Raw genomic sequence first — 230,686 nt, forward strand, 5'->3', positions numbered from 1 at the left:
CCGCTTTCCCGACCTGAACGCCGCCGAGGCCCTGCGTCGCATGCCCGGCGTCTCGGTGCAGCGCGAAGTGGTCGCCGGCGAAGGTCGTTACGTCTCGATCCGCGGCTTGGATAGCGGCCTGAACAACACCCAGATCAACGGCATGAACGCCGCCCAGCCGGAGAAGGAAAACCGCCGGGTGCCGCTGGACATGATCCAGACCAGCGCCCTGTCGTCGATCACCGTGCACAAGACCCTGCTGCCCGACCAGGACGCCGACGGTATCGGCGGCGCGGTGGTGCTGGAGACAGCCACGGCCTTCGACTTCGCCAAGCCCGTGCTGGACCTGACGTTCAGCGGCTTCCACCACGACCTGGCCGGCAAGACCAGCCCGATGTTCCAGGGCACGGCGGCGCGCCGCTTCGGCGATCACGACCAGTTCGGCTTGCTGGTCTCGGGCGGCTATTCCAAGCGCAAGACCAAGGGCTTCGTCTTCTACCAGGACGAAGATTATCTGAGCTTCGTCGAGGATGATCCGACCAGCGGCGTCACGCCCCTGCAGTACCACATCGCCCAGTACGAGGATAAGCGCGAGAACATGTCGGCCAATGTCGCCCTGAATTGGGCGGTGTCGGACAACACCGAGCTGACCTTCAAGGGCAGCTACAATCGCCTGTACGATCAGGAGCTTAGCCGCGAGATCTATTTCGAGGGCGGCGCCGACGAGTATGACGACGACGGCAAGCTGATCCTGACCGAACCCGGCTCGGCCGAGATCTTCAACCAGTACGAAGAGACCGAGCTGACCCAGCAGTCCTACGTGCTGACCGGCAAGACTCGGAAGGGCGCCTTCACCTTCAACTACGGCCTGGGCTATTCGGCCGGCGTCCGCAACGAGCCGTTCGACAACGAGGTCGCCTTCAAGGTCGACCTGGACAGCAACCTGTTCGGCTACGACTTCTCGGGCCGGTTCCCGCAGCCCAACCTGACGGCGGCCGACAAGGCGCGCATCGCTGATCTCTCGCAGTACGAGCTCGGCTACAACGACATCGACATCGACGACCAGAAGAACACCCGCGCCGCCGCTCACATCGATGTCACCTACGAGCCCAATTCCAGCTGGCTGCGTTCGGTGAAGTTCGGGGCCAAGGCCGAGCGCTCCAAGCGCGAGCTGGTCGAGGGCAATGTCATGGAGCTGGAAGGCCCGCTGACCATGAAGGGCTTTGGCGTCGGGCCGCTGGTCGACGTCTCCAAGACCGGCGCGCCGTATGCCCCGTTCCTGTCGCTGGACATCGCCCAGGTGAAGGCCTGGCGGACCTATTCGCAGAAGCTGGTCGACACCAATCCGGACTTCGAGAACGCCTATGTCGAGGACGGCGTGATCCCGCGCGACGAGGACAGCTACAAGAGCCGCGAGGACATCTATGCCGGCTACCTGATGGCCAAGGGCGTCTGGGGGGCGTGGGAAGCAATCGGCGGTCTGCGTGTCGACCACACTCGCGTCGCTTCGGACAACTGGGAGGCCGTCGCGCTGGAAGGTCAGGACCCGACCTTCACGCCGGTCACCGGCAAGGCCAGCTACACCAGCTGGCTGCCTCGCCTGCAGGTCAACTATCGGCCCAGCGACGACACCGTGGTGCGCGGCGCGTTCTTCACCTCGATCGCCCGGCCCGAGCCTTTGTTCATCTCCGGCGCGACCACGATCGAGGAAGAGGACGGCGAGGTCGATGTCACCGTCGGCAATCCGGGCCTGAAGCCGGCCTATTCCTACAATTTCGATCTGGGCTTCGAGCACTATTTCGGCTCGATCGGCACGGTCTCGGCCGGCGTCTACTACAAGCGCATCGACCGCTTCATCTTCAGCGGCGTGGCCGGCGAGACCGAGGGCGACCGGGCGCGTTTCGAGAACGATCCGCGCCTGGTCGGCAAGGAGATCGACGACGTCACCACCTACACCAACGGCAAGCGCGCGACGGTCTACGGCCTGGAGCTGAACCTGGTTCGCCAGTTCACCGACTTGCCTGGCCCGTGGGGCGGTCTGGGCGTCTACGCCAACGCCACCTTGCAGCACAGCAAGGCCGATCCGGGCGTCGACGACATCGCCAAGGGGGTGTTTTTCAACGCGCCCAAGCAGATCTACACCGTCGCGGCGACCTATCAGAAGTACGGCCTCGAAGGGACGCTGGCCTATGGCTGGCGCTCGCGTCAGGCCGTGCGTTTCTCCAGCTACGGCACGCGGATTACGGAGGAGGCCTACGGGTCGCTGGACGGCCAGCTGCGCTACGCGATCAACAAGCGCGCCAAGGTGTTCGTCAACGCCGTGGACATCCTCAACGACGGCGACAAGCCGATCGTCGACGAGCGTTACGGCTCCGGCGCGCGCTACCTGGAAGGGGCGACCTACAGCGGTCGCACCGTCACCTTCGGCCTCAATCTGAGCTTCTGAGGCCGGCGATGACCTGGAGCTGGCCCTCGCGCGTCCACAATGACAAAGGCCGCGCCGCCCGCGGCCGGCCGCGCGGGGGCGAGCCGATCGGCGCGCTGATCGACCGGCGAGGCCTGCTGCTGGCGGGCCTCGCCGCCGGGATCGCCGCGCCGTTCGGGGTCCAGGCTGAGCCTTCGAGGGCGACCGGTTTCAAGCCGCTGTCGCCCTCGATCGGCCCGGTCGAGGCCTTGCCCGAGGGGTTCAAGCGCACCGTCGTACTGCGGTGGGGCGATCCTCTGTGGTCGGACGCTCCGCCGTTCGATCCCTCCGCCCTGACGGCGGCGGCCGCCGAGCGGCAGTTCGGCTACAACAACGACTTCACCGCCTTCCTGCCCCTGCCGTCCAACGATCCCGACGGTGGCCTGCTGGTGGTCAATCACGAATACCCCGTGCCGTTCCTGATGTTCCCGGGCGTGGCGCGCGAGGCCGGGGCCTCGGCCCTGACCGACGAGCAGCTCAGGGTCTGCATGGCCGTCGTGGGGATGAGCGTCGCCGAGGTCCGGCGGGAAGGGGGGGGCTGGCGGTTGGTTCCTGACAGCCCGTTCAATCGCCGGGTCACGGCCACGACGCCCATCCGCATCTCCGGCCCGGCCGCGGGCCACCCCAAGCTACGGACCAAGGCCGACCCGACGGGGCGGCTGGTGCTGGGCACGCACGACAACTGCAACGGCGGCGTCACGCCCTGGGGCACGGTGCTGTCGGGCGAGGAGGGCTCGGCGGACTTCTTCGGCGGCGACTGGCGTCATCATCCCGAGCCCGAGCGGATGAAGCGCGGCTACTATACCGACCTGGAGCCCGACGGCCGCTATGGCTGGGCCAGGGTCGACAAGCGTTTCGACCTCGGCGTCGAGCCCAACGAGTCCAACCGCTTCGAGTGGGTGGTCGAGATCGATCCGCTCGATCCCGCCGCGCCGCCGGTCAAGCGCACCGCCCTGGGTCGTTTCGCCCACGAGGGCGCTCATAGCGTGGTCGCCCCCGACGGCCGGGTGGTGGTCTATCTCGGCGACGACTGGGAGTACGAGTACTGCTACCGGTTCGTCAGCAATGGCGTCTTCAACCCGCACGATCGCGCCGCCAACCGCGACCTGCTCGACGACGGCGTGCTGAGCGTGGCGCGCTTCCATGTCGACGGCACGGTGGACTGGGCGCCGCTGGTGTTTGGGAGCGGTCCGCTGACGCCGGCCAACGGCTTCCACAGCCAGGGCGATGTGCTGATCGAGACCCGCCGCGCGGCCGACCTCGTGGGCGCCACGCCGATGGACTCGCCGGAGGGCTACGAGCCCAATCCGAAGACGGGCCGCGTCTATATCGTGTTGACCGGTGTTGACGATCGCACGGCGGCGCCCAACCCGGCCAATCCTCGCGCCAAGAACAGCGGCGGTCATATTCTCGAGCTGACGCCGCCGGATCATGGCAAGGGCCCGGATCACACCGCTGACCGCTTCGCCTGGCGCGTCTTCGCCCTGTGCGGAAATCCCGCCGTCGCGGAGAGCGGCGCTCGTTTCCATCCCGACGCCGGGCCGGAAGACTGGTTCGAGGCGCCCGACAATATCGCTTTCGACCCCCAGGGGCGGATGTGGGTCTGTACCGACGGTCCCGGCGCGCGCGACCACGACGGCCTGTGGATGATGGAGGTCTCCGGCCCCCAGGCGGCGTGGCCGCGCCTGTTCTATTCGCCGCCGCCTGGCGCCGAATGCTGCAGCCCGGCCTTCACGCGCGACGGCAAGGCCATGTTCCTGTCGGTGCAGCATCCCGCCGAACGCTCAGCATCGCTCGAACAGGCGGCGACCCGTTGGCCCGACTTCGTCGAGGGCCGACCGCCCCGGCCTTCGGTGGTCGTCATCGAGGGGACGGCCGAGGAAGGCTAGGCAATCGCCGCCTCGCGACATTCACATGATTGTCGCGAGGTGCTGGCATGGGCGCTTCATGTCCATGCTAGCCTCCGATCGTGGCGCAGCGTCCGGTGCGACCGGACCCGAACGCTTCGAGGCGCTGACCCGCCGCCTTCGACTTCCCCTGCTGCGCTACTTCACACAGCGCACCGGCTCGCAGCCTGACAGTGAGGAACTGGTGCAGGATTTGTTTCTGCGCCTGCTGCGCCGTCCCGGCTTGATGACCCTGGAAAGCGTCGACGGTTACGTGTTCGAGGCGGCGGCCAACCTGCTTCGCGACAAGGTCAAACGGGAGCGCAAGCGGCCCATGCTGAACGCCGTGGATTTGGACCGAATCGATTTGGCCGATGATCTCCCGGGAGCGGAGGACGTCGTTGGCGGCAGGCAGAACCTCGAACGTATCCACGCGGCCCTGAAGGGCCTTTCGCCACGGGCGCGCACCATCGTCATCCTTCGCCGCTTCGAGGACATGAGCCACGCCCAGATCGCCGCTCGGCTGAACATCTCCGTCAGCGCCGTCGAGAAGCATCTGGTGCGGTCGATGGCCGTCCTGCGCGACGCCTTGCGGGAGCAGGGCTGATGGCCGGAAACACTTCCCATGAAGACGCCGCCGTCTGGTTCGCCAAGGCCGATCGCGGACCGCTGAGCGCCGAGGATCGCCGCGCGTTTCTCGAATGGCTCGAGACCCCCGGCAATGCCGACGCCTATCAGGAGACCGCCGACGCCTGGTCGACCCTGGGCGCGGCCAAGGGCGCGCCCGGCCTGATGGCGATGCGCGCGGCCGCGTTGCGCGACGCCTCGGGCGTCAATCGCCGGCGAGCGATTTTCGGTCTGGCCGGCGCGTTCGCGACGGCGGGGGCAGGGGGCGGGGCGCTGGTCATGGCCAGCGCGGCCGGGGCGACCATCCGCACCGGCGCCGGCGAGCGTTTGACCGCGCCCTTGCCTGACGGATCCAGCGTGACTCTCGCGCCGCTGTCGCTCGTGCGTGTCCAGTACAACAAGGCGTTTCGCCGGGTGAAGCTGGTCGAGGGGCAGGCTTACTTCGACGCGCGCACCGCGCCTGAGCGGCCGTTCCAGATCATCGTCGGCGACAAGAGCGCTCAAGGCAGCGGCGGCCGCTTCCAGGTGGCCTTGCAGGACAAGGCCGCGCAGATCCTGATCGAGGACGGCGCCCTCGACGTCGTGGCAAACGGGCAGGGCGGCAGCCGGCGGCTGACGACCGGCCAGATGATGTCGGGGCGGGTCGGCGCACAGCGCGTGGCCAGCGTCGAGCTGAAAGAGCTCACCGCGTGGCGCGAGGGGCGCCTGGTGTTCAGCGACGCCTCGCTCGCCCAGGTCGCGACCGCCTTCAACCGGTACTCCAGCGACCGGCTGTTCCTAGCCTCGGGGGCCGAGCTGGACAGTGTCCGGATCTCGGGATCGTTCCGGTATGACGGCACGCGGGAGTTCGCTAACGCCTTGCGGGCCGGCTTTGGCCTGCGCGTCCGCCAAGTCGACGAGACCACCTGGGAGATCGCCGAGTAAGCGTCGCGGGCCGTCGGCGCTCGATGAAATTTTCAAGACAAGGTGAGGCTTTCGGCGCCGCCGCAGTTCCTGGGGGTGATCGGTCGACGGGGGCCGGCGATTGCCTAGGAAAGTACGATGACGAACCGAGTTTCCCACGCCGCCGGTCTTCGCCGCGGCCTGATGGCCTGCTGCGCCGTCGCCGTCCTGGGCGCCGCCGCGCCGGCCCTGGCCCGCCAGACGAGCGCGCCGGCCGTAGCCTTCACCCTGCCGACCCAGCCGCTGGAACTGGCCCTGCCGGCCTTCGCCAAGCAGGCCGACGTGCAGGTGCTGTATGCGTCCAACCTGGTGAAGGGCAAGCGCGCCAACGCCGTGGTCGGGACCCGCGCGCCGGCCGAGGCGCTGCGCGACCTGCTGGCCGGTTCGGGCCTGAAAGCCACTCTGACCGGCCCGCGCACCTTCGTGATCTCGGTGGAGGAAAATCCGGTCGTCGCCGAGCTGGAAGAAGTCGTCGTCACCGCCCAGAAGCGCTCGGCGCGGATCGAGAACGTTCCGATCGCCGTGACCGTCGTCGAGGGCGGCGACGCCCAGCGACGCGGCATCACCAACGTCGCCGACCTGGTCGACCAGGTGGCCGGCGTGTCGGTCAATTACGCGTTCGGCGGCACCAACTACGGCCTGATCAGCATCCGCGGCATCGGCGGCGCCGACGACTACAAGCCCAACGGCAACCCCTCCGTCGCGATGCATGTCGATGGCGTCTACCAGACCTCGAACGCCTACCTTGGCATGCCGTTGTTCGACCTCGACCGCATCGAGGTGCTGAAAGGTCCGCAAGGCACGCTGTACGGCCGCAACACCACCGCGGGCGTCATCAACGCGATCACCCGCGGTCCCGGCGACGTGCTGGAGGGCTCGGGCCGCGTCGAATACGGCAGCTACGACTATACCGAGATGGAAGCGTCGGTCGGCGGTCCGGTCAGCGAGAACCTGGGCGTGCGCCTGGCCGTGCTGGCCCAGAACGGCGGCGGCTTCATGGACGGCGCGGGCGCGGGCCTGCTTGCGGGGTTCCGTCCGTCGGTGCGTGGCGTGGTCCAGACCCAGGTGCCGGCGCTGGTCGATCCGGGCCGTCGCGAGGGTTTCGGCGACAAGGACCTGGTCGCCGGCCGCGCCACTTTCGACTTCAAGATGGCCCCCGAGAGCGATTTGGTCGTGAAGCTGTTCGGCAGCCGCGATCGCGGCGACACTCGCCAGTACGACCGCATCTCGCGGGCGCAGGACGCCACGGTCGCCAACGCGGGTGAGAACGACGATCCCTACGAGTTCTATTCGGTGGGCTATCCGACCCAGCGCATCGACATCTATGGCGGCTCTACGACCCTCAGCCACAAGGTCCGCGAGAACCTGAACTTCACCGCTGTTGGCGGCTGGCAGGGCAGCAAGCGTTCGGTGCAGGGCAATGGCGACGGCTCGCCCTATCCGGCGTCGTACTTCGACGCCAACGAGAAGCTCAGCCAGTCGTCGCTGGAGCTGCGGCTGGCTGACGATACCGGCGGCAAGCTGGATTGGATCGCCGGCGCCTTCTACGTGACCGACGACGTCAAGTTCGACACCAACTGGATCAGCTATTCGGCGCTGACCAACTACGACAACCTGCACCGTCAGGAACGCAACAGCTTCGCCCTGTTCGGCCAGGTCGACTACCGCCTGATCGAGCGCCTGCAGATTTCGGCGGGCCTGCGCTACACGCGCGACAACGCCCACTATGTCGGCCGCAACGTCGACCACAATCCGTGGGGCATCAGCACCTTCACGACCACCTTCGCCACCACCAACCCGTTCTCGTGGGACGAGAAGTTCGAGGACGACAACGTCTCGGGCCGCCTGACGGTGAAGTACGACGTCACCTCCAACCTGAATATCTTCGTCTCGGGCGGCACCGGCTATCGCGGCGGTGGCTTCGACGGCACCTCGATCTTCACCGTGGCCGAGACCAAGCCGTTCGCCTCCGAGACCGTGCGCGCCTACGAGGCTGGCCTGCGCTGGAGCACGCCGCGCCTGCGCCTGTCGCTGGACGCCTTCGACTATCGCTTCAGCGAACTGCAGGCGACGACGCGTCTGGCCAACGACACCAACGGCCGCGCCAATGTCGGCAAGGCCAGCAGTAAGGGCATCGAGGTGGCGCTCAGCGCCCAGTTGTTGCGCACGCAGCGCCAGGGCCTGACCTTCGATGTCAACGCCGCCTGGCTTGATACGGAGGTCCTGTCGTTCTCGTCGAACCGCGTGGCCGACGTGCTGCAGACGGTCGGCGACCCGCTGCCCGGCGCGCCGGACGTGTCGGCCACCGCCAGCCTGAACCACAGCGTCACCCTGAAGGACGGCTGGTCGCTGCGCAGCCGCCTGGGCGTCACGCACCACGGCGAGGAGTCCAACCGCCTCAACGCCACGCCGGGCAACACGGCCAAGGCCTACACGTTGGTCAACGCCCGGGTGGACCTGGCGACGCCCTCGAACTGGACGGTCTATGCCTATGGCCGGAACATCACCGACAAGGTCTATTTCCCCGAGCTGAACGGCGCGGCTCGCCTTGTCGGCGCGCCGGCCACCTACGGGATCGGCGCGCGGTTCGACTTCTGATCCTTGGGCGATCCGGTCCGTCCGGGCCGGGTCGCCTCCTATCTCTGACTGGACCCTCGCGATGTCTTTGCTGACGCGCCGCGCCGTGATGGCGGCCTCGACCGGCCTCTTCCTAGCGCGCGCGACGGCGACGCGAGGGCTGGAGATCCGTCGCGCCGCGCCCGCCGAGCCATTCGCACTAGGCGTGGCCAGTGGCGATCCGTCGACCGACGGCTTCGTCCTGTGGACCCGCCTCAGCGCTGGCGGCGCGCCGCTGGACGTCCCCGCGGTGCCGGTCGCCTATGAGGTCGCCGAGGACGAGGCGTTCCGACACATCGTGCGACGCGGTCGCCGGGCGGCCAGTCCCGCCCTGGGCCATGCCGTGCACGTCGAGATCGAGGGCCTGCGTCCGGGGCGGACCTATTGGTATCGTTTCCACGCCCTGGGCGCGGTCAGCCCGGTGGGACGCACCGCCACCGCGCCGGAGCGCGCCGAGCGCGCGCGGATCGCGGTCAGTTCCTGCCAGCACTTCGAGTTGGGCTGGTTCGCCGCCTATCGCGACATGGTCGCCGCGCAGCCCGACCTGATCGTCCAGTTGGGCGACTACATCTACGAGAACAGCTACGCCCAGTTTCCGAAGGTTCGCACCTTCGACGCGCCCGAACCTATGGACCTGGACGGCTATCGCCGCCGGCACGCGATCTACAAGTCCGACCCCGACCTGCGCGAGGCTCATCGGCTGGCGCCCTGGGCCGTGACTTGGGACGACCACGAGGTCGAGAACGACTATGCGGATCTGGCCAATCTGAAGGCGTTGGATCCGACCGTCTTCGCGCGCCGGCGAGCGGCGGCCTATCAGGCCTATTTCGAGCACCTGCCCGTGCGGCCCAGCCTGTGGGCCCAACCCGACGGGCCTAGGCTCTATCGACGTCTGGCCTGGGGCGATCTGGTCAGCCTGCCGGTGTTGGACGGGCGACAGTATCGCTCGGTCCAGGCCTGCAATCCGCCGGGCCAGAGCGGCAACCGTGCGCGCCGCGATTGTTCCGCGCTAACCGCGCCCGACCGCACCATGCTGGGCGCGGCCCAGGAGACCTGGTTGGACGAGACCCTGAAGGCCGAGCAAGGGCGCTGGACCCTGCTGGCCCAGCAGACCGTGGTCGCGCCGATCGAGACGCCGGACGGCGTGATGTCCGACCAATGGGACGGCTATGCCGCCGCCCGTGACCGCCTGATGCGCAGCCTGACGCGCCCTTCAGTGCGCAACGCCGTGGTCCTCAGCGGCGACATCCACGCCTACATGGTCAACGACCTGCGCAATGGCGGACCCGACACGCCGCCCGTGGCGACAGAGCTGGTGACCACATGCCTGGCCGCCAGCCACGCCCCGAAAGCCCGCTATGGCGACGTCCGCGCCCGCAACGCCGACGTCCGCTTCGCTGACATCGAGCGCTCGGGCTACACCTTGATCGACGCCACGCCCGAGCGGCTGGAGGTCGATCTGCGCACCGTCGCCGATCAGGCTGATCCTAGCGGCGGCGCCACGAGCCTGGCGCGGGTCCTGATCGAGGACCAGCGGCCCGGCGCGCAGATCGCCATCGGCGGATAGCCGCACGTCCGGTTCGTGATCCGTTGTCGACGCTGTCGTAAATCGGTTACCGCCCCGACCTAGTCCTCCGGCGACACTCACCAGAGGGGCGTTGCATGTCCCGGCGCATTCCAAGGCTCGAGGTGATCGAGGCCTTTGTCGAGGCGGCCCGCGCGCCCAGTTTCCGCATCGCCGCGGACCGTTGCGCCTTGAGCCCCGCCGCGTTTTCCCGGCGCATCCAGGCCTTTACCGCCTTTGTCGGTCACGAGGTCTTCGTGCGCTATCCGGGCGGCATGCGCCTGACCGAGGCCGGGCAGGCGTGCCTGGACACCCTGGAGCCGACTTATCGCGCCATTCTCGGCGCCGCGCGTGATCTGGAGGCCAAGCCGGTCGCGCAGAAGATCAGCATTTCGTTGTCGCACTCGCTGGCGGTCGGGTGGCTGATCCCGCGTATCGAGCGCTTTTACGCCCTTCACCCTCACATCGAGGTGGCGATCGTCACCGCCCGCACCGCGGAGGCGATCCGCACCGGCGTCGCGGACCTGGGCCTTTGCGCCGGGGATGTCGACGTGACGGACCTGTATGCCGAGATCCTTCTGCAGGGGTGCATCACGCCCGTCGCCTCTCCCGAGGTCGCTCGCCGCCTGCGCGACGGGACCCGCCGATTGGCCGACGAGCGCCTGCTGACCTTCTCCCAACACCAGGACATGTGGGCGTGGTGGTCGCGCGAGGCCGGAGTCGACTGCGGCCTGCCGCGCGAGGCCAGCACGTTCGACATGGCCCAGGCGCTGTACGAGGCCGCCGCCGCCGGGCTTGGTGTCGCGCCAGGTATCGACGTGATCATAGCCGGCCACCTGAGCTCGGGCCGGCTGGTCGAGCTGGGCCTGCCGGCGGTGCGATATCCCGGCGCCTACCGGCTCGTCGCTAAGCCCAGCCGCCTGCTGAGCAACCAGGTCGCGCCGTTGTGGGCCTGGCTGAAGGACGAGGCCGCCCGTGACCGGCGCCCGCAAGCGCCGGTCCGAGCCGTGGCCTGAGCGCGCCTACCTCGGCGCATCCATGGCGGCGATGACCAGGTCGGCCATCCGATAACCCGCGATCGCCACCCGTCGCTCGGCCACGCCGCGCACCTTGGTCCAGTAGGCGTCCGAGGTCGGCTGGGCGCCGGCCGCCGTCGGGCTGGTGGGCGAGCGCGCTGGCAGGGCGAACGACAGGGCCAGGGCGTGGCTCTCGTCATGGGCCCAGGCTTTGAAGTCCGGCCCGGAGTTTGCCGGGACGATCGGGGCCTTAAGTTCCTCCAGCGCCGCGCGCGGATGCAGGGTCTCGATCTCCCGAGCCCGCGTATCGGCGTCGGCGGACAGGCCCGAACGGCTGATCGCGTCGTCCCACAACCAGTGCAGGGCGATCGGCTCGTGGGGCGGCAGCGGGTCGATCACGAACTGCCGGCCCGCGCCGGCGTCGCCAGCGGGATAGGCGGCCGAGAACAACTCGGTCGTGTGGAACGGCTGGTGGATGTCGCCGGTCACGTGCATCAGCCAGCACAGCGCCGACGCCTTCTCCGCCGGCGTGGCCGAGGGATCGCCCAGGGTGCGGTAGTTCAGGGTCAGGCCCTCCAGCGCCTCGCCGGTCGGACGCCCGGCCCGCGCCGCCACCTTGGCCTTGGTCGCCGCTGGGGCGTCGGGCTCGACCGCCGGCCACAGGGTGATGTGCCAAGTGGGGTGGTCATAGGCCGTCTGCCGCGCATCGTCTGGCCAGCGGGCGCACTCCAGGAACATCCGCCGCACGCGTTCACGGCCGGTCGTGCGGTCGACCGCCACCTGGAAGGCGCCCCGGTCAGGATGGGCGTCCAGGATCGCGCCGATGGTGTCGATCAAGTCGGGGCGGCGCTTCTCGATCTCGTCATAGGCGATGGCGGCGGTGACCATGTGCCCTGGCCGCGTCCAGGCGCCGGCGGGACCGGCGGCAAGCGCGAGGGCGACGAGCGAGCAGGCGGCTTTGCGCAGCAGGGTCATGGTCAGAACTCCGCCGACAGACGCAGGAAAAATTCACGACCGTTGAAGCCCATCGGATCGAACTCGCTGTAGGGGCGACCGGTGGCCTCGCCGGGAACGCGGTTAGGATAGGTGTCGCCGGCGTTGATCACCCCGGCCGTCACGGTCAGGGCCTGGGTCACGCTCCAGGCGGCCGAGAGGTCCACCGAGGTCTTGCCCGGCATCCGCATCGAGCCGGTCCCGAACGGGATCGACGTCGAGCCGAAGTCGGTGACGTCGGCGCTGAACCGCCAGGCGCGCCAGGAAAGCTCGGCATTGACCAGGGCCTTCAGGTGCGGCTGGGCGTCGGCCACGGCGTCGATCGAGGCCGGGCCCAGCAGAGGGATCGAGGGCAGCACAGGGTTGGTCCGGATCCGCAGCGGATCGGTGTCGAACGCGCCATAGCCCACCGTCAGGGCCAGACGGGCGTCCTGCGTCAGGCGCGTGTCCCAGCGCAGGGTGGCTTCCCAGCCCTGGGTGCGGGTGTCGGAGGCGTTGGTGAAGAACCGCGCCACCGCCGCGTTGGTCACGCCATGCGCGGCCAGGATCGCCGCCACCTGCGGACCCTGCAGGTTCTCGGTCATCGCGATGCGGTCGTCGATGTCGATGCGGAACGCGTCGAGGCTGAAGGTCAGGCCGTGGCCCGGCGTCAGGACGATGCCGGCCGAATAGTTCTTCGACTTCTCCGGACGCAGTGGACTGGACCCCAGGGCCACCGAGACCGGGTCGGTGACCGCGAAGTTGCCGACGTTCTGCAGCACGCCGTTGTTGAGCTGGCTGGTCACCGTCGAGAAGTATTGCTGCTGCAATGACGGCGCCCGGATGCCGGTGCTGACGGCCGCGCGCAGGGCGATCAGCGGTGCCGGTCGCCAGAAGGCGGTCAGCTTGCCGGTCGTCGCGTCGCCGAAGTCGCTGTAGTCCTCGAAGCGGGCGGCCGCGCCCAAGTTCAGGCCCTCGATCGGGCTCAGCTCGGCGTCGATGAAGGCGCTACGGCCCGTGCGGTCCACATCGACCGGGGAAGGCGGGTGGAAGCCCGGGAAGCCCTGGGCGCCCGAGAGCGTGTAGGAACCAGGCTCGCCCGGGACCAGTTCGTAGGCCTCGAACCGATGCTCGACACCGGCCGCCAGATTGGCCCCCGCCATGACATCCAGCGCCCGGCGGACCGTCAGGTTGACCAGGTTCTGGCGGTAGCGCGCGCCGCCGCCGTAGAACGCCTTCGGGCTGGCGGTCCCCAGCGAGGTGTTGACTGTGTTGGAAACGTCGTAGTCGCCGTTGGAATAGCCGTAGGTGTCGGTCAGCTCCCAACCCCAGCCGGCCAAGGTCCCGCGCATGCCGACATTGGCGCCCAGGTCCTTGAGGTCGAGATTGACGATCGGCAGGAAGCCATTGGGATAGAAGGCCGGGAACACGGTCGGCGCCCGGAAGAGGGGGCTCATCTCCGACTCGCGTCGGCCCAAGGTCAGATAGCCCAACGCCGCCATGCCGCCCTTCAGCGGCAGCTCGGCGTTGGCGACGGCCTGGACGTCGGTGCTCTGGGGATCGCCCAGGGTCGACGTGACACGGCCGAAGCGCGGATCGATCTCGGCGGCGTTGGTGTCGCCCCGGTCACGGACCTCGGTCGACAGGGTGACGAAGCCGCCATCGCCCAGCGCGAAGCCCTGGCGCGCCGTGGCGATGAAGGTCTTGCCCTCGCCGTTCTGGGTCTGGCCGTATTGAACAGAACCATGCGTACCGCCGGGCTCGTCGCGCAGCACCAGATTGATGACGCCGGCGATGGCGTCCGAACCGTACTGGGCGGCGGCGCCGTCGCGCAGGATCTCGACCCGCTTGATCGCCGTCAGCGGGATCATGTTCAGGTCAACGGGCACCGAGCCGCGGAAGGCGCCGTTGTTGAAGGTGATGATCGAAGACGCGTGCCGGCGCTGGCCGTTGACCAGCACCAGGGTCTGGTCGGGAATGAGGCCGCGCAGGGTGAACGAGCGCGCGCCGGTCGAGGACGGCCCCGACGAGGTGCGCGGATAGTTGAACGACGGCGACATGAATTCCAGCGTCTTGGTCAGGTCGTTCTGGCCGCGGGCGGCCAGGGACTCCGCGCTCAACACGTCGACCGGCACGGCGGTGTCGGTCGCCAACCTCGGCGCCCCGCGACTGCCGATCACCACCAGTTCCGAAACCTGGCCGTTCGTCTCCGTCGAAGTCGATTGCGCCCAGGCGGGTCCTGCCGCCAGGAGCGCCGTTGCGCCCATAAGCCACTGTCGTCGCATAGCTCGAAAACCCCCATTTTGCTGTCGGCGGGGGGCTTATCGATCGAGGATCTTCGATCGTCGATCGCAATGATTGCAACGGCGATTGCTTGCCACGCAACGGCTTGCCGGTCTGGCCGCGGCTCATCACGCAAGGCGAAGATGACGGTTCGTGAAAGGGCAAAGCGCCTTCTTGTGTCGCTTCGTCAAAGACCCAGCACGGTGAAGGTGATCTCGGCGACCAAGCCTGGCTTCGATGTCCGACGGCGAAGCGAGACGCCGATCTCCAGGCGCTCAGTGATGGCGCGGACGATGGCCAGGCCCAGCCCCGCACCCTGGGCGACACTGCTGGCGCTACCGCGACTGAAGGGGGCGAAAAGGCGTTCCAGATCCGCTTCGCTGACGCCCGGGCCGTGGTCCCAGATGACGACGTTCAGGGTGTCGGCCTTGGCGAAGGCGACGATGCGGGTCTTTCCGCCGCCATAGGCGCAGGCGTTGAAGATCAGGTTCCGCAGCACCTCGCCGACTAGCACCGGATTGCCGCGGGCGAGGGGAAGGCCTGGGGGCAGGCGCGCCAGAACCTCGACATCGGGAAAGGCCCGCACGGCCTCCAGTTGGATCGTGATCAGCAGGGCGGCGAGGTCGGCCTCGCCCTCGGCCGCCGTGGCTTCCGAACGGGCCAGGGCCAGGAACTGTGACAGCACCTGGCGCAGGTTGGCCGCCGCCTGGCGAGAGTCGCCCAATAGGGCCTTGTCGCGCGGCGTGGCGGCGGTGCGCTCTAGCAGGGCCAGGTTGGCGACGATCACCGACAGTGGCGTGCGCAGCTGGTGCGAGGCGTCGGCCGAGAACCGCTCCAGCGCTCGGGTGAAACGCTCCAGGCTGCCCATCAGGTGGTTGAAGGCCCCGACCACCGGCGACAGCTCGGCCGGCGCGCCTGTGGCGTCAACCGGCGCCAGGTCGGGGCGCGAGGCTTGGGCGCGAGTCGTCAGGTCGGCCGTGAGGCGGCGCAAGGGCGCCAGGCCCCAGCCGACGGCGGGAATGACCAGGACGCCGGCGACCACCACCAGCAGCACCGGCAGGCCGATCAGGCTGGACAGCAGCTCGCGCTCGCTGGCCTTGCGCGAATCCAGGCTCTGAGCCACGGCCACGACGACGGGCTCGCGCACGCCCGGCACCAGCACCGTCGACTGGGCGATGCGCACCTCATAGCCGCGCATCCTGGCGTAGTTGAAGTTGGTCTCGTTCGGTGCGGGCGCGGGCAGGCGGGGCAGGTCGCCATAGCCCGTGACCAGGCGCGGGCCCTGGCGCACGGCGTAGAACACCGCGTCGCGCTCGGGGCTGTCCAGCAAGCCCAGCGCCCACGGCGGCAGAGCCACCTGGGCCTGGCCCTCGCGCACGCCGATCTGGGCGACGATCGAGGCCGCCGAGCCGGCCAGCAGGCGGTCCGACGACTTCTCGACGACGGCGTGGGCGGCCAGGGCGCCGGCCAGGGCGAGCGCCGCGCCCAGCAGGGCCAGGGGCGCGACCTGGGCCAGCAGCAGGCGGCCGACCAGGCTGGGATGGGCGCGGCTCACGGGTCGAGCCGGTAGCCCACGCCGCGCAGGGTGCTGAGGCGCGGACCGTCCGGCGCCAGCTTGCGCCGCAGGCGGCCGACATGGATGTCCAGGGCGTTGGGCGAGGGATCCTGCTCGTCGGGAAAGACCTCGGCGGCCAGGCGTCCGCGCTCGACCACGCGGCCGGGGCGCGAAGCCAACACCTTCAGCGCCGCCCACTCGCGCGGACGCAGGTCCAGCCGCCGCTCGCCGATCCAGGCCGCGCCGGCCTCCCAGTCGCAGGCCAGGGTCCCGACATGGATGGTGCGGGCCGCATAGCCGCTTTTGCGCCGGACCACGGCGCGCACGCGGGCCACCAGCTCGAACGGGTCGAAGGGCTTCAGCACATAGTCGTCCGCGCCCATGTCCAGGCCGGCGATGCGGTCGTGCACGGCGTCGCGGGCCGTCAGCATGACAATCGGCGTCAGCACGCCTTCGCGGCGCAGCTGGCCCAGGATCTCGAAGCCGTCGATGTCGGGCAGGCCGATGTCCAGGACAATGGCCTCGAAGTCGCCGCCGGCGGCCAGGGCCAGGGCGGCTTCGCCGGTCTCGGCGCAGATCGCCTGGTGCCCCTCGCTCTCCAGCGTCGCGGTCAGCGAACGGCGTAGAGGCGGATCATCCTCGACAACGAGTATCTTCATCGGGGATGTAGGGACCGAACGCGGGAAGGAGAAAGCGCCATCCGACGCCGATTGCCACGAGCGGTCAAGAGACGCGGGCTGCTGGCCGCCGCGCTGATGCTCGCCTCGGCGCTGGCGGGCTGCGCGCCCAAGCATCCTGGGCAGGAGACGAGCGGCTGGGACGTACGCGCCGCCGAGCGCGAGGGCGAGGTCGTCGTCTACGCCAATACCGACGTCCACCAGGCGATCGGCGAAGGCTTCCACCAGCGCTTCCCCAAGATCAAGGTCCGGTTCGTCGAGCTGGCCGCCACGCCAATGCGCACGCGCCTGATCGCCGAGATCGACGCCAACAAGCCGGTCGGCGACGTCGCCTGGAGCTCGTCGATGGACATCCAGGTCAAGCTGATCAATGACGGCTACGCCCAGACCTATCGCAGTCCCGAGGCGAAGGGTCTGCCGGCCTGGGCGGTCTGGCGCGACCAGGGCTATGGCGTCACGGCCGAGCCGATCGTTTTCGCCTACAACAAGAAGGCGCTGAAGGCGTCGGAGGTCCCGCGTAGCCACGCGGCTCTGCTGGCGGCGTTGCGCGCTGACCCGGCGCGCTGGCGCGGCCGCATCGCCATGTACGATCCCGAAAAGAGCGGGGTCGGATTCATGTACATGTCCAGCGACCTGCAGGCTTATCCGGACGCCTGGGCGCTGTACGAGGAACTGGCCAAGTCGAAGCCGCGCCTGTTCGTGCCGGGCGCGGCGCTGCTGAACGAGCTGTCGGGGCCGGGGCTGCTGGTGTTCAATATGAACGGCTTCTACGCCGACTGGTGGGCGCGCCATCGCAACCCTGACGTCGGCTATGTGGTGCCGACCGACTATCACCTGTCGATTTCGCGGGTGGCCTTCATCACCCGCTCGGCGCCGCATCCCAAGGCCGCGCGCGTTTTCCTGGATTATCTGATGTCCGACGACGGCCAGAAGCGCCTGGCCGAGGCGCGGCTGACGCCGATCCGGCCGGTCGGCGGCGCGGCGACTCTCGGCCCCGGCGGACGGCCGATCCGCGTCGGGCCGGCCTTGCTGGCCAATTTCGACCAAGGCCGTCGAGCTGAATTGCTGGCCCGTTGGCACAACGCCGCCGCCGGTCGGTGATATATGTGCAAATATTAGGCTTTTGGCGCCTATAATTTGCGCATTCATAGGCGGGTGGCCTAAGCGTCGCTGTTTTTCGGGGGCCATGCCAAACGGTCCAAACTGTCACGGACCTGTCACGGCCGCGAACCTGGGCGAGAGCCGACGAGCGAACCGCGTGGCCTCGGGTTGAGCTTGGGAATTTCCATCTCTCCGTTCGCAAACCTGGTGGGCGTTTATGCCGCGCAAGCGGCTTTTGACGGGATCAAACGAAGCGTTCGTATTGGCCGGGTTCTCGCGGAAGAGATCGGGTTTTGGCCCGACGCCGAAGGCGCAACCGCCCCGGAAACGCTCAGGCACCAAGGACCGCAGAACACGAGGACGCTGGAAAGCAGGACCGCTCCATAAGCGAGCGGCCTCGCCGAAGGAGCAAGGGCGCACATGCGCCTGAATCTCTCAGGCCACGGGACAGCGGGGGCAGAGGAACGCCTGTGACGCCTGGAGGTGCTGACCTTCCGGCGACGCGCAACCGAACGCGGCCGAGCAACGGCCGTGGCGGGAGAGGGCGACTGTCGACTGCTGAAACAGAGGGGATCTCTTTTGAATTCTTCGCGTCAAACCCGCCGGAACCTGCTGCTGGGTTGCAGCCTGGTTCCCGCCGTCCTGGCCCTGCACGGCGCCGCCTTCGCTCAAGACGCCGCGGCCAAGGCCGACGACACCAGCGTCGCCGAGATCGTCGTCACCGGCTCGCGCATCGACCGCGCCGGCTTCCAGGCCCCGACCCCGACCGTGCGCGTCACCGCCCAGGACCTCGCCGTCGGCGCCCGTCCGAATGTGGCCGCCGCCCTGAACGACCTGCCGCAGTTCCGCGCCACCACCTCGCCGCAGACCACCGGCACCAACACCGGCGCGGGCAACGCTCCCGTCGACCTGCGTGGTCTCGGCATCAACCGCACCCTGGTGCTGCTGGATGGCCGTCGCTTCTCGGGCGAGAACGACCTCAACATGATCCCCAGCGTGCTGCTGAAGGGCGTGGACGTCGTGACCGGCGGCGCCTCGGCCGCCTGGGGTTCGGGCGCGGTCGCCGGCGTCGTCAACCTGTCCATCGACCGCACCTTCACCGGCTTCAAGTTCGGCATCGAAGGCGGCGAGTCGTCCTTTGACGACGCCAAGCAGATCCGCGTCGAAGGCGCGGCCGGCACGACCTTCGCCAATGGTCGCGGCCACTTTGTCATCGGCGGCGAATATCTCGACAACGACGGCGTCATTCCGAAGAACAGCCGCCCGAACATCGGCCGCTGGGCCACCATCTCGAACGGCGCGGGCCGCTTCATCCTGGCGCCCGACGTCGGCTTCGCGAATGCGGCCCCGGGCGGCCTGATCATGTCGGGCGTGCTGCGCGGCCAGACCTTCAATCCGGACGGCACCCTGCGCGCCTTCGACTACGGTACGGTGCAGGGCACGAACTCGATCGGTGGCGAAGGGCCATCGAACGACGACCTGTCGCCGCTGGTCACGCCGCAGAAGCGCTACGCCACCATGGCCAGCGCCACCTACGACCTGACCGACAAGGTCAAGCTGACGGCCGAGCTGCGTCGCTCGCGGATGTGGAACAACTACATCTGGTTCGGCGACCACAACCGCGGCAACCTGACGATCAAGTCGGACAACGCCTTCCTGCCGACGGCGGTGAAGACGGCGATGGCCGCCGCCGGCCAGACCACCTTCACCATGGGTCGCTTCAACACCGAGGCCTATCCGACGATCGACTTCGAGCGTGTCTCGACCCAGGGCACGATCGCCCTGGACGGCGAGCTCGACGGCGGCTGGCGCTGGAGCGCCTACTACAGCCACGGCGAGCAGGAAAACAACATCGACACCCCTGGGTTCTTCCTGACCCAGAACTACGCCAACGCCGTCGACTCGGTGATCAGCCCGACCACCGGCCAGGCGGTCTGCCGGATCGCCCTGAGCAACCCGACGACCAACTGCGTGCCGATCAACCTGTTCGGCCAGGGCGCGCCCTCGCAGGCGGCGCTGGCCTACGTCACCGGCACGCCGTCGATGCGCGAAACCAGCAAGTTGGACGTCGGCGGTTTCAGCCTGCGCGGCGAGCCCTTCTCGCTGCCGGCCGGTCCGGTCTCGATCGCTGTCGGCGCCGAAGCCCGCAAGGAGTCGGTCGATCGCACGGTCGGCGCTCTGGACACCGCCAAGGCCTTCACCTCGTTCAGCTTCTCGGCCATGGCCGGCAGCTTCAGCGTCAAGGAGGCCTTCGCCGAAGTGCTGGTGCCGGTGGTGCGTGACGTCCCGGTCTTCAACAAGCTGGAAATCAACGCCGCCGCCCGCATCTCGGACTACGACACCACCGGTTCGATCTGGTCGTGGAAGCTGGGCGCCACCAACGAGTTCTTCCCGGGCTTCCGTGGTCGCATCACCAAGTCGCGTGACATCCGTTCGGCCAACCTGACCGAGCTCTTCACGTCGTCGACGACTGGCTACAACACCCTGACCGACCCGACGAACAACTCCAGCGTCTATGTGCTGACCAACGGCGGCGGCAACCCGAACCTGAACCCCGAAACGGCCAAGACCTTCACCACGGGCTTTGTCTATTCGCCGCCGTCGATCTCGGGCCTGAGCATGTCGATCGACTACTTCAACATCAACATCGACAACGTGATCACCACGATCGCGGCCCAGGACATCGTCACCCGGTGCGCCAACGGCAACCAGGACCTGTGCTCGCGCATCACCCGTGACTCTGCCGGCACGATCACCCGGATCGTCTCGACCTACGTCAACCTGGCCAACTACAAGACCGACGGCTTCGACGCCGAGATCTCGTACTCGACCGCGTTCGACCGCCTGATCCCGGGCGCTCCGGGCCGCATCCGCGCCCGCCTGCTGGGCACCTGGATCAACAGCCTGACCACCAACGACGGCGTCAGCAAGATCGAGTACGTCAAGTCGCAGGGCTATTCGTTCGGTCTGGGCGCGCCCAAGACCCGCGCGAACGCCTCGATCGACTGGGCCGGCGACGTCTTCAGCGCCAACCTGCGCGCCCGCTACATCTCGGCGGGCAACTACAACAGCACCGTCGATCTGGTGAACAACCACATCAAGGCCTACACCTATTACGACCTGGGCCTTGCGGCGAAGCTGCCCGAGATCCGCGGCAACGCGATCGAGCTCTACGCCAACGCCACCAACCTGTTCGACAAGAAACCCCCGGTCAGCTCGCTGTACTCGCCGTACTACGACGTGATCGGTCGCTATGTGACCGTCGGCGCGCGGATGCGTTTCTAAGCCCGCCCGACACCGCGCCGCCGGCTGCTTCCCCCCAAGCCCCTCCCGCCGGCGGCGCTCCCCCTTTCTTCCGAGGCGTTCCTCACATGATTTCTCGCCACTCCCTGGCGCTGGCCCTGCTGGCCTGCGCCGCCGCGACGCCCTTGGCGGCGCAGACCGTCGCGCCGCCTGCCGCCGTCGTCATCGACGGCGCGCCGGCCATTCCACAAGAGCTGGCGGCCGCGACCGCGCCGTATCTGCAGTCCCGTCACGCTGACTTCCTGGGCTGGAACACGGCTGACCGTTCGATGCTGATCAAGACCCGCTTCGGCGGCTCGAACCAGATCCACATCGTGGCCAAGCCCGACGGCGACCGTCGCCAGATCAGCTTCGAGAACGAGCCGATCCTGGCCGCGGCCCTCTCGCCCAAGGGCGACACCCTGGTGATCCAGAAGGACAAGGGCGGCGACGAGTTCTACCAACTCTACGCCCTTGAAGCCGGCCGCCCGCGCCTGATCACCGACGGCAAGAGCCGCAACTGGTTCGGCGCCTGGTCGCCGGATGGCAAGCAGGTCGGCTACGCCTCGTCGCGCCGCAATGGCGCGGACATGGACCTCTACGTCGTCGACCCGAAGGACCCCAAGACAGACCGCATGGTCGCCCAGGTCACCGGCGGCGGCTGGAACATCGCCGACTTCTCCGCCGATGGCTCCAAGGCCCTGGTCCTGAACCGCATGTCGGTCAACGAGGCCATGGTCTACGAACTGGATCTGGCGAGCGGCGGGATGAAGCCCCTGACCGATCCCAAGGCCAAGGCGTCCTACGTCGATCCCAAATACGGTCATGACGGCTCGGTGTGGCTGACCTCGAACAAGGGTTCTGACTTCCAGCGCCTGGGCAAGCTGGACGCCAAGGGCGGCTTTACGCCGGTTTCCAAGGAGCCGCGCTGGGACGTCAGCGATTTCGCCATCTCACCGGATGGCGCGTTCGCGGTCTACGCGATCAACGAGGCCGGCGTATCGCGCGTGCGGGTGCTGGATATCGCCACCGGCGCCGTGCGTCCGGTCACTGGCCTGCCGGCAGGCGTGATCCCTTACGCCATCGGCGCGGCCATCGAGATCTCGCCCTGGGGGCAAATCGGGCTTTCCATGTCCAGCGCCAAGGTGCCGGGCGACGCGTTTTCGATCGACGCCAAGACCCTGGCCGTGACGCAGTGGACGCACAGCGAGACCGGCGGCCTGGATCCGAACCTGAACGTCGAGCCCAAGTTGGTGGAGGTCGCCAGCTTCGACGGCGAGAAGGTGTCGGGCTTCCTCTACCAGCCCGACCCGGCCAAGTTCCCCGGCAAGCGTCCGCTGATCGTCGACATCCACGGCGGTCCGGAAGGCCAGACCCGTCCCGACTTCCTCGGCGGAAACAACTATCTGCTCAACGAGCTGGGCATCGCGCTGTTCTTCCCGAACGTGCGCGGCTCAACCGGCTACGGCGCGCGGTTCGTCAACCTGGACAACGGGCCGTTCAAGCGCGAGGACTCGGTCAAGGACATCGGCGCCTTCCTCGATACGCTCGAGAAGGACCCGGCCCTGGATGCCAGCCGCTTCGCGGTCAACGGCGTCTCGTACGGCGGCTACATGTGCTACGCCTCGGCCACGCACTACAGCGCCCGCCTCAAGGGGGCCAACTGCTACGTCGCGATCTCCAACTTCGTCACCTTCCTCCAGAACACCCAGTCCTACCGCCGCGACCTGCGCCGGGTGGAGTATGGCGACGAGCGCGATCCCAAGCAGCGCGAGCAACTGATGAAGATCTCGCCGCTGACCAGCGTGGACAAGATCACCATCCCGCTACTGGTGGCCACGGGCGGGACCGACCCGCGCGTTCCGGCCACCGAGGCCGACCAGATGATCAAGGCTGTCCGCGCCAAGGGCGGCGAGGCCTGGCACGTGCTGGCCAAGAACGACGGCCACGTTTTCCGCAAGAAGGAGAACGAGGACTACTACTTCTGGACCAGCATCATGTTCTGGCGAAAGACGCTGCTGGGTCAGTAGAGCCGGCAGGCAAGGGCGCGGACCAGCAAGTCCGCGCCCATTCTCATGCGAGCCGGGGGAGGATATCGGACGTGACGTCTCTGCGATGTGGGGCGCTGTTGGCCCTCACCCTGCTAGCTAGTCCGGCCTGGGCAGGGCCGGCGGTCGACCATCATATGCATGTCCATTCGCCGGCGATCCTGAACATCCTGCCGGCCTATTGCGCCAGCCCGAAGCGCAAGAGCCCCTGCGATCCCCGCTTCACCGCGCCGCTGACGGAAAAGGACGCGCTCAAGGCCATGGACGCGGCGGGCATCCGGCGGGGCTGGTTGATGTCGACGGCCTACCTTGCCGAAAGCCCATTGGCCGAGCCCAGGCCGGACGCGACCGAGGTCATGCGCGAGGCCAACGACTTCACCGTCGGCCTGGCCCGGCAATATCCCGATCGCTTCGCCGCCTTCGTCAGCGTCAATCCGGTCGCGCCAGACGCCTTGGGCGAGATCGCGCGCTGGAAGGGCGATCGCGCCGTCACGGGGCTGAAGCTGCACCTGACCAATTCCGGCGTCGACCTGCGTGACCCTGGCCTGGTCGCCAAGCTGGCGGCGGTGTTCAAGGCTGCTTCGGCCAACGGCTGGACGATCATGATCCACATGCGCACCGGCGCGGCCGACTACGGCGCGCGCGATGTGCGGGTGTTCCTGGAAGAGGTGCTGCCGGCCGCCGGCGATGCGCCGGTGGTCATTGCCCACGCCGCCGGCTGGGGACGCATAGACGCCGTGACGCTTGACGCCCTGGGCGCCTTCGCCGAGGCGTTCGAGAAGAATCCAGCGCGCGTGCGCAACGTCCATTTCGATCTGGCCCAGGTTTTCACCGAGGTGACGACGGCCAGCGACCGCGCCAGGATGGCCGCCCTGATCCGTCGGATTGGACCCGAACGGTTCGTGGCCGGCTCCGACTGGCCGTTCTCCGGAGACCTCAAGACCTATTTTGCGCATGCCTACGGCGGCCCGGAGTTGTCGGCAGCTGAGTGGGTTTTACTGCTAAAGTCGCAGCCCTAGGCCCTGTCGCGCTTGGTCTGGCCGCAGCACTTACTCTGGAAGCTGCGTGATGATGCCCTCGAGGCTTTCCACAAGTTGCTCGCACGCCAGCGCGCCCAGGGCTTGGCAGGCGGCGCTCGCGCCGAAGATCAGCAAGGCGAGCTTTCGCGTGACAGTAGGCATTTCGCCAGACGCCTCCGGAGCGAGCAACAGAGCAAGCTGGTCCTGCCATCGTTCGATCTCAGCGTGGATCGCCTGATGCACCGGCGTTTCGGGCTGCGAATACTCCACCGCCAAATTGAGGGCGAAGAGCCCGCGGCTCGGCGCCTTGGTGAACTGGACGACGAAGTGGGCGCCAATCGCGCGGATGCGCTGACGGGGTTCTCCAGGCGTAGGCGCGACGGCTTCGATCAAGGCGAGCCTTGCTTGGCGTCCTTCCTCGCGGAGGCACGCGATGACCAGCGCCTCCTTGCTGGGAAAATGCCGATAGAGCGTGGGTTTGGTGAGGTTGGCCGCCGCGACGATGTCACCGATCGAGGTCGCATGCGCGCCGAAGCGACGGAAGAGATCGATGGCCGCCTCGATCAGGCTGGCGTGCGTGCTGTCCCAGCGCGCCGCCGCTCGGGTCGGGCGGTTTGGCCGTGGAGGACCTGACGGCAGGGATTGAGTCATCGGGTCATCGCTCGTGAAGAGGATCGCGGCGGCTGGGGAGGGGACAGCCGCCGCGATCGGAGCCCCGGCGGGACAAGCCACGCCGGGAGCGACGGCCCTAGGCGGGAGACGCGTCCAGGACCGGAGTCATCGAAGGATCGGTGCGCGAGCCCGCGTGGATCTTGAACCACAGCGCATAGAGCGCTGGCAGGAACACCAAGGTCAGGACCGTTCCGCCGATCGTGCCGCCGATCAGGGTGTAGGCCAGCGACGACCAGAACACCGAAAAGGTCAGCGGCACGAAGGCCAGCACCGCCGCCAGGGCGGTCAGGATGACCGGCCGGGCCCGCTGGACCGTGGCCTCGACCACGGCGTGGAACGGGTCCAGGCCGTCCTTCTCGTTAGTGTGGATCTGGCCGATCAGGATCAGGCCGTTGCGCATGATGATCCCCGCCAGGCCGATCAGGCCGAGGATGGCGTTGAAGCCGAACGGCTGGTGGAAGATCAGCAGCGTCGGCACCACCCCGACCAGGGCCAGGGGCGCGGTCAACAGCACCATCCACATCGCCGACAGCGACCGCACCTGGAAGATGATCACGATCATCATCAGGATGAACATCAGCGGGAAGACCGCCGCCAGGGCCGCATTGGCCTTGCCGGCTTCCTCGATGTCGGCGCCAGCCTCGATCCGGTAGCCGGCCGGCAGCTTGGCCTGGATCGGCGCCAGCGCCTTGATCACCTCGGCCGAGGCGGCCGGCGGCTGGAACTCGGCCCCGACATCGGCGCGGACGGTGATCGTCGGCAGGCGGTCGCGGCGGCGCAGGATCGGATCCTCCATGCGGATCTCGGCCTTGCCGATCTGGTCGAGCGGCACGCGCTGGCCTTCCGAGCCCAGCAGGGTGAAGGCGCCCAGCTTGGCCGGGTCCAGGCGGTCGGCGCCGCTGGTGCGGGCGATGACCTCGACGGTGCGGATGTCCTCGCGGACCTGGGTCACGGGCGCGCCGGTCAGCAGGAACTGCAGCTGTTCGGACGCGTCGTGGCTGGACAGGCCCATGGCGCGCAGGCGGTCCTGGTCGAGCACGAAGTGGATGCTCGGGACCCGCTCGCCCCAGTCGGTGTTGACCTGGCGCAGGGACGTGTTGGCCTGCATGACGCCCCGAACCTGCTCGGCGATCTCGCGCACCTTGGCCTGGTCGGGTCCCATGACGCGGAAGGCCACGGGCCAGGGCGAGGGCGGGCCAAAGACGATCTGGGTGGCGCGGATGCGCGCGCCCGCGACCGTGCCTTGTTGAGCGAACTGGCGAACCCGGCTCTTGAGGGCGTCGCGCGCCTTTTCGTTGGGGGTCAGCACCACGATCTTGGCGAAGGACGGATCGGGCAGCTCGGGCGACATGGCCAGGAAGAAGCGCGGCGCGCCCTGGCCGATATAGCTGGTGACGATCTTGGCCTCCGGCTGCTTGCTCAGCCACGCCTCGACCTTGGCCGTCGCCTGGCTGGTGGTCTCGATGCTGGAGCCCTCGGGCGTCTGCACCTCGATCAGCACTTCGGGGCGGTCGGAGATCGGGAAGAACTGCTGCTTGACCATGCCCATCATCAGGAAGGACACGACCAGCGCCGCCACCACGCCCAGCACCACCTTCAGCCGGTTGGTCACCGTCCAGCCGATCAGGCCGCGGAACTGGCGATAGCGCGGGGTGTCGTAGATGGCCGCGTGGCCGCCCTCGACCGGCTTGATCTTCGGCAGCAGCATCACGCCCAGATAGGGGGTGAAGATCACCGCCACGAACCACGAGGTGATCAGGGCGAAGGCCACGACCCAGAAGATGTTGCCGGCATATTCGCCGGCGCTGGACTTGGCGAAGCCCACCGGCATCAGGCCGATGATCGTCACCAGGGTGCCCGCCAGCATCGGCGCGGCCGTGTGGCCCCAGGCGTAGGTCGAGGCGAAGATGCGGTCGCGGCCTTCCTCCATCTTCACCACGATGGTCTCGATGATGATGATGGCGTCGTCGACCAGCAGGCCCAGCGACAGGATCAGGGCGCCCAGGGTGATGCGATCGAAGTCGCGGCCGGTGGCTAGCATGATCACGAACACTGCCGCCAGGGTCAGCGGCACGGCCAGGGCCACGACGACCCCGACGCGGAAGCCCAGGCTCAGCAGGCTGACAGCGATCACGACCGCCAGGGCCACGAAGAACTTCAGCATGAACTCGTCATAGGCCTCGGTGATGTTCACCGCCTGGTCGGTGACCTTGGCGAAGGTCAGGCCCAGCGGCAGCTCGCTGGTGATGGCCTTGGCTTCCTTCTCCAGGTCCTTGCCCAGTTGCAGGCCGTTGTAGCGCTCCTTCATCACCACCCCGAGTTCCAGCGCCGGCTCGCCGCCGTTGCGGATGAAGAAGGTGGCGGGGTCCTCGTAGCCGCGCTTGACCTCGGCCAGGTCGGACAGCTTCAGGGTCTTGCCGCCGACCACGATCGGCGTGTCCTTGATCGTCTGCAGGTCGTCCAGCGCGCCGTCCAGGCGCATCTGCACCTGCGGGCCGTTGGTCTCGATCGAGCCGGCCGGCGTGACGAGGTTGCGCTCGTTCAGGGCGGCGAAGATCTCGCGCGGGCTGACGCCCAGGTTCGACAGGCGATCCTGCGAGAACTCGACGAAGATGCGCTCGGGCCGCTCGCCGATGATGTTGACCTTCTTGACGCCCGGCACGTGCAGCAGGCGTTGGCGCAGGGTCTCGGCCTGGCGCACCAGCTGGCGGTGGGGCTCGCCCTTAGCCTTCAGCGCATAGAGCGCGAAGGTGACGTCGCCATATTCGTCGTTGATGAACGGGCCCAGCACGCCGCGCGGCAGGTTGGCGGCCTCGTCGCCCAGCTTCTTGCGGGCCTGGTAGAACTGCTCCTGCACCTCCTTGGGCGGGATCGGGTCCTTCAGGGTCAGGGTGGTGAAGGCCAGGCCCGGACGAGTGAAGGTCTCGGCGCGGTCGTACCACTTCAGTTCCTGCAGCCGCTTCTCCAGCGGCTCGGCCACCTGATCCTGCATCTCCTGGGCGGTGGCGCCCGGCCAGGCGGTGACCACGGTCATCACCTTGATGGTGAAGCTGGGGTCCTCGGCCCGACCCAGCTTGAAGAAGGCGAAGGTCCCGGCCAGCACGACGGCGATGATCAGGAACAGGGTGACGGCGCGTTCGCGCACCGCCAGGGCGGAGAGGTTGAAGCTCATTGCGCCGCTCCGGCCTGCAGGCTGACGCGCTCGCCCTGGTGCAGCATGTGCGCGCCCAGGGCCACGAAGCGCTCGCCGGCTGCCAGGCCGGCGGTGACCGTGGCGGTCTCTTCGCCGACGGCGGCCAGTTGCACGGCGCGCCAGCTGACCGTCGAGGTCTTGGCGTCGACGATCCAGACCCCCGGACCCTTGCCCGAGTCATAGAGGGCGCCCAAGGGCACGGCGCGGCCGCCGGTCTTGGTCGCGCCGGGCAGGGCGATGGTCACGGTCGCGCCCAGCGGGGCCGAGGCCAGGGCGCCGTCCAGGACGTAGCGGGCCTCGAAGGTGCGGGTGCGGGGATCGGCGGCGTCGGAGATCTGGCGCAGGCGGGCGGGGGCGGCGGCTTCGTTGCCGAACACCGAGGCGGTGGCGGTCGAGCCGACGGCGGGGCGCAGGGTCTCGGGCAGGGCGATCGTCGCCTCGCGCGGACCGGCGTGGGCCAGGCGCACGACGGTCTGGCCAGCGGCGACCACCTGGCCGGGCTCGCCCAGGGTCTCGACCACCACGCCATCACTGTCAGCGACCAGCACGGCGTAGCCGGCGGCGTTGCGCGACACCCGGGCCCGGGCCTCGGCGGCCTGGAGTTGGGCGCGCGCGGCCAGGGCGGCGGCCTTGATCTGGTCATAGGTCGAGCCCGACACCGCGCCGGCCCCGACCAGGTCGCGATAGCGGGCCTCGTCGGCCTCGGCCTGGACGGCGCGGGCGCGCGCGGCGGCCACGGTCTGGTCCTGGGCGGCCTGGGCCAGGGCGTAGTCGGCGGCGTCGATGCGCATCAGGGGCTGGCCCCGGCGCACCGTCTGGCCGGTGTCGACCAGGCGCTCGACGATCTTGCCCGGCACGCGGAAGCCCAGCTGGCTCTCGATGCGGGCGGAGACGACGCCGGTGAACTGGCGCTCACCGTCGATCGCGGCGGGGGCGGTGGCGACCCGCACGACCGGCGGCTGGGTGCGGGGATCGACGGCGGCGTCATGGCCGCCGCACGCGGCGAGCGGGGCGGTCAGGCCGCCGACGAGGGCGGCGAGGAGCAAGCGATGCGACATGGCGAAAGGGGTCCTGCCTTGAGCGGTGACCCTCATCTCGTGTCCAGTGACTAATTTGTCAATTGGTCACTATCGATTTTTAGCGACGATTACGGGGCCAGGCTGCGCAGGATCATGTTGATGACCATGGTCTGGGTCTCGGGCAGGCCGTCCAGATTGAACTCCAGCAGCAGCGGATGCATGAACGGCTGCATGGCCAGCCTGATCGCCGAGCAGGTCTCGTCGATCGGCGTCTTGCGCTCGAACTCGCCGGCCTCGCGGCCCAGCAGGATGATCTCGCGCAGGGCTGCTTCGACCCGCTGGAGATAGGCGAGCGCGGAAGGCCAGTTCTCGGTCGCCGAGTTGGCGGCGAGGTCGTAGAGCAGCTTCTCCTGGAACAGGAGTTCGGTGCTTTTCGCCGTTATGGTGCTGAAAAGCTTTCGAAATTTCTCGGTCGGCGTGCGCGCTTCGGCGGCGCTGGCGAAGGCGGCCGACATGATCTTGTCCAGGCACTGGGCGCAGATCGCCTCGCCGATCGCCTGCTTGGACTCGAAGAACTTGTAGATGTAGGCCTTCGAGAAGCCGACGGCCTTGGCCAGGTCCGCGACCGTCGTCTTGCCGTAGCCGAAGCGCGCGAAGTGGGCGTCGGCGGCGTCGATGATCTGCTGGCGGATGGCGTGGTCGGCCGGCCCGCGGCGACCCGCGGCGGCGTCATGGGTCGTGGTGTCGATGGTCATGCCTAGATAGGTAGCATCGAGGGTCGTGATTGACAACGAGTGACCGTATTAGCATATGGTCACTACAATTCACAAGGAGGTCGCGATGCGATCGGTTTCGAGCTTGGCTCTGCTGGCCCTCGCCGGCGTCACCCTTGGCGCCTGCGCCGTGGGCCCCAACTATGTCGCGCCGCCGTCGGCGGTGTCCGGGACGTTCATCGGCGCGAACGCCGTGGCCCAGCGCGCGGCGCCGCCCGCATCGGTCGACCAGGCGGCCTGGTGGAAGGGCTTCAACGACCCCATCCTCGACGGCCTGGTCGACCGCGCCCTGGCCCAGAACCTCGACCTGGCTCAGGCCACCGCCCGGGTGACCCAGGCGCGGGCCGGGCTGTCGGCGGCCACCGCCGCTCTGCTACCGTCGGGCGGCGTGCAGGCCAGCGCGGCTCGATCCCACCTCTCGACCCAGACCCCCACCGGCCGCCTGGCGTCCGGCGCGCCCGGCTTCGACCGCGACGGCTCGCTCTACGAGGCCAATGTCACCGGCGGGTGGGAGATCGACGTCTTCGGCGGCCTGCGCCGGGACCGTGAAGCCGCCGTCGCCGACTACCAGGCCGCCCAGGTCGGCGTCGCCGCCGCCCGCCTGTCGGTCGCGGCTCAGACCGCCGACACCTATCTGGTCATCCGGGGCCTGCAGGCGCGACTGGCCGTCGCCCGCGGGCAGGTTGAGACCCAGTCCAAACTGGTCGAGACGGTGCGCCTGCAACAGAGCCGGCAGGTCGCCTCCGAACTCCAGCTGCATCAGGCCGAGGGCGCTCTAGCCCAAACCCGCGCCCAGGTTCCGGTGCTGGAGGAGGGGCTCGAGGCGGCGATGAACGCGCTGGACGTGCTGCTGGGCTCTCAGCCCGGCGCCACCCGCGCGCAGCTGGCCGCCGCCACGCCGGTGCCACGCGCGCCGGCCATCGCCGACGCCGTCGGCCCGGCCGACCTGATCCGCCGTCGCCCCGACCTGGCGGTCGCCGAGTGGCGGCTGAAGGCGTCGAACGCCGCGATCGGCGCGGCGGTCTCCGAATACTATCCTAAGTTCTCGCTGACCGGCCTGGTCGGCACGGCCTCGACCGCCAGCGGCTCATTGTTCCAGGGCTCGGCCAACCAGGCCCAGGGCGTCTTGGGCCTGCGCTGGCGCCTGTTCGACTTCGGCCGCGTCGACGCCGAGATCAAGGCCGCCAAGGGCCGCAACGCCGAGGTCCTGGCCGCCTACCAGCAGTCGGTGCTGCGGGCGACGGCCGATGTGGAGGACTCGTTCTCCAGCCTGGTCAAACGCGAGGACGAAGCGCGGATCCTGGTCGGCGGCGAGCAATCGCTGTCCAAGGCCCGGGCCTCTTCCGAACTGGCCTACGAGGCCGGTGCGGTCAGCCTGATCGAGGTGCTGGACGCCGACGCCCGCCTGCTGGCGGCCAGCGACGCCCGCGCCCAGGCCGACACCGAGGCCGCCCGCGCGGCGGTGCGATCGTTCCGTGCCCTGGGCGGCGGCTGGAGGCCGGCTGCCGGAAGCTGATCGCGCTAAGCCGCTTGCGGACTGCGCAGCCAGGTCTCCACCGTGGCGTAGAGGACTTCCTTCTGAATAGGCTTGGCGACGTGGTCGACCATTCCCGCCTCACGGCAGCGCGCGATATGTTGGGGCAGGGCGTCGGCGCTCATGGCGATGATCGGTACGGTCGCGGCGGCTCCGGGCAGGGCGCGAATGGCGCGTGTGGCGGCTAAGCCGTCCATGCCGGGCATATGAATGTCCATCAAGACGATGTCGAAACCGCCGTCCTTCGCCAGGGCCACGGCTTCGTGGCCGTTCTGCGCGGTGACCACCTCGCAGCCGATGAGGGTCAGCAGGGCGTCGCCGATCTCGCGATTGAGGGGATGGTCGTCGACCAGCAGGATCCGGGCCGAGCCGGCCTTGTCCCACGCCAAATTCGCGGTCGGGGCGGCCGGCTCGACACGCCGCGCCACGAGCGAGAACCAGAAGGTCGAACCCTGTCCGACGTTGGCGCTCATGCCGATCTGACCGCCCATCAATTCGATCAGCGCCTTGCTGATCGCCAGGCCCAGGCCCGTGCCGCCAAAGGCGCGGGTTACTGAGCCGTCGCCTTGCGAGAAGCGCTCGAAGAGCCGGTCGCGCAGCTCGACCGGTACGCCGATCCCCGTGTCGCTGATCTCGACCTTCAGCAGGTCGCCGTGCTCACCCGGATCGATCGTCAACCGCGCCGAGACACGTCCGGCCGGCGTGAACTTCACCGCATTGTTCAGCAGATTGAGCGCCACTTGGCGCAGTCGAGCCGCGTCTAGGTCGTGGTGGAGGTCGCCTTCGCCGGTCACCGTGACGTCCAGCGCCAGGCCCTTGGCCTGAGCCTCCAGGGCGACGATCTCGGCCGCCTCGCGCAAGACCGCCTCGGCCCGCGTTGGCGCCAGATCAAGGTCGACCCGTCCGGCCTCGACCCGTGAAAAGTCGAGGACGTCGTTGACCAGCGTCAGCAGGGCGCCGCCAGCGCCGTCGATCAGCCCCACCTGCCGGCGAGCGTCCGGCGCCAGGTCGTCGCGCTCAGCCAGTAGGCGGGTAAAGCCCAGCACGCTGTTGAGCGGGGTGCGGATCTCGTGGCTCATCGTCGCCAGGAAGTCGGTCTTGGCTTGGCTGGCGGCCTGGGCGCGCGCCTGGGCGCGTCTTGCCAGAGCCTGGCGATGGACCAGCAGCCGCTTCAACCTTTGCTGGGTCGCCAGGGCCAAGGCGGCCGCCAGGCAGGTGACAAAGAGGGCGCCGACAAAGAGCTGCAAGGTGTGCATGCGTTCGGAGGCCTGCGCGCGCGACGCCGCCTCCGAGGCCAAGCCCAACACGCTGAGCGGCGCGGCGATGGCCGTCACCAGCAGGGTCGTCCACGCCGCGCCCTTGGGCCCGAGTCTGAAGGCGGCGAGCACCCCGGCCGGGAAGGCCAGAAAGGGCAGGCTGTGCTCGGGCCTGCCGAAGGCGAACAACGCCGTGGCGGCCACAATCAGGTAGCACAGGAGCTTCTCGCGTCCCGAGCGCTCGAAGCCATGCTGAATGGTGGGATCGAAAAGGATCAAGGCGGCCGGCAGGCTGACGGCCATGCCCAAGCCGTTGATGAACAGCCAGTTGGCGATAAGGCTTCCCAGGCTCAGGTGAAGGATGGGCGCGCAGGCCAGGGCGCCGACAAGCGCCATGATCGCCGTGGCCGGCATGGCGAGGCCCACGGTCTTCAACGCGCGACCCAGGTTCTTTAGTCGGGGCGCGCCGCCGAACGCGCGATGCAAGACCAGAGCAACCAGGATCGCCTCGGTCGCGTCCAGGACGCTGAACAGGGCGCTCATCAGCAGCGGCGAGGCGCCGGCTCCGTCCAGTACGAGGTGAGCGGCGAAACTGACGGCCAGGAGGACCAAGCGCCGGCCCGCCGTCAGCAGCAGCAGACCGACGGCCAGCAGGCCATTGCATGGCCACACCGTGGCCAGGCCCGACGGGCCTCGCGTGAGGAGGTCGCAGTAGGCGATCACGATCAGGTAGGCCGCGCTCAGGACCAGGAGCAGCCGCGTCTGCCGCCTGTCCCCGTCGAACCGCTTGTCCGTCATCACGCCAACTTCCTGATACGCTTAGTCTTGAGACTACGCATAAGGTCACCGGCAACTGCCGCCATAAGGTTAAAGTTCGAAGGTTTTGCGCGGATCGCGGTCGCCACGGGGCCCGCAGGCGCACGTTCAGCCACCGGCCGCAGCGGTCGAAATTCCAAAATAGAGGATCGCGATCCATTATTTGGGATTGCGGTGCGCCTGAAAAATGTTTCGCATCCGGGATGACGGAACCGCGTCGGCGGCGTGTCCTAAAGTCTAAGATATGAGGGAAAGGCCTCAGCGGGGTGGAACGGCTCAGGCAGGACGTCGTCGTCTGGATCGGACGTGAGATCATTCCTCACGAACCGGCCGTACGCGCCTGGCTCAAACGCAACGCCCCGGCTTCGATCGAGGCGGAAGACATTCTACAGGAAGCCTATTGTCGTCTGTCCGATCTCGAGACCGTGGAGCAGATTTCCAATCCGCGAGCCTACTTCTTCAGTGTCGCGCGAAACCTGCTGCTGAACGCCATCCGCCATGCCCGCGTGATCCGCATCAGCAGCATCACCGATCTCGAGCTGAACACCCTCGACGATGGCCAACCCTCGCCCGAGCGTGTGGTGGCCGGGCGCCGGGAGCTGGAGCGGGTGCGGACCCTGCTGGCGAGTTTGCCCGAGCGTTGCCGGCGCATCATCGAGATGCGCAAGGTCGAGGGCTTGTCCCAGCGCGAGATCGCCGAACGCCTGAACATCACGGAGAATGTCGTCGAAAACAACGTATCGAGGGGGCTTCGTTTCCTGAGCAAGGCCGTCAGCGAGGATCCGCTCGCGACGTCCAGAGCGCCTGGCAAAGACCATGACCGAACGAAAAACCGCCAAAGCCATCCATAAGGAAGCGGCCCAATGGGCCGCCCGCGTCGATCGCGGCGACCTGACGCCGCAGGAGGCGCAGGCCCTGGACGCGTGGCTCGCTGCCGACCCGCGCCAGCGGGGCGCCTATGTGCGCGCCACGGCAATCTGGAGCACGCTCGATCGCGCCAAGGCTCTCGGCACGCCCGTTTCGCCGAGCGCGGCGCGATCGCGGTGGGGTTGGCGGCTGGCGGTAGGCGCAGTGGGGATCGCGGCGGCTTTGCTCGTCGCCGTGCAAGTTTTCCCCCGTTCGAGCACGGCCTACGAGACCGTGGTCGGCGAGCTGAAACATGTCGCTCTGGCCGATGGATCCTCGGCGGACATCAACACCAACAGCGCTCTGACCGTGTCGATGACGTCGCGTGGGCGCGCCGTCGAACTGAGCCGCGGCGAGGCCTGGTTCAAGGTGGCCAAGAACCCGTCCAGGCCTTTCGTCGTCTCCGCCGGAGATATTCGTGTTCGCGCCGTGGGCACGGCCTTCGCCGTGCGTCGGATGAACGGCGGCGCCGAGGTCCAGATTACCGAGGGGGTCGTCGAGATCTGGAGCGCGGCCGTGCCCGGTGTGCGTACGCGGGCGCCGGCGGGGGGACGTCTTTATGTGCCGGCGAGCGGCGAGGGGCCACGGTCTCTGGCCGGACGCGGCGGTGTCGACGAGGGGCTGGCCTGGCGTCAGGGACGGCTGGCTCTGGAGGGCATGTCGGTCGCCGAGGCCGCCGTCGAATTCAATCGTTACAACAAGCGACGCATCGTCGTGGCCGATCCCGCCTTGGGCCGGAAGGGCTTGGTGGGCTGGTTCAGGACCAACCAGCCGGAGCATTTCGCCGAGGTGGTCGGCCAGACCTTCGGCGCGCCGGTGACGACAGACGCAACGACCATCAGACTGGGCGCGCCGCCACACGAACGATGAGTTCCGGCGGGCGCTAGAACGACCGAGCGCGCCAAGATCGCGCTGGCGAGGGGAAGGGGAGGAAAGGCTGACCAACGGCGCGGGGCGAACGCCGTGGGCCTGGATGACGGGTGCGACTCTCGCACTCGTGGCCGGGACCGCGACTGCCCAGACCCTGAGCTTCGATATCGCCGCCCAACCCGCCTCCAGCGGGGTGCCCGCGTTCGGCCGTCAGGCTGACCTGCAGATCCTGCTCGACCAGAGCGCCGCGACGGGGCGGCGGGTCAACGCCGTGCGGGGACGCTTCAGCGCCCGCGAGGGCCTGGCGCGCCTGCTGGCCGGCACAGGCCTTTCCGTGCGCGCCGACTACGGCCACACCATCCTCCTGGCGGCGACGCCGGCGCCGCGCCCCCAGCCGGCGCCACCGGTCCAGGCTCCCGCCGCGCCTGAACCCGACGTCGCCGTCGAAGCCGTGATCGTCGCCGGGTACCGCGCCAGCCTGGCCAGCGCCATGGCGATCAAGCGCCAGGCGGCGGGCGTCGTCGAGGCGATCGTCAGCGAGGATGTCGGCGACTTTCCCGACGCCAACCTGGCGGAGTCCCTCCAGCGTCTTTCGGGCGTCTCGATCGAGCGCGACGCAGGCGAGGGCCGCACCCTGTCGGTGCGGGGGCTGGCCGGCGATTTCGTCCGCGTGCGCCTCAACGGGCTCGAAACCCTGGCCACCAGCGGCGGCACCGGCGCGGCGACCAACAGCGCCAACCGCAGCCGGGGTTTCGACTTCAACACCTTCGCGTCGGAACTCTTCTCGACCCTGACTGTCCGCAAGACCGCCTCGGCCGAGATCGAGGAGGGCGGGCTGGGCGCGACGATCGATTTGCAGACGCCTAGGCCCCTCGATACGCCGGGCCTTCACGCCACAGTGGCCAGCCAGGCGGCCTTTTACGAACTGGGCGATCATCGGGCCTATCCGCGCGTGTCGGCCCTGGTGTCGAACACCTTCGCGCAGGACCGGCTGGGCGTCCTGGTCTCGGTCGCCTACAGCCGGCGGCGCAGCCTCGAGGACAGCTACAATTCCACCGGCGACTACATTGCCAGCTTCAATGGCGGTTTCTGCCCGCCGACCGGCGGCGCGTGCCCAGGTTTCGACGGCGCCAATCAACGCTCGACGGCGGAGGCCTATGGCGTGATCACCGCCGGATCGCCGGTGACCTACATGCCGCTGGTGCCGCGCTATGGCCGTTACTCGCACGACCAGCAGCGCCTCGGCGTCTCGGCCACCCTGCAGGCCCGGCCGCGCGAGGGCACGCTGCTGACCCTCGACTATTTCGCTTCGCGCTATGACGAACAGCGGCTGGATCGGAACATCGAGATCCTGAGCCTCAACCGCGACAACCGGGGCGCCGCCGATCCCCGCTTTGTCGGCCGGCCGGCGATGGCGGTGACGGCCGCGCAGGTCTCGCCGCAAGGCGAGCTGGTCTATGCGCGGTTCGACAATACCGACATCCGCACCGAGGTGTTCGCCGACGACTTCGTCACCCGTTTCGACCAGCTGTCCCTGAAGCTGGATCAGACCCTCTCGTCGCGGCTCAAGGCGTCCGTGCTGCTGGGACGCTCGCGATCCCGGTTCTCGGACCCGAACCAGCGCCTGGTCGGATATGACGCCTTCGATCAGGACGGCGTGGTGTTTGACGCGCGCGGCGCCGGGAACGTGCCGATCCTGCGGTTTGGAAACGGGCTTGATCCGGCCTCGACCGGGGCCTGGAGTTTCGCCGACGGCTATTCGGAAATTCGCCGCTTCAGCAACTTCATCGACAACCGGTATGACGCCGCTCAGGCCGACTTGGTCTTCGACGCGCGTCCTGGCGTGACGATCAAGGGCGGCGTCAGTCTGAGACGTTATGGCTTCGACCAGACCCGCGACCAGCGGTCGGCGCCCTTCACCAGCGTGCCGGCTGTCGGCGACCTGCGCGATCTCAGCGTTCTGGTGGAGCGCTGGGGGGCAAGCCTTCCGCGTGCGCCCGAGGGGATCAGCGCCTGGCTGTCGCCCGATATCGACGCGTTCGAGCGGCGGTTCGGCCTGAACTGCAACTGCGTCAACGCCTGGGGCGACTGGCGCATGGCGGCAAACGGCAACTCGCGCCTGGAAAATCGCGGGGTCACCGAGGACGATCTTGGCGGCTATCTCCAGGCCGATCTGGTCGCCCAGGTCGGGGCGGTTCCGGTGCGATTGGTGGCGGGGCTACGTTATGCGGCCACCCGCCAGCACGCCTATGGCCTGACGAGCACGGGCGAGTGGCAGCACGATCGGCGGCGCTACGACAATCTGCTGCCATCGGCGACCCTGGTGAGCGACGTGACGCCCAACACCCGGCTGCGCCTTTCGCTGGCGCGCACCATGGCCCGTCCGGCCCTCAGCGCCCTGACGCCGGCCGGGGTCCTGACCAGCGACTCTTCGGGCCTGAAGTACCTGACCGGCAATCCGTCGGTCTCACCCTACATGGCCACCAATCTGGACCTGTCGGTCGACCATCACCTGGGGCGAGAAGGCCTGATCTCGGCCTCGGTTTTCCACCTGACGATCGACAATTTCCCCCAGGCGCTCAGCCGTGGCGGCGTCCTGGCCGACACCGGCCTGCCGAGCGCGGCGATCCCCGCCGGCGCCACGAACCTGACGCCGGTGGCGATCACCCAGGTCGTCAACACCAGGGGCGGGTGGCTCCGAGGGCTGGAGATCGGGTTCCAGAAGCCCCTGACCTTCCTCCCGGCGCCGTTCGACCGGCTGGGCGTGATGGTCAACTACACCCGTATCCAGTCGGCGCTGGACTATGTGCTGGCCCCGACCGCGCCGGACCAGACCTATCGCGCGCCTCTGGTGGGGACGTCGCCGACGGCGATCAACGCCACGATCTACTACCAGACCTCGCGCTACGCCGTGCGTCTGTCGGCCGCGCGGCGGGGTGAGTACACCCGCACCGTGCCCAGCCGGGGCGGCGTCTGCGGTCCGGAGGCCACGGCCGAATGCCCGACCCCCTATATCGCCGATGTCGACGGCGCCGACGCGACCTTCAATCTCGACGCCTCGGCCAGCCTCAACCTGACGGGGCGTCTGCAGCTGACCCTGGACGTGCTGAACCTGACCGACCAGGCCCAGTCCTATTGGACGGGCGCGGCGAGGCGAGGGCCGCTGGTCTATGGCCGTACGGGGCGCCAGATCTTCCTCGGCGCGCGCTGGCGCTACTAAAAGGGTGCGGGCCCGCCGGGAGGACGGCGGGCCCGCGTCTCGTCACCGCGTTGGAGGTAGGGACAGGGGGACGAGATTATTGGCCTGGGTGACCTCGCGGGCGTCGCCCTCGAGTTTCAGGCGTACGCGGTAGTCGCCCGGCGCGGCCTTGGCCGGCAGGACCAGTCGAACCCGCGCCGTCTTGGGCGTCAGGTCGGCGACCGAGGGCAGGGGCGGGATGGGCGCCGAGGCGACGACCGCGCCGGCGGCGTTCTCCAGCACAACGGTTCCGCCCGGCGTGGCCTTGGCGCCCAGGCTGTGGACCGTGACCGTCAGGTCCTTCTTGGTCAGCGCGAGGTCGTCGCTTCCCACGCCGATGTCGGGACGGGTGGCGGGGTCTTCCCAGGCGGTGTCCAGGGCCAGATCCAGCACCGTCGTCTGGCCGGGCGGCAGGACGACCTCGATCCCGGCGCTGCGCTCCAGGACCACGCCGCGCTTCGTGGGCGCGTCGGCGACGTCGTCCCCGTTGGCGTCGACGCCTTCGCTCAGGGTCCAGCGGCCCGCCGCGACGTCAGCGCCGACCAGCGTGGCGGTGACGGGGCGGTTGGCGAGATTGAACAGCACCGCCTTGAAGGCCTTGGGCGTCGACTGTGGGATCAGGATGGCCACCTGCTCGGCCGCGTCGGGACGATCAAAGCGCCAGCTGACCAGATTGCCGGGGAAGTACTGGTTGCGATTGTGCGCGATCCCGCCCAGCCGCGAGCGCTGCAGGATCGACCAGGGCACATTGACCCGGTCCGACCACAGGTGCCCCTCGGTGATCAGGTGCATGCGCTGGCTGTCGAGCGCGATCTCGCGGGCGTAGATGTCGGCGAGAATCGCCTTGTCGCCGGTCTCGCGCCAGCGCTCGAAGCGAGCGTAGTCGGCCAGGTCGGCGCCACGTCCGCTCACCGCTGTCCGGTCGGCCGCGAGCGCCGAGAGCTTGGCGCCCCAGCTGTCCTTGCGGTTGGCCAGGCCCAGGACGTCGGCGTTGAGCAGCAGCAGGCTGGACCAGTCGCCCTTGGCGACTTCGCCGTTCAGCGGCCGCAGGTACTTCTGGTCACCCGTCCACTTGTACGCCGCCCAGAACACGTGAGTGGCGCTGGCCACGCCCGCGCCGCGATCGGCGTCGGTGCGCCAATGGATCTCGGACGGGAAGGTCCAGCTGCCGTCGGCGGCCTGCTTGCCGTGGGCCAGATAGCCGTCGGCCAGCTCCAGCACCATCTGCTTGACCTTGGCCGAGCCCCAGTACTCGCCGAGCAGCAGGCCCGGATGCAGCACGAGGTAGGAGTAAGGCTTGCCCCATTCCCACACGCTCTCGCGCACGATGTCGTCGCCGCTGTAGTAGCTGGAAACCGGGTGGCGGTGGCCGGCCGGATTGACTTGGTACAGGCGCTCGTAGTTGCGCGCCGTCTCCATGGCCCGCTCGACGGTCTTGGGATCGCCGAACTGCAGCATCATCCCTTGCGCGACCGCGTTGATGCCTTCCTCGTAGGTGTGGAGTTCATCGGTGCGGATGCGACCAAGGCCGTTCGTCCACATGCCGTTGGCGTAGGTCTCGTCCAGCATGCGCCGCTGCGAACGCGCCAGGCCGTCGGGATCGATACCCATCTCTGCCAGGCCCACCCACTGGTTGGTCAGGTCGACGTCGTCGGAGAGACCGCCGCCGAACTCGCCGTTGGCGATCTGGCGGTTGTCGATCCACCAGCGCACGAAGCGGCTGGCCAGCTTCAGGTCCTCGGTCTGGCGGAAGGCCCAGAGGGGAACGCCCGCCGGCGGCTGCGGCTGGACGAACGGCGCATAGGGCTGCTCGGGGTTCTTCTCGACCCAGTAGCTACGCGCCACGGCGTTGTCGGGATCGACCTTCAGCACGTCGGAAATGTCGCGCTCGAACCGGGTCCAGGTCGGGTAGAGCCGGATGTTGGGCTGCTCCTCGACCAGGAAGCTCAGATTGTCGCGCGCCTGCTCGAAGCGGTCGGCGACGTGCTCGGCGGTCGCGGCCTTGCGGTCCTTGAACACCAGGCGCACGCGCAGGCCGTCGATCGAGGCGGGGCCGAAGTCACCACCCGAACCGGCCAGGGTCAGATACAGGCTCTTGCCGTCGGGCAGGATGCGGTCGCGGGTGTCCAACCACAGGGTTCGCGCCTCGCGCGGCTTGACGGCGACATTGACGTCGAGGAGGTCGCGTTCGGGCCAGTTGGGGTCCTTGACCCGGATGTTGAGCAGGAAGAACTCGCCGTGGGTCGGTTTGACATCGAGGGCGGGCAGGTCGATCGCCAGGCCGTCCAGGCCCGCGTTCAGGTTTTCCCAGCCGTAGGAATAGCGCGCCACCGATCCGCCCGGCGCGACATCGCGGAAGTCGGCCGGGATCAGGACGTGGACCAGCGGCAGCTGCGGACCCGACGCCTTGGCGCGCGGCGCGGCCGGCGCCCCGGCCGGCAGGGCGACCACGGTGGCGCGCTCGTCGGCGACATAACGGCCGGCGATGAAGCCGTTCAGCTCGGTCAGGGTCGGATAGGCCGCGCCCGCGCCGGCCCTCACCTGGTAGCTGAGCTTGAAGGCGTCCTTCGGCTCTTCGCCCGGCGTGACGTTATAGGCGGCGATCTCCTGGATCGGCGTCTCCTGGGCGGTGTTGGAGAAGCGCAGCACGCCGGCGCCCAGCGGGGCCGACAGGCGGGTCGAGGTGCGCTCCTGACCGGCGGGACGCGCGCCGATCGCCGTCTGGCGGCCGCCGGCCGGCGTGAAGCTGAGGCCGCCATAGGCTGCGCCGGTGATCTCCAGCGTGTTCCACGGCTCGTCGGGCAGGATCAGGTCGTAGGCCTTGCCGCCGTCGGCATAGACGTTCCAGTCCGGCAGCTCGAAATAATCGTGACGGCCGGCCAGGCGCGAGCGGTTGTAGACGCCGGGCCAGGTGGTCTCGCGGATGCCGTCGGCGCCCCGGAACATCCGCATCTTCAGGTCACGGGTGTCGGCGAATTCGACCTTGCGGATCCGGGTGGCCGCCGCCGCCAGATAGGCGGGCAGGTCGCCCGGCCGGTTCCAGCCGTAGCGCGTCCACCATTCCTCACGCCAGCGCGGCTCGGAAAGGTCGCGGCGGGGCGCGGAGGAGGCGACCTCGGCCTTGGCGGCCAGCGACGCGACCTCGGTCTCGGCCAGGCGGTGGTCGTAGATCTTCAGCTCGTCGATGTCGCCGCCGCGCCGATAGTTGTAGGCGCTCTGGACCTGGTAGGGACTGATCACCCGGCTGTGCGGGCCAAAGCCGAAGAGGCCCGCGTCGAGCACGGTCTTGGCGTCCTTGCGGGCGGCGGGCTTGCCGTTGACGAACAGCTGCACGCCCTGGGTCTCGTCCCAGGCGAAGGCCAGGTGCGTCCAGGTCTCGGGCGAGGGGGGCGGCGCGTCGAAGCTGACGCGGGTGCGCGCCAGGTTGGTGTCGGTGACGAAGGCGTCGAAGCCCTTGCCGTTCCAGTCGATACGCAGCCAGACCATGTCCCAGCTGGTGTGATCGGCGTAGCCGACGCGGAAGATCGGAAAGGCGCTGCGACCGACCGGGGTGCGGGCGCGCCAGAAGAACGAGACGGTGCCGCGCTGGGCGTAGATGTTGGCCGGGCCGGACCAGGCCAGGACCTGGTCGTCGGAGGCGCGCAGGCCCGGACCCGCCGCGCCGTCGGCGACGACGTCGACGCCCTCGGCGAAGATCGGACCGGCCATGCCCGCCGCGCGGTCGGCCGTCAGGCCCTTGTCGCCGGACAGACTGAACAGCAGGCCATCCGATTGGGCCTGGGCCGCGGACGCCATAACCAGCGCCGTGGTGGTGACAAGGGCCAGGCGCAGGGCGCGCGGCGTCGTGAAGCTCGAGGACATCTGGGCCTGCATGGTCAGGATGAAAAAAAGGTGGGCGTCGGCCGGCGGGTGGCCGACGCCCAGGCGCTAGCGCGTTGGAGAGGGACGCTAGAACTTGTACTGCAGCCCCACGTTGAACTGCCGTCCGGTGTGGGTGTAGACGAACGCGCTGTTGCGGGCGGAGTCCTGGTACTGGTCGACGAACTCGTCGGTCAGGTTCAGGCCCTCGAAGGTCAGCTTCAGCTTCTTGGTCACGGCGAACGAGGCCGAGGCGTCGACGGTCAGCAGCTCGTTGGTGCCGTTGACGTCATTGCCGGTGTTACCGCCCGGCACCGAGGTCAGATACTTGTCGCGATAGGCCGCCGAGACGCGGGCGCTGAAGCGGCTGTCTTCGTAGTAGAGCGTGGCGTTGAAGGCGTTCTTCGACAGACCGACCAGGTCGGCGGTGGTCGAGGCGCCGCCCGTGGCGCTCAGGAAGTAGTCAATCTTGCTGTCGACATAGGTGTAGTTCAGCAGCGTGCCGAAGTGCTCGGTCCAGCGGGGCAGGAACGGCAGCACGTCCGGCAGGAAGGTGAAGGCCTGCTGGTAGTTGATCTCGAAGCCCTTCAGCGGCCCGCCCTTGGTGTTGGCCGGGGTGCGGAAGGTAAAGATGTCCGTCGGCGCGGTCTGCGAGTTGGCCAGCAGGTCCAGCGGCAGGCCCGAGGTGTTGAACGGACGGTCTTCCTGCAGGCTTTGGATGTAGGTCTTGATGTCCTTGTAGAAGACCCCGACCGACAGCAGCGAGTCCTTGGCGAAGTACCATTCGACCGCGCCGTCCAGGGTCTTGGCGCGGATGGGATCCAGATCCGGATTGCCCGCGCTGACCGAACGCGCGCCGGTCACCGTGATGCTGCCGCCCGGGGTCAGGTTACCCAGCTCGGGCCGGGCGATGACCTTGGAGGCCGCGAAGCGCAGCAGCAGCTCCGGGGTCACCTCGGCCGTCAAGTTCAGCGACGGCAGGATATCGTCATACTCACGGACAGCCGTGACCTGCACAGGGGCGGCGCCCAGCAGCTGGTAGCCGCGCGAGCTCTGCCTGGTCTTGACGTAGCGCACGCCGATGTCGCCGCGCACCGTGAAGGGCAGGGCCTCGGTGCGGAAATCCAGCTGCGTCCAGGCGGCCTTGGAGACTTCCTCGACGCCGCGGATGTTGCCGCGGGCGCTGGAGTTGGTCACCCCGGTCAGTTCGAACAGCCCGGTGTTGCTGTAGATGCCCAGGGCGTCGGCGAACTTGTCGATGTCGGGCACCACCCAGCTGGTGATGTTCGTGCTCGGCTGGCCCAGGTTCTTGCCAAAGCCGGTGACCAGCTTGGTCAGGTCGGCCAGGGTCTTGCCGGGCGGCAGGGCCGGCAGCAGCTGGCTGTTGAGACGGCCCGTGCTGCGCGTGTCGAACTCGTACTTGCGGTATTCGACCCCGGCCTTCAGCGTCAGACCGTCGGTCAGGTCGAAGCCACCGTTCAGATTGGCGGTGTCGAAGGTGTTCTTCACCCACTGCGGCGCCATCCGGATTTCGGAGACGTTGTTGATGAAGGTGAAGTTGTTCGCGTTGGTGGTGTCGAAGCCGTAGTTGATCGTCGGCAGGCGATCGTTCTGGCGCAGGTCGTAGCTGTAGCCGTCCGAGTTCAGGCGATCGAGCATGATCGTGGTCTGGATCGGGTTGGCGAACTCGGACGTGGAGTGGCCGACCAGGCCCTCGATCCGGAAGCGGTCGTTGAACCGGTGCTTACCGGTGAGGACGAACTGCTTGAACTCGGTGGTCAGCTCGTCATAGCGCATCTCCGAACGGATCCGCACGCCGTCGAAGGCGCCGTAGACCAGGTCGCCGGTCGGCGAGACCACGGCGCTACGCACGCTGTTGAGCGGCTTGCCGAGGTTGGAAAGCGCTCGGCTGAAGCCGAAGTTCTCGAGCCAGTCCTCTTCGCGCTTGGCCTCGAACTTCGAATAGAGGCCGTCCAGCGTCAGGGTCGTGTTGGGGCTCGGCTCCCACTGCAGCGAGGCCGTGACGCCGGTCCGCTTCTGGTCGTGGGTCAGGCGGCCATAACGCGGCAGGCGCGGCATGTGGACATTGGCGCCGCTGGCGGTGGTGTAGGCGGCGATGTTCTCGGGCGTGCCGGCCGCGCGCGGCACGGTGATCCCGGCGGCGGTGCCGCAGGCCGTGGCGCTGGTGCCGGTCGCGGCGCTGACGGGCGGGTTGGTCGGGGTGACGCCGATCGGGCTGCAGAAGCCGCCGTTGGTGCTGACCAGATCCCAGCCGACGGTGCCAAAGCCGTCCTCATACATGTGGCGGCGGGTATAGGCGGCCGAGATCAGCGCGCCGAAGCGACCGACCGGGGTGTCCCAGGTGTTGGAGACAAGGCCCGCCAGGCGCGGGTCCCACTTGCCGCGCAGGTCGTTGTAACCCTGCTGCGCCGACAGGGCGAGGTTGAAGCCCTTGTAGTCGAACGGCCGTGAGGTCTGCAGATCGACGGTCGCGCCCAGCGAGCCTTCCTGCACCTCGGCGGCCTGGGTCTTGCGGACCGTGATGCTATTGAAGAGCTCCGAGGCGAAGGTGTTGAAGTCGAAGCCACGGCCGCGATTGGCCCCGCCGGAGCTGTCGGTGCCGCCGGTGGTGCTTTGCGCTTCCATGCCGTTGATGCGCACCCGCGTGAAGCTGGCGCCAAGGCCGCGCACGGTGATCGAGCGACCTTCGCCCGCGTCGCGCGAGATCGACACGCCCGGCACCCGCTGGATGGACTCTGCCAGGTTGGCGTCGGGGAAGTCGGCGATGTCCTCGGCCTTGATGACATCGACCACGCCGGCGGCGTTGCGCTTCAGATTGATGGCGTTGGCGAGGCTGGCCCGGAAGCCGGTGACCACGACCTCTTCGACCGTGGCGGCCTGGTCGGCCGGCGGCGCCGATTGCGCCAAGGCCGGCGCGGCCGCCATCAGAACGGCGCCCGCCGTGGCGGTGAACAGATAGTTTTTGAACGTGACCTTGCGCGTGATTTTCACGGTAACCCTCCCTTTTTGTTGTCGCGCCTTGGCGGCGCTTCAAAGAGGAAGACCCGCGAGCGAGCGGTTTCCGTCACGGCTTGATCACGATGATTTCGAGCCCTGTACGACGCGTGCGCAGGCCTTCAAATCGCGCCTGTAGGCTGGCTCGAAGTTGAATTTGGCGCATTGCCGTGCGCCGCGGCCGGGCGCGAGCGTCTGCCTTGTGGACGCTTTAAGGGGGCTGTGGTTCGCCTCAAAGCAAGTTTGGCGATCAGCGAGCGGTTTTTACGAGCGATAACGGCTCAACATCCATGCGGCCGCGACATTTTCAGTGAAATGTCACACGCCGAACCTCGATGCCGGCCGAGACGGGCGGATGATCAGTCTCGAGGCGTCGACCTGGGGATAACCGCCGCAGGCGGTGGGCGCGACGGCCTCGGATTGAGGACCGCATGTCGACCTATCGACTTTTGATGGCGGGTTGTTCCGCCCTAGTCCTGCTGGCGCACTCGCAGGCTGCTTTTGCTGATGAAACCACCACGACGCCGTCCGACACCGTCGACGAGGTCGTGGTCAAGGCGCGCGACAAGGCCGGCCTGATCGAGAAGCAGCCCAACAACACCGTGTTCGGCATCGACAAGCCGCTGCTGGAGACGCCGCGCTCGGCCAGCTTCGTCAGCGACGTGACGCTACAACGCTACGGCATCGAGACGATCGATGGCCTGACCGCCGTCTCGCCCGGCACCTATACGGCCAGCTTCTATGGCGTGCCCGGCGCGCTGAACATTCGCGGCACCCTGGCCGAGAACTACTTCCGCGGCTTCAAGCGCATCGAGAACCGGGGCACCTATTCGACCCCGATCGGCGCGGCCGACCAGATCCAGATCGTGCGCGGTCCGCCGACCCCGATCTACGGCTCGGGCAAGGTGGGGGGCATGCTCAACTTCATTCCGAAGTCGGGCAAGAACGAGGGCGGCTACCTGACCGAGCCCACGGGCGAGGTCACCCTGACCTATGGCTCGTACAACAAGAAGAACGCCACGGCCCAGCTGGGCCTGCCGGCCAACTTCGGTTCGATCACCGGCGGCGTCTATCTGTATGGCGAGGTCGAGGACAGCCACAGCTACTACAAGGGTATCTATCCGCGTCGCCAGACGCTGGAGGCCTCGTCGGACTTCGACCTGGGCAATGGTTGGACCACGGCGTTCGGCGGCATGTACTACCACTCGGACGGCGACGTTCAGACGCCGGGCTGGAACCGCCTGACCCAGTCGCTGATCGACAACCAGACCTACATCACCGGCCGCGACACCACGCTGAAGGACACCGACGGCAACGGCCGCCTGACCCCGAACGAGATCGGCTTCTACCCGTACTCCAGCGCCATGTATCTGGCCTACTACGGCTTTCCGGACAGCAACGCCCTGCACACGCTGGACGTCGGCGTCGGGACGACCAAGCTGAACCCGCGCAACGTCTATATCAGCGGCGCGGACTTCTCGAAGACCAACACCAACACCTTCTATTTCGACCTGGCCAAGGAGCTGTCGCCCGACAGCGCGCTGAAGCTGCAGCTGTTCTACGACGACCAGGAGAACAAGCGCTTCGTCAGCTACGGCTATCCGGCCTGGTTCGACAGCAAGGTGTGGGAAGCGCGCGCGACCTACAACTTCGCCTATGACGCGGGGATCGTGACCTCCAAGTCGTTCGTCGGCGCGTCGTATCGCAGCTTCGAAGGGCGTCGCCGCGAGAGCTACAACAGCGGCCTGATCGCCCTGGACCGTCGCGACATCAGCTTCGGCGCCACGCCGACCGACATCATCGACAGCCCGTTCTCGACCGAGACGGCCGCCGGGGTGCAGGGCCTGCAGTGGGAGAACGACAACAAGAGCACGTGGCAGCAGGCCGGCGTCTTCGCGATGACCGACATCATGGTCGGCGAGAAGCTGAACCTGATGCTGGGCGGCCGCTACGACGACTACGACGTCAAGTCGAACGACACCGGCTATCTCAGCTACCAGATCGCCGGCCAGCAGAAGGCCAGCAAGGGCAAGTTCACCTACAGCGCCAGCGCCACCTACAAGGCGCCGGCCGGGATCATGCCCTACATCACCTACGCCAAGGCCTCGGCCCTGGAGATGAGCCAGGCGGGCGACATCGCGCCGGGCCTGGTGGCCGACGCCAGCGACGCCTGGCTGTCCAACAGCGACCTGGCCGAGGCCGGCCTCAAGTTCCAGTGGCTGAAGGGCACGCTGGTCGGCTCGCTGGCGGGCTACCGCCAGAATCGCACCCAGCTGACCGGCATCACCGGCACGCCGACCGGCACCCGCGCCAAGGGCGTTGAGCTGGAAGTGCGCTGGCTGGCCAGCGAGAACTTCAGCTTCACCTTCTCGGGCAACACCCAGCACACGACCGTGAAGGGCCCGGACAACTCGTTCCAGTACATCCCGGCCTATACCGCCGGCGTGCCGGGGCAGCAGGCCTATGGCGGCACCTATGTGGTGTGGGCGTTCAGCAGCCTGCCGGGCCGCGCGGGCGACTACGACTACACCCTGATCCCCAAGTCGGTGGTCAGCCTGTACGGCGCCTATACCAGCGACGAGCACGAGTGGGGCAAGGCCGGCGGCACGTTCGGCGTGACGCATGTCACCAAGACGGCCGGCACCGTCCAGAACGCCGTGACCTATCCCGCCTACTGGGTGGCCAGCGGCAGCGTCTATTACGAATACGGTCCGTACACGGCCACGCTTAATGTCGATAACCTGTTCGACAAGCTCTACTTCACGCCCGACGCCGACAGCTACGCCAACCTCGGCGCGCTGCCCAGCAAGGGCCGTGAGTGGCGCCTGACCCTGTCCCGTAAATTCTAGTTCCCCCGCGCGGCGCGCCCCGCGAGGGACGCGCCGCGAGCTTGCATGGAGGCTCGATGGCGATGTCGACGATCCAATGGCGCTCCTGGACCCTCCTGGGCGCTCTTTCCCTTCTGTTGTTCCTGATCACGGCCTCGACGTTCTCGTCGCTGGGCGTGGTGCTGCCGGCCATGATCAAGGACCAGCAGTGGAGCTTCGCTTCGGCCTTCCTGGGCTTCACGCTGCTCGGCGCATTTTGCGGCGGCTCGTCGTGGCTGCCGGCGCTGCTGATCCGCAAGGTCGGCGTGCGGGCGACGATCATCGCCGGCTCGGCGGTGATGATCGCCGGCTTCCTGTGCCTGACCACGGCCCACGGGCTGCCGGTCTATCTGACCGGCACGGCCCTGCTGGGCGTGGGCTACCAGATGATGGCGCTGATCCCGGGCACGCACCTGCTGTCGATGCTGTTTAAGAAGCGGGCGCTGCCGTTCGGGATCTATTTCACGATCGGTTCGCTGGGCGGGGTCGTCGGACCCTGGATGGCCCTGGTCGGCATGGAAATGGCCGGCGGCGCCTGGCGGCCGTACTGGGCCTGGCAAGCCGTCGCTTCGGCGGTGGTCGGCGCCCTGGCTGCGTCCCTGGTCGGCGGCAAGGCCTGGCTGGAAAGCGCGGCGGTCGAGACCGACAAGGCCGTGGCCGAAGACGCCGCTGCTCAGCCGGCCAATGCTCGCGTCTATCGCACCCAGGTCGACTGGACGATCAAGGAAGCGATCCGCACGCCGCAGTTCTACGTGATTGTCGCGGCCTATTTCGCCCACCTGCTGGGCGGGGTCACCGCCGTCAGCCTGGCGCCCAGCCACTTCAGCGAGCTGGGCGTGGCCTCGGCCGTGGCGGTCGCGGCGCTGAGCCTGGAATCCCTGATGCAGGTCGTGGCGCGGATGAGCGGCGGCCTGCTGGGCGACCGCATCGACCCGCGCTGGTTGCTGGCCGGCGCCCAAGGGATGATGGCCGCCGGCCTTCTGGCCCTGGCCAACGCCGCCACCTGGCCGATGATGGTGATCTTCGCGCTCGGCGTCGGCGTCGGCTTTGGCATGACCGTGCTGGCCGTCAGCATTCTGCTGCTCAACTACTACGGCCGGAAGAACAATCTCGAGCTCTTCTCGATGGTCTGTCTGGCTGGCGCGGTCTCGGCGCTGGGCCCGGTGATCGGCGGCGTCATGCGCGACCGTCTGGGCGGCTTCGCGCCCACCTTCCAGGTCTTCGCCGCCGTGATCGGCGTGATCTTCGTGGCGGCGCTGTTCATGCGTCCGCCGCGCAAGACCACCGAGGAAACCACTGCCGCGCCGGTTCCGGCGCCCACGCCCGTCCTGCTGCGCGACGCGGCCTAAGACAGTTCAGGGAGTAACGCCATGTTCCACCGTCCTTCCCAGCACAAGGATTTCGGGGTGTTCCTGCCGGTCGCCAACGGCGGCTGGATCATCTCCAAGACCGCGCCGGTCCTCGACGGCCTCTATGAAACCAACCGCGCGGCGGCCGTGAAGGCCGATGAGGTCGGCATGGACTTCGTCATGTCGATGGGCAAGTTCCGCGGCTTCGGCGGCGAGACCGACCACTGGGGCACGGCGCTGGAGTCCGTCACCATGATGGCCGGCATCGCCGAGGCCACCAAGAACGTGAAGATCTGGGCGACCATCCATCCGCTGCTGCAGAACCCGGCCGTGGCGGCCAAGATGATCGCCACCCTGGACCACATCAGCGGCGGCCGCGCGGGCCTCAACATCGTGGCCGGCGCCTATCGCGGCGAGTTCGACCAGATGGGCGCGTGGGACGACAGCCTGACCCACGACGACCGCTACGCCCTGACCGAGGAATGGACCACGATCGTCAAGCGGCTGTGGTCCGAGGACAGCGTCGACTTCGACGGCAAGTACTTCCAGATGAAGGACTGCCAGTCCAAGCCCAAGCCGCTGTCCAAGCCGCGCCCGGACCTGGTGTGCGCCGGCATGAGCGACCGGGGCTTCCAGTTCTCGGTTCGCGAAGCCGACATCTGCTTCATCGGCGGCCGCACGCCCGATGAGCGCCGTGACGCCTCGCTGCGCGCCAAGCAGGCCGCCGAGGGCATGGGCAAGACCATCAAGACCTTCGCCATGTGCACCGTCGTCCATGGCGACACGGACGCGGAAGCAGAGGCCAAGGTCGAGCACTACAAGGACGGCGCCGACATGGGCGCGATCCTGGCCATGTTGGAAAGCTGGGGCGTGCCGGCCGAGAAGCTGTCGACTGTCGCCAAGGCCCAGGGCGCGTTCATGACCCACACCGTGGTTGGCTCGCCCAAGACCTGCAGCGCGCAGATCGAGGAATATCTGCGCTACTGCGAGCTGGATGGCCTGATGATGATCTTCCCCGACTATGTCGAGGGGCTGACCATGTTCGGGGCCGAGATCCTGCCGGGTCTGCGGGCGGTGTTCTCGTGAACGCGATGACCACCCTAGCTGGGGCCGGGGAGGGGCTGGCCGCCTGGATCGCGCCGTCGCGTACGGCGGTGCTGGTCATCGACATCCAGGTGGACTTTGCCTCGCCCGACGGCGCGCTGGGCCAGTATGTCGACATGTCCGCGGTCCAGCCCGCCGTGGTCGCCGCCGAACGTCTGGTCGAGGCGGCGCGCACCGCCGGAACGCCGGTGGTCTTCGTGGGTCTGTTCACCGCGCCCGAGACTGACTCGCCGTCCTGGAAGGAGCGCATGCGCCGTCGCGGCGGGGATCCGGACAACGAGAGCGCCCTGTGCCGCGAGGGCGAGGTCGGCTCGGACTTCTACGGTCCCAAGCCGCTGCCCGACGAGCTGGTGGTGAAGAAGGTCCGCTATAGCGGCTTCGTCGGCACCAATCTCGACGCCCGCCTGAACGCCCTGGGCGTCGACACCCTGGTGGTGGCGGGCCTGACGACCGAGTGCTGCGTCGACAGCACCGTCCGCGACGCCTTCAGCCTGGACTACCACGTGTTCGTCGCCGCTGACGCCTGCGCCGCCTACGAGCCCGAAATCCACGCCGCCTCGCTGAAGGTGATGGAACTGAACAGCGCGATCCTGACCGACACGGCCGCGATCGTGCACGCCTGGAGCGCCTGACCATGGCCGATGGATTTGCCAATCTGGGCGCGACCGCGCCCTACACCGTCACCGAGGCCGACCGCGCGGCCATCGCCGCCGCGATCAGCGAGACCGAGATCGTCGAGCTGGCCCTGACCCTGGGCAACATTCCCGCGCCGTCTGGCAAGGAACTGGAAGTCGCCAACTACGTCCACGACTGGATGGCGCGCGAGGGCTTCTCGCCGCGCAAGGTGGGCGCGACCCCCGAACGGCCGAACATCATCGGCACGCACGGCGGCAAGGGTGTCGGCAAGAACCTGCTGTTCACGGCTCACCTCGACACCGAGGCGCCGACCTGGAACCCCGATCTCGACAGCTACAAGTATAGCGCCGAGACCCTGGCCAATCCCGAGTGGGAAAAGTGCTGGCTGGAGGACGGCAAGCTCTACGGCTACCCGATCGCCAACGACCGCGGGCCGATGAGCTGCTTCCTCATCGCCGCCAAGGCGCTGAAGAAGGCCGGCTACGAGCTGGCCGGCAAGATGTACCTGACCGCCTGTCCTGGCGAGATCGGCCCAGAGCCGATCGAGGAGCACCGCGGCGTCGCCTACATGGGCAAGGACATCGGGGCTCACTACCTGTTCCACCATGGCGGTGTCGCGCCCGACTACGCCATCGCCGCCGAGGGCTGTGACTTCGGCCTGACCTGGGTGGGTTGTGGCTATGCCGTGTTCCGCTTCCAGGTCTGGGGCGAGGGGGTCTTTACGCCGCTGTTGGAGCATCCGGCAACGGCGGCCCAGCATCCCAACCCGATCTACAAACTTGGCAAGCTGACCGAGGCGATCCACGCCTGGAGCGGCGAGTATGAGAAGAAGAGCCGCTACGACAGCCCGGGCGGCGTGGCCCAACCCAAGTCGCAGATCGGCTCGGTGCGCGGCGGCATCCCGTTCGCGTTCGGGGCTGGGACCGAGCTGGTGAACCTCTATCTGGAGGTGGGCCTCAGCCCCAAGCAGCGTGTGGCCGACATCCAGCATTCTCTGGAGGCCATGGTGCGCGAGGCGGGCCTGGGCCGCATCGACATCGAGCCGGTCGTGGTGCGCCACGGCTTCGAGGCCGACGCCGCCGAGGTGGCGCCGCTGGTCGGCGCCGTGGACGTCGCGACCCAGCTGGGCCTGGGCCATCCCGTCGCCCTGGCCAATCCGGTCTATTCCAGCATGTGGCGCGACCACAACGTCTTCAACATGCATCGGATTCCGGCCATCACCACCGGCTTCCGCCGCTGGCGGCCGACGCCGAAGGACCTGGTCGACAGCGCCCTGATCTACGCCCTGACGGCCCTGGCGATCTGCGGTCGCGCCAGCCCGGAGGAGGGCGCCAAGCGTCCGGCCTCAGCGGTCTATCCCGACAATCCGTTCGGGAACGAGTGATGAGCGCGGCGCCTCAAGCCCAGGTCCCGGAATCGGCGGATTTCCGCAAGGCCATGGGCAGTTTCGCGGCCGGGGTGACGGTGGTCACCGCCTGCCACGACGGCCGGCTGGTCGGCACGACGGTCAGCGCCTTCAGCTCGGTGTCGATGGACCCGCCGCTGGTCATGGTCTGCCTCAAACGCGACAGCCGCACGTTGGCGGCGCTGAGCCAGGCCAAGACCTTCTGCGTCAACATCCTGGCGCAAGAGCAGGGCGACCTGGCCTACCGCTTCGCCAAGAGCGGGACTGACGACCGTTTCGCCCTGACCGCCGTCGAGGCCGGGGTCTGCGGCGCGCCGCTGCTGGCCGGCTGCGTGGCGGCGGTCGAGTGCGAACTGCACGCCGCTCACGACGGTGGCGATCACGAGATCCTGGTCGGGCGCGTCCTGCGCGTCGCGACCGACGAAACCAAGACGCCGCTCGTCTATGTGCGCGGCGGGTTCCTGAACGCTTAGGAGGCGGCCGGATGGCCTACGACGTGCTCGACGTGAAGCCCATGACCCGCCGGATCGGCGCGGAGATCTTCGGCGTCGATCTGGGAAAGCCGCTCTCGAATAGGCAGTTCGAGGAGATCCACCAGGCCCTGACCCAGCACCAGGTGATCTTCTTCCGCGACCAGGAGATGTCGCACGACGCGCACAAGGACTTCGGCCGCAAGTTCGGCAACCTGGCCATCCACTCCGGTGTGCCGGGCCTGGCCGACCACCCCGAGATCGTGGCCATCCACGCCGACGCCAATTCCAAGTTCGTGGCCGGCGAGAACTGGCACTCGGACCTGACCTGCGATCCCGAACCGCCGCTGGGCAGCATCCTCTACATGAAGGTCCTGCCCGACGATGGCGGCGACACCTGTTTCGCCAGCATGTACTGGGCCTATGACACCCTGTCGGACCGGATGAAGGCGTACCTGGAAGGCCTGCACGCGGTGCACGACGCCAATCCGGTCTACAAGGCGATCTTCCCGGACATCGACCGCAAGTACAATTGCTCGACCCACCCGATCGTGCGCACCCATCCGGTCAGCGGCCGCAAGAGCCTGTTCGTCAATCCGTCCTACACGACCCACATCGCGGGCGTGTCCAAGGCCGAGAGCACGGCGATCCTGAACTTTCTCTACCAGCACGCCCAGAACCCCGACTTCCAGGTGCGCTTCCGCTGGAAGCAGAACTCCGTGGCCTTCTGGGACAACCGCTGCACTTGGCACCAGGCGATCTGGGACTATTTCCCCGACACCCGCACGGGCTATCGGGTGACCGTCGCTGGCGACAAGCCGGTTTGAAAGTCCTCCTGCTGGGCGCGGCCGGCGGTATCGGCTCGGCGATCCGTGAGGGGCTGGCCGGCCGCTACGCGCTGATGCGGCTAGCCGACATCGCGCCGCTGACGCCAGCGGGGCAGGGCGAAGAGTGCGTCCGCGTCGACCTGCTGGACATGACCTCGCTGGTCGCGGCGATGGACGGGATCGACTGCGTCGTCCACATGGCCGGCGTGCCGGTCGAGCCGGATGAGAACGCCTGGGAGCAGGTGCTGCCGGCCAACATCATCGGCGTCCACAACCTGTTCGAGGCCGCGCGGATCGCCGGCGTGAAGCGGGTGCTGTTCGCCTCGTCGCACCATGCGGCGGGCTTCCATCGGCGCGAGACGCCGACGCTCGAGACCCTGGTCCCGCGTCCCGACAGCTACTACGGCGTCAGCAAGGTGTTCGGCGAGGCGATGGGGCGGATGTACGGCGACAAGTTCGGCCTGCAGGTGCTGAGCTTGCGCATCGGCGCCTATCGCGAGCGGCCTTCGGATTTGCGGCAGCTGGCCGTCTGGATCAGCCCGCGCGACATGGTCGAGCTGGTCCGCTGCGGGATCGAGGGGCCGGATTTCGGATATGCGACCGTGTACGGAGTTTCCGCCAACGCGCGGAACTTCTGGGACAATTCGGCCGCGGCTTTCCTCGGTTACGCGCCGCGCGACAATGCCGAGGATTGGGCGGCAGAGGTGATGGCCTCCAGCCCGCCCGAGGACCCGGCCGCCGTCCCGTTCCAGGGCGGCTGGTACTGCGCCAAGGACTTTGTCGGCGCGCCGGGCCGGGTGGACTGAACTATTCGCGCGTGAAGTCCGCCGGGACCTGCGGATCGGCGCCGGCCTTGCCCCACAGCACGATCTCGTTGCCCCACGGGTCGCGGAAGGCGTGGTTGTAGCCGTTGAATTCCTTCCAGTAGTGATCCTTCCACAACAGGGTTGCGCCCAGCTCTTCGGCAGTGCCGAGGATGCGCTCGGCGCTGTCGTCGTCGCTGATCAGCACCCAGATGCGCGGCTTGCGGCCGTCGGTGCTCAGCGCGCGCGGTTCGACACCTTCAGGCTCGGGATGGGGACGGGCGTTGGCGGCCTTGAAGATCCCCAGGTGCAGGTTGCCGATCTGGCTGTCGGTCCCGTCGGGCTGCTTGAAGAAGCCGCCCGGCACCATGCGGTGATAGACGCCTTCGGGACGGGCGTCGTTCTGCCAGCCGAAGACCTTGGCGTAGAACGCGCCGGCCTCGGACGGGTCTTCGGAGGCCAGGTCGACGAAGATCAGGGTGTTGGTCACGGATGTCGCTCGCGGTTCAAAAGCCGATGGAGAGGGAGAGGTCTTTCCAGGCGTCGATGTCAGCCGACAGGCCCTGGGCGGCATAGCCGGCGTACGTCAGGGCGTCCTCGCCCAGCAGCAGGTGCATCGGCGGCTCTTCGGCATCGGCGATGGTCAGGATCGCCTGGGCCGCCTTGGCCGGATCGCCGGGCTCCTGGCCGGCGTGCTCGGCCATGATCTTCTCGGCGTCGCGCGCTAGGCCGTCATAGTCGGACAGCTTGTCGGCCACGATGACCTTGGAGCCCGAGGCGAAGTCCGTGCGCAGCCCGCCGGGCGCGACGTTGATCACCTTGATGCTGAGTTCGGCGACCTCTTGCGCGAGGGTCTGGGTCAGGCCTTCCAGCGCCCATTTGCTGGCGCAGTAGACGCCAGTGCCGGCCCAGACGGCCAGGCCGGAGACCGAGGTGATGTTGATGATCCGCCCCGCGCGGCGAGCGCGCATGGCCGGCAGGACGGCCTTCAGCACAGCCAGCGGACCGAAGACATTGACCTCGAACTGCCTGCGGACCTCATCCAGCGTGGCCTCTTCGACCGCGCCCACCAGGCCGTAGCCGGCATTGTTGACCAGGAGGTCGATCTGGCCGGTCACGGCCTGCGCCTTGGCCACGGCGGCTTTCACCGCCGCTTCGTCGGTGACGTCGAGGATCAGGGCGTGACCGCCCAGGGCTTCGAACGCGGCCGCCGCCTCGGGCTTGCGCACCGTGCCGACGACGGTGTCGCCGCGCTCCAGCGCGGCGCGAGCGATCTCGCGGCCAAGGCCGCCGGAGACGCCGGTGATCATCCAGGTCTTGGTCATGAAGAACCTCAGTAGGGCTTGTCGCCCTTCACCCACAGGCGATGCATGGTGCGGGTGTACTTGGTGTCGTCGTACAGCGTGCCGGTGTGCAGGGTGCAGCGGTTGTCCCACATCAGGAGGTCGCCGACCCGCCACTTGTGGCGATAGACGAACCGCTCCTCGGTCATGAACTCGACCAGCTCGTCCAGCAGGGCCAGGCCCGCCGGACCGGGCATGCCGATCACCTCGGTCACCGTGCCGGTCGAGGGCCACAGCGCCTTGCGACCATCGGCCGGGTGGGTGCGGATCAGCGGGTGCTCGACATCGGGATTGGCCGCCTCCAGCTCGGGCGACAGGTTCTGCTGCTGGCCGAATTGCCGGGTGGCCATGAAATGCTTGTAGCTGTGATGCAGCCGCAGCTTTTCCAGCATGGCCTGCTTGTCGGCGGGCAGGGCGTTCCAGGCCGCGCAGCCGTCGGCCAGCAGGGTGTCGGAGCCTTCGTCCGGAACCTCGACCGCATAGAGCATGGTCAGCATGACCGGCTCGGGCTTGTAGCTGTAGTCGGTGTGCCAGCCGACCCCGTCGTTGTGGGCGCCGATCGGCTTTCCGTCCACGACGCGGTTGGAGAGGATGAAGATCTTCGGATAGCCCGGCAGAGTGAAGCGGGTCTGGGTGTGGTCCTCGGCGTCGCCGAACCGGCCGATGAAGCGCATCAGGTCGTCGGGCGTCATCTTCTGGTCGCGCAGGGCGATCGCGCCGTGGCGGTGGAAGGTGTCGACGACCTGGTCCAGGGCCGCGTCCGGCGCGGAGGCCAGGTCGATGCCGGAGATCTCGGCGCCGAAGCCCGGCTTCAGGTCCTTGATGGCGATGTCGGCGGTCAGCGTCATGGCGTGCTCCTATCCACGCTCAGAGCCTAGGCGCGGCGATGACGCCGGTCTTGTCTCAGCGCGCACGACAGCTTTCTCAGCGATGCGGCGCGTGATCGTTGCTTGGGCGCCGCGAACGTCATTCAGGCGCCGGGCGCTCGCAAATCCGGCGACGGGCCGCGCGGGGCGCGCGATGACCAACTCTTCGTGCGCGCTGAGGCAAGACCGGCCCACGGTGCGGTCCTAGCGTGATGGTCGACTTCCGCCCTTGCAGAGCGCTTCCCGATGAATTCGCGCCCGCCCTTCCTCAGCGATGCCTTCTTCGACGGCCTTTCACGCTCGATGCTGGGCGTCGAGGCCGCCGAGACCTTGCCGCCCGCCTGTTACACCGACGCCGACTTCTACGCGTTCGAGCAGGAGGCGCTGTTCAATCACGAATGGCTGTGCGTGGGCCGTGTCGACTGGGTGAAGGAGCCCGGCGACTTCTTCACGACCAAGATCATCGGCGAGCCGATCATCGTCACCCGCAACCGGGATAACGAGATCAAGGCGATGTCGGCCGTGTGCCAGCACCGCGCCATGCTGGTGGCCGAGGGCAGGGGCAATACGCGCGGCTTCGTCTGCCCCTATCACCACTGGGTCTATTCGCTGAACGGCGACCTGGTGAACGCCCCGGCCATGGAGCGCACCTGCGACTTCAACAAGAAGGCGGTGAAGCTGCCGACCTTCAAGGTCGAGATCTGGCTGGGCTTCATCTTCATCAATTTCGACGAGGCGGCCGCGCCGCTGGCGCCGCGTCTCACCGCCGTGGAAGCGGCCGTCGCCAACTACGACCTCGCCAATGCCGACGGCCTGTCGCCGCCGATGACCGGCCAGTTCGCCTGGAACTGGAAGGTGATGTTCGAGAACAACAACGACGGCTACCACGCCAGCAAGCTGCACCGCGGGCCGCTGCACGACTTCATTCCCAGCGAGCTGTGCAGCTTCCCGGAAGCGGGCGAGGGTGACGCGGGCTTCCTGCGCTACAACGGCACCCTGCACGCCGACGCCAGCTTCAACCCGACCCAGAAGGCGGTGCTGCCGATCTTCCCGAACCTGACGGACGAAGACCGCAACCGCGCCACCTTCGCCAACATCCCGCCGACGCTGTCGCTGGTGATGACCAGCGATATGGTCATCTACCTGATCCTGCGACCGACCGGTCCCGAGACCATGGAGCAGGACACCGGCATCCTGGTCGCGCCGGGCGCCATCGAGAGCCCCGGTTTCGAGGAACGCCTCGAGATGATCATGACCTCGGCCGGCAAGATCATCGCCCAGGACATGCATGTCGACGAGCTGGTCCAGCAGGGCCTCCGTTCGCGCTTCGCCATCCGCGGCCGCTACTCCTGGCAGGAGGGCGCGCAGGTGCAGTTCAACCGCTGGCTGGCGCCGCGCTACCAACAGACCTGGGCGGCGATGAAAGGAGCCGGAACGCCGGCCCCCGCCAACGAGGAGGCCGCCGCATGAGCCGTCTGCCCGTCATCTTCTTCGGTCACGGCAGCCCGATGATCGCGCTGGAGACCAACGACACCACGCGCGCCTGGAAAGCCATGGGCGACGCCGTCGGCAAGCCCAAGGCCATCCTCTGCGTCTCGGCCCACTGGCTGACGCGCGGCGTCGCGGTGACGGCCATGACCAAGCCCCGGACGATCCACGATTTCGGAGCATCCTTTCCCAAGGCCTTGTTCGACCAGCAGTATCCGGCCCCGGGCTCGCCTGAACTGGCCGCGCGGGTAGGGGAGATCCTGTCGCCGACGCCGGTGGCGATGGATCAGCAGGCTTGGGGCCTGGACCACGGGACGTGGTCGGTGCTGGGCAAGGCCTTCCCGGACGCCGACGTGCCGGTCGTCCAGCTGGGCATGGACGCCAGCAAGCCGCCGGCCTGGCACTTCGAGATCGGCCAGCGTCTCGCGCCCCTGCGCGATGAAGGCGTGCTGATCGTCGGCACCGGCAACATCGTCCACAACCTGCCCGCTATGGATTGGGGCGACCGCCACTGCGCGCCCTACGACTGGTCGCAGCGGTTCAACGAGCACATCAAGACCGCCATCGCCGAGGACGTCCCGCAGCGGGCGGTCGACTTCGAGAGCCAGGGCCAGGACGCAACGCGCTCCGTCCCGACGCCCGAACACTACTGGCCGCTGCTCTACGTGCTGGGCGCGCGCTTGCCCGGCGACGTCGCCACCTTCGCCCCCGATCACATCGAGCACGGCTCGCTGAGCATGACCTCGGTCACGCTCGCCAGCGCTTGAGGAAACCGATGCCCTTCATCTGCGAACCCGGCCAGACCCGCCCGGACGTCATCCCCGGCGCCCTGCACACCCTGAAGGCCACGCCCCAGACCGTGCACTGGGGCTATTTCGATCCCTCGACGCCACCGTCGCTGCGTATCAAGAGCGGTGATCTGGTCCAGGCCGAGGCCATCACCCACCACGCCGGCGACGCGCCCGAGCTGATGATGGACGAGGGCGTGACGCGGATCTTCAAGGAGATCCCCGAGGACGACCGCAATCCCGGCGTCCACATCATGACCGGCCCGATCTATGTCGAGGACGCCAAGCCCGGCGACGTGCTGGAGGTGCGTTACCTGCGCATGGTCCCGCGCAACAACTACGGCTCCAACCTCGCGGCCAACTGGGGCTATCTCTACAAGGAGTTCGGCGAGAAGGAGCGGGTGACGATCTACGAGCTGGATCAGAACACCAACACCGCCAGCGCCCTCTATGCCTATGACTTCGAGGGCAAATACCTGATCCCGGGCACGATCACCAATTGCCCCGAGTGCGATCGTCAGCCGGCTCTGAAGGGGATCCGCATCCCGGCCCGTCCGCACCTGGGCACCGCCGGCGTCGCGCCGGCCGTCAATGGCCGCGTCAGCACCATCCCGCCCGGCGAGCACGGCGGCAATATCGACAACTGGCGCATCGGGGCGGGGGCCACGATGTACTACACGGTGCAGGTCGACGGCGGCCTGTTCTCGATCGGCGATCCCCATGTCAGCCAGGGCGACGGCGAGCTGTCGGGCACGGCCATCGAGAGCTCGCTGAACGTCCTGATGCAGATCGTGCTGCGCAAGGACATCCAGACGCCCGGACCGCTGCTGGAGACCCCCAAGTGGTGGATCGTCCACGGCTTCAACGAGGACCTGAACCTGGCCATGCGCGACGCCTCGACCAAGATGCTGAGCCTGCTCAGCGATCAGGTCGGCCTGTCCAAGAACGACGCCTATTCGCTGATGAGCGTGGCGGCCGACTTCGGCGTCACCCAGGTGGTCGATGGCACGCAAGGCTGCCACGTGCGCATCCCGCGCGACATCTTTCCCAAGCTCAAGGTGTGATCCATGAAGGCCTGGTCGTTCAGCACCGAAAGCCATCCCCGCGCTGAACGCGCCGAGGCCTGGCGCGAAGCGATGGGCCGTCTGGGCTTGCCGATCGAGGGGCTTTCGGACCACGAGCCGGCCGCCGCCTCGGTGGCCTGCCTAACCTCGCCGCTCGGAATCGAGTTCGCCCTGGTCGAGGCCGGGGCCCAGACGATCGCCGGCCGCCTCACGTCGCAGCCGGCGGCGATCTGGCTGGCGGTCCTGCTGCACGGCGAGGCGACCCTGGTCACCGACGATCTGGCGGTCAGCGTCGGCGCGGGCGACATCGCCTTCGGTCCCACGGGGCAGGCGGCGGCCCTGCGGTTGGACACCCGTTCGCGCCTGCTGTTCGTGCGCGCCCCGCGCGTGGCGCTGGACCACCGCCTGATCCGCCCGTTCAACCTGCGTGTGGGTTGGCTGGACGGCTCCAAGGGCGTGCCGCGCATCCTCTCCGACCTCCTGCGCGCCACAGCGGAGGAACTCGAGAACCTGTCCGTCGATCAACTGCGTCCCGTCGACCTGGCCTTCACCGAGTTCCTGGCCCAGTGCCTGCTCGAGCAAGGGGCGGCCATCTCCGATGCCTTCGATATCTCGACGCCGACGGCGCACCTGCAGCGCCTCTGCCAGACCATCGAGACCCTGTTGCCGGATGCGGAGCTGTCGCTGCGCCGTGTCGCCAACGAGGAGGGGGTCTCGCCCCGCTATGTGCAGAAGCTGTTCGCCTCGGCCAACGAGACCTTCAGCCACTATCTGCGGTCGCGCCGGCTAGAGCGGTGCCGGATCGATCTCGCCAGCCCCCAGCACGCCCGCCTGTCGATCTCGGAAATCTGCTTTCGTTGGGGCTTCAACGGTTCGGCGCACTTCAGCCGGGCCTTTCGCGAGCAGTACGGCCTGTCCCCCCGCGAATTCAGGCAGGGCCGCGAGCCCGCGGGCGGCGAGGTCTTGAACTGAGTTCGCGCTACAGCGCGATGATGCCTCGGCGCAGCGCCGTGGTGACCGCCTGGGTCCGGTCGTTGACGTCGAGCTTAGAGAAGATGCTGCGGATGTGAGCCTTCACCGTCTCTTCCGACAGGGACAGCCGGTGGGCGATCGTCTTGTTCGCGCCGCCGGCGGCCATGCATTCCAGCACCTCGATCTCGCGGCCGCTGAGCGGTTCCTCGGCGGCATGCACGGCGATCTCCTGCGCCACCTCGGGCAGGATGAAACGGCGTCCGGCATGGACCAGGCGGATGGTCTCGAGCAGTTCGTGGCGGAGGGAAGATTTCAGCAGATATCCGCTGGCGCCGGCCTTGAGGGCGCGGACGGCCTGAACGTCGCCCTGGTAGGTCGTCAGGACGACGATACGGGCGTCGGAGGCGATCTCGCGAATGGCGGCGATAGCCTCGAGACCGTTCATGACGGGCATCTGGAGATCCATCAGGGTCACGTCCGGCCGCAGTTGCCGGAAGGCGTCGACGGCCTGACGACCGTTCTCGCACTCGCCCACGATGACCATGTCCTCCTGCGGTCCGACCAAGGCCGCGATCCCCTCGCGGAGGACGGCGTGATCGTCGACGGAAAGAACGCGGATCAGACGCGCCGTCATTGCAGCCTCCCGCGCCAGACACCCAGATCCCGCAACCAATCCCATCCAAGGGCGGCTTCCACATAGGCCGTGTTGGCGGGAATCTGGATCTCGATCTCGGTTCCCGCCTTCGGTCGGGTCGCGATCGTCAGTCGCCCTCCGGCGCGCTCGGCGCGTTCGCGCATGCCCTTGAGGCCAAAGTGGCCCTCCCGTTCGCCCGCGTCCTGCACCGCCGCAGGTAGTCCGACGCCGTCATCGGCGATCGACAGCGCCAGATGGCGACGGGCGAAGGTGAGCCGCACCGAGATGCGCGAGGCCTGGGCGTGAGCGATGGCGTTGCGGACCGCCTCTTGCGTGATCCGCAGCATCTCCTCGCTCACCAGCGGGACGACCGCTTTCGCGCCGCCTTCGATGACGAGATCGATGGGCGGCGCCGCGCCTTCGTTGAAACCGCCGACGAGGTCGACGAGCGCCTCGGCGAGGTCCGCGCGCGCGGCCTGGCTCCTCAGGTCGCGGACGCGGGAGCGTCCTTCGGCCAGGACGCCGTCGGCGCGATCGAGGGCCTGATCGATGTCGGTGCGCAGCGGGTCATCGCCGGGCAGCCGGTTCGACACGGCCTGGAACCGCAGCATCAAGCCCTGGAAGCCCTGCAACAACGTGTCGTGCAGTTCCCGCGCGATCCGCTCGCGTTCGGCGGTCCGAACCTGAAAGCGCGCCTCGAACGCGGCGGCGACCTGGCGAACGCGCAGGCTGTAGAGCGCCCAGGCCAGGAGCATCAGCGCGGCGGCGACCAGCAGCTTGAACCAGATCGATTGCAGGAAGGTCGGCGGGATCGTCACCGCCAGGGTCGCGCCGGCGCGGTTCCAGACCCCGTCCTCGTTGGCCGCGATCACCTGGAAACGATACGTCCCCGGGGCCAGGTTCGTATAGAACGCCTGCCGGCGCGAGCCCGGGTCCACCCATTGCCGGTCGTGGCCCTCCAGTCGGTACAGGACCTTGACCCGCTTGGGCATGGTCAGATTGATCACCGAAAAGCCGATGGTGATGTCCGAGGAGCCAGCCTCAAGCCGTATCGTCGTCGGGTCCTTGAGCGTGGCCGTCTCGCTGGTCAGGGAGGTGATCGCGACGCCGGGCGGCACGGAGTTGGAGGGCAGGTGAGCGGGGTCGATCCAGGCGATCCCGTCGATCGTAGCGAGCCACAGCCGACCGTCGCCGCCTCGGGTCATGGTTCGATAATTCTGGGCGTTGGGGCCGTTCGGGAGGCCATCCTCGTAGCTGAAGGTTCGTTCCGGGAGCACGAAGGCGGGCTCGGCGAAGGCCCTCTCCAGATCGGCGGTCTTCACCCTGGAAAGTCCGCCCGCGCCAAACAGCCAGGTGTCGCCTTCGGGCGTCTGGGCCAGGCCGGTCACGTAGCGCAGTGGCTTGGCCTGGGTCTGCGTGATGCCGCGAGCGGACACCAGCGCCGCGCCATCCCGCCCCGACAAGAAGATGCCCCGGGAGGTGGGGAGCGCCGCGCGTATCCCGCCCGTCGTCTTCAGGACCGCATCGAGCGACCGCGTCTCGGCGAAGCGGCCTTCAAGCCGGGTCAGGGTCGCGCCGTCGGTCATGGACCACAGCTGGCCCTGGGGATCCTTCACCAGCAAGGCCGGATCGGAGGTCGCCGAAAGGTCCTTGGCCGGGACAGACCGCCAGCTCGCACCGTCGCGCCAGTACATGCCGTTGGTGGAAGCGGGCAGCCAGAACCGCCCCGTGGAGTCGGGCCCGCAATCGTAGAAGCTGGTTTCGCTCGGAGGAGCAGGGAACTCCGTCCGCTCGTCGCCGCGGACCCGGATGATCCGATCCAGGGCCGCGACCCAGATCGACTTGTCCTGATCCTCGCAGATCGCCTTCGGGTCGTGGATCGCGAAGAGGCGCACCGGGGGCTTGCCCGGATCGACCCTATAGAGCGCGTCGCTCTGGCCGATGTAGACGGCCCCGGAAGAGGCGGTGAGGACCTGATCCCCGTACCGAGCGGTCGCTGTCAGCTCGGGTTCGACGACGATGCTGGGTGTGCTGAAGTGGTCGATGCTGCGGGGGCCGCCGTACCACAGCGTTCCGCGTCGATCGACGTACAGCAGGGACGGTCGCGGCGAGGACATCAGGGAGCGCCCGCCCTGTTCGTAGACGGGGTCGCCCCGGCCGGTGCGCTCTGCCTGGACCAGCCCCGCGACCCGTCCAAAATCCCGGCCCTTGGTCCAGAGGTTGCCGTCCTTGTCGAACGCCACGCCGATCCAGGCCGGGTCGTCGCTCTTCCAGCGAAACGGCCTGGAGGGCGGCGCGGGCCAGCGTCCGCCCGGTCCGGTGAGCCTGGCTCCGCTGTCCGGACGGACGACCCAGACGCTCCCGGAAGGATCTATTGCCAGCGCGCCGCCGCCGCCCATGGGCGCTTCGACGCGCTCGAACTTGGCGCTGTTCGGCGCCCGGCGGAGCACCGATTTGTTGTAGCCGATCCAGAAGGCCCCGTCGGCGGACTCCAGGGTGTAGAACAGCATCTGGCGCTCGGGGTTTGGCGAGACCCTGTCCCAGCGCCCGTTCTGGTACCGCAGGAACGGCTGGCCGATCTGCGCGATACCGACCCATAGCGCGCCGTCTCGGGTCAGGGTGAAGGTGATGACTTCGCCCGAGTATTTCGGGGCCTCGACCAGCTGGAGACGGCCCTGGCGGAACAGTCCCAGCCACCCCTTCGAATACCACACCCAGATCGTTCCATCGCGTCCGACCTGCAGCTTCCGGGGCTGGCCGTATTTGTCGCGATCGATGTCCGCGTCCATGGGTTCGAACGAGAGGCCATCGAACCGGAACAATCCTTCGCGGCTGGCGATCCAGAGCATGCCGTTCGCGGTTTCGGCCATGGCGTGCGGTACGGACGGCGCGCCGTCGTCGCGCGTCCACACCTCGTGCTTCAGCTGGCCCATGGACAGCGCATAGGGCTGGGCGGCGACCTGGCAGACGCCGATGATCCACAGCAGCGCCGCCAGCGCTGGCCAAAGCCGAACAGGTCCTGACGCCATTCCCACCCCCGTGGTCGCTTCAATGATGAAACACTGTTCTGTGAGGGGTTGGAAGGCATCCCCGATCAGGGGATCGCGCAATCGCTAGATCGGGTGTTCCGCGCGGCGAGCCGAGGGTTCAAGACCTCCTGAATGAGGATCACGGCTCCGGTCTACCCTGGCGGATTGCTTGGCGCGGGTCTGGCGGTGCTGCGGTTGTCGCTGGCCTGGGCCGCCCTGACCTTCGATCCAATCCCGGAACTTGGCGGACCTGGTCCGTGGCTGACGGCGGTTCTCTGCGTGTCCCTGGCGCTGGGCGCTGGAGCACGCTGGAGCGCGTTCGTCTGCGCCTTGGCGCTGATCACCTTGAGTCCACCCATGTCGTTTCCGCGAGACCTGGCGCTGCTGGGCGGCATGGTCGCCTTGGTGCTGGCAGGGCCAGGAGCCTATGCCGTCGATGCGCGAATCTGGGGGCGAGTCCGCGTGCGGTCGCGCTCTTCACGCTAGCCGTCGGGCTCCTGTTCGAGCGATCGCGCGATACCTCATCGGAGATTTCCATCCATCGCCGTCGCGACATCATGGCGGGGCGGTCGGGGAGAACGGGCATGCGCCGGTTCTGCGGCAAGCGACACAAGGAGAGACCTGTGATGCGTCTGCTTTCCGCCAATCGGCTGATGCTCGTCATGATGCTTGCCGCCGGGGCTGGCGCCGTCGGGCCGGCGACTCCGGCCATCGCCGCACCGAGCGACAAGCCGGGCACGATCGTCCTGGTGCACGGCGCCTTCGTCGATGGTTCCGGCTGGGCCGACGTCTATCGGATCCTGCGGCGAGACGGGTACAAGGTCGTCATCGTCCAGAACCCCACCACCTCGCTGGCCGACGACGTCGCCGCGACCCGGCGCGCGATCGCGGCGGCCGAGGGCAGGGTGGTTCTGGTTGGCCATTCGTACGGCGGGGTGGTCATCACCGAGGCGGGCTCGGACCCGAAGGTCTCGGCCCTGGTCTATGTCGCCGCCTTCGCGCCCGACCAGGGCGAGTCCGTCGCCTCGATCGTCGCCAGCGCGCCGCCCGGCGCCCCGGCCTTGCCGATCCTGCCGCCGGTCGACGGCCTGCTGCTGCTGGATCGCGCCAAGTTCTCCGCGGCCTTCGCCGCCGATGTGAAGCCGGAGGTCGCGCGGTTCATGGCCGACTCCCAGCAGCCGTGGGGCGCGCAGGCCCTGGAGGGCAAGGTCACCACCCCGGCTTGGCGCGTGAAGCCCAGTTGGTACCTGATCGCCAAGGACGACCACATGATCCCGCCGCCCGCCCAACGGATGATGGCCAAGCGCGCCGGGGCGACCGTGCGCGACGTCGCCGCCAGCCACGCCGTCTATGTCTCCCAGCCCGGCGTGGTCGCCTCCCTGATCGAGGAAGCGGTGACCAAGTCGACCGCCAGTGCGGCCCGATGAGCGCCGTCCGGCCGTCCCTCGCGATCTGTGAATTTGGTTCCAAGGTTCTGGGATCAGCGCCCGGCTACTGGGCGAACGGTCCGCGGAATATTCCAGACGTCGAGCCGGGCGGTGCGCCCGACACGACATCAGACGGAAAGCTAAGACCATGACGATCAAGAATATCCTGCCCGGCAAGCTCGGCTTTGGCGCGGCGCCGCTCGGCAACATGTTTCGCGACATCCCCGAGGACGAGGCCCTGGCGACTGTGGAAGCGGCCTGGGACGACGGCATCCGCTATTTCGACAACGCCCCGTTCTACGGCGCGGGCCTGGCCGAGATCCGCATGGGCCGCGCTCTGGCCGGCAAGCCGCGCGACCAGTACGTGATCAGCACCAAGGTCGGCCGGGTGATCCTGGACGAGGTCGAGGACGTCAGCGCCCGCGATCTGGGCGAGAAGGGCGACGTGTTCAAATATGGTCGTCCGAACAAGATCGTGAACGACTACTCCGAGGACGCCACCTACCGCTCGATCGAGGACAGCCTCAAGCGCCTGCAGACCGATCACATCGACATCGCCTTCGTCCACGACGTGGCCCAGGACTTCTATGGCGACGAGTGGTTGAGCATGTTCGAGAGCGCCCGCAAGGGAGCCTTCAAGGCGCTGGACCGGATGCGCGACGAGGGCGTGATCAAGGCCTGGGGCCTGGGCGTCAACCGCGTCGAGCCCATCGAGCTGCTGCTGGATCTCGACGAGCCGCGCCCCGACGCCTTCCTGCTGGCCGGCCGCTACACGCTGCTGGATCACGACCGCGCCCTGCAACGCGTGACCGCCAAGGTCGCCGAGCGCGGGCTGGGGATCGTGGTCGGCGGGCCCTACAGCTCCGGCGCCCTGGTCGGTGGTCCGAACTTCGAATACGCCCCGGCGACCCCGGCCATCTTGGACAAGGTCGCCCGGATCAAGGCCATCGCCGATCGCCACGGGATCAGCATGAAGGCCGCCGGCCTGCAGTTCGCTTTGGCCAACCCGGCCGTGGCGGCCGTCATTCCCGGCGCCAGCCGTCCTGGCCGCATCGCCGAGGATCGCGCCGCTTTGGACGAAACCATTCCGGCCGACTTCTGGCGCGAACTCCGCGCGGCGGGCCTGGTCAATCCGGCGGCTCCGCTGCCCGACGCGGCCTAGCTCGACCTCTTCCACTCAAACCGTCGCTCAACGGCCGAGGCTCGCTTCGGCCGGAGGGCTCCTGCACGCCTAAAAAAGGAGAAAGATCATGCGTAACTCGAAGACTTCCGACGCGGCCGATCCAGGCCGTCGTGACGTGCTCCGCACCGCCGGCGTGGCCCTGGCCGCCGCCGGGACGGCGATGACCGCTTCAGCGGCCGCCGCCCAGAGCGCTCCTGGCCTCTCGCCCGCCGCCCGCAACGCCGGCCCGCTCGGGGCTCGCCTGCAAGGCGTGCAGCACTTCGGCCTGACCGTCCAGAACATGGAGCGGGCCTACGAGTTCTACACCGAGGTCCTGGGCGGCACGGAAGTGTTCCGCCACGGCGACTTCCAGGGCGACACCGTCCACAACACCCTGCTGGCCGACCAGGACATCCTGACCAACGAACTGGGCATCAATCCGCGCACCATCGGGGTTCCCGACCTGCGGGGCGGCGCGCAGCGGCTGGACGTCCGTTTCATCCAGTTCGACAACGTGGTGATCGAGCTCCTGCAATACCGCGACGCCGACCAGCCGATGGGCGGGTCGCGCGCCTTCGCCGAGCCGGTGCAGCATATGAGCCCCGCGTTTCCGCGGATGATGCACATCTGCTTCCACGTGCGCGACGACGTGGACTTCAACAAGTTCATCACCGACCTGGAAGCCGAGTCCGCCCGTCGCGGCATGACCCAGGTGCGGGCCAACCGCATCATCCGCGTCAACACCGAGGCCGAGCGCCGCGCCGCCCCGCAGAGCGCCAACACCAACAAGGTCACCGTCGCCCCGTCGGACGGCTGGGAGCTGATCTACTGCAAGGGCCCCGAAGGCGAGCAGCTGGAGTTCGTCAAGGCTCTGGGCCCGGTCAAGCAGCGCTTCGCCAACACCCTGGCCACCCGTCAGCGCGCCACGCGCTAGGCCATTTCCTCGGAGGAGACATCACGATGCGCAAGACCATCACGACCCTGCTGGCGCTGACCGCCCTGACGGCCGCCGGCGCGCTTTCGACCCCGGCCATGGCGCGCGAGCCGACTGGTGTCCGCTACAACCAGATCCCCGCCGGCGCCTATTCGATCGTCGCTCAGATTCAGGCCAAGCCCGGCCAGGAAGCGGCCCTGCGCGCCGCGACCCTGCCGCTGGTGGAACTAGTCCGGGGGGACCCCAAGAACCTCGTCTATTTCCTGCAGGAGGATCGGGCCAAGCCGGGCCACTTCATCTTCTACGAGGTCTTCGCGACCGTGGAGGACTTCGAGGCCCACAACGCCATGCCCTATGTGAAGGGCTGGTTCGCCAAGCTGCCGACGCTCGCCGAGGGCGGGGTGCAGGTGATGCGGATGGAAGTCCTGGGGCATGGGCGATAGCAGACGCGTCCGCGGCGCTTTCTCACCCTTCGGCGAGGAAGCGCTGCATGCGCGGCGCGGTGAAGTCCAGAAACGCCCGGACCCGCGCCGGCAGGAACTGGGCCCCGCGAAACAGCATGTGGATCTCGTCGGTCTCGCCGATGTCGCTATCGGGCAGGAGCTCGACCAGCTCGCCGCGCGCGATGGGACCCCGCAGGTGGTAGTCGGCGATCCGCGCGATCCCGACGCCGGCCATGGCCATGCGCCGCAGCGTCTCACCGTTGTTGGCCAGCAGGGCGCCGCTCAGCATCCGCTCGACGATCCGCCCGCCCTCGCGCATCGGCCAGACCGGATTGGCGCGGCGGAAATTGAAGCCCAGGCAGTTGTGGCCGACCAGGTCCTCGGGCGTCCGCGGCGTGCCGTGCTTGGCCAGATAGGCTGGGGAGGCGACGATGCGCCGACGCGTCTCGCCCAGCTTGCGGGCCATCAGGTTGGAGTCCTGCAGCTTGCCGACCCGGATCGCGATGTCGGTGCGGTCCAGATAGAGGTCGACCACGTCGTCCGACAACGACAGGTCGACGACGATCTTGGGATAGGTCTCCAGGAATTCCGGCAGGATCGGCTCCAGGGCCGCGACGCCGAAGGTCACCGACGAAGTGACGCGGATCACGCCTTCGGCCTCGGCGCCGCCCAGGGCGATCTGCTGCTCGGTCTCGTCCAACTGGCCCAGTAACGCCTGACTGCGCTCGTAGTAGAACTGGCCTTCACCGGTCAGGACCAGGCGGCGGGTCGACCGCTCGATCAGCCGCACGCCCAGCCGCGCCTCCAGCCGGGCGATCAGCTTCGACACCGTCGACGGCGTCATCAGCAGCAAGCGCGCGGCCTCAGAGAAGCTGCCCGCCTCGACCACCCGCACAAACACCATCATCTCGCCCGCGCGATTGTCCATGCGCCGTCAGCACGCCCCCTTCGGATACTGACGCCAAGCTAGCGCAGATCGCGTGTCGTGGCGCGCGTCAGGCGGACAGGGCCGTATCTGTTCCCGGGGGCGAGTTTCAGGCGCGGGCCAGCTTCATGTCGTAGGTCGTCGGGCCGTTCGCATAGTTGGTTTTCCCGAGCCATTCAGACGGATAGCCCAAGGGCGCCGGCGCTGAGTTCTGAGGGCGGCCTATCGATCCGTTGACGTAACCGTCCGAGTATTTCGCGATGAGCTGGTCGGACAGCCGCCACCATTGCTGGACCAGGGCTGACGAGAATGTCGTCGCCAGGCGGGTCAAGGCTTCCCGGTCCAGGGACGCGCTCGCTTCCTGGTCCCATTGGGCCAGCGCGCTCTCGCCGTCCTTTTCCAGTCGTCCCTGCAACGGCGTGATGTCGGCGTTGCACATGCGCTGGAAGTTTAGCCGCGACCAATTAGCGACGAAATCGAAAGCCCACCAGGCGCTGTCGCGGCTGAAGACCTGAGGATCCCCGGTCTGATAGGCCTTGGGCAGATCCAGCATCTTGGCCGGGAAGGGCGTGAAGCAGGTCGTGTAGGCGACGTCGGGTCCAAACCAGCAGACGCCCTTGGTGAGGTCCGGCGCATCTGGACGGACCTCGCAGACGGTCAGATAGCCTTGATAGAAAATGGAGATCGAGCGTTCCCACGCCCCGTACAGCGTCTCGTGCGAGACGTTGTTCTGGGCCCCGTCATAAGGCCCGATAAAGCGATGCGGATCGCCATAGGGGCCGGCCGCGGTCCCCTTGGTCAGATCGAATTCCGTACCCTCGTAGTGATCGCGATAAAGATCGAAAATCTCGCGACGTTCGAGCGGTCGCTGCGGCGGCGCGGAAAACGGATAGTCGGTGGTGTAGCCGGCCCCGTTGACCCAGGGGCTCAGGCCAAGATCGGGATTTGCGCGATCGAAGACCCGCCAGACCCGGCGCAATGAATAGTAGGGGTGGGAGTATTCGCCGTCGCTGATCGTCGGCAGCCAGTCGATGGGTCCATCGGAAGGCTTCCACCAGCCAGCTTTCTCGGCCCCTGGCTCCAGATGCTTCGACCACATCTGGTCCGGATTGCCTTTCTCCAGCGTGCGGATGCGAAACTCGTTGGCGGCGACGAATAGGTGGCCGTCGGGAACCCTTTGGGCCGCCCAGGCGGAGTGGTTGACCTCGTCGGGCAGGGCGCACATCTCGAACACCCAGGCCTCGTCTTCATCGCCGACCAGCAAGGTTTCGCCGGTCGAGAAGTATCCGTACTCGTCGATGAGCGCGCCCATCAGCTCGACCGCCTCGCGCGCCTTGGTGCAACGCTCCAGGGCGATGCGAGAGAGTTCGGCGCTGTAGAACAGCCTGCACTGTCCTCCGCGCTTCGCGGCGTCCTCCTGGGAAACGTAGTTCGGCTGATATTTGGCGCCGTTGGTGCATTCGCCGAACATCAGATTGTGTTCGTTCATGATCCCATAGCTGCCGTCGAAATAGGCGTAGGTATAGGCAACCTGGGGGATGACGCCGATCACCGGGGTCTGCGGATAACCCTCAAGCTCGTAGTTGGGCCCGCGCTGATCGGTGACCAGGCGCGGGTAGGCGTCGTTCGCGCCGGCCACGACCGCGCGCTTGGCGCCCGGTTGGTGATGCTGTGCGGGAACGTAGATGATCCTTTGATCCGACAGCTCATTGTCGTCGGAATGGGTCACACGCATGGCGCCATCGGCGCAGGCGCCTTTGGTGAAGATCATGGTCGTGCACATGTCGCGCTCCGATACCTAGCGGGAGTACCAGACGCCGATCTGCGCGCCGATGTTGGTCACGTTGCCGCCGGCCCCAGAGCTGCTGGTCGCGGTCTGCGGGCGTTGCGGATAGTGGTTGCCGTCAGCATCCATGAAGATGAGCTGCTTGTCGGGCAGGTTCTCGTAGATGATGGCGAAGGACGAGCCGCCGTAGTTGAACATGCCCATTTCCTGGCCCTTGGTGACCGAAGCGCCCTGTTTCATCTGTTCGTCGAAGGCGATCGTCGAGACTTCGCTCATGCCCAGAGGAATGCAGCACACGCGGCCGTAGTCCTCGGTCTCGAAGACGACCAGCCCGCGGGCGTTCACCTCGGTCAGATAGGGCAATGACGCCGTGGTCGCGCCGCCGAAATCCGGCAGGACCAGCTTGTTGAAATAGGCGCCGGGAATACAGATCGGGTCGAACAGGACCTTGCCGTTCACCGGCACCCACCAGCGATGGAAGTTGTAGGGGTTCAGGTAGGTCTGGAAAATATAGCCGCCGTCGAACATGTCGACGAGGCCGAACTGGTCGATGACCGCCTGTTGTTCCGGGACCGGGGAACTCAGGATATCGCGCAGGGAATAGTTCATGTCCTTGAACCAGAACGTATTGTCGGCGGCGACATTCCAATCCCAGCGGAACAACGATCCGTCGTTCGGGCAGATGACGGTCTGGTTCGATTGAGGATCGGCGATAGGGCGAGCCGACTGCGGATCCTTGAAATTGCGCGTGAAGAAGGAATTCCAGGAATTCCAATAGGGCAGGGTCTCGTTGTCTTTCTGCCAAAGGTCGAACTGGTACGAAGCCTTGGCCTTGGGCGACAGCCACTGCTCACCGTCTTTGGAGAAGCCTGCGCCGGAGGCGGGGGAGCCCAGGAACTGGTGCCATTGGTTCAGGACCTGCCCCATCTTTTCATTGAACTGCGGAAGGCCCAGCAGTTGAGATCCGGACAGCGTCGGGTCGATCCCGACCGTGAAGCCTGAGAACGGCAGGCCGACCAGATCGTCATCGATGTAGCGCGGCCACCAGGTCAGGAGAAAGTTGCAGACGGCGGCGAAGAACTGCGCGTCGGGGATGCGGGGGATGGGGACGCCGTCCGTATCCAGGTTCGACGTTCTCAGCATGGTTTTATTCTGCCGGCAGGCGTTCGCCATCAGGTAGGAAACCACCGGATTGGTCGTCAGAAAGTCCAGCAGGTCCTGGACCGCCGGGTCCAGCGGGCCGTCAAAGGCGCGAACTTCATCGGCGACATGCTTGTGGAATTTCGCCCAACTGGCGCTGCCGGGTTCGGGAAGCCATCCCGTGCGATAGCTGCTGGGAAAAGGTTGAGATGTGGCTTTGCTATAGGACAGTTGCACGTTGGCCTCCCTCGCAACAATTGCCATCCAAGGCAGCAAGTGGCGCCACTATAAATACGCATTCTCGATAAATACAACTATGAGATTGATTGGTGTCCACGCTCGGCGCGCGCGTGCATCGCGAGATCGCCGCTCCGGCGATGCGCGAAAGTCAGACGCGTCTATCGCTCGGACGTATCAGGCGGGCAGCCGATGGGCGTTCATGCGGCGCATCCACCGCGTCAGGACCGGGTCGGCGTGGCCGGCCAGGATTTCGTTCAGCGCTTGCTGGGTCTCGTCCTGGCCCAGCTTGAACTTGGATGACAGGCCCGTGACCCTGGCTTCGAAGGCGATGATGGCGCGCTCCATGGCCTCGTAGCGCGGCCCCACGTCGCGCGGCCTCCAGCCGGTCTGGTCCTGCACGTCCATGGCCCGGGTGAGCCGGTCGAGCGCTTCGTGTCCAAGGTCCGGCCGGAAGCGGATCGTCGCCTCGACACGAACCTTGGCGTAGTTCCAGGTCGGGGCCCAGGTCCCGTTCGAGACCAGGCCGGGCGAGACATAGGCCTGAGGGCCGGTGAACAGCAGCACCGCGTGCGGCTGGGCCTCCAGCGCGGCATGCAGGGGGTTCCGCTTGGCCATGTGGCCCAGCAGCGAGACGACCCGGCCCTCGGCGTCGGTGTCGGCCAGCATCGGCAGCAGGGTCGCGACTTGAGCGGCGTGGTCATCGCGCGGGGCCACCCAGGCGAGGGGGAACTCGCGGATAAGGTCGATCACGTCGTCGAGGCCGCCCTGATAGGGATCCGGGGCGGCGGACGGCGTCGACTCGGACATGCTTGGGCCTCGCGGTCTTCTAGGCCGACCCCCGGCCGACGCTGCTTTCCTGAGCACAATCGGGAACGGGCTGGCGCCGAACAAGCACCAAGACTGACAGGGGTACGGGTCCAGCCGGAGGATTGCCGTACCGCTGGCATGGGCGCATGTTGGACCCATAAGAAGAAGACTTTCGCGTACGGGGAGGGGCCAATGGCGCGACCATGGAACATGGCGCTGGGCGAGGTGATCGACGCCTCCAAGTCCATGCCGCTGTATCTGCAGATCGTTCACGGCCTGATCCACGAGGTCGAGCGCGGTCGCCTGGCCTCGGGCGCCTACCTGCCCAGCAGCCGGGGCCTGGCCACCATGCTGGGCGTCAACCGCAAGACCGTGGTGCTGGCCTATGAGGACCTGATCGCCCAGGGCTGGCTGACCTCGCACGGCACGCGCGGAACCATGGTTTCGGACGTGCTGCCCAAGTCGGCGCCGGTCCGCGCCACCCAGGCCGAGATCGTGGTCGAGGCTGTCGACGCCAAGGCTCCTGCGTACGCCTTTAACCCACCCCCGGCTCGCCCCCTGGCCCTGCCTAGCGACACGCGCATGCGCCTGGACGAGGGCTCGCCCGACGGTCGCCTGTTTCCCGAGGACGTGCTGGGGCGAGCTTATCGTTCGGCGATCCAGCGGGCGGCGCGGCACAACCGCATGCTTTATGGCGATCCGCGTGGCTCAGCGGGCTTGCGCGAGGGCATCGCCGAAATGCTGCGCACCGAGCGTGGCCTGGCGGTGGGGGCGGAGAATATCTGCATCACACGCGGCAGCCAGAACGCCATCTTCCTGGCCGCTCGCACCCTGATCGCGCCGGGCGACACCGTACTGGTCGAGGTCTTGACCTACGAGCCTGCCGTGGCCGCTTTCCGCGCCTGCGGAGCCAAGGTCGAGGCTGTCGGCCTGGATGATCAGGGCGTCGATGTCGAGGACGTCGAGCGCAAATGCCGGGAAGGGGGCGTGAAGGCCATCTTCCTGACCCCGCACCACCAGTTTCCGACCACCGTGGCCCTGCGGCCCGAGCGGCGTCTGCGTCTGTTGCTGCTGGCCCGGCAGTTCAACTTCGCGATCATCGAGGACGACTACGACCACGAGTTCCACTTCGAGTCGCAGCCGTTGCTGCCGATCGCCAGCTATGCGCCGTCGTACGTGATCTATGCCGGCTCGCTGTCCAAGCTGCTGCTGCCGGCCCTGCGGATCGGCTACATCGCCGCGCCCAAGGCCTTCATCGACGCGGTGGCGCACACGGTGTCGCTGACCGACGGCATGGGCAACATGTTGACCGAGGACGCCGCCGCCGAGCTGATCGAGAGCGGCGAGCTGCGCCGCCATGCCCGCAAGGCCACCCAGGTCTATGCCGCGCGCCGACTGGCTTTCGCCGAGGCGGCGACCGAAGCGTTCGGCGACCGCGCGCGATTCAAGACGCCGGACGGGGGTCTCGCCTTCTGGCTGACCTTCCCGAATGAGGGCGACCTGGATCGGATCGAGGCGCGGGGGCCGGAACTGGGCGTGCGCCTGGCGTCGTCACGCTCGTTCGCCAGCCGTGAGGACGCCGGCCGAGGCCTGCGCATCGGCTTCGCCAGCCTGCGCGAGGAGGAGTCGCGCAAGGCGCTGCTCACCCTCGCCAAGGCGGCCGGGATCTAGGCCGAGTACCGCGCCTTGCCGCCCACGAAGGTGTGCAGGACCTTCACGCCCTCGATCTTGAGCGGATCGATGGTGGTCAGGTCGGCGTCCATCACCGTCAGGTCGGCATAGTAGCCGGGCGCGATCTTGCCGGTGCGGTCGTCCATGAAACCGGCAAAGGCGTTGTTGAGCGTGTAGGCGGTCAGGGCCTGCTCGACGGTCACCTTCTGCTCGGGCAGCCAGCCGTTCGGATTGGCGCCGTCGATGGTCCGGCGGGTCACCGCGCCATAGACGCCGGTCAGCGGGTCCAGCGGAGCCACCGGCCAATCCGAGCCGAAGGTCACCGTGGCGCCCGCGTCCATCAGCGACTTGAAGGCGTAGGTGCCCTTCAGCCGTTCGGCGCCGATGCGCTTGATGGCCCAGCGGCCGTCGTCGATGGCGTGATAAGGCTGGACCGAGGCGATCACCTTCTGTTGGGCGAAGCGCGGGATAGCCGCTGCGCTCAGGTGCTGGGCGTGCTCGATGCGGAAACGGCGATCCTTGACGCCATTAGTCTTCTCGACGTCGCGATAGATATCCAGCACGTCGTCATTGGCCTGGTCGCCGATGGCGTGGGTGGTGATGTGCAGGCCCTTGGCGTCGGCGGCGGTGATCCATTCGCGCAGATTTGCCAGGGTGGTGACCCGCACGCCTGTCTGGTCGGGCGCGTCGTCATAGTGGTCGTGGAAAACAGCCGTGCGCGAGCCCAGCGAGCCGTCGGCCAGGGCCTTCAGGCCGCCCCAGCGCACCCAGTCGTCGCCCTTGCCTTCTTTCGCGACGATGGCCGCCATCTTCTCCCAGTCGGGCAGGGGGACGAAGGCGTAGAAGCGCATGTCCGTCTCGCCCTTGGCCCGCAGGCGGCGCAGCGACTCGTAGGTGCGCCAGTCCAGTTCCGGATTGTGGATCTGGGCCACGCCCTTGCTGAGGCCGTGGGCGATGCCCTGGCGCATGATGGCGTCGGTCTCGGCGTCGGTCATCGGTGGAATAACGCGCTCGACGAGGGTCTTGGCGTTGTCCTTCACGACGCCCGTCGGCTCGCCGTTTGCGTCGCGGACGATGACGCCGCCCGGCGGATCGGGGGTGTCGCGGGTGATGCCCGCCAGCTTCATCGCCACCTTGTTGAGCAGGTAGAGGTGAAGATCCGTGCGCGGCACGGCGACGGGGGTGTCTGGCGTCACCGCGTCGATCCACTCGTGGGTGGGCAGGGCGCCGCCCAGGCGCTGCTCGTCCCACGAGCCGCCCAGGATCCACTTGCCCGGCCGCGCCTTGGCCACGGCGCCGATGCGAGCGGCGAAGTCGGCGCGATCGGTGGCGCTGAGCAGGTCGGCCTGGGACAGGGTCGTCGAGCCGATCAGGAAGTGGGTGTGGTTGTCGGTGAAGGCCGGCGTCACGAACGCGCCCTTCAGGTCGACGACCCTGGTCTTGCTGGTCGTCAGCGCCTTGACCTGGTCGGCGCCGACGGCGGCGATCCGCTCGTCCACGATGCCGATGGCCGAGAGGCGCGAGCCGCCAGCGCCGGGCGTCCACACGCGCGCATTGATCAGGGCTGTGTCCAGGCCGCGCTCGGCCGCCAGCGCCTGCAGCGGCGCCAGCATCACCAGGCCCGCGCTTGCGCGGATAAGGCTGCGTCGATCGATCATGGACCCCTCGTCGTGTCTATCAGTCGGGCCAGCCTGAGCGCTTCGCTCAGGGGCCGGAACATCCAATCCCTGTCCGGCCAGGGGTCCAGTTGGCAACGGCTTGGTCCCCTCGGCCTGCCGTTTTTGGATGTTTTTGCTCCGCCACGAAAGGACAAGCCTCAGTCTCACGGATGTTGTGACCGGTCGCCGAGCATCGCGAAGCCAGCGAGCCGACCGCCGACGTCCGTGGGGTTTGTGAGGGGTTTGAACAGGGGCGTCGGTCATCTCGCCGTCGACCCCGAATAAGGGGATCGAGATATGCGCAAGACCAAACTGATGGGCGCGGCGTCGCTGTCGGCCTGCATCGTCGCGGCGGGGTTGTCGTTGGGCGCGACGGCCAGCGCCCAGACCACGGCGCAGCCCACGACCGAGCTGGACGCCCTGATCGTCACGGCCACCAAGCGCAGCGAAAGCGTGCGTGACGTCGCCATGCCGATCAGCGCGGTCAGCGGCGCCGACCTGCAGAAGGTCAACGCCAACAGCCTGGCCGACTATATCGTCCGCCTGCCGGGCGTGACCTTCAACGACTACCAGCCCGGCATCTCGGAAGTGGTCGTGCGCGGCATCTCGGCGACGACCTATCACGAGCAGGGCCAGACCACGACGGGCTACTATCTGAACGAAGTGGTGGTGGTGGAGCCGGGCTTCCCGATCGGCATCCCCGACGTCGACACATTCGACCTGGAGCGCGTCGAAGTGCTGCGCGGCCCGCAAGGCACGCTGTTCGGCTCCTCGACCCTGGGCGGCCTGGTCAACTACGTGGCCAAGACGGCCAATGTCAGCAAGTACGAGGCCGCTGCCTCGGGTCTGCTGGGGACGACCAAGAATGCGGGCCAGGCCAACTACGCGGCCAAGGCCATGGTCAACATCCCGATCGTCACCGACAAGCTGGGCCTGCGGGTCGTCGCGCTGCAACGCTTCGACGCCGGCTTCCTGGACAATCCGGGCGTCAAGAAGGATGGGGTCAACGACTTCCGCACCCGAGGCGTGCGCGGCTCGCTGGTGTTCGACCCGGGCAACGGGACCAAGCTGACCTTCCTGTCGGCCTACCAGGACAGCCTGCTGGACGACCAGACCTACCTCTCGCACGACTATGTCCGGAACACCCCGCGCGCCGAGCCGCAGGAGACCGACTTCTGGCTCAACAGCCTACGCCTGGACCAGGACGTGGGCTTCGCGGACCTGACGGTGATCGGCTCGACCAACCACAAGACCAACACCACGACCTATTCCTATCCGTACCCCTATGTGACCGGCGTCACGACCGGCGCGGCCTCGGCCTACAGCATCGGCGCGGCCAACGCCGATATCGACACCCTGGAAGGCCGCCTGGCCTCCAAGGAGGACGACCGCCTGAAGTGGTTGATCGGCGCCAGCTATATGCGGGCCAAGAAGTCCAGCGCCGACCGCATCTACCAGCCCGGCGCCGCCGCCTACATCAACGCTCACCCGGGTGACTTCGGCGGCTACAGCGGCGCGATCCTGGCCCCCGGCGACGCGATCTACGGCTACATCTCCGACACCCTGAACAAGGACTTCGGAATCTTCGGCGAGGTCTCCTACAAGTTCACCCCGCAGTGGGAGCTCACGGTGGGCGGCCGCTACTACGACACCAAGAACACCGCCGAGATCACCAACGCCGCCGGCAGCCTGGGCGCGGGCAGCTTCTCGCCCAAGGCCTCGTCGTTCGGCACCGGCCAGAAGGAGAACGGCTTCACCCCGAAGGTGACCCTGGCCTTCCGTCCGGAAAAGGGCGTCATGGCCTACGCCACCTATTCGCGCGGCTTCCGCGTCGGCGGTCCAAACCCGAACGCGGCCATCCTGGCGGGCATCCCGACCAGCTACGGCAGCGACACGGTCGACAACTACGAGGCCGGCCTGAAGACCACCCTGCTGGAGAACCGCCTGTCGCTGGACATTTCAGTCTTCCATCTGAAGTGGAAGGACATCCAGGCCCGTCTGTTCACGGCCGCGCCGTACTTCTACTCGTACGTGACCAACGCCGGCTCGGCCAAGGTCGACGGCGTCGAGTTCGCGGGCCAGTTCAAGGTCAGCCAGCACATCACCTTCAGCAACAGCACCACCTATCAGGAAGCCAAGCTGACGACGATGCTGCCCGACAGCTTCGCGGTCGGCGGCGGCTATGCGGCTGGCACGACCCTGCCGGGCTCGTCCAAGTGGTCGACCTCGAACACCCTGTCGTTCGCCTTCCCGGAAGTGAACCTGGCCCCGACCTTCGAGGTGGCGCATCGTTATCTGAGCAAGGCCCCGGTGGCGTTCGGCAATCCCAACACCCGTGGCAACTTCAACATCTTCGACCTGCGGGCCTCGATCGCCCCGACCGACAAGGTCCGGGTGCTGGGCTTCGTCAACAACTTCACCAACGAATATGGCATCCTCAACGCCCCGTTCACGGACCAGGCCGCTCCGGCCTATTCGATCGTGCGTCCGCGCACGGCGGGCGTGCGCGTGGACGTGACCTTCTAAGAGCTTGAGTAAAATGCGGCGGACCCTTCCGAACACTTCGAAAGCGGTTCGCCGCGTCCTCCTGGCGGCGACGATGCTGGCTTCGGCCAGTGTCGCCGCAGCCGACGGCCTCAGCCTGAAGCCGACCCGCAGTCTGGATCTCACGCTCCAGGAAGCCACCTGGATGCAGCCGGACCTCTCGCCCGACGGCAAGACCATCGTCTTCAACCTGCTGGGCGACATCTACGCGATCGACGCCAAGGGCGGGGATGCGCGGCCGGTGCTGACGGGCCAGGCTTTCGAGACCGCGCCGGTCTTCTCGCCGGACGGCAAGTCGATCGCCTTCGTCAGCGACCGCTCGGGCGTGACCAATCTGTGGGTGGCGGCCGCCGACGGCTCCAATCCGCGCCAGGTCAGCCGCGAGGACAAGCTGACCGTCTTCGCCACGCCCGTCTGGGCGCCGGACGGCGCGGCCGTCTACGTCTCTCGCATGAAGCACCCGGTGCTGGCCTTCGAGCTGTGGCGCTTCTCGCTGGACGGCTCCGAGGGCAAGGCGGTGGTCAAGGCCCAGCCGAACGGCGAGGACTGGGACAATCGCATCAACGCCATGGGCGCGGCGATCACGGCCGACGGCCGCTACGCCTACTATGCTCGCAAGACCGGCCACACATGGACCGAGAAGGCCCCGCCGAACTGGTCCATCGCCCGCCGCGACCTCAAGACCGACGTCGAGGACGTGATCATCCAGGGGCAGGGCGGGGCGATGAGCCCGGCCCTGTCGCACGACGGCCGCTTCATCGCCTATGCCAGCCGCTGGAAGAACCAGACCGGCCTGCGCCTGCGCGAGCTGGCCACCGGCGCCGACCGCTGGCTGGCCTTCCCGATCGACCATGACGGCCAGGAGCAGGGCTACTATGCGGGCCTGACCCCGCGCTTCACTTTCACCGCCGACGACAAGGCCCTGATCGCCAGCGTCGACGGCAAGCTGCGGCGCATCGAGGTCGCCACCGGCGCGGTGACGCCGATCCCGTTCACGGTCCACGCCAAGGTCGATCTGGGTCCGCTGACCCGAGTCAGCCAGGTCGAGGAGACTGGTCCGGTCCGCGTCCGTCTGATCCAGGCCCCCAGCGTCTCGCCGGATGGCCAGCGCTTCGCCTTCACCGCGCTCGGCGGCCTCTACGTCCAGGACCTGAAGCCGGGCAGCAAGCCGGCCAAGATCAAGGGCGCGCCGGGCCAGGCTTTCCAGCCACGCTGGTCGCCGGACGGCAAGGCGCTGGTGCTCGTCACCTGGGACCCGCGCGAGGGCGGGGCGATCTGGCGGATGCCGGTCGGCGGCGGCAAGGCGGTGCGCCTGACCGACGACGGCGCCTTCTATACCGAGCCGACGTTCTCGCCGGATGGCGCGTCGATCGTGACCCTGAAATCCAGCCAGTACGACCGCCTGCGCCGTGCCAGCGAGGCCTCGCCCGACTGGCCGACCGACATCGTCCGCCTGCCGGCTGCCGGCGGTGCGCAAACTCTGGTGGCCCACACCTCGTCCGCTCGGCTGCTGTCCCTCGGCGCCGATCCCAAGCGCGTCCGGTTCTATGTGGGCGCGGTCCAGTCGGTCGCCCTCGACGGCAGCGATCCCAAGCCCAAGACCGAGTTCCTCGGCAAGGTCCGGCCCTGGTCACAGTATGTCGGCGTCCAGGTCCCGGCCGAGGAGATCAAGCTCAGCCCCGCCGGCGACAAGGCCATCGTCCGCACGGCGTCCGAGCTCTTCTTGGTCGACGTCCCGGCCGCCGTCGACGGCAAGACGCCCGAGGTCAATCTGGAGACGGCGACGTCCGGCGTCGTGAAGCTGACGAAGATCGGCGCGGACTTCTTCGATTGGGCCGACGGCGGTAAGTTGATCGTCTGGTCGGTCGGCTCGACCCTGCGCAAGATCGCCGTGGCCGATATCGACCGCAGCGCGCCGGGCGCCAGCGAGGCCAAGGCGGTTGCGGTCAGCGCCAAGGTCGAGATCGCCCGCGACGTCCCCGAGGGCGCGATCGTCCTGCGGGGCGCGACGGTCGTCACCATGCGCGGCGACGAGGTGATCCAGAACGCCGACGTCGTCGTCTCGAACGGCCGCATCGTCTCGGTCGGCAAGGCCGGCGCCGCGCCGCTGCCCAAGGGGGCGGTGGTTCGCGACGTCACCGGCAAGGTGATCACCCCGGGCTTCATCGACGCCCACGCCCACTGGTTCGACATCCGTCGCCAAGTCCAGGATCCGCAGCCGTGGTCGTTCCTGGTCAGCCTGTCGTTCGGCATCACCAGCAGCCTGGATCCGCAGACCTTCACCAATGACCAGTTCGTCTACCAGGACATGGCCGACGCCGGCCTGACCCTGGCCCCGCGCCTCTATTCGACCGGCCCCGGCGTCTTCACCGCCAGCCACATCGACAGCCAGGCGCAGGCCGAAGACGTCCTCAAGCGCTATCGCGACGAATACCGCACCCGCAACATCAAGTCGTACATGGTCGGCGACCGCGCCCAGCGGCAGTACATGGTCGAGGCTGCCAAGGCCCTGGGCATGATGCCGACCACCGAGGGTGCGTCGGATCTGAACCTCAACCTTACCCACGCCCTGGATGGCTTCTCGGGCAACGAGCACGCCCTGCCGGTGTCGCCGCTGCGCGAGGACGTGGTGCAGCTGTTCGCCCAGTCGCGCACCAGCCTGGTGCCGACCCTGAACGTGCTCTACGGCGGCGAGCCGCCGCTGTTCGACCTGATCATCACCCGCCGGCCGCAGGACGAGCCCCGCCTGAAGCGCTTCATGCCGCCGGGCGTCCTCGCGTCCAAGCTGGGCGACCGCCATTGGACGCCGCCGGAGAACATGTCCTACGCCAGCTTCGCCAAGGACGCCCTGGCCATCCAGCGCGCCGGCGGCGTGGTGGGCCTGGGCAGCCACAGCGAGGTGCAGGGTCTAGGCTTTGCCTGGGAGATGCAGCTGTTCGCCTCGGGCGGGGCAACGCCGCTGGAGACCATCCGCGCGGCGACCATGGGCTCGGCCGAGGCCATCGGCCGCACCCACGACATCGGCAGCCTGGAGCCCGGCAAGTTCGCCGACCTGCTGATCTTCGACGCCGACCCGCTGGTCGACATCGCCAATGTCGAGAAACTGGGTCAGGTGATGAAGAACGGCCGCCTATACGAGGCCGCGACCCTGGACGAGATCTGGCCGGTCAAGCGGGCGCTGCCGACGCAGTGGTTCGAACACGAGGCGCCGACGCGGCCTTAACGCATCGCTTGCGGGAAGCAGACGCGAACGCTCAAACCGCCTTCGGCGAGCTCTTCGAGGACGGCCGTTCCCCCGGCGCGGGCGGCCAGCGCCTTGACGATGGAAAGGCCAAGGCCGCTGCCTTGTCCGGATGTCTGCGGGCCGCGCACGAAGCGTTCGAAGGGGCGTTGCTTCAGCTTGTCCGGCAAGCCCGGTCCGTCGTCCGCGACCCACAGCACGGACCGGTCTCCATCTTGACCGACGCCGACCGTGATGGCGCGTCCGCCGTAACGCAACGCATTGTCGAGGAGGTTTTCGAGGATCTGGTCGACCAGCGGCGCGGCCAGGGCGACAGGCGCGGATGTGGTTTCGATGCGCAGCGTCAGGCGAGCGCCGTCGGCGGCCGCGCGAACGCTCCAGCGATCAACGAGGCTGCGCGCGCAGGCGACCAGATCTGCGTCCTGCAGGCCGTCGGTCTCCAAGGCCTCAGCGCGGGCCAGGGCCAGCAGCTGTTCGATCAGCCGCTGCAAGCGGTCGACGGCTTCGAGGGCGTCGGTCAGCGAGGCCTGGTCGGCGGTCGAGCGTTTGCCCTTGGCCAGGACCGCCAGGTGGGTCTTCACGATCGCCAGCGGCGTGCGGATCTGATGCGAGGCGTCGGCCGTGAAGCGGCGCACGCCGTCGACGGATCGCTCCAGCTGGCCCAGCAGACTGTTGAAGGCCACGACGACGGGCTGGAGTTCGCGCGGCACGTCGCCGACAGCGACGGGCGCAAAGTCCGGATCGCGGGCGTCGGAGCGCTCGGCCAGACGCCGGCGCAGGCCGTCCAGGGGCTTCAGGCTCCAGGTGGCGGCTGGCCAGATCAGTAGGGCCACCAGGCCGACGAGACCGACCTCGATGGCGCCGACCGTGGTCATCAGGGAGTTGCGAACGGCCGCGCGCGATTCCAGCGTCTGGGCCACCGAGATCACCACCGGAGCCGGTGCGCCGGGAACGCGCAGGGCGGCGGCGGATTGGCGCACGCGGCGGTCCTGATAGACCAGGGTGCGAAACACCGGCTCGCCATTGGCGGCGATCGCCTCGGCGTCGAAGTCGGGCAGGTCGTCATAGCCGGTCAGCGCGCGGCCAGACTGGCGCACGTTGTAGAACACGCTGTCGCGCTGAGGGCTGTCGAGCAGACCGAAGGCCCAGGGCGGCAGGTCGACCTCGACATGGTCGGTCTCGAGCGTCACGGACTCGGCGATGGCGCGCACCGAGGCGGCCAGTAGGCGGTCGGAGGTGTAGTCCACGACCCTTTGCGTGACCCAGGCGTCGCCGATGCCGATCAGCACCGCCGACACGATCAGGGGCGCCACGAGGGCGACCAGCAGGCGGGCGGTGAGGGACTGGATCCGGACCATCAGGGCTCGAGCAGATATCCCTGGCCGCGCAAGGTGGTGATCCGGGGACCGTTGGGCTCCAGCTTGCGGCGGACGCGGCCGACATAGACGTCCAGGGCGTTGGGACCGGCCTCGTCGTCGTGGCCGAACACCTCGCCGATCAGGCGCTGGCGGGTGACGATCTTGCCAGCATTGGCGGCCAGGACCAGCAGCACCGTGTGCTCGCGCCGGCGCAGTTCCAGGTCGCGGCCGTCGACATAGGCGCGGGCGCCGTTGCGGTCGATGGTCAGGCTGCCCACCGAGAGCGTGGGTGAGGGATCGCCGCCGCGCCGGCGGGCCAGGGCGCGCACGCGGGCCGCCAGCTCTTCGGGCTCGAAGGGCTTGAGCATGTAGTCGTCGGCCCCGAGATCCAGGCCGCTGACCCGGTCCTTCAGGGCGTCGCGGGCGGTCAGGATCAGCAGCGGCGTGCGGTTGCCGGCCCGGCGCAGGCGCACCAGGACCTCCAGCCCGCCGATGTCGGGCAGGCCCAGGTCCAGCACGATGACGGAGTAGGGCTCGGCCAGTTGCTCAAGCGCGGTTTCGCCGTCGGTGACCCAGTCGACCGTGAAGTTCTCGGACCTGAGGAAGGCCACGACGCCGCGCCCCAGCGCTTCGTCGTCCTCCACGAACAGCAGCCGCATGCGGTGGGGTTCCGGGGTTGGACGACTCCGCCCCTATCATGCAACGTCGTTCGAAGTGAACAGGGCGGCCATGCTTCGACGACAGCTTCTCCTCGCGCCGGCGGCCGGTCTGTTGGCCGGTTGCGGACAAACCAGCGCGCCGATCCTGGGCGGACTGGAGCGCGCCGCGCGGCTGCGCGCGGCCCAGCGGGAAGGGGGCGTGACGGTCTACGCCAATACCGGTGACGCCGAGATCGGTCCGGTCCTGGCCGCCTTCCATGCCGACCACCCCAAGGTCCATATCGACTTCCAGCGGCAGAACTCGGCCGAGCTTTATCAGCGCTACCTGGCCGAGCGCCGCGCGGGCCTGCCCAGCGCCGACCTTGTCTGGAGCTCGGCGATGGACCTGCAGATCAAGCTGATCAACGACGGCTACGCTCAAACTTTCGACACCCCGGCGCGCGCGATGCTGCCGCGCTGGACAATCTGGAAAAGCCAGGGCTTTGGCGTCACGGCCGAGCCGATCGTCTTCGTCTACGACCGTCGCAAGCTGTCCGATGACCAGGCGCCCAGGAGTCACGCCGCCTTGCGCCAGATGCTGGAAGCCGGCGCGCTGAAAGGTTCGGTGGGCCTGTTCGACAACAGCCGCTCGGGCGTGGGCTTCCTCTACTATTCGCAGGACCGCTTGGCGTGGGCCGACACCCAGGCCCTGACGCAGGCGATCGGGACGACCAAGCCGCACCTCTACGAGTCGACGGCGACCTTGCTGGAGGCGATGTCCGACCAGCAGATCGTGTTCGGCTACAACGTGATCGGCTCCTACGCCCTGCAGCACCAGCGGGCGAACCCGAACCTCGGGGTGATCTTCCCCAGTGACTACACCCTGGTGATGTCGCGGATCGCGTTCATCTCGGCCCAGGCGCGCCGGCCCAATGCCGCCAAGCTGTTCCTGGATTTCCTGCTGTCGCTGAAGGGGCAGAAGCTCCTGGCTGACACCAGCATGGCCCCGGTGCGCACCGACATCGCCGGTGGGGCAGGGCGCGCGCCGCCGGCTTTCGCCCGTCCGATCGAGGTCGGGCCGGCCTTGCTGGCCAATCTGGACCAGATGCGCCGCAAGCGCTTGGTCGCCGAATGGCGCGAGGCCCTGGGCCCCAATCACGTGGATGACTACCGCCGTGTCCGTGATGCGTCTCGCGACAGTCTCATGACAGGTAACCGACCCTAGCCTCCGAACAAGCGGCGGGGAGCCGCGTAATGCAGCCGGCGCAAACGCCGGTCAGGAGGGGGATCTCCGGTGACCAGAATTCAGTCTGCTTTCGTGAGCGTTTCGGCTCTGGCTCTGGTGTTCGGCGCGGGCGAAGCGTTCGCCCAGACCGCGCCAGCCGGGCAGGGCGTCGAAGCCACCACGCTCGACGCCGTGATCGTCACGGGTTCGAAAACCCGCCGCCGCGACGCCGACTCGGTCGGTCAGCTGACCAGCATCACCGAGGAAGACCTGCAGCGAGCGGCCGTCGCCTCGGTCGGCGAGCTGCTCCAGAAGCTGCCCAGCGCCGGCGTCAGCTACAATTCCAATGGCACGCAAGGCACCTCGTACGGCGGCAGCTCGATCAGCCTGCGCTATCTGGCCAACACCGACGGCGCGGCCGACCGCACCCTGGTGCTGGTCGACGGCCACCGCTGGGTGGACGGTGTCGGCGCGCGCGGCATCCGCGACTTCGTCGACCTGAACACCGTGCCGATTGGCATGATCGGCAGCATGGAGGTGCTGCAGGACGGCGCCTCGGCCATTTACGGCGCGGACGCCATCGCCGGGGTCGTCAACCTCAAGACCAAGCGCAATCTCGACGGCCTTCAGGTCGAGAGCAAATACGGTGTCTCTTCGCGGGGCGACGGCGAGTCGTTCAGCCTGCAGACCAACTGGGGCAAGAAGTTCGAGCGTGGCTCGGTGTTCCTGTCGCTGAGCTACGTCAACGAAGATCCGGTCGAGACCAAGGATCGGGACCTCACCCAGGTGTCGCTGACGGCCGGTCCGAACAACCTCAGCGCCGCCCCGTCCAGCCCACGCGGCCTGTATATCCTGCCGGGCTTCTCGACGGCGGCTTCGCCCCTGACCCAGAACGTCGGGGTGACCACGGCCACCGGCATCGGCAGCTATCACCGCGCCACCCTGCCGGACGACTATTACAACACCATGGCCCAGGGCATTTACGCCGTCGGCCCCAGCGAGCGGTACGGCATCTTCGCCCGCGTCGACCAGGACCTGACCGATCACGTCAAGCTGACCCTGGACGTGCTGTGGAACCGCCGCAGCAGCCAGCAGATCTTCTCGCCGACCAACCTGTCGATCGGCGGGACCTCGGGCACCTATCGCGGCTTCGCGATTGCGCCCAACCAGCAGTACAACCCGTTCGGCGTCGGCTTCGCGGCCAACCAGGCCTGGAACATCCAGATCTTTACGACCCCGGTTGGCTACCGGATCAGCAACCAGCAGGTCGACACCTACCGCGTCTCGGGCGAGTTGGCCGGGGATGCCGACCTCTTCTCGCGCAACTGGAACTGGTCGCTGTTCGGCTCGGCGTCGCAGAACCAGATGAAGTTCTCGTCGCCCGGCGGCATCGACCTGGAGCACCTGGCGCTGGGCCTGTCGGCCCCGTCGGTCTGCGCGGCGCAAGCCGGCTGCGTGCCGATCAACATCTTCGGCCAGATGACCCCGCAGCAGGCGGCCTACATCAACTCGACCGCCCGCGAGACCAACCAGACCAAGCTGTACGACCTGACCTTCGACGTGAACGGCGAGCTGATGCAGCTGCCGGGCGGGCCGCTGGCCATGGCCTTCGGTTTCGAATGGCGCAAGAACGTCGGCGAGGACCATCCCGACGCCTATGTGAACACCGTCTCGACCGGGACCGGCGCGCTGCCGCTGCCGGCGACCACGCCCACGACCACCAATGTCATGCGCACGCCGACCGCCAACGGCTCGTACGACGTCAAGGAGGCGTTCCTCGAGTTCACCGCGCCGATCCTGGCCGACCTGCCGATGGTCAAGAAGCTCGAGCTGGACGTCGCCACCCGCTATTCGGACTATAACACCGCCGGTTCCAAGCTGACCTCCAAGGTCGGCGTCGGCTACCGGCCCGTCGATGGCGTCCTCTTCCGAGGCACGTGGTCGCAAGGCTTCCGCGCCCCCTCGCTGATCGAGCTCTACACCGGCTCGCGTCAGTCCAACCTCGCGGGCAGCAATACCGACCCCTGCAACGGCGGCGCGGCCGCGCACCCCAACCTCCCCGGCTGCGCGGGCGTGCCGTCGACCTATAACCAGAGCTCGTACAACGGCGGCCTGCTGCCGCTGACGGTGTCGGGCAACGGCAAGCTCGATCCCGAGACGGCCAAGACCCTGAGCTACGGCGTCGCGCTTCAGCCGGCCTTCGCGCCGGGCCTGTCGCTGACGCTGGACGGCTATGAGGTCACCATCAAGAACGCGATCTCGACGCCGTCGGTGGCCAACGCCCTGCAGCTGTGCGCCACCCAGGCCGGCGCGTTCTGCGACCAGCTGACCCGCGATGCGGCTACCGGCCAGGTGCTGAACTTCAGCTCGTCGTTCATGAACCTCAATCAGATCAAGACGGCCGGCTACGATGTGGCGGTGCGCTACCGCCGCAATACCGACATCGGCCTGATCGAAGGCTCGGTGCAGGGCACGCGCCTGCAGAAGTTTGACGTCACCTCGCCCAACCCGGCCGGCGGCGACCCGATCATCACCCATGCGGTCGGCACCTCGACCGGCGGCACCACTCCGGCCACGGCGCGCGCGACCTATCCGCGCTGGAAGGGCCTGGCCTCGCTGCGCTGGTCGAACGACGACTGGGCGGTGATGTGGCGCGGTCGTTATATCGGCTCGACCAAGGACGGCGCCGCGCCGGCCCTGCCGACGACCCCGGTCAAGGGCGACCGCGTCAAGGCGGTGACCTACCAGGATCTGCAGCTGGAGAAGGCGTTCGAGAAGGTGCGGGCCAATGTGACCGTGGGCGTCAACAACGTCTTCGACACCCAGCCGCCGCTGTCCTACGCCAACGCGCCGATCAACTTCGACATCTACACCTACGACGTCATGGGGCGGTACTATTACGTCCGCTTCGGCAAGTCGTTCTAGGTCGGTCGGAGCTAGCGTTCATGGCGACCTCGCCGATCACCCGCCGCGCCTTCGGGGGCGCGGCGGCCTTCCTCGGGCTGCTCGGGTCCAGCCGGACCCTGGCGGCTTCCGCCGAGCCCTATGACATGGTCCTGGAGAGCAATGTCGGCGTGAAGACGCGCGACGGCGTGCGCTTGGCCACCGACATTTACCGGCCGGCGCGGAGCGGCAAAGCCGTGGCCGGCCGCTTCCCGGTAATCATGGAGCGCACGCCCTACGGTCGGAATGTCGCCAGCTTCCGCGACATCACCGCGACCGACCGCACGCCCCGGAGCCGGGCCGACGTGGCGCGTGTCTACGTGTCCCAGGGCTATGTCGTGATCTTCCAGGACTGCCGGGGTCGCTACGACTCCGAAGGCGAGTTCATCAAGTATCTGAGCGAGGGCGCGGACGGCTACGACACCTGCGCCTGGATCGTCCGCCAGCCGTGGAGCGACGGCAAGATCGGCACGATGGGCCTGTCCTACGCCGCCCATACGCAGATGGCATTGGGCTGCCTAAACGCGCCGGGCCTGAAGGCGATGTTCCTGGACTGCGGCGGCTTCTCCAACGCCTACCAGGGCGGCATCCGCCAGGGCGGGGCGTTCGAGCTGAAGCAGGTGACCTGGGCCTATAATCTGGGCCTGGAGAGCAAGGCCGCGCAGAACGATCCGCGCCTGCTGGCGGCGCTGAAGACCGTCGACCTGAAGGCCTGGTTCGCCAGCATGCCGTGGAAGCGCGGTCACACGCCGATCAGCCTGCAACCCGACTACGAGGCCTATGTCTACGAGCAGTGGGAGCACGGAAACTTCGACGGCTTCTGGAAGCAGGCCGGCATCTATGCCGAGGGCTTCTACGGGACCTTCCCGAAGATCGACATGGTCCACATGTCGGGCTGGTATGACGTCTATTCGCGCACGGCGACCGACAACTATGTCGGGCTGAACAAAGCCGGCCGCTCGGTGCGGCTGATCATGGGGCCCTGGACCCATGGCGCCCGGTCGACCTCCTATTCCGGCGATGTCGAATTCGGCCCCGCCTCGACCATCGACGCCGACGGCGGCGGCGAGTTCTTCACCCAGCGCCTGAAGTGGTTCGACCGTCACCTCAAGGGCTTGCCGGTCAAGGCCGCCGAGCCGCCGGTGCGTCTGTTCGTGATGGGCGGCGGTGATGGCCGCAAGACCGCCGAGGGCCGCCTGAACCACGGCGGCGCGTGGCGCAGCGAGGCGGCCTGGCCGATCCCGGATCGTCGCGAGACGGCCTTCTATCTCGGCGCCGACGGCGGCCTGCGGACCAAGAAGTCCGCCGCGGACGCCGCGCCGCTCACCTATGCTTTCGATCCGTCCGACCCGGTCCCGACCATCGGCGGCGCGGTGACCTCGGGCGAGCCGCTGATGCGGCCCGGTGGTTTCGACCAGCGCGAGACACCCGAGCTCTACGGCGCCCGCGAACCGCTCCTGCCGCTGGAGGCGCGGCCCGACGTGCTGGTCTTCCAGACCGAGCCCCTGACGGAAGATGTCGAAGTCACCGGCGCGATCACCGTTGAGCTGTGGATCTCGTCCGACGCGGTCGACACCGACTTCGTCGTCAAGCTGATCGACCTCTATCCGCCCAGCGAGGACTATCCCGCCGGCTACGCCCTGAACCTGACCGACGGCATCCTGCGCTGCCGCTATCGCGACAGCTGGGAGAAGCCCGCGCTGATGACGCCGGGCCAAGTCTACAGGATCAAGGTCGAGGCCTTCCCTACCTCGAACCTGTTCAAGAAGGGCCACCGGATCCGACTGGACGTGTCGTCCAGCAACTTCCCCAAATTCGACGTCAATCCCAACACCGGCGCACCCGAGGGCGTGGGGCTGACCCGTCAGGTCGCCCACAACACCATCCACGTCGACGCCGCCCGACCTTCGCACGTCGTGCTGCCGATCATTCCGAGGCGCGCATGAGCACCGTTGAAGACACCGCACCCGGGCCGATCCTGACCCGCTGGTGGGCGCTGATGGAGACCCGCCTGGGCGTCGCGCCCGTGCCGTTGCTGCTGATCGTCATGGGCCTCGCGGCAGCCTACGTCGTCATGGGCAAGGCGCCGTCCGACATCCTGGCCAACATCGCCTTCCTGATCACCGGTGGCTTCCTGTGCGCCGAGATCGGCAAGCGGATCCCAGTGCTGAACCGCCTGGGCTTCGCGGCGATCTTCGCCACCTTCGCGCCGTCCTATCTGGAATATGCCGGCCTGCTGCCGGAGGTGCTGGTCAAGTCGATCTCGGACTTCACCGAGAGCTCGAACTTCCTCTATTTGTTCATCGCCTCGATCGTGGTCGGCAGCATCCTGGGGATGGACCGCAAGTCGCTGATCACCGGTTTCGGCAAGATCTTCATTCCGCTGATCCTGGGTTCGATCGTCGCCTTCGTGGTCGGCTGCTCGACCGGTGTGGCGCTGGGCCTGGGCTTCAAGCATACCCTGTTCAAGATCGTCGCCCCGATCATGGCCGGCGGGGTGGGCGAGGGGGCGATCCCGCTTTCGATCGGCTACGCCCACTTCTCAGGCCAGCCCCAGGGCGAGGCTTTCGCCGAGGTCTTGCCGCCGGTGATGCTGGGCAGCCTCAGTGCGATCATCCTGTCGGGTGGTCTCAACTTCCTGGGGCGTCGCTACCCGAAGCTGACCGGCGAAGGCCGCCTGCAGCCGGGCGAGGAGACCGTGTCTCCGGCCGCCCACGCTTCGGTCGGCGGCGCGTCCTCGCCCCAGACCCTGGGCGCGGCCCTGCTGATGGTGGCGGTGCTGTATCTGCTGGGCGGCCTGACCCAGAGCCTGTTCCACTGGCCGGGGCCGGTGGTGATGCTGGGCCTGGCGGTGCTGATCAAGGTGGCCCGCCTGGCGCCGCCATCGCTGGAGCAGGGGGCCTATGCCAACTACCGCTTCTTCCAGGTTTGCGTGACCTATCCGCTGCTGTTCGCCATCGGCGTGGCCAAGACGCCGTGGGAGAAGCTGATGGAGGCGTTCAACCTGCCGACCTTGGTGACGATCTTCGTCACGGTCGTCTCGCTGATCGCCACGGGTTTCGTCACCTCGCGCTGGGTGGGCCTCCATCCGATCGAGGCAGCCATCGTGAACGCCACCCATTCGGGCCAGGGCGGCACGGGCGACGTGGCGATCCTGACGGCGGCCAATCGCATGCAGCTGATGCCGTTCGCCCAGATCGCCACGCGGATCGGCGGCGCGATCACGGTGACCGTCATCCTCGCCGCCTTCGCCCGCTGGCACTGACCTATCGGCGGGCGGCCTCGACCTTGCGGAAGACGCGCAGCCAGTTGCCGCCCCACAGCTTGTCGATGTCGGCCTCAGAATAGCCGTGGCGGACCAGCTCGGCGGTGACGTTGGCCGCTTCGCCTTCGTTGGCCCAGCCGACCACGCCGCCGCCGTGATTGAAGTCCGAAGCGATGCCGACATGGTCGACGCCGATCCGCTTCACGGCGTAGTCGATCGAGTCGACCAGGTCCTTGACCGTCGCCTTGGGCAGCAGCGCGTTGACCGCGTGGCTGTAGTCCGTCCGCTGAGCGGGTGACAGCACCTCGGTCCCGTCCGCCGGCTTGGCGAAGGCGGCGGGCAGGCCGAACTGCGCGCGGATCGGTGCGACCTTGGCGGCGAAGTCGGGACCGGGGTTCACGAGGTACGGCCCGAAGGCGACCACCTGGACCACGCCGCCATTGGCCTTGATCGCGTCCAGCTCGGCGTCCGACAGGTTGCGCGGCGCGTCGACGACGCCCCGGACGCCGGAGTGGCTGGCCACCACCGGCGCGCGGCTCAGCTTCAGGGTCTGGAAGACGCCGTCCGGAGTCAGTTGCGAGACGTCGATGATCACGCCCAGGTCGTTCAGCTTGCCGACGGCCGCCTTGCCCAGGGGCGAGAGGCCGTTCCACTCGACCTTGGTCCCGCCGCTGGGCCGCGAGGAGTCGGCATAGGCGTTGTTGCCGGCGTGGACGAAGCCGAAGCTGCGCACGCCCGCGCTATAGTAGGCGTCGATCGGCTCCAGGCTCTCGCCGAACGGATAGGCGTTGAGGAAGCCGACGATGATGGCGCGCTTGCCGGCCTTGGCGGCGGCTTCGACGTCGTTGGCGCTGAGCGCCAGGACGGCGCGGTCGGGATGGCGCTGGGCCGCCGCCCGGATCACCGCCAGCTTGGCGTCGGCGTCGCTCTTGGCCTTGGCGTAGCCCTCCGATGTGCGCGGGCCTTGCGAGACGAACACCGCCAGCACGGCGGCGTCGACCTGGCCGCGCTCCAGCTTGGGCAGATCGACCTGGCCGTCGCCATCGGCGGCCGCGTCGAAGGTCACCGGCACGTCGACGTGGCTGTCCAGCACCAGGGCGCGGGCGTGGATGGCCGCCGCGTCCGGCTCGGCGGCGAACGCAGTAGTGGCCAGCAGCAGACTGGCCGAGGCGAGGGCGAGAAGGCGCAGGCTCATTCGGCGGCGACCTTTTCCGGCGCGACGTTCCAGCGGTTCTCGGGGACCGGCAGGCCCAGGTGTCCGCGCAGGGTGTCGTGCTCGTATTCGGTGCGGAACAGGCCCCGCGCCTGCAGGATCGGCACGACCTTCTCACGGAACAGGGCGTAGTCGCCGGGGCGGGTGACATGCAGGATGAAGCCGTCGGCCGCGCGGCCGTCGAACCAGCGCTGGATCTCGTCGGCGATGGTCTGGGGCGAGCCGACGAAGCCCGACCGCCAGGCGCCGAACCGCTCCGCCGCCTGGCGCAGGGTCAGGTTCTGCTCGCGCGAAACGCGGACGATCCGCTCGGCATGGCCCTTGTAGGCGTTGAGGCTGAGGTTGCTGACATCCGGGAATGGGCCGTCCAGCGGATACGGCTTGAAGTCGTGATAGCCGAAGGCGCGGCCCAGCTGGACCAGCAGCTTGTCGATGCCGACCTCGCCGCGCTGGGCCTTGTCGATCGCCTGGGCCTCCTCGTCGGTCTCGGCGATGGTCGGGAACAGGCCCGGCAGGACGCTGATGTGGTCGGGATCGCGGCCTTGGGCGACGGCGCGGGCCTTGAGGTCGGCATAGTACTCGACCGCGTCCTCGAAGGTGTCGACACCGGCGAAGACCCCCTCGGCGATGCGGGCGCCCAGGTCGCGGCCAGGACCGCTGACACCGGCCTGGAAGATCACCGGTTGACCCTGGGGCGAGCGCGACAGGGCCAGAGGCCCGGCGACCGAGAAGTGCTTGCCCTTGTGGTTCAGCGCGTGCTGCTTGGCCTTGTCCAGGAAGACGCCGGCGGTCTTGTCGCGCGGGAAGGCGTCGTCCTCGTAGCTGTCCCACAGGCCCTGCACGACGTCGACGAACTCGCCGGCCCGCTCATAGCGTTCGCCGTGCTCGAAGTGTTCGTCGCGGCCGTAGTTCTTCGAGGCGCCTTCCAGGCCCGTGGTCACCACGTTCCAGCCGGCGCGGCCCTTGCTGATATGGTCCAGCGAGCCGAACTGGCGGGCTACGTTGTAGGGCTCCCAGTACGAGGTCGTCAGGGTGCCGACGAGGCCGATCTTCGAGGTCGAGACCGCCAGGGCCGAGAGCAGGGTCAGCGGCTCCAGGCGGTTGAGGAAGTGCGGGGCGGTGTCGGGCGTGATGAACGGGCTGTCGACGATGAACACCAGGTCGAACTTGGCCGCCTCGGCCAGCTTGGCGTTGTCGATGTACCAGTTGATGTCGATGCTGGCGTCGCCGGCCAGGGCGGGGTCGCGCCAGCTGGCGTGATCGGTGCCGACGCCGGCCAGAATGGCGCCCAGTTTCAATTGACGTTGCGAGCCTTGGGTCACGTCGACCTCCTGATGAGACCGGTCGGCTCTATCGAAGTGCGCGGGGCTCCAATAATTGCGTCTTCTGAAGTGCTTTATTCGGCATCGTGAAGTTTGCCGATTTTTCTGAGGAAATTGGCGGTGGACTTGGAATTGCTGGAAAGGGCCGCAGGATTTCTTGCAGGGGCGTGGCGTGTCCGAGACGGCGCTGCGCGCCTATACCGACATCCGCAGCTATCACGCCCACATCTATTTCGATGAGGATACAGCCGACAAGGCGGCCCTGCTGCATCCGAACACGGACGATCCTCGCTCGGACCACCTGTACTACACCGCCTGGATCAACCGCTCGCAGCCGGTGAACGCCTACGGCATGAAGAAGCCCGGCGCGGACGAGCCGCCGGTCGAGCTGATCTATCCCAACACCAAGCCGCACGTGCCGATCGAGCGCGCCTGAAGCAAAGAGCGCCGCCGTCCAGATCGGGGCGGCGGCGCTGTTGCTCTAGAGCGCGTATTTCAGGGTGACCAGGAAGGTCCGGGGATCCGGGTAGTTGCGGTAGAACACCCCGGTGGCCGGCGTGTAGGTCGAGGTCACCGGCTTGTCGGAGTTCAGCAGATTGCGGCCCGATAGCTGCACGGCCCAGTGCGGATCCGGCGCGGTCCAGGTGATCGAACCATTCAGGAAGCCTTGGCTGGGCGCGGAGTCCTGCGGACGTTGCAGGGCGTTGTAGTAGGTCTTGCTCTGCCATTGGGCGTTCAGGCCAACGCGGACGCTGCCGGGAACTTCGATCGGCACGTCGTAGGTCAGGCCGCCAGCCAGGCTCCAGCGCGGCGAGTTCAGCAGGCGGTGGCCGTCGGCGTTGACGCCCACGCCGCCGGCGTTGCGATAGCGGTCATAGACGGCGAACAGGTAGCCGACCGAGGCTTGCAGCCCCAGCCGCTCGGTCGGGCGGATGTCACTCTCCAGCTCGACGCCGTAGGTGTGGGCCTTGCCGGCGTTGCCTCGGATCGAATTGCCGGGATAGGCCGGGTCGCTGTAGCTGACCTGCAAGTCCTTGTAGTCGTTGTAGAACACGGCCAGGTTCAGCCGCGCCCGGCGGTCGAACAGCTCGGTCTTGAGGCCCGTCTCGTAGCTGTCGACATTCTCGGGCGCGAAGGGGCGGGTGGCCAGGTCGATGCGGGTGGCGCGGTTGTCGAAGCCGCCCGATTTGAAGCCCTTGGAATAGCTCACGTACTGCAGGACGTCCGGCGTCCACTGGTACTGCGCCGAGAGCTTGGGCGTGATCGACGAGAAGATCTTGTCGGCCTTGCCGGCGATCGACTGGCCCACGACCTGACCGGCCAGGTTCAGCACCTGGTTGTCGAAGACGAATTCCTTCTCCTCATTGGTCCAGCGCAGGCCGCCGGTCAGCGAGAGGCGCTCGGTGGCCTTCCAGGTCGCCTCGCCGAACACCGCATAGGCGTCGGTATTGGTGATGTTGTGGGCGCGGGCGAAGCCGTAGTTGCCGGGCGTGGTCACGGGGTCGGTGTTCTGGGTGTTGCGGCGGCTGAAGCCGTCGCGCTGCACGAAGAAGCGTTCGTGCAGATAGAACAGGCCGCTGGTGAAGGTGACGTCGCCGAAGTCGCCGTTCAGCTGCAGTTCCTGGGTGACGTACTGGTCGTTGTAGTGGATCAGGTTCTTCTGGATCAGCGCCGCCTCGCCGTCGTTCTCGTAGTAGACGGGGTTGAGGTTGAAGCCCCCGTAGGCGGTGATCGACTTCAGCTTCAGGCGTTCGGAAAGCTCGTACTGGACGCGCAGCGAGCCGCTGATCTGGTCCAGGTCCTGGGTCGGCTCGACCTCGGAATAGGAGCGGTCTTTGCGGAACACGCCGCCGGGCTGGTTCACCGGGATGTAGCTGCGGGTGTCGCTGCGGTCGCGCAGGGCGTTGATGGTCAGCAGGGCGTCGAGGCGCTCGCTGGGCGTCCAGCGCAGCTTGGCGCGGAAGGCATCCAGGTCGATGCGGTTGACGTCGTGGTTCAGCGTCGGGTCGAAGGTGACGCCGTCGCGGCTGTGGTGGATGTACGAAATGCTGCCGGCCAGCTTGTCGGCGACCAGCGGGCCCTCGATCAGGGCGCGGACGTCGACCGCGCCGTAGTTGCCCAGACCGACCTCGGCCTTGGCGCGTAGCGCTTGGCCCGGATCGCGGGTGATGATGCGCAGCGCGCCGGCGCTGGAGTTGCGGCCGTACAGCGTGCCCTGCGGGCCGCGCAGCACCTCGATCCGCTCCAGGTCGTTGAACTCGACCATCGAGCCGATCTGGCGCGGGATGTAGACGTCGTCGACATAGACGGCCAGCACCGGCTCCTGGATCGGATCGGCCTCGCCGACCCCGCGCAGGGCGTAGGTCTGGGTGGTGTGGCTGATCGTGACCCGGCTGATGCTGAGGTTCGGGATCTGGCCCGACAGGTCGCGGATGTTGTCGATCTTGCGATCGGTCAGGACCTGCTGGCCAAAGGCCGAGATGGCGATGGCGGTCTTCTGCAGGTCGGTGGCGCGGCGTTCGGCGGTGACGATCACCTGCTCGACGGCGGGCGCGGCGCTGTCGGCGGATGCTGGCTCGGCAGCTTGAGCCGTGCCAGCGATCGCCAAGCTGGAGCTCAAGAGCAGAAGGTCGCGCAGGTGACGTTTAGGCATTCGATTTATCCCCGATTTATTGGTAGGGATTTGTCATCTGCGCGCTTTGTGCTCAACGAATATAAAATTCAGAACGGGATAGATTTGCTCATATCGTGAAAGCTGAAGTTCTATATTTGAACTTCGAAATCTATTTCAGAAAAGATGTTAGTCGATCATCCCAGAGCGGCTTGACCTGAATGGCGCCAGGAATGATCTTGGCAGCGGCGAAGGTGTCGGCCACGGCCTGCTGCGAGGCGATGGCCGCGTCGCTGATCGGCCCCAGGATCGAGGGCGAGCTGCGCTCCTGGAATTCCTGCTCGTAGTAGGCCTGCTTGACGCCGGTCGCCGTGGTGCGGACCTTGGCCCAGCGCACGCCATCGGCGTTGATCCAGTCGAAAACCCGTTTGTAGCGCTGGACGTAGTCGCCGATCGCTTTCAGTCGTGTCGGGTCGTCGAGGGCCTCCTGCGAGGCGGCGATCAGGTAGTTGCCCGACAGGATGCCCTGGGCGGTAGTCAACACCCGCGCTCCGGCCTCGCGGGCCTGGTAGACGATGACGCCGTAGATGATCCAGGCGTCCAGCGCGCCGCTCTGGAAGGCGGCCAAGCCGTCCTGCGGCGACAGCGCCACCGGCGTGATGTCGGCCCAGGTCAGGCCAGCTTTTTCCAGCAGGCGCAGCAGGATGTAATGCGAGGTCGTGGCCTTCACATAACCGATCCGCTTGCCCTTCAGCTGGGCGAAGTCCTGGACCGGCGAGCCCTTGGGCACGAGCACGACCTGGTTATTCACGTCGCCTTGCAGCACCCCGACGATGCGAACCAGATTACCCGGATGACCCGCGACGAAGATCGGCGGGATCTCGCTCATGCCGCCGAAGTCCAGCGCCTTGGCGTTGATCGCCTCGGCGATCAGGTTGCCGCCGGCGAACTGGGTGCGGGCCAGCTTGTAGGGCGGCTCGCCGACGCCGGCTTCCTTGAAGAAGCTCTCGGGATTGCCGCGATAGGTCGCCACCCGCAGGGTCAGGTCTGAGAGGTCACCGGGCGCGGCGGGCGCCTTGGGCGAGCATGCCGCGAGACCGGCCAGGGAGAGACCGCCGAGCATCAGGCCTCGGCGCGAGAAGGAAAAGTCGGTCATCAGTCGAACAGGTCCGGCTCTTCTTCGGTGACGATGTCCCAATAGGCCTGGAAGGCCCAGAAGCCGCCGGTCTCGGTGCCGACCTGGCTGGCGGTGTGCTTGGCGACCTCGGGCGGCATCGGCTTGGTCGGGCCGGCGGCCTCGGCCAGCAGCTGGGCCTGGCAGGCGTTCTCCATGGCCAGGTAGCGCCAGACGGCGGCCTCGACCGATTGGCCGACGGTCAGGATGCCGTGGTTCTGGAGAATGACCGCCTTCTTGGCGCCCAGCGCCCGGGCGATCTTCTGGCCTTCGCTGATGTCCAGCACGACGCCGGAGAACTCCTCGAACAGGGCGTGGTCGTCGTAGAAGGCGGCCGAGTCCTGGGTCAGCGGATCCAGCAGCCGACCCAGCGCCGACCACGCCTTGCCGTACAGCGAGTGCGAATGGGCGGCGGCGACCACGTCGGGACGCGCTTCGTGTAGCTGCGAATGGATGGCGAAGGCGGCGCGGTTCAGGCGGGCCGGGACCTTGGCCGGCGGCTCGACGATGACGCCGTCATGGCTGACCAGCATCAGGTCCGAGACCTTGATCCGGCTGAAATGGACGCCGAACGGATTGACCCAGAAGTGGTCGGTCAGCTCCGGGTCGCGGGCGGTGATGTGGCCGGCCCCGCCCATGTCGAAGCCGTGGCGGCCGAACAGGCGATACGCGGCGGCCAGGCGCTGCTTGCGATAGAGGCGTTCGGCCTCGACCGTCGGCTGGCGGGGGATCTCGCGCGAGCCGAACTCGGGCAGCACGGTCTCGATCTTGGCGGGGTGCGGCCCGGCAAAGGCGCGCGCCGAAGGATAGGCGGTCATGGCGGGTGTCCTTCAGTAGCCGCGCGACAGGTCGACGACGTCGGCCAGCGGCGCGCCGGACCGGAAGCGGGCCAGGTTCTCGGCGAACTGGGTCGCCAGGTTGATGCGGGTGTCGGGTGTGTGCACCGAGGTGTGTGGCGACAGCCGCACCTTGGGGTGGCCGTAGAACGGATGGCCGTCGGGCAGGGGCTCGGGGAAGGTGACGTCCAGGCTGGCGCGGCCGACGCGGCCTTCGTCCAGCGCCGTCAGCAGGGCCTCGTCGTCGATCAGCGCGCCGCGGGCGATGTTGATCAGGTGCAGGCCGGGCTTGGCGTGCAGCAAGAGGTCGCGGTTGATGATCCGCTCGGTCTGCGGCGTCGCGGGCGCGGCCAGCACGACGTGGTCGCTGCGCTCGAACAGGGTCTTGAGGTCCGCGACGCGCTCGACGCCCGGCACGGGGATGGGCGCGTCCGAGCGGCGGACGGCCAGCACCTCGATCCCCAAGGCCTGGGCGCGCGGCGCCAGGGCCTCGCCGATCGCGCCAAAGCCGACCAGCCCCAGGGTCGAGCCGGCGACCAGCTTCAGCTGCTGCGGCGCCCAGCGCGAGGCCTGGTCGATCCAGATGTCGGGCAGGCGCTTGGCCTCGGCCAGGATGGCGGCCAGGGCGAACTCGGCCAAGGCCACGGCGGAAGAACCGCGCGCCGAGGTGACGACCGGGCCGTCGAACAGCCAGTCCGGATAGAAGTCGATGCCGACTGAGACCAGCTGCACCCAGCGCACGTCGAACGGCCAGCCCGGCGGGGCGCGCTCGGGCAGGATGCCGCCGGCCTTCCGGAACGGCGCGGCGACCAGGACATTGGCCTTGGGCGGCAAGGGCGTGGTCAGGCCGGGCGGAACGGCGATGATCTCGGCGTCGGCCGCGTGCTGGGCGAAGACGCTGTTGAACACCTCGGGCAGTTGGCTGGCGACGACGACGCGGCTCATGGATTCAGTCTCGCGAAGGCGGCGCGGCCAGCCGCAGTCAGGGCGACGTCGGCCTGGGGCGTGTGCACCCGGCCGCACAGCACGTCGCGATGGTGGCGTTCCAGCGGGTTGGCGCGGGTCAGGCCGGGATTGCCGGTCAGCTTCAGCGCCTTCTCGACCACGGTGATGGCGTTCTCGGTGACCAGGTGCTTGACCAGGCTGGCCTCGACGCCGTCGACCTCGCCGCGCGCGGCGGTGTCCAGCAGGACGCGGTTGGACAGCAGCAGGCCGTCGATCTCGCCGACGGCTTCCTGGAAGCGGGGCAGGGTGGACAGCGCCGCGCCCAGATTGGCCGGTTTGCGATGGGCCAGGAACTCGATCAGCCAGTCACGAGCCGCACGGGCGACGGCGTCATAGATGGCCGAGGTCAGCACCGACGACCAGGCCGCGAAATTGGCCGGGTAGGGCGGCGGCGTGCCAAGCGGCTGCGGGTCCAGGGCGTGGTCCAGTGGGACCAGTACGTCCTCGAACACCACGTCATGGCTGGCGCTGGCGCGCAGGCCCAGGTGGTCCCAGCTTTCTTCGATGACCACGCCGGGCGTGTCGGCGCGGACCAGCCAGCCGCCGACCAGCGGTTCAGCGTCGTCGCTACGCGCCCAGACCACGAACCAGGTCAGGTTGGTCGAGCCAGTGGAGTAGATCTTGCGGCCGCTGATCCGCCAACCTTCGGGCGTGCGCCGCGCGACGGTCGCCGGCAGGCCGCCACGGGCAGGCGTGCCCAGGTCCGGCTCGACCCGCAGGGCGTTGATCAGGGCGCCGTGCTCGATCGCCTCGCCGATCACGCGGGTCTTGAGGTGCTCAGGCCAGCCCGAGCGACCTTCGACCGAGGCGTGGAACAGGTACTGCATGACCAGCACCAGCGCCGTGGCCGGCTCACCGCGCGCCACGGCCGAGACGACCTTCAGCGCGGTCGGCAGGTCGGCTTCAAGCCCGCCCAAGCGCGCGGGCGCGGTCAGGGCCAAGAGGCCGGCTTCATGCAGGAGACGGAAGTTCTCGGCCGGGAAACTGGCCTCGCGATCGTGCTGGCCGGCGGTCTCGGCGAAGGCCCGGGTCAGGTCGGGCAGGATCGTGTCGAGGTCTGGCAATCGCGGCGATTGCAGGCGGCGGACCGGGGCGTTCACGGCGTGATCCCGTGAAGCGGATTGCGCGAGGTCATCGCCACGCCTTTCTCCAAAATCTCGTGGCGCGCTGGCCAGAGCCTCGAAGTAGGCGCTTAATTCCTATCTATTCAATAGACTTTTACTCAGGGCTCTTATCAGCAAATCTCGAGTGTCAGCCGCTGAGCGGCAGGTGTCCGCGCTCCCCGAAGGGAGCGCGGACGATCGGGTTAGAAGGTCTTGCGGATGCTGGCGTAGAAGTACCGGCCGTAGGGCTGGTACACCGTGCCTAGATAGCCGTTCGACGACAGCGGCGGGGCCTCGTTGGTCACGTTGCGCACGCCCAGCTTCAGGCGGGTGTTGGCCGCCCAGCCCTTGGTGAACTCGTACTGACCGTAGACGTTGGTCGTGACCTGGGAGTCAATGATCCAGGGCGCGCCGGCCGAGTCGATCAGGCCGGTGTCGTCGATGTCCGAGACGTACTGGGTGAACACCCCGGCCGAGAACTGGTCGAGGCTCCAGCTCAGGGCGGCGGTCCACTTCCAGTCTGGCTTGCTGTTCTGGCGGATGTAGCTGCCGCCGCCGGTGATCGTGGTGCCGGCGTTGATGGTGCCGGCCGCGCGGGCCGCCATCAGCGCCGCGATCTGCGGCGAGGGCTGCTGGTAGAACTTGATCAGGTGGGCGCCGTTGACGTTCAGGTCGAAGTCACCGATCGGCGTGCCGTGCTTGCGCCACATCAGGCCGATGTCGATGCCACGGGCTTCCTGCGGCAGGGTGTTGACGTACTGGTCCTTGACGTAAAGCACCGTGCCGACCGGGGTCAGGCCGGTGCCGGCGAAGGCGGCGACGTCGTCAGCCGTCGGCGCGGCGCGGACGACGTTGGTGTTCGTGCCGCCGCCGACGCGTTGCAGGTAGTCCAGGATCAGGGCGTTGCCCTCGCCGAACAGGCCGACGATGCCCTTCTGCTTCACGCGCCAGTAGTCGGTGGTCAGGGTGAACTGGCCAAACTCGCTCGGAATGAACTTCGGCTCGAAGACGAAGCCAAAGCCCATGGTTTCGGAATCTTCCGGCTTCAGGTCGGGGTTACCCGAGCGCTGCGCCTGGACGCTGAGCGTACGGGTGCAGTTGCTGAAGCTGGTGATCCGGCCGGCGCGCAGGTCGGCCTCGCAGCGCACATAGTCGGTGCGGGTGTTGGCGCGGGTGACGACCGTGGCGTTGATCTGTTCCAGGTTCGGGGCCTTGAAGCCCTGGGCCCACGAACCGCGGACGCGGAAGCCGTCGACCAGGTCCCAAGCCAGCGCGACCTTGGGTTTGGCCACCGAACCGACGTCGCTGTACTTCTCGGCGCGGCCGGCCAGTTGCAGCTCGACGCTGCGGACCAGCGGGATGCCCATCTCGGGCGAGATCACCGGCACGGCGAACTCGATATAGGCCGAGCTGACCTTGCGCGAGCCCTTGGTGTCGGGCGACGGGCTGGTGCCGACCATGTCGCTGCCATAGACGATGCCCGTCACCGAGTTGGTGTAGGTGATCGTGCCGTCGACGTGGGCGTCGCGGTCGTCGTGCTGGGTCTCGCGACGCCATTCGACACCGGCCGCCACGCCGACGTCGCCGCCGGGCAGGGCGAACAGGTCAGCCTTCGAAACGCGGAAGTCCCACGAGGCCAGCGAACTGGTGCTCTCGCGCTTGGACTTGAAGCGGATGGCGTCGATCGCCGCCTGGCTGCTGGGCGTGGCGTCGCCGACGCTGGGGTTGGACACCGTGCCGCCGTTGAACGGGTTGTAGGCGTCGGCGGTCGACAGGCCGATCTGCTTCTGCGCCGCCGTGGCGCTGATGCCGTCCGAGACGTCCTTGACCTTGGATTGCGAGTACAGCAGCGCCGACTCCCACTTCCAGCCCGCGATGTCGCCGCGCAGGCCGCCCAGGAAACGGGTCTGGTCGTTGATGACGTCGACCTGCTGCTTGCCGGCGTCGACGAAGTCGTAGCTGGTCAGGGTGACGGCCAGGCCGCCGGCCGGGGCGTTGATGCCCGCCAGGCGGTTGGGGTTGGCCACGCCATTGAGGGTGGTCGGGCCGAAGGGGTTCCAGTAGCTGGTGGTCGGGGCGGTGATCACCTGGGCCGAGGTGGTCGTCGCCGGGGCTTGGTAGGCGCGGGTCTTGGCGTGATAGACGCCCACTTCGCCGAAGGCGGTGATGGTGTCGGTCACGTCGTAGTGGCCGGTGACGAAGACGTTCAGGCGCTTGAGCGCCGGCATCACCGTCAGGCCGCTGGCGGCCCCGTCATAGCGCAGGTTGCGGTCGTCGCCCGAGGTGGCCGGCGCGCCGTCGTCGATGCTGATGCCGTTGCCGACGGTCGCCAGGCTGCCCGGATAGGTCGTCGGCTGGACGTGGAAGGCGCCGGCCGAGCTGGTGATCAGGGTCGTGCCGACCCGAACCGCCGAGGCGGCCGTGAAGCTGCCCCACGGCGTGACCGTGCCACGGCCGTCCAGGGACGCCGCGCCGTCGAACCGGGTGCCGGTGAACAGGCCGCGCTTGTCGGCCGAGGCGGTGTAGGCCTGGTCCGTGGTCCGCAGCTCGGTCCGCTTGTCGTAGCTGACGAGGGCGGTCAGGTTGCCGCGCTCGAAATTGTGGCCGAACAGGCCGTTGAACTCATATTCCTTGAGGTTCGTGCCCTCGGCCGCGCCGTACTGGGCCTCGACGTCGACGCCGTTGAAATTGTCCTTCAGCACGGTGTTGACCACGCCGGCCACGGCGTCGGTGCCGTAGATGGCGGCGGCGCCGTCACGCAGGACTTCCAGGCGCTTGAGGCCCGAGGTCGGGATGGCGTTGGTGTTGTAGGTAATGGTCGGCACCAGGCTGTTGCCGTCGGCCTGGCTGGTCGGGTGGGCGACGACGCGGCGGCCGTTCAGCAGCACCAGGGTGTTGCCCGAGCCCAGGTTGCGCAGGTTCACCGAACCGATGTCGCCACGGGCCGAGTTGCTGCTGCCGGGCAGGTAGCTGGAGTTGTAGTTGACGTCGCCCATCTGCGGGATGGCGCGGAACAGGTCATCGCCCGAGCTGGCGGCCACGGCGTCCAGCTGCTTGCCGTCGACGACGGTGACGGGCAGGGCGGCGGTGGCTTTCGCGCCTTCGATGCGCGAGCCGACGACCACGATCTCCTCGACGGTGCTCTCCGGCGCGCCGGTCTGGGCGGCGGCTTGCGTGCCCCAGGCGACGCAGAGCGCCGAGGTTGCGAACATGGCGGCGCGTAGCGCCTTCGTGTTGGTCATGCGAGTTCCCCTACTTGATGCCTCCGCCCCCCAAGAGCGGAGTTACGCGTTGTTGTCCGACCCACTCACTTCCTCCCGCCGGCTCCCCTTGGGGGAGCGCGACGCCCGGGCGCGGTCTTGACGCCGCGCGCCGGGTGAACCTCGTTTGGCAGCCTTTAGAAGAAGACGACGTTGTCGACTTCCAGCCAGAACTTCTCGCCGCCCTTGCGGCCGCCCATGAACTCGACCTCGGTCAGGTCCGACGCGGTCCATTCGCCCTTCGCGCCGCGCTCGCTGGCGGGCTTGAGGGCGGAGAACGGAACTTCGACGGTCTGCCAGGTGGAGCCCGCCTTGAACGGCGCGGCCCAACGGCCGCTCGACGCGGTGACGCCCAGGGCATAGTCGCCATCGCCGCGCACTTCGAAGCGCACGCCCTTGAAGGCGCGGGCGTCGACGGGCTGGATCGAACCGCGCGTCAGCGGGATGATCACGCCGGCGGAGGGCTTGGCCTTCATCGCCATGCGGGCGTTGATCGACAGGGCGTGACCGTCGGCGCCGCGCGGAATGCGCTGGCTGATCTCGACCGTACGGTCCAGGCCGCCATCGGGATCGTCGGTGCGCAGGGTGTCGAGGCTGGAGCGGCCGTCGGCGCGCTCGAAGTCGTCGATCTGGGCCTTGGCCGGAACCGACGGCATGGTCGTGGCCTGGTTGGCGGTCATGGGCGGTGCGCCCGGACCGAAGACCAGCTTGCCGTCGATGAAGACGCGGTCGGTCTTGCGCACGTCGCTGATCGTTTTCCAGGGTTCGCCCTTGATCAGCACGAGGTCGGCGCGCTTGCCCACCTCGATCGTGCCGCGATCGCTCAGCTGGTTGATGACCTTGGCGCTCTTCGCCGTGCCGGCCATCAGGGCCTCGGACGGCGTCAGGCCCGCACGGACCATCAGCTCCATCTCGTGCAGGGTCGAGACGCCATGCGGCGTGCCCGGCATGCCCGCGTCGGTGCCCAGCGCGATGATCACGCCAGCGTCGTGCAGCGCCTTGGCGTTGCCCAGGGCGTAGTCGAACTTCTTGAAGCTCTGCTTGGCGCTCGGGCTCTCATCCGGATCGCGCGGCGGCTGGCCGGGCTTCACGGGCTCATAGACCGCCAGGGTCGGGGTGTCGGACGTGCCGCCCGCCTTCAGGATCTCGATCGCCTCGGCGTCCAGCGGACGGTCCTGAAGACTGTGAGTGATGACGTCGACCTTGGACCGGCCGGCGACCTCGCCGCGATCGACGCTGACGGTGTGGGTGAAGACCTTCAGATTGTTCTTGTGAGCCTCGTCGACCAGGGCGGTCAGGGTCCACTCGTCCATGCTGGTGTTGTCGGGCGCGACGCCGTAGCGCCAGCCGTCGGTGAAGGCCTTGATCAGGTCAGGCTTGTAGGGGACCAGCGCCTTGACGGCCGCGCGGGCGGCTTCGGGCGTGTTGACCCATTTGGTGGTGGCGGTGTCGGCCCAGTCGGCGCCGTGGCCGCCCGGCGTGCTCATGCGCGCGGCGAAGTTCACGTGCGGCGCGACCAGGGTCGACAGCCACCGGCGGCGCGGCGCGAACGATTCCGGCGCGGCGTTGAAGTCGCTGACCGTGGTGACACCCGAGGACACGTAGGCGGTGGCGATCTGCGGCGTGGTGGCCGGCATGCCGCCCGGCGTCCAGTGGGTGTGCAGGTCGAAGAAGCCCGGCAGCAGGGCCTGGCCCTTGGCGTCGATCACCTTGGCGCCGCGCGGCGCCTTCACGGTCGGGCCGACCTCGGCGATGCGGCCGTCGCGGATGACGACATTGGCCAGGTGAGGGGCAGCGCCCGTGGCGTCGAAGACCGTCGCGCCCATGATCGCGACGACGGGCGTGTCCGCCGCCTGGGCGATGCCGAATGCGGCGAGCCCAAGGCTCCCGGCTAGGGCGGTGGCCGCCAGAGCGGTCTTACGGATAGGCTTCATGACAATGAGATCCCGACCTTGCCGATGCTACTGCTTGATCGACGAATGGGATTTTCGTTTCCGCCACTCAGCTGTGTTCGAGACCTCAATAACTGTAATTGGTAAAGATGACGGGTGGGCGAGGGGCCCACCCGTCGGTCTTCTCTAGAAGCGCTTGCGGACCTGGAAACCGGCCGTGCGCGGGTTGATGCTGACGACCTGCTTGGGGTTGTTCACCGCCGAGGTCACGCTCATCAGGCCAACTTCGTCGGTGACGTTGTTGACGAAGACATAGGCGCCCCAGTCGGAGCCTTCGACGCCGGCGCGCAGGTTGGCGTAGCCGTAGTCGCCCTGCTTTTCATAGTAGACGTAGGTCGGGCGGAACTGCGAAGCGGACTGGCCGACATAGGCGTAGTCGGCGCGCAGCAGGCCGTTCAGGTCGCCCTTCAGCGGCCAGGTATATTCGACCGCAGCCGAACCGCTGTACTTGGCCACGTTCGGGAACTCGTCGCCGCGCAGGCCGGTCGAGCCGGTGATCAGGATGGTCGAGTTGGCCTGGTCTTCCGTCAGCTTGGCGTCGACGATGGCGGCGGTGCCGCTGATCGTCAGGCCGCTGATCGGACGCGCCACCGCCTCGACCTCGAAGCCCTTGATCTTGGCCTTGCCGGCGTTGGTCAGGTAGCTGAAGGCGCCGTTGGCGCTGGTCGCCGAAATCTGCATGTTCGACCAGTCGATCTGGTAGACGGCGGCATTCAGCGTCAGGCGACGATCGAACCACTGGCTCTTCACGCCCCCTTCGTAGTTCCAGAGGCTGTCGGGCGCATAACCCAGCAGGGCGCTGGCCAGGCCCGGCACGTTGTTGGCGCCGCCCGGGCGGAAGCCCTTGGCCGCCACGGCGTAGAACATGACGTCCGACGTGGCCTGGTAGGAGGCGTTCAGCTTGCTGACCCAGCCGTCGGCGCCGGCGTCGACCTGGGCGGCCGGACCGACATAGGACTGGGTGATGAAGTTGCTGATCAGCACCTGGCCTGAGACCGTCTTGTCGTACTTGAAGCGACGCAGGCCGCCGGTCAGGGTCAGCTTGTCGACCGGCTTCCACGAGACTTCACCGAAGAAGGCGGTCTGCTTGGTGTCGGTGCCGACATGGCGCCAGGCGGTCAGGTCGTTGGGGTTGATGATGCCGGTGACGGCGTCGCCCTTGGCCACCTTGCTCTCGATGTAGTCTTCGCGCTTTTCCAGATAGACGCCGGCCGTCCAGTCGACCTTGTCGTCGAACAGCGAGCCGGTCATGCGCAGCTCGTGGTTCCACGAGGTCAGGCCCATCGGCTGATAGAGCGCGCCGGGGGTGCGGCTGTCGGCATAGGCGGTGTAGGCCGCCAGCTGCGTGGCGTTACAGGCCGGGTTGGTCGCGCCCGCCGCGGCGGGACCGCCGGCGATGTAGTTGCGGCACGAGGTGGCGTTGGCGCGGCTGCCCGACAGGGTGGGGCTGTAGTCGGAGTTCCGCAGCAGAGTCCACTTGTAGTAGGACGAGGTCGCCGTGACCGTGGCGAAGTTCAGGTCCCACTTGCCCGTGACGTTGTACATCCGCAGGTTATCGCTGGTCGGGGCGATGACGCGGGCGTTGGTTGAATAGGCGTCCTTGCCCAGCGCCGGATACCAGCTGTTCTGACCGTCCAGGGTGGTCTTCTGGTAAAGGCCCGAGGCGTTGATCGTCAGGTTCTCGGTGGGCGTGAAGCCTAGCATCAGGCGACCGCCGCTGGAGTGCTGGTCGTTGATGTCCTTTTTGTTCAGCAGGACGTCGTCGACATAGCCGCCGCCCTCGGTCTTGTAGAGCACCAGGCGCGCGGCCAGCTTGTCCTCGATCAGCGGCACGTTGACCATGCCCTTCACCGAGTAGCCGTTGCTGCCGCCCTTGGTGCTGGTGCCCTGGGCTTCGACGGCGCCGGCGTAGCGGCTGGTGTCGGGTTTGTTGAGGATCACCCGCAGGGTGCCGCCCATCGAGCCCGAGCCGTACAGCGTGCCTTGCGGACCGCGCAGGACTTCGATGCGCTCGGCGTCGAACAGGTTGACGTCGGCGCTGGTCGAGCTGGCGTCGGCGGTCGTGCCGGCCGGACCCGTCAGCGGGGTTTCGTCGTAATAGAGGCCGACGGTGGCTTCACCGGCGCTGCGCACGCCGCGCAGGGTCAGGCGGCGGCTGGTGGGCGAGTTGCCGTCGACCTGCAGGTTCGGGACGGTGCGGAAATAGTCCTGGATGCCTTGCGCCCCCAGCGCTTGCAGCGACTTCTCGGTGACCGCGCTGACGCTGATCGGGGTGGTCTGGACGGTGGTGGAGCGCTTCAGCGCGGTGACGACCACTTCTTCGATCGTGCCGGCGTCGTTGGACTGGGCGAAAGCCTGGCCGGCCATCAGGCTGGTCAGGGCGCTGGCGCCCAGGGCCAGGGTGCGAAGGCCTCGAAACTGCATCATTGTTGATCCCCTCTTTGCGGCGCGCTCGACGGCGGCCTGTAGGATCAGACGCAAGGTGGCGAGGCTCCCTCACCTGGGCGGCGCGAAAAAGACGCGTCCGGATCAGAAGCGACGTTCGATGCTCACGCGCAGCATGCGCGGCGCCACGCCGAAGTACTCGATGGGGCCCGAGGTGTTGCGCGCCGCGTTGGCGTGGCCGGCCCGGTCCAGCAGGTTGTCGACCGTCAGGTCCAGGGTCCAGTCGTGGCGTTCCAGGCTGAAGCTGGCGCCAAACACCGCGTAGCCGCCCATCTTCAGGTAGTCGCCATTGCCGGCGTTGAAGGCCGACCGCGCTATGCCGGCATAGGAGCCATCGAAGCGCAGCCGCCCGACCAGGTCGCCGGGCAAGGTCCAGTGGCGCTCCATCGAGGCCGCGGCGGTCATCCGGGGGACGATCGGCAGGCGGTCGCCCTCCAGGCCCAGGCCGATCGCGGTGTTGGTCAGCTGGTCGGCGGTCAGGCGCGCATCGGTCACGGTCAGGTTGGCCGCGAAGTCCCAGCCCATCACACGCTGGGCGGTCGCCTCGACCTCCAGCCCATGGATGCGCGCCGCGCCGATATTGGTGACGTAGGTGAAGGCGCGGTTCTGGGTCTGGGCGGCGTACTGCATGTCCCGCCACGCGATCCGGTAGACCGCCACGTTGCCCGTGAAGCGGCGATCGGTGCTCTGGACCTTCAGGCCCAGCTCGTAGTTGTTCAGGCGATCCGAGCGATAGACCGCCAGGCTCTCGGGCAGCCCGGGCACGACATTGACGCCGCCGGGACGGAAGCCCTGCGAGACCTGGGCGTAGCCGAACAGGCCGGGCCCGAACTGGCGGCTGGCCAGGGCCTTCAGGCTCCAGCCCTGTTCCTCGGTCCGCGCGTCGATCGCGTAGTCGGCCCAGGTGCCGGACACGACATTGGCGATCTGCACCGCGCCCCGGTCGCGCTTGACGTAGTCGAAGCGCCGCGCGCCCAGGGTCAGCTCGGTTTCCGGCGCGACCAGATAGGAGATCTCGCCGAAAATGGCGCTTTGGGAGAGGTGGTTCTCGATGTCGCGCCGGCCGATCAGCACCGGCGGTTCGGTCAGGGCGCCGGTGGCCAGATCCACGTGCCGGACCTGGCTGTCGATCGAGTCGCCGCGCACCTCGCGATAGGCGCCCAGCGTCCAGGTCAGCGGGCCGTCGCCGACGGACGCGGCGCGGATCTCATGGATCTGGGCGGTCAGTTCGGCGGGCTGGTTCAGGATCGCGGGATAGACGCTGTCGACATAGGCCGAGTAGCTGGCCATCTGCGTGGCGTCGCAGGTCACGGCGAACATCCGCAAGCAGCCCGCCGCATTGGTCCGCTCGCCCAGCAGCACGCCGCTGTAGTCGGAGCGACGGGTCAGCCGCCAGCGGTACCAGGACGACACCGCCGTCAGGTCCACGGCGTCGCCGCGCCACTTCACGGTCGCCGCCGCCAGGTCGATATCACCGTCGAAGGGCGCACGACCGGCATGCACGGTCCGCCACGGGCCGGCGGTGTCATTCCAGGCCGAGATATCGTCGCGGTGACTGTTCTGGTGGGTGGCCGAGACCAGGGCCGTCAGCCGCGATCCCGGCGCCCACAGGGCCGCCAGGCGCACGCCCCGCACGCTGGAGGCGTCGACGTCCTTCAGTCCCAGCCGGACATTGTCGATCACGCCCGGTTGCCGCTGGTCATAGGCCGTCAGGCGCACGGCCAGGGTGTCGGGGATCACGACGGTGTTCAGCACGACGTTCGCCCCGCCGCCTTGCCCGCCGTGGGCGGCGGAGGACAGCGAGGCGCCGACCGAGGCGGCGTCTTCCGACAGGTCCGGACGTGCGAACAGGATCCGCAGCGCCCCGCCCATCGCGCCGGAACCGTAAAGCGTGCCCTGCGGTCCGCGCAGCAATTCGATGCGGTCGACATCGACCAGCGCCAGCTCTGGCGTCATCACGCCTGGGTCGGCGGTGGTGCCGACCGGCCCGGTCATCGGCGTCTCGTCGTAGTAGAGCCCGGTCGTCGCTTCGCCGGCGCCATAGACGCCGCGCAGCACCAGGCGACGGCCGAAGGCGGTGGAGACCAGCTTCAACCCCGGCAGTAGCGGCGCGGCCTTCTCCAGGTCCAGGAAACCCAGGCGCGACAGCTGCTCGCCCGAGACCACGGTCATGCTGATCGGCGTCTGCTGCACCAGGCTTGAGCGCTTCAACGCCGTGACGACGACCGAATCGATGGCGACCGGCTGCTGGGGAGGCGGAGCCGGCGGCGCGTCCGGGGCAGGGGGCTTGGCGAGCTTCGGAGCCGGCACCACGAGAAAGCTGCGCCCCTCGAGCTGGACCGTCAGGCCCGAGCCCTCCAGCAGGCGCTCGAGAGCCGCCTCGGCCGTGAACGTGCCTGACAGGCCGGGGCTGCGCTTGCCTTGGGTCAGGGCCGGGGAGAACAGGATCTCGCGGTCGCTGCGCAGCGCCAGCTGGTTCAGCGCCTGGCTCAGCGGCTGGGCGGCGATGTCGAAACGGAAGGCGGTCTCGGGACGTCCAGGCGCGGCGATCGCCGCCGACGCCGTGGTCAGGGCCGTGGCGCAAAGCAGGGCCAAGACGGCGCCGCGTCTCCTGGACGCTTCCGAGCCTCTGGGCCTGAACAACAACGAATCCCGATCTCCCCTGGCGGCCTGGAACGTCACGCCGTCGAGGGCGCGCACCATGCCTTTATTTCGTCGGCCGCCATGCTTCGCAGCGTGTCCTGACGCCCTAAGATCGCGTGTTGCATAGGCATTAGGCAACCGGCCATGGGTTGCGTCGCCGCACCCCCACCTCCGCAGCGTCCCTTGACGGGGGCGAGAAAGCGATTTCACCTGACTGTCATGTCGGGGCGTAAACAATGATCTGGGGTCGCAAGCCCGCCAAGTCTTCCGAGCAGGTTCGTGACCTGTCGGACAGCGGCGCACGCTTCACGCCGGCCTTGCGGGCCTTCTTTTCCCGCCGCGCGCACGCCAATGACGTCGAGGACCTGGTGCAGGAGGTTCTGCTCCGGATCCAGAAGCGCCAGCCGGACGCGGTCGTGAACAATGTCGAGGGCTACCTGTTCGAGGTCGCCGCCAATGTTCTGATCGATCGCGGGCGTCGCGATAAAACCCGCCGACGTTCCGATCACTGCGAACTGCAAGAAATTCATCATCCTGTTGATGAAGTATCGCCCGAACGCGTCTTACAGGGACGTGAGCAGATGGCGCGCGCCATGGCGGCCCTCAACGAGCTGCCGGAACGCACGCGACGGGTTTTCATTCTCGTGCGCTTCGAGGAGATGAGCTACAAGCTCGTCGCCCAGCGCCTGGGGGTCTCCGTCAGCGCTGTCGAGAAACATGTGATGAAGGCGCTGCGTCACCTGCACGCACGTCTGCGAGACCAGGATGACGTCGACCACGTCGGGCAAAGAGATACACGACGACCCGGATAGCGCGGCTGCCCAGTGGTTCGCGCGACTGCAAGGTGATGACGTGCCGCCGCGTGATCGGCGAGAGTTCGAGCGCTGGCTGAAGGCCGACGCCCGGAACGCCTCTGCGTGGGAAGATCTCAACAGCACCTGGAACGGCGTCGCCGCGCTTGAGGATGACCCGGCCTTTGCGGCCTTGCGCGCTGATGCGCTGGGCGCCGGCGACAAGCGCCCGCACCTGAACCGCCGCACCCTGGGCCTGGCGGCCGCCGGCCTGGTCGCCGCGGTGGGCGGCGCGATCGCCGGCAAGCGCTGGCTGGGTGGCGACGCTTCGCCCGTCCTGCCCGCCGAAGAGCCGGTGTTCAGCACCGCCGTGGGCGAGCACACGACTTTCCGCCTGGCAGACAACTCGGTCGTGACGCTCAGCACCGACTCCGCCGTGCGGGTGAACCATTGGGGGCAAGAGCGCCGGCTGACGCTTGTGCGCGGCCAGGCCTTCTTCCAGGTCGCCAAGGACGCCTCGCGCCCCTTCGTGGTCGCGGCGGGCGACAAGCGCGTCACGGCCATCGGCACGGCCTTCGACGTGCGCATGGATCCGGGCAAGCTGTCGGTGACTCTGGTCGAGGGCCGCGTGCGCATCGCCGCCGATGCACCCCAGGGTGAGCGCCGTGTCGAGATGTCGGCCGGCTCGCGCTTCGTGGCCGCGGAACCCGCCGACTGGGCGATCACGACCGTCGACACCGCCAAGGAATCCGCCTGGCTGAAGGGCCGGCTGGTCTTTGACGGCGAGCCGCTGTCGGCCGTCGTCGCCGAGATGAACCGCTTCTCCGACCGCAAGCTGTCGCTGTCGGATCCGGCCCTGGGCGCTACGCCGGTCAGCGGCGTCTTCAGGACCGGCCAGATCGACGCCTTCGTCGCCGCGCTGAAGACCTATGGCCTGGCCGATGTCGGCCACGCCGATGACAAGCGGGTTGAATTGGTGCGTCCCCACTCGACGCGCGGCGCGGCCGAATAAAATTTTCCACCCCAGGTGAGGTGGGGCCGTCGCCCTACGTCATACAGATGGGCGCCCGTTCGGCGTCGTCTTCGCCACCGGGGAAACCGTTCCATGAAGCTTTCCGCTCTGAAGCTCGCCCTCCTGTCCGCCAGCATGGCGACGGGCGTGCTCGCGACCCAGGCCCACGCCGCGCCGCTCACCGAGGCCGCCCGCGCCCAGATCCTCAAGGCCGTCGACGCCGACGCCCCACAGATCCAGGACGCCGCGCTGAAGATCTGGGGCTTCGCCGAGGTCGGCTATCAGGAAGTGAAGAGCTCGACCTTGCTGCAGGGCCAGCTGAAGACCGCCGGCTTTGACGTGAAGGCCGGCGTCGCCGGTGAGCCGACCGCCTTCGTGGCCAGCTTCAAGAACGGCGCGGGCCCGGTCATCGCCATCCTCGCCGAGTTCGACGCCCTGCCGGGCCTGGCCCAGACGGCCGAGCCGGTGAAGACCGGCATCCCCGGCCAGGTCGCCGGCCACGGCTGCGGTCACAACCTGTTTGGCGCCGCCTCGGTGGGCGCGGCTGTCGCCATCAAGGACTGGATGGTCAAGAACAACATCAAGGGCGAGCTGCGCGTGTTCGGCACGCCCGCCGAGGAAGGCGGCTCGGGCAAGGTCTATCTGGTCCGCGACGGCCTGTTCAACGACGTCGACGCCACGCTGCACTGGCATCCGGCCAACGAAAACTCGGCCGTCCAGGGCGTGTCGATGGCCAATATCAGCGGCAAGTTCCGCTTCCATGGCGTCTCGGCCCACGCCGCCGGCGCGCCGGAAAAAGGCCGCTCGGCGCTGGACGGCGTCGAGGTCATGGACGTCGCCACCAACTTCCTGCGCGAGCACACCCCGGACAAGACGCGCATCCACTACGTGATCACCGCCGGCGGCACTGCGCCCAACGTCGTGCCCGACTTCGCTGAGGTCTATTACTATGTCCGCCATCCGGATCCGGCCGTGGTCAAGGACGTCTGGTCGCGGGTCGAGAAGGCCGCCGACGGCGCGGCCCTGGCCACCGGCACGACGGTCGACAAGGAAATCACCGGCGGCGTCTACGCCCTGCTGCCCAACGACACACTGGGCCGCGTGATGGACGCCAACCTGCGCAAGGTCGGCGGCATCACCTGGACGCCGGAAGAGATCGCCTTCGCCAAGAAGATCCAGACCAGCTTCCCCAGTGCGCCGTCGATCGATAGCGTCAAGACCATCGAACCCTACAAGGTCGAGCTGGAAGGCGGCGGTGGTTCGACCGACGTGTCGGACATCAGCTGGGTCACCCCGACCGTGGGCCTGGGCACCGCGACCTTCGTGCCGGGCTCGGCCGGCCACAGCTGGCAGAACGTGGCCGCCGCCGGCTCGTCGATCGGCGTCAAGGGCGCGGTCAACGCCGCTAAGACCCTGGCCCTGACCGGCGCGGACCTGTTCTCCAACCCCGACGTCGTCAAGAAGGCCAAGGCCGAGCTGGACCAGCGCCGTGGGCCCAACTTCGCCTACAAGGCCATGCTGGGCGATCGCCCGCCGGCCCTGGATTACCGTAAGCCCGCCTCGGCGGCGCGCGAGTAACGATCGCCCCACTTCCCCGGCGATCGTCAGCGGCCGGCGCCTTCCCCCCTTTGAGCGCCGGCCGCGCCTTATTTCCTGACCCTTGGAGTGCGGCGTGGTTCAGACCATCACCATCAGCCACGAGCGGTTCAACGCGCTCAAGACCGCCTTGCCGGCGGTCACGCGCGAGCATCTGACCGACGTCTACGGGATCAGCGAGACGACCTGGACCAAGCTGCGCAAGGGCGAGCCCATCAAGCTCAAGACCTGGGAGCGGATCCAGGCGCGGTTGGCGCGTCTGGAATTGATATCGCTCTAAGGCTGGCGTTCTGCTGCGACCCGCGATAGCAGACCGCCCATGATCCGCCTCGACAATATCTCCAAGCAGAACGGCCACCAGCTCCTGTTCATCGACGCCTCGATGGGCGTCCAGAAGGGCGAGAAGGCCGGGCTGGTCGGCCCGAACGGCGCCGGCAAGACGACCCTGTTTCGCATGATCACCGGCCAGGAGCAGCCCGACGACGGGCTGGTCGTGATCGATCCCGGCATGAAGATCGGCTATTTCAGCCAGGACGTCGGCGAGATGTCTGGCCAGAGCGCGGTCGCCGCGGTGATGGATGGCGTCGGCCCCGTCAGCGCGCTGGCCGCCGAGATGGCCACGCTCGAGGCCGACATGGTGGATCCGGACAAGGCGGATCAACTCGACGCCATCATGGAGCGCTATGGCGAGGTGCTAGAGCGCTTTCAGGAGTTGGACGGCTATGCGCTGGAAGCGCGGGCGCGCGAGGTTCTGGCGGGCCTGAGTTTCAGCCAGGAACGCATGGACGGCGACGTCGGCCAGCTGTCCGGCGGCTGGAAGATGCGCGTGGCCCTGGCCCGCATCCTGCTGATGCGGCCCGACGGCATGCTGCTGGACGAACCCTCCAACCACTTGGACCTGGAAAGCCTTATCTGGCTGGAGGCGTTCCTCAAGAACTACGACGGCGCCCTGCTGATGACGTCGCACGACCGCGCCTTCATGAACCGCATCATCGGCAAGGTGGTCGAGATCGACGGCGGCCAGTTGATCACCTATTCGGGCGACCTGGACTTCTACGACCAGCAGCGCGCGTTGGGCGAGGCGCAACGCCAGGCGCAGTACGAGCGCCAGCAGGCGATGCTGGCCAAGGAAATCAAGTTCATCGAGAAGTTCAAGGCGCGCGCCTCGCACGCCGCCCAGGTGCAGAGCCGGGTCAAGAAGCTCGACAAGATCGACCGCGTCGAGGCCCCGCGCCGCCGCCAGGCGGTTCAGTTCGAGTTCCAGACCCCGGCGCGTTCGGGCGAGGACGTGATCAGCCTGCGGGGCGTTCACAAGGGCTATGGCGACAAGCCGATCTATGACGGCCTGGATTTCCTGGTCCGCCGCAAGGAGCGCTGGTGCGTCCTGGGCGCGAACGGCGCCGGCAAGTCGACCCTGCTGAAGCTGGTGGCTGGCGACACCAAGCCCGACCAGGGCGCAGTCCACATCGGGGCCAGCGTCAAGATGGGCTACTTCGCCCAGCACTCGATGGACCTGCTGGAGGGCGAAGAGACGATCTTCGAGTCCCTGGAGCGCTCGTTCCCACAAGCCGGGCAGGGCGCACTGCGCACCCTGGCGGGGTGCTTCGGCTTCTCGGGCGACGACGTCGAAAAGCCCTGCCGTGTGCTGTCGGGCGGCGAGAAGGCGCGTCTGGTCATGGCCAAGATGCTGTTCGATCCGCCCAATCTCCTGGTGCTGGACGAACCGACCAACCACTTGGACATGGCGACGAAAGAGATGTTGGTCGCGGCCCTGGCGGACTTCGAAGGCACCATGCTGTTCGTTTCGCACGATCGCCACTTCCTGGGCGCTCTGTCGAACCGCGTGCTGGAACTGACGCCCGAGGGCGTCCACCAATATGGCGGCGGCTACACCGAATATGTCGCCCGCACGGGTCAGGAAGCGCCGGGGCTGCACCCGGGCGGGTAGCCTCGCGCCGGGCCTTGCGTTTCGGGTCAGAAATGTCATCCGGCGGTCAGCGTGATGACCGGGCAGGGGCAGCAGGATGCCTTTGTCCTTGCCCCGCCGCCTGTCCATCACCCCCCCCACCCCCATGGCGACGGGCGCAAGGACGCTCTATCTTGCCGGCCTGGAGCGCGCCTGCGTTCCGGGCTGCTGGTCGTGAGACGCCTCGCTCTATGAAGATCCTGATCGTCGAGGACGAACCCAAGACCGTCGCCTACCTGCGCAAGGGGCTGACGGAGCAGGGCTACGCGGTGGATTTCGCCAGCAATGGCGAGGACGGCCTGCATCTGGCCCAGACCCTGGACTACGACGCCGTGGTGCTGGACGGCATGCTGCCAGGCCTGGATGGGGTCGAGGTGCTGGGGCAACTGCGTCAGACGCGTCAGACGCCGGTGATCATGCTGACCGCCCGCGACAGCGTCGAAGATCGCCTGAAGGGTCTGGGCGCGGGCGCCGACGACTATCTGGTCAAGCCGTTCTCGTTCCTGGAGCTCCTGGCCCGGCTGCAGGCCATCACCCGCCGGGGGCGCAGCGAGTCGACGACCATCACGGTCGGCGACCTGCACCTGGACCTGATGGCCCGCCGCGCCACCCGAGCCGGCAAGCGCCTGAACCTGACGGCCAAGGAGTTCGCCCTGCTGGTCGTGCTGGGCCGCCGCCAGTCGCAGATCGTCTCCAAGACCATCATCACCGAGCTCGTCTGGGACATCAATTTCGACACCAACACCAATGTGGTCGAGGTCGCGATCAAGCGCCTGCGGGCCAAGATCGACGGGATGTTCGAGACCAAGCTGCTGCATACCGTGCGCGGCATGGGCTACGTCCTGGAGCATCGCCCCGAGGGGAGTTCGACATGATCGCCGCCCCCAAATCCATCGCCGGCCGCCTGGCCCTGATGTTCGCCATCGCCACCGGCGCGGTGTCGATCCTGGCTGGCGTGACCCTGTTCAGCTTCCAGAGCCTGGAGCTGAAACGCCACCAGGCCGAGGAGCTTAACGCCCGCTCCGAGATCATCATGGCGATGATCCGCAAGCTAGAGGACCCGACCCGCTGGCCGCTGATGACCGACAAGCTGAAGTCGTTCACCCCGGCCGACGGGTCCATCCGCTACCGCATCGAGAGCGCCGATCCGCGCTTCCAGTTCATGCCGGGGACGGCGCTGGAACCGGCCCGCAACGGCTTCGGGGTCATCCACGCCGACGGCAAGCGGTTCATGACCCTGTCGCGCACGGCGCCCGCCTTCGGCCGCCGTCCCGACGTGCGCCTGGTGATCGCCGCCGACACCGCCCCGTTCGACGCTTCGCGCTACGTGCTGGGCGTCGGGGCCCTGGGCATGTCGGTGCTGATCACGGCGCTGGTCAGCTTGCTGGGCTGGTGGATCGCGCGCCGGGGCTTGGCCCCCGTCGACCGCCTGTCGCAGCGCGCCGGGGCGCTGAACCCCGCTGACCTCAGTCTGCGCATGCCGACCCAGGACCTGCCGGCCGAACTGGTCGGGCTGATGAGCGCCTTCAACGGCGCACTGGACCGGTTGCAGGCGGCCTATGAGCGGCTGGCGGCCTTCAACGCCGATGTCGCCCACGAGCTGCGCACGCCGCTGGGCAACCTGATCGGTCAGACCCAGGTCGCCTTGTCGCGCACCCGCGACGCCGACGAGCTGGAGGACACGCTGCACTCCAACCTGGAAGAGCTGGAGCGGCTGCGCACGATCATCAACGACATGCTGTTCATGGCTCGCGCCGATCAGGGGGCTCTCGCGGCCAACCTGGCGCCGTTGTCGCTGGCGGCCCTGACGCACAAGACCGCCGACTTCCTGGACGTCCTGTTCGAGGACGCCGAGGTGAGGCTCGAGGTTCGGGGCGACGCCACCGTCACCGCCGACGCCTCGCTGATGGGCCGGGCGGTCACCAACCTGCTCGACAACGCCATTCGTCACGGCGTTGACTGCAAGACCGTGCGGGTCACGATCGAGCCCCAGGATAAGGCTGTGTGCCTGTCGGTGCGCAACAAGGGCGGCCCGATCCCCGAGCCTCATCTGGCGCGGCTGTTCGACCGCTTCTACCGCATGGACCGCGCCCGCGAGCACAGCGGCGAGGTCCACGGCCTGGGCCTGGCGGTGGTCAAGGCCATCGTCATCATGCACGGCGGCTCGGTCTTCGCGCGCTGCGAGGGCGGCGAGGTGCTGATCGGGTTCTTGCTGCCGCGTGCGGAGCCGACGGCGACGGAAGGCGAGCCCGGAGGTTCGGTTGTCCTTCCGCCGCCTGAGCGAGAAGTCGTCGACGCCTAGCTGGCGCTCCAGCCGCCGCCTAGCGCTCGGATCAGGTCGACGCTGGCCGACAGGCGACGCGTCCGCAGGTCCAACGCATCGCGCCGCGCCTGAAGTTCCGCCGTCTGCGCCGTGACGACGTCCAGATAGCTGGCCGCGCCTTCACGATAGCGGGTGGTGGCCAGCGCCGTCGTGCGGACGGCCGCGTCGACCGCTTCGTCCTGGCGGCCTTGGGCGGCGGCCAGGCGATTGGCCAGCACCATCTGGTCCTCGACCTCGCGGAAAGCGTCGAGCACGGTCTGGCGGTAGCCGGCGGCGGTCTCGTCGAAGACCGCGCGGCTGCGGGCGACCTCGGCCTTGCGCGCGCCGCCGTCAAACAGCGGCAGGGCGGCAGCCAGCGGGCCAAGCGCCCAGACGTGGTTTGCGGCGGTCAGCAGCTCGCCGCCATTGGACTGGTAACCGCCGGCGGCCGCCAGGGTCACGCTCGGGAACCAGGCGGCGCGGGCCACGCCGATGCGGGCGTTGGCGGCGGCCATCCGGCGCTCGGCGGCGGCGACGTCGGGGCGGCGCTGCAGCAGGGTCGAGGGCGCGCCGACCGGGGTCACCGGGGCGTCGCTCAGGCCTGACGTCGAAGCCAGGCTGAAGGTCGAGGCCGGCTCGCCGACCAGAACGGCGATGGCGTGTTCCAGCAGAGCGCGGTTGGCGACAGCCTGCTCGTACTGGGCCTGGGTCGCCGCCAGCTGGGTCTGGGCCCGGCCGGTGTCGAGCCCGCTGGCCGCGCCGCCGGCCTGGCGACGGTTGGTCAGGTCCAGGGCCTGGCGATAAGCCTCGACCGTCGAGCCCAGCACCGCGATCTGGGCGTCGGCTCCACGGAGCGCGAAGTAGCTGTCCGCCAGCTGCGCTTGCAAGCTCAAGCGCACCCCGGCCAGGTCGGCGGCGCTGGCCTGGGCGTCCGCCTTGCCGGCCGCGACCAGGTTGCGCACTCGGCCCCACAGATCGACTTCATAGGCGGCGCTGGCCGCCAGGGTCGTGGTGTCGAAGCGGCCGTTGGCCGGCGTGCGTTGGCGCTCTGTGCTGGCCGAGGCTCCGACGCTGGGGAAGAGCGCGCTGGAGGCCTGACGCGATAGGGCTCGGGCTTGATCATAGCGGGCGAGGGCAGCCGCGAGGTCGGCGCTGCCGGACTCAAGCCGGCGTTCCAGTCCGTCCAGCGTCGGATCCCTGAACACCGCCCACCAGGTTGCGTCGCGGGCTTCCATCGGCGCGGCCGGGGTCCAAGGACCAGTGTCGCGGAAGGCGGCCGGCGCGACGGGCGTTGGCGGAGCGTAGGCCGGAGCCATCGAGCAGCCGGCTAGGCCAAGACCGGCCAGGATCAGAAGGCTAGCCCTTTGCATTGGCGCCGCCCTTGGCTTTCGTCTTCACCGCATTGACCTTGTCGCCAGTGGCGATGGCGTCCGGCGGGCTGGTGACGATCCAGTCGCTGGCGGCCAGGCCCGAGGCCAGTTCCAGCTCGGCGCCGTCGTCGCGGGCGATCTTGACCGGATGGATCGAGACGGTGTTGTCGCCGCCGACCACGGCCACCGCCGTGCCTTCCTTGCGGAACAGCAGGGCGTTGGACGGGATCCGCACCGAGGCCGTTGAGGTCGGGCTGGCCGCCTGCAGGTTCAGGCTGACCTGGGCGTAGCCGCCCGGCTTCAACCGACCGCCGGCGTTGTCGACCTCCAGCTGGATCAGCATCGACCCCGACTGGGCGTCCACCGCGTCCGCGGTGCGCACCAGGCGGGCGTTGAAGGTCTGGCCCGGCAGGTCGGGCGTGGCGAAGGTCGCGCTCATGCCCGGGCGAATCTGGCCGGCCAGGCTCTGAGGCACGCTGACGTAGAGGCGCAGGCGCTTGGTGTCGGAGACCGTGAACAGCGGCGTGGTGCGGCCGCCGCCGGCGCTGATCAGGTCGCCCTGGTCGGTGTCGCGGCTGGTCACCACGCCGTCAAACGGGGCGACGATGCGCTTGAAGGCGGTCAGGCTCTCCAGGCGGCGCACATTGGCGATGGCTTCGTTGCGCATGGCCTCGCGGGCGGCCAGGTCGCCGGCGCGCTCGTCGGCTTCCTGTTGCGAGACGGCGTTGTCGGCGACCAGGCGCTTCCAGCGGGCGGCGCTGGTGGCCGCCAGGTCGCGCTGGGCCTGGGCGGTGGCGAGGGCGGCGCGGGCGGCGACCAACTGCTGGTCGACTTCGGGCGCGTCGATCTCGGCCAGCACCTGGCCCGCCGTCACCGGCTGGCCGATATCGACGTACCAGCGGCGCAGATAGCCGTCGGTGCGGGCGAAGACCGGGGCCTCGTTCCAGGCCTGCAGGCGACCGGGCAGCACCAGTTCGCCGCTCTCGCCGCCGCCGGGCTGGATGATGTTGACCGTGGTGACGGCGCTGGCCTGGCTGGTCTTCTTCAGGTCTTGGCTGGCCATCAGCCGCGAGGTCGCGCCGGCCGCCAGGATCAGGACGAAGCCGGCGGCGCCGATGAGGGCCAGGCGACGCAGGCGCTTGGGGTCGGTCTTCGGAAACGTGGACTCAGACATGGGCGACGCCTTCGGGGGAGGCGGCTTCCGCGTGGGGGCGGCGGCCGTGGACGATGGAGAAGATGGTGGGGACGAACAGCAGGGACGCGCAGGTGGCGAAGATCAAGCCGCCGATCACGGCGCGGCCCAGCGGGGCGTTCTGCTCGGCGCCTTCGCCCAGGGCCAGGGCCATGGGCGCCATGCCGATGATCATGGCCAGGGCCGTCATCAGCACGGGGCGGAAGCGGGTGACCCCGGCCTCGAACGCGGCCTGCACCGCGTCGCCGGTCGCGTCCAGCCGCTCGCGGGCGAAGCTGACCACCAGGATCGAGTTGGCCGTGGCCACGCCCATGCACATGATCGCGCCGGTCAGGGCCGGGACGGATAGCGGCGTCTCGGTAGCGAACAGCATCCAGGCGATGCCGGCCAGGGCGGCGGGCAGGGCCGAGATGATCACGAACGGGTCCAGCCAGGACTGGAAGTTGATGACGATCAGCAGATAGATCATCACGACCGCGCCCAACAGGCCCCAGCCCATGCCGGAGAAGGCGGTGTTCATGGTCTGGTACTGGCCGCGCAAGGTCACCTTGATCTTGGCCGGTTTGTCCTTCTCCAGCTTTTTCAGGACCTTCTGGATGTCGGCGGCCACGCCGCCCAGGTCGCGGCCTTGGGTGGCGGCATAGACATTGACCATCGGCTGGATGTTGTACTGCGAGATCACGGCGGCGGTGGAGCCGCGGCTCAGCGTGCCCAGGCCGCCCAGCACCTGCGGCGCCTGGTTCGGGGCGCGGGCGCCGGTGACCGGGATCGACGACAGCTTGTCGAAGCTGTCCAGCATGTACTCGGGCGTCTGGGCCACGACGGGGTAGGAGACCCCGTTCTGCGGGTTCAGCCAGAACACCGGCGCGGTCTGTTGGCTGCCGGCCACGGCGCCGGCCAGGCTGGCGGTGACGTCGCGCTCGTCCAGGCCCAGGGCGTGGATCCGCGTGCGGTCGGCGTCGAAGCGCAGTTCGGGCGAGGCCGCTGGCTGCTGGATGCGGACGTCGGCGATGCCCTTCACCCCGCGAATGGCCCGCAGGATCTTCTGGGCGTAGGCCTGATTGCCGGCCGCGTCGCCGCCCGACACCTGGATGTCGATCGGGGCCGGGCTGCCGAAGTTGAGGATCTGGCTGGTCACGTCGGCGGGCAGGAACGAGAAGGTCGCGCTCGGGAAGGCCTTGGGCAGCTCCTCGCGCAGCGTCTTGACGTAGTCCTCGGTCGGGTGATGGCCCTTCTTCAGGCTGATCAGGATGTCGCCGTCCTGCGGGCCGATGGTGCCCGAGGCATTGTAGGCGGTGTTGATGCCGCTGGTGCTGAGGCCAATGTTGTCGACCATGGTCTCGACCTCGCCCGCCGGGATCACCGTGCGGATGTGGCGCTGGATGCGGTCGAAAAGGGCCGCCGACTCCTCGATGCGCGTGCCGACCGGCGCGCGGACGTGCAGGGCGATCGAGCCGGAGTCCACGGCCGGGAAGAAGTTCTGACCCAGGAACGGAATCAGCAGCAGGCTCAGCAAGGCAAAGCCGAGGAACCCGGCGACGAACACGCCGCGCGCGTCCAGGGCAAAGCCCAGCAGACCGGCATAGGCGTCGCGCACCTTGGAAAAGGCCCGCTCGAAGCCGCGCTGGAAGCGGACCAGGCGGTTGCTCGACGGAGCTTCCTGGTCATGCGGGACGTGGGGCTTGAGCAGATAGGCCGCCATGGTCGGGACGAGGGTCCGCGACAGCAGGAACGAGGCGATCATCGCGAAGACCACCGACAGCGCCATCGGCACGAACAGGAAGCCCGACACGCCCGGCAGGAAGAACATCGGCACGAAGACGATGCAGATGCAGAGCAGCGAGACGAAAGCCGGGGTCACGATCTGCGCCGCGCCGTCCAGGATCGCCGTCTTGACGTCCTTGCCGTGCTCCAGATGCCAGTTGATGTTCTCGATGGTGACGGTGGCGTCGTCGACCAGGATGCCGACGGCCAGGGCCAGGCCGCCCAGGGTCATGACGTTCAGAGTCTGGCCGAACGCCGCCAGGGCCGCGATGGCCGCCAGCACCGCCAGCGGGATCGAGACGGCGATGATCACCGTCGAGCGCCAGCTTCCCAGGAACAGCAGGATCATCAGCGAGGTCAGCACGGCGGCCAGGGCGCCTTCGTGGACCACGCCATTGACGGCGGCCTTCACGAAGGTCGACTGGTCGTTCAGCGGCGTGACGGTCAGCTCGGCGGGCAGTTGAGCCTTCAGTTCGGGCAGGGCGCTCTTGATGCCGTCGACGATGGCGATGGTCGAGGTCGAGCCGGACTTCAGAACGGTCATCAGCACTGAACGCTGGCCATCAACGTGGACGACGTTCTGTTGCGGGGCCGAGCCGTCGCGCACGTGGGCGACGTCGCCGATGCGGATGGTGGCGCCGTTGACCGTCTTGATCGGCAGGGCGTTCAGCTCGTCGACCGTGCCGGGGGCGTTGTTCAGGCGCAGGCTGTACTGGAACTCGCCGATCTTGACGAAGCCGGCCGGGGTGATCTGGGTCTGGGCCGCGATGGCCGCGCCGACGTCGGATGCCGACAGGCCCTTGGACAGCAGGGCCTGCGGGTCGATGTCGACCTGGATCTGGCGCGTCTTGCCGCCGAACGGGAACGGCACCGCCGCGCCGGGCACGGTGACAAGACGTGTACGGATGAAGTTGACGCCGTAGTCGAACAGTTGCTGCTCGGACAGGCCCTGACCGGCCAGGGCCAGCTGCACGATCGGCACGGTCGAGGCGTTGTAGTTGAGGACGAGCGGCGGCGTGATCCCCGGCGGCATCTGGCGCAGCACGGTCTGCGAGATGGCGGTGATCTGGGCGTTGGCCAGGCGGACGTCGGCGCCCGGCTGGAAGTAGATCTTCACCACCCCGATGCCCTGCAGTGAGGTCGCCTCGATGTGGTCGATGTCGTTGACCGTGGTGGTCAGGGTCCGTTGGTAGGGTGTTAGGATCCGTCCCGACATGTCGGCCGGCGACAGGCCGTTATAAGTCCAGGCCACCGCGACGACAGGCACGCGGATATTGGGGAAGATGTCGGTCGGCGTCCGCAGGATCGCCAGCACGCCGACGATCAGGATCATCGCGGCCATCACGACGAAGGTGTAGGGACGCGCCAAAGCCGTCCGCACAAGCGAGATCATACTGAATTCCGTCGTTGCGGCGGGGGAGGTTGGCCATGGTCTAGCAAGGCCAAGGGGTCCGCAGCCTGACGGCTACCTGACAAGACGGTCAGGTAGGGCTGAGATTGGAGTTCAGGCCGCCCTAGAAGGTTCTGCCCGCCCGCTGGATCAGGCCGAGGAGAAGGTCGTTGTAGGTCTCGAAACCGGCGACCTCGGCCTCTGGCGCCTTGCCGGCTTCGTCATACTCACGCAGGCGCAGGGCGGCCTGCGCCGCGGGATCAGCCAGGAAGGTTTCGATCTCGCCGGGGCTCATCGGGCCGCCTTGCAGGGCCAGGCTTTGCAGCGAGGCCGGGCTGAGGCGCTCGTGATAGACGGGGTCGACCGCCACGCGGTAGCGCTTGGCCGCCACGTGCAGGCGGACCGGCTCGGTGACTTCGGGGCCGAAGGCGCGCGCCAAGTAGCCGGCGCTGATCTGTTCGTGGCGCGTGTCGATGCCCAGGTCGGCGGCGTGTTCGCCGATCTTCTGCATCATGTGGCCGACGTCGTGCAGCAAGGCGGCGGCGATCAGTTCGGGCGGCGCGCCGTCCTGCTTGGCGTGGTGCGCGGTCTGGATCGCGTGCTCCATCTGGGTGACGTCCTCGCCGTAGCGCAGGCCGCCCAGGCGGGTGAAGAGGTCGGTCAGTTCGGCCACGAAAGCATCGGCCGCAGGGCGAGAAGTCATCGAGTATCCGTGGGCTTAGAGACGCATGCGGCCGATGCCGGGATCGGTGCGGCTGGCGCGGCCGGTTTCCAGGTGGCCGGCCAGCCGCTGGGTGAACGAGGGATCGTCGGCCAGGGTCAGGGTCAGGTCGTACCAGTGGTCGCTGCCGCGCAGGTCCCAGACCGAGCGCGCCAGGCGCTTGGGCGTCAGCATGACGGTCTGGCGGGCCTCCCCCTCGGCCAGCGGATAGTCTTCGGCCATGCGCAGCGTCGCCAAGCCTGCGCCCGATAGGCTGACGACCAGGCGCGAGCGGACGTCGGCGGCGACCGTCACGATGGGCTGGGCCTTGGACGTATCGCCCGCGAAGCGACGGTAGAAGCCGTTGGGGCCATGGACGGTCAGGTCATAGGGGCCCGGCGCGCGGCCGGGCTTGTTCCAGTGCCCGGCGGCATACTTCTGGCCAGCCGCCAGGGTGAAGCGCCAGGGCGCGTCGCGGTCGGTGTTGTCGAACACCTGGAACACCGCGCCGGCGCGACCGGCATTGACCAGGTCGATCCACAGCGCGCCTTCCCTGATCCGGGCGTCGGCCGACAGGGCGTAGGGCAGGGGACGTGCGCCCCGCTGTGGACCGTCCTGGGCCGAGGGGCCCTGGCTCGCCGGGATCTTCAGGGACGGCGCAGCCTTGGAGCGGGCCACGCGCTGCATGTAGTCGGCGGTCGCCGGCAGGGTCAGGGCGGTCCAGTCCTGGTTCGGCGTGGCGAAGTCGAAGGCCGAGGTCAGGTCGCCGCAGACCGCGCGGCGCCAGTCGCTGATGTTCTCTTCCCGGACGCCGAAGCGCTTCTCCAGGAACTTCAGCGTCGAGGTGTGGTCGAACACCTCCGAGCAGACGAAGCCGCCCCGGCTCCAGGGCGAGACCACGATGGCCGGTACGCGGATGCCCAGGCCGAGGGCGTGCGTGCCCTTGTTGGCGCCCTCGGCGTCAGGGCCGTAGGTCTTGGTCTCGCCGGCCACCGACACCGAGCTCCAGCCCTGTTCGGCGGTCAGCGGCGGCATCGGCGGCTGCATGTGGTCGTAGAAGCCGCCAGCCTCGTCGTAGTTGATGATGAAGACGGTCTTGGCGAACACCTCGGGGTGGTCGACCAGGGCCTTGATCAGCTCTGCGCAGACGTGCTCGCCCTTCGACGGCTCGGCCGAGGGGTGTTCGGACAGGTCGGCGGCGGTGACGATCCACGACACCTGCGGCAGGCGGTCGGCGGCGACGTCGGCGCGGAAGGCTTCGACCAACTGCACGCCGTCTGAGCGCTTGCGATCGGGGTCGGCCTTGCCTTCGCCCACCCATGATCGGCCACGCGTATAGAGCTCGGAGTCCTTGGCGCACGGGCGGAAATTCTTGAACACCGACAGGATGTTGTCGCCGAAATTGTCGTACTCCTGGTAGACCTTCCAGCTGATCCCGGCCGCCTGCAGGCGCTCGGCATAGGTCGTCCAGTCGTGCGGCCCGTTGGCCATGACCTTGTCTTCGGCCATGTCGGCGCTGGGGGTCTCGTCCTCGCCGTAGTTGCTCATCTCCGGATCGCCGCCGACCTTGCCCCCGCCGTTGCAGCCGGTCCACAGGTGCAGGCGGTTAGGATAGGTCTGGGTCAGGGTCGAGCAGTGATAGGCGTCGCAGACCGTGAAGGCGCTGGCCAGGGCGTGGTAGAACGGCAGGTCCGAGGCCTTGTAGTAGACCATCCGCTTGTGCAGCTCGCCGGTGTGGCCCCATTGGTCGTAGCGGCCGCCGTTGACGATGGTGATCGCCGCCTGGTGGCCCTGGTCGGCGCCATCGACGGTGTAGGCGTTGGTGACGGAGGCGTCGCCGTGGAACGGGGCGACGAAGCCGTCAGGGTGTTCCTTGGAAGGCTGACGCCAGACCGAGCCGCCGCCGGGCAGGCGCTGCGGGCGCGGGTCGCCCAGGCCGCGCACGCCGTTCAGCGCGCCGAAATAGTGATCGAACGACCGGTTCTCCTGCATGAAGATCACGACGTGCTCGACGTCCATAATCGTGCCGGTGCGGTGGCGCGCCGGGATCGCCATGGCCTTGGCCACGGTGGCCGGCAGCAGGCCTAAGGTCGCGCTGGCCGTCGCGGCGGCGCGCAGGAAAGAGCGGCGGTCGGTCGGCATCGGCCTAACTCCGAGTGATATTATTTTGGTATAGACCAGTGTGAAGCGGGTGTCGGCGAAACTTTCGTGACACCGCCAATGAGGCCGAACGGGGCCTTCGCGCCCGCGACCTCGTTCCTTGACCCTGGGGGAAGGCCCTCCCATCCTCGCGCGAAGCGGGATTCGACCGCTGGCCAGGTCGCCCAATGCAGCAGCCCGACAGTCTTCAGTATCTCGGCGTGCGCGACGACATCGCCGCGCGCATCGCCGGCGGCGCGTTCAAGCCGGGGGAGCGACTGCCGTCCGAACGTCAGCTGCAGGCCGGCGGCGGGGTGGCCCGGGGCACCGTTCGCGAGGCCCTGTTCCAGCTCGAGGCCGAGGGGGTCATCTACCGCAAGGATCGCAGCGGCTGGTACGTCTCGCCGCCGCCGGTGGTCTATGATCCGACCCGCTGGGAAGGTTTCATGTCCTATGTCGAGGCGCAGGGGCGTCGCCCCGAGACCGAGACGCTGAGCAAGACCGAGATCGTCGCCGACGACATGCTGGCCCAGATCTTCTCGCGGCCGGTTGGCGCGCCGATGTACTGGATCCGCCGCCGCCGCCTGATCGATGGCCGGGCCGTGCTGATCGAGAGCATCATCGTCGACGCCGCCCGCGCGCCGGGCCTGATCGACCACGATCTGAACGGCTCGCTGACCAGCGTGCTGAAGTCGGTCTACGGCATCGGCGTCGCGCGCAACAAGGTCGACATGCGGCCCTGCGCCCTGACCCGCGACGAGGCCGAGGCCCTGCGGGTCAAGTCGGGCCTGCCGGGGCTCAGCCTGGTGCGGACCTGCTACGACGCCCAAGGCGAGGTGGTCGAGTTCGACCGTGAATACTGGCGCCATGACGCCCTGACGGTCAGCGTCGACATCCGCGTCCGCTAGAGTCCGGCGGGGCTGTTCGCACCGTCACCAAGGTGTCGCGCAGTTGGTATAGACCAGAATGCTCCATCAAGGGGCATTCCCATGACGACTGGTTCTCGGCGCTGGCTGGAGCGGGCCCACCCGCTGGCTTTCACCCTGTTCGCGGGGCTGGCCGGCTTCTGCGCCTATTTCTCGATGTACGCCTTCCGCAAGCCGTTCGCGGCCGCGACCTTCGGCGCGGTCGAGGGCTGGAGCTTCGCGGTCGACTACAAGATCGCCCTGGTGCTGGCCCAGGTCGCCGGCTACGCGCTGTCCAAGATGATCGGGGTCAAGGTGATCTCCGAGATCGCGCCCCGCCATCGCGGCGCGGCCATACTGGGCCTGATCGGGATCTCATGGGTCGCGCTGCTGGCCTTCGCGGTCGTCCCGGCGCCGTGGAACGTGGCGGCGCTGTTCCTGAACGGCCTGCCGCTGGGCATGATCTGGGGCCTGGTGTTCGGCTTCATGGAGGGGCGCCGCACCTCGGAGGTGCTGGGCGCCATCCTCTGCGCCAGCTTCATCCTGTCGTCGGGCGTGGTGAAGTCGGTCGGCAAGTGGCTGATGGTCGACCTGCACGTCTCGCCGTTCTGGATGCCGGCCGCGACCGGCGCGATCTTCATGCCGCTGCTGGCGATCTCGGTCTGGGCCCTGGTGCAGATGCCGCCGCCCAGCGCCGCCGACGAGGCCGCCCGCGTGCGCCGCCAGCCGATGGACCTGGCCCAGCGCCGCGCCTTCCTGGCCATCTACGCGCCGGGCATCGCGCTGCTGGTCGTGGCCTACATCCTGCTGACGGCCCTGCGTGACTTCCGCGACAACTTCGCCGCCGAGATCTGGACGGCCATGGGCTTTGGCGAGGCGTCGGGCGTGTTCACCGCCAGCGAGCTGCCGGTGGCGGTGGTCTCTCTGGCCGTGATGGGCGCGGTGATGCTGGTGCGCGACAACCTGCGGGCCTTGCTGGTCATGCACGGCGTGATCCTGGCCGGCTTCCTGGTGCTGGGCGGTTCGACCCTGGCCTTCCAGGCCCACCTGCTGACGCCGCTGACCTGGATGATCCTGACGGGCGCGGGCCTCTACATGGCCTACACGCCGTTCAACGCCATGCTGTTTGACCGGATGATCGCCTTCAGCGGCCGGGTCGGGACAGCGGGCTTCTTGATCTATGTCGCCGACGCCTCGGGTTATCTGGGCAGCGTGGCCCTGCTGGTCTGGCGCAACTTCGCCATGGTCGACCTCGACTGGCTGGGCTTCTTCGTCAACAGCATCTACGCGACCAGCGCCGTCGGCGCGGTCTGCACGGTGCTGGCTGGCGTCTACTTCCTGCGTCAACGACCCAAGGCGGCGAGCCGATCGGGCGCGGCGCCGTTCCCGGCCGCCGCTCAAGCGGTCGAGCCCTGACCTTGGAGCGGTCCTTCGATCTCGCCGTGGTCGGGGCCGGCATTGTGGGCCTGGCCCACGCCCTGGCCGCCGCCCGCCTGGGCAAGCGCGTGGTCGTCATCGATCGCGACGCCCAGGCCAACGGCGCCTCGGTGCGCAATTTCGGCTTCGTGACGGTCACGGGCCAGGAACGCGGCGAGGTCTGGCGGCGAGCGCGGCGATCGGCGCAGGTCTGGGACGAGATCGTGGGTCCCGCCGGGATCGAGGTGCTGCAGCGCGGCCTGACCATGGTCGCCCGCCGGCCCGAAGCCCGCGACGTGCTGCAGGCCTTCCTCGAGACCGAGATGGCCGAAGGCTGCGCCTGGCGCGACGCGACGGATCTGGCCGACCGACTGCCGGGGCAGGGCGAGGTGCTGGGCGCGCTGACCAGTTCGGTCGATCTGCGGGTGGAGTCCCGCACCGCCATCCCGCGCCTGGCCGCCTGGCTGGCCGCCGCCCACGGCGTGACCTTCCTGCGCGGCGTGGCCGTGCACAGCGTCGAGACCGGGCGGCTGGAGACCTCGGCTGGAGTGGTGCGGGCCGAGACCATCGTGGCCTGCCCCGGCGACGACCTGGTCACCCTGTTTCCCGACAGCTTCGCCCGGGCCGAGGTGACGCGCTGCAAGCTGCAGATGCTGCGCCTGGCCGCGCCGGGCTGGCGGTTGCCCGGGCCGGTAATGTCCGACCTGGGCCTGGTTCGTTACCTCGGCTACGCCGCCCTGCCGGAGGCAGGCGCCTTGCGAGCGCGTCTGGAAGCCGAGCAGGGCGCCCACCTGGAGCACGGCGTCCACCTGATCGTGGCTCAGAGCGCCGACGGCTCGCTGGTGGTCGGCGACAGCCACGACTACGCCGCCACGCCCGACCCGTTCTCCCGCGAGGACGTCGACGCCCTGATCCTGGACGAGTTCGCCCAGGTATTCGGCCAGGCCGCGCCGCCGGTGCTGGAGCGCTGGACCGGCACCTATGCTTCGGCCCACGGTCACAGCCTGGTCGAGGCGCCGCTGCCGCGCGTGCGCCTGGTCGTGGTGACCGGCGGCACGGGGGCCTCCACCGCCTTCGGCCTGGCCGAGGAGGTGATCGCCGGCCTCTACGATCTTCCCCGTTAAGGAGCCGCCGCATGAGCAAGAGCCCTATCCAGGCCGTGGTCTTCGACTGGGCCGGCACCATGATCGATTTCGGCTGCCGCGCGCCAGTCAAGGCGCTGCGCGAGGTCTTCGCCGAGGCCGGCATCGAGATCACCGAGGCTGAGGCTCGCGCCGACATGGGCAAGGCCAAGCGCGACCACGTGCGGGCCCTGCTGGCCAAGCCGCGCATCGCGGGTCTGTGGGAAGCGCGCCATGGCGTCGTTGCGACCGAAGCCGATGTCGACCGCCTGCACGACGCTGTCGAGCCCAAGATGCGCGCCGCCGCCCGCGACTGCGCCCAACTGATCCCCGGCGCGGCCAAGCTGGTCGCCGACCTGCGGGCGCGCGGCGTGAAGATCGGCTCCTCCACCGGCTACACGCGGCCGATGATGGTCGACATCCTGCCGCTGGCGGAAAGCCAAGGTTACGCGCCCGACGTGGTGGTCTGCGCCGGCGAGACGGCGGCGGGACGACCTTCGCCGCTGATGATGTGGAAGGCCCTGGTCGAGCTGGGCGCCTGGCCGGCGCGGGCCTGCGTCAAGGTCGACGACGCCGTGGTCGGCATCGGCGAGGGGCTGGAGGCCGGCGCCTGGACGGTGGGGCTGTCGGCGTCGGGCAACGGCGTGGGCCTGGAGCAGGCGGCTTTGGCCATCCTGCCCGCCGCCGAACGCGCCGCCAGGATCGAGGCGGCCGCCCAGGCGCTGCGCGGGGCTGGCGCTCATTATGTCGTCGACAGCGTCGCCGAGCTGGGTCCGGTGCTGGCCCAGATCGAGGCGCGGATCCAGCAGGGCGAGCGACCCTGACTTAAGTCAGTTTGGTATAGTCCAAAGCGTATCAGATTTTAGCCAACACGCCACTCGGCCCGCTATGTGTGCGCCGGGGTCGCGCAACCGTGCCTGCAAGGATTATTGCGAGGAGCCGTTGTGTGGCGAAATTCATTTCGTCGCGGGCGCCAACTGTCACGCTGGTGTCGCTGCAAGCTGCTCTAAGCCTTCTGGTCCATACCAGTTGGAGAGCAGGGGATCTCTCATGCCAAAGCAATATTCCGTTCTGGCCACGCGCCCGAACTTCAAGAGGCTTTTGCTGGCCACCGTCGCGGCGCTGGTCGCCGGCGCCAGCCCGCGGCTTGCGCTCGCACAGCAGGCCACCGCCAGTGACGCCGTCGATGAGGTGGTCGTCACCGGCTACCGCAAGTCGCTGGCCGACGCGCGCACCATCAAGCGTGACTCGGTGATCCAGAAGGACGCGATCGTCGCCGAAGACATGGCGAAGTTCCCGGAACTGAACCTCGCCGAGTCGCTGCAGCGCCTGCCGGGCGTGCAGATCAACCGCGAAGCCGGCGAAGGCCGTCGCATCTCGCTGCGAGGCCTGGGTCCCGACTTCGCCCGCGTCCAGCTGAACGGCATGGAAGTGCTGGGCAATGTCGACTCGGCGCAGGACAGCCGTGGCCAGCGTTCGCGCGACCGCGCCTTCGACTTCAACATCTTCGCGTCTGAACTGTTCTCGAAGGTCGAGGTCGAAAAGACCTACCAGGCGGCCCAGAACGAAGGCGGCATGGCCGGCACGGTCGGCCTGTTCACCGGCAAGCCGTTCGACTACGCGCCGGGCGCCAAGGGCGCGATCTCGATCAAGGCCGGCACGAACCAGTACACCAAGGACACCCAGCCGCGCGTCGCCGGCCTGTTCAGCTACAACTGGGACAACAAGTTCGGCGCGCTGGTCTCGGTCGCCTACGCCAAGCGCCGGACCACCGAGCAGGGCCACAACACCTATAACTATGACCAGCCCGATGCCGCCAAGCTGGCCTCGATGGTCGCCGCCGGCCTCGACATCTCGAAGCTGACGGCCGCGCAGAAGACCAAGTTCCTGTCCGGCGACCTGATCTTCGCTGACGGCAACCGTCTGTCCTCGTGGGACGCCAAGATGGAGCGTCTGGGCATCACCACCGCGCTGCAGTGGAAGCCGACGGACAACCTGCTGTTCACGCTGGACGCTCTGCACGGCCGGTTCACCACCCACCGCGACGAACTGCACCTGGCCACCCGCCCGCTGAACTCCGACGGCTCGATCGCGTTCGACGCCCCGGCCGGCGGCGTCTGGCCGGCCGCGTTCCAGAAGGGCTCGGTGATCAACAACCTGGCCTGGGACGCCAACAACTACGTCACCATGACCGACGTCACCGGCACGACGTTCGGCAGCGAGCACCGTCGCTCGCTGAACAAGAACCGCTTCAACCAGATCGCCCTGACCGGCGAGTGGAACGCGTCCGAGCGCCTGACGATCGACGGCCACGCCGGCTACGAGAAGTCGACCTACAAGACGCCGTACGACGACAAGCTGTACATGCGCGCCAAGGGCAACCTGATCGCCAACTACGGCGCCGACGGCCAGTCGGCGGACTTCCAGTATCCGGGCTGGAACCCCACCGACGCGTCCACCTACGCGATGGACTCGTTCTACTACCGCGGCTTCAACAACGAGTCGGAGCTGAAGGAAGGCGTGCTGAACGCCCGCTATGAGCTCAATGACGTCCTGACGCTGCGCGCCGGCGTGGCCTATCACCGCTTCGTGCAGGGCGGCCGCGACGTGTTCTATGACGACAACGTCAACGGCACCCGGTCGAAGATGCGCGGCACGGCGGTCGGCGACGTCACCTCGGTGTTCAAGAACAGCTTCGGTTCGTGGCTGATCGGCGACTACGACAAGGCCTTCGCCAAGTACAAGGAATACCACCGCTTCGAGCAGAACAAGGACGGCACGGGCGGCGCGCTGCAGGACATCGAGAACGTCTACACGACCACGGAAAAGACCGTGTCGGAGTACGTCCAGGTGGACTGGGACAGCGAGATCGGCGGCATGCGCTTCCGCGGCAATGCCGGCCTGCGGGGCTATCAGACCGACACCCACAGCACCGGCTGGATCCAGGGCGACAGCTACGCCTATCTGGGCACGACCGACGTCAGCGGCAGCTATGACGGCGTGCTGCCGGCCATGAACGCGGTGCTGGAACTGACGCCCGAAGTGCTGGTGCGCTTCGCCGCTTCGAAGAACCTGAACCGTCCGGGCCTGGGCTCGATGGCGGCAGAGGGCAGCGCGTTCAAGGACGACAGCTCGGGCGAGATCACCGCCTCGCGCGGCAACCCGAACCTGAAGCCCTACAAGGACACCACGCTGGACGTGTCGGTCGAGTACTACTTCGGCAAGGTCGGCCTGCTGTCGGCCAGCGTGTTCCACAAGAGCATCGACAACTTTATCGGCTCGCTGACCCTGGAGAACGTGCCGTTCAGCCAGACGGGCGTGCCGTTCACGACCATTCCGGGCGCGACGGCCAACACCATCGTCTCGGAATTCTCGATGCCCATCAACGTGGCGGGCAAGAAGAAGCTGACCGGCGTCGAACTGGCCGCGCAGACCGAGTTCTCGTTCCTGCCGGCGCCGTTCGACAAGCTGGGCGCGGTGGCCAACTACACCTATGTCGACGCCGACGACGCCCTGACCGGCATTTCGAAGACGAGCTACAACTTCACGCTCTACTACGAGACCGACAACTGGGGCCTGCGTGGTTCGATGAGCCACCGCGACCGCTGGTACTCGGGTCGCAGCGAAGACCCGATGAGCGCCAGCACGCGGGGCTTTGAAGGGTCCACCTATGTGGACGCCGCGGCCTTCTACAACATCACCGACAAGCTCCAGCTGTCGCTGGATGCGATCAACCTGACCAATCAGAAGGACACGCAGTTCTGGGGGCAGAACCGCTACCTCTACAACCAGACCCAAAGTGGCCGGACCTACATGATGGGTCTCAGCTACAAGTTCTGACATGAGCGCACGCTAGGCTGGGCGCCCGCTTCCTTTAAGGAGGCGGGCGTCTTTCCCGTGTTTCCGAACCCATGATCGTTTCCCACAAACACCGTTTCATCTTCGCCGCCGTGCCCAAGACCGGCACCCACGCCGTGCGCCAGGCCCTGCGCGAGCACCTGAGCGACGACGACGTCGAGCAGGTCGGGTTGTTCGTCAACAAGCGCTTCCCCTGGGAGGATCTGGCGGCGATCCAGCATGGGCACCTGTCTCTGCGCCAGGTGCGGCCCTATCTCGGCGAGGAGGCGTTCGGCGGCTATTTCAAGTTCGCCTTCGTGCGTAATCCGTTCGATCGTTTCGTCTCGTACTGCGCCTTCATGCTGCGCGGCGGCGACGTGTTCGAGCGGCAGCCGCGGGATGCGATGCGTCACTTCCTGTTCGCCGCGCCGCCGGAACAGCACATCCTGTTCCAGCCGCAGGCCTCGCTGCTGGTGGACGAGGATGGCCAGAACTTGCTGACCGACGTGGTCGGCCGCGTCGAGGATATGCAGGGGTCGTATGACGCGATCTGCGCGCGCCTGGGCATTGCCTCGCGCCCGCTGGACCGCGTCAACGGCACCCGGCGCGGCGACTATCGCGACTACTACGACCAGGCCCTGATTGACGGCGTCGCCGCGCGCTACGCCCAGGACCTGGAGCTGTTCGGCTACGCCTTCGAGGGACCGCGATGAGCGCTACCCCGGCCGCCAATCCGCGCAAGACCACGACCGTGCGCCCACTGGGATCGGTCGACATCGGCGCGTTGCGGGCGGCTGTGCTGGCGATCCCCGAGGTGGTCTGGGAAGCCGAGAACGCCGGCAAGCCCAACAAGTTCGAAGCACTGGACGCCACGCGTCACATCGTCTTCCGCTTCATCGACGGCCCGCGCGACTGGCGCGCCTCGCACGACCGTCCGGCCTGGGCGCAGTGGCGCGGACTGCTGGAGCCGGTGCTGGCGCAGGCTGTCGGCAGCTACGGCTATGCGTGCGGGATCTTTCCCCGGGTGATGCTGGCCAGGATGCCGGCGGGCGGGGTGATCCATCCGCATGTCGACGCCAATCCGGCGGCCAAGTGGCCGCACAAGATCCACGTGCCGCTGACGACCAATCCCGGCGTGGTGTCCTTCTTTGGCGGGGCCGAGCACTGCTTCCCGGCTGGCGAGGCGGTGGAGGTCAACAACCTGGGTCCGCACTGGGTGCGCAATGACGGCGACACCGATCGCATCCACTTGATCTTCGAATACTACGACGCCGACCAGCCGGACCCGGACTGGCTGGCGCCATTCCTGTTGGCGAGCGCGGCGCGATGAGCGAGCGCGACGCCTTGCTGCGGGAAGCCCAGGACCTGCGCGCCCGCCAGCGTCTGCCGGACGCCCTGACCACGCTGGCGCGGCTGGAGGCGCTGCATCCCCGGTTCAGCCGGCTGCACCAAGAGCGCGGCCACTGCCAGATCCTGTTGCGCGACGGGCCGGCAGCCATCGCGGCCCTGCACGAGGCCGTGCGCCTGAATCCGACCCTGCCCGCCAGCTGGGACATGCTGGAGCAGCTCTATCGGATGGCCGGCGATTCCGGTCAGGCGGCCGCGGCGGCGCGGCAACTGGCGATCCTGCAGCAGTTGCCGCCGGCGATCGTGGCGGCCAACAGCCTGCTGGCCGACGGTGACCTGGAGCCGGCTGAGGACGTGCTACGCGACTATCTGGACCAGGACCCGCTCAATGTCGGCGCCTTGCGTCTGCTCGCGCGGATTCGGCTGGAGCGCGGTGATCTGGAGGAGGCCGAGGCGGTGCTGGCGGCTGTGGTCGAACGCGCCCCGGACTATTATCCCGCCCGCTTCGACTACGCCATGGTGCTGCTGCAAGGGCAGAAACCGCTGGCGGCCCGGCGGGAGGCCGAGCGCCTGCTCGAACAAGATCCGGACAACCGCGACTACCTCAAGCAGTACGGCGCGGCCTGTGTCGCCCTGGGCGACCACGAGCCGGTGATCGACCTCTATGCGCGGCTGCTGGACGGTTTGTCGCCGACCGGGCCGGAGGTCGCCGATCTGCGGCTGTGGCGCGCCAACGCCCTGAAGGTCACGGGCCGGCAGGCCGAGGCGATCGCCGACTATAGCGCCTCGCTGGCGGCGCGACCGGACAACGGTGTGGCCTGGTTCAGCCTGGCCAATCTCAAGACCTATCGGTTCACCGACGACGAGGTCACGCGGATGCGCGCCCTGGAGGCTCGCAACGATTTGCAGGACATGGACCGCGTCTATCTGGGCTTCGCCCTGGGCAAGGCGCTGGAGGACCGGGGCGAGTACGACGCCTCATGGCGATCCTACGCCCGAGGCAATGCGGTGCGGCGGGATCTGGGCCGCTGGCGTCCCGAGATCGCCGAGGCCTGCGTGTCTCGGTTGAAGTCGGCGTTCACCGCCGAGGTCTTCGCCGAGCGCGCCGGCTGGGGCGTGGATGATCCAGCGCCGATCTTCGTGCTGGGCCTGCCACGCTCGGGCTCGACCCTGATTGAGCAGATCCTGGCCTCCCATTCGCAGGTCGAAGGGACGCAGGAGCTGACCGAGATCGGCCGCTACGTCGGCGAGCTGTGCGGCCATGATCCAGATTGCGGCCTGCCCGTGGAACCCAAGGCGCTGTTGGCCCTCACGGCCGGGCAGGCGAGGGCGCTGGGCCAGCGTTTCCTGGCCGAGACGCAGGTCCATCGCCGCCTAGGGCGGCCATTCTTTATCGACAAGATGCCCAACAATTTCTGGCACATCGGGCTGATCCATCTGATCCTGCCGCGCGCCACGATCATTGACGTGCGACGCGAGCCGATGGCCTGCGGCTTTTCCAATCTCAAGCAGCTGTTCGGCACGACCAATCAGGAATTCACCTATGGCGCGGGTGACGTTGCTCGCTACTACCGCGCTTATCTCGACCTTATGCGCCACTGGGAAGCGGTGCTGCCGGGCAGGGTGCTACGGGTGCAGTACGAAGACTTGGTCGAGGATTTGGACGGCGGCGTGCGGTGCATGCTGGCCCATGCCGGCCTGTCGTTCGAGCCGGCCTGCCTGACTTTCCACCAGACCCGGCGCAGTGTGCGCACGCCCAGCTCCGAACAGGTGCGCCAGCCCCTGGGCCGCGAGGGCCTGACCCAGTGGATGCGATATGCGCCCTGGCTGGAGGATCTGCGGAACATGCTGGGCGACGCTGTCACTGGCTACAGGACCTGACCGATGCGTCTGTCGCGCCCCTTCTTTCAATTGCCCGTGCTATTCGACGTGTCTCGCCTGCAGGCCGAGGTCTCGGCCTTGCCGGACGAAGCCTGGGTCGCCCATCCGGACCAACTTCCGGGCAACAGCGCGGCGCGCCTGATCAGCGCCGGCGGGGCCGAGACCGACGCCGTCCACGGCCAGATGCTGCCGACGCCGTGGCTCGAGGCCATGCCTTATCTGCGACAGGTCCTGGCGGGCTTCGGCGTGGTGTGGAGTCGTTCGCGGCTGATGCGCCTGGCGCCTGGCGCGGGCGTGCCTGAGCATGCCGACATCAACTATCACTGGCACACGCGGGTGCGGCTGCACATTCCGGTCTTTACCCAGCCGGAAGTGCGCTTCCGCTGTGACGGCGACGTCGTGCACATGGCCGCCGGCGAGGCCTGGATCTTCGACAACTGGCGTCGCCATCACGTCGAGAACAAGGCCAGCCGAGCCCGCATCCATCTTGTCGCCGACACCACCGGCACGGCGTCGTTCTGGCGGTTCGCCAGCGGCCCGACACCGCCTCGCGAGCAGTGGCGGACGGTCGGCTGGGAGGTGGGCGGCGACCACCGGCTACTGACCGAGAACGATCAGCGCTCTCCGGTCATGCCCGCCGCCGAGGTGCAGTGGCTGGTCGACGACCTACGCGCGGAGCTGACGGTCGCCGCCGACACCGCTGAGGCCAAGGCGCGCGCCGCGCGGTTCAGCCTGCTGCTGGAGAGCTTCGTGTTCGACTGGCGTCAACTGTGCGCCTTGCACGGCGTCAGCGGGCAGGGGCGGCCGGAATTCCTGCGGCTAGCGGGGGCCGTGCGCGCCGCGGCGACGCCGCTGGCCGAAGGCCTGGTCATGCGCACCAACGCCGTCAGCGCGCTGCTGGTGCTGGAAAAGCGGGTGTTGCAGCATCTGGTCGCGGAGTAGACGCAGGCGTTCCGTGACTAGGCGACGCGCCGGCGTGGCCGCAGAGCTTGGGCGATGGCGGCGAAGAGCTCGGCGATGTGTTCGCTGACCCAGCTGACGGGGTTTTCGCCGGGGCGCTTGCGGCTGGCGACCCAGATGGCGACGCAGGCGATCGCGAAGACGGCGGCCGGCAGGCCGATCGTCAGGGCCGCTGGAAGACCTGTGCTAGACGCCATGGCGTGGCCCAGGATCATCGAGGTCTCGAACAGGAACAGCAGGACGCCGCCGGCCGCCATCGCCGAGCTGGATCCGGCCCGCTTGGCGCTGAGACCGAAGGGCACGGCCAGCAGCGGCAACAGGGGCAGGATCAGCGCGCGCGACGAGCGGCTGTAGAACTCGGCCAGAAGGGTCTGTCGGGGCAGGGCGGGCTGGGCCTTGCCGAAGCCCCGTTGCGCCAGCTCGATCAGCGTCAGTTCGCTGACCTCGTCGCCACGCACGCGAAACAACTTCTGCGACAGCGATAGCGGCAGATCGAAGGACACGCGCGAGAAGTTGGCGACATAGACGCGGGCGTCGCGTGTGGTGCTGATCTGCCGGCCGTCGTGCAGTTCCAGTGTGACGGTGGGATCGCCGGGCGCCTTGTGGACGATGGCCGAGACCGCCGTCACGACGTCCTCGCGCCCGTCGGCCTCGACCGTACGGATGAAGATGCGTTCCAGACGACGTCCGCTGGCGTCGGCATAGTCGGCGGTCAGGAAGACGGGACCCGTGGAGAGCAGGGCCTTGGGGCGCACGTCGCCGTTCCATCCGGCCTTCTCCGCGGCGTGCAGCACGGCGTGGTAGGCGTATCGGCTGTAGGGCTGGATGAAGCCGAACAGCAGCACGCTGAACATCATCAGTACCAGGCCAAGGCCGACGAACGGGGTGGCGAAACGGCCCAGCGAGATGCCGGCGGCCAGGATGGCGTCGATCTCGGAGCTCTTGTTGAGGCCGTTCACGACCACGAACAGGCCGATGAAGAAGCCCCCCGGCAGGGTCAGGCCCACATAGTGCGGGACCAGGTTGACCAGCAGTTCGGTCAGGAACCGGAAGCCTTCCGTCGTCTGGGACAGTAGCTGGAATGAGCGCATGAGGCGCTCCATCAGGAACGCCACCATCGTGCTGATCAGCACCGCGCCCATCGGCGTCAGGGTGCGCTTCAGCAGGTATCGGTCGAGGATCGTCGGAAACATGGGGATACGCGGAATCTCAGAGCGCCGGCGCGCCGGCGACCTGCGGGACGCCGCGCCGGTGTTCCAGGACCCGAGGCGACGGTGCGGTCGCCCGCGCGCTCAAGGCCTCGGCATAGACCTCCACGACCTCGTCCAGGATCGTTGTCCAGCGATAGGCGGCGCTGCGCTCCAGCGCCTTGGCGCTCAGATCTCGGCGTGTGTCGGGCTGAAGGATGAGCTCGGACAAAGCGTCGGCATAGGCGTGCGGCTGGTCGGCGCAGAGCCTGGCGTTGTAGCCATGCCGCAGCAGGGCGCGGGTGTTGGGCGCGTCGGCGCAGACCATGGCCAGACCGCTGGCCATGGCCTCAAGATTGACGTTGCCGAAGGTCTCGGTGGTGCTGGGATTGAGGAAGATGTCGCCGCTGGCCAGGGCCGTGGCCAGGGCCTCGCCGGACAGGAAGCCCGCAAACACGGCGTTCGATAGTCGTTCCTGGAACCAGGCGCGAGCCGGGCCGTCGCCGATCACCAGCACTTGCGGCGCGTGGCCCGCCGCCTCGAGCCGTCCGACGGTCTCGGTGAAGGCGGCTAGGCCCTTTTCCATGACGATCCGGCCCAGGAATACGATGACGGGACGGTCGGGCGCGAAGCCTTGGCTGGCCCGCCAGGTCTCGCAGCGCCGTCCGGGGTGGAACAGGTCGGGGTCGACGCCGCGCGCCCAGGTCCGCACGCGGGCGGCCAGGTTCTGGGCCCGCAGCTCGTCGCCGATGGCCTCGGTCGGGGCCATGACGTAGTCGCAGGCGCCGTAGAACTTCCAGAGCTGGCGGCGCACCAGAGACTGAAGGCAGCCCAGGCCGTAATAGTCGAGATAGGTGTCGAACAGCGTGTGCAGGCTGGCGACCACGGGGGTCTTCAGCTTGCGGCCGAGCCGCAGCGCCGCCGAGCCCAGAAGGTCGGGCGCCGATAGGTGGATGAGGTCTGGCTTGAAGGCCTCGACGTCGCGGCGCAGGAAGCCGGGCAGGCCCAGCGCCAGGCGGTAGTCGTTCCGGAAGGGGATCCTCACCGACGGCGCCGACACCAGCTCGCCCGCCGGTTCGAAGGCGGGGTTCGGCCCGGTTGGCGAATAGACCCGCACCTGGGCGCCGACCGTGCCCTCCAGGTGGCGGACCAGTCGGTTCAACGACTTGTTGGCCCCGTCCAGGGTGTAGTTGTAGTTCCCCGAGAACAGGGCGATCCGCAACGGACGCGCGCCATCGGCATGGGCCGAGATCCTGAAGTCCATGGCAGTTGTTCCCCCGTGCGCCTTAGTCCCCCGACCACGACGCACTCCCAAAGCCGCATGTAGGGCTGTTACAGCAGGTGTCGCCGTCGGTTTTATGAAGGCGACCTACGCATCACCGTCACGGTACTGATTTAGCGATGGCGTCGGGGTTCCTGGGGGAAACACGCCGGATGCGGATCGTCGACGTCGCCGAGTTCTATTCGCCCACTGGCGGGGGCGTGCGGACCTATATCGACCGCAAGTTCGAGGCCGCCGCCCAGCTGGGCCACGACCTGTTCGTCATCGCGCCAGGGCCGGAGGACAGGGTCGAGCCGCGCGGCTCGGGCGCGCTGATCCAGGTTCGCTGCCCGAGCCTGCCGTTCGACGCGAATTACCACATGTTTTGGGACGCGACGCCCGTGCATCGCTGGCTTGATTCGCTGGCGCCGGACCTGGTCGAGGCTTCCTCGCCCTGGCGTGGGGCCTGGATCGTCGCGAGCTGGCAGGCGCCCGTCCCGCGGGCCATGTTCATGCATGCCGACCCGGTGGCGATCTATCCGCAGCGATGGCTAGCCCCGGTCGCCAGTCCCGAACGGATCGACCAGCTGTTCGAGTGGTTCTGGAGCTATCTCCGCGGACTGACCGGACGCTTCTCCTCCGTCGTCGCCGGTGGGCTCTGGCTGGCCAAACGATTCGAGCAGCACGGCGTGGCCTCGGTGGCGGGTATTCCGCTGGGCGTCGACCGGAGCTCGTTCTCGCCCGCGCTGCGCGAAGAGCGCCTGCGATCCGAACTGCTCAAGGCTTGTGGTTGTCCCGACGACGCCAAGCTGGCCCTGGCCGTGGGGCGCTTCCATCCCGAAAAGCGCTGGCCGATGGTGATCGAGGCGGTGAGCCGGGCCAGCGCCGACGTGCCGATTGGCCTGGTCGTGGTCGGCGACGGCATCGACCGCGCCCGCGTCCTGCGCGCCGCCGCCGGCAAGCCCAACGTTCACCTGATCCCGCCGATCCGCGACCGGCCCCTGCTGGCCGCCCACCTGGCCAGCGCCGACGTCCTGGTGCACGGCTGCGATTCCGAGACCTTCGGCCTGCTGCCGGTAGAGGCCATGGCCAGCGGCCTACCTCTGGTGGGGCCGGATCGTGGAGGCTTCGCCGATCTCGCCAAACCCTCGAGCTCGGAGATCTATCGCTCTGGCGACGTCGAGGCGGCGGCGGGCGCCATCCGTCGCCTGTTCGCGCGCGATCAGAGCGCGCTAAAGGCCGCGGCGATCGAGGCGGCAGCCAGCGTGCGTCACGATACCGACCACTTCGCGGACCTGTTCGAGCACTATCAGGCGGTCGCGGCGCGGGCCTTACCTGTAGCCTCGCACTCGGCCTCGCATCCGCTTCTGGCTGTCGGCGCGGAAGCGTGACCGACGTGCCGCAACCTGACGCCGTGAAGGGCAGGGCCTCCGTCTGGTGGAACCTGCTGGGCGTCGCCGTGTCGTTGGGTCTGGTCGGCGCCGTCGTCTTGCAAATGGGCGACGCGACGTACGAGGTCCTGAAGACGATCGGCCAGCTGCCGCCCCTGGTCTGGCCGACCCTGGTGCTGCTCTACCTGGTTCAGCCGGTTTTCGACTACGCCATCTTCCGGCGGCTCTGGAATCTGCCCCTGGCCGGCGTCGAGGCGCTGCTGCGCAAGAACGTCATAAACGAGGTCGTCCTCGGCTATAGCGGCGAGGCGTTTCTCTATGTCTGGGCGCGGCGGGCGGCGGCGGCTGTGCCCGCGCCCTTTGCCGCCATCAAGGACGTCAACATTATCTCGGCGCTGCTGGGCAATCTGCTGACCCTGGTCCTGGCAGGCATCACCGCCACGCAGTTGCGCGACCTGGATTTCGGCCAGCGGCTAGGGCCGGCCCTGTGGTCAGGGCTCATTCCGGTGGCGATCTCGATCGGCGTTCTCATCTTTGGACGCCGGGTGTTTTCGCTGCGCAAGAGCGAGCTGGTCTATGTCGCCTTGGTCTGCGGTCTGCGCCTCGCCGCCTGGTCCGTGCTCACGATCCTGGTTTGCGCCATGGCGTTGCCAGGCGTCGAGCTCAGCCTGTGGGTCGTTCTCCTGGCCCTTCGCTCGTTAGTGTCGCGCCTTCCGTTGATCACCAACAAGGATCTGGTGTTCGGAAACCTGATGCTGCTGCTGCTAGGCGCGCATTCCGCCGTCGCCGTGCTGCTGGCGGCGTTGGCGGTCATGACGCTGGGGCTGCATCTGGCGGTCATCGTCGGTCTCGGCGCGCTCGATCTGGTTCGCGGTTTGCGGCGGGCGTCCGCGTCGCGGGGCGCTCCCTCTGGTCTCGCTGTCGACGGGGTGCGACCTCCTGGTTCATGAGGCTGCGACCTGCGGTCCTGACCTTCCTGAAGGCGCTCGAGGCGGCGGGGAGCGGGCGGGAACGTCAGTTCCGCGCCCGCTCTGGTCGTCACTTGGTCGTGTAGAGGCGACGCAGCGTCGCCAGCTTGGCGCGGTCCAGGCCCAGTTCGTCGCGGAGGTAGCCCTCGACCCCGCCGGCGTGGCCGTCGATGACCTTGAAGGTCGCTTCGATATAGCTGCGGTCGACGCCCATGAACGCTTGAAGCACCTCCGGCGGCAGCCGTCGCCAGGCCTGGGACGCGGCGTCGTCCTGGGCGAGACCCTTCTTTGGGTCGAAGTAGCGGTTGCTGAGCAGGTAGTCCTCGATCACCGTCTCGCGCGGCACATCGAGCGCGGTCAGGATCAGGGCCGCGGCGACGCCGGTGCGGTCCTTGCCAGCCGAGCAGTTGAACGCCAGGGGCGTGTCGCCGGCCAGCAGTTGCTCGAACATCCGGCGGTACTGGCTGTTGAAGCGCTCCAGCGTATGCGGATACTGCGCGGTCATGACCGCGCGGGCCTGCTCGCCGGTCCAGCTGCTGGCGGCCTTGAAGTCAAAGCCCATGGTGTCCATCCGGTAGTCGTCGGCCAGGACGCGAGGCGTCTGTCCGGCGGGCCAGCGGACCGGCGCGGCTTGGCGCTCCTCGGTGCTGCGGAAGTCGCAGACCGTGCGGATGCCCAGCTTGGCCAGGTACAGGAAGTCGGCGTCCGTCAGGCCGTTCATCGCGCCCGAGCGATAGAGCACGCCCCATTTGACGGTGCGCCCGTCGCGGGTGGGATAGCCGCCGAGATCCCGGAAGTTCTGTCCGCCTTGCAGGGGCAGCACACGGTTGTGCGCGACCTGGGCAGCGGTCGGCGTCTGGGCGTGGAGCGTCCCGGCGACCGGCGCCAGGAGGGCGAGCGCGCCGAACGCGCTGGCGAGGATGAGTTTACGCATCTTGTCCTCTCTGGATCTTAGAAGCGCAGCGTGGCGTCGAGGCCGAAGGTGCGCGGGTCGTTGAAGACGCCGTAGTCGCCAATGACAGCCCAGGCGGCGTGGCTCCTCACGAACAGGTGCTGCTCGTTGAGCAGGTTGCGCGCCCACAGGGCCAGCTCCAGCTTGCCGTCGCGCGACAGGTCCAGGCCCGCCAGCGCCAGGCGGCCGTTCACCAGGAACGAGCTGTCGGTCAGCGTCGCCTCGCCGGCCATCGAGCGGTAGCCGTCGGCGATATTGGCGTCGAGGTGCGCCTTCAGCATCGCCGCGCCGCCGCCGACCGGCAGGCTGTAGTCGATCGAGACGCTGCCGGCGTTCTTCGGCGTGTTGGTGACGTAGACGATCGTCGGGATGCCCTTGTTGAACGGGTTGGGCGCGGCCGGCAGCTTGGCCTCGGTATAGGCGTAGCTGGCCGAGAGAGTCAGGCCCGGCAGCGGCGCCAGCGAGCCGTCGATCTCGAAGCCCTTGATCGTGCCGCGACCCATGGCGTTGGTGGTCTCGACCGTGGTGCGGTTCGTGGCCGCTTGCGGGGCCAGGAAGTCGATCTGGATGTCGGTGTAGCGGGTCGAATAGGCCGCCAGGTTCAGACGGGCGCGCTTGTCCCAGAAGGTGGTCTTCAGACCGCCTTCGAAGGTCGAGACGTTTTCAGGGCCGTACGAGCGATAGGTCAGCGAGCGCGAATTGGCGCCGCCGGCGCGGTAGGCCGTGCCCCACTTGCCATAGACCTCGACGTCGCTGCTGGGATCGAAGGTCAGGATGACCTGCGGGTCGAAATGGCTCTTGGAGAAGTCGAAATTGTAGGCCGTGTTGGCGCCGTTGACCTTGTAGAGCTGGCCGCTCTTCTCGTCGTGGGTGTAGCGGCCGCCGGCCGTCAGGCGCAGCTTGTCGTCGAGGATCGGCGGGGTCCAGGTCGCCTGGCCGAAGGCGGCGTAGCTGTCGGCCGTGGCGGTGCTGGCGCGGTCGGGGAAGACGGTGGCCGCGCCGGCCGCGAAGGTCGGGATCGGCGTGGCGACGGTGCCGTCGGCATTCCACTTCATCGTGCTCGGGGTCCAGGCGTCGTCGTCGCCGGCCTCGTGGTAGTAGTACAGCCCGCCGACGTACTGCAGGCGAGCGGCGTCGCCGACGAACTGCAGTTCCTGGCTGAACTGGTGCTGGCGCATCGAGGCCAGGCTGTAGCGGCCGAAGTTGGCGTTCGGCACGAACGGGCCGGCGTGCGCGCCGATGCCGTTGTCGTACTGGTTCTGGCGCAGGTGACGCCAGGCGGTGATCGAGCGGATCTCGAGATCCTCGTTCGGGCGCCAGCTCATGTGCAGGCCATAGCCGTAGGTCTCGCCGACGCTGGGCTGTTCCGGCAGGCCGATGTCGGCGGTGTCAGCGCGCCCCGACTGGAGCTTGACCAGCGGCGCCAGCGCGGCCGAGGCGGGGTTCTTGCTGACCAGCTGGACGTAGTACGAGGTCGAGGCGTCGTAGCTGTAGTCGGCGTCGAGCTGGGCGCTGAAGTTGGCGTTCGGCTCCCACAGCGCGCCAATGTGCGCCCCGCGACGGTCGAACTGGTTGAAGTCGTCCGCGCCCTGGAAGGGGTTTTTCACCGTGCCGTCGCGCTTGGCGATCAGGCCGTCGAACTTGACGCTGACATTGTTGACGGCTGGCAGGTTCAGGTGCGTCTCGGTCGAGTAGCCGCCCAGATTGCGCACGCCGATCACCTGGCGCAGGTCGAAGTCGCCGGTCGGCTTGCGCGAGACGATGCTGACCGCGCCGCCCACCGAGTTGCGGCCGAACAGCGTGCCTTGCGGGCCTTTGAGCACTTCGACGCGCTCGATGTCCATCAGCGCCATGCCCAGGCCCTGGGCGCGGCCCAGATAGACGCCGTCGATGTACATGCCGATGCCGGCGTCGCGGCTGGGCTGGTTCGGGTCGCCGCCGGTGATGCCGCGCACGCCGATGCTGAGCGCCGAGTTGCGGGTGAAGGTCGGGGTGACACGCAGCGAGGGCACGGCGCCGTCCTTCAGGTCCAGCAGGCTCTCGACGTGACGGTTGGTCAGCGCCTGGGCGTCCATCACCGAAATGGCGATCGGCGTCTTCTGAACGTTTGTCTCACGCTTTTCGGCCGTGACGATGATCTCGCTCAGCTGCGCGTCCGCCGCCGCTGCCGGCGCGTCGGCCGCTTCGGCGTGCGCCGCCATCGGGAGGAACAGGCCGAGCGCGGCGCTCGCGAGCATTGCCGCCCGCAGTGTCGAAGTGGGTTGTTGCATGGTGGTCCCCTGACTTGGTCGACCGGCCATTTAGATCGTTTGTATGTAACCTGTGTGACGCTTGTCTTGAGCTGCTGGATCGTCGAATATCGGCCCTGGTAAGGGAGTGCTGCATGCCGGCTGGGCGATCCGAACAGAGCGAAAAAGCGCACTTGTCTGCGCAAAAATTCGTGTCAGCGACGCTTTCGGCGTGGGAGCTGGAGGGTTCTGGCGGGGTTTCGGGCCGTTCCCTGGCCGGATCGGCGGGGCTGCCGATGTCGGCCATCTACTATCACTTTGGCGATTTAGAGCGTTTGTTGGAAACCGCCCAGGCGGAAGCCCGGGCCGAGGCCGAGCGCTGGTGCGCCGCCCAGCTGGACGCGGTCGGGACTGAGATTCGGGGCGCGGTGGCGCTGGGGCCGCTGCTGGCCGCTCTGGTGGACGACTGGTGCGAGACGCGGCGGATCCTGGCCTTCGCTCGACGCGAGGGGCAGCTGATGGCTCTGCGCGACGAGCGCCACATTGCCGCCTGCGCCAAGTGGGACGCCTTGTGGCTGGGCTTCTGGCAGGAGGTCTGCGACCGCCTGGGACTTTCTGACCTGGGGACCACGACGGCCTGGGTGTTCGATGGTCTGTGCGGCCTGCATCTGCTGCGATGGCGTAGGCCGGTCGACCGGGCCGCGCTGACTGAGCTGTCCGAGGGCTGGGCGTGCTGGGCGGCCGGCCGGCCAGCGGGGGCAAGCGCCTGGTTCGATCGCGCCAAGCTTGACGCCGCCGCCCTGATCATGCCGTCGCCGCCCGAAGACGACACTGCCAGCGCCATCGCTGCTGCGGCCGCGGTGACGGTCGCCAAGCGGGGCGTAACTGGCCTGACCCATCGCGCCGTGGCCGCCGAGGCCGGGCTGACCCTGGGTGTCGTCTCCTACAAGTTCAGGACCAGCGCTGACCTGCTGAAAGCAGCATTCGACGCCGTCTACCGCCGCGTCGTGCCGCCGGGCAGCCTGGACACGCCGGCGCCGTTCACGTCTCCGGACCGGTCGGCCTTCGGCGTTCCGCAACGCGCGGACCTGCTGGGCATGGAGGAACTGCTGGTGGCGGCGGCGCGCGATCCGGACCTCCAGGCCTTCGCCGCCCAGCTGCACTACATGCGCGGCGGTTCGGCCGGACGCTTCATGCAGGATCTTCTGGGGCCGCACGTATCGATGGCGTCGATCGACAACGTGGTCGCCTCGGCCCTGATGGGCGGGCGCGTTCGCGCCTATCTGTGCGGCGGCAGGGCGCATGATCCCGATCCGCCCCATGGCGACTTCGGCCCTCTGCTGAGCCGGTTCGCCCGCCGCTAGGCCGGGTCACATGGTCGTCATCGGCGCATTGGACAATGCGCCGACAAGGGGGCGACCGTGCGCGTCAAATCATCGGAGCGGTTGAGCCTGTTCGGGCTGGTCGTCTTTTCGTCGCCCATACTGATCATGCAGGCGATCGAGATCCCGTGGCGAACCTATCTGCCCAGTCTCTTCGCCACCAAGTTCGGCCTGTCGCTGGGAGCGGTGGGCGCGCTTCTGATGGCCATCCGGCTGTTCGACGGCCTGGCCGAGCCGGTGATCGCCTGGGCCAGCGATCGGTTCCCGACACGATGGGGCCTGCGGCGGCCCTGGATGGCGGCCGGCGCGCCGCTGATCATGCTGGGCGCGGCGGGCGTGTTCTTTGACTGGCCGTGGACGAACTTGGCCACCCTGGTTGCCGCCTGCCTCGTGCTCCACCTGGGCTACGTCATGCTGGTGACGCCCCATGGCGGCTGGGGCCTGGAGCTGGCGCGGGACGCCGACGAGCGGCTGCGGATCACCGCCGGCAAGCTCTGGTTCGCCGCGGCCGGGACCATCGCGATCCTGCTGTTGCCGTCCGCGCTGGAGCGGGGTTTCGGCACGGGGCTGGAGGGGCAGGTGGCGGCGCTGGGCGTTGCGCTGCTGGTCCTTTGTCCTCTGATCGTCGTGATCGTGCTGCGCCTCATACCCGAGCCCGATCTCGCGCGCGGCGACGGCGAAAAACTGGCCAATCCGCTGACGTTGTTCGTCGAACTGATGCGCTTGCCCAGGATGCGGCGGGTGCTGCTGATGCATGCCCTGGCGGGCTTCGCACCGGCGGCCAGCGGCGCGGTGTTCCTGTTCTTCGTGGAGGGTGGGCTGGGCTTGCGGGGCTGGGGAAGCACGCTGCTACTGCTGCAGACGGCGGTGATGCTGGTGACGACGCCGGTCTGGAGCAAGTTTGGCGTGCGCTTCGACCCCCGTGCATTGCTGGCGCTGAACTATGGCTGGCAGCTGATCACCGCGCCGCTGGTCCTGATCCTGCCCGTCGGCATGCTGCCGGCGGCGATCGGTTTCCTGACATTGCGCGGCCTGTCCGCCGGCCTGGATTTTCTGGTGTTGCGCGCGATGGTCGCCGAGATCGCGCACGACAGCGCCGCGGCGGGCCTGCGTTGCGGCGCCAGCTGTCATTCGGTCTGCAACATCGCCATGAGGTTGGCCATGGGCGCGGGCGCTTGGTTTGCGCTGTCGCTCCTGTCGATGGTCGGCGGAGACGGGGCGGCGCTGAACGCGAATGCGAGCACGGCTTTCCGTGTCGTCTTCGTCTTGCCATCCATCCTGGTCGGCGCTGTGGGCCTTGTCGTCTTGGCCCTGGGGCGTCCGCGAACGGCCCTGGGCGGTGCGGGGGCGCTGCAGCCTCTGTAATAAAACCGTCGCGCAGTCGTGGTCTTCGGGCCCCTTCGGCAAGAGGCGGGGGTTCTGTGCAGCTCAGTCGTGACGCGACCGTCGACTGGGTCGCTCTCAATATCCTTCAGCACGAAGGCTTCGTGCGCGCCTGGTTGACCCGGGTCACACGTCGCTCGGCCGAGGTCGACGACATCATCCAGGAAGCCTACTGCCAGATCAGCGAGCTGGATTCGGTCGCCCACATTCGCAGCGGCAGGGCCTACTTCCTGGCGACGGCGCGGTCGATCATGCTGCAGCGGTTGCGGCGCGAACGGGTGGTGCGGATCGAGAGCGTCACCGACATCGACGCCCTGCGGTTGGCCGACGACGAACCTTCGCCTGAACAGGTGACCGGCGCGCGCCGCGAACTGGAGCGCGTGCTGGGTCTGATCGCCACGTTGCCGCCGATTTGCCGCCAGGTGATCGAGCTGCGCCGGATCCACGGGTTCTCGCAGAAGGAGACGGCGCAGCGACTGGGGGTCTCAGAGTCGGTGGTGGAGAACAATACGATCCGCGGCCTGCGCGTGATCCTCAAGGCCCTGGCCGAGGATGCGGGCGGGGTGTCGGCCGAGGCTTTGCCTCGCCGTTCACGGGAGAGCGCCCGTGTCTGAGGGAATCGACGCCAAGGCGGCCGCGTGGGCCGTGCGTCTTGACGCGGGCGAGCTGGATGCCGCCCAGCGCGCCGAGCTGGACGCCTGGATGGCCGAGGATCGCCGCCATCGCGGCGCTCTGTTGCGGGCGCAGGCGGGGCTGCGGCTGATGGATCACGGCCAGGTGGTCAGCAAGATGCTGCCGCCGCCCCGGCGTGACGCGCACAAGGCCGCTCAGGTGCGTTCGCGCTGGGCCTGGGGCGTGGGCCTGTCCGCCGCGGCGGGGCTCGCGGCGGCCGCGGTGCTGTGGGGCGCGCCGGTCAGCGATTTCAAGACCGAGGTCGGTGAGCAGCGACGTGTGGCCCTGCAGGACGGCTCGGTGGCCATGATCAACACCGACAGCCGGCTGCGCGTGAAGCTGGGCGGCGCCGAGCGGCGTCTGGCTCTACGCCAGGGCGAGGCCTGGTTCCAGGTCGCCAAGGATCACGTCCATCCGTTCATCGTCGACGCCGGGCCAGTGCATGTGCGGGCGACCGGCACGGCCTTCTCGGTACGACGCTTGGCCGACGGGGCTCAGGTCGTGGTCACGGAGGGACGGGTCGTGGCCTGGCGGGACGGGCAGGGCGAGGCGCTGGTCGCGATCTCGGCCGGGCAGTCGGCCTTCGTCGCCGACAGCGCCAAGCGGGTCATCTCGGCCAAGGCCGCCCGGCCCGACGACATCCTGGCCTGGCGGCGCGGCGAGATCGTCTTCGATGGTGACACGGTCGCCTCGGCCGTCGCCGAGTTCAACCGCTACAACGAGCGCAAGATCGTGCTGGCGGATCCGGCGATCGGTGAGCGGACGGTCGTGGGCTACTTCCTGATCGACCAGCCGGAGAAGTTCGCCCTGGCGGCCTCGCGCATGACTGGCGGCACGATGCGGGAAGATGGCAGCTCGATCGTCATCGAAAATTCACAATAAAACCAGGCCTGTTCCTGAAGGAATTCGCCGTCGCCAAGCATCTATCGCGCACAAGTCGACAAAAGGGGTGCGACAGTGCTTGGTCATCGCGGTAACAGCTTTATTCTATCCTTGGTTGCGTCGACCGCGATCGTGGTTCCATTAAGTGCGAAGGCCGAAGTTCGTCGCTTCGACATTCCGGCTCAACCGGCCTCCAGCAGCCTGCCGCAGTTCGCGCGTCAGGCCGGCTTTCAGGTCCTGGCCCCCGCGCCACTGACCCAGGGCGTCCAGACCCAGGCCGTGTCGGGCGCGATGGAGCCGCGCACGGCGCTGGACAAGCTGCTGGCGGGCACCGGCCTGCGGGTCGCCTCGCAAGATGGCGTGGTCGTGACGCTGGACGCCGGTGGGGCCCGATTTCAGGTCGGGCAGGGTGAAGAGGCCAGCGCCGTCGAAGCCCTCGTCGTCACCGGCACCGCGCTCCAGAACCAGGAAGCCATCGCCACCCGCCGCAATGCGCTGACCGTCGTCGACGCCCTGACGCAGGACGACACCGGCGACCTGGCCGACCAGTCGCTAGCCGAGGCGCTCAGCCGTGTTCCTGCCGTCAGCACCATGCAGGTGTTGTATGGCGAGCAGGAAAGCCAATACGTCGCCGTACGCGGCATCACGCCCGACCTGAACTACGTCTCGGTCGATGGCATCGGCATGATCTCGGTCGCCAACCAGGGCGCGGGTCAGCGCCGGGTGGACCTGGCCCTGATCCCCAGCCAGGCGGCCCGCACCACCGAGATCTACAAGACCTTCACCGCAGACCAGGACGCCGGCGCGATCGGCGGCGTGATCAACATCGTGCCCTACAGCGCCTATGGCCGGGGCAAGGACAAGTTCTACGTCGACACCTTCGTCAACTACGTCACCAACAACGACGTGCCCGGCGGCAACAGCCTGGGCGGCTACAAGGACTCGCCGTGGAGCGGCGGGATCAAGGCGCTGTGGAGCCACCGCCTGGGTCCGGACGAGACGTTCGGCCTGGTGCTCAGCGGCACCTATCAGCAGCGCTCGTACGACGACGTCAAACGCAACCCCAACGCCCGCACCTACTACACGGCGACGGGCGCGGCCACGACGCCCGACCAGCCCAACTGGAACGGCTTCGATCCTGCGCCCCAGGCGATGGTCGACTACGAGTTCACCAGCTTCATCAAGACCTTCGGCGGCTCGGCGACGTTCGAGTTCAAGCCGACGGACCGCTGGTACAGCTCGCTGATGGTCTACGACTACAAGCAGACCGAAGACCAGACGAACAACGTGTTCACCCTGCGGGCCTTCGCCGGTCTGACTAACCAGACCCAGCACACCGGCACGCTGAAGGTCCCCGACGTGCGCACGGCCTTCAACTACGATCGCTTCGAGAACGAGGCGCGGGGCGCACTGTTCAAGACCCGCTACGACATCGACGAGCGGACCAATATCGAGCTGCGGGCCGGCTACAACACCAGCACCTTCTACGACCTGGAATGGGCCAACGCCTACCAGTCCAAGCCGACGAACCTGTCGATCAACTACGACATGTCCGAGCCGTCGGTGAAGTTCACGCTGGACGGCACGGACGGCCTGACCGATCCGGCCAAATATTCGCTGCTCACCGCCGGCGACACTCTGACCAAGGCCAAGGGCACGGCCACCGAGGTCAAGCTCGACTTCTCGCGCAACTTCGACTCCGACACCCTGGGCTTCGGCTACAAGGCCGGCGTCGGGACGCGCCGGTTCGAGGTCAGCCGCAACCTGGACCAGACGGTCTATACGCCAGGCAAGTCGACCCTGGTCGGCTACGATTATTCGCCGACCGGCTATCGGCCGTGGCTGTGGAACTATCCGGTGGTGTGGGTCAACTACGCCAAGTTCCGTCAGGACATCCTGCCGACCCTGGCGACCAACGCCGCCTCGTCGGCCAGCGCCTCGCTGGCATCGGACTATCGCTACGACGAGACGATTTCGTACGGCTATGTCTCGGCGCTGTACGCCCTGTCGCACACCCGCTTCATCGGCGGCCTGCGCCTGGACGCGGCCGACTATTCGGCTGACGTGCCGGTGTCGGTGGGCGGCGTCTTCAAGCCGGGCACGACGCGTTACAAGGGCGACTACACGCACCTCTTGCCATCGTTCAACATGGTCCACGACTTCAGCGACAACGTGCGCCTGAAGGCCGGCTACAGCCGCACCCTGGGCCGGCCCGCGCCTGAGGACATCGCCCAGGCCGAGACGCGCAATGACGTCAGCTTCACGATCTCGCGCGGCAATCCCGACCTGAAACCGCGCCGGGCCGACAATTTCGACCTGACGCTGGAGGCCTATTTCAACGGCGCCAAGGGTCTGGCCAGCATCGGCGCCTTCGCCAAGTCGGTGAAGGACGACATCTACGCGCTGAAGGAAGAGCAGCTGATCGACGGCTTCCGCTACACGATCAGCACCCCGATGAACGCCAACAAGTCGACGCTGCGCGGCATCGAGGTCCAGTACATCAACAACGCCCTACCGGGCCTGCCCGGGCCGCTGAAGGACAAGGTCGGGGTCGCGCTGAACGCCACGCGCACCTGGGGCGACATGGACTACATCGTCGACGGCAAGGTGCTGCACATCGACCGTCTGCTGTACCAGCGAAACTGGATGGCCAACGCGGCGATCTTCTACAAGCTGCCGCACGATGGCGAGGCCCGGGTCGGCTACAACTGGGGCGACGCCTATTACGACGGCATCGGCGCCAGCCCGTGGCTGAACCGCGGTCCCGAGGCGCGCGGCCAGATGGACGCCACGGTGCGCTACCGCATCGCTGGCGACTGGATCGTCAAGCTGCAGGCCAAGAACATCCTCAACGAAGATCTCTACCTGGGCTATGACGCGAACCTGAAGGAACGCCGGGCCGAAATGAAGAAGGGCCAGTCCTTCTTCCTCAACGTGATCTACCGTCCGTGAGCGCCGGCATGACTATCGCCCGCAGACACCTGATTCAGGTCGGCGGCCTGGCGCTGCTGGCCGGCTCGGCCTCCGGTCCTGTCTGGTCGCAGGGCCTGGGCGCCTATCCGTTCACGCTCGGCGTGGCCTCGGGTGATCCCGCGCCCGATGGCTTCGTGATCTGGACGCGACTGGCGACCAAGCCGCTGGAGCTGGGCGGCGGCATGCCGTCGCGCATCGTGCCGGTGGGCTGGGAAGTGGCCGAGGACGAGGGCTTCACGCGCATCGTCGCCACGGGTAAGGCGCCGGCCCGCCCGGAGCTGGGTCACTCGGTCCATGTCGAGGTCGAGGGACTGAAGCCGGGCGCGCGCTACTGGTACCGCTTTTCCGCCGCTGGCGAGACCAGCCGTGTCGGCACGGTGCGCACCACGCCCGCCGTCGGCGCCCGCGCCGATCGCCTGAGGCTCGGCGTGGCGGGCTGCCAGCACTACGAGGCGGGGCTGTTCACGGCCTACAAGCACCTGAGCCAGGAACCGGATCTTGACGCCATCTTCCACTACGGCGACTACATCTACGAGGGCGCGGGCGGGAAGGGTTGTCCGGTCAGCAAGGACGCGGCCGACAAGGGCCGGGTCTGCTTCCGCGAGCACGCCGGCGGCGAGATCTACTCGCTGGACGACTACCGCCGCCGCTACGCCCAGTACAAGACCGACCCGGACCTGCAGGCCGCCCACGCGGCGGCGGCCTTCCTGTCCTCGTACGACGACCATGAGGTCGACAACAACTGGGCCGGCGACGACGACCAGGACGCCACCCCGCGCGAGGTCTTCCGCCTACGCCGGGCCGCCGCCATGCAGGCCTGGTACGAGAACATGCCGGTGCGCCGTTCGTCGTTCCCGGTCGCTGGCGCGGTGCGCATGCACCGCCGGATCGACTGGGGTGACCTGCTGCGGGTCCAGGTGCTGGACACGCGCCAGTTCCGCAGCGGCCAGATCTGTGGGGTCAAGGCGCTGGAGCGTTGCCTGCCGCTGGACTCGACCCCGCGCCCGACCATCCTGGGCGAGGCCCAGGCGGCCTGGCTGGAGCAGGGGCTGAGCGGGGACCAGCGCTGGAACCTGCTGGCCCAGCAGGTGATGGTGATGCCGTTCCTCTATCCCGGCACGCGCGGCGCCGGTCGCACCAATCTCGACAGTTGGAGCGGTTACGCCGCCAGCCGCGAGCGTCTGGTCGCCGCGATCCAGGCCCGCAAGTTGACCAATGTCGTGATCGCCACCGGCGACGTGCACCAGCATCACGCCGGGGTCCTGCCATCGCGCGAGGGTGCGTGGGACAGCCCTGCCGTGGCGACGGAGTTCGTCTCGAGCTCGATCAGTTCGGGCGGTGACGGCGTCACGTTGTCGGACGAGTGGAAAGGCGTGCCGGCCGACAACCCGCACTGCAAGCTGTTCGACGCCCGTCGCGGTTATCAGGTCTTCGACATCGGCCGCGACGTCTGGCGCACCGACGTCAAGGTGGTCGACAGGGTGACGACGCCCGGCGGCGCATTGTCGACCGTGGCGCGATTCACGGTCGACCGCCGCCGGCCGGGCCTGTCGGTCAGCTAGTCGCAACAAGCGCCTCGCGGCGCACCCGGCGATCCGGGTGAGCCAAGCCGCCAGGCGCCGAGGCGTCGAATATGCCCCGAAGCGGGGCGCCGAAGGGCCGATAGCGGTCGGAGGGTCTGTCTGAGGATTGCCGAGGTCGGCGACGCGACCAAAGCTCGACGAACCTGGGTTTGTCGCCTTTGAGGCCCCGTTGAAACAGAGCCGCGCCGAAATCGTCGCCTTTGTCGGCGGCCAGATTCTGCCGCATGAGGCGGACGTGCGCGCGTGGCTGCGCCGGTCCGGCAGCGCGCCCGCCGACATCGACGACATCATCCAGGAGACCTATTGCCGCCTGGCCGCGCTGGACAGCGTCGCCCATATCGCCAGCGGTCGCGCCTACTTCTTCCGGACGTCGCGCAACATCGCGATCGAGAAAATCCGCCGCGCTCGCATTGTTCGCATCGACTGCGTCACGGAAATCGACGCGCTGAACGTCGTAGATGATGAGCCTTCTCCCGAACGGGTGGTCGCCGGCCGTCGCGAGCTGGGGCGGGTGCAGCAACTTATCGAGGAGCTTCCCGAACGGTGTCGGCAGATCTTCACGCTTCGCCGGATCCACGGCCTGTCGCAGAAGGAGATCGCCGCGCGGCTGGGGGTGACCGAGAATGTCGTGGAGACACAATCGGCGCGGGGCTTGCGTTTAATCCTGCGGGCCTTATCGGAAGCTTCAACGCAAGATCAACCGGCAGTCGGCAAGGCCCATGAGCTCCATTCCGTCCGCAAGCGAGATTGACGACGAGGCGGCCGACTGGGCCGCCCGCGTCGATGCGCACGGGCTGGATGTCGAGCATGATCCCGAACTGCAGGCCTGGCTGAGGGGCGATGCGCGCCGCGCCGGCGCTTTCCTGCGCGCCCAGGCCGCCATCAGCTTCCTGGACCGGGGCAGGGCGCTGGCCAGCGTCACGCCGCCCGTCGAGACCATCGTGGCCGAGCGTCCGAACCGTCGGGCGCTGTTGGCCGGGCTAGGCGGCAGCGTGGCGGCGGCCCTGGCGGGCGGCGTCGGTTTCTGGAGCCTGCGGCCTCGGCGGCTGGACACGGCCTTGGGCGAGATCCGCCGCGTGCCGCTGGCCGACGGCTCGCTGGTGGCGATCAACACCAAGACCTCTCTCGACGTGGCCATGAAGGCCAAGTCGCGCCGGATCGTGCTCAAGCAGGGCGAGGCCTGGTTCCAGGTCGCCAAGGATCCAAAGCGCCCGTTCGTGGTGGCGGCCGGACAAGCGCGGATCCGCGCGGTCGGCACAGCCTTCTCCGTGCGACGCAGCGATGAGGCCGGGGCCGGCGTCGACGTCATGGTGACCGAAGGCGTGGTCGAGACCTGGGTCGAGGGCGACGAGAGTTCCCGGCGACGGGTCTCGGCGGGCAGCCGGGTGATCCTGGCTAGTACGGGCTCGCCCGTCGTGGCGGAAACGCCGTCCGAGATCGAGCGCAGCCTGGCCTGGCGCAATGGCGAGATCGCCCTGGACGGCGAGAGCCTCGAGCAGGCCGCCAAGCTGTTCAACCGCTACAACAGCCGCCAGATCGTGATCGAGGATCCGGTCCTGGCGCGCGAGCGGTTCGTCGGCCTGTTCCAGACCAACGAGCCCGAAAGTTTCGCAGCCGCGGTCGCCGCGACCTTGGGCGCGGTGGTGGCGGACGACGCGCAAGCGATCAGGATCAGCCGCGCTCATAGTTCCTGAGCATATATTTCCGACGCTGATCATAACTGCATTGAATATTGCTCATTCGCTCTCGCGATATGAGTAAATCTGACTTCTCATGCATGTATATTGACTCAGTATAGGGCGGGTTCGTCGGCCTATCGTCCTCCGATTTCCAGATCGGGGGTGTTCATGAGATTTCAGAAACATCGATTTTCTACGGAAACAACTTCCGTCATCGCGTCTGGCCGTGTCGGCGCGCATCCGAAACAGGCGCCCGAAGCTGCGGCTGGCGCAAAAGCAGGCGTGTTGAGCCGTGATCGGACCAAACACGCCGAGACCCCCCGGAAAAACGGCCCAGGCCCTTCGTGCTTTCAGGAGGCCGCGTTTGGCTGGCCTCGGAACGATGGGGGATTGTCGATGCGTGTGTGGACGAACCGTTCCGCCAGACGAGGCCTGTTGCTGTCGGCCTGCGCCGTATGGGCGCTGAGCGCCGGCGCGGCCCTGGCTCAGACGAACTTCAAGATGGACGCCCAGCCGGCGCCCGAGGGGATCCGCCAGTTCGCGCGCCAGGCGGGCGTGCAGATCCTGGTCCAGTCGGACGCGGCCGAGGGCAAGCGCACCGCGCCGGTGCGCGGCTCGCTGCCGATCGATCGGGCGTTGCAACAATTGCTGACCGGCACGGGCCTGACCGTGGTCTCCAACGACGGCAAGACGATCATCCTGGCCCCGCCGCGCTCGGGCCTGATCCGCACCGGCTGGTCGACCGCGGCCGCCGGGGTCACGCCGCCTGCGCCGGAACCGGCTCCACCCGAGCCGGATACGCCCAGCGTCATCGAGGAGGTCATCGTCACCGGCACCCGCTCGACCTCACGCACGGTCACCGAGAGCATGGCGCCGATCGATGTGATCTCGGCGGCCGAGCTGACCAAGAGCGGCAAGCAGTCGACCCGCGACCTGATCTCGACCCTGGTGCCGTCGGCCAACACCTCCAACAGCGGCGCGGGCGCCAGCTTCGCGATCAAGACCGTGTCGCTGCGCGGCCTGTCGGCCGACCAGACCTTGGTGCTGGTCAACGGCAAGCGCCGGCACAACACCGCCATCCTCTTCGTCAACGGCACCACCCAGAACGGCCAGTCGCCGCCGGACCTGGATTTGATCCCCTCGGCCTCGATCGAGCGGATCGAAGTGCTGCGTGACGGCGCCTCGGCCCAGTACGGCTCGGACGCCCTGGCCGGCGTCATCAACGTCATCCTGAAGAAGAGCCCCGAGGGCGGCTCGATGACCGCGCTCTACGGCAAGACCGCCGAGGGCGACGGCGAGACCGGCCAGTTCTCCGGCAATTTCGGCCTGCAGCTGGGTCAGGAAGGCTATCTGAACCTGACGGCCGACATCCGCATCACCGACCCGACCGACCGCGGCGACAAGACCCTCAACACCACCCAGATGTACTTCCCGCTGAACGCCCTGGGCCAGCCCGTCCGGGTCGGCACGGCGGGGGCGACCCTGGATCCGCGCGAGGCGACCGCCAACCGCCACACCAGCCATCCGGGCTCGCCCCAGGTGCAGCTGTTCTCGCTGGGCTACAGCGCCGGCTCGCCGCTGGGCGACAAGGTCGACCTCTATTCGTTCGGCACCTTCTCCAGCCGCAACACCGCCGCCTGGCTGACCTTCCGCAACCCGAACGCCGCCAACAACATCACGGCGATCTTCCCGGACGGCTACACGCCGCGCCTGTTCCTCAAGGACCGCGACTTCCAGGTCGCCTTCGGGGCCAAGGGGACCGAGTTCCTGGGCTTCAACTGGGACTTGTCGACGACCTTCAGCCGCGACGACGTCGACTACTACACCAGCTCGCTGAACGCCTCGCTGGGTCCGGCCAGCCCGACCTACTTCTACCTGGGCACGCTGAAGTTCCAGGAATGGACCTCGAACCTGGATCTGACGCGTGAGGTCGACACCGGCGTCTTCGCCGACCCGCTGTTCGTGGCCCTGGGCGCGGAATATCGCGACGACAAGTTCGAGATCGTGGCGGGCGAGCCGGCCTCGTACATCAACGGCGGCTACGTCGCGCCGGCCGGCAGCCCGCAGGCGGGCGTGGTGTTCGCGGGCGGCTCGCAGGGGGTGACGGGCTTCCCGCCGTTCTCGGCCGGCTCGTTCTCGCGTGACAACATCTCGGCCTATCTGAACGTCGAGCAGAAGGTGACCGAGAAACTCGAGTTCGCCCTGGCCGGCCGCTTCGAGCACTATTCCGACTTCGGCAACGCCAAGACCTTCAAGCTCTCCAGCCGCTACGCCATCCTGCCCAAGCTGGCGATCCGCGGCACGGCCAGCACCGGCTTCCGGGCGCCGTCGCTGCAACAGCAGCACTACGCCTCGTCCAGCACCATCGGCGTCATCGTGCCGCCGGCGACGACGACCCAGCTCTATCCGGTGCAATTGCTGCCGCCGGACAACCCAGCCGCCATCGCCCTGGGCGCCAAGCCGCTGCGTCCGGAGAAGTCGGTCAATTACTCGGTCGGCCTGGTGGCGCAGCCGATCTCGCGGATGAACGTCACGCTCGACGTCTACCAGATCAAGATCGACAACCGGATCCTGCAGAGCGGCACGCTGGGTCCGAACACGGCCGTCAGCACCGCCCTGGCCAGCCAGGGGCTGAACCCGCAGCAGGCGGCGTTCTACTACGGCAACTTCGCCGACACGAAGACGCAGGGCATCGACTTCGTGGTCGACTACCGCACCGACTTTGGCGACTTCGGCAACGTGCATTGGACGTTTTCGGCCAACCACACCAAGAACAAGTTCACCCGCGTCGTGCAGCCGCCGCCGGCCCTGGCGGCCGCCGGGATCGTCTATATCGACCGCGTGAAGATCGGCGACCTGACCGTCGGCACGCCTAAGGAGAAGTACATCCTGGGCGCGGACTGGACGCTCAAGAAGTTCAACACCAACCTGCGCCTGACCCGCTATGGCGAGGTCATCCAGCGCACCGCCCTGGCGGCCAACGACGAGACCGTCTCGCCCAAGCTGATCGTCGACCTGGATCTCAGCTACGCGGTCTCGGACAACGTCTCGGTCAGCGTCGGCGCCAACAATCTGCTGGACGCCTATCCCGACAGCGTTCGCGCCGCCAACCGGGGCACGCCCGCCTTCGCCTACTACAATCAGTACGCGCCGTACGGGATCAGCGGCGGCTTCTACTACGTCCGCATGGCGGCGAAGTTCTAGGGTTGGCCTGGCCGGTCCGGCAGCCCCCGGACCGGTCCTTTTTGCGAGTTCAAGATGACCAAGACCTCCAAGCGCGGCGTCAGCCGCCGGCGGCTGTTCTCGATCGGCGGCGGGGCCATCGCCGCCTCGGGCGTCGCGGCCCTGACGCCGCCCGGCGCCAAGGCGGCCGACCAGCCGCTGGCCGCCGACACCAAGATCGTCACGGCCACGGAAGGCACCAACATCTGCGCCATGGTCTCGCCCGACGGCAAGACCGTGGCCTTCGACGTCTACGCCATGCTGTGGCTGATCCCCATCGCGGGCGGCCCGGCCAGGCGACTGACCGACGAGATCTACGAGATCGCCCAGCCCGACTGGTCGCCGGACGGCAAGACCATCGCCTTCCAGTCCTATCGCGACGGCAATTTCCACGTCTGGACCATCGGCGCGGACGGGCAGGGGCTGAAGCAACTGACCAAGGGCGCGTTCGACTGCCGCGAGCCGCGCTGGTCGCCGGACGGCAAGACGATCGCCTTCTCGTCCGACCGGGGCGGGCGCTATGGCGTCCACCTGCTGGAGGTCGCCAGCGGCGCGATCACGGCCTTCAGCTCGGGACCGACCGACGAGTTCGAACCCTCGTGGGCGCCGGACGGCAAGGCCATCACCTTCACGGTCGACAAGGTCCGCATCGACGTCCGGGCCCTGGACGGTGCGCGCCGGACGGTGGCTCAGGTCAAGGCCTCGGCTGATCGTTTCAACGCCGCCTCGGTGGCCAGCCCGGCCTTCACGCCGGACGGCAAGGACGTGCTGTTCACGGCCATCGAGAGCGGCAAGGCCGAGCTGCGCAGCGCCAGCGGCGTGGTGGTCGGCGGCGAGGATGTCTTCCCATTCCGCGTCTCTTGGCTGCCGGATGGGGCCTTCGTCCATACGGCCGACGGCAAGATCAAGCTGCGCAAGCCCGGCGGGTCCGCCACGACAATCGCCTTCTCGGTGGCCGTGCCGGTGCTGACGCCGCGCTACACCAAGAAGAGCCGTGACTTCTTGGCGACTAAGACCCGACCCGTGATCGGCATTGGCAGTCCGGCCTTGTCGCCGGATGGCCGCCAAGTGGTGTTCCGGGCGCTGAACGACCTCTACCTGCTGGAGATCGGCGGCGCCCCGGCCAAGCCGCTGATCAATGATGGCTTCAGCAAGGTCGACCCGGCCTGGTCGCCGGACGGCAAGACCCTGGCCTATTCGACCGACAAGGGCGGCACGCTGGATATCTGGCTGCGCGACGTAGCCACCGGCGCCAGCAAGCAGCTCACGCACTTCGACGGCGCGGCGGTGTCCAGCGCCTGGTCGCGCGACGGCAAGTCGATCGCCTTCCTCAGCCAGAACGGCGGCCTGTTCATCGCCGACGCCGCTACCGGCGAGACCCGCCGCGTCTATGGCGACCTGTGGGAGCCGGGCAAGCCGACCTGGGGACCGGGCGACAAGACCATCGCCTACGCCGCCTTCAAGCCGTACTCGGCGCGTTTCCGCGAGGGGCTCAGCGAGATCCTCACCGTCGATCTGGCCAGCGGGAAGGGGACCTACGCCCCGATCGCGCCCGACCGCTCGCTGGGCACGCGCGGCGACGACGGTCCGGTGTGGTCGCCGGACGGCAAGAGCCTGGCCTATGTCTTCGCCAGCCGCCTGCACCTCTCGCCCGTGGACGAGACCGGCAAGCTGCTGGGCGCGCCCAAGCCCCTGAACGACGAGGTCACCGACGCGGTCAGCTGGAGCGGCGACGGCAAGAGCCTGATCTACATCAGCGCCGGCCAGCTGAAGCTGATCTCCGCCGCCGGCGGCAAGCCCAAGACTGTGCCGCACGGCCTGACTTGGGCCAATGTCCGGCCCAAGGGGCGGATGGTGGTCCGCGCCGCCAGCCTGTGGGACGGCAAGTCGCCCGACCTCAGGAAGAACGTCGACGTCCTGATCTCCGACGGTCGCATCGCCGGCGTCGCGCCCAGAGGCGAGGTCACGGCGGATGTGAGGGTCATCGACGCGCCGACCGGCACGGTGATGCCCGGCCTGATCGACATGCACACCCACCGCCAGATGCAGGGCTACGGCTATGGCGACCGGGAAGGGCGGTTGTGGCTGTCGCTGGGGGTCACGACAACCCGCTCGCCCGGCGGTCCGGCCTATCACACGGTCGAGGACCAGGAAGCGATCGAGGCCGGCAAGCGGATCGGCCCCCGCTACTACGCCACCGGCGAGGCGATCGACGGTTCGCGGATCTTCTACAACTTCATGCGGCCGGTCACTGAGCCTGGCCAGATGGCGCTGGAGATGCAGCGGGCCGAGGCGCTGTCCTACGACCTGATCAAGACCTATGTCCGCCTGTCGGGAGAGCGCCAGAAGGAGGTCATCGCCTGGGCCCACGCCAAGGGCCTGCCGCTGACCTCGCACTACCACTATCCAGCCCTGGGGTTGGGCATGGACGGCATGGAGCACCTGGGGGCGACCAGCCGCACCGGCTACTCTCGGACGGTCAGCGCGCTGGGGAACACCTACCAGGACGTCAACGCCGCCTTCGTGGCCAGCAAGGCGGCGCGGACGCCGACCCTATTCACCTCGACGGCCATGCTGGGCGACGACCGCTCGCTGGTCGATGATCCTCGGATCAAGGCGCTGTATCCGCCGTGGGAATATGCCCGGTTGTTGGAGCGCGCCAAGCAGATGGCGGCCGCGGATCGCACGGCGATGTTCGCCTCGCTGTCGCGCAACGTCGCCGAGGTGGCGCGCACCGTCCGCACGGGCGGCCGCATCACCACCGGCACGGACTCGCCGATCGATTTCAACGCCGTCAGCCTGCACATGAACCTGCGGGCCATGGTCAAGTTCGGCATGACGCCGTTCGAGGCCCTGGTCACCGCCACCAGCGCCTCGGCCGAGTATCTGGACGAGCCGCTAGGATCGGTCGCGACCGGCAACTACGCCGATCTCGTCCTGGTCGACGGCGATCCGCTGGCCCGCATCGAGGACGCGGCGAAGGTCACCACAGTGATCAAACACGGCGAGGTCTATTCGGTCGCCGACCTGATCGGCCCTTTCGCCGGCCACGCCCAGCACGCGGCGCTGGTGTCCAAGCGGCGCTTCGTCTGCGAGGCCTCGGCCGAATACTGGTGGCACGAGCCCGACTTCCTGGCCCACGCCCGCGCCTCGTGTTGCGACGGCGACTGCGGCTTTGCACCGACCTTCAGTCAATTCGCCTAAGTTTCGGGGACGACCATGGGCATTTCGCGACGCAGTTTCCTGGGCGCGGTCGGCAAGGCCGGCGGCTACGGGGCGCTCTACACCACCATGATGGGCATGGGCCTGTTGGCCGCCCCGCGGGCCTATGCCGGTCCGCCCAAGCTGCCGGCCGGCGGCGGAGCGGGCAAGTCGGTGGCGATCCTTGGCGCGGGCATCGCCGGCCTCGTGGCGGCCTATGAGTTGCGGAAGGCCGGCTATGCGGTGACGGTGCTGGAAGCCCGTGATCGTCCGGGCGGCCGCGCCTGGTCGGTGCGCAGTGGCTCCAAGATCGTCCAGACCGGGCGGCCCGATCAGACCGTCGACTGGGCCGAGGGGCGCCACGCCTACTTCAATGCCGGCCCCGCCCGCATCCCGCAGTGGCACCACGCCATTCTCGGCTACTGCCGCGACCTGAACGTGCCGCTGGAGGTGATGGTCAACGCCAACCGCTTCGCCAAGCTGGACTTCGGCGGCAAGGTCGTGACCGAGCACCAGGCCGTCAACGACACGCGCGGGGCCTTTACCGAACTGCTGGCCAAGGCCGTCGACAAGGGCGCGCTGGATCAGGAGCTGACCGGCGTCGATAAGCAGAAACTGCTGGGCTACCTCTCGGCTTATGGCGATCTGGGCAAGGGCTATGCCTACAGCGGCTCGACGCGTTCGGGCTTCAGCGCCAGCCCCGGCGGCTACGCCCATCCTCCCAAGGCCGGCGAACCGCTGCGCATGGCCGACATGATGAGTTCGCGCTTCTGGGGCGCCAGCCTGATCTTCGAAGAGATCGTCGACATGCAGGCGACCATGCTGCAGCCCATCGGCGGCATGGATCGGATCGCCTACGCCCTTTACGAGCAGGTCAAGCCGGCCGTGAAATTCGAGGCGGTGGTCAAGGCGCTACGCAAGACCCCGAAAGGCGTGAAGATCGACTATGCCGAAGGCGGCGCGGCCAAGACGCTCGAGGCCGACTTCTGCATCTGCACCATCCCGCTGCCGGTGCTGGCCAAGATCCCGTCGGACTTCGCCCCGCGCGTGAAGCAGGCCATCGCGGCGGGCGAGTATCACCACGGCACCAAGGTCGCGTGGGAGAGCCGGCGGTTCTGGGAGCAGGACGACTTCCAGTTCGGCGGCCTGGGCTGGACCGATGAGGCCAACGAGCTGGTCTGGTATCCCAGCGGCGGCATTGGCGAGATGACCGGCATCCTGGTCGGGGCCTATTCGATCGGCTTCTCGGGCCCCGATGCGCCCCCGAAATACGCCGCCATGTCGTTCGACGAGCGCTTCGCGCTCTCGCGCCGGGTGATCGACAAGTTCCACCCCGGCCACGGCAAGGAGCTGACCAAGCCCTTCACCGTCTCGTGGATGCAGACCCCCTATAGCGAGGGCGTCGCTGTGGGCTGGAAGGAAGAGCAGCGGACCACCGACTATGCCGAGCTCTGCAAGCCCGACGGCGCCTTCTACTTCGCTGGCGAGCACATGAGCTATATCAACGCCTGGCAGGAGGGCGCGGCGCTGTCGGCCCACGAGGCGATCAAGCTGATCCAGGCGCGGGTGTCGGCGGCCTGACGCAAAGGCGCTGGCGGGCTCCGTTCGGAACCCGCCAGCCTTCGGTCCCTAGAAGTCGGCCGAGATCGTGAACTGGATCGTCCGCGGCGGAGCCGGGCGGAAGCTCGCCGGCGTGTTCACCGTCGTGCTGATCGTGCCCAGATAGTCCTTGTCGAACAGGTTATCGACATTGACCCGCGCCTTGACCTGGCTGAACGGGCCGGCCGCGAAGCCGTCGCCGATGTCGATATAGGCGTTGACGATCGTATAGCCGCCGACCTTCTCGCTGTTGACGAAGTTGGTGAAGCGGCTCTCCAGGTGGCGGGCCGAGACATTGACCAGCAGACCGTCGAACGGCTCGACCGTCACGCCGGTGGTGAACACCCAGTCAGGGAAGTCCGGCACCTTCTTGCCGGCGATCGCCAGGGTGGTCGGGGCGGCGGTGGTGCTGGCGCGATAGTTCAGCACGTCGTCCTGGAACTTGGCGTCGTTGTACGAGACGTTGGCGTTGAAATAGGCCTTGCCGGCGAAGACCTCGGGCTTCCACTGGCCGCTGAACTCGACGCCCTTGGCCTTCACCGCCCCGACGTTCTGGAAGAAGGTCTCGGTCACGCCGCCGCCGCCAGGCACCAGCGACGCGAACGACTGCAGGCGGTTCTTGAACTCGGTCTGATAGGCCACGATCGAGGCGTTGAACGTCCGGTGATTGGCGCGGTAGCCGATCTCCCAGTTGGTCGAGGTCTCGGGTAGGGGCGAGGTGACCGTCGGGCTGGCGGCTGAGAAGATGTCGTCGGCGCCGCGGGGCAGGGCCATGTTCTCGGAGTACGAGGCAAACACTTGGTCGCGGCCGGTCAGGCTGTAGACCGCGCCGACCTGGGGCAGGAAGCTGTCCTTCCAGTTGGCCTTCAGGATCGGGTGGCGACCGTTGATATAGTCGGCCGGGTTACGATAGCCGGCGATCTTGTAGTCGATATCGGTGGCCTTGAAGCCCAGCTCGACCTTCAGCTTGGCCTCCAGCAGGGTCAGGGTGTCCTTCAGGAAGAACTGCTTGGTCTCGCGCAGCGACTTGTAGTCCCGCTGGGCATGGACCCGCTCGTTGAACAGCGGCGCGCCGTCGGGGTGGCCATTGGCGACGTTGTAGCGGTTCTGGGTGCGGTGGTAGTCGTCGTTCTCCAGCCACAGGCCGGCCTCGATCTTGTTGAAGCCGACATGCCACGAGACCTTGCCGGTCACGCCCTGGCGCACGCCATCGACGCCGGACAGGCCGTACTGGATGCCCTTGGGCGCGACGATGCCCGCCACCTTGCCGACCTCGGCGTCATAACTGGCCTTCGAGGTGGCGTAGGCCTCGGGCGAGACGCCGTAGCCGCCCTTGTCCTCGTAATAGGCGGTGGTGGTCAGGTCGAGATTGTCGGTGATCGGGGTGTTCAGCGTCAGGCCGTACAGGTGGTCCTTCCGCTTGTTGACCGCGAACTTGTAGTACTGGGCGTAGTTGGCGTTGGAGTAGGTGGGGCCGCCGGCGACCGCCGGCAGGTTGGTTGCCGTCTGGGCCGTGCCCGCCGCGCCCGGGTTCGGGACGACGCCCAGATAGGCGAAGTAGCGGCCCGCGCGCCCGAACACGTCGCCGGCCGTGCCGTTGTACTGGGCCAGGGTGATCGACGGGCTGTCATAGTCAAAATAGTCGTTGTGGACGGTCTGGAAGCTGACGTCGCCGCCGTTGGGCAGGGCGTACTTCAGCTTGCCCTCGAAGTGCTTGCGGTCGATCGTGCCCGGGCCGCGCCACAGGTCACCCTTGATCCACGAGCCGCTGGCATAGCCCGAGAAGCCGCCGTGCTCGCCGGTCTCCAGGCGCAGGAACACACGCCGCAGGTCGTCGCTGCCCAGGGTGCCGCTGAACGCGCCGCCGGCCGTCTTGGACGGGGCCTGGGTGAAGTAGTCGACGATCGGACCCAGCGAGGCGTAGCTGGGCAGGGCGACGTCGCCGGCCCCGGCCGAGGCGGTCACCCGCAGCAGGTTCTCGTTGTCGACGTAGCGATAGATCGGGCTGCCGCCGAACTGGTCGCTGCGGCCCATCGGGATGTTGTCCAGCAGGAAGCCGATCTGCTGGAAGTTGAAGGCACGCACCGAGACCGAGTTGCCGAACTCGTACATGCCCAGCGCGTCATTGGCCTGGACGTTGAAGCCGGGCAGGGACTCCAGCATCTTCAGGCCGGTGATGCCCGCCGGGGCCGACAGCAGCGCCTCGCGGGTGATCGAGACCGTGGCGGTGGCGTGGTCGGTGCCGATCGCGACGCTGGCCTCGGACAGGCGCTTGCCGGTCACCACGACGGTGTCGACCTCGGCGACTTCCTGAGCGAGGGCGGGCGTGGCGCCGCCCAGCACGGTGGCGGCCAGCAGAAGCACACGCAGACGCGCGGCCGGGTACGGACGATTTCGAACGGTCATGATGATCCCCAATCACTTTAATGGGGATAGCGTTGCCGTTGTGTCGCGGTAGGTAAATTCAGAATTTCTCAGATCTGCAACATATATTGAAATAGTCGTCGTGCTGCGCACGAGCGTTCAATTTATGAACATTGAAAATATATATTATGAGATTTGCGAAATGACTTGCGCAACACGCTCGTCGAGCGCGGCGATGATCTGAGAACTATTGTTCCTTCTCGCTGATTTGAGCGGGGCATATGAGCGACCGTCAAGTCTGTTCGCTCGCTTTGGCGTGACGGTCGTCAGAGTGCGAACGATCACGGCGCCGGGCGCGCGAACGGCGGGCGCCGTCTTGGCCTGAGGCGCACCGGCCCCGGGCGTGAAGTTTTGATGAAATCAACAGACAGGCGCTGAGGCCCCTCGAAGACGCGTCGTTGTTGCCGTCGGGGGCGTGGGTCGAGCGAGCGCGTTCGGCTCTCCCCGTCGCAACAAAGACTCGGGGATATCGGCAATGATCGGAACGAACACGAACAGCGGCCGCGCGCGCCGCACGGCCTGGCTGATGACCAGCTGCGCCGCCATCGGCCTGTTCGCGGCGACGGGCGCCCAAGCCCGCCAGACCGCCGAAAGCGCCCAGGTCGACGAAGTCGTCGTCACCGGCAGCTATCGCCGCAGCCTGGAAAAGGCCGTGGACATGAAGCGCGACGCGATCGGCTTCTCGGACTCGATCGTCGCCACCGACGTCGCCAACTTCCCCGAGCAGAACCTGGCCGAAGCGCTGCAGCGTATGCCGGGCGTCACCATCGAGCGCAACAAGGGCCTGGGCGGCCGCGTCAGCGTCCGGGGTCTGCCCAGCGAGTTCACCTTCGTCACCATCAACAACCTGGCCACGGCCTCGGGCAGCGGCGGTCGTGACGTCGAGTTCGACATGTTCGCCTCGGAGATCATTCAGCAGGTCACCGTCCAGAAGTCGCCGCGCGCCTCGGACGAAGAGGGCGGCATCGCCGGCTCGGTGAACATCTCGACGGCGCGTCCGTTCGACTACAGCGGCCGCAAGCTGGTGGCTTCGGCCGAGGGCGCCTACAACTCGATCTCGGAAAAGACCGATCCGAAGGTCTCGTTCCTGGCTTCGGATACCTGGGGCAACTGGGGTGGCCTGGTCTCGTTCTCGGCCGCGCGCCGCACGAACCGCACCGACTCCAACTCGGGCATCAACTTCCGCCCCATGTTCCGCTTCTCGGAAGCCGGCGGCACGCGCGCCGCGCAGGCCGCTTCGGTCCTGGCCCGCGACGCCGGCGTGATCATCAAGAGCAACACCAACCGCGACGAAACCGGCCGCATCATCTTCCAGGACAAGGTCGGCGACCGCGCCTACCTGAACACCCAGGACCAGTGGGGCGGCACCGCCTCGCTGCAGTACAAGCCGACGGCCAATTTCGACATCGCCTTCGACCTGATGGTCGGCGCGTTCGACGGCACGGAAGACCAATATGACGCCGCGGCCTATTCGGCCTCGAGCCGCAGCACGCTGGAGACCATCCACGAGTACGACAAAGACACCCTGTCGCAATACGGCATGGTCGTTCTGCGCGACGTCTCCTACACCGCCACCCAGCACGAGATGCTCAGCAAGGAGCAGATCAACAAGACCGACTACGTCCAGTTCGGCAGCGAGTTCAACTGGCACGGCGAGACCTGGAAGCTGCACGGCCTGGCCGGCTATTCGGGCGCCAAGAAGACCCTGGACTACTCGAACCTGAAGCACGTGGCCTACGCCCCGTCGCGCACCCGTTGGACGGAAAAGGGCGGCGAGACCGTCAAGAGCGCCAACCCGGCCTCGATCGACATGTACAACTCGCCGTCGAAGTACCTGTTCGAGGCCTATGAGACGACCCTGGAGAAGATCCAGGACGACAAGTACGCGGCCCAGGTGGACTACACCAAGGAGTTCGCCTTCAGCTTCTTCCCGGCGCTGAAGACGATCCAGATCGGCGCCCGCTACACCGACAAGTCCAAGGAACGTCAGTACGGCGCCCTGAACATCCAGGGTCCGAGCGCGGGCAGCACCGCCTGGCTCAACACCCGCACCATGGCCGACAGCCCGCTGACCCCGATCGGCGACCTGGTGCCGGGCGGCGACTACAGCATCCGCGACATCAACTGGAGCCAGATCTCCAACGAGTACGCGCGCAAGACCTTCCGCTACGCCGGCTTCAAGACGCCGTTCACGCCGGGTGACTACTATGAGGTGGCCGAGAAGGTCACGAGCCTGTACGCCATGGCCGACCTGGGCTTCGACGTCGGTCCCGTGCCGGTCGCGATCAATGGCGGCGTCCGCTATGTGGACACCTCGATCACCTCGTCGGGCTACCACCAGATCCAGAACCCGAACGGCTCGACCGGATTCACCCCCGCGCCGGTGTCCAGCGATGGCAGCTACAACAAACTGCTGCCCAGCGTGAACTTCACCGCCGAGCTGACCGACAGCATCATCCTGCGCGCCGCGGCGTCCAAGACCCTGATGCGTCCGGCCCTGACCGACCTGGCCTACAAGCGCACGGCCAACTTCAACTCGTTCCGCTTCACCGACGGCAATCCGGGCCTGAAGCCGACCTTCGCCGATCAGTGGGAAGTGGGCCTCGAAAAGTACCTGCCGCAAGGCGGCCTGCTGGCGGTCTCGTACTTCAACAAGAAGATCGAGGGCGTCGTTCGCCAGGCCCTGACGGGCACGGTCAAGAACGTCACCAAGTACAACGCCAACGGCACGATCGACGGCGTCTACGACTTCGACGTCTACCAGCCGATCAACGCCGAGGGCTCGTACAAGGTCGACGGCGTCGAGCTGGTCGCCATCGTGCCATTCGACCTGCTGTGGCAGCCGCTGAAGGGCTTCGGCGTCAACGCCAACTACACGATCCTGGACAGCTCGCTGAGCGGCCAGTCGCTGATCAAGGTCCCGACCCCGCCGGTGGGCCTGGCCGACAAGGCCTACAATGTCACGCTCTACTACGAGAACGACAAGTTCCAGGCCCGCGTGTCCTATAACTACAAGGGCAAGTACGTCGAAGGAATCGGCTACGAGATGTATCCGATCTGGCGTTCGGGCTATGGTCAGACGGACCTTTCGGTCAGCTACAATCTGAACGAACGCGTCCAGCTGAGCCTGGAAGGGATCAACGTCACGGACGAAGCCACCCGCGGCTACACGATGGATCCGTCCTTCCCGACGATGGACGAGAAGTCGGGTCGCCGCTTCAGCCTCGGCCTGCGGATGAACTTCTGAGCCCGCTTGACGCCATCACCGGTCGCGCTCCCCCCTTCGCCGGGGGGAGCGCTTCTGTGCGTTTATTCAAGGGGAGCGGCATGAGGGGGCTGCGGGCCGAACTCGTCACGTTCCTGCAGCGGCGGGGACAGTCGCTGGAAGACGCCGAGGACATCGTCCAGGAGACGTTCGCGCGCTTTCACCGGGCCGGGCACGAGCTGGGCCAGGCCGACGGTCGCCCGCTGCTGTTCGCCATCGCCAAGAACCTGCTGAAGGATCACTGGAAGCAGGCCAATCGTGAGCGCGCGCGCACCCTGCAGCTCGACGCCGACGACACGACCTCGGCCTGGGAGAATGCGCCCAGCGAGGATCCGGCCGCCGATCGCCGCTCGATCGCCCGCCAGGACCTGGCCGGGATCGCCGCCGCCATCCGTGACCTGCCGCCGCGCTGTCGCGACGCCTTCCTGCTGCATCGCTTCGAGGATCTCAGCTATCGCCAGATCGCCGAGCGCCTGGGTGTTTCGGTCAGCATGGTGGAAAAGCACCTGGCCGAAGCGCTACGACGCTTGAAAGCCGCGCGGGAGACCTGAGGTGTTCCGCTCGCCGATCGTTGTGAAGATACGTCCCCCCGCCAGGAAGGCTCCAAACGCCAAGATGCTCGACCGTTTCGCCACCTTTTTCGAACGCCAGCCGCGCAGCGCGGAGGACTGGGTCGTGCGCCTGGGTCGTCCCGACGTCTCGCGCGCCACCCAGGCGGCGTTCGAGCGCTGGCTGTCGGCCGATCCGGCGAACCTGGCCGACTATCAGGCCGCCAAGGCCCTGCTGCGCGAGACGCAAAGCCTGCGCGCCGAGCTGCTGGGCGAACTGAACCTGATCCCGCCCGCGCCTCGCAAGCGCCGTGCCGCGCCCGGCTGGACGCCCGTGGCGCTGGCCGGTGGCCTGGTCGCCGCCGTGTTGGCCGTGGCGATCACGCCGACCCTGGTGACTCGCTTCCAGGATCCGCTGGCGGGCGCTGCGACCTACACGACCGCCGTCGGTGAGATCCGTGACGTGACCCTGGCCGACGGTTCGGTCGTCACGCTGGACACCGCCACCACGCTTCGCGCCAAGGTCGACGGCCGCGTGCGCCGCCTGGCCCTGGACAAGGGCGCGGCCTATTTCGCCGTGGCCCACGACAAGACCCATCCGTTCCAAGTCGCCCTGGCCGACCGTCAGGTCGTCGTGACCGGCACCCATTTCGCCACGAGCCTCCGCGACGGCCGTGCCCGAGTGGAGTTGCTGGAGGGCTCGGTCGAGGTTCGCCAGCCCCGCGTCTCGACCGAGCCCGTCCGTCTCACCCCCGGCGACCAGGTGTCGTACCTGGCCGGCGGCGTGGTCCGTCGCGAAGCCCGCATCGATCCGGCCACCGCCGTAGCCTGGCGTCAGCGTCGCCTGGTCTTCCAGGACGCGGCCCTGTCCGAGGTGCTGGCCGAGCTGGGTCGCTACACCGACGCCAAGATCCGCCTGGCCAACCCGGCCCTGGGCCGCCAGCGCGTCACCGCCATGCTGCCGCTGGACGGTCGGGGCACGGTCGTCGACCGCGCTTCCCGAGTGCTGCCGGTGACGTTGACGCGCACGGCCTCGGGCGAGGTCACCGCCTCGGCGCGCTAGTTTCGCGCGACTGTCACGAAGCCGAGCTACCAGACCCCTCAGGCGCTTTCACCGCGTCGGGGGTTTTTCGTCAGTCGAATTATGTCGCTTCGCCGCGTGTCCGCTCTGTCGATCGCGGCGCTGGCCCTGGCCGCGCCGCTTTCGGCGCAGGCGACGACCCGTTTCGACATTCCCGCCCAGGATGCCCGCGCCGCCCTGATGGCGCTGTGCCTGAAGGCTGGCTGCGCTTTTGCTCTGTCCACCGAGCCCGGCCGGACCTATCGCGCCAATGCGGTGTCAGGGACCATGGCCTGGCCCGAGGCGATCAAACGCCTGCTGGTCGGTACGGGCCTGCGTTACGAACTCAGCGACCATGCCTCGGTGCGGGTCTGGGCTGAAGCGCCGGCAGCGGCTCCGCCGCGCGCCGCGCCGCGTCCGGAAGAACCGGTCGGACTGGACGAGGTGACCATCACCGCCGCCTTCGTGGCCGGGATCGAGGACGCGCTGCTCCAGAAGCGTCGCGCCGACGCGATCATCGACGCCGTTTCGGCCGGCCGGATCGGCGAGCTGCCCGCCGCCAACCTCGCCGAGGCCCTGCAGCGGGTGCCGGGCGTGGCCATCGAGCGCGAGGTGGGGGAAGGGCAGTTTGTCAGCGTCCGGGGATTGGGGCCGCTGTTCCAGTCGGTGACCCTGAACGGCGCGCCGGTGGCGTTCAACGAAAACATCCGCAACTCCACCCAGAGCGGCCGGCAGTTTCGGTTCCGAGCCTTGTCCGCCGACCTGCTGGCCGGGGCCGTCGTGGCCAAGTCGGCAACGGCGGATCTGGTCGACGGTGGCATCGGCTCGAACATCGACATCCGCACGGTGCGAGGGCTGGAGGGGCCGTCGTACCTGTCGGTCCGCGCCGACGCCCATGCCGAGGTCCGCTCTGGCGCGGTCTCGCCGGACCTGGCGATTTCCGGCCGCTGGCGGCGCGCGGACGACCGCCTGGGTGTGGTGGCCGGCGTCTCCACCGAACGCCGCGAAGTGCAGTACGACCGCTTCCAGGTCTCGCGCTATCGCGACTTCGTCATTGGTGGTGCGTCGTTGACCCTCCCCGAGGATATCCGCACCACGGTCGAGCAGGAGCAACGCGCTCGCGCCACCGCTTTCGCCGGTGTCGAATGGCGGGGGGCGCCTTCCGTCACCCTCTATCTCGACGCCTTGGCCTCGCGCTTCAACAACGGCATCCGCGAAGACCGCGTCGTCTACGGGATCGGCGACTTCGCGGCCCAGGTCCTGGCAGCGGGCGACGCCAGGTTCGAGGACCGTACTCTGGTCGGCGGCCGGGTCGCGGCGGGCCAGATCAGCAACAATCTGGAAGTCTCCGACCAGGTCCACGACAACGTCTCGGCCAGCCTGGCCATGAAGGCCGATGCCGGCGCCTGGACGCTGGAGCCGCGCCTCAGCCTGTCCAGCGCGCGCTCGAATCTCGATACGCCGCTCCAGCGGATCGGCGCGGTCAGTCCGCTGGGCGTGTCCTATGCCTTCGACCTGGGGCCCGACCTGATCGAGCGCCGCAAGGCGCCGCTGCTGTCGACGACGTTCGACCTGACGGATCCGAGCAAGCTGACCTTCTCGCGTTATGGCGTCCGCGCCACCCATGTGGAGGACCATGACGCCACCGCCCTGATCGCCGCCGAACGACCGATCGACGGGGCCCTGGGGCCGTTGCGGCTGGATAGGCTGCGTCTGGGCGGTCAGATCACCGATCGCGGGCGGAACTTCCAGCGCCGCGATCGTGAGGCCGCGGCCCGGCCCGGGACGATCGTCGACGCGGGCTTCTTCGACATCGCCGCGCCCCGCGCCGCCTTCGACCGCTTGGCCGCGTCGCGTCCGCCGGCCTGGACCGCAGCTGACTTCAACGCTTTCCGGAGTGGGTTCTACTTGCCGGGCGAGGCCGATAGCGTGGTCGTTGACGCCAAGGACCTGGTTCCCACGGGCGCGGACCTGCAAGGCTCCTACAAGGTCGGCGAGCGGATCCTGGCCGCCTACGGGCGCCTGGATTTTTCCACCGGCGTGATGGGGCGATCGGCCAGCGGCAATGTAGGTGTTCGGGTCGCGCAGACCCACACGGACGTGGCGGGATCGCTGCAGGGCGTTTCGGGGACGGGCTACATGGAGGTGAAGCCGGTTCGTTATGCCGGTTCTCACGCCGTGGTCCTGCCCAGCGCCAACCTGGCCATTGCCCTGGACGACCGTTGGCGACTGCGTCTGGCGGCCTCGCGCAGCATCACCCGGCCGTCGTTGGCCGACCTGCGCTCGGCCACGGTGCCGGCCAGCAGCCTGGTCTCGATCCTCTACCAGCGGGGTCAGGCCGAGATCGACAATCCCTCGCCGGGGACACTGTTCTCGGGCGTGGGTGGCAATCCGGAACTGAAGCCATACCTGGCGACCAACTATGACCTGTCGCTGGAGCGCGAGTTCGAGGGCTTCGGCGGCGCCAGCCTGGCGGTGTTCCACAAGTCGATCGACGACTTCATCGTCGTCTCGACCCAGCCCGAGCGTCTGGCCTTCGCCACGCGCGCAGGACCGCCGGTGGTGGCGACGGTGATGATGTCACGGCCGCGCAACGCCGGTCAGGCCTATGTCACCGGCCTGGAGGCCGCCTTCAGCCGACGCTTCGCCCACGGTTTCGGCGTCTGGAGCAGCGCCACCTGGGTCGACGCCGCCAGCCGCAACGACGCGGGTCAGCGGGGGCGGCTCAACGGCGTTTCGCGTCTGTCCTATTCGATCAGCCCGTTCGTCGAGCGCGGCCGGCTGCACGCCCACCTGTCGTGGACCTGGCGCTCGCCGTTCGGCTCTGAGGCCGACATGCAGGGCGGCGGGGTGTCGAGTTTCGTGGTCGCCAGCGCCGGCTACCTGGACGCCGCCGGATCCTACGATCTCAGCCCGCGCCTCTCGATCCATGTCGAGGCCAGCAACCTGACCGACACGGTCGAGGCGGCCTACGAGAACCAGCGCAGTCGCCCGCTGCAGATCGGCCGCTCGGGCCGCTCGTTCGGTCTAGGGCTGAGGATGCGGCTCTAGGGCGCGCAAGGCCCGGTTCCAGGCCACCAGGGGTGGGCCCGAGACCAGCGCGCTGGCCGTCGCCGTGACGATAAAGATCGAGTGGCTGCCGGCGTCGGCGATGCTGTCGATGCGGCAGTGAGCGGTCGCCAGGCCGCCGCGATAGGCCGGAGGACCTTCTTCCAGTCGCCAGCGCTCCGGCGCGAAGCGTTCCGTCGCGCGAGACGAACTAGCGAACTTCATCGCCTCGTCCTCGTCGGTCGCGCCCAGCAGGGCGACGCCGCATTCGCCCGAGGCCGACAGCGCGTCATGGCTGGCGGCCTCCTTACGGACGCAGAACAGGAAGCGGGGCGGCTCGACAGACAGGCCGGTGATGGAGCTGACCAGCAGGCCACGCGGCGTCTCGCCGTCCCAGCACGAGATGATGGCGACGCCGCTCGCCAGATGCGCCAGGACGTCCTTGAAGTCGGGCGAGACAGGCGGAGTGGCGTCGTAGGGCATGGATCAGCTCGCGGCCCGGGCCAGGCGCAGATCACGCTCGGCCACCTGCTGGCGGACCAGCGGGATCAGGTCGCGGCCATAGGCGATGGCGTCCTCCACCGGATCGAAGCCCCGGATCAGGAACGTCGAAACGCCTAGGTCGTAGTAGTCCAACAGGCTCTCGGCGACCTGCTCGGGCGTACCGACCAGACCCGTCGAGTTGCCCTGGGCGCCGGTGACGCCGGCGACGCCGGTCCACAGGCGCTTGTCCAGGCGCGAGCCTTGCGCGGCGGCGTCCAGCAGGCGCTGAGAGCCGGCGTTGGGCGGACGGTGGCCAGTGGTGGGCAGGCCGGCGGCCTCGCGCAGGGCCTTGGCCTTGGCGACGATATCGTCGGCGCGCGCCCAGGCGGCTTCCTCGGTGTCGGCGATCACCGGGCGCAGCGACAGCGAGAACCGCACCTGGCGGCCGTGCTTGGCGGCCGCGGCGCGGACGCGAGCGATGGTCTCGCGCACCTGGGCCTGGGTCTCGCCCCACAGGGCGTAGATGTCGGCGTGCTTGCCGGCCACCGGAATGGCCGCGTCCGATGAGCCGCCGAAATAGATCGGGATGTGCGGCGCCTGCAGCGGCTTCACCGCGCCGAAGCCCTGGTCGACCTTGTAGTACTGGCCGGCATAGTCGAACGGCTTGTCGCCGGTCCACTCGGCGCGGACGATGTCCAGATACTCGCTGGTGCGGGCGTAGCGCTCGTCCTTGGTCAGGTGGTCGCCGTCCTTGGCCAGTTCCTCGTCCGAGCCGCCGGTGATGATGTGCACCGCCACGCGGCCGCCGGTGAAGTGGTCCAAGGTCGCGAGCTGGCGCGCGGCCAGGGTCGGCTGGGTGAAGCCCGGGCGGTGGGCGATCATGAAGTTCAGTTTCTTGGTGACCGAAGCGGCGTGGGCCACGACCAGTTGGCTTTCCGGACCGGTCGAGTGGAAGGCCACCAGGGCGCGGTCGAAGCCGCCTTCCTCATGCACGCGAGCGGTCTTCTCGACATACGAGACGTCGATGGCCGGGCCGGACGGCGGATGGATCTCGGACGCGTGCTGGGTGCCGATGAAACCGATGAATTCGACGCTCATGATGGACTCCTGATGTCAGGCGACTACGGGGGCGGTTTCCTTGCGGAGCGCGCGGACGACGGAGGGACGGGCGAAGGCGCGGGCCGCCTTGGCGCTCCAGGCGGGGTACTTGCCGGTGTCGATCTGGCGACGCTCGGCCCAGCGCCAGATGACCAGGGCGTAGGCGTCGACGGCGCTGAAGCTCTCGCCCAGCAGCCACGGGCCGGGGCCCTGGGCCAGGCGTTCGATGTCGGTCAGGGTGCGGGCGAAGCGGGCCTCGCCGGGCGTGGCCAGGGCGGCCTTGACAGTCTCGTCGTCGGCATAGCGCTCGGGCCGGGCGATCTGGGCGAAGGCGACATGCACGGTGCTGGCGAACCAGGCCATCACCTCATAGGCCTTGGCCAGTTTCAGCGGATCGGCCAGGGGCAGCAGCTCGCTGTGCGGGTAGCGTTGAGCCAGATAGGTCAGGATGGCCAGCACCTCGGTCACCGGCTGGCCGTCGACCACCAGGGTCGGCACGCGGCCACGCGGATTGACCTTCAGGTACTCGGGCTTGCGCTGGTCGCCGGCCGCCAGGTCCAGGCGATGGGCGGCGTAGGGGAGGTCGATCTCCTCCAGCGCCACCAGCGGGGCCAGGGACGAGGAACCGGGCGCGAAATAGAGCTGCAGGGTCATCAGATCACGTAGAAGCCGTGGGTGGCGTCGCGGGCCAGTTGGTCGACCAGGCCGAACTCCCAGTCGAGATAGGCCTGCATGGCCTCGGCGGCGTTGTCCGTGCCTTCGTAGGGGCGCTTGTAGACGTCGGTCGGAGCGTTGGCGGCGTGGGTCAGGCCGGGCTCAACGGCGCGACCGGCGGCGATCCAGGCGTCCGTGCCGCCGGCCAGCACGCGCACCGGGCGGTCGGTCAGCTCTTCCAGCTCCGATGCCGCCAGGGCTGCCACGGCGCCGTCGGGCGAAGTCAGGACGATGGCCTTGTCCTTGGGCAGGGCCGCCAGGGCCTCTCGAAGTTGGGCGCGGATCGCGAACCAGGCGCCGGGCACGTGGCCCTTGCGGTGGCGGGGACTGGGGGCGAGGTCGACCACCACGACTGCGTCGTCGGCGAGGGCCTGAACCAGGTCGCTCGGTGACAGGGTCTCGACGGGCGGCAGAGCAGGCAGGCGAGCCGTCCAGGCGCCAGTCTCCACCGCGCCGTCAAAGCCGTCCAGCACGTAGACCTCCCAGCCCAGCTGAGCCAGCCATGAAGCAGTCATGTCGGCGCGAGGACCCAGGTCGTCGGCCAGCACGATGCGGCCGCCGCGCACGGGCGCGAAGACGTCGGTCTCCTGCACTAGCTGGCCGCCCGGCGCTGAACGGAAGCCGGGCAGGTGGCCGGCCGCGAACTCTTCCGGCGTACGGACGTCGAAGCGATAGAGGGTGCGGTGCGTATCCTGGGCCAGGTCGGCCAGGCCTTGGGCGTCCAGGCGGCGAACGCCCGCGCGGTAGGCGACGTCGCGGGCGCGGCTGCGAGCCTCGTCCAGCGTCTGCTCACGCACCTCCGGGAACTTGCGGCTCTGGCCGTGCTCCAGCGTCTGCTCGGCCAAGGTCCAGCCGATCGTGCCGTTGCGCAGGGCGAAGATCGGGTTGGGCAGGCCAGCGTTCACCAGCGACTGGGCGCCGATCAGGCTGCGGGTGCGGCCGGCGCAGTTGACGATGATGGTGGTCGAGGGATCGGGCGCCAGCTCGCGGGCGCGCAGGACCAGCTCGGCGCCGGGCGTGCTGATGCCGCCGGGGATGCTCATCACGGCATATTCCTCGAACCGGCGGCTATCCAGGATCACCTGATCGGCCTTTGCGTCGATACGGGCCTGAACCTCCTGGGCGGGCAGGGACGGCGTGTGTCGCCGCGCCTCGACCAGCTCGCCGAAGGCCTTGCTGTAGGAGTTGACGTCCTGGAACAGCTCGTAGCCCGCCGCCGTCCAGCCGGCGAGCCCGCCGTCCAGGGCGTGGACGTTGGTATAGCCCAGCGTGGCCAGTCGCTCGCCAGCCGGCGCGACCAGGCCTTCGCCGTTGTCGTAGAGGACGATCTTGGCGTCCTGGCGCGGAACGCGGTCCAGGATCTCGACCTCCAGCCGGGAGAGCGGCAGCTGCGAGGCGAACAGCGGGTGGGCCTTGGCGAACGGGTCTTCCTCGCGCAGGTCCAGCAGGGCGATCTCGCGGCGGGCGATCAGGTCACGACGGACGTCTGCCGGAGTGACGACAGGCAAGCTCATTCAGCGGCTCCATAGGCCAGGGCGCTGGCGCGATCGAAAAGAAGGGGCGGCGGGACATTGGCGTAGCCGGAGACGAAGGCCTTCGGCTTGCCCTCGGCGTCGTAGGTCGACCGGCGGACGGTCCCGATGTCCGCGCCATAGACGTGGATGCTGATCGAGACGCGGTCGTCGAAGGCGTTGGCCACGCGGTGGATGTCACCGACGGTCGGCGAGACGGCTTCGACCTGACCGGCCTCCAGGCGATGGACCTCGCCGGTGGCGGCTAGGATCTCGCCGCGTCGTGAATAGGCTTGCGACAGTTCGGCTCCGCGCAGCACGCCGACCAGGCCCCAGACGGTGTGGTCGTGGACGGGCGTGGCCTGGCCCGGTCCCCAGACGAAGCTGACCACCGAGAAGCGGCCGGCCGGATCGCGATGCAGCAGGTATTGCTGGTAGCGCGTCGGATCAGGCTGGCTCTGCGGCTCGGGCAGCCAGTCGTCAGCGGCGATCAGATGCGCCAGCAGGGCGCCGCCCTCGCGCAGGATCACGGCCTCGTCGCCGGTCTGGTCCAGCAGGTCGGAGAGGTCGGCGACGAAGTCCGAGAGGCGGTGGGGACGATGCTGGCTCATGGCCTAGAGCACGACCTCGCCGGTCGGGAAGGCGACCAAGTGGCCTTCACTATGCAGCGGAGCCTCGACGCCCAGGTGGCCCAGCAAGCGACGGCGGATGGCTTGGAAGCGAGCGTCCGGCGCGCGCGGGCGCTCCAGGTCGATGCGCTCCTCGGCGGCGATGTGGCCCTTGTCCAGCACCAGTACGCGGTCGGCCAGGGCGATGGCCTCGTCGACGTCGTGAGTGACCAGCAGGACGGCCGGGGCGTGCTCGCGCCACAGGGCCAGGACCAGGTCGTGCATCTTCAGGCGGGTCAGGGCGTCCAGGGCCGCGAAGGGCTCATCCAGTAGCAGCAGGCCGGGCTCGCGGACCAGGGCGCGGGCCAAGGCGGTGCGTTGGGCCTCGCCGCCCGAGAGGGTGCCGGGCCACGCGTCGAGGCGATGGCCAAGGCCCACCTCCTTCAGCGCCGCCTCGGCGCGGGCCCGGACATCGCCGCCGGAAAGGCCCAGGGCGACATTTCGCCAGACCTTCTTCCACGGCAGCAGCCGCGCGTCCTGGAACACCACGGCCCGAGCGTCGGGCGTCTTCACGTCCTGGCCGACAGCGGAATCGAGGCCGGCCAGGGTGCGCAGCAGGGTGGTCTTGCCCGAACCGCTGGCGCCCAGCAGGGCGACGAACTCGCCGGGGGCGATCGAGAGGTCCAGGCCGTCGATGACGGTGTTGTCACCGAAGCGGCGGACGAAGTTCTTCAGCTGTACGGCAGGCTCCACGGCCTGGCTCGAGCGAGAGACGACGGGACGGCGCAGGCGCGGCTGAGGGGCGGCCATGATCATTGCTCCACGAGGCTGGGGCGCCACGCCAGCGCCTTGCGCTCCAGCGTGCGGACGAGGGCGTCGGCGCCGAGGCCGAGCAGGGCGTAGACGACCAGGCAGACGACGATGATGTCGGTCCGCATGAAATCGCGGGCGTTGTTGACCAGATAGCCGAGGCCGGCCTGGGCGTTGATCTGCTCGGCGATCACCAGCACCAGCACCGAGATGCCCAGGGCGTAGCGCAGGCCGACGAAGAACGAGGGCAGGGCGCCGGGCAGGATCACTTCGCGCACCAGGCTCCAGCCTGTCAGGCCGAAGCTGCGGGCGGCCTCGACCAGCTTGACGTCGACGCCCCGGATGCCGGCGAACAGGTTCAGGTACAGCGGGAAGGTCGCCGAGACGGTGATCAGCAGGATCTTCGGCGTCTCGCCGATACCGAACCAGACGATGAACAGCGGCGTCAGGGCCAGGACCGGGATGGTCCGCTTGATCTGCATCAGCGGGTCGACCAGCGTCTCGCCCCACCGCGACAGGCCCGAGATCAGGCCCAGGGCGGTCGCCAGGACGAGCGCGATGCCAAGGCCCGCGCCGGCCCGGGCCAGCGAGACCAGCAGGTTCGTGGGCAGCTCGCCCGAGGCGGTCAGGGACCAGAAGGTCTCAAGCACCGTCGACGGCGCGGCGAGGACCCGCGGCGGGATCACGCCGGCGCGTGCGCCCAGCTCCCACAAGACAAGCAACGCGACGGGAGAGAGCCAACGGGCGCGGGCCAGATCGGGCCAGCGCCACGGCCTAGCTTCAGAAATTCTGTAGGTCGTCGCCAGAGACACTGCAGTCCTCTCTCGTCGGAAACCGTTGCGACGCAAGCGCCGCGGGTCCACAGAGAAGGACGTTGAATTCCTACTTGATCAATAGACTTATCCTCACATAGCTTATTAGCAATTCTCAAGGGGCCGCCGATGGTGACCAACCTGCCGACCGAACTGCTGCGAAGCTTCGTGGCCATTGTCGACTCCGGCTCGATGCTGCGGGCGACCGAGCGGGTGTTCGTCACCCAGTCCGCGCTGAGCCTGCAGATGAAGCGCCTGGAGGAGACGGTGCTGACGCCGCTGTTCCACCGCGAGGGCCGGCGGCTGGTGCTGACGCCTGCGGGCCAGACCCTGCTGCCCAGGGCGCGGGAGATCCTGGCCCTGAACGACCGCGCCGTGGTGGCCCTGACCGGCGACGCCCTGGCCGGACCGGCGCGGGTGGGCTTCGTCCAGGACTTTGCCGAGACCCTGCTGTCGGGCGTGCTGGCTCGCTTCGCCCAGCTCAATCCCGACACCCAGTTGCAGGTGCGGGTGGCGGGCTCGCCGGAACTGCTGGGCCTGTTGGAGGCCGACCGCCTGGACACGGTGCTGTGCATGGGCGCGGCCGACGATACGCGGGCGGCGCGGGTGGTCCCGATGGTCTGGCACGGCGAGTCGGTCCTGGCCGAGAGCGAGGTGCTGCCGATCGCCATCCTGGAGTCGCCGTGCCGCTTCCGTGACGCGGCCTTGGCGGCTCTCGAGCGTGACGGGCGGCCGTACCGGGTGGCGCTGGAAACGCCCAGCCTGTCGGCTCTGAGGGCCGCGGTGCAGGCCGGCCTGGCAGTGACCTGCCGGACCTCTCTGTTCCTGCCTGAGCGGGCGCCGCTGGCCACCAATCGCCTGCCGTCGCTGCCCGAGGTGGCCTACGTCCAGCGCACCAACGACACGCCCCACGCCTCGATCGCCAAGCTGGCGCAGCTGATCCACACCGCCGCCCTGGAGCTCTGAAGTTATGCGTTTCGCAAATACCGCCTATTGCGATGCGAGATATATAAAACTCTGAATTTGTTCAGAGAAATACTCGTTCGATCCATCGAGCGGTCGTGGCCATGTTGCGCCTCGACCGGCTCGGAGGCCGGATTCAGGAGGTTCCTATGAGCGACGTCCTCGACAAGATTGAACAGGTCGGCCTGAGCGTGGCGCCGCTCAATCCCAGCATCGGCGCCGAGATCGGCGGGATCGATCTGCGCCAGCAGCTGAACCGCGAGCAGCGCGACACGTTGAGGGCGCTGCTGCTGCGTCACAAGGTGCTGTTCTTCCGCGACCAGGACATCAGCCGCGACCAGCAACTGGCCTTCGCGGCCAATTTCGGCGAGGTCTACGCCCATCCCATCGGCGGGGTCGAGACGCACCGCGCGGTGCAGCCGATCTCAGCCGAGGCGCTGAAGCAATACGACATCCGCGAGAACCACTGGCACACCGACACCAGCTGGCGGATCAACCCGTCGCTCGGCGCGGTGCTGAAGGCGGTGCACATTCCCGAGGTCGGCGGCGACACGATCTGGGCCGATGGCCATGCGATCTGGAAGGGTCTTCCCGAAGACCTGAAGGCCAGGATCGACGACCTCTATGTCGTGCACGACTACCAGGACGCCCTGGCCAAGGCCGGCCAGCGTTATCCTCTGGTGTCCCATCCGGCGGTCCGCACCCATCCGGAGACCGGCGAGGAGATCTTCTGGATCAACTACAGCCTCAAGCCGCGCTTCGTGGACCTGGCGCCCGAGGAGAGCAGGGCGCTGCTGGCCCGTCTGTATGACGAGGTGAAGCGGCCCGAGCACCATGCCCGCTTCCGCTGGCGCAAGAACTCCGTAGCCCTGTGGGACAACCGAGCGGGCCTACACTACGCGGTTCGCGACTACGGCGATTTCCCGCGGGTGATGGAGCGCGTGCTGATCGGCAGCGACGACATTCCGTACCGCGAGCGCAAGCCCGCTTAAGCTTCCCGCGCGCCGAGGGCAGCGGCGCGCCTCTCTTCTTATCGATCAACAACGACGCTCGGCGACCCGCCGGGCGCGGGGGATAGACTTTTGCCTTTTTCCAAGACCCAGACGACTGCCCGACAGAATACTCTCCACGCCTCGCTGCTCGCCTGCGCCTCGGTGTTGGCCCTGAGCGGCGGCGCAGCCCACGCCGCTGACGCCAATGCCGTGCCGGTCGTCGACGCTCCCGTGGCGGATACCGAAGGCGCGACGGCCGTCGACAGCGTCATCGTCACCGGCGTGCGCGGTGCGCGCCGCACCGTCGCCGACAGCCCCGCACCCGTCGACGTGATCAGCGGCGACCAGCTGCTGGCCACCGGCAAGGTCGGCCTGAAGGAAGTGCTCAACACCCTGATCCCGTCGTTCAACCTGCCGGGCATCAACGGCGGCGGCACCTCGTGGACGGTGCGAGCCATCACCCTGCGCGGCCTGAACGGCGACCAGGCCCTGTTCCTGGTCAATGGCAAGCGCCGCCACACCACCTCGCTGATCAACAACTTGGCCCGCGTCGGCCGGGGCGGCGTGCCGGTGGACCTGGACTTCATACCGGCCTCGGCCATCGAACGCATCGAGGTGCTGCGCGACGGGGCCTCGGCCCAGTATGGCTCGGACGCCATCGCCGGCGTCGTCAACATCATCCTGAAGGACGACTTCGAGGGCGGCTCGTTCAGCTACACCGGCGGCCAGAACTTCCTGGGCGACGGCGACACCCGCGCCGCGACGATCAACTGGGGCCGGCGGCTGGGCGATAACGGCGGCTTCCTGCACCTGGCCCTGAACTGGAAGAACAACGAGGCGGCCACCCGCGCCATCCCCTCGCGCGCCCAGTACATCTATCAGCCAACCGTCACGACCGTCGGCGGCGTCACCACGGTCACGCCCGATCCGCGCGACGCCACGGTTGACCGCTATTCGTGGGGCCTCAGCTACGGTCCTGGCGAGGAAGACATCCTGGCGGCCGCCTATAATGCCGAGCTGCCCTGGCGCGACCTGAAGCTCTATTCGTCGGGTACGCTGAGCCATCGCTCATCGAAGAAGAACACCGGCAGCTTCCTGCCCAACCTGGCCCCGGTCGCCGGCGTCACGGCCGGCCGGCCGCTGAACCGCAACTCGCTGCCCGAGGTTTATCCTGACGGCTTCAATGCTTACCGCCGGATCTTCGAGCTGGACTTCCAGACCAGCTTCGGCGCGCGCGGCGAGACGGCCGGCTGGGCGTGGGACCTGTCGACGACCCTGGCCCAGGACCACGCCCAGCTGGACGGCCAAAACACGCTGAACGCCACCCTCGGTCCGAAGAGCCCGACCTATTTCCACCTGTCGACCCACGAGTTCCGGCAGTGGACCAACAACCTGGACTTCACGCGCGAGTTCGCCAGTTGGCTGAAGAATCCGCTGCAAGTCTCCTGGGGGCTTGAACATCGTTACGAGCGCTTCCTGATCGAGGCGGGCGACGAGGCCTCCTACATCGTCGGCGACTACGTGATCCCGGCCGGCCAGCCGTTCGCCGGCCTGCGTCCGAACCCGGGCCTGGCGTCGTATGCCGGCACCGCGCCGGAGGACGCCGGCTCGATCCATCGTCACAGCGGCGCGGCCTATGTCGATGTCGGGACCGACGTCACCGACACCTGGTATGTCGGCCTGGCCGGCCGCTACGAGAAGTACGGCAAGGGCGTGGGCGACACCTTCAGCGGCAAGCTGACCACGCGCTGGGAGTTCCTGCCGGGCTACGCCGTGCGGGCCACGGTCAGCAACGGCTTCCGCGCGCCGTCGCTGGGCCAGACCCTGTTCGCGACCTCGACCATCAACGGCAGCCTGTGCCCGGCCGCGCCGAACAACATCTTCCGCGGCGCGCCCTGCGTTCCGGGTGAATACCTGACCTTCCCGACCAAGGTGCTTCGCACCGACAGCGTCGAGGCAAAAGCTTTGGGCGCTGAAACGCTTAAGCCGGAAACCTCGACCAACTACAGCTTCGGCGTCACCGCCGAGCCGTTCGCTGGCCTGCGCCTGACCCTGGACGCCTACGAGATCCAGATCGACGATCGCATCGTCGACACCAGCAATCTCGACCTGTCGGTGGCGCAGCTGTCGTCGCGCGCCGATCTGGCGCCGCTGCTGGCGCGCTTCCCGCAGGGCCTGACGGCGACGTACTACACCAACGCGGTGTCGACCCGGACGACGGGCGTCGACTTCGTTGGCGAGTACGGCTTCAGCCTGGGCGACTTCGGCCGCCTGAACCTCAACGCCGCCTATGCCTTCAACAAGACCAAGATCACCAAGCTGAAGGCGACCCCGGCGGTCCTGAAGGCGGTCAATCCCAGCCTCGTGCTGTTTGACCGCCAGAAGATCGCCGACCTGACCATCGGCACCCCGCGCGAGAAGATCATCGTCGGCGCCCAATGGGCGCTGGGCGCCTGGACCGCCGGCCTGCGCAACACCCGCTACGGCCGATACACCGAGGCCGGCACCTCGGCGAACCTGGATCGGACCTTCAGCCCGAAGTGGATCACCGATCTCGATATCGCCTGGCAGGTGCGTGAGAGCACCAACATCGCGATCGGGGCCAACAACCTGTTCGACCAGCACCCCGACAAGATCGGGATCCTCAACGCCGACCAGGGCGCCGGCCAGTTCGGGACCTTCTCGCCCTTCGGCATCACCGGCGGCTACTACTACGCCCGCCTGACCCAGAGCTTCTGAGGGAGGGCGCGATGAACCGACGCCAGCTACTCGTCACCGGCATCGCCTTCGCCGGTTTGGCCGCTTGCTCCAAAGCCGGAGGCGGCCAGCCCGTTCTGAAGGTCGGCAGCCAGCGCGGCGGCACCAAAGCGGTGCTGATCGCCTCCGGCGCCCTGGAGGGCGTGCCCTACAAGATCGACTGGAGCGAGTTCCCGGCCGCCGCGCCGCTGCTCGAGGCCGTGAGCGCCGGGGCGGTCGACCTGGGCGAAGCCGGCGATGCGCCGTTCCTGTTCGCCTATGCCGGCGGCGCCAGGATCAAGGCCGTGCAGGCGGGCCGCAGCGGCGGTTCGTCGACGGCGATCCTGGTCTCCAAGGACTCGCCGATCCGCTCACTCGCCGACCTGCGGGGCAAGAAGATCGCCACGGGGCGCGGCTCGATCGGCCACTACCTGCTCTTGGTGGTGCTGGAGAAGGCGGGGCTGAAGCCCACCGACGTCTCGATCGTCTATCTGAGCCCCGGCGACGCCAAGGCGGCCTTCACGGCCGGGTCGATCGACGCCTGGGTGACCTGGGGCTCGTACGTCGCCCTGGCGCGCCTGCACGACGCGGCGCGCATTCTGATCGACGGCGAAGGGCTGCTGGGCGGTTTCGGTTACGAGGCGGCCAGCGAGAAGGCGATCGCCGAGAAGCGGCCGCAGATCGAGGACTTCCTTAAGCGCCTGGCCAGGGCCCGGCGCTGGGCGGCCGAGAACCCGGACGCTTTTGGCAAGGTGCTGGCCAAGGAGACCGGGCTTTCCGAAGAGGTCGCGCTCTACACGGTGCGTCAGTACCGGATCCGACCCGCGCCGCTGGGCCAGGAAGCCGTGAACGAAGCCAAGGCGGTGCTCGACCGCTTCCGCTCGGCGGGCGCGGTGAACACCGCTCGCGATCCGGCCGGCGCCTTCGACGCCTCGTTCAACGGGGCGATCGCGTGAGTGAGCCTCTGACCTTCTCGACCGACGTCCTGATCATCGGCGGCGGCCTGGCCGGCGCTTGGGCGGCCATGGCGGCGGCGCGCGAGGGGGCGGACGTCGTGATGGTCGACAAGGGCCATTGCGGCACCAGCGGCGTCACCGCCACGGCCGGTCCGGGCCACTGGTGGGTCCCGCCCGAGCGCCGCGAAGCGGCGGTGGCCGATCGTTTGAAGCGCTCGCTAGGCCTGGGCGATCCGGACTGGATGCGGCGGATCCTGGACCTGACCTGGTCCAGCCTGCCGGCCCTGGCCGACCACTACGCCTTCTCGACCGACGACAAGGGTGAGGTGCAGTACCGGGGCCTGCGGGGGCCGGAATACATGCGGGCCATGCGCGCCTACGCCCTGGCGGCGGGCGCGAGGATCCTGGACCACCATCCGGCCCTGCAACTGCTGCGGCATGGCGATGGCTCGATCGCTGGCGCGTCGGGGATCGCCCTGCGGGGGGAACGGCCGTGGACGATCCGGGCGGGCGCCGTGGTGCTGGCCACGGGCGGCACGGCCTTCGCCTCGCGTCTGCTGGGCTCGGCGACCAACACCGGCGACGGCCTGCTGATGGGCGTCGAGGCTGGCGCCGATCTCTCCGGCATGGAGTTCACCAACTACTACACGCCGGCCCTGGCCGGCACGAACATGGCCCGGTCGATGGCCTACAGCTTTGCCCGCTGGTTCGACGCCGATGACCGTGAGCTGGACATCCCGAACGGCCCGGACGTTACCTCGCACCTGGCGCGGGCGTTGCTGAAGGGGCCGCTGTTCTGCCGGCTCGACCGCGTGCCGGGCGACATCCGTCAGGTGATGCCTGAGGTACAGCCCAACTTCGTACTGCCTTTCCAAAGGCTTGGGATCGACACCTACAGCGACCGCTTCGAGGTCACGCTGCATGCTGAGGGCACGGTGCGCGGCATCGGCGGCCTGCGGGTCGATGACGAGGACTGCCAGAGCGCCGTGCCGGGCCTCTATGTCGCTGGCGACGCGGCCAGCCGGGAACTGGTCACCGGCGCGATCTCGGGCGGCGGGGCGGTCAATTCGTCCTGGGCGCTGTCGTCAGGCCAGTGGGCCGGGGCGGCTGCGGCCCGGCGGGCGCGATCGACCGGCGCGCGGCAGGAAGACCTGGCCATCGCCACGGGGCAGGCCGGCCTGACGCCTCGGCTCTCCGCGCGGTCGTTCGACACGGCCGGCGCCGTCCAGGCGGTGCGCGAGGAGCTGAACGCCTACGACAAGAACATCTTCCGCCGGGGCGATGTCCTGGCCGCCTCGCTGGAGCGCCTGGACGAGGTCTGGCGCGAGTTGGCCGATCACGGTCAGGCCGAAGGCCGCGCCGCCCTGCACCTGCGTGAAGCCGCCGCCCTGGTCGCCGCCGGTCGGTGGAGCAAGGCCGCCGCCCTGGCCCGTCGCGAGAGCCGCGGCATGCACCGCCGCGAGGATGCGCCGGGCCTGGATCCGCGCCTGGCCAGCCGCCAGCGCGCCCAGGGCCTGACCCGCGTCTTCACCCGGTTTGAGCCGACGCTCGCCCAGGCGGAGGTCGCCTGATGATCGAGGTCGTCATCGAGGAACGCTGCGGCGGCTGCGGGGACTGCGTCGACGCCTGTCCCAGCGACGTGCTGCGGGTGGGCGAGGGCGGCAAGGTCGTAATCGCCACCCAGGCCGACTGCCAGACCTGCCTGTTGTGCGAACTCTACTGCCCGACGGACGCCCTGTTCGTCTGGCCGGAGGTCGACCGCATCGCCGGCATCACCGCCGAGCAGGCCCTGGCTTCCGGCCAACTGGGCGCCTTCCGGCGCGACCACGGCTGGGGCGAGCACGCCGCCACCCACACCAACCAACACTGGCGGATGGGGGCGATCTTCGAGCGCGCCTACCGCATGGCGACCGAGCTCGCCGCCGCCAAGACCCATCAAACCGAAGGGAAGACAACCCGATGAGCAAGAGCCTGAAAGACCGCCTGGCCGACCTGCACGCCGAGCGCGTCCGCACCTGGGATCCGGCGGCGCTGAAGGTCAATGTCGACCAGCGGGCGACCCTGGTCGAAACCGCCGACCCGTCGCAATGGGTCAAGGTTGGCGACCGCCTGGAGCCGTTCGTGCTGCAGGACGTCGAGGGCGGCGAGTTGGCCCTGGAGGCGCTGTTGCAGCGCGGTCCTGCCGTGCTGGTGTTCTTCCGCTTCGCCGGCTGCCCGGCCTGCAACATCGCCCTGCCGTACTACGATGAGACCCTGGCGCCGGGCCTACGCGACCTGGGCGCGACCCTGGTGGCTGTCAGCCCGCAGGTCCCCGAGCGGCTGGGCGAGATCCGCAGCCGCCATAATCTGAGCTTCAAGGTCGCCTCGGACCTGAACAACGACCTCGGGCGCCGACTGGGCATCCTCTACACGGCCGACGAGGCCAGCCAGGCCGCGCAGCGCGCCAAGGGCGGCTTCATCGGCGACACGACCGGCACGGGGACCTGGGAGCTGCCCCAGCCCGCCGTCGTCGTCATCGACCACGAGCGCGTCGTCCGCTTCGTCGATGTCAGCCCCGACTGGCTGGTCCGCACCGAGGCCGATCCGGTCCTGCAGGTCGTCCGCGACATCACCCTGGTTCCCGCCGAATAAGATCGGAGCGTCTTTCCATGACTACGCAACGCCAATTGAAGCTCGGCTTCATCCTGCACGGCGTCGGCCCCGGCTGGGGCGACTGGCGTCACCCGGACGCCCAGCCCAGCGCCAGCACCGACTTCCAGTTCTACAAGCGCCAGGCCCAGGTGGCCGAGGCCGGCAAGTTTGATTTCCTGTTCGTGGCCGACAGCGTCTACATCACCGAGAAGTCCAGCCCGCACTATCTGAACCGCTTCGAGCCGCTGACCATCCTGTCGGCCCTGGCCGGCGCGACCAACAATATCGGCCTCGTGGCCACCCTGACGGTCAGCTACAGCGAGCCGTTCAACGTCGCGCGCCAGTTCGCCTCGCTGGACCACATCAGCGGCGGCCGCGCCGGCTGGAACGTCGTCACCTCGTGGCTGGAAGGCAGCGCCGCCAACTACAGCCGCGAGAAGCACTACGCCCACGACGTCCGCTACCGCCTGGCCGGTGAGTACCTGGATGTGGTGCAGGGCCTCTGGGACTCGTGGGAGGACGACGCCCTGACCTTCGACAAGAAGGGCGGGCAATTCTTTGATCCCGCTAAGCTTCACGCCCTGAACCACAAGGGCGAGTTCTTCTCGGTCAAGGGGCCGCTGAACATCAGCCGCTCGCCCCAGGGGCAGCCGGTGATCTTCCAGGCGGGGGCCTCGGAAGACGGCAAGACCTTCGCCGCCCAGCGCGCCGACGCCATCTTCGTCTCGCACGAGGACGTCGACGCCGCCCAGGCCTACTACAAGGATATCAAGGCCCGCGCCGCCGGCTTTGGCCGTGATCCGGATCAACTGCACGTCCTGCCCGCCGCCCGCCCGGTGGTTGGCCGCACCGCCGAGGAGGCCGAGGCGCTCTACAAGGAACTGACCGAGCTGGTGTCGCTGGACAACGCCCTGTCGATGCTGGCCCGGCCGTTCAACGAGTACGACTTCAGCCAGCACGACCCGGACGGTCCGTTCCCGCTGGAGGCGGCCGAGTTCGGGGCTAATTCCAACCAGAGCGCGGTCACCCGCATCGTCGCGGCGGTGAAGGCCGACAGCCTGACCCTGCGCGAGACGGCCCTGCGCTTCGCCACGCCGCGCGGCCACTTCGTCGGCGCGCCCGAGCAGGTCGCCGACAGCCTTCAGCACTGGTTCGAGACGCGCGCCTCCGACGGCTTCGTGCTGTTCGAAAGCCTGCCGGGCCAGCTGGAGGCCTTTGTCGAGCTTGTCGTGCCGATCCTCCAGGCGCGCGGGCTGTATCGCACCGAATACGAAGGGGCGACCTTCCGCGACAACCTGGGCCTGGACTTCCCGGTCAACCGCTACGTGGGGGCGTTGCAGGCGGCCGAGTAGGGAGGGGGCGTGGGGCCGTCCCGCCGGCGGCCCCACGGTTCACGGGATCTTCCGCATCTGCGCCAGGCAGGCGCCGGCGACGGCCGCCATCGCGGCGGTCCGGTTCTGCACGGCCTGAGGCCCGGAGATCAGCAGCTTGTCCACCGACGGATTGGTGATGAATTCCGCCTCGATATAGGCGGCGCGGCACGGTGTCTGGCGGCGGTCGTTGCCCAGGCTGATGTCGTTCAGCACGCCGAAGCCCGGCAGGTCGGGATTGCCCTGGTTGTCGGGCTTGACGCCACGATCCTTGGCGCCGGGATCGACGGCCTTGAGGGCGGTGAACAGCGCCTTCTGAACCGCGCCGGCGAACTCCATGTCCGCCGCCAGGTTGATGTTGTCGTTCTCCTTGGCCCGGTAGAACGTCTCCGTGCCCCTGATCGAGGCGGTCTTGTTTCCGTTGAAGTGCAGGCACAGGAAGAGCTTGGCCTTGTGGTCGAAGGCCATGGCCGCCCGCGCCTTGCCGGTCACGTTGACGTCGGTGGTCCGGGTCAGCACGACCTGGACCGTCTCGTTGCGCGCCGCCGCCTGTCGCAGCAGCTCGTCGCGCAGGATCAGCGCGAAATCCAGGGTCAGCTTCTTCTCTTTGACGTTGCTGGCTGAGATCGCGTTGTTGGCGCTGCTGCCTTCGACCTTCTTTTCTCCGCCATGGCCGGGGTCGATGACGATCACGCCGAGGCTAGCGGCCGGTGTGGCGGCCGGCTGAACCGCTTCGGTCTCAGCCTTCTGGACATCCGCCAGCAATTTCTCGGCCTCCGGAACCAGCGCGAGGACCGCGTCGGCATAGTCGGGGCGCGGCGTGTAGATCGGGCCGATGAAGCGGATGAATTGTTCGGGCGTCGCCACATTGGCTTCCCAGCCGGAGTAGGGCGTTCGGTTCAGGAAGGCCCAGTAGCCGGCGATGAAGCTCTCGAGCGTGGCGAACTTGCAGTAGAAGTCCTCGCCGTCATGGGCGGCGTACTTCACCTTGGTGGCGTAGGGCGTCATCTCCTTGCGCCACTTCAGCCCGCCGAAATTGTAGTGATCGCGCGCCAGCGGCGAGCTGCCGCGACCGCTCTCCAGCGCCCATTGCGCCAGCGTCACCGCGCGCAGCTTGGGATAACGGATGGCTTCGCCCAGATAGATCGTCGCCAGACGCCGGAACAGCTCATTGCTCATGTCACACCCTCCCCAGGAAGGTGTGACTATAGGTGACTATTTTGCAGTTTCGCTACCATAGGATGAATTTAGCGATTGTGCTGCGCTAGCCGCCGGCGGAGCGCAGGCCCTGCACCAGCGACTGGGCCGCGATGGCGGCCTGGGTGCGGTTGTGGACGTTCAGTTTGCGCATCAGCGCCGTCATGTGCGCCTTGACCGTGGCCTCGGCGATGCCGAGGTCGAAGGCGATCTGCTTGTTCAGCAGGCCGGAATTGACGCCTTCCAGCACCTTCATCTGGGTCGGGGTCAGGCCGCCCAGCGCCGTCTTCAGATCCCGACCGGCAACGTCCGTCGTGCTCATCGTTGAATCCCTCTGTCTCGTCCCTGCGCACCGTCCTGCGGCGGTGTGCGCCCGTTTTCTTGTTCGCCGACTCTCACGTCGACCGATCCGGGTTATCTGACTCGACGTTAGCGCTATCTGTTGGACAAGTTCAAGTGATTTTGCCGATGTGAGCGTGAACATCGCAAAATGAACCAGAAGGATATAAAACCTGTCGTACAGGTTTTGGTGTTAGAGGGAGGCTGAAGCGGAGTGGCTTTGCCATGCGTCGCGAATGGCCCGATGCTGCGCCTTGAAGTGGGAGACGTAAGGGATGAGCGAGGGCCGCCTGGCCGACCGGGCCTATACCGGCATCGTCGAGATGATCAACGGCGACGGGCTGGAGGTCGGCGACCGCCTGCCGTCGGAGGCGCGCCTGGCCGAGATCTTCGGCATGTCGCGCACCATCGTGCGCGAGGCGCTGGTCCGTCTGGCCGCCGACAGCATCACCGAGGCCCGTCGTGGGGCTGGCTCGTATGTGAAGAACCGGCCGTCCGACAAGCTGGGCGCCTACATGCCGCTGTCCGAGCTGCCGTCGACCATGGGCAGCTACGAGGTGCGGTTCGTGCTCGAGGCCGAGGCGGCGCGACTGGCGGCCGTGCGGCGGTCGGCCGACGAGATGGACGCGATCGAGACGGCGCTGTCGAACCTGCGCGCCGCGCTGCTGTCCAGCGCACCGGCCCATGCCGAGGACATGGAGCTGCACCGCCAAATCGTGCTGGCCACCGCCAATCCGGCCTTCCTGGTCGCCTTCGAGGCGCTGGAGGCCGATGTCGACAAGATCATGCGGGCGGGCGTCGACATCTCACGCTCGCGACCGCCCGAGGCGATCGCCGAGATGATGCGCGAGCACGAGATGATCGTGGAAGCGATCAAGGCGCAGGACGGCGACCAGGCGGCGCTGGCGATGCGCTGGCACTTGTCGCGAGGCCGCAAGCGGCTGATGCCCTAGGCGCGAGCCGCCAGCGCGGGTTCGGTCAACCAGGCCTGGGTGATCTCGCACAGCCGCTCGGGCGGCTCGGCGGCGTCCAGGGTGAAGACGCCTTCGTCGGCGCCCGGCCGTTCCAGGGTCGCGAGCTGGCTGTCCAACAGGCTGGCGGGCATGTAGTGGCCCGCGCGCTGGGTCAGGCGGCGCAGCAGCTCGTCATAGCCGGCGTCCAAGAGCACGAAGCGGACCGGGACCGGAATGGCTTCCCGCAGGCGCTCGCGATAACGACGGCGTAGGGCGGAGCAGGCCGCCACCACCTGTCCACCGGAGGTCAGGGCCTCGCCCATGGCCGCGCCGATCCGGTCCAGCCACGGCCAGCGGTCGTCATCGTTCAAGGCCTGGCCGGCGCGCATCTTGGCGACGGCGTTGGCGTCGTGGAACGTGTCGCCTTCCAGGAACGGGCAATCCAGCTGCCGGGCCAGCAACGCGCCCAGGGTCGACTTGCCGCTGCCGCTCACGCCCATGGCGATGACGGCGAGTCCTGCGGGTCGTACGAGGCTGGATGGCGGCGGCAAACGGCGTCCCTGGTGCGGCGAAGTTGGACCTCGCTTCTACCGACGCCTTTGCGGTGCGTAACTACGACCATGGTCGAGGTGGCAGCCGACGGCCGCAGCCGTATCACTTACCGAAAGTAGATTTTGGGGAGTGGCATGAGAGCGCTTGTGTTGTCGTTGTTGCTGGCGGCCTCGAGCCCCATCATGGCGGAAGCCGCCGCTGCTTCCAGTTCGGCTTGGCCGGCCACGCCGGACGATCCCCGCGCGGTGAAGGTCAAGGCCGTCGGCGACGGCAAGGCCGACGACACCGACGCCATCCAGCAAGCGATCGACGCGGCGCGCGACAAGACCGGCCATGGCCTGGTCTTCCTGCCCTCGGGTCGTTATCGGCTGAGCCGGACCATCCTGATCCCGCCCGGCGTGCGCGTCTTCGGCGTTGGCAAGACCCGGCCGGTCCTGTTGCTGGGAGCGAACACGCCCGGCTTCCAGGAAGGCGTGGGCACGATGGTCGTGTTCACGGGCGGCGACCAGTACCAGGTCGGCGACATTCCCGTGCCGGTGCCCAGCGTCCGTCCGACGACCGCCAAGGTCCGCGACGCCAATTCCGGCACCTTCTATTCGTCGATGGCCAATATCGACATCGAGATCGGCGACGGCAATCCGGCCGCGGCGGGCGTGCGCTTCCGCATGGCCCAGCATGCCTTCCTGAAGCACATGAACTTCCGCCTGGGCTCGGCTTTCGCCGGCGTCTATCAGGCCGGTAACATCATGGAGGACGTCCACTTCCAGGGCGGCCGCTACGGCATCGTCACCGAGAAGACCTCGCCGGCCTGGCAGTTCACCCTGGTGGACTCGACGTTCGACGGCCAGCGCGACGCGGCGATCCGCGAGCATGAGGTCGACCTGACGCTGGTCAATGTCGCCATCAAGAACACGCCGGTCGGGATCGAGATCGACAAGGGCTACAGCGACAGCCTGTGGGGCAAGAACGTCCGCTTCGAGAACGTCTCCAAGGCCGGCGTCGTGATCTCGGCCGAAGACAATGTCTTCACTCAGGTCGGCTTCGACAACGCCGTGGCCACCAATACGCCGGTGTTCGCCCGCTTCCGCGACAGCGGCAAGACGGTGGACGGCAAGGGCAAGGCCTATCGCGTGGGCTCGTTCACCTACGGCCTGACCCTGCCGGGTCTGGGTCAGATGGGCGAGTACAAGACGCTGTCGGACATCACGCCGCTGAAGGCCTTGCCGGCCGCTACGCCGGCGGCGCTGCGGTCGCTGCCGCCGATGGCTGAGTGGACCAACGTCAAGACGCTGGGCGTCAAGGGCGACGGCTTGTCCGACGACACCGCCGCTCTGCAGAAGGCGATCGACAGCCATAAGGTGCTGTACCTGCCGATCGGCTTCTACATGGTCAGCGACACGCTGAAGCTGAAGCCCGACACCGTGCTGATCGGCCTGCACCCGGCGCTAACGCAGCTGGTCATCCCGGACGGCAATCCCGGCCACGTCGGTGTTGGCGCGGTGAAGCCGATCCTGGAGACCCCGCGCGGCGGCGACAACATCGTCTCGGGTGTCGGGCTCTTCACTGGCCGCATCAATCCGCGCGCCTCGGCGCTGCTGTGGCGGTCGGGTGAGAAGTCGCTGGTCACCGACGTCAAGATCATGGGCGGCGGCGGCACGCCCACCGCCGACGGCAAGCCGCTGGGCGCGGCCCAGGCCCGCAGCGGCGATCCCGTGGCCGACGGTCGCTGGGACGCACAGTACCCCAGCATCTGGGTGACGGATGGCGGCGGCGGCACGTTCGCCAATGTGTGGAGCCCCAACACCTTCGCCTCGGCCGGCTTCTACATCAGCGACACCAAGACGCCGGGCCACATCTATGAGGTCTCGGTCGAGCACCACGTGCGCAACGAGTTCGTGCTCGACAACGTGGAGAACTGGGAATTCCTGGCGCCCCAGACCGAGCAAGAGGTCGGCGACGGCCCCGACGCGGTGTCGCTGGAGATCCGCAACTCCAAGAACATCCTGTTCGCCAACTATCACGGCTATCGCGTCACGCGGTCGTATCATCCGGCCGAGACGGCGGTGAAGCTGTTCAACTCGACCGACATCCGCTTCCGCAACGTCCACATCAATGCCGAGAGCGGCGTGGCCCTGTGCGACAAGATCGGCTGCGGCACCTACCTGCGGGCCAGCAAATATCCGTTCGAGAACGCCATCCAGGACAAGACCTCCAAGCTGGAGGTGCGCGAGCGCGAGTTCGCGGTGCTGGACGTCAAGGGTGACCAGCCCGCGCCGGCGGCGGCCGATCCCAAGGTCAAGAAGCTGGAGACCGGCTTTTGGTCGATCTCGGGCGCCACGGTAGGCGCGGACGGGGCGCTGTACTTCGTCGAGAAGCGCTTCCAGCGGATCTACCGCTGGACGGCGACCAAGGGCCTGGAGATCGTCCGCGACAGCTCGCTGGACCCGACCAACCTGGCGGTGGACGCCTCGGGCAAGCTGCTGGTGGTGTCGTCGTTGGGGCCGCAGGGCGCGGTCTATTCGATCGACCCGAACGGTCCCCACGATGCGCTGACCATGATTGCCGCGACTGCCGTGGCCTCGCGCGGGAAGGGCAAGACGCTGCTGCCGGTCAACTGGTGGAACAATGGCGAGTTCCGCGACCAGTACGATCCGGCCAAGGGTGAGTTCACGACGCTGGCGCAGATGTTCGCCCGCGACGTCGGCGCGCCCAAGGCCCAGGAATATGTCTCGCCCGACGGCAGCGTGTCGCTGCCGGCCTTCCGGGTGTGGCAGCAAGGTCCGCCGGACCATGTCGGTTGGCGCTGGGCCGACAGCCTGCAGGCCAACGGCCTGATCGGCGGCGCGGTCGGCGAGCGGGTGTTCGTCACCAACGGCTCGGAGAACATGACCTACAGCGGTCAGGTCGGTCCCGGCGGGACGCTGACGGACCTGAAGGTCTTCGCCAATCGCGGCGGCGAGAGCGTCGCGGTCGATGGCCAAGGGCGGGTGTTCGTCGCCAATGGCCAGATCTTCCAGTACGGCGCTGACGGCAGCCTGACCGGCCGCATCGACGTGCCCGAGCGTCCGCTGCAGCTGATCTTCGGCGGCGAGGGCGGGAAAACACTGTTCGTCCTGACTCACCGTTCGCTCTACGCTGTCACGCCATAACAGTCGGGTTGGGGAGTCGAGTATGAAGCGTTGGCTGGTCGCCGCGAGCGTGGCGTCTATCGCGTTGGCTTGTGCGGCGGGAACGCCGGCCTGGGCTTCGATCTCGGCTTTCGCGACAGCACCCGACGACCCGGCCGCCATCACCGCGAAAGCCAAGGGCGACGACCGCGCCGACGACACGGCCGCCCTGCAAGCCGCAATCGACGCGGCGGCGGCCAAGCCGGGCGGCGGTCTGGTCTTCCTGCCGTCGGGTCGCTACCGGATCAGCAAGACCCTGTTCCTGTGGCCAGGCGTGCGGCTGTTCGGCGTGGGCGCGACGCGGCCCGAGATCGTGCTGGGAGATGCGACGCCAGGCTTCCAGAAGGGCCTGGCCAACATGCTGATCTTCGCCGGGGCCAGGCCTGACCCGGCGCGGGCCTTCAAGCCGGCGTTCCCGCCGCCGGGCAGCGTGCCGTTCAACAAGGACATCGCCGACGCCAATCCCGGCACCTTCTACAGCGCCATCAGCAATGTCGATTTCACGATCGGCAAGGGCAATCCGGCGGCCACGGCGATCCGCTTCCACGCCGCCCAGCACGCCGTGCTCAGCCACATGACCTTCGACATCGGCTCGGGCCTGGCGGGTCTGTACCATGTCGCCAACGAGGCCGAGGATCTGCACTTCAAGGGCGGGCGCTACGGCATCCTGGCCGAGAAGCCGTCGGCCGCCTGGGGTTTTGTGCTGCTGGACTCGACCTTCGAAGGCCAGCGCGACGCGGCGATCCGCGAGCACGAAGCGGGCCTGACCCTGGTCAATGTGGCCATGCGCGATACCCCCGTCGGGATCGAGATCGACCGCGGCTACGGCGACTGGCTGTGGGGCAGGGACGTCCGCTTCGAGAACGTCTCCGAGGCCGGCGTCATCATCTCCAACGAGCGCAACGTCTACACCCAGGTGGGTTTCGAGAACGCCTCGGCGGTCAACACCCCGGTGTTCGCGCGCTTCCGCGACAGCGGCAAGACCACGGCGGGGAAGGGCAAGGCCTACCGCGTCGCCGCCTTCAATCACGGCCTGACCGTGCCGGGCCTGGGCCAGACCGGCGACTATAAGACGACGTTCGAGGCCGAGGCGGTCTCGGCGCCGAAGCCTGCCAAGCCCGCGATCCGGGCACTGCCGCTGACGTCCGAGTGGACCAACGTCCGCACGCTCGGCGCCAAGGGCGACAATACGACAGACGACACCGCCGCCATCCAGAAGGCGATCGATGCGCACCGCGTGGTCTATTTCCCGACCGGCTTCTACCGCGTCACCGACACCCTGAAGCTGAAGCCCGACACCGTGCTGATCGGCCTGCATCCCAGCCTGACCCAGATCGTGCTGCCCCACGCCACGCCGGCCTTCCAGGGCGTCGGCGCGCCCAAGGCGCTGGTGCGGTCGGCGGACGGCGGTGACAACATCGTCTTCGGCCTGGGGCTCTACACCGATGGCGCCAATCCGCGCGCTACGGCGCTGCTATGGACGGCCGGCGCGACCTCGATGGTCAATGACGTCAAATTCCAGGGCGGCCACGGCACCAACCTGTTCGATGGCACCCGGTTCAGCCCCTACAATAACAACGCCACCGCCGATGCCGACGCGACCAAGCGCTGGGGCGGGCAGTATCCCAGCCTGTGGGTGACCAATGGCGGCGGCGGGACCTTCTCCAACATCTGGAGCCCCAGCACCTACGCCTATTCCGGCATCTACATCTCCGACACCGAGACGCCCGGCCACGTCTACCAGGCTTCGGTCGAGCACCATCTGCGCACCGAGATCAGCCTGAACCGCGTCGCCAACTGGGAGTTCCTGGCCCCGCAGACCGAGGAAGAGGCGGGTGAGGGTGAGGACACCGTCTCGCTGGAGATCCGTGACAGCAGCAACATCCTGCTGGCCAACTATCACGGCTATCGGGTGACCCGCACGCGCCGTCCGGCGCCGGCGGCGGTGCGGATCTACAACTCGCACGACATCCGTTTCCGCAACGTTGCGGTGAACGGCGAGAGCGGTTTTGGCACTTGCGACGACAACGGCTGCGGCACCTTCACCCGCCTGACCAAGTATCCGTACGAGAACGCCATCCAGGACATCACCAGCGGCCTGGAGGTGCGCGAGCGCCAGTTCGCGGTGCTGGACATCGGCGGGGCGCCCAAGCCGGTCACGCCGTCGGTGTTCCCGGCCGGCGCGACGATCGAGAAGCTTGGGGATGGCTTCTACTCGCTGGGCGGCGGGGCCGTGGATGCGGCCGGGACGCTGTACTTCACCGACCGTCGCAACCAGCGGATCTACAGCTGGTCGGACGACCGCAAGCTGTCGATCGTGCGCGACAACACGCTGGACCCGGTCAACCTAGCCGTCGACGCCTCGGGCAATCTGCTGGTGCTGTCATCGGACGGGCGCAACGGCTCGGTCTACAGCTTCAAACCGGGCAGCCCGGACACCGAGGTGACGGTGATCGCCCCGACGCCGGCGGGTGAGGGCGCTAACGCGGCGACGGTGCTACCGGCTAATTGGTGGAACAACGGCGAGTTCAAGGACCAGCTGAACCTGGACACCTACCAGTTCACCACCCTGGCCGAGCTCTTCGCCCACGACATGGCGCTGCCCAAGGCCAAGGAATATGTCTCGCCCGACGGCAGCCTGACCCTGCCGGCCTATCGGGTGTTCTCCAACGGACCGGCGGACTATCGCGGCCTGCGATTCTCGGATTCCCTGGATACCTATGGTCTGATCACCGCCAAGCCCGGCCAGCGGGTGTTCATCGCCAACAGCTCTGAGAACAAGACCTACAGCGGCCTTGTCGGACAAAAGGGCGCGATCACCGACCTGAAGGTCTTCGCCGAGCGGGGCGGGGAGAGCGTCACTACCGACGCCGACGGCCGGGTCTACGTCGCCAACGGTCAGGTGTTCGTCTACGCCCCCGACGGCAAGGAAGTCGGGCGCCTGGATATCCCCGAAAGACCCCTGCAATTGCTGTTCGGCGGGACCGACAAGCGCACCCTGTATGTGCTGACTCACCACACGCTCTATGCGGTGCGGAGCAAGTAGTCCCACAACAGGAGACCAGTCCCCAAAAGGCCTACGACCATGGTCGTATAGTTAGCGGTCCCATCGTCTGACAAATTCCCAGAAGGCCAATCAGATGGCCCAATGAAAAACTGGGAGGGATGCAGGATGAGTGCTGTCGGTAGCACGCGAGGGGGATCGTCCTTTTTGAGCGCTCTGCTCGCGACGAGCGCATTCGCGACAATTTTCGCAGGCGGCGCGGCCTACGCGCAAGCCACCCCGGCTTCGGACGACAGCACCGTGACGGAGATCGTCGTCACGGGCACGCGGATCCGGTCCGAGGGCTTCACCGCGCCGACGCCGACCCAGATGCTGGGGCAGCAGGACCTGGAGCGGGCGGCCCAGCCGAACATCTTCACCGCCATCACCCAGCTGCCGTCGCTGCAGGGTTCGAGCGGCGCCACCACGGGCACCTTCAGCACCTCAAGCGGCCAGCAGGGCCTGAGCTCGTTCTCGCTGCGCGGCCTGGGCACCATCCGGACCCTGACCCTGCTGGACGGCCAGCGCGTCGTGCCGGCCAACGTCACCGGCGTTCCCGACATCAGCCTGTTCCCGCAGCTGCTGGTCGAGCGGGTCGATGTGGTGACGGGCGGCGCCTCGGCGTCCTACGGCTCTGACGCCGTCGGCGGCGTGGTCAACTTCATCACCAACAAGAAGTTCCAAGGCTTCAAGGCCAACGTCCTCACCGGCGTCACCACGTACGGCGACAACCACCAGTGGCTGGCCCAGGTCGCGGCCGGCAAGAACTTCCTGAACGACCGTCTGCACGTGCAGGTCAGCGGCGAATATGACTGGGAAGAGGGCGTTCCGGCGGGCGGCTTCGGCGAAGACGCGCCGGGCAGCCGCGACTGGTACACGACCGCCACCCTGGTCAATCGCGGCGTCACCAACGACGGCTCGCCGCAGTACCTCTATCGCGAGCACGCCCAGGCTTATCAGTACGCCAAGTATGGCCTGATCAGCACCGGACCGCTGCAAGGCACCGCCTTCGACCAGAGCGGCAACCCGTTCCAGTTCCAATACGGCGGTGGCGGCGTGCCGTCCAAACTGACCACCCCCACGACTGGAGCCCCCGTCTCCGGCTGCTACACGAACGGCGGCTTCTGCGTCGGCGGCGACCTGTCGGGAAATGTCGGCATCGGCACCTCGCTGCAGTCCCGCATCAAGCGGATGGGCACCTACGGCCGCATCGGCTACGACCTGGACGACAACAACGAGATCTACGCGACCCTGAACGTCGCCCGTGTGGAAAGCAGCAACCAGCCCAATCCGGGTGCGGCCACCACCGGCCTGACAATGTCGTGCGCGAACCCGTACCTGCCCGCGTCGATCGTGGCGGCCTGCGCCGCCAACAACATCACGAGCTTCAACTTCGGCACGAGCAACGCCCTGCTGCCGCGCAACATCTCGGTCCACCCGACGCGGACCCAGTATCGCGGCGTGATTGGCGCGAACGGCAAGTTCAACGCCCTGGGCAAGGACTGGCACTACGACGCCTATTACACCCACGGCCAGAACACGACGAACATCCACGTCAAAGACATCCTGCTGATGCCGCGCTATCGCGCGGCCGTCCAGGCCATCACGGTGGGCGGACAGATCGTTTGCGCCGACCCTATCGCCCGCGCCAATGGCTGCGTGCCGATCAACATCTTCGGCGGCAAGCCCCCCAGCGAAGCGGCCCTGGCCTACATCACGCCCAAGAATGGCCCGTACCAGCACTCGGTGCAGAAGCAGGACGTCGCCAGCATCAACTTCAGCGGCGAGGCGTTCTCGAACTGGGCCGGTCCGGTGTCGCTGGCGATCGGCGGCGAGTGGCGCAAGGAACAGTACCACGTCCAAGGCGACCCCTACGGCGATGGCAACACGGACTCGCCCAACACGGCCGACTATCCCAACGATCCGGTCCTGGTTGCGTCGGGCGCCAACTGGTTCGCGGGCAACTACCACTCAGGCCGTGGCAGCTACTCCGTGAAGGAAGCCTATGCCGAAGTGAACATCCCGCTGGTCAACTCGGACGCGGCGGGCAGGGCCAACCTGAACATGGCCGGTCGTTGGACCGACTACAGCACCTCGGGCACCGTCTACACTTGGAAGGTCGGGGCCACCTGGGACACGCCGATCGACGGCGTCCGCCTGCGGGCCGTCACGTCGCGTGACGTCCGCGCACCCAACCTGTCGGAACTGTTCGCCGCGCCGGTCACCACGACGCTGCCGAACTTCACCATTCCCTCGAACGGCACGCCGCCAGCTGGCCAGCCCTCCGGCGGTGCGGTGACGGCGTTCCAGAACGTGGTGGGGAACCCGGACCTGAAGCCGGAAATCGCCAAGAACGTGACCATCGGCGCGGTGCTGTCGAACCCGCAATGGCTGCCAGGCTTCAGCGTCTCGGTCGACTGGTACAACATCGTCCTCAACGGCGGCATCTCCAGCCTGGGCGCTCAGCAGATCGTGAACTTCTGCTATGCGGGCATGACCCAGTTCTGCGGCGCATTTAATCTCAACTCACCGAACGCCTTCATCAATTCCCAGACGTTCAACCTGGCTTCGATCAAGACCAGCGGCTTCGACATCGAGAGCAGCTATCGGTTCGAACTGCCCAGCGTGCCCGGCCGCTTCACGGTCCGGGGGCTGGCGACGAACACGCACAAGTTCGTCACCAACCCGGGCATCCCCGGCGCGGTCGCCGTCGACTCGGCCGGCCAGAACTCCGGCGCCACGCCGGACTGGAAGTTCCTGGCTATCCAGTCCTGGGACACCGACCGCTTCGCCTTCAGCGTCCAGGAGCGCTGGTTCAGCGATGGCCGGTTCGGCGGCACCACCACCGACTACATCGAGTGCAAGGCCGGCAGCTGCCCGGTCTCGACCGGCAGCAACCCGACCATCGACTACAATCACATGAAGGGCGCGACCTATGTCGACATCAGCGCCTCCTACAAGTTCGGCAATGGCCTGCAGCTCTACGGCAAGGTCGACAACCTGCTGAACCGCGATCCGACGCCGTCCCCGCAGACCAATACGGGCCTGGACGCCAACCCGGCGCTCTATGACCTGCTGGGCCGGTTCTACCACGTCGGCCTGCGGTACAGCTTCTAAGTCCCGGGCCGCCCGCCTCCACCTCCCCCTGGGCGGCCTCGCCCGGGCCCTAGCGGTCTCCCCGCAGTGGCCCGGGCGTCTTTCTTTGCGCTATGGCTCGTCCATGCGCGGGAGACTCACTGATATGACAGCGCCAGCGACCCGAAAGCCTCGCCTCTCGCGCGGGGCCACCATGGCCGACGTCGCCGACCGGGCGGGCGTGTCGCGCATGACGGTGTCGCGCGTCATCAACGAGGGCGCCAAGGTCCGGGAAGAAACCCGGCTGGCCGTGCTGGCCGCGATTCGCGACCTCAACTTCGAGCCCAACCTGGCCGCCCGCAACCTGGTGATGTCCGGCGAACTGCGGATCGGCGTGGTCTATTCCAATCCCAGCTCGGCCTTCATGAGCGACTTTCTGGTCGGCGTGTTCGAGGAAGCCACCAGCGCCGGCGCGCGATTGATCCTGGTGCGTGGCGAAAACGGCCAGCCGCCAGCGCTCGAAGAGCTGCAACGGCTAGTCGGCGCGGGCGTCCATGGCGTGGTGCTGGCGCCGCCGCTGGGCGAGTCCGCCCTGGCGCTCGACATTCTGCACGCGGCGAACCTGCCGATCGCCGTGGTCGCGGCGGGCAAGCCGCCCAGCGACGCGATCAATGTCCGCATCGACGACCGCCAAGCCAGCCAGGCCATGGCCCAACACCTGCTGGACCTTGGCCACCGGCGGATCGGCTTCATCGCCGGCAATCCCGACCAGACCGCCAGCGCCGTGCGCCTGGAGGGCGCGCGCGCCGCGATCGCCAAGGTCGAGGGGGCCGAGCTGGTCGTGGCGTCGGGCGCCTTCAGCTACGACTCGGGCCTGCGCGCCGCGGAGTCGCTGTTGGACTCGGACCGGCCGCCGACCGCGATCTTCGCCAGCAATGACGACATGGCCGCTGCAGCGGTTTCGGTAGCACACCGCCGGCATCTGGACGTGCCGCGCGACCTGACCGTGGTCGGGTTCGATGACACGACCGTCGCCACGACGCTGTGGCCGCCGCTCACCACCATCCGCCAGCCCGTGCGGCAGATGGCGGCCATCGCGCTGGATCGGCTGATCCGCGCCCTGCGATCCAACGACGAGACGGACGAGATCTTCGCCGACCACGTCCTGGAGCATGTTCTGATCGAGCGGGACTCGACAGCCCCGCCGCGCGAGGTCTAGCGGCGGGCCTGCTTCTGGTCCTCGTGGATGTCCAGGAGGGCGTTCATCAGTTCGGCGTCCTCGCTGGACATCACGCCCAGCACCTCGGCCTCGTCGCAGCCCTCGGCGGCCAGATAGGCGTGGCCCATGCTGGAGTCGATGTAGATCGACTGGCCCTGTTCCAGCACCACCGGGTCATAGAACTCGGTCGTGACGACGATCCGGCCCTTCAGCACGAAGATGTATTCCTCTCCCGCGTGGCTGACGAGGTCGCCGAACTGCTCGGCGCTCTTGGCGCGGATCTTGGTGATCACCGGGATCATCCGTTTCCCGCGCAGCTCGGTGTGCAGGTAGTAGTAGTCGTAGTTCGGGGTCTCGACGCGCACGGCGCGGTCGACATCGCCCAGGCTGCGTCGCGCGGTCACCGCCTGGGGCGGACTTGTGTCTTCTTCCGCGAATAGCTCCGACATCCGCATGCCCAGACGCTGTGAGAGCTGTTGCAGCTTGTCGTAGGTCAGGGTCAGGCGGTCGTGCTCGACCTTGGACAGGGTCGAGACGGGGATACCGCTCTTCTCGCTCATCTGCTTGAGCGTCCAGCCCTCACGATCTCTCAGTCCACGCAGCAGGGTTCCAAGCGTGTGGGCATTGGCAGGCACGCGCCACGACTCCTCGAGGCAGTTGACGAATTTTCCAATCAGGATAGCAATTGTCCTGATCAGGATTGTTGTCTCCCAATCTATCGGCTGAGCCGAGCGGGAGCAATCCGCCAAAGGTCGAGGGAGGGCGAGGGAATGAGGGCGATCAAAAGAGTGGCGGTCGTAGTGGCCGCGGTGTTGGCGGGGCTGGGTTCGACCCAGGCGCAGACGCGGCAGGAAACGGCGACGCCGCCGGTGGCCAAGGTCGCGCCGTCGCCGGCCGCCGCGCCGGCGATTCCGTCGGCCAGCGCCACGCTGACCAAGGCCGATGTCGATCTCTGGCTGGACGGCTACATGCCCTACGCCCTGCGGGTGGGCGACATCCCCGGCGCCGTGGTCACGGTGGTCAAGGATGGCCAGATCCTGACGACGCGCGGTTTCGGCTATGCCGATCGCGACAAGAAGACGTCGGTCGATCCCTACAAGACCCTGTTCCGGCCGGGCTCGATCTCGAAGCTGTTCACCTGGACGGCCGTGATGCAGCAGGTCGAGGCCGGCAAGATCGACCTGGACGCCGACATCAACCAGTACCTGGACTTCAAGATCCCGGCCTACAAGGGCAAGCCTGTCACCACGCGCCAGCTGATGACCCACACGGCCGGCTTCGAGGAAGTGGTCAAGGAGCTGATCTTCTACGGCAAGCCCGAGCCTGAGCTGGGCGCCTATCTGAAGAACCACGTGCCCAAGCGCATCTTCGAGGCGGGCGTGACGCCGGCCTATTCGAACTACGGCACGGCCCTGGCCGGCTACCTGGTCGAGCGCGTGTCGGGCGAGAAGTTCAACGACTATATCGACCGTCACGTCACCGGTCCGCTGAACATGCGGAACACCACGCTGCGGCAGCCGCTGCCCGCCAACCTGGCCGGCACGGACGCCATCGGCTACTCCAAGCCGGGCAAGCCCTCGAAGGGCTTCGAGATCGTCGGCCCGGCCCCGGCCGGCTCGGCCTCGTCCACGGGCGCGGACATGGGCCGCTTCATGATCGCCCACCTGCAGGGCGGCGAGCTGGACGGCCAGCGCATCCTGTCGGCGGAAACGGCCCACACGATGCACTACAGCCCGCTGAACAAGGTGAACCCCAAGTCGCTGATCGGGCCGCTGGATCGCATGGAGCTGGGCTTCTTCCAGACCTCGATCAACGGCCGCTACGTGATCGGCCACCTGGGCGACACCGAGGGCTTCCACTCCTCGCTGCACCTCTACATGAACGAGAATGTCGGCCTGTATCTGTCGGTGAACAGCGGCGGTCGCCAGGGCGCGGCGGGCACGCTGCGCACGGCCATCTTCCGTGACTTCTCCGACCGCTATCTGTCCTATGCCGGCGCGCCGGACGGCAAGGTCGACGCCAAGACGTCGGCTGAGCACGCCAAGGCCTTGGCCGGCCCCTGGCAGGTCAGCCGCCGCGCCGACGGCAGCTTCCTGTCGCTGTTCTACATGATGGGCCAGGCCAAGGTCGCCGTCGGACCCAAGGGCGAGCTGATCGTCCCCAGCATCCTGGGCGCCAACGGTCGTCCCAAGGAGTGGGTCGAGATCGCCCCTTACGTCTGGCGCGAGGTCGGCGGTCATGACCGCCTGGCCGCCCAGGTCGAGGGCGGCAAACCCGTCCGCTGGAGCTGGGACTTCGGTTCGCCGTTCATGGTCTTCGACCGCATCCCGGCCGGCCAGAACGGCGCGTGGCTGCTGCCGGCGCTGTTCGCCAGCATCGGCGTCCTGGCCCTGACCTTCCTGTACTGGCCGGTCGTGGCCCTGGTGCGTCGCCGCTACAAGACCAAGGCCGACATCACGGGCAAGGCGTTGACGGCCTCGCGCGCCGCGCGCGGCGGGGCAGGCCTGCTGCTGGCCCTGATCGTGGGCTGGGGCGTGGGCGTGACGACGATGACGTCCAGCGCGGCCGCCATGGCCGGCGGCATGGACGGGATCATGCTGCTGCTTCAGGGCCTGGGCTGGGTGGTGTTGCCGCTGGCCCTGGCGACCGCCGGCTGGAACGCCTGGCTGACCTGGACCGACGGCCGTAGCTGGGCGCGCAAGCTGTGGAGCGTGCTGCTGGTGCTGGCGACGCTGCTGCTGTTCTACGTCGCTCTGACCTTCCACCTGCTGGCTATGTCGGTGCACTACTGATGGGCCGGCTGACCCTGGACATCGCCAGCGAGACCCTGCGGCTGGCGCAACCCTTCCGGATCGCCGGCCACGTGTTCGACACGTCCGACATCATTGTCGTGTCGCTGTCGACCGTAAGCGCGAAGGGGCGTGGCGAAGCGTCCGGGGTCTTCTTCCTGAAGGAGACCGTGGACAGCATGCGGGCTCAGCTCGAAGCGGTCCGCGAGGCCATCGAGGCCTGGCCCACCCGCGAGGCGCTGCGCTTCATCCTGCCGCCGGGCGGAGCCCGCAACGCCGTCGACTGCGCCCTATGGGAGCTGGAGGCGGCGCTGACCGGACAGCCGGTATGGAAGCTGGCGGGGCTGGACGCCCCCCAGCCACTGCGTACCACCTTCACCCTCGGCGCCGACACGCCCGAGGCGATGGCCAAGGGCGCGATCGACTACGCCCAGGCGCGGTCGATCAAGATCAAGCTGACCGGCGATCTGGCGCTCGACCAGGACCGGGTGCGGGCCATCCGCGCCGCGCGCCCGGACGCCTGGCTGGGCGTCGATGGCAACCAGGGCTTCGTCCGCGCGGATCTGGACGGCCTGGTCGAGACCCTGGTCGAGCAGCGGGTGTCGCTGCTGGAGCAGCCCCTGGCGCGCGGCCATGAGCACGAGCTGGAGGGCTTCGACAGCCCGATCCCCATCGCCGCCGATGAGAGCTGCGTGTCGCTGCCCGACGTGTCGGCGGCGGTCGGCCGCTTCCAGGTCATCAACATCAAGCTCGACAAGTGCGGCGGCCTGACCGAGGGCCTCTTGATGGCCGCCAAGGCGCGGCGGCTGGGCCTGGGCGTCATGGTCGGCACCATGGTCGGCACCAGCCTGGCTACTGGCCCGGGCTTTGTGCTGGGCCAGATCTGCGACCTCGTCGACCTGGACGGTCCGACCTTCCTGGCCAAGGACCGGCCGCCCGGCGCGGTCTACAAGGACGGCACGGTCTGGGCGGGCGAGGGCGTGTGGGGCGCTCCGGCCTCGGCGGCGGCCGCATGACCGACAAGGTTCTCGAGCCGTCGCCGTGGTTTGGTCAGCCGCGCGGCCTGACCGTCCTGTTCCTGACGAACATGTGGGAGCAGTTCTCCTACTTCGGCATGCGCGCGCTGCTGGTCTACTACATGACCAAGCAGCTCTTGATCGCCCAGGGCACGGCGTCCCTGATCTACGGGACCTATACGGCCTGCGCCTATTTCACGCCGATCGTGGGCGGGGTGATCGCCGACCGGCTGTTGGGCAAGCGACGGGCGATCATCATCGGCGCCAGCGTCATGGCCGCCGGCCATTTCATGATGGGTTTCGAGAACCTGCTGTACGTCGCCCTGGCCACGATCGCCCTGGGCAACGGCCTGTTCCTGCCGACCCTGCCCAGCCAGATCAACGACCTCTATGCCGAGGGCGATCCCCGGCGGGGCTGGGCCTATAACGTCTATTATCTGGGCATCAATATCGGCGGCTTTCTCGCGCCCCTGCTGTGCGGGACGTTGGGCGAGGTGTTCGGCTGGCACGTCGGTTTCGCGGTGGCGGGCCTGGGGATGCTGGCCGGTCTGCTGATCTATCTGTGGGGCCAGCGCTATTTGCCGGCCGAGCAGGGTAGGGTCGTCGCTGCGTCGGCGGCTCCGCGCGGGCGGATGGGCCTGCCGACGGTGCTGGTCCTGGCGGGCGTGGCGCTATCGGTCACCGTCTTCCGAGGGGCCTACGAGCAGGCTGGCAATACCGTGGCCTTGTGGGCCGACGCCGGGGTGAACCGGGCGCTGGGCTCCTGGACCGTGCCGATGACCTGGTTCCAGTCGCTGAACCCGCTGCTGGTCATGGCCATGACGCCGATGCTGCTGGCGGGTTGGAAGAAACGCGCCGACCACGGCCGCGACACGTCGCCGGCTCAGCGCATGGCGACCGGGGCGCTGATCGTGGCCGGGGCCTATCTGCTGCTCTGCGCCGTCGACGCCTTCAGCGGCGGCAAGGCGCACTGGCTGTGGCTGGTGGTCTTCTTCGGGATCTACACCTTCGGCGAGCTGTTCATCCTGCCGACGGGCCTCGGTTTATTCGCGCGCCTGGCGCCGCCGGGATTCGGCGCGACCACCGTGGCGGCCTGGTACCTGACCATCTTCGCCGGCAGCCTCAGCGCCGGCCTGGTCGGGACGCTGTGGAGCAAGATGTCCCACACGACCTATTTCGCGCTGCTCGCGGGTCTGGCTGTCACCGCCGCGATCCTCCTGCGTCTGATCGATCCGTGGGCGCGGCGCGCCGAGGCCGGCGAACCGTCCGAATAGCGCGCAATTGTCGTTGACAATTCTCTGATTGGGATAACAGTGTCCTGAATAGGATTAAATTTGCGTAATGGGCTGAGGTCGGAAACGGGGAACCCGGACGACCTCTCAAGCGCCGGCGGGAAGAGGGCGGCATCGCCCCGGGGGCCGTCCGGCGCACACAACAACGAGGGGACTAGAATGAAGCTCAAGCGTACGACCCTGCTCATCTCCAGCGCCGTCGGCGCGCTGCTGACCCACTCCGCCGCTCTGGCGGCCGATGAAGCGCCGAAGGTCTCGACCGTCGAGGAAATCGTCGTCACCGCCCAGAAGCGCGAACAGACGCTGATCGACATCCCGCAGGCGATCTCGGTGGTGTCGGGGGACGCCCTGGAGATCCATGCGGCGACCAACTTCAGCGACTACCTCAAGCTCGTGCCCGGCCTGCAGCTGGTCCAGAGCACGCCCGGTCAGGGCCGCCTGGTCATGCGCGGCGTCAACACCGGCGGCGTCGCCTCGACCGTGGCCGTCTATATGGACGAGACGCCGTTTGGCTCGAGCAGCGCCCTGGTCAACGGCGCGGTGCTGGCCGGCGACTTCGACACTTTCGACGTCGCCCGCATCGAGGTGCTGCGCGGCCCGCAGGGCACGCTGTATGGCGCCAGCTCGATGGGCGGCCTGCTGAAGTTCGTGACCAACACGCCCGACACCAAGGGCTTTACGGCCCGTGCCCGCGGCGCGCTTGAGGACACCAAGGGCGGCGCGATGTCGTATCGCACCACGGCGATGGTCAACATCCCGCTGGGCGAGACGGTGGCCCTGCGCGCCTCGGGCTTCTACCGCAAGGATGGCGGCTTCATCGACTCGATCGGCACCAGTGGTTCGGACGTCGAGAAGGACATCAACGACGCCAAGGTCTATGGCGGCCGCGCCTCGCTGCTGTTCAAGCCGACCGACAAATTCGACCTGCGCCTGACCGCCGTGCTGCAGGACATCAAGGCCGACGCCCCGACCGTGGTCGAGAGCGATCCCAACACCCTGAAGACCAAGTACGGCCGGCCGACCCTGTCGCAGTTCGTGCCGGCGTTCTCGGACGTCGACTACCGCGTCTACAACGGGGTGGTGAATTACGACCTGGGCTTTGCGACCTTCACCTCGTCCAGCAGCTTCAGCAAGCTGAACCAGACCAAACGTGACGACGCCACTTTCAATCTCAGTGGGCTGATCAAGTCGGCGCTGGGTTTCACCAACGAGCTCTACCTGGCCCAGAACACCAACAACCGGAAATACACCCAGGAAGTCCGCCTGGCCTCGAACCCCGGCGCCAAGTTCGACTGGATGGTCGGCGGCTACTTCACCGACGAGAAGGGCCTGATCCACCAGGAATATATCGCCGTCACGCCGGGCACTCTGACCCAGCTGACCGGCATCCCGCTATTGGCCAACCTGGATCTCAGCTCGCGCTACAAGGAATATGCCGGCTTCGCCAACGCCACCGTGCATCTGAGCGACCGCATCGACGTCGATATCGGCGGCCGCTACAGCCACAACAAGCAGAGCGCCAGCCAGGCGGCCAAGGGCGTGCTGGCCGGCGGCACGCCGATCGCCAGCAACCTGACCTCGTCGGACAACGTCTTCACCTACTCGCTGGCCCCGAAGTTCAAGCTGGACGACCGCCGCTCGATCTACGCCCGCGTCGCCAAGGGCTATCGTCCCGGCGGCCCGAACGTGATCCCGCCCAGCGCCCCGGCCGGCACGCCGGCCAGCTTCGATCCGGACACCGTCACCAGCTATGAGGCCGGCTTCAAGGGCGAGACCGCCGATCATCGCCTCAGCCTGGACGTCGCCGCTTTCCACATCGACTGGAAGGGCATCCAGCTGCTGACTGTGGTGAACAACTTCGGCATCAACGCCAATGGCGCGGACGCCAAGAGCGACGGCGTCGAGTTCAACGCCACGGCGCGGCTGGTGGGCGGCCTGACCGTGTCGGCCAACGGCGCCTATACCGACACCAAGCTGTCGGGCGACACCAGCGCCCTGGTCGGCGGCAAGAAGGGCGACCAGCTGCCGTTCACGCCGAAGATCAGCCTGGGCTTCAACGGCGACTACAGCTGGTCGATCGGCGAGAACCAGGCCTATGTCGGCGCCTCGCTGCGGGTCATGGGTAAGCAGAGCGGCACGTTTGACGCGACCTATCGCACCGCCAATGGCAAGCAGCGCGAAGTCCCGTCCTATGAGGTGGTCGACTTCCGGGCGGGGATGAGCTTCGGCAAGGTCGACCTGGAAGCCTACGTCAAGAACGCCTTCGACGCCGACGGCAAGGTCTCGAGTTCGGCGATCACGGCCAGTGGCCTGCCGGTCTATCCGACGGGTGCGATGGGCACGGGCGTGATCCGGCCGCGCACCATCGGCGTCAGCCTGACGGCCGGCTTCTGATCGCATGAGCGCCATCGCCAGAGCCACGCGTGATGAAGTCCGGGAGGAGGTCGGCGGCTTGCCATCGCCGTACCTCCTGTTCCTCGGCGATACCGTCGAGCCGGGCTACGCCAAGACCGCTTTCGGCCTGCGTGACTGGGTCGGCGAGCGCTGTGTCGGCGAGTTCGTCCTGCCCGGCGGGCGGGTCAGCACCGGCCTGCCGGCCCTGGCTCCCGCGCAGGCGGCGGCCGAGGGCGCGCGGGGCCTGGTGATCGGCGTCGCCAACGCCGGCGGGATCATCCCGTCGGCCTGGATCGCCGGCCTGGTCGAGGCGCTTGAGGCAGGGCTAGACATCGTCTCGGGCATGCACGCCAAGCTCGGCGACATCCCCGAACTGAAGGCCGCCGCCGAGCGGACCGGACGCCGGCTGATCGACGTGCGCACGCCGCCGCCGGGCATTCCTGTCGGCTCGGGCAAGCCGCGCTCGGGCCGCCGGATCCTGACCGTCGGCACCGATTGCGCCCTGGGCAAGAAGTACGCGGCCCTGGCCATCACGCGGGGGCTGAAGGGTAGGGGGCTGGACGTCGACTTCCGGGCGACCGGCCAGACCGGCATCATGATCGCCGGCTCGGGCATGCCGATCGACGCCGTGGTCTCCGACTTCATTGCGGGGGCCGCCGAGATGCTAAGCCCGGCCGCGCCGGCCAGCCACATCGACGTCATCGAGGGGCAGGGTTCGCTGCTGCATCCGGCCTATGGCGCGGTGTCGCTGGGTCTGCTGCAAGGCAGCCAACCGGACGCCTTCGTGGTCTGCCACGAGCCGGGGCGCACCGAAATCCTGGGCCACGCCGGTCACGCTGTCCCGTCGATCGAGGCGGTCATCGAGGCGACCATCGCGCTGGGCCGTGTGACCAGTCCGAACATCCGCTGCGCCGGCATCAGCCTCAACACTGGCAAGCTGTCGCCCGAAGCGGCTCAGGCCGAGATCGAGGCCGTGGCCGCGCGGCTTGGCCTGCCGACTGCTGATCCGCTGCGCTGCGGGGCGGCCTTCGAGCGCCTGCTCGAATCCTGCCTCCTATGAGTGGCCAGGCGTCAGGCTGGTTCAGCCGCTGGCTGCTGCCGGGCCTGGCCTTCAAGGCCGCCGTCATCGGCGGCGGCTATGCCACGGGCCGCGAGATCGCCGAGTTCTTCCTGTCCGCCGGCCCATGGGGCGGCTTGGCCGGCCTGACCCTGGCGACGCTGATCTGGAGCGGCATGTGCGTCCTGACCTTCCTGTTCGCGCGAGCGAGCGGAGCGCGGGACTATCGCAGCTTCTTCCAGGCGCTGCTGGGCAAGGGCTGGATCGCCTTCGAACTGGCCTACGCCTTCTTCGTCATCATCGTGCTGGCCGTGTTCGGCGCGGCGGCGGGTGAGATCGGCCACGCGGTGTTCGGCGCGCCCAAGTGGGCTGGGATGCTGGCGCTGCTGGTGGGCGTGACCGCCTTCGCGGCCTTCGGCAACAAGGTGGTCGAGCAGCTTTTCGCCTGGGTCTCGATCCTGCTTTACGGGGTGTACGGCCTGTTCCTGATCCTGGCCCTGACGACCTTTGGCCACGACATTGCCGCCGCGTTCTCGGTCCCGATGCAGGTCGGGACGGACGCCTTGGTCGGCGGCGGGACCTATGCCGGCTACAACATCATCGGGGCGGTGATCATCCTGCCGGTGACCCGCCACCTGCTCAGCGACCGCGACGCGGTCACCGCCGGCCTGATCGCCGGCCCGCTGGCCATGATCCCGGCCTTCGTCTTTTTCGTCTGTATGTGCGCCTATGCGCCCGAGGTCAGCGGCGCGGCCCTGCCGTCCGACGTGCTGCTGGCCAAGCTGAATCTGCCGATCTTCCGCCTGCTGTTCCAGGTGATGGTGTTCGCGGCCCTGCTGGAGAGCGGCACGGGCGCGGTGCACGCCATCAACGAGCGTGTGGCCGGCGCCTTTCAAGCCCGGATCGGGCGGGCCTTCGGCGTCCGCGCTCGCGCGCTCTGCGCCCTGGCTCTGCTCGTCTTCTGCATGGTCCTGGCCGAGCGGGTCGGGCTGGTCCGCCTGATCGCCGGCGGCTACCGGCTGCTCGCCTACGCCCTGATCGCGCTCTACGTCATTCCGCTGGCGACCCTGGGCCTTGTCCGCCTCGCCCGGCGTCCCGCCTTCCAACCGGAGGTCTCATGATCAGCCTCGTTCTCGCCGCCGCCCTTCAGGCGGCTCCATTGGCGGCCGGTCCCGTCGTCCAGCCGCCCAAGAACTTCGACGCCCATGTCGAGGCGCTGCGCCAGAAGGTCGGCGCGCCGGGCCTGTCGATCGCCATCGTCGACGAGGGCCAGACGGTGCTGGCCAAGGGTTATGGCGTGCGCAAGCTGGGCAGCCCTGAGAAGGTCGACGCCGACACCCTGTTCATGACCGGCTCGACCGGCAAGGCGGTCACCGTGGCGGCCCTGGCCACCCTGGTCGACGCCGGCAAGCTCTCCTGGGACGACAAGGTCACCGACCGCCTGCCGGGCTTCCAGATGTACGACCCGTGGGTGACGCGCGAGCTGACCGTGCGCGACCTGCTGGTTCACCGCAGTGGCCTGGGGCTGGGGCAGGGCGACCTGCTGTTCGTGCCGCGCAGCAACATCCCGCGCGCCGAGGCCGTGCGCCGCCTGCGTTATCTCAAGCCCGCCACCAGCTTCCGCAGCGGCTACGCCTACGACAACGTCCTCTACATGGTCGCCGGCCAGCTGATCGAGGCGGTCACCGGCCAGACCTGGGAGGACTATGTTCGCGAGCACGTCTTCGCCGCGGCCGGCATGACCGGCTCGACCACTGACGGCCGTCGTTTCCAGATCGCCAACCGCGCCCAGCCGCACGCTCGCATGAACGGCGGCCTACGCGGCGCCGGCGACCAGGAGGTGCTGGACGAGCGCGACGAGCTCTCGACCAGCGCCGCCCCGGCCGGCGGCATGGCCGTCAGCGCCAACGACATGGCCAAGTGGCTGAAGCTGCAGCTGGCCCACGGCGCGCTGCCGGGCGGCAAGCGGCTGTTCAGTGAGGCGCAGTCCAAGGCCATGTGGCAGCCCACCGTGATCCAGCCTCTGGACAAGGTCCCGCCGGGCTTCGAGGTCACCAGGCCGACCTTCCAGGCCTATGCCCTGGGCTGGGAGATCCAGGACTATCGCGGGACTCAGATCGTCTGGCACGGCGGCGCGGTGTTCGGCTTCAAGACCGTGGTCGTGCTGATCCCCGACCGCAACGTCGGCTTCTCGATCGAGCTGAACAGCGAGGACGGCGAGCTGCCGCGAGGCCTGATGTACGAACTGCTGGACCACTATCTGGGCCTCAAGCCCGAGCCGTGGACGGACCGCTACATCACCTACAAGAAGCAACTGGTCGGCGGAGCGCTGAAGGCCCTGGGCGGCGTCCAGGCCAAGCCGGCCGGCATCGGGCCCTCGCTGCCGGTCGCCAAGTACGCCGGAACCTACAGCGACCCCTGGTACGGCGACATCGCGGTAACCCAAGGCGACGGCGGCCTGCGTATCGACTTCAAGTCGACGCCGCGCATGGCCGGCAAGCTGGAGCACTGGCAGTACGACACCTTCGTCACCCGCTTCGACGACAAGGCGCTGGAGCCGGCCTACGTCACCTTCGGCCTCAATGCCGATGGCGGGGTCGAGCGTGTGACCATGAAGGCGGCGTCGCCGATCGCCGATTTCAGCTGGGACTATCACGACCTCCTGTTCACGCCGAAACGCGGCGACTAGGCGGCGCAAGTGAACCAGATCAGACCCGGACCGCCGCATCTTTCGCGCCAGGCGCCGGCCCCCCGCGTCGGCCTGGAGGCGGACCTGGAAATCCTGGCTCAGCTGGAGGGCAAGCCGCTGCCGACGGTCGCCGAGCTGGCCCAGATGTTTGACGTCTCGCAAACCACGGCCCACCGGATCATCACGCGCTTCAAGCAGAGCGGCCTGCTCAAGCTGGTCGACCGCGTGCGGCTGCCGGGCGACGTCTGCCACTGCATCGCCGATCTGCGCACGCGGCTGCTGGAGGTGCGCGACCTCGACCAGTTCGAGGCCCGGCTGCGCAATGACTCGGCCGTCTCGGCTGCCGCCGCCGTCACCGGCAAGCACAGCTACCGCGTCACCTCCCTGCATCGCGGCGTGGCCGAGGCGAACCTGTGGTTCAAAGCCCTGCTGAACGAACCGGCCGTCATCGACGGCGCCCTGACCTTCTTCCGCCCGATCATCGATCGCCAGCACTACGCCCGCGCTTTGCTCGGCGACTAAACCACGACGGGCATGTCCTTCAGCAGCTTGTCCAGGGTGACCGGGTACTCACGCACCCGTACGCCGGTGGCGTTGTAGATCGCGTTGGCCACCGCCGCGCCGACCCCGCAGATGCCCAGTTCGCCGACGCCCTTGGCCTTCATCGGCGAGGACATCGGGTCGGTCTCGTCCAGGAAGATCACTTCCTGGTGCGGGATGTCGGCATGGACCGGCACCTCGTAGCCGGCCAGGTCGTGATTGACGAAGAAGCCAATACGCTTGTCGACGACCAGCTCCTCCATCAGCGCCGCGCCGGCGCCCATGGTCATGGCTCCGATCACCTGGCTGCGGGCGGCCTTGGGATTGAGGATCCGCCCGGCGGCGCAGACGGCCAGCATGCGGCGGATGCGGATCTCGCACGTGGCGACGTCGACCCCGATCTCGACGAAGTGGCCGCCGAAGGTCGACTGCTGGTGGGTCTTGGTCAGGTCGCCATATTCCATGGCGTCCTCGACGACGATCGGCGCGTCGGCGGCGGCTTGGGCCAGCGGCAGGCTTTGGTTGCCAACCTTCACACGGCCGTCCGAGAACTCGGCCGTCGCGGGATCCAGGCCCAGCTTGGTCGCCACCGCTTCGCGCAGCTTCACGCAGGCGGCGTAGACGCCGGCCGTCGAGCTGTTGGCGCCCCATTGGCCGCCCGAGCCGGCCGACACGGGGAACGAAGAGTCACCCAGCTTCACCGTCACCTGGTGCAGCGGCACGCCCATCATCTCGGCGGCGGTCTGGGCGATGATCGTGTAGCTGCCGGTGCCGATGTCGGTCATATCGGTCTCGACCACGACCTGGCCGGTCGTCTCCAGCCGCACGCGGGCGGCCGACTTCATGACCAGGTTGTTGCGGAAGGCTGCCGCTACGCCCATGCCGACCAGCCAGCGGCCATCGCGGACCTGACCGGGACGCGCGCTGCGCTTGGCCCAGCCGAACTTGTCGGCGCCGGTGCGCAGACACTCGACCAGCTTGCGCTGCGAGAACGGCCGGCCGGCCTTTTCCGGGTCGACCTGGGTGTCATTGATGACGCGCAGTTCGATCGGATCGATGCCCAGCTTCTCGGCCAGTTCGTCGATCGCCACCTCCAGCGCCATCAGGCCCGGCGCTTCACCTGGCGCGCGCATGGCGTTGCCTTCCGGCAGGTCCAGCACGGCCAGCTTCATCTTCATCATGCGGTTGGCGCCGGCATACAGAAGGCGGGTCTGCTGGGTGGCGGTCTCGGGGCCGCCCTCGGGCAGGTCGCCGGACCAGCTTTCATGGCCGATTGCGGTCAGCTTGCCGTCGGCCGTCGCGCCCAGGCGGATGCGCTGGATCGTCGCCGGGCGGTGCGGGGTGTTGTTGAACATCAGCGGCCGCTGCAGGGCGATCTTGACCGGCCGGCCCGCCGCCTTGGCCCCCAGCGCCGCCAGGATCACATCGGCGCGGATGAACAGTTTGCCGCCGAAGCCGCCGCCGATATAGGGCGAGACCAGCCGGACATTGTCCTTCGGGATGCCCAGGGTCTTGGCCACGTCGGCCCGGCTCCAGGCGATCATCTGGTTGGCGGTCCAGACCGTCAGCTTGTCGCCTTTCCAGGTCGCGATGGTGGCGTGTGGCTCCATCATGGCGTGGGCGTGGTCGGGCGTCGTGTAGGTCTCGTCCAGCTTGACCGGCGCGGCGGCGAAGGCCGTGTCGAAGTCGCCGACGGCGGTGTCGGGATTGCTCTTGCCGACCGGCGGCGCGCCGTCCTTGGCCGAGGCCAGGTCGAAGGTCCCCTTGGCGCGTTCGTAGTCCACCTTGATCAGGGCGGCGGCGGCGCGGGCCTGCTCGAAGGTCTCGGCGACCACGACCGCGACGGCCTGGTGATAGTGCTGGATGTCAGGGCCGCCCAAGAGCTTGGCGGTGTTGAAGTCGCCCTTGCCCAACTTACCGGCCGTCTGGGCGGTGACCACGGTCACGACGCCCGGCGCGGCCTTGGCGCGGGTGAGGTCCATGGACTTGATGCTGCCCTTGGCGATCGCCGAGCCCAGGACATAGCCGTAGGCGACGTTCTCCAGGGCGTCGTGCCGCTCATAGGCGTAGGGCGCCATGCCGGTGGTCTTCAGCGGACCGTCGATGCGGTCAGTGGGCTTACCGACCACCTTCAGCTGGTCGATCGGATTGGTCGTGGCGGGGGTGTCGAACTTCATGGCTTTTAGGCTTTCGCTTCGGCGATCGCCGCGCCCAGGGCGCGTTCGGCCAGGGTCAGCTTGAAGGCGTTCTGCGAGGTGGTCTTGGCGCCGGCGAGCAGGAGTTCGGACACCGACTTGATGCCCTGCGGAAGGTTCGCCTCGGCGGCCTCGACCCGCCAGGGCTTGTGCGCCACGCCGCCCAGGGCGACCCGGCCCGTGCCGTCCTTGTGCAGGATGGTCGCCACCGAGACGAGGGCAAAGGCGTAGGACGCCCGGTCGCGGACCTTATGATAGGCGTGCGTCCCCCCGACCGGCTTGGGCAGGGTGACAGCGGTGATCAGCTCGCCCGGCGTCAGCGCGGTTTCGACGTGCGGCGTGTTGCCCGGCAGGCGATGGAAGTCCGCGATAGGGATGGTGCGGGTCGCGCCGTCCGGCTTCACGGTCTCGACGCTGGCGTCCAGCACTCGCATGGCCACGGCCATGTCGCTGGGATGGGTGGCGATGCAGGCCTCGCTGGTCCCCAACACCGCGTGCGAGCGGGTGAAGCCGCCGATCGCCGAACAGCCCGCGCCGGGGTTACGTTTATTGCAGGGCATGTTGGTGTCGTAGAAGTACGGGCACCGCGTCCGCTGCAGCAGGTTGCCGGCCGTGGTGGCCTTGTTGCGCAGTTGGCCCGAGGCTCCAGCCAGCAGGGCGCGCGAGAGGACGCCGTAATCCTTGCGCACGCGCTTGTCGGCGGCCAGGTCGGTGTTGCGCACCAGAGCGCCGATGCGCAGGCCGCCGTCCTTGGTCGCCTCGATCTTATCCAGCTTCAGGCCGTTGACGTCGATCAGCCGGCGGGGCGTCTCGATCTCCAGCTTCATCAGGTCCAGCAGGTTGGTGCCGCCGGCGATGAAGCGGGCGGTCGGGTCCTTGGCGACGGCCGATGCAGCCTCCGCCGGCGTGCGGGCGCGTTCGTAGGCGAAGGCTCTCATGCCAGGCCTCCCGCGACGTCCCCGATGGCTTCGACGATGTTGGAATAGGCTCCGCAGCGACAGATGTTGCCGCTCATCCGTTCGCGGAGTTCCTCCGCCGTCACCTTGGGGGCGTCGGTCAGGTCGGCCGTGACATGGCTTGGTACGCCGGCCTTGATCTCGTCCAGCACCGCCTTGGCCGAGCAGATCTGGCCCGGCGTGCAGTAGCCGCACTGGTAGCCGTCATGCTTGATGAAGGCCGCCTGCAGCGGGTGCAGCTTGTCGGGCGTGCCCAGGCCTTCGATCGTGGTGATCTCGTCGCCCTCGTGCATGACCGCCAGGCTTAAGCACGAATTGATCCGCCGCCCGTCGACGATGACCGTGCAGGCGCCGCACTGGCCGTGGTCGCAGCCCTTCTTGGTGCCGGTCAGCCGCAGGTGCTCGCGCAGGGCGTCCAGCAGGGTGGTGCGGGTGTCCAGGTTCAGCGACCGCTTCTGGCCGTTCACCTTGAACGTCACCTGATGCAGGCTGGGCGCGTCGGGCGTCGCGGCGCTGGCCGCAGCGGGCGCGCCGACGATGGCGGCCGAGGCCGCGCCGGCGGCCATCAGGTCGCGCCTCGAGAGGCTGAGGTCTTCGATGTCGGCCATGTCATTCTCCGATCCTCCGCGGACGCCGCGACTATAAGCGGCGGGAACGGCGGGTAGTTGCCGCGCAAAGGTGCGGTTCAGGCTATCGGACGATCCAGGAGGCGATTAGTCCGTTTTGTTCCACATGCTGATGAATTGGATTCATCAATCGCGCGTTCCGTCACTCTAACGCAAATTGGCATGACCGATACCTAAAATTGGCCTGTCCAAATCTCGTTCGCGCCGCCATGGTGCCCCCAATAATGACGGAGGGGCGGATGACCGGGCAGGGCGCGGGACTTTCACGCAGGGGGATGCTGGGCGTCTCGACGGCGGCGGTGCTGGCGCCGGCCGTGGCCAGGGCAGCCGTGCGAGCTGACCTCCAGCCCTATGAGCACCTGCTGAAAACCTGGTGCGACGGGCTGCTGGCTTACCAGGTGACGGGCTTGGCCGGGGAGGGCGCCAATGGCAGTTTCCTATGTCCGGGCTGTGGCATGGTCCATGGACGCGTCGCTGACACCGTCTATCCGCTGCTGCGCATGGCTCGGACCAGTGGCGACGCTCGCTACATCCGCGCCGCCAAGGCCGCTCAGACCTGGAGCGAGCACAATGTCAGCCGACCCGACGGCAGCTGGGTCAACGACGTGTTCCTGAACGACTGGAAGGGCATCACCGTCTTCCGCGCCATCGCCCTGTCGGAGACGTTGCTGCACCACGGCGACCTGCTGGACGCTCCGACGCGCGAGGCCTGGCGGGCGCGGCTGGCCAAGGCCTACGACTTCCTCGACGGCTTCATGAAGGTCGACACCGGCAACATCAACTATCCGATCTCGTCGGCCTACGCCTTCTCGCTCGGGGCCGAGGCGCTGGGGCGCGACGCCTATGTCGCCAAGGCGCGTGACTTCGCCCGGGCCAGCCTCGACTTCTTCACGCCAAACGGCCTGCTGTTCGGCGAAGGCCATCCGCAGCGTGGTCGCACGGCCAAGGGCCGGCCGCCGGTCGACCTGGGCTACAATGTCGAGGAGTCGTTGCCGGCCCTGGCCATGTACGGCCTGCGCACCGGCGACCAGGCGCTGCTGGATCAGGTCGTCACCAGCCTGCGCGCCCACATGGAGTTCATGCTGCCCGATGGCGGCTGGGACAACAGTTGGGGCACGCGGAACTTCAAGTGGACCTGGTGGGGCAGCCGCACCAGCGACGGTTGCCACCCTGCCTATCGCCTGCTGGCCGATCGCGATACGCGCTTCGCTGAGGTTTCGGCGCGCAACTTGGCCCTGATGGCGGCCTGCACGCATGACGGCCTGCTGTATGGCGGTCCGCACTATCGCGTTGCCGGCTACAAACCCTGCATCCACCACACCTTCAGCCACGCCAAGGCGCTGGCGGCGGTGCTGGACCTGGCCGAGCCGCTCGCGCCGGAGCCGCGCGCCGAGCTGCCGCGAGACAAGCCTTATGGCCTGAAGCCATTCCCTGAGATCGGGACGCACCTCGCCTCGCTCGGCCCCTGGCGAGCGACCTTCACTGACTACGACTTCGACTACCTGGCGCCGGCTGGCGGCGGTCACGCCTCGGGCGGCGCGATCTCGTTGCTGCATCACCAGGTGCTGGGGCCAGTGCTGGCGGCCAGCATGACGCGCTACAAGGCCGTCGAGATCAGCAACCAACAGGTCCCGATCGACGCCGCGCACCAGCCGCTGACGCTGCGGATCGAGGTGGTCCAGGGCAAGGACGCCTTCACCAGCGTCGCCGATTTGGCCGCGACGCTGGAAACCGTCGAGCGGGACGGCGCGGTCGTCGCCACGGCGTCCGGTCGCTTGAAGACGCCCGAGGGGCGCGAGCTGGAGCCGCCGGTCGCTTTCACCGCGGCCTACAGGGTGACGCCGCGCGGGTTGGAGCTGAGCGCGAAGGTTTCCGGCCTGGGTGATCGCGCCGCGCATCTCGTGGCGCCGGTCGTGGCGAGCAAGGACGAGCGCGCCACGCGTCGAGACGCTCGTTCAGTCGCCATCGCCAAGTCCCGTGGCGTGATCGAGGTGTCCAGTCCGGACGCCGACCTGACCGGCGACCTGGGGAAGCGGATCTTCAATCTCGTGCCTGGTCTGCAGGCCATGCCGCTTTCGATCAAGCTGGTGGATGGGCAAGTCGCTAGCCTGGCGATCAGCGCCGCTTGACGCGCCCGCTCGGGGCGGTAGAGCCGGCGGCAAGCTTCACCAGAGCGCGGACGCCATGCACGACTTTCCCGACGACATCTTCACTGAACCGGAGGACGTGGATCCGGACACTCTGGCCAATCTGGGTCCGCTGCGCCGCTTGGCCGGCGTCTGGGAGGGGATGAAGGGCGTCGATCTGAACCCCAAGGCCGACGGCCCCGAGCGCCGCGAGTTCCTCGAGCGCATCGAGATGCAGCCGATCGACCCGCAGGCCAACGGCCCGCAGCTGCTGTACGGCCTGCGCTACCACGTCCACATCGTCGCCTCGGACGAGGACACCACCTTCCACGACCAGGTCGGTTACTGGCTGTGGGAGCCGGCCTCGGGCCTGATCATGCAGACCCTGTCCATTCCGCGTGGGCAGACCGCTCTCGCGGGTGGCCGCGCCGCCGAGGACGGCTCGGGCCTGGTCGTTCGCGCCGAGCGCGGCAGCCCTGGCTACGGCATCAGCTCGACCGACTTCCTGGAATGGGCGTTCCGGACCGATTCCTACGAGCTGGACGTGCGCTTCGAGGACGACGGTGGCTGGTCCTACACCTCGACCACCATGCTGCAGGTGCGGGGCAGGGCGGCGCCGTTCCGGCACATCGACCGCAACACCCTGCACAAGGTCGCCGAGCCTCGCCCCAATCCGTCGGCGCGGATCGCCGCCGGACAGGCCAGCCTGGTCGAAGCCCACGGCTTCGTCTCGATCGCGCCGCCGGAGAGCGTGGACTAAAAACCCCTGAGACCCGGCAGCGGATAACCCCTCGCTGCCGGGAAATCGTGGCCGTGAAAAACCCGCTTGTACGATAAATGCGCCTCGGTTAATTAAAGTATATTAAATAAAAGATTCCGGGGACGGTGAGGCGACGCACGTCGAACTCACCGCAAACGGCGGTCCGCTCGGTCAACCGGCCCGGCGGCAGTTTTCAGGGGTGGAAACGTGAAGGCAATCAACAGGAAAAGTGTGCTCTTGGCGTCGGTCGCGGCCGTCGCCTGGTCTGGCGTGCTGGTCGCATCGGCCCAGGCCCAGACAACTACGGCTGGCGGGGACAGCGCTGTCGATCAGGTGGCCGAAGTCGTGGTCGTCGGCCAGCGCAAGGCGATCCAGTCGGCCCAGGACCTGAAGAAGAACTCCGAGGAAATCGTCGACTCGATCACCGCCGTCGATATCGGCGGCCTGCCGGACCGTTCGGTGACCGAGGCGCTGCAGCGCGTGCCGGGCGTGACCATCGGCCGAACCAACCAGCCTCGCGACGTGGACCGCCTGAACGCCGAGGGCTCGGGCATCCAGATCCGCGGCCTGACCTGGGTGCGCTCGGAACTGAACGGGCGCGACATGTTCTCGGCGCGTGGCGGCCGGGCCATCTCTTGGGAAGACGTGACGCCCGAGCTGTTCGCCGGCGTCGACGTCTACAAGAACCCGTCGGCCGACATCGTCGAAGGCGGCTTGGGCGGTACGGTCAACCTGCGCACGCGCATGCCGTTCGACCAGGCCGGCCGGCAGATGGCCTTCTCGGCCGACTACACACGCGGCGACCTGCGCAAGGAAGGCACGCCGTCCGGCAGCTTCCTGCTGAGCGACCGCTTCGACACCAATCTGGGCGAGTTCGGCATGTTGGTCAGCATGTCCAGCTCCAAGCTGAAGACCGCCGTCAACAGCATCGCGGTCGACCCGTACAACGCCCACGGTCTGGGCGTGAAATCCTCGTACGACGGCGGCGCGACCTTCAACTTCAATGGCGACAATGCGATCGCCGGCCAGGGCAAAGCCCGGGTCTTCGTGCCGGTCGGCGTGCAGTATCGCAACAACGAGCAGGACCGGAACCGCAACGGCTTCTACGGCGCCTTCCAATGGCGGCCGAACGACAATCTGGAGCTCTACACGACCCTGTTCCGCACCGAGGCCAAGCAGACCTTCCAGGACCGCTTCGCCCAGACCTCGGCCTGTTGCTCGGCGACCAACAACCAGTCGTTCGTGGTCGGCCCGGCGACAGGGACCGCGTTCACCTTCGACTCCGACGGCAACTTCCTCAAAGGCCAGCTGGTCGACGGCGGTGGCGGCGGCAACGGCGTGGCCAACTCGTTCCTGCTGAACCTGGGCACCCGTTACGGCGTCGTGAAGGACAACACCAACGACGTCTCGGCCGGCTTCAAGTGGAGCAACGACCACTGGCAGGTCACCGGCGACCTGCAATACGTCTATTCGCATCGCGGCAGCACCGACCTGACGGTCTACAACACCGTCACCCTGGCGGGCGGCTTTGGCCTGGATCTGACCGGCGAGCTGCCGAAGATCACCATGAGCAACGTCACCAGCACCCCGTCGGCGTTCAACCTGTACGCCGCGATGGACCACATCGACGACAACGATGCTCGGGAATATTCGGGCAAGTTCGACGCGACCTATTCGTTCGACGACGACAAGTTCCTCAAGGACATCAAGCTGGGCGTGCGGGCGACCTCACGCGACGCCAACTCGCGCGACACGGCCTACAACTGGAACCTGATCTCGGCGCCCTGGGCGACGCGCGTGACCGCGACGGCCGACAAGTACACCCAGCACCAGGACAAGGTCAGCTTCGACAACTTCTTCAAGGGCGACCTCTCGGTCCCCGGCCTGATCATGCCTTCGTTCGACTTGGCCAAGAGCCCGACGGCGCTCTACGAATACCTGAAGAACACCATCTGGAATGGCCCGATCCCGGGCGGCGGCCCGGCCTATAGCGACGGCGAGTACGGCTACTACCCGCGCGGCGGGCCGAACGGCACGATCCCGACCTGGTCGCCGGCGGGCGGGACCTACAGCCCGTTCACGCAAGGCACCCTGATGAGCTACATGCCCATCTGGGCCGCGCCGACCGGCAGCATCAGCTACTGGCAGCCGCTGGGCGACGTGAACACCAGCTTCACCAATTCGGGCGGCCGAGGCGTCAATCGTCAGTGGGAAGACACCACCGCGATCTACGGCAAGGTCCGCTTCGGAACCGACCTGCCGTTCTCGTGGGGCGACCAGGGCATGAGCTGGGACGGCAATTTCGGCCTGCGGGTCGTCCGGACCAAGACCGACGCCAACGGGTTCGGCACCATCAACCTGATCGACCAGGGCCAGCGACGCTTCGCCTCGTCCACGGCCTCGACCAAGATCACCTATGCCGACGGCCGGGCCTTCACCACGACCGGCGGCACGGACTACACCGACGTACTGCCCAGCCTGAACCTGCGCCTGAAGGCCCGGGACAACGTGTTCGTGCGCTTCGCGGCGTCCAAGAACATCGTCCGGCCCGACTTCAACCAGCTGGACCCGTCGATGTCGGTGTCGGGCACGCTGCAATCACGCCCCGCCACGGTGGCGGACGGCCTCATCAACGCACAGACCGGCGTCGCCTACACCCAGGCCGAGCTGAACACCGCGGCGGCCGGGGGCTCGGCGGTCCAGTACCACACCGACGTCGCCTTCGGTTACTTCGGGGGCAATCCGAACCTCAAGCCGATGCGGGCCAATTCGTTCGACCTGTCGGGCGAGTGGTACTTCCACGGCGGCATGCTGGCGGTCGGCGCCTTCAAGAAGGACGTCTACGACTACATCCAGTCCACGCCGACCCTGCTGAACATCACGACCTCGAACGGCAGCACCGTGCAGGCCATCGGCACCGTGCCCCAGAACATGGGCCACGGCAAAATCTACGGCATGGAGTTCCAGTACCAGCAGTACTACGACTTCCTGCCCGGCGCGCTGGGGGGGCTGGGCACGGAATTCAACGCCACGATCCTGGACAGCAAGGGCACGCAGAACGTGTCCAGCAGCACCACGGACGCTTCGCAGATCAACGCCTCGAAGCTGGACCTGCCGCTGGAGCAGCTGTCGCGCTACACCTACAACGCCACGCTGCTCTACAGTAAGTACGGCATCGACGCCCGCCTGGCCTACAACTGGCGCTCGCGTTACCTGATGAGCGCCTCGGCCTCGAACCTGATGGTGCCGGTCTACGCCAAGGCCTACGGCCAGCTGGACGGCTCGGTGACCTACGGCCTGACCCCGCAGGTCAAGGTCGGCCTGCAAGTCGTGAACCTCCTGAACTCGCGCTACGACCTGGAGATGGACCAGCGCGACAGCTGGTACCTGGGCACGCAGGGGAACTTCTCGAAGTCCCTGGTCCGCACCCATAGCTGGACCGTCAGCGACCGCCGTGTTTCGTTCATCGTGCGCGGGACCTTCTAGGCCCCCTGTAACCCCGCCGGCGTCTTGCTGGCGGGGTCTTTTGGATGAGCGAAGGCGGCATGGAAAACGCGGGAAAGATCTCACACCTGGTCATCGTCGGCGGGGGTACGGCCGGCTGGATGTCGGCGGCGTTCTTCTCGAAGGTCTTCACGCCGCAGCAGATGAAGATCACCCTGGTCGAGTCCGCCGATATCGGCACGGTCGGGGTGGGCGAGGCGACGATCCCGCCGATCACCTTCTTCAATCAGGTGGTGGGTGTCGACGAGCGGCGGATGCTCACCGCGACCCAGGGCACGTACAAGCTGGGCATCGAGTTCGTCGGCTGGGGCGACCCCGGCGACGCCTACATGCATCCGTTCGGCAACTACGGCCCGCCGATGGACGGGGTGTCGTTCCACGCCTTCTGGCTGCGGGCCCGCAAGCTGGGCTATCAGGCCGATCTGTCCGAGTTCTCGCTGAGCTGCGTGGCCGCCAAGGCCGGCAAGTTCGACTGGCGCACCGAGGATCCCCGCGATCCGCGCGCGGCCATGGCCCACGCCTATCATTTCGACGCCTCGCTCTACGCCAAACTGCTGCGCGAGGTGGCCGAGGGGCGGGGCGTCAAGCGCGTCGAGCGCACGATCAAGGGTGTGAACCTCGAATCCCTGGACGGCACGATCGCCTCGCTGGCGCTGGATGGCGACGAGACGCTGGCGGGAGACTTCTTCATCGACTGCTCGGGTTTCCGAGGGCTGCTGATCGGCGACGCCCTGGGCGTGCCTTACGAGGACTGGTCGGACTTCCTGCCGGCCAACCGCGCCGTGGCCGTGCCGACCGCGCGCTACGAGGATCCGATCCCCTATACCCGCGCCACGGCCGACACGGCCGGCTGGCGTTGGCGGATCCCGCTGCAGCACCGCACCGGCAACGGCTATGTCTATGTCAGCGACTTCATCAGCGACGACCAGGCGGCCGACGATCTGCTGGCGGCTCTGGCGGCCGAGCATCCGGACAACAAGGTGCTGGCCGATCCGCGCTTGCTGCGGTTCACCACCGGTCGGCGTAAGCGGTCAAGGGTCAAGAACTGCGCGGCGATCGGGCTGTCCAGCGGCTTCCTGGAGCCCCTGGAGTCGACCTCGATCCACCTGATCCAGCACGGCCTGATCAAGCTGGCGGGCAGCTTCCCGCTGGCCAAGATCGATGCGCCGGTGGCCGATCTCTACAGTCAGATGATGGGCGAGGAGATGGAACAGATCCGCGACTTCCTGATCTACCACTACCACGCCAACCGCCGCGTCGGTCAGCCGCTGTGGGACCGCATGCGCCACATGACGATCCCGGACTCGCTGAAGCTGAAGATGGAGCTGTTCCGCACCCGCGGGGCGACCATCTTCCCCAACCAGACCATCTTCCAGGAGCCGAACTGGCTGGCGATCATGATCGGGCAGGGCGGCATGCCCGAGGGCCACGACCCTCTGGCCGATCTGATGGACGAGCGCCTCATGGCCGAGCGGCTCCAGCACGTGCGCATGGCCTGTCGCCAGGCGGCCCAGCAGATGCCGACCCACGCCAGCATTCTGGAGCGCGTCCCCGCGCCCGATCCTATGAAAGGAACCGTTGATGCCTAGGCCATCCCAGCGTCTGAGCGCCTTGCTGGCGGCCGCCGCGCTGATCCTGCCGACCGCTGCTTTCGCGGCCGACAAGGACCCGCCGCCGCGCGTCACCAACGGCCTGGCCCAGACGCCGCCGATGGGCTGGAACAGCTGGAACAAGTTCGCCTGCAACATCGACGAGGCCACTGTGCGCCGCGTCGCCGACGCCATGGCCGGCAACGGCATGAAGGACGCCGGCTATCAGTACGTGGTGATAGACGACTGCTGGCACGGACCGCGCGATGTGAACGGCTTCATCACCTATGACGCCAAGCGTTTTCCCAGCGGCATCAAGGCGCTGGCCGACTACGTGCATTCGAAGGGGCTGAAGTTCGGCATCTATTCCGATGCGGGCCGGCAGACCTGCGGCGGACGTCCGGGCAGTCAGGGGCACGAGTACCAGGACGCCAAGACCTATGCGTCGTGGGGCGTCGATTATCTGAAGTACGACTGGTGCGCGACGGGCACGCGCAACGCCGAGGAAGCCTACACCCTGATGGCCGACGCCCTGCGCGAGACCGGCCGCGACATCGTCTTTTCCATGTGCGAGTGGGGCACGGCCAAGCCGTGGCTGTGGGCTGCCGCCGTCGGCAACCTGTGGCGCACCACCGGCGACATCACCGACAAGTGGGACGGCAAGCACGACTATTCGCTGGGCGTGCTGCGTATCGTCGACCTGAACGAGCCGCTTTATCCATTCGCCGGTCCCGGCCACTGGAACGATCCGGACATGCTGGAGGTCGGCAATGGCGGCCTGACCACGACCGAGTACCGCTCGCACTTCAGCCTGTGGGCCCTGATGGCCGCACCGCTGATCGCCGGCAACGACGTGGCCAACATGGACAAGGACACGCGCGACATCCTGCTGAACAACGAAGTCATCGCCGTGAACCAGGACCGCCTGGGCGTTCAGGGCCGCCGCGTGCGCGACGACGGCGACCTGGAGGTCTGGTCCAAACCCCTGGCCGACGGCAGCCGGGCGGTGATCCTGTTCAACCGCAGCGAAGCGGCCAAGCCGATCGCGGTCGACTGGACCGAGTTGGGCTATCCGGCGACGCTGAAGGCTCAGGTGCGTGACCTGTGGGCCGGCAAGGACCTGGGCGCCATGAAAGGCCGGTTCGCCGCGACGGCGCCGTCGCATGGCGTGGTCATGGTTCGCATCACGCCTTAGCCGGGTCTGTCTTTCCTGTATCTCCAACCAACGCTGACGCGGGGGCAGAGCCCCTTCGCGCGCTATCGAGGCTTTCCAGTGATCCAGATTGGTGTCGATTTCGGCGGGACCAAGATCGAGGTCGCCGCCCTGGCGCCCGACGGGGAGGTCGTGGCGCGCCTGCGCATGCCGACGCCGCCGAGCTACGACGCCGCCTTATTGGCCGTTCGGGATCTGGTCGAGCGCATCGAGACACAGACCGGCCAACGCGGCTCAGTCGGGGTCGGCGCGCCGGGCTCGATCTCACCGCGCACCGGCATGATGCGCAACGCCAACGCCGTCTATCTGAACGGTCG

At 67.9% G+C, this 230,686-nt stretch carries 158 protein-coding genes and 2 riboswitches (2 of these 160 only partly in view); of the genes, 100 read left to right on the plus strand and 58 right to left on the minus strand.

Annotated elements, in window-relative coordinates; translation table 11 throughout:
* The 7 genes from AC07NF_RS05805 to AC07NF_RS05835 form a co-directional block, all read left to right on the plus strand.
* Positions 1 to 2,425, plus strand: partial view of a TonB-dependent receptor gene (locus tag AC07NF_RS05805; RefSeq protein WP_494628249.1) — the 3' portion only. It extends 683 nt beyond the left edge of the window; only the last 2,425 of its 3,108 coding nucleotides appear in the window; the start codon falls outside the window, past its left edge; it ends in the stop codon at positions 2,423 to 2,425.
* A gap of 8 nt (positions 2,426 to 2,433) precedes the next feature.
* On the plus strand, positions 2,434 to 4,332 hold the full coding sequence (locus AC07NF_RS05810; RefSeq protein WP_494628248.1) for a PhoX family protein: 1,899 nt from the start codon (positions 2,434 to 2,436) through the stop codon (positions 4,330 to 4,332).
* A 58-nt stretch (positions 4,333 to 4,390) separates the two neighbouring features.
* Positions 4,391 to 4,936 carry an RNA polymerase sigma factor gene (locus AC07NF_RS05815; protein WP_492810198.1) on the plus strand — a complete coding sequence of 182 codons (546 nt, stop codon included), beginning with the start codon at positions 4,391 to 4,393 and terminating at the stop codon, positions 4,934 to 4,936.
* Positions 4,936 to 5,880, plus strand: a complete 945-nt coding sequence (locus AC07NF_RS05820) for a FecR family protein (protein WP_494628246.1) — start codon at positions 4,936 to 4,938, stop codon at positions 5,878 to 5,880. Before AC07NF_RS05815 ends, AC07NF_RS05820 begins: the two co-directional genes overlap by 1 nt.
* Positions 5,881 to 5,997: 117 nt before the next feature.
* A complete protein-coding gene (locus AC07NF_RS05825) occupies positions 5,998 to 8,496 on the plus strand; it encodes a TonB-dependent receptor (RefSeq protein WP_494628245.1) in 2,499 nt (832 codons plus the stop codon).
* Between the two features lie 61 nt (positions 8,497 to 8,557).
* The gene (locus AC07NF_RS05830) at positions 8,558 to 10,081 is read left to right on the plus strand and encodes an alkaline phosphatase D family protein (protein ID WP_494628244.1); all 1,524 of its coding nucleotides are present in this window, start codon (positions 8,558 to 8,560) and stop codon (positions 10,079 to 10,081) included.
* A 95-nt stretch (positions 10,082 to 10,176) separates the two neighbouring features.
* Complete coding sequence (locus AC07NF_RS05835) at positions 10,177 to 11,094, plus strand: LysR substrate-binding domain-containing protein (protein WP_494628242.1); 918 nt, start codon at positions 10,177 to 10,179, stop codon at positions 11,092 to 11,094.
* Between the two features lie 6 nt (positions 11,095 to 11,100).
* On the opposite strand, the gene AC07NF_RS05840 is transcribed toward AC07NF_RS05835, so the two are convergent.
* From AC07NF_RS05840 to AC07NF_RS05855, 4 genes are all read right to left on the minus strand, one after another.
* On the minus strand, positions 11,101 to 12,069 hold the full coding sequence (locus AC07NF_RS05840) for a S1/P1 nuclease (RefSeq protein ID WP_494628240.1): 969 nt from the start codon (positions 12,067 to 12,069) through the stop codon (positions 11,101 to 11,103).
* A 2-nt stretch (positions 12,070 to 12,071) separates the two neighbouring features.
* A complete protein-coding gene (locus AC07NF_RS05845; RefSeq protein ID WP_494628238.1) occupies positions 12,072 to 14,219 on the minus strand; it encodes a TonB-dependent receptor plug domain-containing protein in 2,148 nt (715 codons plus the stop codon).
* Positions 14,220 to 14,536: 317 nt separating this feature from the next.
* On the minus strand, positions 14,537 to 15,904 hold the full coding sequence (locus tag AC07NF_RS05850; protein WP_494628236.1) for a sensor histidine kinase: 1,368 nt from the start codon (positions 15,902 to 15,904) through the stop codon (positions 14,537 to 14,539).
* The gene (locus AC07NF_RS05855) at positions 15,901 to 16,563 is read right to left on the minus strand and encodes a response regulator transcription factor (protein ID WP_492810214.1); all 663 of its coding nucleotides are present in this window, start codon (positions 16,561 to 16,563) and stop codon (positions 15,901 to 15,903) included. The genes AC07NF_RS05850 and AC07NF_RS05855 overlap by 4 nt, the downstream gene beginning before the upstream one ends.
* Before the next feature lie 96 nt (positions 16,564 to 16,659).
* On the opposite strand from AC07NF_RS05855, the gene AC07NF_RS05860 reads away from it, so the two are divergent.
* The 4 genes from AC07NF_RS05860 to AC07NF_RS05875 all read left to right on the plus strand — a co-directional run bounded on the left by AC07NF_RS05860 (position 16,660) and on the right by AC07NF_RS05875 (position 24,031).
* Positions 16,660 to 17,682, plus strand: a complete 1,023-nt coding sequence (locus AC07NF_RS05860; protein ID WP_494628233.1) for an ABC transporter substrate-binding protein — start codon at positions 16,660 to 16,662, stop codon at positions 17,680 to 17,682.
* Between the two features lie 267 nt (positions 17,683 to 17,949).
* Positions 17,950 to 18,040: riboswitch (glycine riboswitch) on the plus strand.
* A 3-nt stretch (positions 18,041 to 18,043) separates the two neighbouring features.
* A riboswitch (glycine riboswitch) is annotated at positions 18,044 to 18,135 on the plus strand.
* A 126-nt stretch (positions 18,136 to 18,261) separates the two neighbouring features.
* Positions 18,262 to 20,967, plus strand: a complete 2,706-nt coding sequence (locus tag AC07NF_RS05865) for a TonB-dependent receptor domain-containing protein (protein ID WP_494628231.1) — start codon at positions 18,262 to 18,264, stop codon at positions 20,965 to 20,967.
* An 86-nt stretch (positions 20,968 to 21,053) separates the two neighbouring features.
* Positions 21,054 to 22,994 carry a S9 family peptidase gene (locus AC07NF_RS05870; RefSeq protein ID WP_494628228.1) on the plus strand — a complete coding sequence of 647 codons (1,941 nt, stop codon included), beginning with the start codon at positions 21,054 to 21,056 and terminating at the stop codon, positions 22,992 to 22,994.
* A 71-nt stretch (positions 22,995 to 23,065) separates the two neighbouring features.
* On the plus strand, positions 23,066 to 24,031 hold the full coding sequence (locus tag AC07NF_RS05875; RefSeq protein ID WP_494628226.1) for an amidohydrolase family protein: 966 nt from the start codon (positions 23,066 to 23,068) through the stop codon (positions 24,029 to 24,031).
* Between the two features lie 30 nt (positions 24,032 to 24,061).
* Here AC07NF_RS05875 and AC07NF_RS05880 read toward each other — a convergent pair whose 3' ends face one another.
* From AC07NF_RS05880 to AC07NF_RS05895, 4 genes are all read right to left on the minus strand, one after another.
* A complete protein-coding gene (locus AC07NF_RS05880) occupies positions 24,062 to 24,682 on the minus strand; it encodes a TetR/AcrR family transcriptional regulator (protein WP_494628223.1) in 621 nt (206 codons plus the stop codon).
* 97 nt (positions 24,683 to 24,779) lie between these two features.
* A complete protein-coding gene (locus AC07NF_RS05885) occupies positions 24,780 to 27,875 on the minus strand; it encodes an efflux RND transporter permease subunit (RefSeq protein WP_494628221.1) in 3,096 nt (1,031 codons plus the stop codon).
* The gene (locus AC07NF_RS05890; RefSeq protein ID WP_494628219.1) at positions 27,872 to 28,954 is read right to left on the minus strand and encodes an efflux RND transporter periplasmic adaptor subunit; all 1,083 of its coding nucleotides are present in this window, start codon (positions 28,952 to 28,954) and stop codon (positions 27,872 to 27,874) included. Before AC07NF_RS05890 ends, AC07NF_RS05885 begins: the two co-directional genes overlap by 4 nt.
* 89 nt (positions 28,955 to 29,043) lie before the next feature.
* Positions 29,044 to 29,670: a TetR/AcrR family transcriptional regulator gene (locus tag AC07NF_RS05895; protein ID WP_494628217.1), complete on the minus strand. Its 627-nt coding sequence runs from the start codon at positions 29,668 to 29,670 to the stop codon at positions 29,044 to 29,046.
* An 85-nt stretch (positions 29,671 to 29,755) separates the two neighbouring features.
* Here AC07NF_RS05895 and AC07NF_RS05900 point away from each other — a divergent pair, with 85 nt between their 5' ends.
* Positions 29,756 to 31,204 carry an efflux transporter outer membrane subunit gene (locus AC07NF_RS05900; RefSeq protein WP_494628215.1) on the plus strand — a complete coding sequence of 483 codons (1,449 nt, stop codon included), beginning with the start codon at positions 29,756 to 29,758 and terminating at the stop codon, positions 31,202 to 31,204.
* Positions 31,205 to 31,209: 5 nt separating this feature from the next.
* Here the strand turns inward: AC07NF_RS05900 and AC07NF_RS05905 are convergent, their stop codons facing one another.
* A complete protein-coding gene (locus tag AC07NF_RS05905) occupies positions 31,210 to 33,276 on the minus strand; it encodes an ATP-binding protein (RefSeq protein ID WP_494628680.1) in 2,067 nt (688 codons plus the stop codon).
* 284 nt (positions 33,277 to 33,560) lie between these two features.
* On the opposite strand from AC07NF_RS05905, the gene AC07NF_RS05910 reads away from it, so the two are divergent.
* The 3 genes from AC07NF_RS05910 (at position 33,561) to AC07NF_RS05920 (ending at position 38,290) form a co-directional block, all read left to right on the plus strand.
* Positions 33,561 to 34,145, plus strand: a complete 585-nt coding sequence (locus tag AC07NF_RS05910; protein ID WP_492810234.1) for an RNA polymerase sigma factor — start codon at positions 33,561 to 33,563, stop codon at positions 34,143 to 34,145.
* Positions 34,111 to 35,070: a FecR family protein gene (locus tag AC07NF_RS05915; protein WP_494628212.1), complete on the plus strand. Its 960-nt coding sequence runs from the start codon at positions 34,111 to 34,113 to the stop codon at positions 35,068 to 35,070. The genes AC07NF_RS05910 and AC07NF_RS05915 overlap by 35 nt, the downstream gene beginning before the upstream one ends.
* A gap of 103 nt (positions 35,071 to 35,173) precedes the next feature.
* Positions 35,174 to 38,290 carry a TonB-dependent receptor gene (locus AC07NF_RS05920; RefSeq protein ID WP_494655321.1) on the plus strand — a complete coding sequence of 1,039 codons (3,117 nt, stop codon included), beginning with the start codon at positions 35,174 to 35,176 and terminating at the stop codon, positions 38,288 to 38,290.
* 42 nt (positions 38,291 to 38,332) lie between these two features.
* On the opposite strand, the gene AC07NF_RS05925 is transcribed toward AC07NF_RS05920, so the two are convergent.
* Together AC07NF_RS05925 and AC07NF_RS05930 are read right to left on the minus strand one after the other, a co-directional pair.
* Positions 38,333 to 42,169 (minus strand): LamG-like jellyroll fold domain-containing protein, encoded by a 3,837-nt coding sequence (locus AC07NF_RS05925; RefSeq protein ID WP_494628208.1) that lies wholly within the window; start codon positions 42,167 to 42,169, stop codon positions 38,333 to 38,335.
* An 87-nt stretch (positions 42,170 to 42,256) separates the two neighbouring features.
* Positions 42,257 to 45,178, minus strand: coding sequence for a TonB-dependent receptor (locus AC07NF_RS05930; protein ID WP_494628206.1), 2,922 nt, complete (start codon positions 45,176 to 45,178; stop codon positions 42,257 to 42,259).
* A gap of 434 nt (positions 45,179 to 45,612) precedes the next feature.
* On the opposite strand from AC07NF_RS05930, the gene AC07NF_RS05935 reads away from it, so the two are divergent.
* From AC07NF_RS05935 to AC07NF_RS05970, 8 genes are all read left to right on the plus strand, one after another.
* The gene (locus AC07NF_RS05935; protein ID WP_494628203.1) at positions 45,613 to 48,030 is read left to right on the plus strand and encodes a TonB-dependent siderophore receptor; all 2,418 of its coding nucleotides are present in this window, start codon (positions 45,613 to 45,615) and stop codon (positions 48,028 to 48,030) included.
* Positions 48,031 to 48,092: 62 nt separating this feature from the next.
* Positions 48,093 to 49,397 carry an MFS transporter gene (locus AC07NF_RS05940; protein ID WP_494628679.1) on the plus strand — a complete coding sequence of 435 codons (1,305 nt, stop codon included), beginning with the start codon at positions 48,093 to 48,095 and terminating at the stop codon, positions 49,395 to 49,397.
* Positions 49,398 to 49,418: 21 nt separating this feature from the next.
* The gene (locus AC07NF_RS05945) at positions 49,419 to 50,483 is read left to right on the plus strand and encodes an LLM class flavin-dependent oxidoreductase (RefSeq protein ID WP_494628201.1); all 1,065 of its coding nucleotides are present in this window, start codon (positions 49,419 to 49,421) and stop codon (positions 50,481 to 50,483) included.
* A 5-nt stretch (positions 50,484 to 50,488) separates the two neighbouring features.
* Positions 50,489 to 51,133, plus strand: coding sequence for a cysteine hydrolase family protein (locus AC07NF_RS05950; RefSeq protein ID WP_494628199.1), 645 nt, complete (start codon positions 50,489 to 50,491; stop codon positions 51,131 to 51,133).
* A gap of 2 nt (positions 51,134 to 51,135) precedes the next feature.
* Complete coding sequence (locus AC07NF_RS05955; RefSeq protein ID WP_494628197.1) at positions 51,136 to 52,521, plus strand: zinc-binding metallopeptidase family protein; 1,386 nt, start codon at positions 51,136 to 51,138, stop codon at positions 52,519 to 52,521.
* Entirely contained in the window at positions 52,521 to 53,015 is a 495-nt protein-coding gene (locus AC07NF_RS05960) for a flavin reductase family protein (protein WP_494628195.1), read from the plus strand. Before AC07NF_RS05955 ends, AC07NF_RS05960 begins: the two co-directional genes overlap by 1 nt.
* Positions 53,016 to 53,026: 11 nt before the next feature.
* On the plus strand, positions 53,027 to 53,839 hold the full coding sequence (locus AC07NF_RS05965; RefSeq protein ID WP_494628193.1) for a TauD/TfdA dioxygenase family protein: 813 nt from the start codon (positions 53,027 to 53,029) through the stop codon (positions 53,837 to 53,839).
* Entirely contained in the window at positions 53,836 to 54,645 is an 810-nt protein-coding gene (locus tag AC07NF_RS05970; RefSeq protein ID WP_494628191.1) for an NAD-dependent epimerase/dehydratase family protein, read from the plus strand. Before AC07NF_RS05965 ends, AC07NF_RS05970 begins: the two co-directional genes overlap by 4 nt.
* Before the next feature lies 1 nt (position 54,646).
* On the opposite strand, the gene AC07NF_RS05975 is transcribed toward AC07NF_RS05970, so the two are convergent.
* Genes AC07NF_RS05975 through AC07NF_RS05985 form a run of 3 tightly spaced genes read right to left on the minus strand, consistent with a single transcriptional unit; the run spans position 54,647 to position 56,833 of the window.
* Positions 54,647 to 55,132, minus strand: a complete 486-nt coding sequence (locus AC07NF_RS05975) for a VOC family protein (protein WP_494628189.1) — start codon at positions 55,130 to 55,132, stop codon at positions 54,647 to 54,649.
* Between the two features lie 16 nt (positions 55,133 to 55,148).
* Positions 55,149 to 55,967, minus strand: a complete 819-nt coding sequence (locus tag AC07NF_RS05980) for an oxidoreductase (protein WP_494628187.1) — start codon at positions 55,965 to 55,967, stop codon at positions 55,149 to 55,151.
* 8 nt (positions 55,968 to 55,975) lie between these two features.
* Positions 55,976 to 56,833, minus strand: a complete 858-nt coding sequence (locus AC07NF_RS05985) for a TauD/TfdA dioxygenase family protein (RefSeq protein ID WP_494628186.1) — start codon at positions 56,831 to 56,833, stop codon at positions 55,976 to 55,978.
* Positions 56,834 to 57,097: 264 nt separating this feature from the next.
* On the opposite strand from AC07NF_RS05985, the gene AC07NF_RS05990 reads away from it, so the two are divergent.
* From AC07NF_RS05990 to AC07NF_RS06005, 4 genes are read left to right on the plus strand one after another with little or no spacing between them, the layout of a single operon-like run.
* Complete coding sequence (locus tag AC07NF_RS05990; protein ID WP_494628184.1) at positions 57,098 to 58,321, plus strand: aromatic ring-hydroxylating oxygenase subunit alpha; 1,224 nt, start codon at positions 57,098 to 57,100, stop codon at positions 58,319 to 58,321.
* Positions 58,318 to 59,106 carry a 4,5-DOPA-extradiol-dioxygenase gene (gene ygiD / locus AC07NF_RS05995; RefSeq protein ID WP_494628182.1) on the plus strand — a complete coding sequence of 263 codons (789 nt, stop codon included), beginning with the start codon at positions 58,318 to 58,320 and terminating at the stop codon, positions 59,104 to 59,106. Before AC07NF_RS05990 ends, ygiD begins: the two co-directional genes overlap by 4 nt.
* Before the next feature lie 8 nt (positions 59,107 to 59,114).
* The gene (locus tag AC07NF_RS06000; protein ID WP_492810268.1) at positions 59,115 to 60,191 is read left to right on the plus strand and encodes an acetamidase/formamidase family protein; all 1,077 of its coding nucleotides are present in this window, start codon (positions 59,115 to 59,117) and stop codon (positions 60,189 to 60,191) included.
* Positions 60,192 to 60,194: 3 nt separating this feature from the next.
* On the plus strand, positions 60,195 to 61,163 hold the full coding sequence (locus AC07NF_RS06005) for an AraC family transcriptional regulator (RefSeq protein WP_494628180.1): 969 nt from the start codon (positions 60,195 to 60,197) through the stop codon (positions 61,161 to 61,163).
* Positions 61,164 to 61,170: 7 nt separating this feature from the next.
* Here the strand turns inward: AC07NF_RS06005 and AC07NF_RS06010 are convergent, their stop codons facing one another.
* Both AC07NF_RS06010 and AC07NF_RS06015 read right to left on the minus strand, forming a co-directional pair.
* Positions 61,171 to 61,797, minus strand: a complete 627-nt coding sequence (locus AC07NF_RS06010; RefSeq protein WP_494628178.1) for a response regulator — start codon at positions 61,795 to 61,797, stop codon at positions 61,171 to 61,173.
* Positions 61,794 to 64,907: a sensor histidine kinase gene (locus tag AC07NF_RS06015; protein WP_494628176.1), complete on the minus strand. Its 3,114-nt coding sequence runs from the start codon at positions 64,905 to 64,907 to the stop codon at positions 61,794 to 61,796. The genes AC07NF_RS06010 and AC07NF_RS06015 overlap by 4 nt, the downstream gene beginning before the upstream one ends.
* Positions 64,908 to 64,958: 51 nt before the next feature.
* On the opposite strand from AC07NF_RS06015, the gene AC07NF_RS06020 reads away from it, so the two are divergent.
* The 5 genes from AC07NF_RS06020 (at position 64,959) to AC07NF_RS06040 (ending at position 68,792) form a co-directional block, all read left to right on the plus strand.
* Positions 64,959 to 65,312, plus strand: a complete 354-nt coding sequence (locus tag AC07NF_RS06020) for a hypothetical protein (RefSeq protein WP_494628174.1) — start codon at positions 64,959 to 64,961, stop codon at positions 65,310 to 65,312.
* Positions 65,313 to 65,452: 140 nt separating this feature from the next.
* Positions 65,453 to 66,253 (plus strand): alpha/beta hydrolase, encoded by an 801-nt coding sequence (locus AC07NF_RS06025; RefSeq protein WP_494628172.1) that lies wholly within the window; start codon positions 65,453 to 65,455, stop codon positions 66,251 to 66,253.
* Between the two features lie 148 nt (positions 66,254 to 66,401).
* Positions 66,402 to 67,415, plus strand: a complete 1,014-nt coding sequence (locus AC07NF_RS06030) for an aldo/keto reductase (RefSeq protein ID WP_494628170.1) — start codon at positions 66,402 to 66,404, stop codon at positions 67,413 to 67,415.
* 88 nt (positions 67,416 to 67,503) lie between these two features.
* Positions 67,504 to 68,349 (plus strand): VOC family protein, encoded by an 846-nt coding sequence (locus tag AC07NF_RS06035; RefSeq protein ID WP_494628168.1) that lies wholly within the window; start codon positions 67,504 to 67,506, stop codon positions 68,347 to 68,349.
* Between the two features lie 26 nt (positions 68,350 to 68,375).
* Positions 68,376 to 68,792 carry a putative quinol monooxygenase gene (locus tag AC07NF_RS06040; protein ID WP_494628166.1) on the plus strand — a complete coding sequence of 139 codons (417 nt, stop codon included), beginning with the start codon at positions 68,376 to 68,378 and terminating at the stop codon, positions 68,790 to 68,792.
* A gap of 22 nt (positions 68,793 to 68,814) precedes the next feature.
* Here the strand turns inward: AC07NF_RS06040 and AC07NF_RS06045 are convergent, their stop codons facing one another.
* The 4 genes from AC07NF_RS06045 to AC07NF_RS06060 form a co-directional block, all read right to left on the minus strand.
* The gene (locus AC07NF_RS06045) at positions 68,815 to 69,720 is read right to left on the minus strand and encodes a LysR family transcriptional regulator (protein ID WP_494628164.1); all 906 of its coding nucleotides are present in this window, start codon (positions 69,718 to 69,720) and stop codon (positions 68,815 to 68,817) included.
* A 106-nt stretch (positions 69,721 to 69,826) separates the two neighbouring features.
* Entirely contained in the window at positions 69,827 to 71,500 is a 1,674-nt protein-coding gene (locus AC07NF_RS06050; RefSeq protein ID WP_494628162.1) for a dipeptidase, read from the minus strand.
* 15 nt (positions 71,501 to 71,515) lie between these two features.
* The gene (locus AC07NF_RS06055) at positions 71,516 to 72,880 is read right to left on the minus strand and encodes a phophatidylserine decarboxylase associated domain-containing protein (RefSeq protein WP_494628160.1); all 1,365 of its coding nucleotides are present in this window, start codon (positions 72,878 to 72,880) and stop codon (positions 71,516 to 71,518) included.
* Positions 72,881 to 73,057: 177 nt separating this feature from the next.
* A complete protein-coding gene (locus tag AC07NF_RS06060) occupies positions 73,058 to 73,690 on the minus strand; it encodes an FMN-binding negative transcriptional regulator (RefSeq protein WP_494628158.1) in 633 nt (210 codons plus the stop codon).
* A 192-nt stretch (positions 73,691 to 73,882) separates the two neighbouring features.
* Between AC07NF_RS06060 and pdxR the strand changes: the two genes are divergently transcribed.
* Positions 73,883 to 75,361, plus strand: a complete 1,479-nt coding sequence (gene pdxR, locus AC07NF_RS06065) for a MocR-like pyridoxine biosynthesis transcription factor PdxR (RefSeq protein WP_494628156.1) — start codon at positions 73,883 to 73,885, stop codon at positions 75,359 to 75,361.
* Here pdxR and AC07NF_RS06070 read toward each other — a convergent pair.
* Positions 75,358 to 77,019, minus strand: a complete 1,662-nt coding sequence (locus tag AC07NF_RS06070; protein WP_494628154.1) for an amidohydrolase — start codon at positions 77,017 to 77,019, stop codon at positions 75,358 to 75,360. The two genes, pdxR and AC07NF_RS06070, sit on opposite strands and share 4 nt — an antisense overlap.
* Positions 77,020 to 77,316: 297 nt before the next feature.
* Between AC07NF_RS06070 and AC07NF_RS06075 the strand changes: the two genes are divergently transcribed.
* Together AC07NF_RS06075 and AC07NF_RS06080 are read left to right on the plus strand one after the other, a co-directional pair.
* The gene (locus AC07NF_RS06075; protein WP_494628152.1) at positions 77,317 to 79,545 is read left to right on the plus strand and encodes a TonB-dependent receptor; all 2,229 of its coding nucleotides are present in this window, start codon (positions 77,317 to 77,319) and stop codon (positions 79,543 to 79,545) included.
* Positions 79,546 to 79,558: 13 nt separating this feature from the next.
* Positions 79,559 to 82,786, plus strand: coding sequence for an amidohydrolase family protein (locus tag AC07NF_RS06080; protein WP_494628150.1), 3,228 nt, complete (start codon positions 79,559 to 79,561; stop codon positions 82,784 to 82,786).
* On the opposite strand, the gene AC07NF_RS06085 is transcribed toward AC07NF_RS06080, so the two are convergent.
* The gene (locus tag AC07NF_RS06085) at positions 82,783 to 84,162 is read right to left on the minus strand and encodes a sensor histidine kinase (protein ID WP_494628148.1); all 1,380 of its coding nucleotides are present in this window, start codon (positions 84,160 to 84,162) and stop codon (positions 82,783 to 82,785) included. The genes AC07NF_RS06080 and AC07NF_RS06085 overlap by 4 nt on opposite strands.
* Complete coding sequence (locus AC07NF_RS06090) at positions 84,162 to 84,821, minus strand: response regulator transcription factor (RefSeq protein WP_492810300.1); 660 nt, start codon at positions 84,819 to 84,821, stop codon at positions 84,162 to 84,164. Before AC07NF_RS06090 ends, AC07NF_RS06085 begins: the two co-directional genes overlap by 1 nt.
* A 70-nt stretch (positions 84,822 to 84,891) precedes the next feature.
* Here AC07NF_RS06090 and AC07NF_RS06095 point away from each other — a divergent pair, with 70 nt between their 5' ends.
* The 4 genes from AC07NF_RS06095 to AC07NF_RS06110 all read left to right on the plus strand — a co-directional run bounded on the left by AC07NF_RS06095 (position 84,892) and on the right by AC07NF_RS06110 (position 92,233).
* A complete protein-coding gene (locus AC07NF_RS06095) occupies positions 84,892 to 86,025 on the plus strand; it encodes an ABC transporter substrate-binding protein (protein WP_494628145.1) in 1,134 nt (377 codons plus the stop codon).
* 93 nt (positions 86,026 to 86,118) lie between these two features.
* Positions 86,119 to 88,950, plus strand: a complete 2,832-nt coding sequence (locus AC07NF_RS06100; RefSeq protein WP_494628143.1) for a TonB-dependent receptor domain-containing protein — start codon at positions 86,119 to 86,121, stop codon at positions 88,948 to 88,950.
* 20 nt (positions 88,951 to 88,970) lie between these two features.
* A complete protein-coding gene (locus AC07NF_RS06105) occupies positions 88,971 to 90,914 on the plus strand; it encodes a CocE/NonD family hydrolase (RefSeq protein WP_494628141.1) in 1,944 nt (647 codons plus the stop codon).
* Entirely contained in the window at positions 90,911 to 92,233 is a 1,323-nt protein-coding gene (locus AC07NF_RS06110) for a 2-hydroxycarboxylate transporter family protein (RefSeq protein WP_494628139.1), read from the plus strand. Before AC07NF_RS06105 ends, AC07NF_RS06110 begins: the two co-directional genes overlap by 4 nt.
* Before the next feature lies 1 nt (position 92,234).
* Here AC07NF_RS06110 and AC07NF_RS06115 read toward each other — a convergent pair whose 3' ends face one another.
* Complete coding sequence (locus AC07NF_RS06115; RefSeq protein WP_494628137.1) at positions 92,235 to 93,428, minus strand: dipeptidase; 1,194 nt, start codon at positions 93,426 to 93,428, stop codon at positions 92,235 to 92,237.
* Positions 93,425 to 94,768 carry an LLM class flavin-dependent oxidoreductase gene (locus tag AC07NF_RS06120; protein ID WP_494628136.1) on the minus strand — a complete coding sequence of 448 codons (1,344 nt, stop codon included), beginning with the start codon at positions 94,766 to 94,768 and terminating at the stop codon, positions 93,425 to 93,427. The genes AC07NF_RS06115 and AC07NF_RS06120 overlap by 4 nt, the downstream gene beginning before the upstream one ends.
* Before the next feature lie 172 nt (positions 94,769 to 94,940).
* Between AC07NF_RS06120 and AC07NF_RS06125 the strand changes: the two genes are divergently transcribed.
* Positions 94,941 to 95,204, plus strand: coding sequence for a hypothetical protein (locus AC07NF_RS06125; RefSeq protein ID WP_494628134.1), 264 nt, complete (start codon positions 94,941 to 94,943; stop codon positions 95,202 to 95,204).
* Positions 95,205 to 95,249: 45 nt separating this feature from the next.
* Here AC07NF_RS06125 and AC07NF_RS06130 read toward each other — a convergent pair whose 3' ends face one another.
* The 9 genes from AC07NF_RS06130 to AC07NF_RS06170 all read right to left on the minus strand — a co-directional run bounded on the left by AC07NF_RS06130 (position 95,250) and on the right by AC07NF_RS06170 (position 111,749).
* Positions 95,250 to 97,421, minus strand: a complete 2,172-nt coding sequence (locus AC07NF_RS06130) for a TonB-dependent receptor (protein WP_494628132.1) — start codon at positions 97,419 to 97,421, stop codon at positions 95,250 to 95,252.
* Positions 97,422 to 97,551: 130 nt separating this feature from the next.
* Entirely contained in the window at positions 97,552 to 98,535 is a 984-nt protein-coding gene (locus AC07NF_RS06135; RefSeq protein WP_494628130.1) for an ABC transporter substrate-binding protein, read from the minus strand.
* Entirely contained in the window at positions 98,535 to 99,371 is an 837-nt protein-coding gene (locus AC07NF_RS06140) for a class II aldolase/adducin family protein (RefSeq protein ID WP_494628128.1), read from the minus strand. The genes AC07NF_RS06135 and AC07NF_RS06140 overlap by 1 nt, the downstream gene beginning before the upstream one ends.
* 12 nt (positions 99,372 to 99,383) lie before the next feature.
* Entirely contained in the window at positions 99,384 to 100,334 is a 951-nt protein-coding gene (locus tag AC07NF_RS06145) for a D-isomer specific 2-hydroxyacid dehydrogenase family protein (protein WP_494628126.1), read from the minus strand.
* The gene (locus tag AC07NF_RS06150) at positions 100,331 to 101,494 is read right to left on the minus strand and encodes an acyl-CoA dehydrogenase family protein (protein WP_494628124.1); all 1,164 of its coding nucleotides are present in this window, start codon (positions 101,492 to 101,494) and stop codon (positions 100,331 to 100,333) included. Before AC07NF_RS06150 ends, AC07NF_RS06145 begins: the two co-directional genes overlap by 4 nt.
* A gap of 206 nt (positions 101,495 to 101,700) precedes the next feature.
* A complete protein-coding gene (locus AC07NF_RS06155; RefSeq protein WP_494628122.1) occupies positions 101,701 to 104,739 on the minus strand; it encodes a TonB-dependent receptor plug domain-containing protein in 3,039 nt (1,012 codons plus the stop codon).
* 155 nt (positions 104,740 to 104,894) lie between these two features.
* Positions 104,895 to 106,691, minus strand: coding sequence for a CIA30 family protein (locus tag AC07NF_RS06160; protein ID WP_494628120.1), 1,797 nt, complete (start codon positions 106,689 to 106,691; stop codon positions 104,895 to 104,897).
* A gap of 144 nt (positions 106,692 to 106,835) precedes the next feature.
* The gene (locus tag AC07NF_RS06165) at positions 106,836 to 109,136 is read right to left on the minus strand and encodes a TonB-dependent receptor (protein WP_494628118.1); all 2,301 of its coding nucleotides are present in this window, start codon (positions 109,134 to 109,136) and stop codon (positions 106,836 to 106,838) included.
* Between the two features lie 102 nt (positions 109,137 to 109,238).
* Positions 109,239 to 111,749 carry a TonB-dependent receptor gene (locus AC07NF_RS06170; RefSeq protein ID WP_494628116.1) on the minus strand — a complete coding sequence of 837 codons (2,511 nt, stop codon included), beginning with the start codon at positions 111,747 to 111,749 and terminating at the stop codon, positions 109,239 to 109,241.
* Positions 111,750 to 112,033: 284 nt separating this feature from the next.
* On the opposite strand from AC07NF_RS06170, the gene AC07NF_RS06175 reads away from it, so the two are divergent.
* From AC07NF_RS06175 to AC07NF_RS06205, 7 genes are all read left to right on the plus strand, one after another.
* Positions 112,034 to 112,609 (plus strand): RNA polymerase sigma factor, encoded by a 576-nt coding sequence (locus AC07NF_RS06175; RefSeq protein ID WP_492810331.1) that lies wholly within the window; start codon positions 112,034 to 112,036, stop codon positions 112,607 to 112,609.
* Positions 112,563 to 113,600, plus strand: a complete 1,038-nt coding sequence (locus AC07NF_RS06180; protein WP_494628113.1) for a FecR family protein — start codon at positions 112,563 to 112,565, stop codon at positions 113,598 to 113,600. Before AC07NF_RS06175 ends, AC07NF_RS06180 begins: the two co-directional genes overlap by 47 nt.
* 93 nt (positions 113,601 to 113,693) lie before the next feature.
* On the plus strand, positions 113,694 to 115,178 hold the full coding sequence (locus AC07NF_RS06185) for an amidohydrolase (protein ID WP_492810335.1): 1,485 nt from the start codon (positions 113,694 to 113,696) through the stop codon (positions 115,176 to 115,178).
* Between the two features lie 94 nt (positions 115,179 to 115,272).
* The gene (locus AC07NF_RS06190; RefSeq protein WP_492810336.1) at positions 115,273 to 115,476 is read left to right on the plus strand and encodes a hypothetical protein; all 204 of its coding nucleotides are present in this window, start codon (positions 115,273 to 115,275) and stop codon (positions 115,474 to 115,476) included.
* A gap of 39 nt (positions 115,477 to 115,515) precedes the next feature.
* A complete protein-coding gene (locus tag AC07NF_RS06195) occupies positions 115,516 to 117,144 on the plus strand; it encodes an ABC-F family ATP-binding cassette domain-containing protein (RefSeq protein WP_492810338.1) in 1,629 nt (542 codons plus the stop codon).
* A 209-nt stretch (positions 117,145 to 117,353) separates the two neighbouring features.
* Positions 117,354 to 118,037, plus strand: coding sequence for a heavy metal response regulator transcription factor (locus tag AC07NF_RS06200; protein WP_252631712.1), 684 nt, complete (start codon positions 117,354 to 117,356; stop codon positions 118,035 to 118,037).
* Complete coding sequence (locus AC07NF_RS06205) at positions 118,034 to 119,464, plus strand: heavy metal sensor histidine kinase (RefSeq protein ID WP_494628110.1); 1,431 nt, start codon at positions 118,034 to 118,036, stop codon at positions 119,462 to 119,464. The genes AC07NF_RS06200 and AC07NF_RS06205 overlap by 4 nt, the downstream gene beginning before the upstream one ends.
* Here AC07NF_RS06205 and AC07NF_RS06210 read toward each other — a convergent pair.
* The 5 genes from AC07NF_RS06210 to AC07NF_RS06230 form a co-directional block, all read right to left on the minus strand.
* On the minus strand, positions 119,461 to 120,834 hold the full coding sequence (locus tag AC07NF_RS06210; RefSeq protein WP_494628108.1) for an efflux transporter outer membrane subunit: 1,374 nt from the start codon (positions 120,832 to 120,834) through the stop codon (positions 119,461 to 119,463). The two genes, AC07NF_RS06205 and AC07NF_RS06210, sit on opposite strands and share 4 nt — an antisense overlap.
* Positions 120,821 to 122,008, minus strand: coding sequence for an efflux RND transporter periplasmic adaptor subunit (locus AC07NF_RS06215; protein ID WP_494628106.1), 1,188 nt, complete (start codon positions 122,006 to 122,008; stop codon positions 120,821 to 120,823). The genes AC07NF_RS06210 and AC07NF_RS06215 overlap by 14 nt, the downstream gene beginning before the upstream one ends.
* Entirely contained in the window at positions 122,001 to 125,183 is a 3,183-nt protein-coding gene (locus AC07NF_RS06220) for an efflux RND transporter permease subunit (RefSeq protein ID WP_494628104.1), read from the minus strand. The genes AC07NF_RS06215 and AC07NF_RS06220 overlap by 8 nt, the downstream gene beginning before the upstream one ends.
* A 121-nt stretch (positions 125,184 to 125,304) precedes the next feature.
* On the minus strand, positions 125,305 to 125,883 hold the full coding sequence (locus tag AC07NF_RS06225; RefSeq protein WP_494628102.1) for an HD domain-containing protein: 579 nt from the start codon (positions 125,881 to 125,883) through the stop codon (positions 125,305 to 125,307).
* A gap of 15 nt (positions 125,884 to 125,898) precedes the next feature.
* Positions 125,899 to 128,022, minus strand: coding sequence for a phosphocholine-specific phospholipase C (locus AC07NF_RS06230; RefSeq protein WP_494628100.1), 2,124 nt, complete (start codon positions 128,020 to 128,022; stop codon positions 125,899 to 125,901).
* Positions 128,023 to 128,207: 185 nt separating this feature from the next.
* Between AC07NF_RS06230 and AC07NF_RS06235 the strand changes: the two genes are divergently transcribed.
* The 9 genes from AC07NF_RS06235 to AC07NF_RS06275 all read left to right on the plus strand — a co-directional run bounded on the left by AC07NF_RS06235 (position 128,208) and on the right by AC07NF_RS06275 (position 139,468).
* Complete coding sequence (locus AC07NF_RS06235; RefSeq protein WP_492810349.1) at positions 128,208 to 128,927, plus strand: UTRA domain-containing protein; 720 nt, start codon at positions 128,208 to 128,210, stop codon at positions 128,925 to 128,927.
* 81 nt (positions 128,928 to 129,008) lie between these two features.
* Positions 129,009 to 130,340 carry a DUF5690 family protein gene (locus AC07NF_RS06240; protein WP_494628098.1) on the plus strand — a complete coding sequence of 444 codons (1,332 nt, stop codon included), beginning with the start codon at positions 129,009 to 129,011 and terminating at the stop codon, positions 130,338 to 130,340.
* 2 nt (positions 130,341 to 130,342) lie between these two features.
* Entirely contained in the window at positions 130,343 to 131,464 is a 1,122-nt protein-coding gene (locus AC07NF_RS06245) for a TIGR03364 family FAD-dependent oxidoreductase (protein ID WP_494628096.1), read from the plus strand.
* Positions 131,465 to 131,475: 11 nt separating this feature from the next.
* Complete coding sequence (gene phnX / locus AC07NF_RS06250; protein ID WP_494628094.1) at positions 131,476 to 132,285, plus strand: phosphonoacetaldehyde hydrolase; 810 nt, start codon at positions 131,476 to 131,478, stop codon at positions 132,283 to 132,285.
* Positions 132,286 to 132,511: 226 nt separating this feature from the next.
* The gene (locus AC07NF_RS06255; RefSeq protein ID WP_494628093.1) at positions 132,512 to 135,301 is read left to right on the plus strand and encodes a TonB-dependent receptor; all 2,790 of its coding nucleotides are present in this window, start codon (positions 132,512 to 132,514) and stop codon (positions 135,299 to 135,301) included.
* A 71-nt stretch (positions 135,302 to 135,372) separates the two neighbouring features.
* Positions 135,373 to 136,011 carry a sulfotransferase family 2 domain-containing protein gene (locus AC07NF_RS06260; RefSeq protein WP_494628091.1) on the plus strand — a complete coding sequence of 213 codons (639 nt, stop codon included), beginning with the start codon at positions 135,373 to 135,375 and terminating at the stop codon, positions 136,009 to 136,011.
* Positions 136,008 to 136,628, plus strand: a complete 621-nt coding sequence (locus AC07NF_RS06265) for an aspartyl/asparaginyl beta-hydroxylase domain-containing protein (RefSeq protein WP_494628089.1) — start codon at positions 136,008 to 136,010, stop codon at positions 136,626 to 136,628. Before AC07NF_RS06260 ends, AC07NF_RS06265 begins: the two co-directional genes overlap by 4 nt.
* Entirely contained in the window at positions 136,625 to 138,526 is a 1,902-nt protein-coding gene (locus AC07NF_RS06270) for a tetratricopeptide repeat-containing sulfotransferase family protein (RefSeq protein ID WP_494628087.1), read from the plus strand. The genes AC07NF_RS06265 and AC07NF_RS06270 overlap by 4 nt, the downstream gene beginning before the upstream one ends.
* A gap of 3 nt (positions 138,527 to 138,529) precedes the next feature.
* The gene (locus AC07NF_RS06275; protein ID WP_494628085.1) at positions 138,530 to 139,468 is read left to right on the plus strand and encodes an aspartyl/asparaginyl beta-hydroxylase domain-containing protein; all 939 of its coding nucleotides are present in this window, start codon (positions 138,530 to 138,532) and stop codon (positions 139,466 to 139,468) included.
* A gap of 17 nt (positions 139,469 to 139,485) precedes the next feature.
* On the opposite strand, the gene AC07NF_RS06280 is transcribed toward AC07NF_RS06275, so the two are convergent.
* Positions 139,486 to 140,679: an LptF/LptG family permease gene (locus AC07NF_RS06280; protein ID WP_494628083.1), complete on the minus strand. Its 1,194-nt coding sequence runs from the start codon at positions 140,677 to 140,679 to the stop codon at positions 139,486 to 139,488.
* A 16-nt stretch (positions 140,680 to 140,695) separates the two neighbouring features.
* Positions 140,696 to 141,937 (minus strand): glycosyltransferase family 4 protein, encoded by a 1,242-nt coding sequence (locus AC07NF_RS06285; RefSeq protein WP_494628081.1) that lies wholly within the window; start codon positions 141,935 to 141,937, stop codon positions 140,696 to 140,698.
* A gap of 170 nt (positions 141,938 to 142,107) precedes the next feature.
* On the opposite strand from AC07NF_RS06285, the gene AC07NF_RS06290 reads away from it, so the two are divergent.
* Both AC07NF_RS06290 and AC07NF_RS06295 read left to right on the plus strand, forming a co-directional pair.
* Positions 142,108 to 143,325 (plus strand): glycosyltransferase family 4 protein, encoded by a 1,218-nt coding sequence (locus AC07NF_RS06290; RefSeq protein ID WP_494628079.1) that lies wholly within the window; start codon positions 142,108 to 142,110, stop codon positions 143,323 to 143,325.
* On the plus strand, positions 143,322 to 144,275 hold the full coding sequence (locus AC07NF_RS06295) for a hypothetical protein (RefSeq protein WP_494628077.1): 954 nt from the start codon (positions 143,322 to 143,324) through the stop codon (positions 144,273 to 144,275). Before AC07NF_RS06290 ends, AC07NF_RS06295 begins: the two co-directional genes overlap by 4 nt.
* A gap of 88 nt (positions 144,276 to 144,363) precedes the next feature.
* On the opposite strand, the gene AC07NF_RS06300 is transcribed toward AC07NF_RS06295, so the two are convergent.
* Both AC07NF_RS06300 and AC07NF_RS06305 read right to left on the minus strand, forming a co-directional pair.
* On the minus strand, positions 144,364 to 145,227 hold the full coding sequence (locus tag AC07NF_RS06300) for a tyrosine-protein phosphatase (protein WP_494628075.1): 864 nt from the start codon (positions 145,225 to 145,227) through the stop codon (positions 144,364 to 144,366).
* 17 nt (positions 145,228 to 145,244) lie between these two features.
* Positions 145,245 to 147,515 (minus strand): TonB-dependent receptor, encoded by a 2,271-nt coding sequence (locus AC07NF_RS06305; RefSeq protein ID WP_494628073.1) that lies wholly within the window; start codon positions 147,513 to 147,515, stop codon positions 145,245 to 145,247.
* 254 nt (positions 147,516 to 147,769) lie between these two features.
* Between AC07NF_RS06305 and AC07NF_RS06310 the strand changes: the two genes are divergently transcribed.
* The 11 genes from AC07NF_RS06310 to AC07NF_RS06360 all read left to right on the plus strand — a co-directional run bounded on the left by AC07NF_RS06310 (position 147,770) and on the right by AC07NF_RS06360 (position 166,031).
* Positions 147,770 to 148,837 carry a TetR/AcrR family transcriptional regulator gene (locus tag AC07NF_RS06310; protein WP_494628071.1) on the plus strand — a complete coding sequence of 356 codons (1,068 nt, stop codon included), beginning with the start codon at positions 147,770 to 147,772 and terminating at the stop codon, positions 148,835 to 148,837.
* A gap of 57 nt (positions 148,838 to 148,894) precedes the next feature.
* Positions 148,895 to 150,220 (plus strand): MFS transporter, encoded by a 1,326-nt coding sequence (locus tag AC07NF_RS06315; protein ID WP_494628069.1) that lies wholly within the window; start codon positions 148,895 to 148,897, stop codon positions 150,218 to 150,220.
* Positions 150,221 to 150,276: 56 nt separating this feature from the next.
* On the plus strand, positions 150,277 to 150,852 hold the full coding sequence (locus tag AC07NF_RS06320) for an RNA polymerase sigma factor (RefSeq protein ID WP_492810378.1): 576 nt from the start codon (positions 150,277 to 150,279) through the stop codon (positions 150,850 to 150,852).
* Complete coding sequence (locus tag AC07NF_RS06325) at positions 150,845 to 151,792, plus strand: FecR family protein (RefSeq protein ID WP_494628067.1); 948 nt, start codon at positions 150,845 to 150,847, stop codon at positions 151,790 to 151,792. Before AC07NF_RS06320 ends, AC07NF_RS06325 begins: the two co-directional genes overlap by 8 nt.
* 111 nt (positions 151,793 to 151,903) lie before the next feature.
* Positions 151,904 to 154,744, plus strand: coding sequence for a TonB-dependent receptor (locus AC07NF_RS06330; protein ID WP_494628065.1), 2,841 nt, complete (start codon positions 151,904 to 151,906; stop codon positions 154,742 to 154,744).
* Between the two features lie 8 nt (positions 154,745 to 154,752).
* Positions 154,753 to 156,327 (plus strand): alkaline phosphatase D family protein, encoded by a 1,575-nt coding sequence (locus tag AC07NF_RS06335; RefSeq protein ID WP_494628063.1) that lies wholly within the window; start codon positions 154,753 to 154,755, stop codon positions 156,325 to 156,327.
* A 190-nt stretch (positions 156,328 to 156,517) separates the two neighbouring features.
* Entirely contained in the window at positions 156,518 to 157,099 is a 582-nt protein-coding gene (locus AC07NF_RS06340) for an RNA polymerase sigma factor (RefSeq protein ID WP_494628061.1), read from the plus strand.
* Positions 157,068 to 158,042 carry a FecR family protein gene (locus tag AC07NF_RS06345; protein WP_494628060.1) on the plus strand — a complete coding sequence of 325 codons (975 nt, stop codon included), beginning with the start codon at positions 157,068 to 157,070 and terminating at the stop codon, positions 158,040 to 158,042. The genes AC07NF_RS06340 and AC07NF_RS06345 overlap by 32 nt, the downstream gene beginning before the upstream one ends.
* Before the next feature lie 381 nt (positions 158,043 to 158,423).
* Entirely contained in the window at positions 158,424 to 161,231 is a 2,808-nt protein-coding gene (locus AC07NF_RS06350) for a TonB-dependent receptor domain-containing protein (protein ID WP_494628058.1), read from the plus strand.
* 54 nt (positions 161,232 to 161,285) lie between these two features.
* A complete protein-coding gene (locus AC07NF_RS06355; RefSeq protein ID WP_494628056.1) occupies positions 161,286 to 164,453 on the plus strand; it encodes an amidohydrolase family protein in 3,168 nt (1,055 codons plus the stop codon).
* A 15-nt stretch (positions 164,454 to 164,468) separates the two neighbouring features.
* Positions 164,469 to 166,031, plus strand: a complete 1,563-nt coding sequence (locus tag AC07NF_RS06360) for a flavin monoamine oxidase family protein (RefSeq protein ID WP_494628054.1) — start codon at positions 164,469 to 164,471, stop codon at positions 166,029 to 166,031.
* 48 nt (positions 166,032 to 166,079) lie between these two features.
* Here the strand turns inward: AC07NF_RS06360 and AC07NF_RS06365 are convergent, their stop codons facing one another.
* Positions 166,080 to 168,467: a TonB-dependent receptor gene (locus AC07NF_RS06365; protein WP_494628052.1), complete on the minus strand. Its 2,388-nt coding sequence runs from the start codon at positions 168,465 to 168,467 to the stop codon at positions 166,080 to 166,082.
* Between the two features lie 481 nt (positions 168,468 to 168,948).
* On the opposite strand from AC07NF_RS06365, the gene AC07NF_RS06370 reads away from it, so the two are divergent.
* The 4 genes from AC07NF_RS06370 (at position 168,949) to AC07NF_RS06385 (ending at position 176,397) form a co-directional block, all read left to right on the plus strand.
* The gene (locus AC07NF_RS06370) at positions 168,949 to 171,720 is read left to right on the plus strand and encodes a TonB-dependent receptor (RefSeq protein ID WP_494628050.1); all 2,772 of its coding nucleotides are present in this window, start codon (positions 168,949 to 168,951) and stop codon (positions 171,718 to 171,720) included.
* Positions 171,721 to 171,800: 80 nt separating this feature from the next.
* Entirely contained in the window at positions 171,801 to 172,289 is a 489-nt protein-coding gene (locus tag AC07NF_RS06375) for an RNA polymerase sigma factor (protein ID WP_454759820.1), read from the plus strand.
* Between the two features lie 64 nt (positions 172,290 to 172,353).
* Positions 172,354 to 173,349 carry a FecR family protein gene (locus AC07NF_RS06380; protein WP_494628048.1) on the plus strand — a complete coding sequence of 332 codons (996 nt, stop codon included), beginning with the start codon at positions 172,354 to 172,356 and terminating at the stop codon, positions 173,347 to 173,349.
* A gap of 96 nt (positions 173,350 to 173,445) precedes the next feature.
* Positions 173,446 to 176,397, plus strand: a complete 2,952-nt coding sequence (locus AC07NF_RS06385; protein WP_494628046.1) for a TonB-dependent receptor — start codon at positions 173,446 to 173,448, stop codon at positions 176,395 to 176,397.
* Here AC07NF_RS06385 and AC07NF_RS06390 read toward each other — a convergent pair.
* The 7 genes from AC07NF_RS06390 to AC07NF_RS06420 are packed head-to-tail and all read right to left on the minus strand — an operon-like array spanning position 176,374 to position 182,304.
* Positions 176,374 to 176,877, minus strand: a complete 504-nt coding sequence (locus AC07NF_RS06390) for a flavin reductase family protein (RefSeq protein WP_494628044.1) — start codon at positions 176,875 to 176,877, stop codon at positions 176,374 to 176,376. The genes AC07NF_RS06385 and AC07NF_RS06390 overlap by 24 nt on opposite strands.
* 3 nt (positions 176,878 to 176,880) lie before the next feature.
* Entirely contained in the window at positions 176,881 to 177,975 is a 1,095-nt protein-coding gene (locus tag AC07NF_RS06395; RefSeq protein ID WP_494628042.1) for an LLM class flavin-dependent oxidoreductase, read from the minus strand.
* A gap of 15 nt (positions 177,976 to 177,990) precedes the next feature.
* Positions 177,991 to 178,629 carry a glutathione S-transferase family protein gene (locus AC07NF_RS06400; RefSeq protein ID WP_494628040.1) on the minus strand — a complete coding sequence of 213 codons (639 nt, stop codon included), beginning with the start codon at positions 178,627 to 178,629 and terminating at the stop codon, positions 177,991 to 177,993.
* The gene (locus AC07NF_RS06405; protein ID WP_494628038.1) at positions 178,629 to 180,203 is read right to left on the minus strand and encodes a rhodanese-like domain-containing protein; all 1,575 of its coding nucleotides are present in this window, start codon (positions 180,201 to 180,203) and stop codon (positions 178,629 to 178,631) included. The genes AC07NF_RS06400 and AC07NF_RS06405 overlap by 1 nt, the downstream gene beginning before the upstream one ends.
* Positions 180,200 to 180,811 carry a cysteine dioxygenase family protein gene (locus AC07NF_RS06410; RefSeq protein WP_494628036.1) on the minus strand — a complete coding sequence of 204 codons (612 nt, stop codon included), beginning with the start codon at positions 180,809 to 180,811 and terminating at the stop codon, positions 180,200 to 180,202. The genes AC07NF_RS06405 and AC07NF_RS06410 overlap by 4 nt, the downstream gene beginning before the upstream one ends.
* 3 nt (positions 180,812 to 180,814) lie before the next feature.
* Positions 180,815 to 181,618: an ABC transporter ATP-binding protein gene (locus AC07NF_RS06415; RefSeq protein ID WP_494628034.1), complete on the minus strand. Its 804-nt coding sequence runs from the start codon at positions 181,616 to 181,618 to the stop codon at positions 180,815 to 180,817.
* A gap of 2 nt (positions 181,619 to 181,620) precedes the next feature.
* On the minus strand, positions 181,621 to 182,304 hold the full coding sequence (locus AC07NF_RS06420; protein WP_494628032.1) for an ABC transporter permease subunit: 684 nt from the start codon (positions 182,302 to 182,304) through the stop codon (positions 181,621 to 181,623).
* Between the two features lie 255 nt (positions 182,305 to 182,559).
* On the opposite strand from AC07NF_RS06420, the gene AC07NF_RS06425 reads away from it, so the two are divergent.
* From AC07NF_RS06425 to AC07NF_RS06460, 8 genes are all read left to right on the plus strand, one after another.
* The gene (locus AC07NF_RS06425) at positions 182,560 to 183,396 is read left to right on the plus strand and encodes a LysR substrate-binding domain-containing protein (RefSeq protein WP_494628030.1); all 837 of its coding nucleotides are present in this window, start codon (positions 182,560 to 182,562) and stop codon (positions 183,394 to 183,396) included.
* Between the two features lie 146 nt (positions 183,397 to 183,542).
* Positions 183,543 to 184,385, plus strand: coding sequence for a TauD/TfdA dioxygenase family protein (locus tag AC07NF_RS06430; RefSeq protein ID WP_494628028.1), 843 nt, complete (start codon positions 183,543 to 183,545; stop codon positions 184,383 to 184,385).
* Positions 184,386 to 184,475: 90 nt separating this feature from the next.
* Entirely contained in the window at positions 184,476 to 187,124 is a 2,649-nt protein-coding gene (locus AC07NF_RS06435; protein WP_494628026.1) for a TonB-dependent receptor plug domain-containing protein, read from the plus strand.
* Positions 187,125 to 187,135: 11 nt separating this feature from the next.
* Positions 187,136 to 188,077 (plus strand): ABC transporter substrate-binding protein, encoded by a 942-nt coding sequence (locus AC07NF_RS06440; RefSeq protein ID WP_494628024.1) that lies wholly within the window; start codon positions 187,136 to 187,138, stop codon positions 188,075 to 188,077.
* A complete protein-coding gene (locus AC07NF_RS06445) occupies positions 188,074 to 189,648 on the plus strand; it encodes an FAD-dependent oxidoreductase (protein WP_494628022.1) in 1,575 nt (524 codons plus the stop codon). Before AC07NF_RS06440 ends, AC07NF_RS06445 begins: the two co-directional genes overlap by 4 nt.
* Complete coding sequence (locus AC07NF_RS06450) at positions 189,648 to 190,040, plus strand: 4Fe-4S dicluster domain-containing protein (RefSeq protein ID WP_494628020.1); 393 nt, start codon at positions 189,648 to 189,650, stop codon at positions 190,038 to 190,040. The genes AC07NF_RS06445 and AC07NF_RS06450 overlap by 1 nt, the downstream gene beginning before the upstream one ends.
* The gene (locus tag AC07NF_RS06455; protein WP_494628018.1) at positions 190,037 to 190,708 is read left to right on the plus strand and encodes a peroxiredoxin-like family protein; all 672 of its coding nucleotides are present in this window, start codon (positions 190,037 to 190,039) and stop codon (positions 190,706 to 190,708) included. Before AC07NF_RS06450 ends, AC07NF_RS06455 begins: the two co-directional genes overlap by 4 nt.
* A gap of 17 nt (positions 190,709 to 190,725) precedes the next feature.
* Positions 190,726 to 192,060, plus strand: coding sequence for an LLM class flavin-dependent oxidoreductase (locus AC07NF_RS06460; protein ID WP_494628016.1), 1,335 nt, complete (start codon positions 190,726 to 190,728; stop codon positions 192,058 to 192,060).
* A gap of 39 nt (positions 192,061 to 192,099) precedes the next feature.
* On the opposite strand, the gene AC07NF_RS06465 is transcribed toward AC07NF_RS06460, so the two are convergent.
* Both AC07NF_RS06465 and AC07NF_RS06470 read right to left on the minus strand, forming a co-directional pair.
* Positions 192,100 to 193,257 carry an N-acetylmuramoyl-L-alanine amidase gene (locus tag AC07NF_RS06465; protein ID WP_494628014.1) on the minus strand — a complete coding sequence of 386 codons (1,158 nt, stop codon included), beginning with the start codon at positions 193,255 to 193,257 and terminating at the stop codon, positions 192,100 to 192,102.
* A gap of 85 nt (positions 193,258 to 193,342) precedes the next feature.
* Positions 193,343 to 193,597, minus strand: coding sequence for a helix-turn-helix domain-containing protein (locus AC07NF_RS06470; protein ID WP_291877043.1), 255 nt, complete (start codon positions 193,595 to 193,597; stop codon positions 193,343 to 193,345).
* A 292-nt stretch (positions 193,598 to 193,889) separates the two neighbouring features.
* Between AC07NF_RS06470 and AC07NF_RS06475 the strand changes: the two genes are divergently transcribed.
* A complete protein-coding gene (locus AC07NF_RS06475; RefSeq protein ID WP_454715901.1) occupies positions 193,890 to 194,567 on the plus strand; it encodes a FadR/GntR family transcriptional regulator in 678 nt (225 codons plus the stop codon).
* On the opposite strand, the gene AC07NF_RS06480 is transcribed toward AC07NF_RS06475, so the two are convergent.
* A complete protein-coding gene (locus AC07NF_RS06480) occupies positions 194,564 to 195,118 on the minus strand; it encodes a gluconokinase (protein ID WP_492810427.1) in 555 nt (184 codons plus the stop codon). The two genes, AC07NF_RS06475 and AC07NF_RS06480, sit on opposite strands and share 4 nt — an antisense overlap.
* Positions 195,119 to 195,253: 135 nt before the next feature.
* Between AC07NF_RS06480 and AC07NF_RS06485 the strand changes: the two genes are divergently transcribed.
* The 4 genes from AC07NF_RS06485 (at position 195,254) to AC07NF_RS06500 (ending at position 205,623) form a co-directional block, all read left to right on the plus strand.
* Positions 195,254 to 198,268: a glycosyl hydrolase family 28-related protein gene (locus AC07NF_RS06485; protein ID WP_494628011.1), complete on the plus strand. Its 3,015-nt coding sequence runs from the start codon at positions 195,254 to 195,256 to the stop codon at positions 198,266 to 198,268.
* Between the two features lie 22 nt (positions 198,269 to 198,290).
* Positions 198,291 to 201,332, plus strand: coding sequence for a glycosyl hydrolase family 28-related protein (locus tag AC07NF_RS06490; RefSeq protein WP_494628009.1), 3,042 nt, complete (start codon positions 198,291 to 198,293; stop codon positions 201,330 to 201,332).
* A 126-nt stretch (positions 201,333 to 201,458) separates the two neighbouring features.
* Positions 201,459 to 204,446 carry a TonB-dependent receptor plug domain-containing protein gene (locus AC07NF_RS06495; RefSeq protein WP_494628007.1) on the plus strand — a complete coding sequence of 996 codons (2,988 nt, stop codon included), beginning with the start codon at positions 201,459 to 201,461 and terminating at the stop codon, positions 204,444 to 204,446.
* Between the two features lie 124 nt (positions 204,447 to 204,570).
* Positions 204,571 to 205,623 (plus strand): LacI family DNA-binding transcriptional regulator, encoded by a 1,053-nt coding sequence (locus AC07NF_RS06500; RefSeq protein WP_492810434.1) that lies wholly within the window; start codon positions 204,571 to 204,573, stop codon positions 205,621 to 205,623.
* Here the strand turns inward: AC07NF_RS06500 and AC07NF_RS06505 are convergent.
* On the minus strand, positions 205,620 to 206,258 hold the full coding sequence (locus AC07NF_RS06505; RefSeq protein ID WP_494628004.1) for a helix-turn-helix domain-containing protein: 639 nt from the start codon (positions 206,256 to 206,258) through the stop codon (positions 205,620 to 205,622). The two genes, AC07NF_RS06500 and AC07NF_RS06505, sit on opposite strands and share 4 nt — an antisense overlap.
* A 153-nt stretch (positions 206,259 to 206,411) precedes the next feature.
* Here AC07NF_RS06505 and AC07NF_RS06510 point away from each other — a divergent pair, with 153 nt between their 5' ends.
* From AC07NF_RS06510 to AC07NF_RS06545, 8 genes are all read left to right on the plus strand, one after another.
* Positions 206,412 to 208,415, plus strand: coding sequence for a serine hydrolase domain-containing protein (locus AC07NF_RS06510; protein ID WP_494628002.1), 2,004 nt, complete (start codon positions 206,412 to 206,414; stop codon positions 208,413 to 208,415).
* Complete coding sequence (locus AC07NF_RS06515; protein WP_494628000.1) at positions 208,415 to 209,428, plus strand: dipeptide epimerase; 1,014 nt, start codon at positions 208,415 to 208,417, stop codon at positions 209,426 to 209,428. Before AC07NF_RS06510 ends, AC07NF_RS06515 begins: the two co-directional genes overlap by 1 nt.
* Entirely contained in the window at positions 209,425 to 210,702 is a 1,278-nt protein-coding gene (locus AC07NF_RS06520; protein ID WP_494627998.1) for a peptide MFS transporter, read from the plus strand. The genes AC07NF_RS06515 and AC07NF_RS06520 overlap by 4 nt, the downstream gene beginning before the upstream one ends.
* 177 nt (positions 210,703 to 210,879) lie before the next feature.
* Positions 210,880 to 213,114, plus strand: coding sequence for a TonB-dependent receptor (locus tag AC07NF_RS06525; protein ID WP_494627996.1), 2,235 nt, complete (start codon positions 210,880 to 210,882; stop codon positions 213,112 to 213,114).
* 4 nt (positions 213,115 to 213,118) lie between these two features.
* Complete coding sequence (locus AC07NF_RS06530) at positions 213,119 to 214,174, plus strand: N-acetyltransferase DgcN family protein (protein ID WP_494627994.1); 1,056 nt, start codon at positions 213,119 to 213,121, stop codon at positions 214,172 to 214,174.
* Positions 214,171 to 215,292, plus strand: coding sequence for a YkvI family membrane protein (locus AC07NF_RS06535; RefSeq protein WP_494627992.1), 1,122 nt, complete (start codon positions 214,171 to 214,173; stop codon positions 215,290 to 215,292). The genes AC07NF_RS06530 and AC07NF_RS06535 overlap by 4 nt, the downstream gene beginning before the upstream one ends.
* The gene (locus AC07NF_RS06540) at positions 215,289 to 216,860 is read left to right on the plus strand and encodes a serine hydrolase (RefSeq protein ID WP_494627990.1); all 1,572 of its coding nucleotides are present in this window, start codon (positions 215,289 to 215,291) and stop codon (positions 216,858 to 216,860) included. The genes AC07NF_RS06535 and AC07NF_RS06540 overlap by 4 nt, the downstream gene beginning before the upstream one ends.
* Positions 216,861 to 216,869: 9 nt before the next feature.
* Positions 216,870 to 217,382, plus strand: coding sequence for a MarR family transcriptional regulator (locus AC07NF_RS06545; RefSeq protein ID WP_494627988.1), 513 nt, complete (start codon positions 216,870 to 216,872; stop codon positions 217,380 to 217,382).
* On the opposite strand, the gene paoC is transcribed toward AC07NF_RS06545, so the two are convergent.
* The 3 genes from paoC to paoA are packed head-to-tail and all read right to left on the minus strand — an operon-like array spanning position 217,379 to position 221,159.
* Entirely contained in the window at positions 217,379 to 219,577 is a 2,199-nt protein-coding gene (gene paoC, locus AC07NF_RS06550; RefSeq protein ID WP_494627986.1) for an aldehyde oxidoreductase molybdenum-binding subunit PaoC, read from the minus strand. The two genes, AC07NF_RS06545 and paoC, sit on opposite strands and share 4 nt — an antisense overlap.
* Positions 219,578 to 219,582: 5 nt before the next feature.
* On the minus strand, positions 219,583 to 220,533 hold the full coding sequence (locus AC07NF_RS06555) for an FAD binding domain-containing protein (protein WP_494627984.1): 951 nt from the start codon (positions 220,531 to 220,533) through the stop codon (positions 219,583 to 219,585).
* Complete coding sequence (paoA, locus tag AC07NF_RS06560; RefSeq protein WP_494627982.1) at positions 220,530 to 221,159, minus strand: aldehyde dehydrogenase iron-sulfur subunit PaoA; 630 nt, start codon at positions 221,157 to 221,159, stop codon at positions 220,530 to 220,532. The genes AC07NF_RS06555 and paoA overlap by 4 nt, the downstream gene beginning before the upstream one ends.
* Before the next feature lie 257 nt (positions 221,160 to 221,416).
* On the opposite strand from paoA, the gene AC07NF_RS06565 reads away from it, so the two are divergent.
* The 6 genes from AC07NF_RS06565 to AC07NF_RS06590 form a co-directional block, all read left to right on the plus strand.
* Complete coding sequence (locus AC07NF_RS06565) at positions 221,417 to 223,306, plus strand: ulvan lysase-like protein (protein ID WP_494627980.1); 1,890 nt, start codon at positions 221,417 to 221,419, stop codon at positions 223,304 to 223,306.
* Between the two features lie 55 nt (positions 223,307 to 223,361).
* The gene (locus AC07NF_RS06570) at positions 223,362 to 224,063 is read left to right on the plus strand and encodes an FABP family protein (RefSeq protein WP_494627978.1); all 702 of its coding nucleotides are present in this window, start codon (positions 223,362 to 223,364) and stop codon (positions 224,061 to 224,063) included.
* A gap of 237 nt (positions 224,064 to 224,300) precedes the next feature.
* Positions 224,301 to 227,549 carry a TonB-dependent receptor gene (locus AC07NF_RS06575; protein WP_494627975.1) on the plus strand — a complete coding sequence of 1,083 codons (3,249 nt, stop codon included), beginning with the start codon at positions 224,301 to 224,303 and terminating at the stop codon, positions 227,547 to 227,549.
* A 59-nt stretch (positions 227,550 to 227,608) separates the two neighbouring features.
* Positions 227,609 to 229,156: a tryptophan halogenase family protein gene (locus AC07NF_RS06580; protein ID WP_494627973.1), complete on the plus strand. Its 1,548-nt coding sequence runs from the start codon at positions 227,609 to 227,611 to the stop codon at positions 229,154 to 229,156.
* Entirely contained in the window at positions 229,149 to 230,351 is a 1,203-nt protein-coding gene (locus AC07NF_RS06585; protein ID WP_494627971.1) for an alpha-galactosidase, read from the plus strand. Before AC07NF_RS06580 ends, AC07NF_RS06585 begins: the two co-directional genes overlap by 8 nt.
* Positions 230,352 to 230,429: 78 nt before the next feature.
* A protein-coding gene (locus AC07NF_RS06590) for an ROK family protein (RefSeq protein ID WP_494627969.1) crosses the window boundary here: on the plus strand, positions 230,430 to 230,686 show its 5' portion. Its footprint extends 652 nt past the window's final position; 257 of the gene's 909 nt are visible here — the first part of the coding sequence; the start codon lies at positions 230,430 to 230,432; its stop codon lies beyond the right edge, outside the window.

The sequence above is a fragment of the Caulobacter sp. GW821-FHT10A06 genome, assembly GCF_059415805.1.

Bases quoted from the DNA above. Each gene is read 5' to 3' on its own strand.
- AC07NF_RS05810 (WP_494628248.1), top strand. From the start codon at position 2,434: ATGACCTGGAGCTGGCCCTCGCGCGTCCACAATGACAAAGGCCGCGCC.
- AC07NF_RS05815 (WP_492810198.1), top strand. From the start codon at position 4,391: ATGTCCATGCTAGCCTCCGATCGTGGCGCAGCGTCCGGTGCGACCGGA.
- AC07NF_RS05820 (WP_494628246.1), top strand. From the start codon at position 4,936: ATGGCCGGAAACACTTCCCATGAAGACGCCGCCGTCTGGTTCGCCAAG.
- AC07NF_RS05825 (WP_494628245.1), top strand. From the start codon at position 5,998: ATGACGAACCGAGTTTCCCACGCCGCCGGTCTTCGCCGCGGCCTGATG.
- AC07NF_RS05830 (WP_494628244.1), top strand. From the start codon at position 8,558: ATGTCTTTGCTGACGCGCCGCGCCGTGATGGCGGCCTCGACCGGCCTC.
- AC07NF_RS05835 (WP_494628242.1), top strand. From the start codon at position 10,177: ATGTCCCGGCGCATTCCAAGGCTCGAGGTGATCGAGGCCTTTGTCGAG.
- AC07NF_RS05840 (WP_494628240.1), bottom strand. From the start codon at position 12,069: ATGACCCTGCTGCGCAAAGCCGCCTGCTCGCTCGTCGCCCTCGCGCTT.
- AC07NF_RS05855 (WP_492810214.1), bottom strand. From the start codon at position 16,563: ATGAAGATACTCGTTGTCGAGGATGATCCGCCTCTACGCCGTTCGCTG.
- AC07NF_RS05860 (WP_494628233.1), top strand. From the start codon at position 16,660: ATGCTCGCCTCGGCGCTGGCGGGCTGCGCGCCCAAGCATCCTGGGCAG.
- AC07NF_RS05870 (WP_494628228.1), top strand. From the start codon at position 21,054: ATGATTTCTCGCCACTCCCTGGCGCTGGCCCTGCTGGCCTGCGCCGCC.
- AC07NF_RS05880 (WP_494628223.1), bottom strand. From the start codon at position 24,682: ATGACTCAATCCCTGCCGTCAGGTCCTCCACGGCCAAACCGCCCGACC.
- AC07NF_RS05885 (WP_494628221.1), bottom strand. From the start codon at position 27,875: ATGAGCTTCAACCTCTCCGCCCTGGCGGTGCGCGAACGCGCCGTCACC.
- AC07NF_RS05890 (WP_494628219.1), bottom strand. From the start codon at position 28,954: ATGTCGCATCGCTTGCTCCTCGCCGCCCTCGTCGGCGGCCTGACCGCC.
- AC07NF_RS05895 (WP_494628217.1), bottom strand. From the start codon at position 29,670: ATGACCATCGACACCACGACCCATGACGCCGCCGCGGGTCGCCGCGGG.
- AC07NF_RS05900 (WP_494628215.1), top strand. From the start codon at position 29,756: ATGCGATCGGTTTCGAGCTTGGCTCTGCTGGCCCTCGCCGGCGTCACC.
- AC07NF_RS05905 (WP_494628680.1), bottom strand. From the start codon at position 33,276: ATGACGGACAAGCGGTTCGACGGGGACAGGCGGCAGACGCGGCTGCTC.
- AC07NF_RS05915 (WP_494628212.1), top strand. From the start codon at position 34,111: ATGACCGAACGAAAAACCGCCAAAGCCATCCATAAGGAAGCGGCCCAA.
- AC07NF_RS05920 (WP_494655321.1), top strand. From the start codon at position 35,174: ATGACGGGTGCGACTCTCGCACTCGTGGCCGGGACCGCGACTGCCCAG.
- AC07NF_RS05925 (WP_494628208.1), bottom strand. From the start codon at position 42,169: ATGTCCTCGAGCTTCACGACGCCGCGCGCCCTGCGCCTGGCCCTTGTC.
- AC07NF_RS05935 (WP_494628203.1), top strand. From the start codon at position 45,613: ATGTCGACCTATCGACTTTTGATGGCGGGTTGTTCCGCCCTAGTCCTG.
- AC07NF_RS05940 (WP_494628679.1), top strand. From the start codon at position 48,093: ATGTCGACGATCCAATGGCGCTCCTGGACCCTCCTGGGCGCTCTTTCC.
- AC07NF_RS05945 (WP_494628201.1), top strand. From the start codon at position 49,419: ATGTTCCACCGTCCTTCCCAGCACAAGGATTTCGGGGTGTTCCTGCCG.
- AC07NF_RS05950 (WP_494628199.1), top strand. From the start codon at position 50,489: ATGACCACCCTAGCTGGGGCCGGGGAGGGGCTGGCCGCCTGGATCGCG.
- AC07NF_RS05955 (WP_494628197.1), top strand. From the start codon at position 51,136: ATGGCCGATGGATTTGCCAATCTGGGCGCGACCGCGCCCTACACCGTC.
- AC07NF_RS05960 (WP_494628195.1), top strand. From the start codon at position 52,521: ATGAGCGCGGCGCCTCAAGCCCAGGTCCCGGAATCGGCGGATTTCCGC.
- AC07NF_RS05965 (WP_494628193.1), top strand. From the start codon at position 53,027: ATGGCCTACGACGTGCTCGACGTGAAGCCCATGACCCGCCGGATCGGC.
- AC07NF_RS05980 (WP_494628187.1), bottom strand. From the start codon at position 55,967: ATGACCAAGACCTGGATGATCACCGGCGTCTCCGGCGGCCTTGGCCGC.
- AC07NF_RS05985 (WP_494628186.1), bottom strand. From the start codon at position 56,833: ATGACGCTGACCGCCGACATCGCCATCAAGGACCTGAAGCCGGGCTTC.
- AC07NF_RS05990 (WP_494628184.1), top strand. From the start codon at position 57,098: ATGAATTCGCGCCCGCCCTTCCTCAGCGATGCCTTCTTCGACGGCCTT.
- ygiD (WP_494628182.1), top strand. From the start codon at position 58,318: ATGAGCCGTCTGCCCGTCATCTTCTTCGGTCACGGCAGCCCGATGATC.
- AC07NF_RS06000 (WP_492810268.1), top strand. From the start codon at position 59,115: ATGCCCTTCATCTGCGAACCCGGCCAGACCCGCCCGGACGTCATCCCC.
- AC07NF_RS06005 (WP_494628180.1), top strand. From the start codon at position 60,195: ATGAAGGCCTGGTCGTTCAGCACCGAAAGCCATCCCCGCGCTGAACGC.
- AC07NF_RS06010 (WP_494628178.1), bottom strand. From the start codon at position 61,797: ATGACGGCGCGTCTGATCCGCGTTCTTTCCGTCGACGATCACGCCGTC.
- AC07NF_RS06020 (WP_494628174.1), top strand. From the start codon at position 64,959: ATGAGGATCACGGCTCCGGTCTACCCTGGCGGATTGCTTGGCGCGGGT.
- AC07NF_RS06025 (WP_494628172.1), top strand. From the start codon at position 65,453: ATGCGTCTGCTTTCCGCCAATCGGCTGATGCTCGTCATGATGCTTGCC.
- AC07NF_RS06030 (WP_494628170.1), top strand. From the start codon at position 66,402: ATGACGATCAAGAATATCCTGCCCGGCAAGCTCGGCTTTGGCGCGGCG.
- AC07NF_RS06035 (WP_494628168.1), top strand. From the start codon at position 67,504: ATGCGTAACTCGAAGACTTCCGACGCGGCCGATCCAGGCCGTCGTGAC.
- AC07NF_RS06040 (WP_494628166.1), top strand. From the start codon at position 68,376: ATGCGCAAGACCATCACGACCCTGCTGGCGCTGACCGCCCTGACGGCC.
- AC07NF_RS06045 (WP_494628164.1), bottom strand. From the start codon at position 69,720: ATGGACAATCGCGCGGGCGAGATGATGGTGTTTGTGCGGGTGGTCGAG.
- AC07NF_RS06050 (WP_494628162.1), bottom strand. From the start codon at position 71,500: ATGTGCACGACCATGATCTTCACCAAAGGCGCCTGCGCCGATGGCGCC.
- AC07NF_RS06060 (WP_494628158.1), bottom strand. From the start codon at position 73,690: ATGTCCGAGTCGACGCCGTCCGCCGCCCCGGATCCCTATCAGGGCGGC.
- pdxR (WP_494628156.1), top strand. From the start codon at position 73,883: ATGGCGCGACCATGGAACATGGCGCTGGGCGAGGTGATCGACGCCTCC.
- AC07NF_RS06070 (WP_494628154.1), bottom strand. From the start codon at position 77,019: ATGATCGATCGACGCAGCCTTATCCGCGCAAGCGCGGGCCTGGTGATG.
- AC07NF_RS06075 (WP_494628152.1), top strand. From the start codon at position 77,317: ATGCGCAAGACCAAACTGATGGGCGCGGCGTCGCTGTCGGCCTGCATC.
- AC07NF_RS06080 (WP_494628150.1), top strand. From the start codon at position 79,559: ATGCGGCGGACCCTTCCGAACACTTCGAAAGCGGTTCGCCGCGTCCTC.
- AC07NF_RS06085 (WP_494628148.1), bottom strand. From the start codon at position 84,162: ATGGTCCGGATCCAGTCCCTCACCGCCCGCCTGCTGGTCGCCCTCGTG.
- AC07NF_RS06090 (WP_492810300.1), bottom strand. From the start codon at position 84,821: ATGCGGCTGCTGTTCGTGGAGGACGACGAAGCGCTGGGGCGCGGCGTC.
- AC07NF_RS06095 (WP_494628145.1), top strand. From the start codon at position 84,892: ATGCTTCGACGACAGCTTCTCCTCGCGCCGGCGGCCGGTCTGTTGGCC.
- AC07NF_RS06105 (WP_494628141.1), top strand. From the start codon at position 88,971: ATGGCGACCTCGCCGATCACCCGCCGCGCCTTCGGGGGCGCGGCGGCC.
- AC07NF_RS06110 (WP_494628139.1), top strand. From the start codon at position 90,911: ATGAGCACCGTTGAAGACACCGCACCCGGGCCGATCCTGACCCGCTGG.
- AC07NF_RS06115 (WP_494628137.1), bottom strand. From the start codon at position 93,428: ATGAGCCTGCGCCTTCTCGCCCTCGCCTCGGCCAGTCTGCTGCTGGCC.
- AC07NF_RS06130 (WP_494628132.1), bottom strand. From the start codon at position 97,421: ATGCCTAAACGTCACCTGCGCGACCTTCTGCTCTTGAGCTCCAGCTTG.
- AC07NF_RS06135 (WP_494628130.1), bottom strand. From the start codon at position 98,535: ATGACCGACTTTTCCTTCTCGCGCCGAGGCCTGATGCTCGGCGGTCTC.
- AC07NF_RS06140 (WP_494628128.1), bottom strand. From the start codon at position 99,371: ATGACCGCCTATCCTTCGGCGCGCGCCTTTGCCGGGCCGCACCCCGCC.
- AC07NF_RS06145 (WP_494628126.1), bottom strand. From the start codon at position 100,334: ATGAGCCGCGTCGTCGTCGCCAGCCAACTGCCCGAGGTGTTCAACAGC.
- AC07NF_RS06155 (WP_494628122.1), bottom strand. From the start codon at position 104,739: ATGACCAACACGAAGGCGCTACGCGCCGCCATGTTCGCAACCTCGGCG.
- AC07NF_RS06160 (WP_494628120.1), bottom strand. From the start codon at position 106,691: ATGAAGCCTATCCGTAAGACCGCTCTGGCGGCCACCGCCCTAGCCGGG.
- AC07NF_RS06165 (WP_494628118.1), bottom strand. From the start codon at position 109,136: ATGATGCAGTTTCGAGGCCTTCGCACCCTGGCCCTGGGCGCCAGCGCC.
- AC07NF_RS06175 (WP_492810331.1), top strand. From the start codon at position 112,034: ATGATCTGGGGTCGCAAGCCCGCCAAGTCTTCCGAGCAGGTTCGTGAC.
- AC07NF_RS06180 (WP_494628113.1), top strand. From the start codon at position 112,563: ATGACGTCGACCACGTCGGGCAAAGAGATACACGACGACCCGGATAGC.
- AC07NF_RS06185 (WP_492810335.1), top strand. From the start codon at position 113,694: ATGAAGCTTTCCGCTCTGAAGCTCGCCCTCCTGTCCGCCAGCATGGCG.
- AC07NF_RS06195 (WP_492810338.1), top strand. From the start codon at position 115,516: ATGATCCGCCTCGACAATATCTCCAAGCAGAACGGCCACCAGCTCCTG.
- AC07NF_RS06200 (WP_252631712.1), top strand. From the start codon at position 117,354: ATGAAGATCCTGATCGTCGAGGACGAACCCAAGACCGTCGCCTACCTG.
- AC07NF_RS06205 (WP_494628110.1), top strand. From the start codon at position 118,034: ATGATCGCCGCCCCCAAATCCATCGCCGGCCGCCTGGCCCTGATGTTC.
- AC07NF_RS06210 (WP_494628108.1), bottom strand. From the start codon at position 120,834: ATGCAAAGGGCTAGCCTTCTGATCCTGGCCGGTCTTGGCCTAGCCGGC.
- AC07NF_RS06215 (WP_494628106.1), bottom strand. From the start codon at position 122,008: ATGTCTGAGTCCACGTTTCCGAAGACCGACCCCAAGCGCCTGCGTCGC.
- AC07NF_RS06220 (WP_494628104.1), bottom strand. From the start codon at position 125,183: ATGATCTCGCTTGTGCGGACGGCTTTGGCGCGTCCCTACACCTTCGTC.
- AC07NF_RS06225 (WP_494628102.1), bottom strand. From the start codon at position 125,883: ATGACTTCTCGCCCTGCGGCCGATGCTTTCGTGGCCGAACTGACCGAC.
- AC07NF_RS06230 (WP_494628100.1), bottom strand. From the start codon at position 128,022: ATGCCGACCGACCGCCGCTCTTTCCTGCGCGCCGCCGCGACGGCCAGC.
- AC07NF_RS06235 (WP_492810349.1), top strand. From the start codon at position 128,208: ATGCAGCAGCCCGACAGTCTTCAGTATCTCGGCGTGCGCGACGACATC.
- AC07NF_RS06240 (WP_494628098.1), top strand. From the start codon at position 129,009: ATGACGACTGGTTCTCGGCGCTGGCTGGAGCGGGCCCACCCGCTGGCT.
- phnX (WP_494628094.1), top strand. From the start codon at position 131,476: ATGAGCAAGAGCCCTATCCAGGCCGTGGTCTTCGACTGGGCCGGCACC.
- AC07NF_RS06255 (WP_494628093.1), top strand. From the start codon at position 132,512: ATGCCAAAGCAATATTCCGTTCTGGCCACGCGCCCGAACTTCAAGAGG.
- AC07NF_RS06260 (WP_494628091.1), top strand. From the start codon at position 135,373: ATGATCGTTTCCCACAAACACCGTTTCATCTTCGCCGCCGTGCCCAAG.
- AC07NF_RS06265 (WP_494628089.1), top strand. From the start codon at position 136,008: ATGAGCGCTACCCCGGCCGCCAATCCGCGCAAGACCACGACCGTGCGC.
- AC07NF_RS06270 (WP_494628087.1), top strand. From the start codon at position 136,625: ATGAGCGAGCGCGACGCCTTGCTGCGGGAAGCCCAGGACCTGCGCGCC.
- AC07NF_RS06275 (WP_494628085.1), top strand. From the start codon at position 138,530: ATGCGTCTGTCGCGCCCCTTCTTTCAATTGCCCGTGCTATTCGACGTG.
- AC07NF_RS06280 (WP_494628083.1), bottom strand. From the start codon at position 140,679: ATGTTTCCGACGATCCTCGACCGATACCTGCTGAAGCGCACCCTGACG.
- AC07NF_RS06285 (WP_494628081.1), bottom strand. From the start codon at position 141,937: ATGGACTTCAGGATCTCGGCCCATGCCGATGGCGCGCGTCCGTTGCGG.
- AC07NF_RS06290 (WP_494628079.1), top strand. From the start codon at position 142,108: ATGCGGATCGTCGACGTCGCCGAGTTCTATTCGCCCACTGGCGGGGGC.
- AC07NF_RS06300 (WP_494628075.1), bottom strand. From the start codon at position 145,227: ATGCGTAAACTCATCCTCGCCAGCGCGTTCGGCGCGCTCGCCCTCCTG.
- AC07NF_RS06305 (WP_494628073.1), bottom strand. From the start codon at position 147,515: ATGCAACAACCCACTTCGACACTGCGGGCGGCAATGCTCGCGAGCGCC.
- AC07NF_RS06310 (WP_494628071.1), top strand. From the start codon at position 147,770: ATGTCGGCCATCTACTATCACTTTGGCGATTTAGAGCGTTTGTTGGAA.
- AC07NF_RS06335 (WP_494628063.1), top strand. From the start codon at position 154,753: ATGACTATCGCCCGCAGACACCTGATTCAGGTCGGCGGCCTGGCGCTG.
- AC07NF_RS06345 (WP_494628060.1), top strand. From the start codon at position 157,068: ATGAGCTCCATTCCGTCCGCAAGCGAGATTGACGACGAGGCGGCCGAC.
- AC07NF_RS06350 (WP_494628058.1), top strand. From the start codon at position 158,424: ATGCGTGTGTGGACGAACCGTTCCGCCAGACGAGGCCTGTTGCTGTCG.
- AC07NF_RS06355 (WP_494628056.1), top strand. From the start codon at position 161,286: ATGACCAAGACCTCCAAGCGCGGCGTCAGCCGCCGGCGGCTGTTCTCG.
- AC07NF_RS06360 (WP_494628054.1), top strand. From the start codon at position 164,469: ATGGGCATTTCGCGACGCAGTTTCCTGGGCGCGGTCGGCAAGGCCGGC.
- AC07NF_RS06370 (WP_494628050.1), top strand. From the start codon at position 168,949: ATGATCGGAACGAACACGAACAGCGGCCGCGCGCGCCGCACGGCCTGG.
- AC07NF_RS06375 (WP_454759820.1), top strand. From the start codon at position 171,801: ATGAGGGGGCTGCGGGCCGAACTCGTCACGTTCCTGCAGCGGCGGGGA.
- AC07NF_RS06380 (WP_494628048.1), top strand. From the start codon at position 172,354: ATGCTCGACCGTTTCGCCACCTTTTTCGAACGCCAGCCGCGCAGCGCG.
- AC07NF_RS06390 (WP_494628044.1), bottom strand. From the start codon at position 176,877: ATGCCCTACGACGCCACTCCGCCTGTCTCGCCCGACTTCAAGGACGTC.
- AC07NF_RS06395 (WP_494628042.1), bottom strand. From the start codon at position 177,975: ATGAGCGTCGAATTCATCGGTTTCATCGGCACCCAGCACGCGTCCGAG.
- AC07NF_RS06400 (WP_494628040.1), bottom strand. From the start codon at position 178,629: ATGACCCTGCAGCTCTATTTCGCGCCCGGTTCCTCGTCCCTGGCCCCG.
- AC07NF_RS06405 (WP_494628038.1), bottom strand. From the start codon at position 180,203: ATGAGCTTGCCTGTCGTCACTCCGGCAGACGTCCGTCGTGACCTGATC.
- AC07NF_RS06410 (WP_494628036.1), bottom strand. From the start codon at position 180,811: ATGAGCCAGCATCGTCCCCACCGCCTCTCGGACTTCGTCGCCGACCTC.
- AC07NF_RS06415 (WP_494628034.1), bottom strand. From the start codon at position 181,618: ATGGCCGCCCCTCAGCCGCGCCTGCGCCGTCCCGTCGTCTCTCGCTCG.
- AC07NF_RS06425 (WP_494628030.1), top strand. From the start codon at position 182,560: ATGGTGACCAACCTGCCGACCGAACTGCTGCGAAGCTTCGTGGCCATT.
- AC07NF_RS06430 (WP_494628028.1), top strand. From the start codon at position 183,543: ATGAGCGACGTCCTCGACAAGATTGAACAGGTCGGCCTGAGCGTGGCG.
- AC07NF_RS06440 (WP_494628024.1), top strand. From the start codon at position 187,136: ATGAACCGACGCCAGCTACTCGTCACCGGCATCGCCTTCGCCGGTTTG.
- AC07NF_RS06450 (WP_494628020.1), top strand. From the start codon at position 189,648: ATGATCGAGGTCGTCATCGAGGAACGCTGCGGCGGCTGCGGGGACTGC.
- AC07NF_RS06455 (WP_494628018.1), top strand. From the start codon at position 190,037: ATGAGCAAGAGCCTGAAAGACCGCCTGGCCGACCTGCACGCCGAGCGC.
- AC07NF_RS06460 (WP_494628016.1), top strand. From the start codon at position 190,726: ATGACTACGCAACGCCAATTGAAGCTCGGCTTCATCCTGCACGGCGTC.
- AC07NF_RS06465 (WP_494628014.1), bottom strand. From the start codon at position 193,257: ATGAGCAATGAGCTGTTCCGGCGTCTGGCGACGATCTATCTGGGCGAA.
- AC07NF_RS06470 (WP_291877043.1), bottom strand. From the start codon at position 193,597: ATGAGCACGACGGACGTTGCCGGTCGGGATCTGAAGACGGCGCTGGGC.
- AC07NF_RS06475 (WP_454715901.1), top strand. From the start codon at position 193,890: ATGAGCGAGGGCCGCCTGGCCGACCGGGCCTATACCGGCATCGTCGAG.
- AC07NF_RS06485 (WP_494628011.1), top strand. From the start codon at position 195,254: ATGAGAGCGCTTGTGTTGTCGTTGTTGCTGGCGGCCTCGAGCCCCATC.
- AC07NF_RS06490 (WP_494628009.1), top strand. From the start codon at position 198,291: ATGAAGCGTTGGCTGGTCGCCGCGAGCGTGGCGTCTATCGCGTTGGCT.
- AC07NF_RS06495 (WP_494628007.1), top strand. From the start codon at position 201,459: ATGAGTGCTGTCGGTAGCACGCGAGGGGGATCGTCCTTTTTGAGCGCT.
- AC07NF_RS06500 (WP_492810434.1), top strand. From the start codon at position 204,571: ATGACAGCGCCAGCGACCCGAAAGCCTCGCCTCTCGCGCGGGGCCACC.
- AC07NF_RS06515 (WP_494628000.1), top strand. From the start codon at position 208,415: ATGGGCCGGCTGACCCTGGACATCGCCAGCGAGACCCTGCGGCTGGCG.
- AC07NF_RS06520 (WP_494627998.1), top strand. From the start codon at position 209,425: ATGACCGACAAGGTTCTCGAGCCGTCGCCGTGGTTTGGTCAGCCGCGC.
- AC07NF_RS06525 (WP_494627996.1), top strand. From the start codon at position 210,880: ATGAAGCTCAAGCGTACGACCCTGCTCATCTCCAGCGCCGTCGGCGCG.
- AC07NF_RS06530 (WP_494627994.1), top strand. From the start codon at position 213,119: ATGAGCGCCATCGCCAGAGCCACGCGTGATGAAGTCCGGGAGGAGGTC.
- AC07NF_RS06535 (WP_494627992.1), top strand. From the start codon at position 214,171: ATGAGTGGCCAGGCGTCAGGCTGGTTCAGCCGCTGGCTGCTGCCGGGC.
- AC07NF_RS06540 (WP_494627990.1), top strand. From the start codon at position 215,289: ATGATCAGCCTCGTTCTCGCCGCCGCCCTTCAGGCGGCTCCATTGGCG.
- paoC (WP_494627986.1), bottom strand. From the start codon at position 219,577: ATGAAGTTCGACACCCCCGCCACGACCAATCCGATCGACCAGCTGAAG.
- AC07NF_RS06555 (WP_494627984.1), bottom strand. From the start codon at position 220,533: ATGAGAGCCTTCGCCTACGAACGCGCCCGCACGCCGGCGGAGGCTGCA.
- paoA (WP_494627982.1), bottom strand. From the start codon at position 221,159: ATGGCCGACATCGAAGACCTCAGCCTCTCGAGGCGCGACCTGATGGCC.
- AC07NF_RS06565 (WP_494627980.1), top strand. From the start codon at position 221,417: ATGACCGGGCAGGGCGCGGGACTTTCACGCAGGGGGATGCTGGGCGTC.
- AC07NF_RS06570 (WP_494627978.1), top strand. From the start codon at position 223,362: ATGCACGACTTTCCCGACGACATCTTCACTGAACCGGAGGACGTGGAT.
- AC07NF_RS06580 (WP_494627973.1), top strand. From the start codon at position 227,609: ATGGAAAACGCGGGAAAGATCTCACACCTGGTCATCGTCGGCGGGGGT.
- AC07NF_RS06585 (WP_494627971.1), top strand. From the start codon at position 229,149: ATGCCTAGGCCATCCCAGCGTCTGAGCGCCTTGCTGGCGGCCGCCGCG.